Here is a 230,686-nt window from a genome sequence, read left to right as displayed (position 1 = left end):
CCACATCGGGGGCTTCAGCCGGTTCAGCGGATCGACCGCGGCCGGGTCATGGCCGGCCAGCAGGGGCGCAAGCAGCGCCGTCAGGCACACGATCAGCACCAGCACGGCGCCGACCGTTCCGGTTTTGCTGCGGAGCAGCCGCTTCAAAATAACCCGGAAGCCGGCCCGTTTGCGCTCCGGGTCCAACCCCGCAACCTCCGGGCCTTCCTGTAAAGGACCAGGTTGTAACGGCCCGCCCTGGCCCTGACCTTGAGCCGGTCCTCCCGGCACCGCCGCCAGCAAAGAACTTTCATTTATCGCCGCCACAGTTCCTCGCCTCCCCTAGTTGTATTTGATTCGCGGATCAAGCAGCCGGTACGCCGCGTCCGTCAAAATGTTGGTGACCACCACAATACAAGCGATCACAAATACCGCGGCCTGCACGATCGCCATATCATGCGTGTTGACGGCCACGACCAGCAGCTGGCCCAGGCCCGGCCACGCAAACACGGTTTCAGTGATCAGCGTGCCGCCGATCAGGCTCGTAAACTGCAGGCCCATAATGGTAACCACCGGGATCAGCCCGTTGCGCAAGGCGTGCTTGCCGATGACGAGCAATTCGACGATCCCTTTGCCGCGGGCGGTGCGGATATAGTCCTGATTGAGGATATCCAGCATGCTGGAGCGGATCAGCCGGGTCATTTGCGCCGCCAGCCCTACGCCAAGCGTAAACGCCGGCAGCACCAGATGAGCGAATCCGCCCCGGCCGGACACCGGGAGCACGCCCAGCATGACGGAAAACAGCAATATCAGCATGATGCCCATCCAGAAGTTCGGCATCGCCTTGCCGATCACCGACAGGCCCGAAATCACCAGATCCAGAAACGTATTGCGCTTAACGGCCGAAGCTACGCCCAGCGGCACGGCCATCAGCACCGCGAACAGCATGGCCGCGGCCGCCAGCTCAAAGCTGGCCGGCAGCCGTTCCAGCACGAGCGGCAGCGCCGGCTCGCCATAGCGGAACGAGCTGCCGAAATCTCCCTTGAGCGCGCTCCCCAGAAATTTCACGTATTGCGTATATAAAGGCTGATCCAGCCCCAGCGCCTGCGCCAGCACCGCGCGGTCCTCCGCGGTGGCCGTTTCCGGGAGCATAAGCGCGACGGGGTCGCCGGTCACCCTGACCAGAATAAAAACGATCAGGGAGACGATCAGCAGGACGGGAATCACCTGCAGCAGTGATTTGACGATATATTTTCCCAAGCGGTATTCACCTCCATCACCATCGCGAACGGACCGGGCAGGGACAGGCTGCCCGCAGACCTTCCGCAAACGAGATTACTCGGCCGCCGGCGCGATTTCCTCGGCGTAGAACAGTTCGTCGCTGCGCGGCTGGAAGTTTACGCGGGCATCCGTACCGTATACACCTTCCATTTGATACAAATACACCGCCGGACGTTCTTCGGCAAAAATTTGCTGCACCTGCCGGTACTCTTTCTCCCGAGCCGCCGGATCCATGTTGACCAGCGCCGCTTGCAGCAGCTTCTCCACCTCCGGATTGTTGTAATCCGTCTCGCCTTTCGCTTCCTCAAGCAGGTAGCGGGTGTAGTTGTTGGAGGCGTCGAACAGCGAGTTGCCGATCCCGATCATAAAAATTTCCTTAAACGATTTGGAGCTGTAACGCTCGCTGAACGCGCTCGGCTCCAGCACATCCAGGTTGATTTTGAAACCGGTCTGATCCAGCATGGCGGCCACCACTTCGGCCTGTTCCTTATATTGCGACGATACGGAAAGCGTCAGCTCCGGGCCGCCGTCCGGGTAGCCGGCTTCTTTCAGCAGCTGCTTGGCTTTTTCCTGATCGTACAGCGTCTGTTTGTACAGCGAAGGGTCGGCGCCGAAGTTCCCCGGCGTTACGGAAGTCCGGGTCACAATGCCCGCGCCCCCGGCGATGCTGTCCACGATGCCCTGCTTGTCGATCGCCAGATCGATCGCTTCCCTCACCTTCGGATCGGCGGTCGCGGTGCCTGCGGTATGGCGCAAAATCAACTGCAGCACGCGCTGGGTCGGCGTTTTGACGATTTTTTTGCCGTCCGCGCTCTCGATACGCGAGATGTCCGTCGACGGAACCCCCGAGATGATGTCCACGCCGCCGGCCAGCAGCTCGGATACGCGGGTCGAAGCTTCCGGAATGACGCGGAACACGACGCTGTCCCATTTCGGCTGGCCGCCGAAGTAGCTGTCGTTTTTGATCAGTTCCACGCGGTCATCCTTCAGCCATTTGCTGAATTTGTACGGCCCTGTGCCTACCGGCTGCTTCAAAAAAGCCTCCATTCCGTTCTCCTGAATATATTTGGCCGGCAAAATTCCCGCGCCCATCTTCGACAGCCGGTTCAGCAGCAGCGGGTCCGGTCCGTCGGTCACGATGTCCGCCGTATGCTCGTCCACGACCTTCACTTCCGCGATATTTTTAAAGTAAGAGTGCTGCTTCAAGGTGCTGTCCTTGGCCACCCGCTCAATCGTAAACTTCACGTCTTCGGCGGTGAACGGGTCGCCGTTATGGAACGTCACGCCTTCGCGCAGCTTAAACCGCCAGGTCGTGTCGTCCACCTGCTCCCACGAGGTGGCGAGCCCGGGAACTTTGTCCGCTCCGCCGTCATTTTTCAGCAGGTAGTCAAAGACGTTGACCAGCACCGCTTCGCTGGCCGTATTGTTGTTGTTGTGCGGGTCGAAGCTCTCAATGTCGGTGGCGTTCGCAATCGTCAGCGTTTTGCCGCCGGTCTCCGCCGCCGCGCCGCCTTCCTTCGCCGCATCGGGCGCCGCCGCGCTTCCCCCGCCATTGCCCCCGCCGCAAGCCGTGAGCACCACCATCGCGATCAGCAGCGTTAACAAGGCGTTTGTCCATTTCCATTTATATTTTCTCATCTGCTCCACTCCTCTTAGAGGTTGTTCAAAAAGTCATCTTTTGAAGATATAAGGAAGAATAGGCGTCTTAAGCACAGCTTCTTTATATCGCAAGAAAAACTACCGCTAAACGCGGTCTGGCTTCCTTGAATGTACATCGATAAAGTTTTTCTTATCACGAAGCAGGTCATGAAGTAGACTCGACATCGAATCTTGAATTCAGCCGGGCCTTCCGTTGCTCACGTACCCAAAACGTACGCTCCGCTCCTTACGTCCCTAGCTTCATCCAACTTTCTCGGTGCTGAAAACCTGACTTTTTGAACTCACATTTTTACAATTCTCCATTCAAAAAATTCAGCGCAATCGCCGACAACATGCTTACGCCGTAAGGCAAAGCCGTTTCGTCCAGGTCGAACATCGGATGGTGCAGCGGGTACCTCGTCCGCTCCTCGCCGTTTCCCGACCCCAGCCGGAAAAACACCCCCGGAATATGCTCGCAATAAAAAGCGAAATCCTCCCCGCCCGTGGACGGTTTAATGTAGTTCCACACCTTGGAGCCGTAAACTTGCTCACTGGTTGCGGTCATCAGATCGACCATGTCCGGATCGTTGATGACAAGCGGATAACCCGGACCGAACTTCAATTCGTATCCGGCGCCAAACGAAGCGCATACGCCGTTGACCACCTGCTCGACCAGGCCCGGCATCCGTTCCCGCAGCTCCCGGGACAACGTGCGGATCGTGCCCGTCATCTCCACCTCGGGCGCGATAGCCGTTCCCATGTAACCTCCGGAAATTTTGCCGATGGTTACAACCACCGGCTCCAGGGGGTCGACCATGCGGCTGGAGATGTTTTGCAGCGCGCTGATTACTTGCGCGGACACCGCGATGGCGTCGATCCCTTCATGCGGCCGGGCCGCATGGCCGCCTTTCCCCAGCACCTTGACGGTAAAAGCATCGGCCGATGCAAAAGCGACCCCTTTGCTTACGCCAAGCGTCCCCGTGTCCAAGTCGGGGAACATATGCAGCCCCGCGATGGCATCGACCTTGGGATTGTCCAGCACCCCGTCTTCGATCATCGCCCGCGCGCCCGCCAAACCTTCTTCCGCCGGCTGGAAAATAAATTTGATGTTCCCCGCTTTCGGCTTTCCTAGCCCGGTCAAGAGCTGGGCCGCGCCCATCAAAATCGCCGTGTGCGCGTCATGGCCGCATAAATGCGCTTTTCCCGCCACCTGCGAGCTGTAATCCGCCGTCTTCTGATCCTGGATCGGGAGCGCGTCCATGTCCGCCCGCAGGCCGATCGTCGGTCCCGGCTTTTCGCCCCGCAGCAGCCCTACGACGCCGGTCCCGCCCACATTTCGGGTCACTTCCAGGCCCAGCTTCTCCAGGTGTTCGGCAACGATCGCCGACGTGCGGAACTCCTCATACCCCGTTTCCGGGTGGCGGTGAAAATCCCTGCGCCAGGCGGTCAGCTGCTCTTGAAGCGGTTTTGTCCGTTGCAAAAGCTCTTTAATTTCCATTAACTCCACGCTCTCCTTCCTAGTCCCCGGCCACCACGCGGGCGTAAATGGCCTCTGCGGCAAAGCTGATATGTCGTTTCATCACGGCGCGCGATTGGTGTTTGTCGCGGGCCTCGAGCGCTGCGAGAATCTCCTTGTGCTCCCCGCAGTTAGCCGAACGCACATTTTCGTCGTAAGGCATCAGATCGAGCGCGGGATTAATCCTAGTCCGAATCTTTCGGACCGCCGCCTCGCAGTAGGGGTTGCCCGAAGCCTTGGCGATGGTCAGATGAAATTTGACGTCCAGCGCCCGGAACCATTCCCGCGTACAGTCCGGCTCCAAGCTCTGTTCCAGATAGCTATGAAGGAGCTGCAGGTCGCCTGCGGTGATCCGCTCAGCGGCAAGAAAAGCGCTCTCCGGCTCCACTATCGACCGGTATTCGAACACCTTTTGCATCTGATTCCAATCCCGCTTGATCTCCTCCCGGGTTCGCTTATGAGCGTGGGCCGTCACCGGCAGGATAAACGTTCCCCCCTTGGCCCCGACCCGCTTCTCAATGAGGCCCTTGGCCTCCAACGCGGCAAGCGCCTCGCGCACCGTAATGCGGCTGGCATTAAAAATCTCCGCAAGCTCCCTTTCGGACGGAAGCTGATCCTCGCTCATAAATTCCTTCAGGATGATCGCTTCCTCCAGCTGCTCCTTGATGAATTCGCTGACCTTTTTGGTCGATACCTTCTCAAAGGGCAGGGGAAATTGAATCGACATATTTAACACTCCGATCTATTAATGGTCTAGATCTTATACCATTACTATAATACCAAGTAAACTGATATGCAATCTAAAAATTTATTTTCAACATTTTGGGTGAATTAGATTCGAATCCCTTGTTTTATAATTTCTACACTATCTCAGGAATCCCTTGGTATCGGAGTAAATGTGCGGGGACGGCCGTTTTCCGGTGAATTTGGCTTGACCTGAAATGCTTTTCATACTTTATAGTAGAGGTAATAGTGAATGTTCGTTTTTTAATATGAGATTAAAGAGGAGGCAACATGAGCTACAAAATCGTATTTTTTGACATTGACGGAACATTGGTAAACGAACAGAAAGAAATTCCGGAATCCGCCCTGCAGGCTGTGCTTGAGCTAAAACGCAAGGGGATTGAAACGGTCATCGCCACGGGAAGAGCTCCTTATTTCATTACGAAAATTGCCGAACAGCTTGGCATAGATTCGTTTGTCTGCCTGAACGGCGCCTACGTCGTATACAAGGGACGCCCGGTCGTAGAGTATACGATTCCCAAAGAGCACCTTGAACCGCTGGTCGAGCGGGCGGGAAAACATAATCACTACCTGGTTTATCAAGGCAAAGAAGCTTACTTCTCCAACGCCAAACAGCATCCTGCTTTGCTGCAGTCGGTCTCTTCCTTAAAGGTGGAGCTCCCGGGTTACGATCCGGATTTCTGGCGGCATTCCGACGTATACCAGGCTTTTTTGCACTGCACGGCAGAGGAGGAGCATCTATATACGGCCGATATCCCTCATTTGCGGTTTGTCCGCTGGCATAGGCACGCCATGGATGTCATGCCTGTGGGGGGCTCCAAAGCGCGGGGCATTCAGGACTTGCTCCAGCACTTGGAGGTAAGCCCCGAAGAAGTCGTAGCCTTCGGCGACGGGCTTAACGACAGGGAAATGCTGACTCTCGCCGGGCTGGGCATAGCCATGGGGAACGGTCACGAGCAGCTCAAAGCCTGCGCGGATCACACCACCACCGACGTGGACAATGACGGGATCGCCAACGGCTTAAAATATGCGGGATTGCTGTAGATTTATGCGCTTGAACCGATGGCCCAAGCGGGCGGTACGCCGCTAAACATCAAAGGCGAAGGTCCGCTAGACTAACTGAGAAACTCCTGTAAAAACATAAGGACCTAAAATGTCGTTATTCCGGCGCTATCCATTCACTTGAGAGAAATAGATGCCATTTATGTCGCTATTTTCTCGGATCACAAGGAAATGCCCGCGTTCTGGACTCTTCATAGAAAAATAGGGACAAAAAGTGCCGCTAATGGGGGATGAGCCTGGCTGGTTCCGGATAATAAGAGCATAAAATTCCGCTATTTGGGAGGCTGGCTGCCTTGGTTGTCCAAGTAGACGGCTGTCAAACAACGATTTTTAGATTGAGCGCAATAAAAACGCCCAACGGTGCCCCTGAGCTTTTTCAGTGGCACGCCGTCGGGCGTTTTTCCCTATCTTATCTGCCGCCGCAACCGCAAGAACTCCGGATCGCCGGAAACAAGCAGCGTCATAGCGGAAGAGCATCCGATATTCCCCCGGTCAGATTCTCCGGGGCCGCAAATGGAGGTAAAGCGGCGGTCCGTCGGCAAAATCGCGATGGGTCACCTTGACAAGCTCGCCTTCCCGCTCAATGAGCGGGGACATCTCGCTGTCGTTGGGCGTCTCGGCCCCAGCAGCTAAGGACATGACCAGCGCCGCCTGCTTCATCCGGTCCAGGGCGATCGTCTTGCGGGGCCCGGAATACAAGACGAGATCGAGGGTCATCGTTCCGTTCGCGCCCGCGCGGTTCAATTCCCAGGCAAAGGTCTGCCGCGGATCGGGTTCTCCGGCAAACAGCGCCTGGTGCGGATCAGACTCTCCGGCAAACAGCGCCTGGTACGGATCGGACTCTTCGGCAAACAGCGCCTGGTGCGGATCGGACTCCTCGACAAACAGCGTCAGCCAGGATTTGAAGCTGAACTGCAGCCCGCCGATTTGAATGACGGCGCCGTTCTTCACCTCACGAATATCGGCCCCGGCGAGCTCTCCGCCGAGCTCCAGGCGCAGCCGCAGATCCTCGGCTTGCATAGAGCCGTCGATTCTATCGAGATTGATATGCGTATCACCGCCATTACTAGCAAAATCAACGCCGAACCATACGCGCTCCCGCCGCTGGCGGCTGTGGAACAACGCGGAGCAGAAGTCATAACCGTCATGCAGGAAACGCAGCCTTAAATAGACGGGGGAACCTCCGTTATCGGCGTATGCCAGCAGCACGCTTCTTTGGTTCCAGAAGTCGCTCTCATCAAAAGTTCCCAGGCTGTACTGCGGCGTAATATAGGTGGTAGCCCATCTTTCGCTGGTTTCCCCCCGGTCCCCCCGGTACCACTGGGTAATAAGCCGCGTGTCCGGCAGCGTAAAACCATCAAGATATTCGGGCGGGCAGGCCATTCCGCTGCCAAACCATTCTTCCTCGTAAGGAAGCCGTTCCCAGGAATAAAACATAACCCGGCCCTGCGTAGCCAGCTGCAAAAACGCCTTGCTCCGCTCGTCAAGCAGCGTTTCGTAGCGGCGGGCGTGCGGGCCCGACCATTGCCGCGTGGCGACATGGTAATGCTCGGCTACGGTTTTCCAGGTCATCTGGAGCAGCTTGTCGCACATCTCCCGGGCTTTTCCGTTCAAAGTCAGCCCGCGCAGCTTCGACAGTTCAAGAATGGCGATATACGTATAAACCGGGCTATTGTATTCCTCAAACACCTCCCGTCTGCGGGTATGCTCATAAAGCCGCGTCAACCGGTCCAGGCCGTAATTTTCGAACTCTTGATGGGCGTACCGTTCGCCGTAAATCAAGGTCACAAAGGTGCCGAGGATGGCGATATTGGTATAATCGGGACCTACGTTCCGCTTCCGGATCGCCTCGCAGGCATATTGGACCGAGCGGATCACGGCTGCGCGCAGCTCCTCCGGGAAGCGGTGGCCGTGACGGCAAAGGGCGGTAATCAGCCTGCTGCCGCAGAAATCCGCCCAATTCCAGTCCGGCGGAGCCATCCGCTCAAGCGGCTCTTCGCAAAACCACGGCCAAATGCCAAACGTGTTGCGGCCGGGATCCGTGTCCTGCAGCGAGATGACCCGGGCGATCACCTGCAACGCCCGCGTTTCGTATTCGGCTAGCTCCGTATCGAGCAGGCCAAGCGCGTAATTCAGCGAGTCCCGGGTGGCGTGGACCCACTCTACCCCGGTTAGCGTCGTATGATACCCCGGGCTGCTGAACGGAGACCGCAGAAGCTGAAGCTCCGGGTTGTAGCGGGAGTCCAGCGCTTTCATGTTGCGGATTAACATTTTACGTTCATCCATCATCTTTCATCTTCTCCTGACATAAGCTCATATTTCCTCCGCCCGCTAATATAAGTTGAACTATGGATTGGATGCGATAGGGCAGCCGTGTGAAATGTTCTTACGATCGCTGTTGTTCCCAGATTTCTTTGATTGTATTAATTCAAGCATGGTAGAAATCCGCTCACAAAGGCGACCAAGCATATGCTTCCGGAGCAGCTTTTTTTCAGAAAGCTTTCAGTTTCTGCAGAATCATTTCCCCTAGGTTCAATATTCTAAAATGTGTATTTTTTAGAATATTGAACCCTCTTGCCTAATTCGCCCCTTTCTTTAGTTCAATCCTATAAAGAATAGGGCGCGGAGCCTTCTGCACATCAGCTTCAAGAATCCAGCAAACTAACCTGGGTCAGCAGTTGCAGCGCCAGCCCTTGTCCATACAAGGTCGGGTAGAGGGGCACTTCATTATAAGCGGCGATCGAGGCCAACACCGGCGTGCCGCCGGAGACGCCGCGAACCTCGCCTTCGGCTGTGATCAATGGCAGCATCCCCTCCACGGTCAGCCGCGCGCTGTCAAGGTAGGTCTGATCCAATAGCCCCGACTTAACCGCCTTGACGAACCCGCAAGCGATCCCCGCACTGGCCGAGCTTTCCTTATAAAAATCGTTTTGGTCCAGCACCGTATGCCATAGTCCGTCTTCGGCCTGGACCGCGCGCAGCCCCGCCGCCAAAGCCCGGTAGCGGCGAAGCAGCTCCTCCGGGATCTCGGCAAGACCGCGGACGGCCGCTGCGATTTCAGGGACCGCTAATGTCAGCCAAGCGTTAGCCCGCGCCCATTTGGCGGCGGACAGATGATTTTGCCGGGCGCAGTCCCAACCGTGAAACATCAGGCCGGAATCGGCATCCTGCAGCAGGCGCAGATGGAGCAGCGTCTGCTGCAGCGCTTCTGCGGCCAAACTGCGATCGGCCGCAACCTGAGCCAGCCGGGCCAGGAACAGCACCGCCATATACACCGTATCGGCCCAGACCTGCTCGGGAAAATCAGCGTCTTCGGTCACGGTATGCTCGAAGGCCCCCTCCCGGGTGCGGGGCGCCTCCTCGATCATCCAGCGGGCGATTTCCCGCGCTTCGGCAAGGTATTCCCCCCGCCCGTTCAAGCGGTACAGTAAGGGAAATACGGCGTACGGCGCCATTGAATTAATCACTTTCGCCTGGCCGGCCTGGCTGTGATTCCGTTCCACCCACTGTACGACATAATCGACAGCCCGCCGTTCCTCGGCATGGATTCCATAATCCAACAAAGAGATCAGGCCGACGCCGGGCACCCAGTCCCAATGCTCGGCATCCATTCCCCAATGATCCCGCTTGCCGGCCGTCATATAAGTAAACAAACTTTGACTGGTTTCCTGCAATTTCACTTTCGCCATCATTTTTTTTCGCTCCCTCCCGCGGCCCCTCTTGTAGAGTGAACTTGTACTTATATAGTCAGTTCCACCGGCGACTTTCCCGCGAACGGGATTTCTCCGAACATCGCTTTGATCGTGTACTCGATCGTCTCTTCATGCAGGGAATAAGCGTTGACGAGCGTATCGAGAAAAGGGATATCCTTGAGCAAATACGGGGTGGAAAACGAGATGCCGATCGGGCGGATCGTTTCGGCATGCTGCATCGCCCATATGGCTTTTGCGGCGTCGCCAACCGGCCGGGCCGTATTCATCATGCCGTGCAGCGGCATAAAATAGGGCATAAACGCCGCGTCCCAGCTTTTCCCCGCCTCCTCCCAGGTCCGGAGCGTACTCAGCGGCTCAAATTGGTCCAAAACATCAACCTCCAGCCCCCGCGCCCGCAGCAGCTCTACGAATCGTCCCATTTTGTCGAATTGCCGCCCCTCGGTCACCTTGTTCAACATAATCACCAGCACTTTGGAGACAGAAGCGGCTTCAAGCGGCAGCACCCCCGCCCGGTTTCGGACCAGCGTGACACAGCGCCGGGCGATTTCCGCCCCAACCCGCCTAGCTTCCGCCGTCCGCTTCGGCGCAAGCCGGTCGTCAAAGAGCTCCATGGCCTGGCTATCCCGGCCTTGTTCATCCAGATGGTGGACGCCGAGCCGCGCCTTCATTTCCAGAATCCGGCGCACGCTTTGATCCAGCCGTTCCATCGTGATGGCGCCGTCGCCGATGGCCTGCTCCATCTCCTCAAAATAGCGGGTCCCCGGCCAGAGCAGGACGTCCGTTCCGGCGGCAAAGCAATCGATGATCCGCTTACTGTAATCCCCCCAGGACAAAAAGCCGCCCATATCCAGCGCATCGGAGATAACAACCCCGTCAAAGCCGAGCCGCTCCCGCAGCAGCCCGTTCGTAACGGCGGCCGAGACGGTCGCCGGGACCGGCGCTTCGGTTCGGCCGGCGCTTTCGGCCCAGGGCAAAGCGATATGTCCGGTCATGACTGACAACACCCCGGCTGCGATCACTCGGCTCGTCACTTCACCATAGGTCGTAAGCCATTCCGCTTCGGATAAATCATTTACCGTCGTGATGATATGCTGGTCCCTGAAATCCACTCCGTCACCCGGAAAATGCTTGGCACAAGCGGCCAGCCCGTGATCCTGCATCCCGCGGATGATCGCCGAAGCCAGCTTGGCCGCCCGCTCGGGATTGTCTCCTAGGCAGCGGGTCGTAATCACCGGATTCAGCCAGTTCAGCAGCAGATCCATGCCCGGGGCCAGCGCCCAGGTAAAGCCGGCGGCACGGCCTTCCAGCGCCGTGTATTTGCCGTACTCGTAAGCGAGCGCCTCATCGTCCGCCGCGGCCAGCGCCAGCAGCGGCGGAAACGCTGTCAAGCTGCGTACGGCGGAGCCGGCGCCGAATTCCAGGTCGCCGGAAAACAGCAGCGGATAGCGGCTAAGCTTCTGATACGTTTCAATCCATTTGCGGTAATCCCCCGCTTTTCCCGTTGCCTTGAGAATGATTTCGCCGCCGATAAAAAAGCTGCCCACCGGGTAGCGCTCCAAATAAGCCGCGATCTTGTCTTCATCCGCCTCTTTGAACGGCAGCCGGCCGGCGTGGTCCTGCATCGTTTGCCCGATCTTTTCCCTAAGCGTCATGCCGTTCATGGTACGCTCCACCCAGCGCTGTTCCTCTTCGCTCAATTCCTTCAACATCGCCTTAGTCTCCTCCGTGTCGTTGGTAATCTCAAAGTCAGGCCCCTGATTCCGCGAGGCCGTTTCGGCTTCGTTGATCAAGGGGCCTCGTTAAAGCCGGTGAACGGCGGCTGTGTTGTCTCTGTGTTGTCTCTGTGTTGTCTCTGTGTTGTCTCTGTGTTGTCTCTGTGTTGTCTCTGTGTTGTCGCCTTCGTTGTCCTGCGTTGTCGCTGCGTCGTCACCTTCGTTGTCGCCTCGTTGTCGCCCTCGTTGCCGCCGGCCTCGCTCCCGCCGGACTCCCGCGGTTTAGGAGCCGATGTGCAGGCTAACCGTTCCGGTATTGTTATCCCGGTTCATTTCCGGGTAACGCTTAATGTCGTTGACCAGGAAGCTGATCTGATAATCGCCGGCGGCCGGAACGATCCATTGCGGCGTTCCTTGCGCGCTGCCATTAGCCGTTAGAAGCACCTCTTCCCCAGGATCGATCACGTTCGCATACGTGTCCGACCAGGATACGGTACCGCCGTTGACCGAGAAGGCCCCGCCCGTAATCATTCCCGCGCCGGTGGTGGCGTTAAGCGGTGTCGGCCGCGCGCCGACATTTTTGACCTTGGCCCAGAAAATCAGAGAATCTCCGACCTGCGGCGTCTCGTGATCGGCAGGCTCGCCGCTGTCCGTCACGATATTCCAGCCCACTTCCGTCACGATCATATCGGCCTGCGGCACAGGCAGAGAGGCTTCCGCGCCCTCATATTCGAAGCCGTGCACCATCACCTTGCCTTCCTTAACGGCGATGTCGATCCGGTGCAGTCCGTTCTCCAGCCCGTCAAGCCGGAACACCTCCTTGTCTTCGCCCTCCAGTCCGGCCTCGGGGATGTTCACGGTGCCCTTCAGCTCACCGTCCACATAAACTTCCGCACGGCCCATATCGGCGCGGATATCCGATCTCCAGCGGATGCCCGTTCCATTGAAATACAAGGAGGCAGTGGAACCGGGCGTACTGGAAACATGGGACACCCCGTTGTCGGCGGCCGCAAACCCGGAGTACAAAATCGCCTCATCGTCATGCTCCACCGGATGCCACCTGCTCTCTTCCTCATAAGCGCCTTCCTCCAGACGGAAGTAATCGATGTTGCTGCCCCCGCCCGCGTTGGCGATTTCAATGTTGTTGTATCCGGCCTGAAGGCGAATCGTAAACTTTTTCTCCGCGTAAGTTCCCATCCATCCGCCCGTAGCCGGCAGCGTAATCGTCGCCGCTTTGGTCCCGTTGACGAGCACATTCTTTTTCGCTTCCTCCTGCGAAGCATACGCCACGGTTAACGTGTAATCGCCGCCGCTTGCGGACGAATACCCGAGGATCGTCAAGCTGCCGCGGTGGGTTTGCTCCACCGCCTTCCCGCCGGAAGCCCCGGCCCGGTTCACCGCCACGAGCGGAGCGGCAAATTGCGTAGCTTCGGCTTCGAACTTCGTCGGGTCCCCTTCGGCGGGCGGGGTTACCGGAAGCACAGGCGTTACGGCGCTCACCGGTGCGGTTAGCGGCGACGTCTCTCCGAATTCGTTAACCGCTTCCAACTGGTAACTGTATTCCGTATTCGGCGTGACCGCCCGGTCATGAAAGAAGTTCAGTTTGCCGGGAACCGTCATAACCGGCTCGGGCTGCCCGTTCCGGTATACGCGCACCTCGGTCGCTTCCGCCGCCCCGGCGGGCATCTCCCAGGTCAGGGCAATTTCGTTATACCCCACCGCGTTTGCCGCTGCGTTCTGCGGCGCCTCCGGCGGAGCGCCTTCATATTTGTCCAAAATATACTGCACGGTTTCCCCCGCTCCGAGCGTCACTTCCAGCTCCAGCGCCGGACCTGCGGACAGGTTCACCCAGGAATGCGCTTCGTCATAGGTTTCCCCCGGCCCAAAACGCTCCCCGGCGTATTGCCCCTGCTCCGGCATCGTGACCGACACCCGCATCGTCACCGGCGTTTTCTCAAAATTGACGAAACTCAGCAGCAGTTTATCCGCGCTCGCCCCCACCGTCGAGGTTCCCAGCGCTGAGGTGTCCACTCCGCGGAAATAAGCCTTTTTCCCGGCAAGCTCATCCTTGTTCAGGATTTCATAGGTTAACGGGCTTCCATGCGTCGCATAAGCCGCGGCCAGACGGCGGAAGGTCTTGAGCCGGGTCTCCCCCGGTTCGCCAGCGTTGGCGGAAACGGCCCGGGTGTCCTCATACCGGTGCGTGTTCCAGTCCACCTGACTGTCAAACAGTCCGAAATCGGCGTTATCGTAAAAAAAGGCGGCATGTTGCATAATGTGATCCGCATATCCGATATCGCCGCGCAATTCCCGGTCAAACGCCGCGGCGAAACGGTAAGCGTAGGTCCCGTATTTCGTGTTGTCCGCGTGGTTGTCGTTGGCTCCAGCTTCGCTCATCGCCATTTCTTTGCCGAAGCCTTCATCCGCATCCGGATAGACGCGCAAGTTTTCATACAAGGCTCCGCCCGGCACGGGCTGCACCCCGGTTCCTCCGTAGCTGTGCCCGTTCGTAATATCCGCAATTTCCTCAATCGGCCGGCGCTGCTCGGCGTCTCTTTCCCAGCCGTCGGGAATGCCTTTGTACGGCCAATACGCCCAGCCCGGCGCCACAATTTTCAAATAGGGCTGATCGTTCGTCCGCCGTTCCTCGTCCAGCAGCCGGGCGGTGGCCAATATCGTTTGCTGCGGCCAGTTGAACACCCCGGGCTCGTTGTTCACTTCCATATATTCGTAAAGGTCCCCGTATTCGGCGACAAAGTTTCGATAATAGTCCCGCAGCTCGGCAGGGATCACGCCTTGAGCCAGACTGGGGTTGGTTCGCCAATTCCCGCCCAGAAAACCCAGCATTGGCTGCAGATTCAGCTCGCGAAGCGCCAGCAAATAGTTGCGCCCCTGCGGCTTCCATTCGGATACGGTGTCGGACCAGTAGGCCACCCGCATCCAGTTGCCGCTATAGGCCACGCCCATCCACTTCGTCAGCGGAGCCAAATGGCGGAGGGAATTTTCATCGTATTTGAAGCTTCGGTTCATGAGCGTCGTGCCGAGGTGCACGTATCTGCCGTGAAGCGGCTCGGCGGCGGGAGCCGTAAGCGCCTCCAGCTTGAAATAATCCCATACGAACCATAAATATTTGTCCCCGTCGTAGCCGGGCGCCGCCGCATCGGCGTACAGTCCGCGATCCAGCTTCAACTGAAGTTCGTTTTCACCGGGCCGCAGCTGCTCCTTGGGAATATACAGCTTGTAGGTCTGTTTCCAGGTGTTCTCCAGGGCAACTTGCCCGTTGTTCAAGCCCGTAATCTGGATCAGCCCGCTCATCATGCCGTTCGTAAATACGGCAAGCTGAGGAATCGCGTTACTCGCGTCCAGCACTTTAAAACTGAATTGCACGCCGTGTTCAGGAACTTCCGGGAGATCGAAGGAGATATTCAGCGTTCCGTTTACGTCGCCTTTCATCCCTTTGGATATGCCGCTCCAGGTGCCGGAATCCGCCGGAATGGAAACGTTCTCAATTCCGTCCGCGTAATCCGCGGCAAACTCGGCGCTGCTGTTATCCGGGTTCCCGACCTGCCAGAGCGGGGATAACGGCGCTTCGCCGCCGCCCGATGATAGCTTTTCAGTCGCTCCGGAAGCTCCGCCGGCAAGGCTGCTTTCGGTTTCCGCCTCCGCTGCCCGTACATTAGGACTGACGGGAAGGAGCATACTCACGGCGAGCGTTAATATGACCGCAAAACGAATGCATGATAAAATTTTTCGCATCTGTCAGGTTCACTCCTTTAAAGGGGTAGCTAAAGCCGACTTTTTGGACACTTACTTAAAATAGACCGCAATGGCGTTATTCCCGAAAAGCGTCCAACTGGAATTGCAGCTCCTTGATCACTTCGTCGATCCCCGCCGTTTTCAGCTTCTGGTTCATTTCCCTCAGCACCGGCTCGGGATCTTTTTGCCCGGTAAACAGCGTATTTTTATATTGTTTGACGATATTCGTCAAAGCGCCGATTTGCGATTGCACCTTGGAGGAATCGAAAACAAAGCCAAGCACCGGCGAAATGGTGGCATTCTCGTTCCACGTTTTGTACAGCTCCACCCGGGCCGGGTCTTCGTTTTTGTTAATGTAGCTAAGCAGCACGTTGCCGATCATCCATTGGGAGACGGAATTGTAACCGCTGTCGGGAATCAGTTCGACGGTCCCGTCGCTCAGCTTGTTATAGTGCTTGCCTTCGAGCCCGAACGTCAGCATATTATAGAGCACGGGGTCGGTATGGATCAGATTGATGAACATCATCGACCGCTCCGGATTTTTCGAGGTTCGCGAAATTGCCAGCATGGAGCCTTGGAGGCTTTTAGTCCCTACCTTGACAGGCAGCAGCGTTTTGATCTGCATCGGTCTGCCGGTCAGATTGGTCCAGTCGTTGGCCGAGGTCGGGTTCATATTGCCGTAGGTGAACCAGGCTTTCCCGTTTTTTACCGCATCCTTCAGCTCGGTTTTGTCCGTTGCCCCGTTTTTGTTGATGTACCCGGCTTTATACCATTTACGGATCAATTTCAGGCGCTCCAGCATCTCCGGCGTGTCGTATTCGTTAAATACCTTCATCGTGCCGTAATCCAGCATCGTCGGAATGTCATTGCTGCCGTCGATGTCCTCCGCGTTCGGATACACCGGGAACCAGAAGCTCGTGTCCGTATGGTTCATAAAAAACGGCGTCATAGCCGGCTCTTTTTCCTTGATCGTTTGCAGCAAAGGCTCGATATCCTCCAGCTTTTGCAGGCTGCCAATATCGAAGTTGTATTTGTCCACGATCGCCTTGTCAAAGGCAAACCCGACCGATTGCCCCAATTCTTTCTCCGTCGGAATCGCGTAGAGATGCCCGTTCACGGTCGCCGCCTGCAAATAGGCGGGATTGATTTGCTCCTTCGTCTCCTTGGCGTACTTGTCAAGCAGATCCTCGAGCGGATAATACGCCCCTTTGGAAGCGTTGGTCAAAAAATCCCAGGTAAACGTCATGTCGAACACTTCGCCCGACTGAATCATCAGATTCACTTTATCCGCCGGCTTATCCCAGCTTAACTGATTGATTTTAAGCGTGGCGTTGATCTTATCCTTTAAATAGGCGTTGATTTCCTGTTCCACGGACGCTACGTCCTTATCCGGCCCGCCCGGCAAATAGAGCGTCAGCTCAACGGGCGCAAGCCCGTTCGGGTCGGCCGCTTGCTGTGCTCCCGCGTTTCCGTCGGCATTTCCTGCAGGGCCGCCCGGACCGCCCCCGCGGCTGCCGCCGCCGCATCCGCTTAACGCCGTTCCGGCAAGCAGGGTCAACGCCAGCAGCAGGCCCATCCATTTGAAGCTTTTCATGCTAGTTCTCCTCCCTTTTGGTCAATAAAGCGTGTATGATATGCTAACCGGATAACCGGGATTAGCCTTTAATGGAGCCGATGGTTAAGCCTTTGATGAAGTAGCGCTGGAAAAACGGATAAGCGAGCACGATCGGCCCGATCCCGATCAGCGCCATCGCCATCCGGATCGTTTCCCCCGGCAGTTTGGCCAGCTCGGTGGCCGATCCCTGGATCAGCGCGCTGTTCCGGCTTAAATAATCGGCTTGCGAAATCATTTTGTACATCAGATATTGCAAAGAATACAGCTTGGTATCGGTAATAAAGATCATGCTGTTGAACCAGTCGTTCCAGTAGTGCAGCGTATTGAACAGACCGATCGTGGCGAACACCGGCAAAGACAGGGGAAACACGATTCTGAAAAAGGTCCGCAGCTCCCCGGCGCCGTCTATTTTGGCGGCCTCGATCAGCGCGGGCGGCACGGTCATTTGAAAATAGGTTTTCATAATAAGCACGTTAAACGGCGACAGCAACATCGGAAAAATCAAGGCCCAGATCGAGTTTTTCAAATCCAGCACCTGCGTGTACATGATATACCACGGCACCAAGCCGCCGCTGAACAGCATCGTGAAGAACACGAGGAAAGCAAAAACATTTCTGTATCTAAAATCGCCCCGGGAGAGCGGATACGCATACAGCGAAGTGAGCAGTACACTTAACAAAGTCCCGACAATGGTGACAAAAAAGGAAATCCCGTAGGCGCTGACAACCGTGCCGTAATCTTTAAAAATGTACCGGTACGCCTCCAGGCTCAGCTTATCCGGAATAAATTGATAGCCGTTCAGCACGATCGAGTCATAGTCGGTAATCGAAATCATAAAGACGAGCACGATCGGCAGCACGCAAAGCACGGTAATGACGATAAAAATCAGATGGAGAATCAGATTGGTCGTTTTTGAGATTTCGTTGTTCATATGAGGCTCCTCCTAGAAAACCGCCTGGTCTTTGTCGATTTTGCGCACTACCCAATTTGCGAGCAGCACGAGGAAAAATCCGACGACGGCCTGGTACAACCCCGCTGCCGATGACATCCCCAGGTTCCCCATATTGATCAGGGCATTGTAGACATAAGTGTCAATGACCAAGGTGGTCGGGTACAGCGCGCCCGAATTCAGGGTCGTCTGATAAAACAAGCCGAAATCCGAGCGGAAAATATTGCCGATGGCCAAAATCGTGGTGATGATCATCACCGGGCGGATCAGCGGAATCGTAATGTGGATGATCTGTTTCCACTTGCTGGCCCCGTCGATCAGCGCGGCCTCGTAGTATTCGGCATCCAGGCCGATAATCGCGGAGAGATAGATGACGCAGCCGTATCCCACGCTTTTCCAGATATTGATGAGCGGCAAAATAAACGGCCAGTACTTCGGCTCGGAGTACCAGTTCATCTCGTCCACGCCAAACAGGGCAAGCACCCCTTTGTTAATGAAACCGTATTCGACGTTGAGAAAGGCAAACACGAGATAACTGACGACAACCATGGACAAGAAATACGGGAAAAACATTACGCTTTGATAGAACTTGGCCGCCAGCTTGTTCTTCAATTCGTTTAACGCGACGGCCACGGCCACGGCGATGACGAGATTAAGGATGATAAACGCGAAATTGTACAGCACCGTGTTGCGCGTAATAATCCAGGCATCCGTAGTGGCAAACAGAAATTTGAAGTTGTCGAACCCGACCCAAGGGCTCCCCAGAATGCCGTCGATGTAGTTGATATTTTTGAACCCGATGATAATGCCGAACATCGGCAAATAATTGTTGACGAGGAGAAACAGCACTCCCGGCAGCAGCATAAGCAGCAGCACTTTATTTTTCCTCAACTCTTTGAACCTTGCGGGCAACCGTGTTTTTGGGTGCACGGGCTCCACCTCCTGATGTGACTTCGATGGTTATCTCACACCCAAGTTTACCGGCGGGAGCCGCAAAGCAAAATAAACGCAGCTATAATAAAAGTTCAAAATTCTATAGTTTTTGGGGGCGCGCAATAAGAAAAACGCCCGACGGCGTCCTTTAATGGCTTTGACTTCTACTTTGGATGGACTTCTACTTTGGACGTTACTCTAAGGGACACCAACGACCTTATCCGCTTATTTCCCGGGTATTTCCCAGCCTAACGGACACACACGACCCTATTTCGCTCTAAACCAGTTCATCCAGGACGATTTGAGGTAAATAACGTCATCTGTGTCCGTTACATTTTGCAAACTCCCGTTTTTTCGAAAATAACGGTCTGATGTCCCTTAGCTCCCTGATTCCTCTTCTCCTCCCTCGGAATTTTATTCTGATATGTTAAGAAAAACCTCGCCGGTTGCGAGGTCCCTTGCCCGAGCAAACCCATACGCTCAGTGCATGGGGAGGGATGGGTACGGGGTTTCACCCCATGACCCATTCCCTGCAGGCAAGTGCAATAGCGTAAAAAGCGTGGAAAAATCTAACGGTTGTGAGCGACGCTATTTGGGCAAAAACGAGCGGATATAAAATGTAACGGTTGCCAGCGAGCCTATTTCCCACTTTTTCGGCGGTAATGGGGTGATTTCGCCTAAATAAGCGCGATGGCAACCGTTAAAAAAGAATTCACCGCTTTTTCGCACCAATAAGCGCAATAACAACCGTTAGCGTAGAAAAAGTTCTCCATCCTGGAAAACCACTCTAATCAATAACCTTCCGCAAGAGGATGCAGAGGATCAAAGTCGGGATAGATGTAATCTTCCGGATTAAAAAAGCGCCCTGTCGCCGCGATCTCCAGCATCTGGTTCAGGCGCTCCGTTTCCCGCCGCAGCGCTTCTTCCATCGGCAGCGGCTCCTGGTCCGCGATCAGCTGCAAATAAAGCTCCATTCGCGGACGGTCCCCGGAATTGCGCGGCCCCGGAGCGACGGTATTCGGGTCGTATTGATCCATGATTTGCGGCCACAGCGGATAAAACGCCTCCTGAGCGGTAGGATAAAAGTCTTTAAATTGGGCGTATTGCGGCTGCTGATTTGTCCGATTCACAATATCGTCCACGAGCGGGATGGCCAGCGCCTGCTGAAACAAAACGCTCTGAAAATCGGCCGATTGCAGGAAGCGCCATACTTTTACGGCCTGCTCCTTCGCGCTTGCACCGGAGTTAACGACCAGCGGAGATTGCGGCTGCATCATCAATGCGCCGGCTCCGCTCAGCTCTTCGCCGGCAGCCGGCGGCATGGCGATCCCCCAATCTCCCCGGGGCGCATATTCGCGGATTTTCACGTAATCCCGGCTGGTGGCGTACATCATCCCGATATTTCCCTCGGCAAACTGCTTCAAAGCGTTTTCACGTTTCAGCAGGGACTCGCCAGGATACAGGCTTCCCGCCCGTTTGATCTCTCTCATCGCTTTAAGCCAAGGCAAATACACGCTTAGATCATACTTGCCCGTCCGGTAATCGTAATAAAATACGCCGCTGTACGTGTTTGACATTTCCAAATCGAACTGGAAGCTGTGCTGAAGATCTCCGGCCGGCAAGGCAAAACCGTACTTCCGCACTCCGCCCCCGGTAGCGGTGATTTGCTCGGCGGCCGTCTTCAGCTCGGCCAAAGTAGCCGGCGGCCGGTCGGGATCGAGTCCCGCATTCTTGAACAAATCTTTTCGGTAGATCAGCCTGAGCGTCTCCACACTGGTAGGAAGAAAATAAATTCCTCCCTTGAACAAGGAGCTCTGCGCATAGTCAAGACTCCACTGCGGATACCGCCGGATTTCGCTCTGGCTGAGATACGGTTTTAAATTTTCCAAATCATTTTTATTCACGTAAGAAGCAAGCCAGATGCGGTCGGCGACAAACACATCCGGACCTTTGCCCGACGTCAAGAGCATGTTCAGCGTATCGTTGTAAGCTTCCGCCGGTATGTCCATGATGACGATTTCCGTCCCGTCCGGATTCGTCTCGTTATACCGCCTGATCGCGTTCCGGACTTCAAGGTTGTCCGCCCAATCGTTCAGAGCGATTTTCACCTGGATCTTCGCCGGAGCTATTTCCCCCTCTTCTCCCCGCTCGATCAACGACGAACGGTCCAAAACAAAAAATCCAAACAGCGCCATGCCGACAAACAGACCTATGGCCAAACTCCATCCCCGTTTCATAGCTATCCCCTCACGTTGACATATCCGAACCGATGCTTTTACAATTAAGCCGTTCCGATCTGCCTACATATTCCGACAATCGGCCGCATTTGGCAAGAGTCAATTTAATTTAAATATGTGTTCAAAAAGTCAGGTTTCAGCACCTTTTTGAACTACCTTTTCAAATCGATCCTCAAGAGGGGGATTCTGCGATGAAACAGTGGTTCGATACGCTGTCCAAATTTTTATTCCTGTACAATTTCAGCATCCGCAGCAGGCTGATCCTGTACTTTCTTTTCCTGGTCCTGCTGCCCACCACGATCATCTCCATCACGATCTACAACAAGTCCACCGAGATTATTGCCCGGAATGCGAATACGTCGATCCAAAACAATCTGAACCTGGTTGAGGATCATCTTATGCAAAAAATTAATAACGCTGACGATGCGATGATCTCTCTCTACCTCAATTCGGAGTTCGCCGATTTGATCTCTTCCGACCGGGCGACGGACGGCAGCGGAATCATCAACGAGCTGAATGAACTGAACAAAATTTTGGAGAATTTCCCGAGCAGCGGGGCTACCGGCGTCCGGTTCGTTCCGATGCTCTACATGGTGAACCGGCCCGAATATACGCAATATAACTTTTCCCGCCGCGTGTTCAACATCGATCTGATTTCCCTGAAACCGTGGTATCTGAACATTCCGGCCAGATCGGACATGAGCGTGATCGGCTTAAGCTCGCTGGATTCCCAGTACACGCTGAAATTTGCCAAGCGCTTGTTCGGCATCCGTCATATCCAGCTTCCTTATGTGGGCCTATTGACGCTCGACATCCCGCTCAGCGACTTCAGTTCCACCGTCGAAAATTACAAGCCAACTCCGGGCAGCAAAATTTATGTCGTTGATCAGAACGACCGGATTGCCCTCAGCCCCGACCCGGAACTGATCGGGAAAAGCCTGAGCACCCTGGAATATTCGCAAAAGATGTCAACCTCCAAAGCGGACGGTCAATTCCGTTCGTTTCAATACAAGTTGGACGGCGAGAACATGCTTGTCACCTACAAAGACATCACGCCCTACGGGTGGAAGGCGATTGCGTTGTCTCCGATCTCCGAGCTGAGCGGCGATCTGTTCTCTTTTCGGCGGGTCATGTACGTGGTCATCACCGTTTGTATGCTGTTGTCGCTGATGATGGCTTTGCTGCTGTCCGAAAACATCTCGGCCCCGATCCGCAAGTTCGTGCATTCGATGTCCCACGCCGAGAGCGGGAATTTCAACATCAAAATCGTTTACAAACGCAAGGACGAATTCGCCTACCTGTTCCAGCGCTACAACATGATGATGCAGCAGATCAAAGCGCTGATCGATAAATTATACGTGACCGAGCTGCGCAAAAAAGAAGCCGAACTGAAATCGCTGCAGGCTCAGATCAACCCCCATTTTCTGTATAACACGCTGGATTCGATGAACTGGCTGGCGATTCGCCATAATGTTCCCGAGCTCAGCAGCATGGTCACTTCTTTGGCCGATTTTTTCAGATACAGCCTAAGTAAAGGCAACAACGTCATTCCGCTGCGGGACGAACTGCGGCAGGTGGAAAGCTACCTGGAAATTCAGCGTTTCCGCTTCCAGGATAAGCTGGAATACCGGATGGAGGTTGCGGACGAAGAACTGCTGGACAGTTGCCTGATCGTCAAGCTGACGCTGCAGCCGCTGGTGGAAAACGCCATCGTCCACGGCATTCAGAAAAAACAAGGGCCGGGCATGATCCGGATCAGGGTGCGGCGGGAATCTGACAACCTGCTGACCATTTCCGTTTTCGACAACGGCGCCGGCGCCGATCCCCGGAAATTGAACGCTCTGCTGGACGCCCGGCAGCAAAGCGGCGATTCGTACGGGATCCGCAATGTCCATGCGAGAATCAAGCAATTTTTCGGCGAGGCCTACGGGATCAAATATTACCGGGGCGATGAGGACGATCAGGGATTGCTGGTTGTAGTAAGCTGTCCCGTGGTGACAACATGGAACGAGGTGAACGAAGATGATCACGATGATTATCGCGGATGACGAGCCGTTTATCCGGGACAGTCTGAAAACGGCTATCCGCTGGGAAGAGGAGTTCGGCATTCAGATCATTGGCGAGGCGAAGGACGGACAGGAGGCTTACGAGCTCTGTCTAAAGCTCAAGCCCGACATACTGTTTATCGACATTATGATGCCGTTCTGGGACGGGCTGCAGGTAGCCGCGAAGCTGAAGGAGTCGGAATGCCCGGCCAAAATCATCATTATCAGCGGCGTGCAGGATTTCTCTTATGCGCAAAACGCATTAAAGATCAATGCGGAAGGCTACATTTTAAAGCCCGTGAAATTGCCCGAGCTGAAGGAAATTTTCCGCAAGACGGTGGATGGCATCCATAATGACCGGAGCGTGCAGTTCAATCTGGATCGCCTCAAAAAACAACTGCAGGAGAATACGCCTTTGATCCGGGATAAATTTCTGCAAAATTTACTTGCCGGCCTGTATCCCGAAGCGGAGGAAATTTGGGAGAAGATCGCATTTTTCGGGATGCCTTTATCTCCGGACCAGAAATTTACGGTGGGCGTGCTACAGCTTGACGACTATCAAAAAGCGCTGGAAAAGTACTCCGAGGAATACAAGCAGCTGCTTTATTTTTCCATGCAAAATATCATCGACGAGATCATGGCGGAGCAACAGGCCGGCCTCAGCTTCGTCGCCCGGGAAAATGAATTCATTTTGCTGTTTTGCAGCGGCGGCGGAGCGGAAGTACAGGAGATTACGCAGCTGTGCGAGGCTTGTATCCTTAATATCGGCCGGTATTTGCAGCTTTCCGTGTCGATCGGCATCGGGAATACCTGCACGCAAATCCAAAGGGTGGAGGAATCCTACAAAGAAGCGTTAACCGCCCTTATCTACAAGTTTTATACCGGTCAGCGCTCCATCATTCATATCCGGGACATTCGGCCCGACAATGAAACGCTGCAAAGCTCTTATTTGTACAAGTTTCATGCCGACCTGATGAACGCGCTAAAAGTGGGCAATACAAGCAAAACGGCCGCCCTGCTGGAGGACCTGTTCCGGCGTCTCAGCGAACCGAAACCGCAGTTGGATTATGTGCAAAGCTTGTGTGCGGAAATGATCTTCACTTCCGCGCGCACGCTGTATGAGCTGGATGGCGGAAGCGAGCACGTCCTTAGCGATCGGATGACGGTCATTAAGGAAATCTACGGCAAAACCGATATCGGCCAGCTTAAAGACTATATGCTGCAGCTTTTTACCGATCTAACCCGTTATCTGGAAAATAAAAACACGACGAAAAACAGCAAAACGATCAACAAAATCAAGGAGATTATTCACGAGGGCTACGCCCGGGAGCTGTCCGTCGCGAAAATCGCCGAGCAGGTATATCTGACCCCCAATTACATCAGCCTGATTTTCAAGCAGGGCACGAATGAGACGATCAGTGATTACATTACGAAAGTACGGATCGAGCAGGCCAAGAAGCTGCTGCACAACTCCGACCTGAGGGTCATGGAGATCGCCGAGCTAGTCGGCTACGAGAATCCCCATTATTTCAGCACCGTGTTCAAAAAAAACGTCGGCTGCCACCCGCTCAAATATCGCGAGGACATCGGGAAAGGCTAGATAAAGCGCCGCCGTTTGTCCTCGGCATACTTTTTGTGCGGCATTTTGGGACGCCTGAACGCCTATGGGAAAGGCGCAGCCAAAAATGCCGCACATTTTAACGTGCGGCACCTTGCCGGTTCAGCCTACGCCAAGGCCTCCCGCCGGATCCGTTCCAGCAAAGCCCGGCAGCCCTGCTGCACCATCTCGTAAACCTCTTCGAAATTGCCCGTATAATACGGATCGGGCACTTCCTTGATTTTCGAGTCGGGAACAAGGTCGAGCAGCTTCCATATTTGGGCATCCGTCCGGCGCGCCAGCGATTTCAAATCCCGCTCGTTTTGGTTGTCCATGGCGATGATATAGTCGAAATCCGAGAAATCCGCAGGCGCGACCTGTCTGGCCCGCAGCCCTTCGTACGATATTCCGTACTGGTCCAAAATCCGGCGTGTGCCGTGATGCGGCGGATTGCCGGTATGCCAGTTGCCCGTCCCCGCGGAATCGATGCGAAACCGGCCGCTTAAATCCGCTTCGGCCACCAGATGCCGGAACACGGCTTCGGCCATCGGCGAACGGCAGATGTTTCCGAGGCACACAAACAAAACGCCGATCGGTTGTTGCTTGTCCTTCATTACGCTTTCCCCCCTGGTCAGATATTACTATAGGATTTCCGCCAGAACAACCTGCTGGTGGTTTTTCGGTTGGGGGCCACTCTAAGCGGCAGCAAAAGGCCCCACCCAGGAGTATCCTCCCGGGCAGGGCCTCTATAAAGACGACGTTGGGCTGCCCCCGGTTGGGCAAACCCGCCGTCCCCGGGACAAACGTTACTCTTTCCGCACGACCGGAATCCAGATTTCGCTTTTGTATGTCGGCGAGGTGACGTCTGGGCTTTCGTTCCAGAGAATTTCCGGCCCTTCGGCCAGCTCGTAATTTGCGGACGGGAACCACTCGGCGTATATCCGTCCCCAAACGTTTTGCAGTGTCTCGGGGAACGGCCCCACCGCTGTGAACACCGCCCATGTCGAAGCGGCGACTTCAAGCGATGCCAGATGAGCGGGACAGTCCTGGGTGGTGGCGACGCCGATATAGTGATCGAGTTCCCCTTGCTCCTTCATCCGCCCCTCCGAAAAATTCGCCGAAGCGCTGATCATCCCGGCCGGCTCCACATTGGACAGCCCTTTCAGGAGCCGAATGGTCTCCTCGTCCAAGCTCTGCCACATTTCCGCGATCTGCGGATTGACGCCGTGAAATTGGATCGGCACCCGTCTGGATAACCCGACGATCCGAAAGGCCTCTTTTTCCACAATACGATAGTTCATTTCGCTTCCTCCTTGAACGGTAAGTTGGAAGGTCATACGAGGATAAGCTTTTAACGGTTGGCCCGAATTTCTCGCTTCGGACGGCATGATGCCGTGCATGACCTGAAACGCCCGGGCGAAAGCGTCCGCCGAGCCGTATCCGTATTTTACCGCTACGTCGATAATCCGGACATCTTGATGCTGCAGCTCGAACGCGGCCAGCGTCAGCCGCCTGCGGCGAATGTATTCGGACAACGTCACGCCGGCCAGAAAAGAAAACATCCGCTTGAAGTGATATTCCGAACAAACGGCGTGCCTGGCCGCTTCCTTATAATCGATTTCATCCGCCAGATGCTGCTCGATATAGTTTAAAGCGGCGTTTAAGTTTTTAAGCGAATCCATCGTCTGTACCTCCTTCACATTCACAGGATAACAGGATCAAGCTGGCCCGATCCGACTTTTCGTGCCCGAAAATAACGGGGGTGTTCATCTTGTGCTGAAGCCGGTTGGAGCAGCGGGCGTTTGGAGCAGCAGCGGGTTTTACCGCGTGCAGGCCCGGTAAGCGGTCGGGGAAATCCCCGTATGCCCCTTAAATTGGCGGGAGAAATGAGAGAGCTGCATGCCGAGCCGTTCGGCGATTTCGGCGATGCTCTCGTCGGTATACGTCAGCAGCCGCTTGGCTTCTTCCATTCGCTTGCGCTGCACGTAGTGCATCGGGGTGACGCCTATAATTTTTTTAAAATAAGGGATAAAATAATTCGGATGCAGGTGGACGATATCGGCCAGCGCTTCGATCTCTATCGGCTCGTGCAGGTGCTCCTGAATATACTTCAGCACGCCTGCCAGCTTGTTCCGCTCCGTAAACTGCATATAATCCTTCAAAAAGTCCCGGTATCCCCCTTCTTCCAGGCAGCAGGCCAGCAAATTGAGCAGTCCGGCCTGGAGCCTTAAGCCTGCAAACGGCCCGCCCGCCTGGAACAGACCGATCATCGTCTCAAACGTCGTACGGACAAATTCCGGGTCGCAGACATCGCTGATGTACAGCTTGCTCCCCGCGTGAAACAGCGGCCACTCCCCCACCTGCGCGTCGAAATGGCAAAAATACCGGGTATACGGATTGTCCGGCGCGGTGAAGGTCGTTTGGCTCGATCCCGCCGGCATGATCATCAGTTGGTTCGGCCGCGGATAATACGTGGTTCCGTTGATGACCACCGCACCCTCGCCTTGGGCGATAAAATACAGCCGGTTGAAGCTCGGGGCTTGCTCCGCCCGGTTCCAGCCGGGGAACCCGCTTTTAAGCTGGACATGCGTTACCGTTACGGTCAGGCTTTCGGGCAGCCGCCCGGCCAGTTGCTCGGCTTCTTTCATAGGAATTATCGTCTCCCTCGTTTCCTTTGATCGTTGGTCCGGCAATTGCGGATTAATTTTGCAAGCACTTTCATTGGTCGTTTGATGTTTTTATTGTAGCATCGCGTTTTTACCAAATACACCTTAATTTTGTGCAAAATACCCTTAATCTTTGCCATTCTCATCGTTTGGAATTCAAGCTAAGCTAAGGGGGCATGAGATACATACTCGGCGGTTTAAAAACGGTAGCGGAGAGGGGAGCTTAAGGAGATTCGCCGTTACCGAACGGAACATCCCTCCACGCAAAAATTCGAGAAAGGCAGGGAGCATCATGGACAAAGTACGGTTTGGCATCATCGGCATCGGAAATATGGGGACGTCGCACGCGCTCTCTTTGATAGGCGACATTAAGGGTGCGGAGCTGACGGCCGTATGCGATTGGAACCCGGAAAGGCTGAATTGGGCAAAGGAGCGATTGCCGAGTGCGGTGAGTGTGTTTGATCAGGCGGAAGCCTTTTTCGCTGCGCGGGTTATGGACGCGGTGTTGATCGCAACGCCGCATTACGATCACCCGACGCTGGCGGCGCAGGCTTTTGAGAGCGGTTACCATGTGCTCGTGGAAAAGCCGGCCGGCGTGTACACCAAAGCGGTCCGCGAAATGAACGAAGCCGCCGCGAAATCGGGCAAGCGGTTCGGGATCATGTACAATCAGCGGACGAACCCGCTGTATGCGAAATTGCGCGATCTGGTACTGTCCGGGGAGCTCGGAACGATCCGCAGGACGAACTGGATCATTACGAACTGGTACCGGTCGCAAAGCTACTATGATTCCGGCGGCTGGCGGGCGACCTGGGCCGGGGAAGGCGGCGGCGTGCTGCTGAACCAGGACCCGCACCAGCTTGACCTGTGGCAGTGGACGACCGGCATGATGCCGAAGCGGGTGCGGGCTTTTTGCCATTTCGGGAAGCACCGCAGCATCGAGGTCGAGGATGACGTCACCGCCTATGTGGAATACGAAAACGGCGCAACCGGCCTGTTCGTCACGACCACCGGCGAAACGCCGGGGACGAACCGGTTCGAGCTGGCGGGGGACAATGGGAAGATCGTCGTCGAGGACGGCAAGCTGACGTTTTGGCGCCTGCGCGTGCCGGAGCCGAAGTTCAACGCCGAATATACCGGCGGATTCGGGCAGCCGGAATGCTGGAAATGCGAAATCCCGGTGGAAGGCGGCATAGGTCCCCAGCACAAAGGCATCCTGCAAAATTTCACCAACGCGGTGCTGCACGGTGAACCGCTTTTGGCTCCGGGGGAAGAAGGCATCCTCGGCCTGACGATTTCCAACGCCATGCACCTGTCCGCCTGGACGGAGGATTGGGTGCAGCTGCCGCTCGATGAAGATTTATTCTACGAAAAGCTGCAGGAGAAAATCAAAACCTCAGTGTACCGCAAGGACAGCGGGGGCGCAGGCGGCGGCAGAGTGCTGGACGTGTCGGGTACACATTGACGGAGGACCAACTGAGGCTGGACGTGTTGGGGAGGTATTGAGCGTGGGCCGACTGAGGCTGGGCGTGTCGAATACGCATTGACGGAGGAACAACTGAGGCTGGGCGTGCCGGGGAACCATTGACGGCGGACCGACTGAGGCTGGACCGGGCTCGGCGAGGCTGATGGGGTTAGTGGAGGCTGATGGGTTGATGGTTGATGGGTTGATGGGTTGACAGAGGTTGGTGGGTGCTGGTGAGCTGGGCGGTCGGGTGATTGAGCGGGTAGGTGGACGAGTGGGTGGCTGGATGGATAGGCGGTTGGAAGTTAGGTGGTTGGAAGCTAGGCGGATGCTAGGCGATTGGACGGCTAAGCGGCTGAACGTAAGAATAGCGGTAAAAAATGTCGTTATTTATTTAGTTTTTTACCTATCCAGGAAAATAAGGGAAAATTATGTTTATATTTAAGGGACGGAGTGGAAAAATGTGAGTTCAGCCGGGGTTACTCTAAAAATAGAGACAAAATTTTCCGCTATTTGCGTTCAAAGCCCTCTGGCAAAAAAATAACGCCATAAAATTCCGCTATTTTCCCCTTCCCCTGCTACTGTAGTCAATGCACCTCATTTTCATATCAGCCCCCCTATCTAAGAAAGCCGCCGTGCTAGTCCGACCGACCTGTTTTATGTATGCCGACAAGCTTATACCTAAGGATTACACCAAAGGAGGAGCGATGTAAGATGAAATTATCCGTGTTTACGGTGGCCACGCCGGATTTGACGCCGGAGGAACTGGTTCTGACGGCGCGGGAAGCCGGGCTGGATGGCGTCGAGTGGCGCTTCAAGGGGGTGCCCGCCGAAGCCAAAGATGAAGCGCCGTCGTTTTGGCGCAACAACCTGTGCTCGATTGACCCAGGGCTTTCGGATACAGAAATGCTGCGGTTCAAGGAGATTACGGAGGCGCAGGGCCTGGAGGTCGTTAGCGTAACGCCGTACTTAAATTCCTTGAACCTGGATGAGACGGACCGGGCCTTCCGGGCCGCCCGTCTGCTCGGGGCGAAGATGATCCGCGTCGGAGCGGCCGGCTACGACGGGTCTACAGCCTATCCTGTACTGTACGAGGCCACCGTCCGCTATTTAAAGGAAGCCGAGCGGATGGCGAAGCAGTACGGGGTCAAAGGCGTTGTGGAAACGCATCACAATACGATCGCGCCAAGCGCCGGGCTCGCCCACCGGCTGGTCAGTCACTGTGATCCGGAATATATCGGCGTGCTGTTTGATCCCGGCAACATGGTGCATGAAGGGTATGAACGGTTCAAAATGGGGCTGGAGCTGCTCGGTCCTTATTTAGCGCATGTACACGTGAAAAACGCCGTTTGGACTCAGGACGGCGCACGCGCGGACGGGACGGACAGGACGGTCGGGACGGACGGCTGGCGTTCCGAGTGGGCCCCGCTGGCAAGCGGGATCGTCGATTTCCGCACACTTCTCTACGACCTGAAATCCGCAGGTTATGACGGCTGCCTCGGCATCGAGGATTTCAGCGGCCAGTACGATTCCAAGACGCTGCTCAAAGCGTTTGCCGAATTTATGCGCGAAAGGATGTAAAACCGATGAACGAACCCTTCGAAAAGAATCGAACAAACCCGAGAAATCAGCATTCCCAAGATCGGCAAGAGGGTAGCCGCCCCTCCCATTCACTCCAGCCCGAGTCTTTTCAGACGAGCGACGGTATGAACTATGCTCCGAAAGGGCGGCCAAACCCTGTCGTGGAGCCGGGCGAGTTCGCGTTCGCGGCCGTCGCCCTCGATCATGGCCACATTTACGGCATGTCCGGCGGGCTGATCGAAGCCGGGGCCACCCTGAAATGGGTCTATGATCCCGACCCGGCCAAGATGAAGGCGTTTACTGCACAGTTTCCCCAGGCCGCTACCGCCGACAGCCTTGAGCAGGTGCTCGCCGATCCCGAGGTAAAGCTGGTCGCGGCCGCGGCCATCCCGTCGGAACGCGGGCCGCTTGGCCTGCGAGTGATGGATGCGGGCAAAGACTATTTTACCGACAAAACACCGTTTACTAGCCTGGACCAGCTGGAAGCCGCCAGACAAAAGGTGCGCGAGACGGGCAAAAAATACGCCGTCTATTACAGCGAACGCCTTCACGTCGAATCCGCCGTGTACGCCGGCCATTTGGTCCGGGAGGGAGCGATCGGCCGGGTGATTCAGATAACGGGCTTCGGTCCCCATCGCCTGAACGCCGCCTCGCGTCCGGAGTGGTTTTTCCGGAAAGAAAAATACGGCGGCATTCTCTGCGACATCGGCAGCCATCAAATCGAGCAGTTTCTGTACTACACCGGCTGCCAGGATGCGCAGGTGCTGCACAGCAAAGTCGCCAATTACCATCACCCGGAATATCCCGAACTGGAGGATTACGGGGACGCCACCCTGGTCGGGGATAACGGGGCCTCACAATATTTTCGCGTCGACTGGTTCACGCCGGACGGGCTTGGTACTTGGGGCGACGGGCGGACGTTTATTTTGGGCACCGAAGGATACATTGAGCTGCGAAAATACATCGATATCGCCCGGGACACCGGCGGCGATCACGTTTATCTCGTCAACCGGAGCGGGGAGCATTATTTTAACGTTCGCGGGCAGGTTGGTTACCCGTATTTTGGGGAGCTGATCCTCGACTGCATCCACCGGACGGAAAACGCCATGACCCAGGAGCATGCCTTCAAAGCCGCGGAATTGTGCCTGAAAGCGCAGCAGCAAGCGGTGCGAATTTGTTAAGGAACGGAAGGGATTAGCGATGCGAGAACTAACAGGGGCGGCTATCGTCGGCTGCGGGACGGTTTTTCCGGTGCATGCCGGGGCCGTCAGCCGGATGGAAGCCGCCAGCTTGAAGCTGGTCGTCGACACAGACGTGCGCAAAGCGAAACAAGCCGCGGCCGAATACGGCTGCGAAGCGGCAGCGGATTACCGCGCCATTCTGGAACGTGAGGATATACAGGTCGTTCACTTATGTACGCCCCACCATTTGCATGCGGAAATGGCGGAAGCTCTGCTTCAAGCAGGCAAACATGTGCTGTGCGAAAAGCCGATGGGCCATAACTTGCAGGCGGCAGAGCGGTTGCTTAAGACAGTGCGGGAAACGCCCGCCCAACTCGGCATCGTGTTTCAAAACCGGTATAATGCAGCATCCCAGAAAATCCGGGAGATCATCGATTCCGCCGCTTTAGGCAAGCTGCTTGGCATGAAGGGGATCGTCACCTGGCACCGGGGCCGCGATTATTATACCGGCAGCCCATGGCGGGGACGCTGGGAGACCGAAGGCGGCGGCGTACTGATCAATCAGGCCATCCACACGCTCGATTTGCTGCAGTGGTTTGGCGGCGACATCGCCTCCGTACAGGGGAGTGTCACGACAGACGTCCTCGCTGATACGATTGAAGTGGAAGACACCGCGCATGCCGGCATCGCCTTTAAAAACGGGGCTTGGGCTATTTTTTACGCTACCAATGCTTACGCCGCCAATTCCCCCGTCGAGCTCGAACTCGTCTTTGAAGCGGGAACGCTCCACCAACGGGATGACCGCCTTTATTTAAAGCAAAACGGCGCGGAAACCCGACTGGATGAGCCTGCTTCAGGCCCAAACAACAATGCCGTTCCGGGAAAATCGTATTGGGGTAGCAGCCATGAGCTGCTTATTGCCGATTTCTACGATCATATCCGGGATGGACGCAAGTTTTGGATTGATGAGGCGGAAGGGATCAAATCGCTGCGGATCATTTCGGAGTTGTACCATTCCTCGCAAATGCGGGAGCCGAGATAAACAAAACGGACAAGGAGACAAAACACTAACAAGCGGATAAACGATATGACGCATCATCATGAGTAGCACGATAGCGGCTTGGACTGTCCGCCTAGTAATCTTCTTTTAAAAAAAGCTTCCCTAAGTCGCATAACGACTTTCGGGAAGCTTCTACTTCTAGACTTTCCTAGCAATTTACCTAGTCGATAAATTTCAAATATTTCAGCAACCTTTTAACAAATGAAGCGGCCTCTGCCCGAGAGGCATTTTGTTTTGGAGCGATCGTATCTTGGTTTGTGCCTTGGATCAGCCCTTGATTCAAGGCTTGATTCATAGCGTTTTTCGCCCATGGCGATACCGTTTCTTCATCCTTGAAAACTGGTGTCCGGGCTTCCGAATCCGTCTTTATCTCGCTTCCTTCGACATACTCAACCGCTTTTTGCGCTATAACAGCCATTTCTTCCCGGGTTATTGGGGTGTTAGGATTGAATTTATTACCATAACCCTGCACCAATCCTGCTCTTAGTGCCGCTCCGATGCTTCCCGCAAACCAATCATTAGCGGACACGTCCAAAAATAGGTCTGACCCTGGTTCTTCTTCCTTCAATCCCAACCCACGAACTACCAAAACGACAAATTCACCTCGGGTTATCGCACGATTAGGCTCGAATTTATCAGAAGCTGCTCCATGCAAAAGTAATTTATTCGCCATAAGTTCCACATCATTACGAGCCCAATGGCTATTCATATCAGCAAAGCTCTTATCGTTTGACAATACGGTATATATGCTGTTATGGTCGGTTTTTATCGAAACCTCCGTAGCCCCATTCTTATCTTGAAACAACGAAGGAACAAAGGATACCCGATTTGTTTCGGGATTGATCCAAACCGCTGTCGAACGGTCTGCGGGAACCGGTTGATTCAAAAGGATTTTTCGTTCTACGTATTCCTTAGAGAAATCCGATACCTCCACATCTCCAATCCGAATCGAAAAGTCGATAGGGCCGGGTTCTGCTTGAACAGCCCCCTCATCCAGCACTATACCTTGAATCAATGAACCCGTCTTTTCGTCCAATTTCATGATCTGAACGGACAATGAATCATCTTCATACGTGTTAGACCATTGCTGGATCAGCTCTGCAGGCAACAAGTATTGGGCATTTGAAGATCCGAATCCAATGCGCAGGTTTTCTAATGGGCCCACATTGCGAAAAGCCTCCAAAGGCAGATTGATGAGAATATTCGATCCGTATTTGGCAGCATCTATCATCAACACTCGCGGTTCATCATGAGCCGCTCCACTGTTTTGCAGTTCACTGGATAAGGTCTCAGCATGAATATTAATTGTTGTCAGTTCGCTGGCATCGGTTGCTCCTACCGTGACTTGGGCATAGGCCATTATCCCGCTCTGCGGCGAAACTGGGGAAACCGAATCCTGGTTAGTCCGGCTGGTGACGGCTGATTTTCTGGACTTTTGTGAAGTAACGTTTGGCGTGCTCGATATCGTTTTAAATGCCCATTCGCTTGAGCCAAGAACTCCCGCAAACTGATTTCCACTCCGGTCCACCAGCGTCCCCGGCGTAACTTCTACGTAGTATGAAGTCCCGCTTTCCAATCTTTGTTTAAGATTCAATTGGGCCGTGGTCTCGTTCAAATAGCCATAGCCATCCGTAACCGTACCGCCCGACACACGGACATGCCCCGCTACACTGCCGTCCGCTGCCTCATGGATGATTACGTCCCCGGTTCCCCACTGTACCGGCTCGGTAAATGTCATGTTCAGCCAAGGGATTAGGCTTGCTCCGCTTCCTTGTGGGCTCTTGCCCACCAGCTGCGGCGCCGTTTGGTCCATCGTCCGGAAGCTCCACGCCCAGGGGCCGCGAATGCCGCCAAACCCTTGGCCTGCCCCGTCCAGGAACATCCCGGAGGTGACTTCCACGTAATACCTCGTGTCGTCCGCCAGCGGAGAGTTCAAGCTAATGATCGCCATATTCCCGCTTAACCGTACGTTTCCTCCGCTCAGCCGCTCTACCATCTGGTTGTCCGACTGCCGGTACACCACGATCTCTCCGGTTCCAAGATGAATCGTTTCGCTGAAGCGAATCGTGAGCTCCGGCTGCAATTCCGAGCCGCCGCTTTGCGGCCACAGGTCCGTATAGTACGGCGCCTCGTCCCGCGTCGTGAACGTCCACTCGCCTGCGCCTAGGACTCCCGCAAACGGGTTCCCGCTACGGTCCACCAGCGTTCCCGGCGTGACTTCCACGTAGTATGACGTCCCGCTTTCCAGGCCCCAGTTGTATAGGTATAACTCGGCTTCATTTCCGTTTAAGTACCCATAGCCATTGGTTAACGTGCCGCCTGATACATGGGCTTGTCCCGCTACGCTACCGTCCACCGCTTCATGGATGATTACGTCCCCAGTTCCCCAATGTACCGGTTCGCTAAACGTCATGTTCAGCCAAGGGCTTAGGCTTGCTCCGCTGCCTTGTGGACTCTTGTCCACCAAATGCGGCGCCGTTTGGTCCATCGTCCGGAAGCTCCACGCCCAGGGGCCGCGGATGCCGGCAAACCCTTGGCCTGCCCCATCCAGGAACATCCCGGAGGTGACTTCCACGTAATACCTCGTGTCGTCTACCAGCGGAGAGTTCAGGCTAATAATCGCCATATTCCCGCTCAGACGCACGTTCCCTCCGCTCAGACGGTCTACCATCTGGTTATCCGACTGCCGGTACACCGCGATTTCTCCGGTTCCGAGATGAATCGTTTCGCTGAAGCGAATCGTGAGCTGCGGCTGCAGTTCCGAGCCGCCGCTTTGCGGCCACAAGTCCGTATAGTACGGCGCCTCGTCTCGCGTCGTAAACGTCCACTCGCCTGCGCCTAGGACTCCCGCAAACGGGTTCCCGCTACGGTCCACCAGCGTTCCCGGTGTGACTTCCACGTAGTATGACGTCCCGCTTTCCATACCCCAGTTGTATAGGTACAACTGGGCTTCATTTCCGTTCAAATTCCCATAGCCATCGATTACCGTGCCGTCCGACACGCGGGCTTGTCCCGCTACGCCGCCATCCGCTGCCTCATGGATGATTACGTCCCCGGTTCCCCACTGTACCGGTTCGCTAAACGTCATGTTCAGCCAGGGGCTTAAGCTCGCTCCGCTTCCTTGCGGGCTTTTGTCCACTAGCTGTGGCGCGGTTTGGTCCATCGTCCGGAAGTTCCACGTCCAGGGGCCGCGAATGCCGCCAAATCCTTGGCCTGCTCCATCCAGAAACATCCCCGAGGTGACTTCCACGTAATATCTCGTGTCGTCCGCCAGCGGAGAGTTCAGGCTAATGATCGCCATATTCCCGCTCAACCGCACGTTCCCTCCGCTCAGCCGGTCCACCATCCGGTTGTCCGACTGCCGGTACACCGCGATTTCTCCGGTTCCAAGATGAATCGTTTCGCTGAAGCGAATCGTGAGCTCTGGCTGTAATTCCGAGCCCCCGCTTTGCGGCCACAGGTCTGTATAGTACGGCGCCTCGTCTCGCGTCGTGAACGTCCACTCGCTCGAACCAAGGACTCCCGCAAACGGGTTCCCGCTCCGGTCCACCAGCGTTCCCGGCGTGACTTCCACGTAGTATGACGTCCCGCTTTCCATACCCCAGTTGTATAGGTACAACTGGGCTTCATTTCCGTTCAAATTCCCATAGCCATCGATTACCGTGCCGCCCGACACGCGGGCTTGTCCCGCTACGCCGCCATCCGCTGTCTCATGGATGATTACGTCCCCGGTTCCCCACTGTACCGGTTCGCTAAACGTCATGTTCAGCCAGGGGCTTAAGCTCGCTCCGCTTCCTTGCGGGCTTTTGTCCACTAGCTGTGGCGCGGTTTGGTCCATCGTCCGGAAGTTCCACGTCCAGGGGCCGCGAATGCCGCCAAATCCTTGGCCTGCTCCATCCAGAAACATCCCCGAGGTGACTTCCACGTAATATCTCGTGTCGTCCGCCAGCGGAGAGTTCAGGCTAATGATCGCCATATTCCCGCTCAACCGCACGTTCCCTCCGCTCAGCCGGTCCACCATCTGGTTGTCCGACTGCCGGTACACCGCGATTTCTCCGGTTCCAAGATGAATCGTTTCGCTGAAGCGAATCGTGAGCTCTGGCTGTAATTCCGAGCCCCCGCTTTGCGGCCACAGGTCTGTATAGTACGGCGCCTCGTCTCGCGTCGTAAACGTCCACTCGCCTGCGCCTAGGACTCCCGCAAACGGGTTCCCGCTACGGTCCACCAGCGTTCCCGGCGTGACTTCCACGTAGTATGACATCCCGCTTTCCAGGCCCCAGTTGTACAAGTATAACTCGGCTTCATTTCCGTTTAAGTACCCATAGCCATCGGTTAACGTGCCGCCCGATACATGGGCTTGTCCCGCTACGCTACCGTCCACCGCTTCATGGATGATTACGTCCCCGGTTCCCCACTCCACCGGCTCGCTAAACGTCATGTTCAGCCACGGGCTTAAGCTCGCTCCGCTACCTTGCGGACTCTTGTCTACTAGCTGCGGCGCGGTTTGGTCCATCGTCCGGAAGTTCCACGTCCAGGGGCCGCGAATGCCGCCAAATCCTTGGCCTGCTCCATCCAGAAACATCCCCGAGGTGACTTCCACGTAATATCTCGTGTCGTCCGCCAGCGGAGAGTTCAGGCTAATGATCGCCATATTCCCGCTCAACCGCACGTTCCCTCCGCTCAGCCGGTCCACCATCCGGTTGTCCGACTGCCGGTACACCGCGATCTCTCCGGTTCCGAGACTTGGTTCCTGATCAAATAGTAAACTAAGCAATGGAGTCAACGAAACTCCACTACCATAAGGAAGCATCTGCAATAATTCCAACGGATCATCGGCCATAATATAAAAGGTTTGCGGTCCAACGTCATACGTGGAATCCGTAACGGTTACGGCATTGTCCGGGTCGGCGTAATGGATTTGGTCTTGTTCTGTCAACCCGTTAGCATTAGCATAAAAAGGATTCGTCAGGTTTATGACTTGTGAGGTTAACAAAGTAACTTTTAATATATGATCAACTTTTTCCAGTTTTCTTTTTTTTCTGGCCATTGTCATGTCTCCTAACCCATGTTAGTAATATGAAAGCGATCTATGATATCTTTGGACTTTACATAATCCTGCTGGCAGCTCCACACAAAATCTCCGAAGTGCAAAACAACCTTATGGGCTTTGCTTAATGTTTGGCGGTCATTTTTAATAGAGTCCATTTTGCTGTATAAAAACTCGTAACCCATCCGGTTTCTGGGTAATATGTATAATTTGAAATACGGATTGCTGATCATATCGGCAAATAAATTGTCAAAATGGGCTAAAGCTGTACCTGCCTTCTCTTCTGAACCGGATTTGACCAAATAGGCCAGTTCCATCAGCTTTTGCTGCAGTTGCTCAAAAATCCTCCGGAACATCTCCCCATCCTGCTGTAGTTTATGTATGTTCCTCTTAAAAAAGGAGATATCGTAACCGGAAGAGTCTTTGTCAAACATCCATCCTGTGTCGACATTTTTTTCATGAAGTCTCAGCCTGATCACTTCATCCAGAAACGCGAAATTCGTCCCTTCAATCCGTGCGCCCTCCCGGGTCGTGTTGATAAACTCAACCCCCGAACTAGCACGGATGTAGAACTCCATCTCCTTTTTCATTTTGATAAAAGAAGGATTGCTTACCACCTTATCCCCATTCACGCCTTCAATCTGAATCATCCCTTCCCCATAGGGAACACCCGTTGAATTCGTTACCCCGGAAGCATAGTATTTCTGGCTGCGGTAAGCCAGATTTTGTCCTACCAGGATAATCGTACTTGCTCTCATCCGAACCATGCATTGTAAGGCAATCACTGCAACAGATGGAGCATCGTTGATAATTGAAGGCGCTTCGCCCGATTCGCTGCGAAGCAATCGGGTCGATACCTCATCCTGAGATATAATGACATGCATTCGAGGGCCTGGATAAGAGTCCAGGGTATTTCTGCCAACTGTGCTTCCAAAAATAAGCGGAATCGTATCGATCTGTTCATCAATTATTTTTCTGATAACGTTCACGTTATAGGGATTCGGATCGTAGCTAAAAGTGCCGTGTGGGTATATTCCGTGCTCTATTAAGGCATTGATTGCCGATCCTACTGAAAAAATATAGGCGAGCCCCTTCTCTTTTATCGTTCGCAGATGCTCTATTTCATCATTAAGCGAAGGTCCGGCCGACACAATAACAACAGGTTTGCCTTCAATGTATGGTTCTCCTTTTTGCAGAAAATTAGGAGTATTTAATACAAACGGTAGGTTATGTATGCTATTTAATGCCCATTCTTTTTCATAGATTTGATTAACTTTCATTCTCTGTTGCTTATAGTTCACTAATTGGCAAAGGGTGTCGTTAAATTGCTTGAGCTCATCCGGGAATATCCTCGCATAACCAGGCCAAATGGCCACCATGATTCTGGAGACCCGGTCTATAAGTTCTGCTAGCATAGGCACCGTTTTTGCTAAAGGATCTCCTAACATGATTTGATCGGCAGAAGACAAAATTTCACACACATTAGAAGTACTTTGCTCTAGGAATGCCGACATAATTCCCGCGTTGGGCTCGAAAATGGAAAAGGGAATTTCGGGATGCATACATTGAAAAGCCTTAATATGATATCCAAGGCCGATGCCGAAAAAAATGACATGCGCTTCCTTCATCACATGTTCAAATTGGGTAACCCAAGCCGCGATTTGAGCTCCAGAATCAGCTTGTTCATAAATAAAATTTTCAGCACCATTTTGAACTACCATTAGATTGTTGCCCCCGCTTCCAGCAGGAACAAGCTTAATATCATCCCTGGAAGTTAACTGCGCCAAGTGCGGAAAACGCTGTTGGATGATGAAATCGCACCGACTTTGCATTGATTGTCATTCCCCTTTGGTTCTATGTTTTTGATTCAATTCTCCCCATGAAATTAATCCCATTCTGGTAAATTCGACCTACTTCAAAAAAATCCCTTCTTTTTCGACATTGTCTTTGAGCGACAACAGACAGGGGCAGGTGTCCTCGCTGATGCGATCGAGGTCGAAGACACCACGCATGTCGGCATCGCCTTTAAAACGGGATGTGGCTAACTTTTACACTACTAATGCCTATGAGCTGCTTATTGCCGATTTCTACGATCATATCCGGGATGGACGCAAGTTTTGGATTGATGAGGCGGAAGGGATCAAATCGCTGCGGATCATTTCGGAGTTGTACCGTTCGTCGCGAACGCTCGGAACCAATAAAAAACGCCGTCCTGGAATGAGGTGAGAAGCGCTGCATATGACCATCCAATTACAGCAGTCTTCTCATCTTCATCAGGATCGGCGTGAGTAGGGACCCGCGTTTCTTTTCGCGCGGAGCCTCGTTCCGCATCGACTTGGCCCGCTCTTTGGCCTGCTCTTTGGCTAGCCGCCGCATCTGCTCAGCTATCCTGCACCTCTCCATCTCCATCTGAAGATCACGGATATGTTGTTTGGCAATATCCAGGTTGTTGATGTTCATTGATTTCATCTCCATTCTTTATGATTCCGGGCGGCCTGCAGCAATGCTCCGGTTTGGCATTCCGCTTTGTCGCCCTTTCTCATCATAAAGCTCCCAATGCGGCAAAGCCAGGTACAAAACGGTTTTAATTCTTTTTTCCATAGACGCCAAAAACCGGCCTCTCGTTTATTCGGAGAGGTCGGCTTTTGGCGTCTTGCTTGCGTCGGGTTAGGAGATTCCTTTCACCAGTTGGCCAAGGGCTTCTTGAATAGGCGTTAGCGGGCGGCCGAGCACTTTTTCGAAATCGTTGCTTTCAACTTCCAAAGTGCCTTCGCGAATGCCTTGTTGAATCCCTACCAGCATCGGGATTACGAAGTCGGGCACGCCGGCGGTTTTCATGATGTCCGCGTAAGCGGCGTCGTCCACTTGCTGCACTTGCACATCCTTACCCAACACAGCGCCTAGCGCGGAAGCCAGTTCTTCCTGGGTCAACAGCTTGCCGGAGAGCTCGTAGATCGTATTTTCGTGACCGTCTCCCGTCAATACCGCCGCCGCCGCTTCCGCGTATTCTTGTTGAAGCGCCCAGCCTACCTTGCCGTTTCCTGCCGAAGTCACCCAAGGGGCCCCGGACAAAACGGCCTGAATGGTCGAAGTTTCATTTTCCAGGTACCAGTTGTTGCGCAGAAAAGAATAAGGAATTCCCGTTTTCATAATTGCTTCTTCGGTTGCCTTATGCGTTGGAGCCAGCATGTTTTTGCTTGCTTGGGCATTGGCGATGCTCGTGTAAGCAATAAATTTGACCCCGGCGCGCTCGGCGGCCGTTACGGCAGTTTGGTGCTGCCGGATTCTTGTTTCGTTGTCGCCATCCGCAGAAATGAGCAGTAAACGTTCAACGCCTTTAAAAGCCGTTTCCAACGTTTCCGGACGGTCAAAATCGCCCTGCCGCACCTCTACGCCACGCGCCTTAAGCCCTTCCGCTTTCTCCGGGTTGCGCACGCTGACAGCCAGATCGCTAGCCGGTACGGACTTAAGCAGCGTCTCAACCACTTTCGTTCCCAGTTTTCCCGTTGCGCCAGTCACTAAAATTTTCATCGGCTTTGCCTCCATTAAATTGGTGTAGTTCATTCCGTTATAACACATTCGGTTACAACAAATGTATAAATAAAAGCTCTTATGTGAGCTTTTATTGAAACTTTTCGATAATCTGGCCCAGCGTCGTTTGCGCCAGCCTATGTTCCATCGCCAATTGGGCGTCTTTCAATTCCGCTTGCAGAACGTTTTCGATATTCCGTCCCACGAGACAAGCAATATTGGAATTTTCATGGATGCGGAACAACTGGTTCTCCTCCGCCACATTCACGGCCCGATAAACATCCAGGAGCGTGATCCGGTCCGGTTCCTTGAGCAAAGCGGCTCCTCCCACCCCTGGCCGCACCTCCACCAATCCCGCTTTTTTCAGCATTCCCATAATTCTCCGGATGATCACGGGATTCGTGTTCACGCTGCCGGCGATAAAATCCCCGGTGCAATCCGGCGTGACCGCAATCAGGGAAAGGGTGTGCACGGCAATCGAAAAGCGCGTACTGATCTGCTTCATAGGGTATCACCACCGTTGTAACCAGTATAGTTACAAATGTTTTCTTTGTCAACACGTAAATATCCTTACCTTCAATAAGCAAAATTACATTGACACACATAGTAATATGCAGTACATTGTATTCATCATCACGGTTTTAATTCCACCCTGCCATCGAGGTGAAGCGATTGAATGAAAGCGGCATTAGCCGGGACCTGATCCGCGGCCATATCGACACGATTATTCTTCGGGTGCTGCTCGAAGGGGATAATTACGGTTACGAGATTATGAAATCCATTACCGTCATCAGCAAGGGGCAATACGATTTGAAAGAGCCCTCGTTATACACCAGCCTCAAGCGTCTGGAGGGCCAAGGGTTGATCGAATCTTATTGGGGAGAAGAAAGCCAGGGCGGACGGCGCAAATATTACCGTATCACGCCCGAGGGAGCCGAAACTTACCGGGCGAATCTGTCCGCCTGGAAAATGGCCCGCGGACTCATTGATCTTTTGATTGAAAGACAGGAGGAATCATCTTGAATATGTTGCAAAAACACGTGAACCGCTTGTTCGCCCCTTACCCGGACACGCCGGAAATTCGCGAAATGAAGGATGAGATCGCCGGGAATTTGGAGGCCAAGGTTGCCGATTTGATGAAGGAAGGGATGGATTACAACGAGGCGGTGAGGCTGGCCGTTGCCGACATCCCCAGCGTTGACGGACTGATTGAGGAGGACCGGGAGATTTTCGTAAACCGGTATCGTCTGGAACTGGGCCAACTGGCGCTGCTTTTTTCGCTGATTCTCTGGATTGTCACCATCCCGTTGCGGCTGATCGAGCGATCCGCGCTTAGTTATTTGACGTTTGCATTAGTTTTGGGTACGGGAATCGTCTATCTCACCTTAAACACGTTATGGAAAAAAGAATCCCTGGACCGTACCGCCCGGCGCAGCCTGCGAATGGCCCGGCGGCATGCCGGTTTGGCCTGGATCATCTGGGGGCTGTTCATTTTTGTCTCCGTGCTGGCGGTTACTGCGCTTCAGTTTGGCAACAATCTCTGGTTCGGCAGACCGGTCACGCTCAGCGGCCCCTATCAATTTGCCGTCGTTGGGTTGAGCTATGCCAAACCTTTTCTGACGCTTCCGATCCCGCTGCTGTTCCAAGCTTCCGTTCGGCTAATCCGCAAACATGATATCACTTGCGGGCCACATCGCTAGAGGAATAGGAAAATTACCGTCAACTAGACCAAGGGAGGTTTCACATGACATGAAATTCCGGAATATTTCAATCTTCGTTCTGCTCTTGGCCGGGCTGCTTTTGTTCGGATTGGTGGAGGGGGTTTGGGTCCCGCATTCAGAGCGGCGAGAGCAAGAGCTTAACCAGGCCCAGCTTAATCCCCTAACGCACGATATCACTCGCAGTGAAAAATTCGCAACCAAATATATGGGGGACGCTTCCAAGGTAGGCGGACTGTTCCGTTCACTGCCAGCGAAGCCGATTAGTTCCTTTGCGCTTGATCCGGATACTTTTACGGTGCAGCTCAACATCGAAAATACCGAGCCAGAGCAAGAACAAGAGGACGGCCAGGTACTACTCTACAGCGCCACTGCGGCCTTCGCTTTGATCGATAATCTGCAAGCGGTTATTTTCAACTACGGCTCCGCAGCGTATAAAGTGACCCGTGATGATATGCAAAAGTGGTACGGCGTCGATACATTAGCTTCCTTAACCGAAAACACCGATGTTTGGGAAAAAGAAGTGCAAAGCAAGCTCGCGGACCGGGAATATGTAACACAAGCCCTTCACAGCCTTTTCCGCAAAACGGAAGCTTTGTCAGTCTAAACGCTGCCTTTAGATTGGCGCTTTCAACTGTTAAAGTATTACCGCCGCGCTCACTTATAAGGGTAGAACGGGAGCAAAAATAACAACCGCTTTTTTGGATTTTTTTGCCCCATCCCCTTTGGCGAAAAAAAGCCGGCAATAGTGCCGGCTTTTAGCGGAGCGTACGCTTCAGGAACTTTTCATCATCCGGGACATCTCCTTGATCATTTTCCGCTTCCATTTGTTCACTCCTTGTTGCGTCATATTCAGCTCGCGGGCAACTTCCCCTTCTGTCTTGTCCTGCAGATATATTTTGTAGATGATCTCTTTTCCCGTGTCGGAGGGAAGTGCGTTAATCAACTGTTTCACAACGATTTTGTCATCAGAAGACGAGGTGAAGCAAGTTTCCGACGGTTCGAATCCGTTGAACGAACATTCCCGCTTCCTTACCAATTTGGCTCTGTACTGAATCCTCCAAGCGATCCGATAAACTTCTTTCCGATATTGCTCGTACACGGTTGGCTGTTCTTTCATAACTACTTCCCCCTTTCATCCATCTTCTACCTATAGGGAAATCCAAAGGGGCGATTCACAACCAAAAATGCTTAGGTAATTAGTATCATTTCATTTTTTTCTAATTACTGGTTTTTGTTAACCTTATCTCTGCCGGTTTCTCCACGAAGAAGGTATCTTTTTATCCAACTTTGTATATCATGTGTATATACATTCAAGAAAGAGCGAGGTATACTATGAAGTATCAAGAAGGAGAGGATTTGATTCTAATGGCAACAGCCACTCTCAGTAAATGGGGAAATAGTACTGGGATACGCATTCCGAATCAAATTATGAAACATCTTAATTTGGAAGAAGGTATTGAGGTGGAAATCATGATAACGCCGGAAAATGACATTCTTCTCCGCCCGCTAAATAAACCACAGGAAACCAATGAAGATTTGCGTGCTCACCTTAAGGAACTTCTTTCAAAGATTAAGCCTAATTCCCCTCGCCATGATGAAATTGATTTTGGTGTAGAAGGAGACGAGTTGATTTGATGACCATTCCTTCACGGGGGGATCTGATCTGGCTTGACTTTGATCCGCAAGCTGGAAGAGAACAAGCTGGACGCCGTCCTGCTATCGTATTGTCTGAATTTGATTTTAACGAATTAACTGGTTTTGCTTGGGTTTGCCCGATAACCAACCAAACTAAAAACTATGCATTTGAAGTTGCTCTTCCTGAAGGCCTTCAAATTAATGGAGTGGTACTCACGGACCAGTTAAAGAGCCTGGATGTGAACAAAAGAAAAATCAAAGTTGTCGGACACCTGCCCATCGATTCAGATCCGATGAAGCAAATTTTACGCAATACGAGATCAATTTTGGCTTAAATACTACTCCATCACCAACCCGCCCGTTACGGGCGTATACGTTCCCGTTACGAACCGGGAATCCGGGCTGGCAAGAAACGCGATGACGCCGGCCACATCATCAGGTTCCGCAACCCGGCCAAGCGGGGTGAAGCGGCTGATCATTTCTTTTTCCTTGTCCGACATGAACGCCGTGGCATCGGTCTGCACCAAGCCGGGAGCGACTACGTTGGCGGTGATCCCATAAGAACCGAACTCCTGCGCAATATAGACGGCAAACGTATCCACTCCGCCTTTGGCTGTGCCGTGGGCGATCATGTTCGGCGAAGGGTCTTTGCCCAGGGTGCTGGATACGTAGATGATTCGCCCAAAACGCTGCTCGACCATCGTCGGAATTACCGCTTGCGATGTGACGAAAGCCGCTTTCAGTTCATCATTGAGCTTTTGCGAAAATTCCTCCCAACACATTTCGGCAAAAGGTTTAAAAGAAAAGCTCATGTTGGCGTTACACACCAATATATCGACCCGGCCAAACGCCGCCTTGGCTTGAGAAACGAGCTGCTGAACCTGGCCTCCCTCGCGTACATCGGCCTGAACGGCGATCGCTTCCCCGCCTGTTGCCCGAATCTCGGACACCACCGCTTCCGCCGCTTCAGTGTTCGATAGATAGTTGACGACGACCTTCGCTCCGCGTTCCGCCAACATTAAAGCAGTTGCCCGGCCTATCCCCCGGGACCCGCCCGTTACGATCGCTGCTTGACCTGCCAATTTCATAGGAAAATCCTCCTTTGAACGTTTATTTATTGAGATGCCTGCCTTTTCGCGGCACTTCCTATTCAACTTCCCTTACGCTCGTATGGCTGCCGCCATACAGACCCGCGATCTTCAGCGCTGCCTCTTGAAGCTTTCCCGCCATATAGGCAGGTTCCAGAACAAGCAAATCCGTCCCGAATTGCAGCAAAAAATTCGTCAGCCACTTGCCCTCCGGCAGCGAAGTGCGAACCAGAATGGTTCCATCGGCCTGCCGTTCAATTTCATGTTCCTCAAAACGATCTGCCCCATGCACCTTGGCATCCCCGGAAATTCGCAGCACCAGGTCGACCTTCGGGCAGTTCGCGTCCCTCTTCCATTCCCAGCGCGGGTTCTGGTCTTCCGTCAAATCGCGGGGGATAAAGGTTTCCTTCAGTACCTGGAGATCCCTAATCCGGGATAGTCTGAACGTCCGAAAGGCCCTACGGGACAAGCAATACCCGTGTAAATACCATACGTATCCTTTCAGCGCAAGGCCCGTTGGCTCTATGCAGCGTTCCGTGTCCTCGCCCTTCGCATTCAGGTAATGAAACCGGATCCGTTTCAACCCTTTGACGGCCTGCAGCAGAGACTCATATTTTTTGCGCTCCGAGTCGCTGTTTTTCCATGGGGCAAAATCAATCTGGAGCTGATGGCCCCCGGAGAACCGTTCCTGCTCGGCTTGGCTCACCAGGGTTCCGACCTTTTCCAGAAGACGGTCGATATTGGAGGCTTCCAGCGCCTGTGTTGATTGAAGACCGCGAAGCGCGGTCACCAAAGCAGTCAACTCATCAAACGTCAGCATCTGCCGATCCAGACGGTAACCTTCCATAATTTCATAACCGCCGTCCGTCCCGGTATAGGAGACTAGGGGGATTCCCGCCATGCTTAGCGACTCCAAATCACGGTAAATCGTCCGTAGCGACACCTCCAGCTTGTCGGCAAGTTCCTGCGCCTGCACCCTTTTGCGATTCAATAAAATCATGGTAATCGCCATGAGACGTTCCAGCTTCATTATGCCCCCCCTTCCTAAAACCGTTGCTTCTTATCATCATAAACGATACCGGCTGCCCAACAAAAGTCGGTTAATGGGAGGGCACGTAACCGTCTTGTTGAGCTTGAGCCCCGTCCGCCTGCTGCGGCAGTTCCAGTTTTTCCTTTGTCATGAACAGCGCCGAAACAAGTGCCAGCACAGCCGGAATCAGGCTCCAGGCAAAGGTTCCCGCGATCGACGAAGCCAAGCCCTCTGTGATCGCACCAAGGGTCGTCGGATCCAGCGATTGGCGCTGCTCTGGATTGAGCAATACGTAAGGATCGCCGAAATCGATTCCCTCTCCGGCGGCTCCCGCTCCGCTTCCCCCCAAAGCTTCCGTCAGCTTGGCGGTCAGCGCATGGCTCTGCAAGATCCCGAAAATCGTAATGCCCAGCGTCATTCCGAGCGAACGGTTAAAATTCAGCGTCGAAGTAGCCGCCCCACGCTGCGCCGCCGTGAACGGGTGAATGGCTGCACTGCTAAGTACCGAAAAGGTCGAGCCGATGCCAAGACCTACAAGGGTCATATAGAGCGTGATCAACATCCGCGGGGAATGCGCATGTAGTGTCGTTAACAGCGCAAGTCCTGCGATCAGAAGCAGCAACGTTGATGCCAGTACGGAACGGTACGGAAATCTGGAAATCAAATACCCGCCTGCCGTTGCCGTTACGACCGAGCCGACCATCATCGGCAGCAGCACAAGCCCCGAATTGGCGGCCGTCCCGCCGAGCACGCCTTGGATATAAATCGGAATGAACACGGATGCCGTCATAAACGCCGAACCTCCCAGCATGCCGACGAGATTGCTCGTCGTAAACAGCCTGTTTCGGAACATCCGGTAGGAGATGATCGGTTCGGCCGCTCTTTTTTCCACAAAAACAAGCAGTACCGCCAATAAGAGAAATCCGGCGAACAACCCCAAGATTTGTGGGGAGTTCCACGCATATTGCTTGCCGCCGAGCTCCAGCGCAAACATGAGACATACAACGGCGCCGACCAGCAGGATTGCGCCCAAAATATCGATTTTCTGCTTGGCGTGCTTCGCCGATTCTCTGTAATAGAACGCGATCAATACAAATGCAATCAAGCCGAGCGGCAGGTTAATATAAAAAATCCACGCCCAATGAAGATGCTCCGTAATATACCCGCCCAGCAGCGGGGCCGCAATGCTCGCAAAGCCAAACAGAGCCCCGAACATCCCGTCATTTTGCCCCGATCCGCTGGCGGAACAACGTCAAACATGATCGTGAAAGCGATCGAAACCATAGCGCCAGCTCCGATTCCCTGCAGCGCCCGGTACAAGCTAAGCTCCACGATAGATCCGGCGGTCCCGCATAATGCCGAGGCGATCATAAAAACAAGGATTCCAAACACGAAAAAACGTTTGCGTCCATACATATCCGACAGCTTGCCGAAAATCGGCATCCCCGCCATTTCCGCCACCATATACGCCGAGGTCGCCCAAACAAACTTGTCGAGCCCTCCGATCTCGCCGACGATCGTCCCCATCGCGGTGGCGACGATCGTATTGTCCATGGAAGCCATCAAAATGGCTAATAGGAGCCCGGTAATGACGACTCCGATTTTGTTGCTTGCTGCTTTAGTCACGAAAATCCCATCCTTTCCTGCCATCAAAGTTGTTTTCTGGAACCAGTGTAAAACACCGTTGTTGACAACTATGTGTCAGGAAGGGAGAATGTTTTTTTTAACATAGGAATAAAAATCTTCGATCCGGTGGATTCGGTGATAGAAGGATTGGATAGAAGTTTGAAGAACAAGTAAAAAGGTTGTTTCTCTTTTTGGAAAAGGAGTGGTTATCATGAATTTCAAACTATTGGAAGCCATCGAGATTTTGGTGCGTACGCCGGCCGCTTTGGAGGTTTTTTTATCGGGCTTAAGCGAGGATTGGCTGAAGTGCAGTGAAGGCAAAGGCACTTGGAATGTCACGGAAGTGGTCGATCACCTGATCGAGGGGGAAAAAAGCAATTGGCTGCCGCGGCTAAAGTCGATACTCCAGGACGGTGACAGCAACCCGTTCCCTCCTTTCGACCGGAACGCACATTTGAAAGATAAAGCGGAAACATCCATCGAACATCGGCTACGGGAATTCAAGGAGCTCCGAGCGCAAAACATCGTTAAAATCAAAGAGCTCGTCGACCCCGCTTCGCATCTTGAACGAACAGGTTTACATCCGGCGTTTGGTGAAGTCAAGTTAAGGGAACTGCTGTCCACGTGGGTAGTGCACGATTTGACACACCTCGCCCAAATCGCCAGGGTCATGGCCAACAGATACAGGGCCGACGTCGGGCCTTGGGTGGAGTATTTGGGGATATTGAAGAAATAGCACTAACCCACCCGGTAACTTAGGTTATTAGGGCGGGTTTGTTTATTCACGGTCATGGACATGTTCGAATTAGCTCATTTCATAGCTTTGCTTGATTTGCGTTTTCGCTGCCTCCATTTGGTCGTCCCGAGTGATAACGATTTCTAAATCCCCGGTGCCGTAATGCCGAGGCAGATCTTCTTTTATTTTTCATAGGAGGCAGTCATGTGGAGTAGGTCTCAGTACGTGATGTCCAGCTGGGGAAGGTTTTATTCATTAACGATTAAGTATAGCTCGCCAAGTAAACCCTTAACTTTCAAAAGTAACTTTTGGGATTGTTCTCGATTGATTTTGTTTAAACATGACATATTGACTTCCCTGGTTATATAAGTAATCGTATAAATAAACAGCACTTCATCGAGTCTTACCCCGATATTCTGCCTCATTAACTCAGTCAAATCATCTAGATCAAAATAATTTGACCCCATCGTCCCTCTTTGCTTCAAGCTAATCGCCCGCAACAAAGACATAATCGCCATCTCACCAAATATTATTGCAGGCACATACATATGGTCTTCCAACAGCAGTTCTGCAAGGTTCATATAGTTTCGCGATAATTCACATCCGGACTGAATCTGGTCGATTTTATTTTGGTTATCCATCATAATGGAATCACTCCATTCGGAGTACGTTTGAAACATTCCAGTATTTGTATTCTAGCATTTCGCATAGTTTGTTGGCAATAGCCTACAGAAAATCCCTTTAAAAAAATCGTACGCTATTAAATAACTACCAAAATAAGGGGTTTTAACTGTGGAAAATCATAATAAACCAAAAGAACTCCTCGCTTTTGGAAGAGTCCTTCGAGAACTTCGAAAAGAAAATCAAATGACGCAAGATCAATTGAGCTTGTATTCCCGTGTTGATCGATCATACATAAGCGAGTTAGAAAATGCGGAGAAAGCCCCGTCCCTGTTGACTATTATTTCGTTGACTAGAGCACTTCACATTAGCCCTGCTGCTTTCTTTAAAAGATTTGAGGATGAAATGAAGCTATAAATTGATTCTGATTCATCATAATTCAAAATCGCTCGCTTACTACTAAGCACAATAGCCCATTTACCATTATTTGGTGATTATCTGAAATGATTCTACCAAAAGTTCAAAGCGCTTCCTTCGTCTGTTCATTTGTATCTTTGAGTTTACAGCATTCAAATAAAACCCTCATTTTTTGCAGCCAGAAAACCTTGTTGTATCAGTCTTTTCAGGTTATGCTAATTATTCATCTTGCAATGAACCGCGAGTCCTGTAAATAGAGTCTCCTTAAAATTCACTCTTAGCCCTTACGGTATAAAGGATGCGGGCGATTCGGCAAATTTTTCGTCCAATGCATATTAGAAGTAAACGCACCTTAGTTATAACTCTTTTATACTGCCTTTAGTTTTCAATAATCCCTAGTTTACCCCATGCTTTCAATGAACATCTTCTTAAAGCATTCGGCACAATTCCCGGGCTTTCCTCCAAATATCCACAAGCATATATTTTGTTCATTTTACCCCCCCCCCACCCAAAAATAAAAGACCGGCATCCTCCGGTCCTTACAATAAACTGCCTATGAGATTTCTTCCAGGTCGTATTTTTTTATTTTATTGTAAAGGGTGGCCAGGGAGACGCCGAGCATTTGGGCGGCTTGTTTGCGGCCTTCCAAAGTATTGTCCGTCCGCTTCAGCACTTGGGCAATCCCCGCGCGTTCCGCTTGTTCGACCGCTTCTTTTAAGCTTCCGCCGCCTTGGCTGGCCGGCCGCCGCTCCGCGTGCTCCTGGCGGATGTAATCCGGCAGGTCGCGTGGTGTGATCGTGTTCCCCTCGGCCATGCAGACGGCGTAGTCGATCACGTTTTTGAGCTGGCGAACGTTGCCGGGCCAATGATACCGGGCGAAAATATCCATCACCTCTGGCTCGACGACGTACGCTTCGGCATCCTGGCCGTTGGCCCGCGTCTCGTGCTTCAGCATGGAATCCACGATCGCTTCGATATCGCGGTGCCTGGCGCGAAGCGGCGGCAGCTGCAGCATGAAGGCGTTAAGCCGGTAAAAAAGATCCTCCCGGAACCGCCCCTTCTCCACCATCTGGGCCAAATCCTTATTGGCTGCGGCGATCACCCGCACGTCCACCTCCAGCTCGCTAACGCCGCCTACCCGGCGGAGGGCCGATTCCTGCAGCACCCGCAGCAGCTTGGCTTGGATATCGTAAGGCAGCTCCGAAATTTCATCCAAAAAAAGCGTGCCTTGATGCGCCAGCTCAAACAGGCCAAGCTTCCCCCCGCGTTTGGCGTTCGTAAAAGCGCCCTCCTCATAGCCGAACAGCTCGCTTTCCAGCAGCGCTTCGGGGATAGCGGCGCAGTTGACGGCCACGAACGGCTTGTCGCTGCGGCCGCTCTCATTGTGAATCGCCTGAGCCAGCAGCTCCTTGCCGGTCCCGCTCTCCCCGTAAATCACGACCGAAATCGCGGACCGGGCCACCTTTTTCGCCTTGGCAATCACCGCTTTCAGGTCACCTTCCGCACCGATGATATGCTCGAAGCTGTATTTGGCTTTACTCAAGCTGTTCATGCCTTGCTGCAGCCGTTTGAGTTCCTTGCTGTTCTTTTCTAGTTTCTTCACCAGCTCATGGACCTCGACGGCGCCTTTGCAGATCGATACCGCTCCTTCCACCCGGCCGCCCAAAACGATCGGGGCCATATCGACGACGTACTCGACATTCCGCTCCTTCCGCCGCAATCCGACCACGACCTTATTCTGTTTCATCACCTCCACCAGCTGCGCGTTAGGGCGAACCGACAGCAGCGGCTTGCCGACAATCTCCGCTTCGGTCACCCCGGTGATCCGGGTATATTCGGGGTTGATGAACAGTACGACGCCTTCCTTGTCAATGACGAGCAGCCCATCCTGAATCGAGCGGAGCAAGGCGAAAAAGTAATCGGCCAACGAACCGGACGGCAGCTGCAGCAGTTCTCTTTTATTCCACATAACGCCTCCTTGAATACGGTTTCATCCTATTTTAAAAAAAGAAAGAAGCGCGATCAATGCGCAAACCGCGCTTCTTTTGCCGTCACACGCACGGCACGGCATGCTTCTTTACCGGCCACCTGCATAGCACATAATTTTAATCCAACTCGATCTCCAGCTCCAAAAACGCCGAGGAAAGGCTTTTGCCATGCATATCGATCGCCAGCGAACGGGTCACTCCGCCGCCCAACGCCTTGGACATGACGAAGTTCAAAGCATACAAACGGGGCAGCTCATAACGTACCACGTCCCCCTGGACAATATCGCCGAAAAACTCCCGCACCTTCTCCGCGGTGACCTGCGCCTTTACGGCTTCATAATCGGCTTCTTTATACACGATCAGCGAAATGTTGGAGATATCGCCTTTGTCGCCTGTCCGGGAATGGGCAATTTCACGCAGCTTCATCCTCTACACCTCCTCGTAAAATACGGCAATCTCAATATCATCGGCCGGCACCAACACGGACGCAATCGAGACGATCTCTTTGACGCCCGCCCGGGCTCCCCCGCCTCCGGCCGGCCCGTTGGTGTACAGCGCCTCCACTTCATTGCCGATCAAGGCCGCATGCTTGCGTTCGAGCGTTCTTCCCGCCACCCGCAGGCGGACTTCGCTTAGTCCGTTAAAATCAGCATTAATCATACGGGAAATTTTATTTCCGTACAATGAATTTACTCCGATGTAATCCACGCGCAGCTCCTGGATCGGCACCTGCAGCATCTCCAGCCGTTTGGCCACAATTTCTCCGGCCAGTTTGGCCCGTTCGTAAGCCCCGCTGCCGCCGTAGCTCATCTCGCCTTCACCGATATAACAATCTTGATACCCCACGCTCGTTTTATAAAAGCCCGTCTTGGCTTTTCCTTTGGCTCCCGTCACTCTAACCTGGTTCAAACCGATTTCTTCAACGGTCAGCTCCGTAAAATCGGCGACCACATCAGGGGTCAGATAATTGGCCGGGTCGTGAATTTCATACAGCAGTTGTTCTTTAATCGTATCCTTATTAACCACGCCTCCGGTATCCGGGAGCTTCTCGATCACAATATTTCCGGCGCTGTCGACCTCGGCGATCGGAAAACCGATGTTCCATGGCTCCGGCACGTCTTTGTACCCCGGATCGGCGTAGTAGCCCCCGCTAACCTGCGCTCCGCACTCCAGCAAATGCCCGGCCACCGTCCCGGCGGCCAGCAGGTCGTAATCCTCCATGCTCCAGCCGAATTCATAAACGAGCGGGGCGATCGCCAGCGCCGGGTCGGCCACACGGCCGGTGACGACGATATCCGCTCCGTTACCCAGCGCTTCTACGATTCCTGCAGCCCCGATATAGGCGTTGGCCGAGACGATCGAGGAGCGTAGGGAACCAAGCTTCTCGCCAGTTTCGATGGTTGGGTAGTCGATATATCGGTCGATTTTGTCCGCGATGTCGTCTCCGGTCACAGCGGCGATCTTAAGGCCGGTAATGCCGAGGTTCTCGGCGATCTCTTTGATTTTTTGCGCCGCGGACAGCGGGTTGGCCGCTCCCATGTTTGTAATGACTTTCACATTATGCCGTTTGCAAAGGGGCAGCACTTTGACCATCCGGTGCTCCAGCAAATGGTTGTAGCCCTTCGTCGGGTCCTTCAATTTCTGCTGCTGCGCGATCGCGATGGTGCGCTCCGCCAAACATTCGAACATGATATAGTCAAGGTTGCCTTTTTCCATCAGCTCCAAGGCCGGTTCCAGACGGTCTCCGGCGTACCCCGCTCCCGCGCCGATACGGATTGCTTTCATTGCTTATCAGTCCTCCACTTTTTTTGTCTTTATATCGATATGGTTCCTGTGATGAGCGCTATCGCGGTAAACACAAGCGACGTGCCCCAAGCCCACTTGAAGGTAAACTTCTGATGCTCCGCCAGGTCCACCTCGGAGAGGGCGACGAGCAGAAACGTCGACGCCGTCAGCGGGCTAAGCGGAAAGCCGACGGTCATCTGTCCGAAGATGGCGGCCCGTCCGATTTCGATCGGGTCCATCCCGAAGTTGGCCACCGCTTGGGCTAAAATCGGCAGCATCCCGTAATAGAACGCGTCCGGCGTAAACACCAAACTCAGCGGCATGCTGATGACGGCCAGAATCAGCGGCAGGAACCGCGCCATCGAATCGGGCACGATCGAGACGAGCGAATCGGCCATCGCGGCGATCATCCCCGTGCCGTTCAGGATGCCGGAAAAAATCCCGGCCGCAAAAATCATGCTGGTCACGAGCACAATGCTTTTGGCATGGGCGTTCAAACGCGCCGACTGGTCTTTCAGGTTGGGATAATTGACCAGCAGGGCGACCGCAAACCCAATCATAAACAAAATCGTATGCGGAAAAATATGCGTCATCAGACCGACGATCAACAGCACCGTAAACACCGCGTTAAACCAGAACAGCTTGGGGCGGCGCATCGCCTTTTGTTCCTCGGTCAATTCATCCTCCATGTTGTAGTTGAAATCAATGACGCCCAGCCGCTTGCGCTCCCTTAAGCCCAGGAAAAAAGCGACCGCCAGCACGTAGATAATCCCGCCGGCCATGGACGGAAGAATCGCGGTGAACATCTGGCTGGCATCGGTTTGCAGCGCGGACATGGCCCGCGCCTGCGTCCCCGACCAGGGAACGAGATGCATCGCCCCCGCCCCCAAAGCGACCACGCAAGGCAAGATCAGCTTGTTGATCCCGATGCGCTTGTAGATCGGCAGGAAGGCGGTGATCGTAATCATGAAGGTCGCGGTCCCGTCGCCGTCCAGATGCACGAGCATCGTCACCGCCGCCGTGCCGACAATAATTTTCAGCGGATCGCCTTTGACGGCGGACACCACTTTTTTAATTATAGGGTCAAACAAACCGGCATCGGACATCAACCCGAAGTAGAGTACGGCGAACATGAGCATAATGCCCGTCGGGGCCACCTGGATCACGCCGTTTAAAGTAGCCTCCCCCAGTTGATCCCAAAATCCGCCGATCACCGCGAACAGAACCGGTACGATCACCAGCGCGACAATGACCGAAACCTTTTTGGTCATGATTAAATACAGAAAAAGCGCAATCGTCAAAACACCTAGCAAAGCCAGCATATTCTAACCTCCGGATACAGACTGTACTGCAAAATAAGCCCCAAGCGCTATACCAGCTCCACGATCGTGGACACGCCCATCCCGCCGCCGATACACAGCGTAGCCAGGCCGTGTCTGGCGCTGCGCCGCTTCATTTCGTACAGCAGCGTCACGAGCACCCGCGCGCCGCTGGCTCCGATCGGATGACCCAGCGCCACGGCACCGCCATTGACGTTCAAGCGGTCCTCCGGAAAGCCCAGCTCGCGGGCCACCGCCAGCGCCTGCGCCGCAAACGCCTCATTGGCTTCGATCAGATCGATGTCGGCCACAGTCAAGCCCGCTTTGGCCAGCGCCTTGCGGGTGGCCGGGATCGGCCCGGTGCCCATGATCGCCGGATCGACGCCGGCGCTGGCGTTGGCGCGGACAACGGCCAGCGGCTTAATGCCCAGCGCTTCGGCCTTGCTCCGGCTCATCAGCACCAGCGCGGCCGCGCCGTCGTTGATCCCCGACGCGTTGCCCGCCGTTACGCTGCCCGCCTCGGTAAAGGCCGGTTTCAGCTTTGCCAGTTTCTCTACTGTAACCCCTTCCCGCGGGCTCTCATCTGTGGCAAAAATCACAGGCTCGCCCCGGCGCTGCGGCACGGATACGGGCACGATCTCCTCGGCGAACACTCCTTTGCGGACGGCCTCGACCGCTTTTTGCTGGCTGCGGGCGGCGTACTCATCCTGCTCCGCGCGGCTTATGCCGTACTTCGCGACGATGTTTTCCGCCGTGATCCCCATGTGATAGCCGCCCATCGAGCAGGTCAAGCCGTCGCTCACCATGCTGTCCACCACCGCCCGGTCGCCCATGCGGTACCCTTGGCGCGCTCCGGGCAGCACGTAAGGAGCGGTGCTCATCGATTCCATGCCGCCGGCCACGACGATCTCCGCCTCCCCGCTATAGATGGCCTGGGAAGCAAGGTGAACCGCTTTCAACCCGGACCCGCACAACAAGTTCAACGAAGTCGCCGGCACCTCCTGCGGCAATCCCGCCAGCAAAGCGGCGCGGCGCGCCGGGTTCTGCTTTTCGCCAGCCTGAAGCACGTTCCCCATGAACACTTCATCCACCATGTCCGCGGAAATCTGCGCCCGGCTTACCGCTTCCCTGATTACGGCGGCCCCAAGCTCCGCGGCGTGAACCTCCCCCAGCGCCCCCATAAAAGCCCCAATCGCCGTACGTACGGCGCTGACAATAACTACCTCGTTCAAATCGCTTCCTACCTTTCTTTTAAAGAGATTGTTCTTCCCGGTGCCGGAAAACCGGACTTTATGAGCTCGCACTTAAAGTTGCGGCAGATTAACGGCAAAAGACGCCGTTGTTTTTGCTTTTACCGTGTCCAGATCTACGCCGTCCGCCAATTCGATCAGCTCCAGCCCCCGCTCCGCAAAGCGGAATACCGCCAGCTCGGTGACGATCATGGACACCACGCCGACGGCCGTCAGCGGCAGCGTGCAGCGCTTGACGATTTTCGCCGCGCCGTCCTTGGCGCAATGCTCCATGGCGATGATGACTTTTTTGGCGCCGGTGACCAAATCCATCGCCCCGCCCATGCCCGGCACCATTTTTCCGGGAACCATCCAGTTGGCCAGATTGCCCTGCTCATCCACCTCAAGTCCGCCGAGCACGGACACGTCCACATGACCGCCGCGAATCAGCGCAAACGACACGGAGCTGTCGAAATAGCTGCCCCCGGGACGAAGGCCGGTCGGCTGGCCGCCCGCGTTCACCAGATCCTTGTCCGTCTGTTCGTTCACATCCGTCAGGCCGATAAATCCGTTTTCGGATTGAATCTGAATATCGATCCGCGAGTCCAGAAAAGCGGGGATCAACGTGGGCAGCCCGATGCCGAGGTTCACCACATCCCCGTCGCGGATTTCCTGCGCCACCCGTTTGGCGATTTTCTGTTTGGCCGTCAGCGCCCCCGTTTCGCTTCTCTTCATTCCCGTTCACCTCCGCTTTGCACGATTTTGTCCACCAATATCCCCGGAGTGACAATGCTGTCCGGGTCCAGCTCGCCGATCTCCACAATCTGCTCGGCTTCCGCGATCACCAGATCCGCGGCCAGGGCCATGATCGGGTTGAAATTGCGCGCCGACTTGCGGAACACCAAGTTGCCCGCCCGGTCCGCCTTGTAAGCTTTCAGCAAGGCCACGTCGGCGCGCAGCGGGGTTTCCAGCAAATATTCCCGGCCGTCCACAGCCACCTTCGGCTTGCCCTCTTCCACCAGGGTGCCGAGCCCCGTGCGGGTCAACACGCCGCCCAAGCCGGCGCCGCCCGCGCGGATCCGTTCGGCGAACGTGCCCTGCGGGGTCAATTCCACTTCCAGTTCGCCGGCGATCATTTGCCGGCCCGTCTCCGGATTGGTGCCGATATGGGAGGCGACCAGCTTCTTCACCCGGCGCTGGACGACCAGCGGCCCGCAGCCTTTGTCGGCCGTTCCCGTATCGCTGGAGATCAGGGTCAATTGATTCAGCCCGCTGTCCAGGATCGCCCGCACCAAACCCTCTGGCGCGCCAACGCCCATAAATCCCCCCATCATGACCGTCATTCCGCTCCTCAGGAACGAAAGCGCCTCGTCGAGCCGAATTACTTTGTCTTTCAATTTTCCTTTCACCTCGTTGCAGCAAAAATGTGGTTCAATTAAACTAACAAGCAAAAACCGTGCCAAACTCCGATGACAGTGGCGGAAAAGCCCGGCACTCCAGCAAAAAATAAAAATCCGGAGGCAATGTCTCCGGACCGGACGGCCGCCAATATTTCTAAACATTTAGAACAGAACCCCCTCCATGGAAGATGGTTCCGCGATCCGCAAGCGTTCCAGCTTTTGATAACGAAATCCCAAATATTTAGAAGAAAAGAAAGCAAACGATGCGTTATCGCTCATTTTTGAACCCAATGTGAACTTTGGCCAAAAAAATATTTTTCCCCCGCCTAAAAAGTAAAGGCTAACTTCTTTTTACGAGAAGGCGGTGTATCATATTAAAAAATCGCGCTGCCCGGCGTGGCGTGAATCACCATCGTTATTTGGAAAGGAGTTCATCCGCGTGCGTACCCAAATCCAAAACAAGCAACGCCAAACCGCGCAATTGAACGTCAATCCGCAAATGCTCCAGACGTTTCGGCTGCTTGCGATGGCGAACGGCGAATTGGAACGCCTAATCAGCGAAAAGGCGCAGACCAATCCGTTTATCGAAATCCTGCCGCCGCGGCCAAATAGTCGTATGTCCGCCGGCCTATCCAGGCAAACCGCCGCGGGCTTGTCCACTGAACTGCTGGGCTATAAGTTGAAAGCGAAAACAACGAGTGAAGAGGCGATTTGGGAGGAGTTAAAATTCAGCGTGGATGATCCTAAGGTGAAAAAAGCTTTGCAATTCCTGATCGGGAATTTGGACGAAGCGGGGTATTTGCCGCCGGACATCGACCGCCATGCCGAACAGGCCGGCATTTCCCGCGCCGCGTTCGCCAGGGCGCTTTGGCTGCTGCAGCAGGAAGGCGCGCCCGGGATCGGCGCCCGTTCATTGCAAGAGTGCCTGGAACTGCAGTTGATTCGCGAAGGCCGAAAAAACTCCCTGGCCTATATAATGGTGCACAGCTACATGGAAGAAACGGCGCGGGGCGACCTGCCGGCCATCGCCAGGGAAACCGGAGCTCCGCTTGCAGAAGTGGCGGAAAGCCTGGCCCGCATCCGTAAGCTGCAGCCCCGGCCAGGATTGGTTTACGAGGACGCAGAGCCCGCCCCGGCAGTGAAGGATATCGCCGCCAGCGTAACGATGGCCGACGGACGCCTGAAAATCGCCTTGAATTCGGTCAAGATTAGCCTGTATGAAGACACCGGCTATCTCGAAAGCATAAAAGAGGCATGTTCCGGGGAGTTAAGGCAGCAAATCGACGAGGCACGGACGCTGGCCCATCAGTTGGATTACCGCCGTTCGGTGTTGTTAAAAGTAGTAACCGCGATTGTGCGGAAGCAGCGGGCTTTTTTCCAAGGCGGCATCCATGAACTCAAACCGCTTAAGCTGGAACAAATCGCCCGCAGCACGGGGATGCATCCGTCCACCGTCAGCCGCGCGATCAAAGACAAATGGCTGGATACGCCCTGGGGCGTGTACAGCTTCAAATATTTTTTGGCCGGGGGAATTGAAGCGAAGTCCGGGGATATGCTCGCCGTCAGCGCGGTCAAGCAAATGATCCGCGAGTTGATCGCGGGCGAAGATAAAAGGAAACCTCTTACGGATCAGCTCATCGCCGGTCTGCTCCAGGAAAGAGGAATCTCCATCTCCAGAAGAACCGTCGCCAAATACCGGACGCAAGCGAAAATCGCCCCGGCCTCGCAGCGTAAATTGAACCTCCATCTATAAAGGTAAAATAAACCCGGAAATAACAACGTGCTCCCTCGGAATTTTATACTTTCTGATATGTTGAAAAAGCCTGCAAAAGCGCAGGCTTTTCCGTCTCCTAGCGTCCTCAGTCCTTCCGCTCCTTGATCATCTCCAGAAACTCGAGAATGATATCGGAAACGGCGTCTTCTTTAGACATATGGATAAACTTGCTTGTATGCAAAATGTCGCCTTTAAACAACTCAATCAGCTTTAACGTCGATTCGGGATCGTTCTCCCTCGCTTTGCGCAGCAAATTCAGGAACTCTTCATCATCCGGGACAGCTCTTTGATCATCTTTCGTTTCCATTTGTTCACCCCTTGCTGAGTCATATTCAACTCGCGGGCGACTTCCTCCTCAGTTTTGTCCTGTAGAAAGAGTTTGTGGATGATCGTTTTGCCCGTATCGGAAGGAAGCGCATTAATCAACTGTCTCACAACGATTTTGTTATCAGAAGATGAGGTGAAGCAGGTTACGGCCGGCTCGACTCCATTGAACGAACATTCCCGTTTTCTCACAGTCTTGGCTTTGTACTGAACCCTCCAAGCGATCCGATAAACTTCTTTGCGATATTGCTCGTACACGGTGTGTTGTTCTTTCATAACGACTTCCCCCTTTCATTTTCATCTTCTATATATAGGGAAATTTTGACGGGCCATACACAACCATAATTATATAGCTAATTATTATTATAACATTTTTTCTAATTATTGGTTGTACTTTGCCCAAATAAATTTCACTATATAAGTGAAAGGCCCAAAAAATCAAAGGAGGTATTAGCATGCAGGTTGCGGATATCGTGTCGTTGGTTGCCAATGTCGGGTTTCCTGTCACGTTGTGCTTCATTCTGATCAAGTATGTGCTGCAGACCGTCGGCGATAAATTGGGCAAGATCGAAACCTCGCTTGAGGAGCTTTCCGAGCAGGTGCAGCAGTTGGAAAGCATGGTGGACGAAGAAAAAACGGGAAACGCGTTCTCGACGAAAAAAATAATCTAACAAACTTTCAGACATCCCGACTGGAAAGGTTGTACCGCCGGGGCGGCTAAAAGCTGCCCCTTATTATACATATTCCCGGATGCTTCATTTTAGAACATTCACCCCACCTCCATCCGGTTTCATTCCCTTCGGCGGCACCGCAATCCGTGCAAAAAAATCCCGCCAAGGCTTCTCTGGCCCGACGGGATAAAGTTTTTACGCTTGCTTTTCAAACGGATAACGCAGCCCCCACGGTTCACGGATCTTATCGAGCAGGCGCATGATGGCCAGCGACTCGTCCAGCGGGATTTCCGCGCTTTCGGTCAGCCCGGCGCTCAGGGCCTGTCCGACTGCCTCCGCTTCAAACACATAACCCTTCGTTGCGCGGTCGTCGACGAACGTTTCCGCTTCTTCTCCGTCCGCGTACAAGGTGGCGGTTTTGGCGTTCAAGAAGCCGGGGACGTATATTTTCCCTTGGGTGCCGTGAATGTACGCATCGTTGCCGATCGCCAGCCGGACGCCTCCGTTCAGGGAGGCGATTTTGCCGCCCTCATAAGTGAGCAGCGCGGAAAAATACTCATCCACTCCGGTTTCCCCAAGGTGAGCCGTGCTTTGGATTTGCTGCGGATTGGCGCCCAGCACCATCGCGGCAAAGGAAACCGGATAAATGCCGGCATCCAGCAGCGCGCCTCCACCAAGCTCCGGGTTGAACAGGCGGCCGGCCGGGTTCCAATCGGCGCGGAAGCCGAAATCGGCTTTCACCAGGCGCACCTCCCCGATCCGCCCGGCGGCCAGCCATTCCCGGACCCGGCGAATCGCGGGCAGAAACCGCGTCCACATCGCTTCCATCAGAAACAGCTTGCGCTCCCGCGCGTAGGCGACGAGCTCCTCCAGCTCGGCGCTGTTCACCGTAAACGGCTTTTCGCACAAAACCGCTTTTCCGGCCCGCAGCGCCAGCATGACATTGTCCTTGTGCAAAGGATGCGGAGTCGCCACATAAACCGCGTCCACGTTGGCATCCGCCAGAAGCTCCTCATAGCTGCCGTAAGCCTGCGGGATACGGTATTTATCCGCAAACGACTTGGCTTTTTCCAGCGAACGCGAGCCTACGGCATAGGCTTCCCCATTTCCGGCATGGGCCAGGTCCTCCGCGAATTGCTCGGCAATCCAGCCGGACGCCATAATGCCCCATTTGATTTTCGCCGTTTCTCCCACTTGCGAATCCCCTCCTGAGCCAAACGAATAATTTTCATCATGATACTCTTTTCGAGGAAAGCAAGGAAATCACCTGCATATACCGGAAAGGAAAATTCAAAAAACCAGATTCCAAATATTGATATTGTTACTGAATAAGGATATTATTGGATTTAGATGCGGCCGGAGGTGCACATCTGGAAGCGCATCCAACGGTGGAAGCAGCATACGTTTTTGAACCACCGAAAAATTTCGTTGGAGAAAGGAAGGTATGTGAGTTGAAAAAAGCCCTAGCCCTTATTTTGTCCAGTGTAATTTTGGTAGCGCTATCAGGAGTAACACCAGCGAAAGCCGCGACCCCGATTGTGGTCAACTCAACGATTGTGGTGAAAGCGGGGGAAACATTTGACGGGAAAGGCCAGACATATGTGGCGAATCCCGACACCTTGGGGGACGGCAGCCAGGCCGAAAACCAGAAACCGATTTTCAAACTGGAAAACAACGCAACCCTGAAAAACGTCTATATCGGCGCACCGGGCGCCGACGGCGTGCACGTCTACGGCAACGGCACCATCTCAAACGTGACCTGGCTTGACGTAGGCGAAGACGCCCTGACGCTCAAAAAGTCCGGCACGGTCAATATTACCGGCGGCGGAGCGTATAAAGCATACGACAAAGTGTTCCAGGCCAACGCGGCCGGCACGATCAACATTAAGAATTTCAAGGCCAACGACATCGGCAAATTAGCCCGGCAAAACGGCGGCACTTCGTATAAAGTCGTGTTCACGCTGGATAATTCGGACATTTCCGATGTGAAGGACTCCATTTTCAGAACGGACAGCAAAACGAGTACGGCCAAAATCACAAACACGCGGTATCATAATGTGCCCACGCTGTTCAAAGGGTTTGCTTCCGGCAACACCAGCCAGTCCGGCAATACGAAGTATTAGAGGCGGCTGTCCCGGAGCGTTTTTGTAAATACTCCAAAACACCCCGGGAATAACGACAAAAAAGGGCCTTATTTTCCCGAAAAAAGGGGGCCTGCAGAAATAGAGGAATTTATTGTCCCTATTTGAGTAAGGTGAGGGCAACCAGGTGCTTTTTCCCAGCCTAGTCCCAAAATAACGGCATAAATTTCCTCTATTTTGCGCAGGAGCCAGCAAATCTCGAAAATAACGGCACAAATTGTCTCTATTGTCTCTATTGCCAACAGAGGATCGGCAGCGATAATTTCGCTGGCGACGACCAGCTAACCTACCTCGGCGCCCCCGCGAAATCCGCCGCCGATGCCTCCGGGTTTGCGCACAAAGAGACCGCCGGAGGAATTCCTCCGGCGGTCTTTTTCGATCAAGAAATTACACTCCGGCGGCTCTGATCCAGGCATCCGCGATCAGCCCGTGTCCCGCTGCCGAAGGATGGACGCCGTCCGGCGCCCAGTAAGCCGGCTCCGCTTTGGCGGAAGCCGCCGCAAACAAGCCGTCGAGCGGAACGAGGATCGCTTCGAATTCGCGGGCGAGCTCGCGCACGATGGCGATTTTCGGATCAAGGTCAGCGCGCCACTGTTTGCGATCCTCCGGAATCGGCAGCACAAACGGCTCCAGCAAAATCAGCTTCGCATCCAGCCGCTCCTTGGTGCGTTCCAAAATGTTGCGGTAAGACGCCTCAAATTGTTCTGCGGTTGTTACGTCGTTCGAATCGAACCCCCGCCAGGTGTCGTTAATGCCGATCAGAATCGATACCCAAGTTGGTTTGAGGTCAAGGCAATCCCGGTCCCAGCGGTTTTTCAGATCGATGGCCCGGTTCCCGCTGATGCCGCGGTTTACAAAAACAAGGTTTTTCTCCGGGAACAAATGTCCCAGCCGCGAAGCCACCATCAGCGGATAACCGAAGCCCAGCGAGGAACTGTCCTCGTAATTCCGCCCGCAGTCGGTAATGCTGTCGCCTTGAAACAATACGACGTCGTTCTCCTTAAAAATCATGCGTGACTGTTACTCCTTTCGTTTCCCCAGGGTTAGTCCGGCTTTCGGAGCGGATCTTATGTAAGCGTTGTCGATTCTGGGCTGGCAAACCGCCCGCTGTCGTACGCATTTATTATAAGCCAATTGCCGGCTTGCCGGAATACGGCGATTTTCGGACAATTACAGGGCGGTTGCCTGGCAACCGCCGGTGCGATCGCCCTATTCTCCCGCGGCTGCGGCGGCGATCGCAAACGTCACCACCGCTCCGCCGTCCTCCGCGTTGCCGGCTTTGATCCAGCCCCCGTGGCTTTCAACCAGCCGCTTGGCGATGTAAAGTCCCAGGCCGGAGTGGCCTTCCGCCTGTCCGCGCGCTTTGTCGGCCCGGTAAAAACGCTCAAACACCTTTTTCTCCTCCCCAGGGTTAAAACCGGGACCGGTATCCCGAATCCGATAAAGAACCTGCCGCTCTTCGGTTTTGAGGCCGACTTCGATGCGCCCGCCTTCCGATGCGTAAGAAATGCTGTTGGATATGATATTGCCGAGGATCCGCTCCAGCTTCTCCGTATCGATCCGGTATACTCCTTCGGCCCCTTCCGGGTGAAAGAGAAGGCGAATCCCCTTGTCTCTGGCGGCCGGTTCGAATTGCCCCACCAGCTTTTCGGTCCAGGGAATAAGTTCGACCGGCGAGACGTCAAGCCGCCCTTCGAGCCGTTCCACCTCGGCGCTGTATTGCAGCTGGCGCACGAGCCCGGCGCTTTTTTGCGCATTGTCGTGGATCACCGAAAGATAACGGCGCTGCTTATCATCCGCGGCCCCGGATTCCAGCAAAGCCTCGGCATAACCCGAAATGAGCGATATCGGCGTTTTCAGATCATGGGCCAGCGCTTCGACCATTTCGGCTTTTTCCCGCTCCAGCCGCCACTGCGCGGACAACGACGAGCGGAGCTCCTCCTGCATCTGCGCGAACGCGGCGCACAGTTGGCCGAGTTCATTGCCGGAGCGGTATTCAATCGTGAAGTCCAAATCCTTGTCGGCAATTTTGCGGGACGCCTGCATCAGCATGCGGATCGGCTCGTTCATCCGCCCGGCGATTCGTCTAGCGAACAGCAGCGTAAACAGCAGGATGTAAAAAAACGGCGACAGCAAAATAGCGATGTAAACGGCCGCCAGCCAGCCGCGGCCTTCGGCGTACGTCGGGCTCAGCGTGTAGGAGAGCAGGATGGCCCCTGAAATCCGCCCGTCCCCGCCGATCACCGGCACCGTCTGGACATACCGGCCGCGGAGCCCGGTCACCGTGTTCAGCCTGTCGTACAATTGCCGTTTTCCTGCGAAAATTTGGTCGTGGAATGTTCCATAGATATAGTCTCCTTCGCCGTCGACCACCTGATAAAGGAAGCCGGCCGCGGGCACTTTGGCTTCCAGCGCTTCCCTCCGGGACGGATCGAGCAAAGCCGTATTTTCCTCCCGGATGTATTCCTTAATGCCCGGAATTTGTTTTTCGTAAAAATTGGCCGGATAAACGCTGCTGTTCTCCATCCGGGTGAACAGCAGGACCCCAAACGCATAGGTAATAACGGTAGCCGCCAAACTGAGCGCAAGGATCAGCGCAAAGCCGAGGGTAAACTGCGATTTCAGCGACCAATGGGCGATTTTTTTCATCTGCTTACCCCTTATTCCATTTGTAGCCAATGCCCCATACGGTCTGGATATAGTCCCCGGACGGATCGGCCGCGGCCAGCTTGGCCCTGATTTTTTTGATATGTTCAACGACGGTGGACGAGTCGCCCTCCGCATCCAAACCCCAAATCCGTTCATACATCTGCTCCCGGGAAAAAACCTGGCCCGCGTGCAGCGCAAGCAGCTCGACGATTTCGTACTCCCTCCGGGTCAGCGCCACCGGCGTGCCGCAAACCGTTACGGCCATGCCTTTCAGGTCGAGCTCCAGGTTCCGCCAGCGCAGAAGCGCTTGTGCCGCAGTTCCCGCACCGGAAGTGCCGGTGATATTCGCAGTGCCGGTGGTATCGGTGGTGCTGGTGGTATCGGCGGTACGGATGGGGCCAGCGGCATTTGCGTTTTGTCTGGCGCGTTCCTCCCGGCGCAGATTGGCCTCGATGCGGGCGAGAAATTCCCGCAGGCCAAAAGGCTTGACGATGTAATCGTCGCCGCCGAGCGAAAAGCCCTTGACCCGGTCGTTTTCCGACTGCCGGGCGCTGACGAACAGGATCGGACAGCGGACGGTGTCGCGGATTGCCCGGCACACCTCAAAGCCGTCCCGCCCCGGCATCATGATATCCAAAATGACCAGATCGGGCTGCGAGCCCGCCAGCTCGATGCCGCGGTCCCCGTCGTACGCGGCCAGCACGTTGTGCCCCCTGGCCGTGAGCTCATCCGCCAGCAGCTCCACCATGTCCCGCTCATCGTCAACGATCAAAATCGTACTCATCGCAACCTCCGCCATTTCTATTCGTAAGTTTTGCGTCCTTCCCAGCGGACAAACCATATTGTACCGCAGATTGCGAGAACGATAAACGCGGCGAGCGCCAGCAGGAGGGCGGCGTTGGCCTGCCGGAGGTACAGCTCAAGGGCCAGGGCGCCTTGCCCCTGCTGAAATTCCGGCTGTCGCTGCATGAGCGGCAGCAGCGACAGCCGGACCGGCCAGGCCCAGGGGACGAATGTCCAAATGCGGTCCCCGATGGCCGTGGCGCCGACGATCGCGGCGAGCAGAAAGCCCGCCCCGCCGGCCGCGGCGGAAGCGCCCATCCCGTAAGCGAACGCCAGCCATAGATGCAGCGCGCAAAGCGCCAGCGAGCCGAGCGTCCCATACGCCGCTCCCGCGAGAAAAAATCCGGCATCGGCGTTGGCTATGCCAAGCAGCGTCCCCATGCCGGTGACGAGCAGCAGCGTGGCCGCGAAGATGCCGCAGCCGACGGGCAGCGCCACCATCAGCAGCTTGCCCGCGTAGCTCAGCGCCCGCGGCTGCCGCCGCCCGAGCAGCCCGCCGAAACGGCCGGCCTGCTCCTCCTGCATGGCGAGCATCCCGGACAGCAGGCCGATGGCGAGCGGCAGCGCGGAGGCGATCAATTGGAAGAACGCGTCATATATCGAGTTCGCCAAACCCGGCGTCACCGGCCGGCCCGAATAATACCACAGTAAAATTCCCGCGGCCAGCGGCGGCGCCGCGAACACGAGCCAGCGGTAGCCGGTGCGTTTGGTGAGCAGCCAGTCGGCGCGGAGTATGCGCAGAAGAGCCATCGTTAACGTACCTCCCGGCGGGAGTACCACAGCGCGGTCAGGAGCAAGGTGATGGCCAGAAACGCGATCGCGGCCGCGAACCCGGCCGGAATGACGGCGCGGCTAAGCAGCGGATCGCCGGCCGGAAGCGGGACGCCGTTCGGATGGACCCCAATGAGCGGGGCCATCAGGCGGGCCGGCCAGCTCCACGGGACGAGCAGCCAATACGGCCGCGACGCCGCAAGGACGCCGGCGAACATTCCGGCCAAACCGAGCAGGAGCGAGACGGCCGTGCCCTTCCATGCCGCCACGAGCAAATGCAGGGGGATCAAGGCCGCCGACAGCAGCCAGACCACCGCGCTGGCCATGGCAATGTCCGTGAAGGGCACAGGCCCCTCGGCGATCAGCAGGCCCGCGGTCACTACCGACGCGACCAAAACGGCGGAGGACGCCAGCGTGTGGCCGGCCAGAACAGCCGCTTTGGCCAGCCACAAACGCCGGGGCGAAACCGGCAGCGCCCGCAAGGAGCGTTCGGCGCCCGATTTTTTCTCGCGCGCTTCCGTCAGACCGCACAATAGCGCGTTCCCGACCGGCACAAACAGTACCGGCCACCAGTTAAACACCATGAACAGGAGCGCGTCCCAGCCGCCGATCGTCTGATCCGGCATCAGTATTTTGACGACGATTGCGAACAGCACGAAGAACAAAGGAGCGCCGCAGGCCAGCTTCCTGGCAAAGGTGCGTTTTGATTTCAAGATTTCCGCCCGAAGCAAGTTAAGCATGGCCCATCCCCTCCTTCACCCGGTTTTCCCGGACCACTTCCATAAACAGCGCCTCCAGGTCGCTGCCGCGCCGGTTCGCCCCCTCATAGCACAGACGCCCCCCGCTGATAATGCCGATATCGTCGGCGGTATGCTCCACCTCGGTCAGGATGTGGCTCGACAGGATCACCGTAATGCCCCGCCCTGGAAAAGAGCGGATCAGTTCGCGCAGCTCCTGGATGCCAAGCGGATCAAGCCCGTTCGTCGGCTCGTCCAAAATCAGCAGTTTCGGGTTTTGCACAAGCGCGATCGCGATCCCCAGCCTTTGCTTCATGCCCAGCGAAAATTGGGACGCCTTTTTGCGGCCGGTACCGGTGAGGCCGACAGTCTCAAGCACCTCCCGGATCCGTGTTTCGGGCAGGTTCAGAAGCCGGGTATGCACCAGCAGGTTTTCGCGCGCCGTCAAATTGCCATACAGCGCCGGCGATTCGATCAGCGCCCCGATCTCCGCCAGGCAATCGCGGCTCCACAGCTTGCCGTTCACCCATATTTCGCCGGAGGTAGGCCGCAGCAGTCCCGCGATCATTTTCAGCGTTGTCGTTTTCCCGGCGCCGTTGGGTCCCAGCAGGCCGTACACCGTGCCCGGGCGGATATGAAGCGACACGCCGGAAACGGCGGCATGTCTGCCAAAGCGTTTTTCCAGATTCACCGTTCGTAAAACTTCATTCATCTGCCATCATCCTCTGTCATTATTATGGGGGATTTCCCCCTCTGCCAGAGAGCTTATCAAGCAATTATAAAGAATCGCTAAAGATGAGTTTCGGGTGTCCGAAAAAATCCAGCTCCATTTGTTCAAAAAATTGTTTGAATTTTGACACAAAATGTTCAATAATAGAGTTAGACACAAAACGTTCACAATTTCATCCTGCCGGTGAACGAATTCAAAGTGCGAATTCAAAAAGCCCGGCTTCACTTCGTGATCAAAAGGGACTTTTTGAATCACCTCTTAAAAGGAGCTGATCCTCATGTGGCAAAACGGAAGCGATTCTAAAGGCAACGCATTTTTGTGGATTGTTGCGCTGGGTACGTTTTATGCCGTGTTTTATACGATGTTCACTCTTTTCTCGATTCATGGATAATAAAGCTTCATTTTTGTAACCGTTAACAGACAAACCTATACAACGACGTCCCTCCTATACGACGCGGTTTCCTTGTACCCATAAAAAAACAAACCGCTGTCCCGTCCGATCAGGCGAACCGGGTCAAGCGGTTTGTTTTTCGCTTTGCGCTCCATGCAAAAAGAGCGGGTGCCCGTTGCATCCCGCCCTTGTTTGCTCTGCCGTTATAACATTATACCGCGCTGTCCAAAACCTCTTGCGGCACTTTGATTTCGGAAACTTCGTTGTGCTTGGAAATCGTGCTGTCCATCTTCATTTCGAGCGAAACGCTTTGGCCGTCCTGGCTCATTTCCATCGTCATTTCGACATTGGTTTTTGTCGGCAAATAAGTTTCCTTGTTTATGCCGTAAGTAATTTTGATGCCTTTAATGTTCATTTGATCCAGCATCGCCGCCATTTGCTCATTTTCCCCGCCGGACTGGCTCATGAGCGTTTTCGCCAGCTCTTTAACGCTGTCGCCGGACACGTCGGCCGCCAGGATATATTCGCCGCCTTCTTCGGACACTTTCGTCTCGCCGGCAATCGCCTTAAACTGCTCCAGTTGTTTTTCCAGATTAGCCGATTGCCCCATGCTGGCCAAGATTTGATCGCGCTGATCATCCGGCAGCTTCGTCCAGGTGCCCGTAGCATTCGTGAAGATGCCTTCTTCGGTGACGTATTGCTCGAATTTCTGTTCCCCGCTGTCCGGGATGGACATTTGCGTTTCATTGTACATGGCCAGAGGTTCCTTGGTCGTGTCGATCTTCATCTTCATGTCGACCTTTTGCTCCTGCTTCTGTTCCCCTGCGGTTACGACAATATTTTGGTTTACGCTGGCATCCATCGAGAAGCTTTTCAACCCTTTGCTGGCTTCCGTTGTTTTTTGGATCAGCTCGTCCACCGTCGGTACGGCTCCAGTGTTACCCGAAGTCTCCGCAGTAGCCGGCGTTTGCGCTCCCCCTTCGGCATTGCCGCCTTTTGCCGCCTTTTCTCCCCCGCATGCTGTCAAACTTACTGCCAAAATGGCTGTCAATAGTACTGTGACCCACTTCTTCAAAAGCTTGTCCTCCTAAATTATGTATTCCTATCCATGTTAACTAACATGCGGTGAAAGCAATAGGGAAAAAAGTCCAGTTTATCCGAAGTTCAAGGTCCTGATTATATAGTTATTTAGAACTATATGCTACTGCGTGAGGGACGAAATCCCATAAAAGTTTATAATAGAGATAACCCTATTTAGAAGCATAAGGAGTTTTCACCTTTGAAAAATATTCTGGTTACCGGTTACCGGGCGCACGAGCTCGGCATTTACAGCAACAAGCACAAAGGCATCCCCTATATCCGTCAAGCCATCGCCTCCCGGCTCATTCCGCTGGCGGAGGAAGGCCTTGAATGGGTGATTACGCCCGGGCAGTACGGCGTTGACCTGTGGGCCTGCGAAGCCGTGTTCGGCTTGAAGCGGAGATACCCGCAGCTGAAATGCTCCATCATTACGGCGTACAGCCGCCAGGAAGAAAAATGGAGCGAAGAGAAACAACAATACTACCGGCAAATTTTGCAGCAGGTGGACTTTTTCGCCGAGGCGAGCAAAGAGCCGTATACCGGGCCTTGGCAGTTCAAGGCCAGGGACGAGCTGTTATTCCGCAAAACGGACGGCATCCTGCTCGTTTATGACGAAGACGCGGGCGAAGCCAGCCCGAAATTTTTCAAAGAACGCGCTTTGAAAAAGCAGGCCCAAGACGGATACGCCTACTTCAGCATCGGCGCCGAGGAAATCCAGGCGATCGCCGCCGAAGAGCAATCCGCGTATATCGATGAAATCCCGGATGGCAGCCTTGATGATGGCCTTGACGGCGGCTTCGACGGCAGAGTCGACGGGGACCTCGATAGGGACCTCGATGGTAGATTCGACAGCTGATTCGATAACTGATTCGACAGCTGATTCGATAGCTAATTCGATAGCTAATTCGGCGGGATCCTCGATGACAGCTCCGGCGGGATCCTCCATGACAGCTCCAGTGCGATCTGCGATGAAGAAGCTCGATGGCTGATTCGATGGCAGTTTCGCGTGAACCTTCGATGGCAGACCGGAATACTAGTAAGGCCGGTTTCCAACGAAATTCAAGCCGGTAAATGCAGGCTAGTTTGGTACGAGATCATACGGTTCGTTCTAGTGCAAGTTAGTTGGTACGAGATCATGCGGTTCGTTCTAGTGCAAGCTAGTTGGTACGAGATCATGCGGTTCGTTCTAGTGCAAGTTAGTTGGTACGAGATCATGCGGTTCGTTCTAGTGCAAGTTAGTTGGTACGAGATCATGCGGTTCGTTCTAGTGCAAGTTAGTTGGTACGAGATCATGCGGTTCGTTCTAGTGCAAGTTAGTTGGTACGAGATCATGCGGTTCGTTCTAGTGCAAGTTAGTTGGTACCGAGTGCATACCAGTCGTAGGCCATTCTATACGCGTACATACTATGCAAGTCTCCCACCAAATGCAAAAGTGCAGGCGATTTTTGTCGAAGCTGCTCAATATGGGCGGTTCAAATGCAAAAGTGCAGCTCGTACTCGCCTGTATAACCATAATTTGTAAATTCGATAGAAATCAACTGCACTTTTACATTTCATCTCCCCGGAAACGTGAAATTCAGAAAAATGAACTGCACTTTTGCAGTTGGTTCTGCAAAGTAAAAGGGAAGACGCACGTTATCTGCCAAGTGCTAAACAAAGTTTAGCCGCTCGCATGATGCAGGCGGCTAAAGCTAGCAGGAAGTGCGGTCAGCCAAAACCAGCCGCGTTAGGCGAAATCGGCCAGGACAGAGCCGCGCAAGGCGCTGACCAGATACCCAGAGCCGTGCAAGGCGCCGACCAGTTATCCAGAGCCACGCAATGTGCAGGCCAGATAACCCAGAGCCGCGCAGGGCGCTGATCAGATACCCAGAGCCACGCAATGTGCAGGCCAGATAACCCAGAGCCGCGCAGGGCGCTGACCAGATACCCAGAGCCACGCAATGTGCAGGCCAGATAACCCAGAGCCGCGCAGGGCGCTGACCAGATACCCAGAGCCACGCAATGTGCAGGCCAGATAACTCAGAGCCACGCAAGGCTCAGAGGCCGGCCAAGCCCGAGCCATCAGGGCCCAAGCGCTCTCTTGCGGCCAAGCCGCAATTTCCCGCTCACATCCCCACCGAAGCGGAGATGGCCGCAAATACGGCCGCGATGATCCACAGGACGGCGAACAGCTTGATGATCACTTTGATCCATTGGCCGAAGTTGATGCGGGCGATCGCCAGGCCGGCCAGCAGTACTCCGCCCGTCGGGGAGATCAGATTGGTTAGGCCGTTCCCGAACTGGTAGGCCGTAACGATCGCTTCGCGGTTGATGCCGACCAGGTCGCCCAGCGGGGCCAGCACCGGCATCGTCAACGCCGCTTCGCCGGAGGAGGAAGGCACCAGGAACGTGATGACGTTATGCACCAGCAGCATGATTGTCGTAAATGCGTAACTCGGCAACCCTTTCAGCAGATTGGCCAGAGAGTTCAGAATCGTGTCGATGATCATGCCGTTTTCGGCAATGACGAGAATTCCGCGGGCCAAGCCGATGATGACGGCGGCATAGATGAATTCGGCGCAGCCTTTGACGAAATTTTCCGCCATTTCGCGCTGATTCATCTTCGACACGATCCCGGCAAACAGGCCGAGCGCAAAAAACACCGCCCCGATTTCGGTCATATACCAGCCTTTGGCCAAAATCCCCCACACGATCAACCCCAAAGTGGCGACAAATCCGCCGACAATCAGCTTGTCCCGCACGGAGAAAACCACCTCTTCGCCGCTATCCTCCTTAAGAAAAAGCGGACGGGTCAGCAAATCGCTTTTGAAGACGACCGATTTCTCGGGGTGCTTTTTGACCCGGTGGGCATACCACATCGTAAACGCGATCGAGACGCCCGTAAACACGATCCATTCGATAAACCGCAACCACAGCTGCGGATTTCCGTGGATTCCGGCCACACCCTGCGCGATCAGGACCGAAAACGGATTGGTCGTAGAGCCGACGTAACCGATCTGCGTGCCCAAAAACAGGATCAGAATCGCGGTCATCGAATCAAATCCAAGCGCAAACATCAACGAGATAAAGATCGCGTACAAAGGAATCGTTTCCTCGCTCATCCCGAACGTGGAGCCGCCGAGGCTAAAGATCACCATGGCGATCGGAATGACGAGTATCCCCTTGTTTTTGAGCCGTCGGGCCAGCGCCAGCAGCGCCCGATCCACCGCGCCGCTCTGCAAAATGATGCCGAAAGCCCCGCCGACGATCAGCACAAACGCCACGACATCCGCGGCATTGATCAGACCTTCCATCGGTGCGCTCAAAATCTGCGGGATCCCCTGGCGCAAATTCCCGTCTTCGCCGCTTTTCGGCACGGTATGGTACGTTCCCGGCACGATCGCCGATTTGGTCATGCCGTCGACGGTAACCTCCTGGCGGTCGAACTGTCCGCTCGGCACGATCCAGGTTAGCGCGGCCATCAGAACGATAATGGCAAAAATCAACACATAACTATGAGGCAGGGACCATTTCCGTTTTTTACTTTCCGCTTCCATTGAAATCCCCTCTATTCCCGGATTTGTATAAACTAAGCCGTTTTCATATCGTTATAAGACGTCTTCTTCAAAATGACATTATTCCCTAAATTCCCTAGTTTGGCCAACCTCGTCATGCGTAATCAAACCGCCGGAAATCGTCAGCAGCGCCTTGGCGCTCCTTAAGTCCGCCGCTGGAGTTCGCAGCAGATTGCGGTCGAAAACGGCGATGTCCGCATATTTGCCCGGGGCGAGCGTGCCCGTCTGCTCTTCCATGTAACAATGCTTCGCGCCGTTTACGGTCCATGCCCTCAGCACCTCCGCCGCCGGCATGCCCCGCTCGGGATACCATCCGCCTTCCGGCGACCCGTCCGGGAATAACCGGGCGGTGGCGGCGTACAGCGAATCCGGTACGCTCGTGATAAACAACGGTAAATCCGTCCCGATCGTCACCGTTACGCCGGCATCGAGCATCGCTTTATAATCGTAGAAGCGGCACTCCTTATCTTTCCCCGCTACTTCAGCCATATAAGCTTGTTCGCGGGAGGGGTTCAAAAGTAAAATCTGAGCGTACACTTCCGCAAAAATCCCCAAATCCGCCATCCTCGTCAAATCGTCCGGATGCGGATATTCCAGATCGCTGATAGAGTGCCGGATGTCCCGGTCTCCGTTCAGCTTGCGGCACTTCTCCAGCATTGACACCGCCCGGCGGATCGCCGCGTCGCCCTCGGCGGTCAAAATGCATTTCAGCCCGTGGCGGTCCGCCTCCAAGACGGCGGCTTCAATCGCCTCGTAATCGACCGGCCGCAGGTTCGTCACTCCCGGCAGATCGGCATATGGCTCCAGCATATCTCCGGTATGATCGGCCACCACGCCGTCCACCATGATCTTAAAGCCTTGGAACCGGAGCTTGTCGCCGCGATAGCGCGCTTTGTAATCCAGCCCGGCCGTAACGTTAAGCGGCCCCAGCACAGGCTCCAGCGCGAAGTGAACGCGCAGCGGCAGCCGGCCGTTCTCCTCAAGCTCCGCCAATACGGGCAGCAACCCGGCGTAATCGTCAAAGCCGATGTCTTTGACCGAAGTGACTCCACGCCCCGCCAGCATGCGGCAAAATTCCAGAAACTCGGCCTCCACCAATTCCCGGTCCCGCAGCATGTCGCGCAGGAGCAAAGCCCGGGCCTCCGCGCTGCACCGGTCCGGCGTAAATCCGTATTTTCCGATCGCAACCGCGTTCATCCAACAATAGCTTTTGTTACGATTGATCGCAATCACCGCCCGGTCCGGAAACGCCTTGTCCAACGGCCCCTGCTCCGGCAGGCCGCCCCAGTCGGCGGCATCCCACCCGAAAGCGTATACATTTCCGCGAGCAGGCAAGGTTTCGGCATACCGGCTCAGCATATCGAGCGCCTCCCCGCTCGACGCCGCCGCCGATAAATCCAAACCTCGATGCATCGACATATATCCGGTAAAAAACACATGATTATCGTGAATCCCGGGCATGACCAGTCCGTCTCCAAGCTCGTAAACCTTCGTCTCCGGCCCAATCCACTGCAAAGCCTCGGACTTTGGCCCAACCGCGCTGATTCTCTCGCCGCATACGGCTACAAACCCGGGAGCGGCCTCGTCTTCCGCACCACTAAACACGGCGTTTGACAGCAGCACGATATCCGCACAAGCATCATTTGTCTCTTTCATCTTCCCCCTCCTCTAGTCTTTCCCGATATATTTCTCAAGCGCTTCCATAATCCGTAGATCGGTTTCGTCAGGGCGCTCATAATAGCGGAAATCGGTAATTTCCTGTCCCAATAACCCCTGATACCCATAATCGTTCAGCGTTTGGATCATCGACTCCAGCGGAAAGGTACCGTCGCCCCAAGCCAGGTGGCCGTAAGGCGTCCCATCGATGAAATGGAGGTGCACGATCGACTCGCCTAGCGCATCAAACCACTGCTCCAGCGTCTCTCCGGCAATGCCCATCGCCGTGGTGTCCACCATCAACCGGAAGGCCGGAGAAGCGATCTCATCCAGCATTCTTTTGGCGTCCGCGAGCGTGGTCACAATCTGCGATTCTTCCGGGCGCAGCGCCTCCATGGCGATCACCACACCTTCCTGTTCCGCTATACGGGCCAGATAGGATAGCATGTCCGCGGATCTCGACCAGGCCTCCGCTTTCGTTTCGTTCAAGTAACCGTAACCCGAATTGACCGTCATCAACTTGCAGCCGAGCTCGGCTGTCGCCTTAACCGCATTGGTGAAATAGCTTTTGCTTTTGGCGAATTGCACCGGGTCCGGAGCGGCGATATTATACGGATAAATAATCGATTCCGGCGTAAACGCGCCGATCGTCAAGCCGCGGGCCGACGCCTTGCGCCGGACGCTTGTGCAGTCGGTGTAGCTTAGCGCATCCATATAAAAATGCGGCGCCCCTCCCCACAATTCAACCGTACGCATGCCGACCTTTTCCACCGAGTCCAAAAAATAATCCAAGGAGTAAAACAAATAGTGAATATTCATTCCCGCAACTTGCCGGCGTTGTATGCTGGGCATAATAACAACTCCTTATAAGAGACTTTGAATCATCCGGTTTAAGAAAGCCGCCCTTTTTCCAATACGTATTATAACGTTATATCTAAAAATATACAGCCCCGCATTATGCCAAAGCTATAAAGTTAGGCTATAAAGTTAGAGGCTATAAAGATAGAAGCTATAAAGCTACGTTCCAAGCGGAACTCGCGGCAAAAGGGCGGAAGCGGTTAAAGCGTAAACCGGTAGCGGTCTCCAATGATATATTGCTTGCCGACATGAACGGGCAACCCCTGATCATCGCAAATCACCGTCTTCATATAAAACAGGGGTTTGCCGATCTCGGTTTCGAGCAACCGGGCCTGCTCCTCGTCCGCCAGCACGATTTCCAGCGTCGTCTCCCCCGGCTGGTTCGGATCGATCCCGTATTTGTCGCGCAGCAGGTCATACAGCGAGCCTTCCAGCGGTTCATCCAGCAAAAAGGAATACCGGCGCTCCGGGTAATAATTGTTCTCCAGCATCAGGGGGTGGTCTCCGGCGAATCTTTTCCGTTGAATATAGATCGCCTTTTCCCCTTTCGCCAGTTTAAGCGCGTGCTGGAGCTCGGGATCGGGAGCCACGATTTCCCTTTGGGTCACCTCGCTGCGCGAAGTATATCCGTTCACCTGGCAGGCCGCCGTGAAGCCGATCAGATGCTCGATTTTCCGGCCGATTTTGGCGTGGCTGACAAAGGTCCCTTTGCCCTGCCGTTTGGTCAGATAACCCTCCTGGACCAGCTCCTCGACCGCTTTGCGGACGGTGATGCGGCTGACGTTATAGCGCTCGCTGAGCTCCGTCTCCGTGGGAATTTTCTCTCCCTGCTGAAACGTACCGTTGAAAATATTCGATTGGATCGCTTTTTTCAATTGGATATATAATGGTTCAGGATGATCTGCGTTTAACATGGTTACCTCGCTTGTTATATAACGTTATATTCTCTCTCTCAAAGCGTATCAAACGTTTTCAATTTGCACAAGCGAGCACCGTTAATTTTCTGCGCTAATTTCATTCGTACGGAACGCCGAAGCCAAACGATCCTTCCACCAGGCAGCTGGCCGCCGCAAACCGCGAGCCTTCCTCCATGGCTTTGGGGATATTCCGGTCCTGAAGATAGCTCAGCAGAAACGCGGCAATATAGGAATCCCCCGCTCCCATCGTATCCACCGCCTCGACGATGTCCGGCGCATGGAAATGGAAGTTGCTCCCGTCATAGACCATCGATCTGTCGCTGCCGCGGGTGGCCGCAATCAGCTGGTTTCCGCCTTGCCATTTGGAACGGACATATTCCATAGTCGCTTCCTCCGACATATGACTGCAGGAGAAAAAGGCAAAATCCGCGTACGGAATGAACCGCTCCACCTGCTCGTTCTCAAAATCGTCGGAGAAGTCGAACGAGATCGGAACGCCAAGCAGTTTAAGCTCGGGCAGCAAATGCCCGGTATGGCTGTAGAGTCCGGTATGCATGACCGCGAAGGAGCGGATATACTCCTTGTCCTCCTCGTCGAGCTTAAGCGGATTCAGCCGCGTTACCCCGCCTTCGTTACTCCCCAGGAACACCCTGTCGCCGTTTTCCAGCGTCACCCGGGCGCAGCCGTTTTCCCCGCTGCAGTGGCGGCACCGTGAAATATCGATGCCAAGCTCCCGCACCGTGTTCTCGACATGCCGCGCCTCGCGGTCGTCTCCGAACACGCCCACAAAAGCGGCTTCCGCGCCGAGCTTCTTGGCGAATACGCTGAAGTTCAGCGCATTGCCGCCCGGGTACATCGTTTTTAGATGGACGTATTTGTCCACCACATTATCGCCTATTCCTAAAACTTTCATGTTGTCACCTGCTTTCGATCGGTTTCTCCCAAAAATCCGTTTGCCTGTTCCCCTTGAAAGATTCTAAATCAGTATTAAATCAGTAGGCCACTTTCCCCATGTAACGGCGGGTTTCCAACGGATGATTGCGTACGTCCGCCAACGCCTCGCGGTACACGCAAAGGATGCTGTAGAACAGAATCGGGTTAAAAAACTCCACCACTTCATCGGCGATCGTGCCGATCCCGAGTTCCTTGGCGTCCACGACCTCCACTTTTTCCGCGTACTGCTTAAGGAAAGTCAAGGCGCGTTCATCCAGGGCGCGGGTGCGTCCTTCATTCATCATTAGGATAAACGGCGTTTCTTTATCCGTCACTTCAAACGGGCCGTGGAAATATTCGCCCGAATGGATCGGCGCCGCGTTCAGCCACTGCATTTCCATCAGGGAGCAGATGGCGAAGCCGTAAGCATGCCCGTAGGAAGCGCCGCTGGACAAAATGTAGAACAGATCCTCCGCGCGGTATTTGTCCGCAAACGTTTTGGCCCGGGGAGCCACCTGCCTTTTCCCGGCGACGATGATGCCGTTGATCTTCTGCATCCCGCTTTGGAAAGCATCGTAATGCGCGTACCCTTCCACTGTGTTCAAAATCTCCACCACGAGTTCGAGAATAATTGCCATCGGGTTGTTTTTGACGTCGCTGTCTTCCCCCCACTCATACAGGAAGGTGTGGTCGGAATGCTTCAGCAGCGCGGCTTCCTTGTTGTGCGTCAGGCCGATCGTATGAGCGCCGTGTTCCTTGGCCGTCTTGGCCGCCGCCACCGATTCCGGCGTGTTGCCGCCGTGCGAGCAGACGATGACGACGGAGTCTTTGTTCAGGCGCTTCGGCAGCGCGTGGACGAACTCATTGGCTGTGTACAGGCCGGTTACGACTTTTTGGGCTTCGCTTTCCAAAAAATATTTCGCCGGATACATATCGACGAGAGAGCCGCCGCAAGCGACGAGGTAAACTTCCGTAATGCCGTTTTCCGTCTTTTCGCTGATCGTGCTGATGACTTTCGATACGTTCATATTGTTCTCTCCTTTTTATATAACGTTATATAACGTATTGTCTACAAATCCAATATAACCGCTTTCATAAATCGCGTCAAGGCCAAAATGGAGTAAATCCCGATTCCCTCAATTTTTCGCCACATTTTGCATACGATATCTTGTCATCTCCGGAGTCGCTTTCCCATCAAAGGAGGTATCCCATGAACGAACAGAAACTGCCCGCCGTTGCTTATTTTTGCATGGAGTACGGGCTTCATTCCGATTTTAAAATGTATGCCGGCGGCCTGGGCATTTTGGCCGGTGACTATATCAAAGGCGCCAAAGATTACGGCGCGCCGATCGTCGCGGTCGGCATCAAGTGGAAACAGGGCTACACCGATCAGCGGATCGGCCCTGACGGCAAGCCTTACGATACGTTTGAAAACAGAGACTATGATTTTCTCGAAGATACCGGGGTGACGGTCACCGTCAAAGTCCGCTCGGCGGACGTTCGCTGCAAGGTATGGAAAACGGAAAAGTTCGGCAACGCGCCGCTTTATTTGCTGGACACGGATCTGCCGGAGAGCGGCAATGCGTGGATTACGGAGCGGTTATACGGGGGAGGCTTCGGCGAGGAGCGGATCGCCCAGGAGATCGTGCTCGGCATCGGCGGCGTCAAAGCGCTGCGCGCGCTGCAAATCCCGGTGGACGTTTATCATTTTAACGAAGGTCACGCCGTCCTGGCGGCCACCGAATTAATCCGCGAAAAGATGCAGTCCGGGCTTACTTTTGAAGCCGCCTGGCGGCAGGCCCGCGAGGAAGTGGTGTTCACCACCCATACGCCGGTTAAGGAAGGCAACGAAGCTCATCCGCTGGACTTGCTTGAGGCGATGTCCGCATTTAACGGATTAAGCCGCGAGCAGATGGAGCGCATCGGCGGCAATCCGTTTAACATGACCGTCGCCGGTTTGCGCCTGTCCCGCGTTTCCAATGGCGTGGCCGCGCTGCACGCGGAAACGGCCAACCGCATGTGGCGGGATGTCGCCGGGCGCTCCGAGATCATCGGCATCACCAACGCGGTTCACCTTCCTACCTGGGCCGATCCGCGCATCGCCCGCGCCTACGAGGAAGACGGCGATTTATGGGCGGTTCATATGGAGCTGAAGCGTGAATTGCTCGAGTTCATCCGGGAGCGCAGCGGGGCCGCCTTGGACCCTGACCGGCTGCTGATCGGCTTATCCCGCCGGGCCGCGCTTTACAAACGCAGCGAGCTGATTTTCTCCAAACCGGAAGTGATCGCCCCTTACCTCGAATCCGGCCAAATCCAAATCGCCTTTTCCGGCAAAGCTCACCCGAACGACGAGGCCGGCAAGCAAATCGTCGCGGGTCTCGTCGCCATGGCGCAGAAGTACCCGGGCAGCGTCGTTTTCCTGGAAAATTACGATATGACAATCGGCGCCATGCTTACCCGCGGCTGTGACGTCTGGCTCAACAACCCGCGCCGGCCGCTGGAAGCGAGCGGTACGTCAGGGATGAAGGCCGCGGCCAACGGCGTGCTGAACTGCTCGATCCTCGACGGTTGGTGGCCCGAAGGCTGCCTCGACGGCGAAAACGGCTGGCAGTTCGGGGACGGCTACGAGGCGGACGATACCGCGGAAGCGGACCGCCATGACGGCGAAGCGCTGTACGATGCGCTGCTGAACCGCGTGCTGCCGGCGTATTACGGCGACCGGACCCAGTGGGTGCGGATGATGCGGCGCAGCATCGAAACGATCCGGCAATCCTTTGCGACCGGCCGGATGCTGGAGGAGTATTATCGCAAGATGTACATCCGCAATTAACTGCCGCCGCCTTGCCGCCGCAAAGATAAGCAGGCCGAACGGGCAAATTGGGCGGCTTGGCGGAACCAGCTGCGTGCTTGGGACGACTTCGGCGGAACCAGACGTGGTCTTGGGGTGGCTTCGGCGGAAGCAGACGTACACTTGGGGCAGCTTCGGCGGAAGCAGACGCGCTCTTGGGGCGGCTTCGGCGGAACCAGACGTACACTTGGGGTGGCTTGGCGGAAGCAGACGTGCTCTTGGAGCGGCTTCGGCGGAAGCAGACGCGCTCTTGGGGCAGCTTCGGCGGAACCAGACGTACACTTGGGGCAGCTTCGGCGGAACCAGACGTACACTTGGGGTGGCTTGGCGGAAGCAGACGTGCTCTTGGGGCGGCTTCGGCGGAAGCAGACGCGCTCTTGGGGCGGCTTCGACGGAAGCAGAGGTGCTCTTGGGGCGGCTTTGGGCGGAACCGGGCGCTCGCTATTGGCCGCCACTATGGAACGGACCGCGCTCTTTCCGGAGCGGGCGGTCTTTTTTTCTTGGGGCTTTCGGCCGATATTACATAATGAGACATTATCAGACATAGGGAAGAAGGAGTACATATTTTATGAAAAAGAAACTGCTGCTGTTGTTACTCACCATGATCTGCCTCGTGCCCGCCGCGATCCCGGCCGCATCCGCGCCAGCTCCCAAAAACGTCGTCCTGATCGACGCCAAATCCGGCCGCGCTTTTGTACCGGTCCGCATTTTAAGCGGGTTTGAAGGGACAAGCGTTCAGTGGAATGCCGCCGAGCAAAAAATCGATATCGCCAAAGGCGATGTACAGTTTACGATGTTTGTCGGGAAAAAGAACGCTTCGGTCAATCAACAGTCTCGTTCGTTAACGGATGCGCCCTTTACCGAAGCCGGGGTCACTTACGTCCCGCTGCAGCCTGTAAGCGAGTTGTTGAATTTGCCGATGGACCGGGACAAAAACTTGTCATCAATCAGCCTGGGGCAAGGCGAGGAACGGCTGACCCTGCCGCTGGCCAGCCGGGGGGCGACGGACAGCGGCGGCAAGCCGATCGTCAGCGAACGCAAGTCGTTTAAGGTCGGCGGCAAAACGTTTAGCGTGCAAATGGTTACGATTTCGCTGATGGACCCGAAGGTCCAACTGGACGTCGTGCTGGCGGACGATAAAGTCGGCAAGGTCGAAGACTTAAGCAGCATCGCCAAACGCCATAAGGCTGCCGTCGCCGTGAACGGCACTTTTTTTGACGCCTACACGTCAGGCGCCTATAAAGCACCGTACGGCTATATCGTCAGCGGCGGCGAAGTGAAAAAGACAGCTTCCGGCGACAAGCGGACGATTTTCACCTATGACCAAAACCTGCTGGCGCAGCTCATTCCGGGCAAAGAGTTCAGCGAGCGGTATGACGAAGGCCGGATGGAAGGCGCCTTGCAGGCCGGACCACGCCTGGTCGCAGACGGCAAAGTAGCGCTTGACGTCAAGGCGGAGGGCTTCAAGGACCCGAAAATCCTGACCGGCGGCGGCGCCCGCAGCGCCCTTGGCCTGACCCGCGACCACAAGCTGATCCTGCTGACGACCGGTGGCGCAACGATTCCGCAGCTCGCAGAAATCATGAAGCAGGCCGGCGCCTATCAAGCGATGAACCTCGACGGCGGCGCTTCGAGCGGGCTGTACTACAACGGCAAGTACTTGACGACGCCGGGCCGCAAAATCAGCAACGCGCTGATCGTGACGTGCCGATAGGGGCGCAGACGTGCTAGCTAATGCGGAAGCTTTGTTCCACATAGCCATGGGCGGATGGATCTCGCTCACCAGCAGGTAGAGGCATCCCCAAAGGCATCCCTTTCTAGCGGGCAAATGCATCCCTTATTAGATGGTAGATGCCTCCTTACTAGACGTTAGATGCACCCTACTAGAAGGGTAGATGCCCTTTCCGGGGGCAAATGCAAAAGTGCATGCGAATTTCGTCGAAAGGCCCCGAAACAGGCAGTTCAAATGCATAAGTGCAGTTCATTTCCGCCGTAAAATCAAAATTCGCCCCAATTAGCTCGCGGCAACTGCACTTTTGCAGGCGATCCGCCTCGATGGGCGGAAATTTCGCTAAATCAAATGCACTTTTGCATTTCGTGCAAACCTGTCTCCAATAAAAACGGCACTTTAGCGCACAGGGGAATTCCCGGCGGCCGAAAGTGCCATTTTTCATATGATTTCCGATTGGTGCAGCGGTTCGGGGCAACGTCTAAGTGAAGCTGCTTACTGCTTAGTCCAGCGTTGAAGTAACAACTTGGCGCAACAACATGATATACTGACTTAATGCAACAACTTCTTGCAATAATCTGGTGTAATGACTTGATCTAATCAACTTGGTGCAATAATCTGATGTAATAACTTGATCTAATCAACTTGGTGCAATAACTTGATACAACGGTTTAATTTAGCTTAGTTTGCGCCTTTGCGGCGGTTTGATATGTCCAGCCAGACGGCGAAGACGAGGATCGAGCCTTTGACGACGTACTGCCAAAACGACTCCAGCCCCATCAGCGACATGCCGTTGTCGAGCGAGGTCATGACCAGGGCGCCGATCAGCGCGCCCAGCACCGTGCCCGCGCCGCCCATGAGCGAGGTGCCGCCGATGACGCAGGCGGCGATCGCGTCCATTTCCGCCATGTTCCCGGCGGTGATCGTGGCCGAGGCGAGCCGGGAGGTCAGCACGATCGCGGCAATCGACGACAGCAGGCCGCTGAGCAGGAAGATCAGCATCGTTTTGCGGCGGATGTTGATCCCGGAGAGGCGGGCCGCTTCCAGGTTGCCGCCGATGGCGTAGATGTGGCGGCCGAAGGTCGTTTTTTTCGAGAGGAAATAAAAAACGGCGGCCAGCACGATCACGAAAATGATCGGGAACGGGATGCCCTTATAAGCGTTCATAACCAGCACGAACACAACCACCAGCAGCGAAAGCGCGGCCACCTTGATGACGTCGGCGGCGAGCGATGCGACTTCAAAGCCGTATTTTTGCCGGGAGCGGCGTCTGTTCAGCGTGCTCCAGACAAGCAGGCCGACCGCCAACACGCCGAGCACGATGCCGAAGCCCGGGGCAAAATACGCGTTGCCAAGCAAGGCCAGCACCGGGTCCGACACCGGGATCGTCATCGAGCCGGTGATGCCCATCAGTGCGCCGCGGAACACCATCATGCCGCCCAGCGTGACGATGAACGCCGGGACCATTTTGTAGGCGACAAGCCAGCCCTGCACCAGGCCGAGCACAGCCCCGGCCGCCAGTGTGGCGAGGATGACGACGATCGCCGGCAAGCCCAGCCAATTGCTGAAAATCGCCGCGATCCCGCCGGTCAGCCCGACGATCGACCCGACCGAAAGGTCGATATGCCCGGCCACGATCACGAGCACCATGCCGATCGCGAGAATGGACGTGACGGACATTTGCGTAAACAGGTTGGACAAGTTCCGCGCCGTCAAAAACGTCGGGTCCAGCAGGCCAAACAGCACCCAGATCAGGATCAAGGCGCCGACCATCGTGTAGGCCCGTACATCCATTTTTCCGAATAGGCCGCTCCATAACGCCGATTTGGCGTCAGCGCTTTCCGTTTGCGGCTGAACATTTTTTTGCAGCTCCATGCTATTTCCCTCCCGTTGCGGCTTGCATGATATTTTCCTGGGTCGCTTCGCGCCAATGGAATTCCCGGACAAACCGGCCTTCGCTCATAACCAGAATCCGATCGCTCATCCCGAGCACCTCCGGCAGCTCCGAGGAAATCATGATGATCGCCACACCTTGGCTGACCAGCCGATTCATTAAATGATAAATCTCGTATTTCGCCCCGACGTCGATCCCCCGGGTCGGTTCGTCCATGATGAGGATTTTCGGATCGGACATCAGCCATTTGCCGATGACGACCTTCTGCTGATTGCCGCCGGACAGCGTGCCGACGGGCGTCTCCAGCGAGGCCGTCTTGGTCTTCAGATCCTGCACGTACTTCTGTCCCCATTTCATTTCCTCGTTGTCGTTAATGACGCCGAACCTGGACACTTTGCGCATCGTCGCCATCGTCGTGTTTGTTTTCACATCCATCCCCAGCACCAGGCCCTGGCGTTTGCGGTCCTCGCTGACCAGGGCGATGCCCGCTTTGATCGCGTCCGCCACAGAGCGGATCCGCACCGGCTTCCCTTCGATCCGCACCTCTCCGGACGAGCGGCCCCCGTACGCGCCAAACAGGCTGCTGACGAGCTCGGTGCGGCCGGCGCCCATTAGCCCGGCGATGCCGAGGATTTCACCTTTGCGCAGCGTAAAATGGACGTCCTTGATCACCTTTTGATGGCGTTTTTCCGGATGCCACACGTTGTAGTCCCTCACCTCCAGCACGGTCTCCTGCGGGGTGCGCTCCACCCGGGGATACCGCTCGGTCAGTTCCCGGCCCACCATAAGCGACACGACCTGGTCGTCGTTCGTCTCCTTGCGGTCCAGCGTCGCCACCGTACGCCCGTCGCGCAGCACCGTAATCGAGTCGGCCAAAGCGAACACTTCCGGCATTTTGTGCGAAATGTAGACGCAGGATACGCCTTCCCGGCGCAGCTGATGCAAAATCCCCATCAAAATCGCCACTTCGCTTTCGGTTAAAGCCGCCGTTGGCTCATCCAAAATCAAAATCCGCGTATGCTTGGACAGGGCTTTGGCGATTTCCACCAGCTGCTGCTGACCGATGCCGAGGCTGGCGATTTTCGTTTCCGGGGAAATGCGCAGCCCGACCCGGTCCAGCCAGATGGACGCGTTGTGATACAGCTCATCCCACTGAATGACGCCGCGTTTAGTCGGTTCCGTCCCCAAAAAAATATTTTCTCCCACCGTCATTTCCTTCACGAGCGCCAGCTCCTGGTGAATGATGGCGATGCCGGCCTTTTCCGCGTCGGTGATGTTATGGAACTGTCTTTTCTCGCCGTCGATAATGATGTCGCCGCTGTAGGTGCCCGCGGGATACAGCCCGCTAAGCACCTTCATCAGCGTCGACTTGCCGGCCCCGTTTTCGCCGCACAAGGCGTGGATTTCACCCTTTCGCACCTGCAAATTGACGCGGTCGAGGGCTTTGACGCCCGGAAACTCTTTGCTAATGTTCACCATTTCCAACACGCGCATAGGCGTTTGCACTCCTTTTTTAGCCAATACCAAAGGCGGGTTCACACCGTTTTTTACTGCTGCGGCCATTGATCCTTCGGCACGTTTTTGTACACGTCCTCCAGCTTGTGGAACCCGTCCTCAATGACCGTGTTCAGGCTGCTTTTGTCGACCGGGATCGGGTCCAGCAGCACCGACGGAACGTCGATTTTTCCGTTGTTCACCGTTTTGTCCGTGCCGATGTTCTCGCCCTTGGCGGCCGATACGGCCATTTCCGCGGCTTTGGTGGCGATCGATTTGATCGGCTTGTAGACCGTCATCAGCTGTGTGCCCTCGGCGATCCGCTGCACGGCGGCCAAGTCGGCGTCCTGCCCGGAAACCGGAACTTTGCCGGCCATGCCCTGCGCGGTCAACGCCTGGATCGCCCCGCCGGCGGTGGCGTCGTTGGCGGCGACCACACCCTGAACGTCATTTTTGTTTGCGGTCAGCGCGTTCTCCATGTTTTTCAGCGCTTCCTCCGGCTTCCAGTCCTTAGAGAACTGGTCGTAGACGATTTTGATGTCGCCTTTTTCCTCCAACGGCTTAAGCACGTTCATCGCGCCCTCCTTGAACATGTGGGCGTTGTTGTCGGTGTCCGCCCCGCCGATATACACGATGTTCCCTTTCTGCGCCGCAGCGGTGACGGCCTGGGCTTGCAGCTCACCGACACGGACGTTGTCGAATGAGATGTAGTAGTCGACTTCAGCATTGTTGATCATCCGGTCGTAAGCGATCACCTTGATGCCTTCCTTATGGGCCTTATCCACGATCGGCGCGGTCGCTTCCGCGTTGTGGGCGATGACGACGAGTACGTCGACCCCTTGGGAAATGAGCTGCTCCGCCTGGCTAAGCTGCGTGGCGTCGTCGCCGTTGGCGGCCAGCACCTTCACTTCGCCGCCAAGCTCCTGGACTTTCTCCGTAAAAATATCCCGGTCCTTTTGCCAGCGCTCTTCTTTCAGCGTGTCCATCGACATGCCGATCACGATTTTCCCGTCGTCACCAGCGCCTCCATTCGCCGCACCGCCCGAGTTATTCGGCGCATTGCCGGAACCGCTGCCTGCGCCTGCGCCGCCGTCCGAAACGATGCCGCACCCCGCTAGGGAAGATGCCAGCAACACGGTTGCCAAGCCAAACCGGAAACGTTGACTGAATTTTTTCATATTTACTTCGCCCCTTCTCGTTATTTGGATTATGATTGCGCTTACACACAAATCTTAGCACCGGTTGATCCGCCGCGGGTCCGGTAATGACAGCACTGTTTTGCCTGCGATCAGCATTTGGTTGCTGCCGGATGAAATGAAATTCATCGCCTGCGCTTTCACAGCACATTTTTGTCGACCGGACAGCAAAAAAGTCCTTGCCGGAGGACAAGAACTAGAGGATGGTCCTTTCTGTTTCGGAAATAGTTGCATTTTATACACGTAACCGCTGGGTAATGGTCGCCGGTTTCATTTTAATTGCAAAACTTACAACAAAACAATTGCTGCCCGCATCAACCTCTGATTTTCGCCTCAATAACTGCAGCTTTTGCAACTATTTCTGGTAAGCAGCTTATATTCCGCCTATTTAAGTGTACTTTTTACAATTATCTTCTCAAATTGATGGGAACCTGGGCTATTGCAGTATGCCGCATTCCATTCGGGCATGCCCGCGCCACAGTGGTGCGCCGCTGCGGTGGTCACCAGCGGTGCTCCACGGCGTGTGCCTCGGCGGTGCGCTACAGTGGTGGCCACCGCGGTGCTCCACGGCGTGCTCCACCGCGTCACGCCACGGCGCTACGCCACAAGCGGTGCGCCACAGTGGTGGCCACGGCGATGCTTCCGCGGCGTTACGCCACGGAGCCACGCCACAGCGCTACGCCACAAGCGGCGCGCCGTGGCGACCATGCCCCGCCTCCTGTTTATTCCCTTTGCTGGCGGTATTCCGTCGGCGTCATGCCGGCCGCCTTTTTGAACACCCGGCTGAAATAGTTCGGATCCTTGTAGCCTACCTCGTAACAAATTTCCTTGAGGCTCAGGCGCCCCTCCGCGATCAGCCGCTTGGCCTCCTCGATGCGCAGCCGGGTGACGTAGTCGCTGAAGTTTTCGCCCGTCTGCAGCTTGAATAATTTGCTGAAATAATAAGGGCTAAGATTGATGTGCTCGGCCGTCTGTTCCATGGAGAGTTCCTCCTTGTACCTTTGGCCGATGTACAAAAGCGCGCGCTGCAGCACATGGGAGCGGCCGCGCTCCTTAGCTTCCCGCAGCCCGTCGATCCAGGCGGCCAGCCGCCGCTGGGCCGCTTCGCGCAACGAGTCCGGATCGTCAAAGCCGCTCAAGAAGGAAATCAGCTCGCCGCCGTCCCCCGTCTGCGCGCTTCGGCCCAAATACAGCAATAGGCCGATCACGTCGCCGCGCAGGCGCGGGAAATGCCGGGGCTCGCTTTGCGCAAGCCGCTCGAACAGCCGGCCGAACCGCTGCGCCGCCTCCTGCCGGTCGTGTCTTAGCAGCGCGTCGAGCAGCCGCTTTTCCTCGTCCGGCGGGAGCGCGGGCCGGCCCGAGCTTTCGGCGATGTCGTCGTAATGGCGGACGCTGGCGACGTCCTGCTCCTGATCGTCCGCGCAGACGCGGACCGCCTCCCGGTAGGAACGGCCAAGCCCATCCCAGCCCTCGCGGACCGGACCGATCCCGACCGCCAGCGGCAGCCCGAACCGCTCCTCGACCTGGCTGCGCAGCCGCTCGCCCCATTCCAGCGCGGCCACCCGCTGCGAATATCCCGGCCGCCCGGGCGGAAACGGGATAAACAGCGCCAACTGATGCCCGACCACCGGGCTGACCAGACAGGACAAGCCGGGTTTCGTCCATTGCTTGACGGCCTCGTAGAGCTCTTTTTTGACCAGTTGGAAATTGCCCCACTCTTTCGGAGAATGCCGCGAAAAAGACAACACCATCGCGTACCCCTTATGCCAGTCCAGATGAAGCAGCTCCGCCAGCTGCGCCAGTTCCGGCTCCTGCGCGCATTCCAGCATCAGCATCAGCGACAGCTCGTTTTCGGCGAGCGGCAATAGCTGCGCCAGCTTCTCCTGCATCGCCAGCCGCTCATCGCGGGCGCGCCTGGCTTCCTTGGCCTCGGCGATCAGGCTTTTCAGCACGTCCAGCACTTCCTCCCGCCGGGCCGGCTTCAGCAAATACTCGCGCACCCCGAGCGCCAGCCCCTCCTTGGCATAGGCGAAATAATCGTGCGCCGTGATGATCACGACCGGCGTTCCCGGCTGCCGCGCCAAAATTTCGCGCACGGCCTCCAGTCCCGGAATCCCCGGCATTTTAATATCCATAAAAATAAAATCAGGCCGTGCCTCCTCCGCCAGCTGAATGGCCCGCCGCCCGTTCTCCGCATGGAGAAAGCGGAACGTATCCGGCAGCATATGGCCGATCATCAGCTCCAGGCCTTCCCGTTCCAGCGCTTCGTCATCGGCAATCAGCAAGGTATACATGATCGAAAATCCTCCATTCTTATTTTTATATAAAGTTAAAGTGCAGCCGTGTGAAGTATTCCTCTACGACGCCACGGCCGCCGTACGGTACGGCAGCGTGAATTTGACGGTCGTACCGGCCCCTTCCTTGCTGTCGATGTCGATCTGCTGGCGGCCGTCGAAAAACAGATGCAGTCTTTTGAACACGTTATGCGTGCCCAGCCCGGTCGACTGCCCTTTCCCGCCAAAACGCGGCGCTTCCTCGCGCACCGACCGCAGCAGCCGCTGCACCGTTTCGCGGCTCATGCCGGCGCCGTTGTCGCGGATTTCGATCTCCACCTTCCCCTCCTCGCTAAGGCGGATCGCCAGCTGCAAAAGCGCCCCCTCCTCCATCTGCTCGATGCCGTGCACAAAGGCGTTCTCCAAAATCGGCTGCAGGGTGAGGCAGGGAACGATGCCGTCCAGCGCCCGTTCGTCCACGTCCAGCTCGAATTTGATGCGGTCGCGGAACCGCGCCTTCTGAATGTTCATATATTCGCCGACATGCTCCACCTCTTCGCGCAGCGGGACCGCCTGGTCCAGCTTTTGCAAATTGTACCGGAGCAGCCTGGACACAGAGACGGCCAGATCGCTCGTTTTCGGCGCCCCTTCGATGTAGGCCAGCTTGGAGATGGAATTCAGCGTGTTGAACAAAAAATGCGGATTGATTTGGCTCTGCAGCGTCTTCAGCTCCAGCTCCTTGACCAGCCGGTCTTTTTCCAGATTGTTGATGTTTTCGGCCATCAGGCGCTGAATGTTGTCGATCATCCCGTTAAACGCCCGGCATAAAATGCTGATCTCGTCGTTGCGTTCGCTTTCGGGAGCTTTCGTGTCCATCCGCCCTTTGGAAATCTGCTTGGCCGTGGCGACGAGCCGGCGAATCGGCCCGGTGATGCTGCTCGACAGCCAAAGCGCCAGCAAAATGCTGAACGCCGCTGCCGTCACCACGAGCATAATGCCGAGCCTGTTCAGCTTGTCCGTAGCGTACATCATGTCCTCATAAATCGGCTTGTACTGCTCCAGCTCAAGATCGACGAGTTCCTGGGCTTCCTCGCGAATGAAGCGCTGCGTTTGCTCCGCTTCAATGTATTTTCCCGCCATTGTGCCTGAATCTTCGCCGCCGATCTGGTCGATCATGTCCTCGGCCTGCTCCAAGAACGTATCGACGATATTGCGGTAATTGACAAGCGGCAAAGCGCTCCCGCCGATCGTTTCCAGCCCGTCCAAGTCGGCCCTTAAGGTTCTGACCGCGTTCAGGTGGCGTTCGACCTCGGGCAGACTTTCCGTATCCACCTGCATGATGAACCGGTTCATCGCCCGCATGATCTCGCCGACCTCGTAGGAAACTTCCTTATACAGCAAAATGCGCTTCATCATCAGGTGGTAGCTCTCCTGCACGTTTTTGCCGCTTTCGAACAGAAAAAAAGACACCGAACTCATCAGCAGCACCAGCAGCGGAATGAACAGAAACAGCTTGCGGCGGATGCTCATAAGCTTTCCCCCTCCCGCACGTTGCGCCGGTCCAGCACTTTAACCTCCGTGTAGTATTCCGGCTGAAGCGGCTTGCCCTGAAAATGCTCGTACAGCAGCCGGACCGCCGTCTCCCCCATCAGGTAAGGCTGCTGCGCGACCGTCGCGGCGATCTCGCCCTTGCGGATCGCCGCCAGCGTTTCCTTCTGATTATCGAACCCGATAATCATCAGACGCTCGCGCTGCAGGCTTTTTGCCGCCTGCAGCACGCCGAGGGCATCGGTCGCGCTGGTGCCGACCATGACCTCGATCTCGGGATGCTGCCGCAGCATTTCCGCGGCTTGCTGGATCGCCTCCATATGCGAGATGTTGGAGCTGCGCACGGCAACGATGTCGAGTCCGGGATGCTCGGCCACGACCCGCTTCAGCCCGTCCAGCCGCTGCAGCTGGCTGGCGGCCTGATCGCTGCCGATGATCACGCCGAGCTTGCCCGAGCCGCCGGTCGTTTGCACCACCAGGCGGCCCAGCCGCTCCCCCGCGGCCAGATTGTCGGTCCCGACATAGGCCAGCCGCCGGCTGTCCGGCGCGTCGGTGTCGATCGTCACGACCGGGATGCCGCGCTGCACCGCCTTGTCGATGACCGGCGTGAACTTCTCCTCGTTCAGCCCCTGCACGATAATCGCGTCGGCGCGGGCGGCGATCGCTTTTTCCAGCAGGTTCAACTGCTCCTCCATGTTATTGCGCACCGCACCGGTAAATTCGATGTCCATGCCGTATTTTTCCGCCGCCTGGGCCGCGCCTTTTTCGACCATCTCCCAGTATGGGTGATACCGTTCCTGCTCAATCAGTACGATATGGTAACGGCGCTCGCCGCTTGCGGGATTGCCCTGCAGCTCCTGAACGATGCTGCCGATTTTCCCGGAATAACGGGCAAAGCCGATAAACAAATAAACCAAAATGACGATGCACACGGTAATGCCGGCCAGCCATGTTTTGTCCTTGATCATCTGCGTTCACCTCACCGATTATCCTAACTCATGATTGAAAGCGGTTGCAATCAAAAAAATGAACTTGTCTTGTTAGTGAGTACGAGTACGTAAACATGCAAGTGTGCAAATAGGCTCCCTTGTGACTGGTTCCCTCGCCTCTAATTGGATAAATCCAATAGATTGACGAAAGTCGGCCGCAACTGGGGGCTCTCATTGGAAATATCCAATAGATTTCTCGCAAACAGCCCATTTTGCCTTCTGCCGAACCCAATCTATTGGAAAAATCCAATCTAACCAAACCATATTCCACTCATTTTCCATTCTATTGGATATTTCCAATAGAACCATCCATCGCACCACCCAAACCTGCCGCCAAACTAATATTAGCTTGCAACTTGCCATCCCCCAGCCTTATTGACTGACCACCCGCCAAACTTACCGCTCACCATACAGCACACTTCTTAATTAGTCTCCAGCGAGCGCCAAAAAGGCCCGGAGCGTATGCCCGGGCCTACCAAAACAGCCACAAATCTCAGGTTGACCGGCTAATCCTGATCGGCCGCGTACCGCAGCCCAAACTGGCGCCGCGCTTCCTCCATCAATTCGGCGACGGCCAGGGAGCGGGCGTGCGTATTGATCTCGCTTTCCCGCCGGCCGCTTTGGAGCAGCTCAATGAACTCCAGCGCCTCGTAGTACATCGATTCCTGGGGCTGGGAGCGCGACAGTTCTTCGGTCGTCCCGTCGCGGTACAATATTTTTACATCGTAAGGCTGGTTGATCTTGTCGATCACCATCGTCCCGTTTTCCCCCTGGATTTCCGTCGGCACATACGAGTCCGTGATTTTGGAGTACATGATCACGCCGTCCATATCCGGGTACCGCGCAATAAGGCTGCCTTCGCCGTCCACCCCGGACGGCAGCATCACCGCGGACGCCTGAACGGATTCCGGCTTGCCGAACAGCGTCACCATCGGATAAATGCAGTAGACGCCAAGGTCCATTAAAGAGCCGTTGGAGAACGCGGGATTAAAAGCGTTCAGCACTTTTCCTTCCTTAAAAGCGTCATACCGCGAAGAATACTGACAGTAGCTGGAAAAATATCTCCGCACCCGGCCGATTTTGTACAGATTGTCCTGAACCGCCCGAAAGTTCGGCATCAGCGTCGACTTCAGCGCCTCCATAAGCAGGACACCGTTGCGGCGCGCCGCCTCGATCATCCGCCGGACTTCGGCGGCGTTGGAAGCCATCGGCTTTTCGCACAGCACATGTTTTCCGTGATCCATCAGCAAAATCGCCTGCTCGGCATGCAAAGAATTCGGACTGGCGATGTAAACGGCGTCTACGTCAGCGCTTTCAGCCAGCACCTTGACCTCGGTAAACACCTTGGGGTCGCCGAATTTGGCGGCAAACTCCTTGCCTTTCTCCTCCGTGCGGGAGTAAACCGCCGTCAAAACAAACTGCTCCGTTTCCAAAGCCGCCTGGATAAAGCGCTCCGTGATCCAGTTCGTGCCAATGGTGCCGAATCGTATCAACGTTATGTCATCCCCTTTTTTGAATGAATGGTCTAACCGTATTCTCTCATTCCCTGTCAACCTTGTCCACTTCCAGGCGAAAAAGAAATTCGCCGGCAATCAGCGTTTTTACGGATACCGTTAGCGCCATCACCGGTCCGTGAACAGCTATAAGGGCGGTCCGGGGCGGTCCGGCAAACGGCACCCCACACCCTCAACGAAGTGCATCGAGCACCCTGCAAACCGCGCCAGGCCGTTCCGCCGGACAAAAGCCGAAACTTTAAGCGTTTACATGAGGTTCAACGCGGTGAAGTCTACTTGCGCACCGAAAGAAAACTAATCTACAATAGGGGTAACAGGCGTTTATATTACGGACCGAGCGACCTTCCAAGGTTTCGAGGCTGGAAAGAGGTGAAATCTGTGAGCGAGGACAGCAGCGGAATTTTCAACAACGAATTTAAGTACATGGTGAGCGGCGATTCCATTTCCAAGGGCGTCATTTATGATGAAACGAAAAACAAATACGTCGTTTTGGAGGACAATTATGTATCTCTCCTGCAGAAAAAATTGAGAGGAGCGATCCATAACACGGCCAGGTTCGGCAACACGCTGGTTAAGGGGTTAACCAACCTGAAAAAGGACGTTTTGAAGGATCGGCCGAATTTTGTCCTGATCGAATATGGCGGCAACGACTGTGACTTCAACTGGAACGAGATTGCTGAACAGCCCGACGCAGAGCACAGCCCGAAAACCGACTTTTCGATGTTTGAGAAAATGCTGACCGAAGCGATCCAATTCGTCAGAAGCCAGCAAATTACCCCGATCCTGATGAGCTTGCCCCCGCTTAATGCTGACAAGTACTTCAAATGGGTCAGCAGAAACGATCCGGAAGCGGAGCAAAACATCATGAAATGGCTCGGAAGCGTCACGAAAATTTACTGGTGGCAGGAAAGATACAATTCGACCATCCTCAAAGTGTCGGAACTGACCAAAACAAAGTATATCGATGTCCGGGGGGCGTTTTTGGAACACCCCGATTTTACGAAGTTCCTTTGTTCCGACGGCATTCACCCCAACCAGGACGGACACCGGATCATCTTTGACAAAGTGCTTGAATTCATGCGCACGAACTATCGTTTCTTGCTTCGGGAGGGCGGCAACTTGGCGCTGGATTGAACCGGATGGCGCGGATGGAGGTGCCAGGTGCCGGAACCTGAAGATGGCGCAGATAGAATTTGCCCATGCGGAGCTTCGCGGGCCCAATGGAAAGGCATCGAAATTAGAGGCAATTTTTGTCCTTATTTCGAGAGTTCCCCTCTCCTGTATTGAATAGCGGCATTATTTGCCGTTATTGAAGGGCTAAGCTGGGAAAAAACAACTGTTTGCCTCCATTTTTCTAAAATAGCGGCAAAAAAGTCCTCTATTTCTACTGTAATACCTATTTGCGCGAAAATAAGATCCTTTTTTGCCGCTATTCCCATCCCATGATCCCCACAAAAAGGCAGACCGCGTGGTTCCCCGGCACTCTGAAGTTTTACAAAGAGACCTGACCCCAGGTCTCTTTGTTCATTGCATAGGCGGCAGCCTTATACATGGCGGCTTATTGCGGGCGCCGGCTTTGCTGCAGCTCGCGCCACACCTTTTTGTTGCTGTAACGCTTGTCTGTGCTGATGTCCGGGCCAAACCACTGCGGCGGCTGAAACTCCCGCGCCTCCGTCTCCGAAGCGAACTCCACTTCCAACACCATCAGGTCGATCTGATCGTAGCGGTCGATTTCCAGCACGATCCCGTTCCACTCGGCGGTCACCCGCCGTTTCGTCAGCGGTATCGCCCGGTGGATTCCGGTGATTTGCTCGTAAAGCCCCTCCGAAATGGAAACCTCCACTTCCTCCCGGGACAAACCGAAGCCTTTTTTAAACGTATGCGTAAACGTAACGTTCCCGGAGGCCGCATCGCGGATCTTCCGCACCCGCAGCTCCTGATCCTCATGCAAAGCCAAATACGTCTGATCGATCTCCTGCTCCGAGCGAATAATCAGTTCACCTGTCCGAATCAGCTCTTCCGGATACTCCGGCAGCAGAAATTTACGTTCTATTTCCAACGGCATAGCGGTGTTCCTCCTAGTTGTCGGCGGGCCCACGGGCCCTTTTTTCAGAATGCATGTTACCATTATACGAATACATACCTGGCGGGACAATCACTTTAAAACGCTGCCGCGGCCACCGGCCAAGAAGCTCAGGAGAAATGCCCGCCGGATTGCGGTATAATAAACTTATTAGTGGAAAAAGGAGGAAAAACGAATGGCAGCAAGCGTCAAATTAGGCAAAACCGATTTATATGTGAACCCGATCGGTCTGGGGACCAACGCGGTAGGCGGGCACAACATTTATCCGAATCTGGACGAGGAAACCGGGAAGCAGGTCGTACGGACCGCTCTGGAGCAGGGGATCAACTTCCTGGACACAGCGTATTTCTACGGGCCGGAGCGGTCGGAAATCCTGATCGGCGAAATCGTCAAAGAGCTTGGCGCCCGCGACCGGGCCGTCATCGCCACCAAAGGCGCGCACCGGATGGCGGGCGGCAAAATCGTGTTCGACAATTCGCCGGCCTTCTTGCGCCAGGAGGTCGAAAACAGCTTGAAACGGCTGCAGACCGACTACATCGACCTGTACTACATCCACTTCCCCGATGAAGCGACTCCCAAGGACGAGGCGGTCGGGGAGCTGAAGAAGCTGAAGGATGAAGGTAAAATCCGGGCGATCGGCGTATCCAATTTCTCGATTGAACAGCTCAAGGAAGGCAATAAGGACGGATACATCGATGTGCTGCAATCGGAATACAACCTGCTCAAGCGCGATGTAGAGAAGGAACTGCTGCCGTACTGCCGGGAGCAGGGCATCTCCTTTGTCCCGTATTTTCCGCTAGCGGCCGGCCTGCTCGGCGGGAAATACGACAAGGATACCAAGTTCGCCGATTACCGGGCCAATCACCCGATGTTCCAAGGTGAAGCTTTTGCCCGTACGCTGGAAAAAGTGGACCAGGTCCGCCGCATTGCCGACGCCAAAAACGCCGAGGTGGCCCATGTCGTGCTGGCCTGGTACTTAACCCGGGATACGATCGACGCCTTGATTCCCGGAGCCAAAAGGCCGGATCAGGTCATTCGCAATTTGAAAACGCTGGACGTGAGCCTAACGCCCGAGGAAATCGCCGGCATCGACCGTATTTTTTTCTGAAGCAACGGCGGAAAAAGAGGGATGAAGCCCGGTGATCCCGGGTTTCATCCCTCTTTGGTTTGCCCGATTCACCAAGGCTCCCGCTGCCTAGCGGTTTCTATCCTCCTCCAGCGCACGGACCGCCCGGAATTTGGCCCAATTGAACCCCGGCCAGCCCTGGCCTTCGGGTATCGTTGTCATGACGTCCCAGCGTTCATGCAGCTGGCGGTTCAGTTCCGGATCGGCCTTGCGGCTGTAGCTTACAAGCCATGGCAGCGCATCGGCGGACAGAGTCGTCAGGTAATGGGCATCGATTTTGCCGGTCGCTTCGTAGCGTTCAACGTTCTTTTTGGCGATAAAGAGGTCCATATTGGCATAGTTTACCGCAACGTATGCGGCCAGGCCGAGCCCGATAAAGCATTTGGCCAGCGGAACCCGCGCGAAGCGGATGCGCAGCCCGGCGCAAACGAGCAGCAGCGCCAAAAAGATCATAAAGGCGAAGACCAGAAAGCGGATATAGGTATAGCCGTAGGCTTCCTGGTACAGGGCCAGCCGCGTAAACGCCGACAGCAGCATGATGCCGGAGCATCCGACAAGGATATACAGCAAAGCCTGATTCAGCGTCCGCAGCGCCTTCCCCGCCTCGCCGCCCAACGTCAAGGTGCCGATCAGTATCGCAAAATTGATCGACGTAACCAGAACAAGCTCAACAAATCCGCTTCTCGCGTAATCGGCGTAAGTGCTGCCGTCCGGCAAAACGCCCCGCCACGCCCCGAACAAATATGTAAATTGGAGCGAAACGAACAGCAGATAAACGATGTTGATCGAGATCAGCACGGTAGCGGCAATCAGCGGATCGATTCTGACGGGCCTACTGCCCGGGTACGGGGAAGCGGCGGCGGTTGCGCCAGGCAGCGTTGCGCTTCTGCCCGCACCGCTCGTACCGTTGCGGTCCGCATCATTCTGAACCGTGCTGCTTACGCCCGCACCGTTCACACTCGCACGGCCCTCACCCGCTCCGCTCTGGACCGTATCGCTCTGGATCATATCGCTTTGGACCGCACCGCTCTGGACCGTATCGCTCCGGACCGCACCGGTCTGCCCCATCCCGTCCGCCATCGGGATTCCCCCAAACCAGTCTACGGGGTTTTCCCGCATCGGGTCGACGAATCCCCACAGATAGCCGAACAGCAGCAGGCCGAGCAGCAGGATCCAGATCAGCCGGAACATCACATCCCCGAACGAAAGGCTGTCGTTCAGCCAGTCCGGGATCGCCGAGAGCAGGCGGTCAAAGCTGCTGTCCGCCGAGGTCAACAGCCCGATTACGATGATCAGAAGCGGCAGCGCGATCAGCAGCCCGAGCAGCACCTTGCCGGCCGCTTGTTTGCGGCGGTCGCCCATTTTTTTCGTCGCTGCCGATTGCACGGCACGGAATGCTGTAGCCCAGTGCCGGAAGTTTTGCGGAAGCAGATGGTCGAGCACGTCAAAAATAATCCTTAAATCGCCCCACGACCGTTTTTTCAGATTAAACATATAAGTTGTCTGGGCAAAAATGAGGCCGGGCAAGGCAAGCAAATTCAAGGCAAAAAACACCGAATTGGCAAACAGCGCATACGTCAGCGACAGCAGCACGACCGCCGCCAAGGACAGCCAGCCGAACCAGGTCATCGGGCGCTGAAACCGGTCCCTGGCGCATAAGAACAAATACAGGTAAAACAAGCCGGCAAAAATCGGAACGGATACGCCGTAGCCGCCCCCGTAAAACAAATATTGATGCACCGCCGCCAGCGCAAAGCCGCCGAGCAGCGCCGCCAGCACTTTGCCGTGCGGCATGGGCCTGTTTTCGTTCATCCCTTGGATCCCTCCGTAACTTCAAGGTTCGTCGAACCTTTGATTTCTACCGCCCATTTTAATGAATAAAATAAGAAGATAAAGAGAAAGTTTTTCACAAGAAATTTCGTATTTTTAAAAAGGGCCAGCCGGACGGCGTCATCATTCAATCCTTATTTCCTTCGTTCTTCCCGCGTACCATGCGTAAAACGACCTTGCCCAAGCGGCCGGAACGCCGGGAAGCTTGTGCTGCAGAACGGGGCGGGCCCGGTTCGCGATATGGACGGACGCCAGCCCCCACCGGCGCTGCAGCGGGCCGCGGGTCACTTTCACTTCAATGATTTTCTCCCGCTTGCTGATAAACAGCCGGGAAGTCAGCCCTCCGGTCCGAAACTGCAGGAAACGGCCATGGATGGCATACGCCGTATTGAAATGATTCAGGATATTCCGCGCCACGGTCCAAATCAACAGCCCCGCCGCGGCCATCCACCACCAAGCCGCGCCGAAAACCGGCACGTCCGGTATGAAAGGAAGCCAAGGGAGGGATAAAGCAATAAGAGAAACCCAAGTCCATCCTGACTTAGCCAAACTGATTCCCAGGGATGCCCGGGGTAGCGGGCTCATTTCGGCGGAAATCTCATAGGAAGGCAGCATTTCCGACACAAGGCGGAAGGCATCCCGGACCGGCAAAAAAGGATAAAGCGAGTTGACCTCCCGTTCGTCTTTCCCCTCGCCGCCCGCGGTGATCAGCCGTACCTCCGCCAAACCAAGCAGCCGCTTCATCAGGGATTGGACGACCTCCACCCCCTGCACTCTTTCTTTGGCAATGGAGAACGCCGTACGTTCGATCATCCCCTTGTCGATATAGATGCGCTCCGCGTCCGAAGAAAGCTCAAAGCCCCCATATCTCACAAAAGTTACGGCGATCCCCAGGACGACGGATACCGCCGCCAGCAGCGAAAGTGTCGCCGCCGCCGACCACCAGGTACTCATCAGCTCGGCCAGAACGCCTTGAGCTTGTTGCTCAAGATCGAAAAAGTCATCGGCTTTGGAATACAGCGAAAAAAGAAGCGGAATCAGAATAAGGAAACTTAAGGAGGTAAACGAAGCTTTGATCAGGTCTTTCCGGGCCGGACTGAAATGCAGGGTCCGCTTGGAATCACCGGCGTCTTTGGGCTTTACTTCCGAGGCTGCCCCATCGCCGTCCGCCGCAGTCAAAGCATCCTCCCTTTTTGCCGGTCCCGCCACCCGCTCCTCCAGCCGGTCCGCTTCCGCATAGGAGATGACGCGAAACTCGACGGCCGCATCTTCGCCCTCCATCCCGGTTTCAAAACGGATGGCGGTCACCTTGAAAATCCGGTGAAACAGCGTCGTATGACGGTTTATATTTTGAATTTTGGAGAAGGGAATCACTCTTTTCGACTTGACGAAAACGCCTTGGTATAAACGAAACGAAGTGTCATCAAGCTGATACCGGCGCGTGAGCCAACTCCACAGGATGGACAAGAGGCTGATTCCGGCCAGGACCAGCAGGGCCAGCCTGCCGTATTTCACCCATGCCGCGTCCGAGCCCGCTTTAAGAACAAATAAAAAGAAAAAGAAATAAATCGCATTTTTCCCCAAGTTCCAGATGCCCAGCAGCATAACAAACGGATGATAACGTTTGGCCCGGCTCATTCGTCGGCCTCTTTCAGCTTGGCATAACGGGCGATCTGATTTCTTAGTGCCTTGGCCGCGTCCTGGTCCAGGACGGGAATCGTATGCGAAGCCCCCATCGTCGTGACCGTTACCGAGCAGACCCCGTACCTTTTTTGCAATGGACCCTGCCGGGTGGCCACCGCCTGAATTTTGGTCATCAGAATCAACTCCCCGGTTTCCGTAAGGATTCCATATTTCAATTGCAAAAACTGCTCCGAAATGGCGTAACGCCATCTGGCATACTTCATGGAAGGCTGGATAAACACGGACCAGATCATCAGCGGCACCTCAAGGACGGCGAGTCCGGCCAGAATCCATCCCACCCAGGAAACCCATGAAAAACGGTGACCCAGATAAAGCAGCACCCCGATCACCAGAAATGTGACGGCGCTTTCGACCGCCTCATGAATCCTCCAAATTTTCACCGCATTTTTGGATAATCGCTGCCGAGGTTCCATGACTTCGTTAGACAAAAAAGAACCACTCCTTTCTATCAAGTCTAAGTTTAGCAAAGGTTACACATGAAACTCAATATGATTTTATTGTTTTTCGATAAATTTTTATTGATTCGCAGTGCGACTTGTGCTAAATTCAGTTCCGGACACAAAGAGGTTACGAGAAGAGGAGTATGAAATCATGAAATCCAAAATGTTCTTCAAAGTGGGATCCGTTGCTAGCTTGATCGTATTTTTTGTAGCTCTGCTGATCGGTGTGCTGGAGGCGATAGAGCATGTTTCCCGTCTCTGGTTCGCAGGCAGCGGATGGACCGGGGTTTTGGGCGATTTTGAGCCGGTATTCAGCTATATCGATATCCATTTTCTTGCCAATCCGGAGCTTTACGACAGCAGGGCGTTTATCGCTTTATCCTTCGTTAACTCGATCAGCGCGCTTCTTTTAATCGCGTTGTCCGCGTTTTATATGCATAAGTTGCTGCGGAACATTCACCGGGACAGCCTGTTTATGTATGAGAATGTTGCCGTCTTTTACAAACTGGGGATCGTTATTATTGTACTGGGTACGTTATTCAACTACACGGAATCCGTTATGCTGACGCAGGCCATCGGCGAGCTGCAGATCGTGGGCGCCTCCATTCAATTGACCGACATCTCGTACGTGGACAGCCTAATCAGCGGATTCGTTATGATGATCATTGCCTCCGCCCTCAAAATCGCCGTAAACGCGGTGGAAGAAAACAAAAATACGATCTGATCGAGAAAGCAGGTGACGGGCGTGATCAGAATCAAGCTTGATGTCGTAATGGCCCAGCGGAAAATGTCGTTAACCCGGCTCTCCCAACTGGTTGGAATTACCCAGGCCAACCTGTCCATCCTCAAAAACGAAAACGGTAAAGCGATCCGCTTCTCCACGCTGGATGCGCTTTGCCGGGCGCTCGAATGCCAACCCGGGGATTTGCTGGAGTACGTGGAGGATGAAGACGGGAACGCGGGGCGGGGTGTCGAAACGGAATGATCCAAAGCAGACTTTTTGAACTACCTCTCTGAAGAATACTTCTAAAAAGGGGGCGGCTCTTATGAAACTGTACCAAAATTTGCCCAAATGCGGAAAAAAACGCTCGCAAGTGAAACATACCTCACCCTGGTTACGTCAGGAAGGCAAATACTTAAAATTAAAACGATAAGGAGGGACTTGATGCACACTGTACGGGGACGGCGGTTATGGTCTGGCGGCCATGTCCGGGGCCATGTCTGGGGCCATATTCGGGATTATGTTCGGGATCATATTCGGGATTATGTTCGGGATCATGTCCGGGGCCTTATTTGCGGCCTGATTCATGGCCTGATTCGAGGCCCCATTCTGGCGGCGGCCCTGCTGCTGGTTTCCGGCTGCGCGGGGAGCGAAGCTAGGAGCGGGAACGGCCTGGATAGCGAGCCGCCTCTGCCGGTGGTCCGTACAGCAGCCGATACCGCCATTACGGTAATTCAGGGGTCGTACTGTTGGAGCGGCACCGGCAAGTCCGGGAAGACGGGCCAGGGAGTCTGCGTGGATTACGCCAGCCCGAGCGAAATGGCCCAGGGCAAACCGGCCGCGGCGGCAAGCCCCGGGGAGAAGATAACGTTCCGGTTCGACAACGTCAAGCCGCCGACGGAAACCACGGTAACTTTATTTAAAGACGGCCGTTCCGAACAGGTTGCGGCGGCGGACGGTTCCTTCGAAGTGCCGCATGAGCCGGGAACGTACGTTTACGATCTGTTTGCGATATGGCTCAAGGATCCGGAAAAGCGCATTTCCGAAGGCACGTCTAGCTATGTTTTTTCCGTCCGGGTCGAATAACGAATAACTTAACGCGATGGAATGCGAGGCTTATGCGGGGCTTATGCGGGGCTTATGCGGGGCTTATGCGGGGTTTATGCGGGGCTTGAAGCCGCTATTCGGAAACTTGAATTTGCCCAAAGCCTTTGCGTAGAAGGAACTATATGCCACTCCCCCACTGTCGCGATATAAGTAACGGTGGAATCCTACGAAATGCAAAAGTGCATGCGGTTTTTATCGAAATTCCTCGAAACAGGGGGTTCAGATGCAAAAGTGCAGTTCATTTCTGAATAAAAGATACTTTTTTATCGGATAGCTCTAAATGAGATGAACTTTTGCATTTCAACTGCTCCAAGACGGCAATTTATAGAATGGAATGCACTTTTGCATTTGATCCATTTGATCCATTTGATCCATTTGATCCCGCCAGGCCGTCCTTCAATATGTTTCGACTGGCTGAAAAAAGTGTGCTTGATGATCCGCCGATTTCATGCTGCGAAGATTGAGTAATTACTCTTTTACGGGAGGCAACCTATGAACAACACGAGCAAATTCGCTTTCAAATGGATAAAGCTGACGCTGCTTATGGTCATCGCCTTCACCCTGCTGGTTGGCGGCACCGCCTCCGCCTTCCAAGACGCCAAAGGAGGCCGTGAGCAAAAAGCGATCGAAACCTTGAAGAAACGAGGCATCCTTAAAAGCGACCAATCGGGATATTTCAAGCCGAACCAAAAACTAAACAACGCTTCGGCCATCTCGCTGATCGTCGGCGCGTTCGAGCTAAACCTCGATAACCTGCGTTTCGTGAAAAAACCCGAGGCCAGCGACTACTACAGCAAAGTAAAAAACGACGCCTGGTACGCCGGAGCTTTCGTGATCGCGCTTTACCGCGGCCTCGATATTCCGAAGGACATCGACCCTTCGGCAAAAGTGACGAAGGAGCAGTTCAGCCACTGGCTGTTCCAGGCGATCTCCACCCAAGGCGAATACGCGTGGCCGATGATTTATACCGAAATCAAGGACGGCAAATCGATCGATGCGGATTTGATGGGCAGCATCCAGAAGCTGCTGAACGCAGGGATCGTGACGCTGGACAAAAACAAGAAGTTCAACCCCGCCGGACCGATCACGTTCAGTGAAGCCGCCGGCATGCTGGAGCGGGCGCTCGGGTTCGTCGAAGACAGCAAGCCAACCGGCACGGTGACCGGAAACTTGTATGATTTCAACTTGTCAAAAGACAAAGTGAACGGCGGCATCTACAAAGTGACGGTTTCGGCCATGGCTCCCCATCCGGGATACGGCATTGAAATCGCGAGCATCGTTTTTGACGGGGACAAAGCCGTGATCAACTACCGGATCACTGGGCCGGAGAAAGGCAAATTGTATCCGCAGGTCATTACCGAGGTTAAAGCGGTCACGTATATTCCGGACAATTACAAGCCGGTGCTGGGCGAAGGAACGAAGTGAATCCGACGGTCCGTCCCAACGGAAACGGTGAGTGAGTGAGTGAGATAGGCCCAAATACAAAGACGATTCCAGATCCGCCGGCAAGCGGAAATGAAATCGTCTTTTTGCATGCAAAGTTATTGTGTTTTCACTTTATTCAGGTTCTACTCCCCATACCAGCGAATCATCCAGGTACAGCGTTACCTTATCCCAGTCGGTATAAGCGGTTTTGGTCGGATCGAAGGAGTAGTCGTCCGCTTCGTTGAAATTGGACCAGTCGGATTTGGCCATCCGCAATTGAATTTCACCGGTTTCCCCGCCGGCCGAAATCGAGCCCGCCGCAGCGGTAAAGCTGAGTTCGACATAAGCGTCGGTAAAGGTTCTTTGAATGTTCTCGGCTCCGATCGGCGCCCAATCCACCCAAGAGCTCATGCTTTGCGTGCCGTCTTTCGAGAAGTAATAGCGGAGCTTCAGGCCGCTCAAGTCAACTGCGGTTGTACCGTTGTTCTTAATATTAAAATGCGGTTTGATCTGGTTGTCGGTCGGATTGGTGTCGGCCGCTTTATACTGCACGACCAGATTGACATCAGGCGCGTTTGAGCCTTCTTCCGGCGTCGCGGCCGCCTCGGCAGAATTGCCGCTTTCTCCGGCGCTGTTCACCGCGCTGACCACATAATAGTAGGCCGTGCCGTTGGCAAGTCCGCGATCGGTAAAGGCCGTGCCCGTGATCCCGCTGGCTACGGTCGTATACGGTCCCCCGCTAACTGTCGCTCTCTTCACATTATAGCTTTCCGCCCCGGCGGAAGCCGACCAGTTCAAGCTGATCTGTCCGTTGCCCGCCGTAGCCGTCAATTTGCCCGGGGCGGCGGGCAACGCTTCGCCTAACGGCTGCATAATCCGGTCCAGCATGGCTTGCTTCGGCTCGTTCCAGGTAACCCAATCGTCGAGCAGCAGTCCGCCCGTGTCTCCGGAGTTCGGGTTTACGCACCAATAAGTCCAATAAAGCTCGTTCTCGCCGATATAATCGACCAGGCGGTTCTGCCAGATGCCTTCAACGCTGCTCATGTCCACGCTCCGGCCGCCGAATTCGCCCACGATGACCGGGGCGATGTTTTGCTTGCTGATATATCCCCAGTAGGCGTCCCAAATCGCCGGCATGTTATCGGGGAAGGAAGGGTCCGAGAACCAGGGCTGGGAAGCGACGCCAGGGCCGTAATCATGGGCGGAATAAACCAATTGGTTCGGAACGTCCAACTCAACCGGGTGATTGGCGACTCCTTTAAGATTGCCGCCCCACCAGTAGCCGTCGCTGTAGCCCTGCACATTTTTCTCGATCCCTTCGACGATGATCAGCCAATGCGGGTTTACGGACAAAATGGCGTTGCCCGCCCGCTCCGCCGCCAGCTGCCAATCGGTGGCCGGATCTCCCGTTCCCCAACTGGCCGGACCGTGGGGCTCGTTGTGCAAATCGGCGCCAATCACCGTGTCGTTGCCGTTATACCGCTTAGCCAGCATCTTCCAGTCGTCGATCCAGCGTTGTTCGGAGTAGTCCGCGGTATACCAAAGCTCGGATTGTCCGCCGGACCCGGGACGATGGCGGTCGAGGAAAATCTTCATGCCGCGGTCTCCTGCTTTTTCGATTAGTTTATCCATGATCTGAATGGGAGTCAGCCCTTTTAAATCCGGGTTTTTGTCGTAGTCGATGCTGTTGGGGGCGGATCCGGGGTCAAACATCTGGTTGCTGTACGGCAGACGGATCAGATTGTAGCCGCGCTCTTGGATCTGATCCAGGACGTCATCCATGGACCGTGTCCACAAGCCGTGAGGCGAATAATTCGGCGTCTCGAATCCGAACCAGTTGATCCCGTTGAACACCGCCGGATTTCCGGCCGAATCGACGATCCGGTTCCCTGACGTATGGTAATAATTAGCAGCCGCTTCCGCATGGCCCGGGGCCAAGCCGGCCATCCCGATTCCCATAGCGCCTAGTACGAGCGAACCGGCCAGAATACTTTTAACGATCGTTTTGAACATACGCTCACCCTCTTTCCTAAAATGCGGTAAACAAAAAATCAATCCGTTCCATCCATCAAGGCTCGATTCCCCAAACCAGCGAACCGTTCTGATACAAAGCGACATGGTCCCAATCGGTGTAAGCGGTTTTGGCCGGGTCAAAGGAATAGTCGTTCGCTTCGTTATAAGCCGACCAATCATTTTTGTTGATGCGGGTCTGAATTTCGCCGCTGTCGCTGCCGGGAGCCAGACTGCCCGCACCGGCATTGAAGGAGATTTCCACATACGAATCGGCATTCTCCTTAGCTTCCGCCATCTTCACCGTTTTGCCGCTAAGATTGCCGCCCCCGATCTGCGCCCAATCGCAATGGAACGTTTGCTCTTTGTCCCCATCGACCGTGTACCAATAGCGAATCGTCAGTTCCGACAGCGGAACAGCGTCCGTACCGTTGTTTACAATGCGGAATAACGGCTTCATCTGATTGTCGCCGGCGTTGGTGTCCCCGGCTTTGTACTGGAGCACCAATGTTCCCGGTTGGCCTCCTTGCCCGGCTTGGGGAACCGCGCTGATCTGTGCGGAGTCGGCGCTTTCCCCGGCGCCGTTGACGGCGCTGATTACATAATAGTAGGCCGTGCCGTTTGTCAGGCCCGCGTCCGTAAAGCTTGTCGCCGTGATTCCGCTTTTCACCGTCGTGTAAGGGCCGCCATCCACGGTCGCTCTTTTCACGTTATAGCTTATCGCTCCGGCGGCCGCGTTCCAGTTCAGCGCCACCTGAGCATTCCCCGCTTTCGCGGCCAGGCCGGCCGGAACACCCGGCGGCTGTTGCGGCTCTTGCGGCGTTCCGCCGCTAGGCTCCTCGCCGACCACCTTCACTCCGTTCAGATAAAGGGGGATTCGGGTTGTCTCCCCTTTTGTGGCGGAAATCCCTTGACGGCTCCAGTCGTTCGTTGGGTCCCAATGACTCTTATATTGGGAATCCTGCTTCGCGATCAGGCCGAATTGGAAGTCCCGGCTGCCGTAAACCTCGTTGCCCGACCAATCCAGCTCATAGTAGTAAATCCCCGCCGCCGCGTCCACCGCATAAGGTCCGTTGACCTTGACGGCGCCGCCGTAGCTTGCTTTTTGCTCATCATAATACGTTTCCAGCGTGACGTCGTTGATGCTTTGGCCCGCCGCCAGCAGCTCGCTGATGTTGAAATAATAACGGGCGCTCATCGTTCCCTCCGTATGAGGCGGATGGACGGATTCATTGTGAATGGTGACCGTAACCTGGGTCCGCTGGTCGTTTTCCTGCTCGATTTTTCCCTCCACCCGGTATTCCGTTACGCCTTGTTCGGCGGGCGGACTGTCGGCCGTAACCGTTTCGCCGTTTCCGTATTTCAGATACAAGCCTGCAAGCGCGCCGACCAAACCGGCATTGTAGTCAATCGCCACCTCGTTATAGACGTAATCGGTCGTAACATCATTGTGGAAATCCTTCGCGTCCGGTCCGCCGACAAGCGCTCCCCAGAGCAGATGGCGGTGTTCCGCCGGGACTTCCATGTTGTTGGTCATGGAGCCGTGCGCGGCCCGATGGTGAGGATGCTTGGCCGATTCGTCCGGGGACGGGAAGCCGACGATGTACGAATAACCCATGGGGTTGTCCCCCATGATGTAATCCATTTGGCTCTTGGCCCAGGCCGCAAAATCTGGACGGTCTTTATACTTGTCATACACCAGCGCGCAAAGCTGGGCGGCCGCGTTGTACCGCGCCGAACCCCATGTGGTGAGAACGCCGAACCCGGCGGGCGACGTAGTCAAATACGTATTGTCATTCGCTTCCTGATGAGGAACCTTGCCGCCCGACCAATATTCAAGATTCCAGCGGGCGTAATAATCATATTGGGCATTGTCCGGGAACAGGGCCGCAAGCCGTACAAAAACGCCGCCCCATACCGTGTCCCAGCTGTGCGTCCAGATATTTTGCCAGCTATCCGCTTGAGAAGGGACGATTCTTTTGAGGTATCCGGTGTATTTTCCCGACGCGTCAACCGATACGATATCCTGTATATACGTGTTGTCTCCGGTCGCGGTATACAACCAGACGGCAGCCCATGACAATTCATCTTCGTCATAACTGGAATTATAAAAGCCGTCGCTGTTGCCGAGTCCTCTGTGCTGCTGGGCAAAGCGGTAAAGCGCGGCGGCCGTATCCAGGCACTCGTCCGCATAGGCAGGATCGGTATCCTTCGTATTGAGATACATCAGAGCAAGGGCGGCCGCAGCTCCGGCAGCCTGGTCGCTGGCGGGTTGATCCGCGGTCGCGAACGTGGCCGGACGCGGATATTTGTCGGGATCCTGCAGTTCGGGAGGGCCCCAATAGGTGTGATCGACCGTTCCTTGACCCACCATGTAGTTGAAGGCGACGACCTCACCCTTGTCGTTACGGAAAGTAGAGCGCAGAAAATAGTCGCTGAACCATTTCAGCTCTTCCAGCATATGCGCTTCCTGGCCGCTCTGCCGGAAAGCGTCCCTAAACTCGTAAAAGCTCCATCCCAGCGTCGATGCGGCATAGGATTGCGGCAGGCCGAATTTGACATGGTCGCCGGCGTCGTGAAACCCTCCGCTCAGATCGACGGACCCGTTGCCGTCGGGGTCCAAGATCGGCAGGTTCTGCGCGATAAAATCCTCCCGCAAATTCGTCATGTTCTTCGCGGTACCGTTCACGCCGAGCGGTACGTGCATGTCGGACAGTTCCGAGTCCCCCCGCCATTCCAAACGGCCGCCGGTAATCCCGGGACCGGATTTCTCCGCGTCGTAAAACCAGAGGGATTTTTGCAGGGCATCCGCATAATTGTAAGCTTCAGCGTCTGCAGCCATTGCGGCCGGAGAGGCCAGAAACGGAAATCCGCCGCAGGCAACCAGGCCGGACAGCACGGTTTTTCCGAGCCAATTTTTCCAGGCCGGCCAACGTGCTTTTTTGGTTTTGTTCATCATTCACAACCACCTTTCCCAAATTATTTCGTGGGTTTGTCGAATATTAATTTGGCTCTCACCCCCTTTTCCGCAAGGATAAATATTTTAATATATAAAGGAAGAAATTTGTAATAAAAAGTAAAAACTTGGCACCTTCATGTTATTTTTCCGTTCTTTTTTTGTATAGTTTAAATTCTTCCGCCGTTAGGTTGAAATTCTTCTGAACGATGAAGAACAAAGCGGAGAAGAACAGACAAGCCTTCCCCGCTTTGTTCGCCGTCAAGGCACATGCCGCTTCGTTATTACGGTTCTACGCCCCAAACGAGGGTATCGTTTTGGTAAAGGGTGATGTGATCCCAATCGGCGTAAGCCGTTTTGGCGGGATCATACGAATAATCGTTGCTTTCGTCAAAGTTGGACCAGTCGGTCTTGGATATCCGCAGCTGGATGTCGCCGGACTGCCCTCCTGGGGCAAGCGTCCCGGCCGCGGCGGTAAAGCTAAGCTCGATATAAGTGTCCGCGTCCGTCCCGGATACGGTGCCGAACGTCTTTTCAATGTTCGACGCGCCCGGTTGGGCCCAATCGATCCAAGCGTTCAAGTCTTGGCTGCCGTCCTTCGTAAAGTAATAGCGTATCTTCAACGTGCTCAAATCAACTGCCGTCGTACCGTTGTTTTTGATATTAAACTGGGGTTTGATTTGATTGTCGGCAGCGTTCGTGTCCCCGGCACGGTATTGCACCACCAGATCCCCGGTGCCGGTTCCTCCGCCGCTCGGGGTGGCGGCAACCTGGGCCGAATTCGCGCTTTCCCCGGCGCTGTTCACCGCGCTGACGACATAATAGTACGTCGTGCCGTTTGCAAGGCCGGTGTTCGAGTAGCTTGTGGCGGTAACGCCCGTCGCCACGGTCGTGTACGGCCCGCCGCTGGTCGTGGCGCGCTTCACGTTATAACTTGTGGCGCCGCTTGACGCCGTCCAGCTAAGCTCAACCTTTGCATTGCCTGCTGTCGCGGTCAGGCCGGCTGGCGCTGCCGGAACGGATATCGTCGCCAGCGGCGTCGCGGCAGCCTGGGCCGAATTCGCGCTTTCTCCGGCGCTTTTCACCGCACTGACGACATAATAATACGTCGTGCCGTTTGTCAGGCCGGTGTTCGTGTAACTTGTGGCGGCAACGCCCGCCGCCACGGTCGTGTACGGCCCGCCGCTGGTCGTGGCGCGCTTCACGTTATAGCTTGTGGCGCCGCTTGACGCTGTCCAACTGAGCGCAACCTGCGCATTTCCCGCAGTCGCGGTCAGGCCGGTTGGCGCCGCCGGAACGTCAGGCGTCTCGCCGCCGCTGGTCGGAATAGCCGGATATGCATTCTGAACCAGTTGAACGAATTGGTCATGGAACCAGTGTCCGGAAATCGGAGCACCCGGCAGCGCGCCGGTCAGCGTGCCGTTGGCACTGGTATAAGTCGGGTCGCACATTCTGTCGAACCCTTTGCCTTCATTGTTGGGAATTTCGGTGCTGGAGCCGTCCGATTCACCCGGAGGCTTCACCCATACGAAAGCGTCCAGATGAGAGGCCGGATAACCCGCCGGAGCGGCTTGCGGAGGCTGACCCATCCCGGCGCCGCTGGCATTGCACCAATTCCCGCGATGGAGACGCTTGTCGATGCGTCCGGAATTGGCATACGCATCCACCGTTGTTCCGCTGGCTCCGGTCGGACGATCCGGACCGCCCCACCCGTTGCGTGATGTATCGATCAGGAAGCCGATGCTGGACGGCCAGCCCTTGGCTACGAATCCGGAATACAGAGCCGCGGTGAAATCCACTTCGTCAAAATAGGGATTCCACTCATAATACTTGGCGGATTTCAACTGCATCCCGTTAATCGTCAAATTCGGGTCGGTCAGATACGGTTCCTCCAAGGGAGTCGTGTTGGCCGTATTGGTGATGAAGCCGTCCACGCTGGCAAGTCCGGCAGGAGTCCCGGCGACGACCGACGTAAAGAGGTCGATGGCCGGCTGCCGATTGTTGTCCCAGCCTAACCAGCCGGAGTGGCCGATGTCCATGTAGTTGTAGACGTTAGGAATAGCATGCAGCTTTTCGAGGGCATACCGCGTTGCGTCGCGGTAAATGTTGGTCGAATTGGCCTGCGCGCATTTCGGGTCGCTTAGGTTCGTCACCAGGTTCGGCAGCGAATCGGGTTCGATAATCGCGACAATCCGAATGTCGGCGTATTTCGGATCGGAGAATACTTCGACGATGGGATCAATATAGCTCGTTTTATAAGTCTGCAGACCTTCCGCAGTCAAGGGCAGCTCCCCGTTGGAAGCCAAAGCGTGACAATCCCGGCCCGGCAGGTTGTAGATTACGAAGGTGGCTACAATCGGCGTATCCCCCTGCTTCTGGGCAAGCACCTCGTCCATGGTTTCCTCCAGGCTTTTCCGGCCGCCGTTGGCCTCACCTCCGGCAATGGCCGCAATGCGGTCCAGCCAAACAGCCGTCGGGTACGACTTGACGGTTTGCATCTTCGCCTTCAGCGTAGTATCGCTAACTTTGGCAATGGAGGTATCTACGAACTCCGCATAATCGGAATTCACATACATCGTCGCGCCCAAAAATGGATTGTCGACATGAGCTTCGGCGGCATAGCTCCTTTGTATTCCAAAAGGCTGCAGCAGCGTCAGCGCCAAAGCAGCAACCGCAGTCATCGCCACCGTTCGTTTGAAAAGTTTGGATAACATGGAATCACTCCTCATCATGGATTGTTTACTTCAGTTCTTCATACCAGCACAGCATTCCGGTACGCCGTCACCTTGTCCCAATCGGTATAAGAGGTCACCATCCTTTGAAACACCTCATCCGCCTTCCCGAAACGTAAATTTAGCCCTCACCTCCTTTTTTGCATGGCATTATTCCAATCCGAACCGACGTTTTATCGGGCCGAAGGAATACCTGGTAAAAGCTCATAACATCCTGCTGCGATCTAACGCTTGTCCTGTCAGCTGCTGGGCTTGTCCGCTTTAAGTTGAATTCACTGGAAAAGTATGCGCTTTCAAAAGTGAAATGAAATGGAGGGTTAATGAACAAAAGAAGAATAAGTAGCAGAATAGTAAAATCTTGGCACTTTCATCTTAATTTTTCTGTTCTGCTTTTGTATAGTTTAAATTCTTCCGTAATTGAGTTGAAAATCTTCTGACCGGCCCTGACGGGCGCCACGAACTATTGACGGGTAGGGGGATCAGGCGCTTGACAGGGAGGGCCAGTAACCGATCGTGGCAAGAAATATCGGCAGATCAATATCCGCTGTCCGGACGCTTTGCACGATTATCCCATTTGATCCGGAAGCAGAGAGGAGGAGAAGTTCAGGAGAAAAAATAGGTTTGGGAGAAGCAGACATGTTCGAGATCGCTAGACAGGTTTGTGGGAAGGAGGTTTAGGAGAAGTAAAAGCAGTCCCGACGGGAGGAATGGGGCAAGGCACCGGGAAAAATGAAAGGACCGTGATTAGCCCCCCTCTCCCCCCTGAACAAGAGGGATAATCGTGCAAAGCAGCATGCAGGGATACCAAGACATGAAAGCTATAATTTATTTTGTCAAGCACTGATCACGAATCGTTAGTACTCATTTTAGTATTATAGTTTGATTAAACACTGGTCAACAGGATCGTGGTGTCGTACAAAAATAGTTATGCGGTCATCTTTATTTCGACTTTTCGAGCTAGTTTTAATGCCCCTTGATCGATATATTTCATATAATAATGCGACAAAATAAATAAGGGCACCATAGAAACCATAAACGTAATTGCATAGGCAAGATTATAACTAAAATAATGAATCACTTTACTAAACAGGAACGCGGAGAACGTATTTAGGAAAGTGAAATGAATGAGGTAAAGGGAAAACGAAATCTGTCCCAAGTAAGCAAACGGTTTCCATCCAAACACATGCTGCAGCACTTTTAAACGAAGCAGAGCAAACAAAATCATAGCAGAACCTACGGTTCGGGCAAGAAGCCGCGGATCGATGTTAAATTGAATCCATGCATTGATATTTTTTGTCCACACTTCTATCGGTTCGTACATCGTCCCCATTAATGAAGTATAAGGCGCCGAACCTAAGTAAATCCCCATGAAAAGCACAAGTACTGCCGTTATTTTACTTTGGACCCATTTGTGCTTAAGCAAATCGGCCAGCAGCATTCCCCACAAAAAAGCGACAAAATAGGTTTGAATCAAAGCAATGGATAAGACCGCATACACCATCCATCTTTTTTTCACTCGTCCGAATAATGCAAGAAAACCGAAAATTAAAAAAGAACCTAATAGCTCATAGCCCATTGTCCAAAGGACTGGATTGTAAGGATGTGCATCAAACCGGAAAAATGGATCAAAAATAGCAGCCTTGATAACGGTATATATATTTGTATCTAAAGCGTAGTAGTCCTTTTTCATATCCGTCCATGTTGTTCCCCATATTTCTTGGCAAATGCCGCGAGTCCCCTGATGCCTTCCAAATAGAACAGCTTTTTCTCGGATGTCTCTTCATTCATTTTTTATTTTTCCCCTACTTTCACGAATAGAACTACTATAACATGTGTCGCTCGAACAAGCGCGGGTGGCAACCGTTAGCGTACTGTTTCGCTTCATCAGAACCGATGTAAGAGACGGTTTTCGCATCGCAGGATAACTCTTGATCTTCCCTCATTTTGCGATAGGCGTACCACAGTACCGGATTGAACCAGTGCATGATCAGCAAAACCGTCATTGCCCAGTTGACGGCGATATCCTTCCGTTTGTGATGAACCAGTTCATGGAGGAATATATACTTGATCTCATTTGCGGAGAATTGGTCTGCGATGGTCGCGGGCAGCAAAATTTTGGGCGACCTTAGTGCGTGCAGCGCCGGGCCGCTTCCTTGGTCCGTCATCCGCAGTGAAATTTTACGGCGGACACCAAGCTTGTGTTGGCAGGACTGCAGCAGCTCCTCCAGTTCCGGATTTACCATTCCATTGGAGCCAATGACAATACTCTTGGCAAACCTGCGGTTGATGCGGAACAAATAAACGGACAGAGCGATGACGCCGGCAAGCCATAATCCGAACAAACCTGCGTAAATTCCATCTTTGGGGGTTAATCCAGCGGGCTGCCGGGACGAATCCGCCGGCTCGGCCGGGGCCGCCGCAGTCTTCGTCTTGGCCGCTTCGCCGCCAACCTCGGCCACACCGTTCGGCAAGGTCTCTTCCGCCGCCGGTTCAGCCGCGTCCGGGCCGGGCTGCCGCTGCTCCGCTACCTGCGTAATTAATGCGTCGATCCTGCCGCTTGGCTCGGAGAGGGAAAACAGGTTATACATGCTGATGGAGCTTTCGGGTGCCCACGGAAGCAAGGCCCGAAGGAGGACAATCAACCAAAGCGCGTACTGCCATTTGATCGGGAGCCACTCCTTGAGCGCCCATTTGAGCAGCAGCACCAATCCGACCAAAATGGAGACCATAACCGAGATTTGAAACAGCCAGCCCAAAAAGCCGGGCAACCACCTCAGCAGGGGCATTACCGCGTTCCATACCATGGTCATTGCCGGTCCGTCTTTTCATCGAGAATTTGTTTGAGTTCCTTGATTTCTTCCTCAGTAAGCCGTTCTTCCTTTAGAAACTGCACGAACATCGGCTTCAGCGCTCCTCCGTACAGCCTTTTCAGAAACGACTTGCTCTCCGCCCTGATACATTCCTCTTCGGTCACCAATGGTGAGTACAGGTACGTCTTCCCCTCCTTGTGGAAGCCGAGCGCTTTCTTCTTCAGCAAGCGGTTGATCAAGGTTTTGACAGTGGCCGGCTTCCAGTCTTTATCGTCGCTGAGCGCTTCTATTACGTCGTTCGCTGAAGCCGGCGAGCTTTGCCAAAACACCTTCATCACTTCCCATTCGGCTTCGGAAATCCGCGGAATTTGCGACATCATAAACTCCTCCTATTTAAGTTTACATATGTAATCGATCGATCGAATCAAAGTTTACAATTGTAAACGGAATGTGTCAAGAAGTGTATTTTCCAACGGTGCATCGTTCAACTTATAGCGAAAGGCCCAACAAAAAAGAAACAGCGGCAGGGAAAGACCCAAGAATAAGGTCTCGTCTGCCGCTGTATCTCTATAGTGATGCGCGCTTCTGACCACAAACTATTCTAACGGTTGCCACAAGCGCTATTTGTGCCAGGAACGCTGATTCGAAATTGTAACGGTTGCCATGGAGCTTATTTCGCCCAAAACCGGCTGCTATTACCTGAATTCAGGTAAATAACGTCGATTACAACCGTTAGAGTTTGGAAAAGGTCTTTTTTCGGAAAATAGCGGCGGCTGCAACCGTTAGATTTCCGTCGAGAATACCACGGGCTACCGGGGGATACCAGGAGATACTAGGAGATACTAGGTACTGCCAGGTACTGCCAGTAGAGACAAGGATCTACCAGAGCTACTCATCGAGCTACCCGCCGGATTACCCGCTAGATTACCCACCAGATTATTCGCCGGATCACTCGCTAGATTACTCGCCGGCTACCCGGCAGGTTACCCGGCCGATCTACCGAACCGCTTAACGATAACAAACGAGAATATCCAGCGGATAACGCCCGGCGTTCCGCCCGTACAGCGCCAGCCCACCTTCGCCCGCCCGAAGCTCCAGGCGGAAGCTGCGGCTGCGGTCCAGCTTGGCGGCGATTCGCCCCGGCACCTTCACCTTGCACAAATAACCGTATGATCCCGCTTCATCCAAACGGTTCGCCACCGGCTGGTAGTGCCAGGACAATACGCCGCGGCTGTCCGCCGGATCGTCGGGCAAGTGAATGGTTCCGGCCGGCTCCCCGTCGATGCACACAGTGACCTCTGACTCATGCCGCTCTTCGTCCGTCATGTAGTACGTATTCGGATTGTGCTCCACATCGGCGGCGGCGCCATGCATAAAATGGATGCCCGTCTCGCGGGCTTTGGCGCCTTCGATGTTGCGGGCCAGCACTCTTTTGGCGCTTGCTTCAAACACGATTTCGATATCGCCGATCAACTCAATCCGCTCGCGCTCGGGAAGCCGTACCTCATAAGTGAACGCCCCGGCCCCCGCGCCGCTCACTTTGGCCCCCTGAATCGCATCCCAATGATGCGTAAACGATTGGCCGGCAAAACCGCCTACCGGCAGGCTGATGTGGCCGCAGCCAGCCTCATTAGTTCCGTCCGCCTCGCCGCCGCGTACGTCAAACGTGATGAAATTCCGGGTAATCGTGTCCCCCGCTTCATCCAATAAACGAACCGCCAGCACGGCCACGGCATCCCGGTTCGGCATCGTCAGGTTCAGCGGCGCAATCGGGGCTACGCCGTAGCCGCTCCATTCGATGGAAGCTTCACCGCGGTCGGCCGCTTGGCGCACGCCAAGCTGATCGTACCACAGCTCCCAGTCCAGCTTCAGTGCCCGGCCGTGGTAACGGTCGGAGTAACTGGAGCGCAGCAGGGAGACGGCAACCCGCTCGCCGTCATGTACCGTTTGGCACGGAGGCGCGTCGATGACGATAAAGTCGGGCGAATGCAGATCGGCAATTGTCATGCCGGGCACAAAATCGCCGTAGCCGAAGTCTTTGTCCGTGCCGTCGAGCCGGTAGTAGCCGTTGAATTCATTCGTCACGTCGCGGAATTCCGTAAATACGAACCCGCACATTTTGTCATGGCGGCGGAATTCGTTGAGCATATACCGGTAATGCCACGCCAGGTCGCTGTCGCCCGCGCCGTGCTCGATGCCCCAAACGTTGCCGCATTCGCTGTTCATCAGCGGCGCATCCGTCTGTACGTTCCCGCCGATAAAGTTGAGCTCGGACCCGGGATAGGTTTTCTCGACCACATCGCTCACGTGTTGCCGGACCTGTTCATACCCATTGATATAAAAATGCCAGGTATTGAGATCCGTTTCGACGTGGTCCCAGTTGCAGGCCGAATTGTCCTCCACCAGCCGCGTCGGGTCAGCTTCCTTGGCCCAACGGTACATCCGCCGCACCCATTCCTGGGTCTCCGGCAAATAATTCATATTGCCCGATTCATCCCCGGTCAAACTGCCGGCCGCTTTCCCCGATTTCAACCCCCACGTCTCATTGAACATCACCCAGGAAAAAATCGCGGGATGATTGTAATCCCGGGCGAGCACTTCACGGACTTCGCTTTCGTAGGCAGTTCGCGCCCGCTCATCCGGCGCGCCCCAGAAGCAGGGCATATCCTCCATCACGAGAATCCCCAGCTTGTCGGCCCAATACAGCTTGCGCGGCTCCTCAGGTTTGATATGAATCCGCACGAAATTCAGCCCGAGCCTTTTCATAAGGTAAATTTCGTTTCTCATTTCCTCGTCGCTCGGATACGTAAAATAGCCGGTTTTGTGATAAGACTGGTCGAGCGTGCCGTTCAAATAAACCGGTTTTCCGTTCAGCGTGATCCAGCGGTAATCGCGGTCCCCAAACCGGGCGGTGGCGATTTCGCGGATTCCGAAATAAGTGCTGACGCGGTCGCGGCCAAACGAACCGGACAAAACGATCTCCCCTTCATACAAAAAAGGGGTTTCCGGGCTCCACAAACGAGGATTTGCCACCGTAAAAGAAGTGCGGACCGTATTTTCGCCGGCCGTAAGCCGTACTGACTCGTTGTGGTTCACCGCACCTTCGACAAAGCGGAAGGACAATTCCGCTTCGGTATCCCCGCCGGAGATAATGAAAGACTCCACTTCGATCCGACCGTCCATGAACGTCCGGAACCTGGCTTCCCGGACAAAGCTTTCCGGGCGCGCCTCCAGCCAAACGGGCTGCCAAATGCCGCGGATTTCCCCGTACCCTTGTTTGCCGCGAGCCTGGTAATCTTCATCCCGGTCCTCCACGCGCACGACGATCGTGTTTTCTTTATCCTTTTTCCACGTGTCCGTCACTTCGAATTCGAATGCGCCATACCCGCCCCGATGCGATCCGGCATGAACGCCATTGACCCAAACATCGCAGCGGTAATCCACCGCCCCAAACCGCAAAAAAATCCGCGCCGGCCCAAACTCCGGCTGCCAAGCCACAGTCCGCCGGTACCAGCCGATCCCGGGCTCATTGACGCCGATGCCGGACAAAGGGCTCGACCAGGAAAAAGGAACCTGGATTTGCTCGCGAAAAGCCGGCGCTCCCTCGTTTTGCCAAGATTGGCCGATCCCCTCGTCGCTTGGATCAAAACGAAACGCCCACGCGCCATTCAGATTAAACCAGTCTTTCCGCTCCCAATCGGGCCGGGGAAATTCCGGACGGGGAATTGCCACTGCATCCGCGGTCATCGCTTGATTAAACATCGTCATTAGCCACACCTCTCTCCTAAAATCGCTATTAGTCCAACTTATATGGATGATTCCATTTGCCCACATCATAGCACGCGTATTACTTAATTGCAATGTACATTATAAATTTACAATATACATCTTTTATAGTACACTGGACACAGGTTTCATCCTTATGCAGAAAGGATTTTTTGTTGATGAGCGATCCCCACCGCCAAGAAACGATCCATTACCCCGCTTCGCGGATTCTCGATGTGGCCAAAGCGCTGTCCGGCGACGTGCGTCTGCGGATATTGGAGGCGCTCGGCAAACAGCCGATGAGCATCAATCAGTTGGCCGAAGCGCTGGGCGTCGCCCAGCCGACGATTTCCATCAACGTGCAGACGCTGGAGCAAGCCGGCCTGATCGTATCGGCGCAAGGCGCGAACCGGGAAAAAATCTGCTCGGTCACCTGCCGCTCCATTCTGCTGGAGCTGCCGACCCAGCCGGGCGAAGGCCTGCATCACATCGAGGAAATTCATATGCCGATCGGCATGTATTCGCTCAGTTCGGTGCAGCCCCCTTGCGGCATGGTCGGGCGCGACGGCAGTCTGATCGGCTCCCAGGACGATCCGCGGGTATTTTATATGCCGGAACGGACGGATGCGGCGCTGCTGTGGTTCGCCGAGTCGGGATACGTGGAGTATTATTTCGCCAACCCGCTGCCGCCGGGCGTGGAGCTTGAAGAATTAAGCGTGCGGGCCGAAGTCTGCTCGGAGGCCCCGGGGTTCCGGGATGCCTGGCCGTCGGACATCAGCGTAAGCATCAACGGCCACCCGGCCGGTACCTGGACGAGCCCCGCCGATTTCGGCGACCGCAAGGGCAAACTGACGCCCGAAAAATGGAAAGGCGGCACCGAATACGGCCAGCTTATCGAATGGCGCGTTACCCGGAGCGGCAGCTTTGTAGGCAGCGCCCCTGGCTCCGCTACCACGCTTGGCGCGCTTGATCTTGCCTTCAACAAGCCGATCCGCGTCCGTTTCGAAGTCCGGGAGGATGCCGTGAACAAGCGGGGCCTTAATTTGTTCGGCATTGGCTTCGGCGATTATCCGCAGGATATCGTGTTATCGTTTAAACGCAGCAGCAATTAATCATACGTCAATTAAAAAGCAAGCAGCCGCACCCCTTCATTTTTCAGGGCGGGCTGCTTGCTTTTTGTTCGCGGCCGGGGAATATGCACGTAACAAAATGTAACATACTTTAAATAGATGCATACTTTTTTCAATATGAATGACTATTTCAAGTGCGGAAAATCATCTTTTTCGGATAAATCAAACTAATAATCCCTTTACTAAACTGGATTTTTCAATTATCATGTGAGTGAAATGGCACTTTTTCTAACATAAAAAACAGTTATCCGTAAATGCGGGGAACTCTTTGCCCGATCAGGCACACGACTTCATAATTGATTGTATCCATCAGTCCGGCCACTTCGTCGATGGCGATAAACGTCTCCCCATCACCGCCGAACAGGGTTACGACATCGCCGATTTGCGCGCCGCCCACCGCAGTGATGTCGAGCATCGTCTGGTCCATGCACACGCGCCCGATGATCGGGACTCGCTTCCCGCGCACCAGCGCCGATCCCCGGTTGGAAAGCGCGCGCGACAATCCGTCCGCGTATCCGACCGGCACGGTGGCGACCACGCGGTTCGCAGGAGCTTGATAAGTGCGGCCGTAACTGACGGTCCGGCCGGGCTCGATCGGCTGGATGGCGGTTATTTTCGTTTTAAGCTGCATCGCCTGACGCAGCGGGTAATGCGAGGTGCGCAGCCGAGGTGCGGGATACAAGCCGTAAAGAGCGATGCCGACCCGGATCATGTCGAGATGCATATGCGGAAAACGCATGGCGGCGGCGCTGTTGCAGCAATGCTTGAGCGGAACCGGCACGCCGGCGGCGTCCAGCGCGTCGATGCAGCGGCGGAACCGCTCAAATTGCCGCTCGGTAAACCGGGCATCCGGTCCGTCCGCATCGGCGAAATGGGTAAACAGTCCCTCGAGCGTGATCCAGGGGCAAGACTGCGCTTGGCGGGCCAAATCAACGGCCGCCTCGATCGAGGTTAGCCCGATGCGGGTCATCCCCGTCTCCAGCTTGAGATGAATACAGGCCCGCCGCTGCTGCCGCTGGGCGCTGTCCATAATTTCGTCCAGCACTTCCTTCGTATACACGGTCATCGTAATATCATGCCGGATCGCGGTTTCGACGGCATGCGGCGGCGTGTACCCCAGCACGAGAACCGGCTCACGGATGCCCGCCGCTCTTAATTGCAACGCCTCATCCACCAGCGCCACGCCCAAATACTCAGCGCCTGCCGCGATTGCGGCTTGCGCGGTTTGCACGGCCCCATGGCCGTAACCGTTCGCCTTGACCACGGCCATGACCCGGCAGCTTTCAGCCGCCTGCCGGCGGAACAGCTTCGTGTTATGGGCGACGGCCGCCAGGGAAACTTCCGCCCAAGTATCGCGATAACCGACGGTATTTGTGTTTTCTTTTACCGATATCATGGAATGGCCTCTTTCCGTTTTGGGATTTGAAATCATATAATATTCCGCAATTAGAAATTTGAAATTCGAAATTTGAAATACGCAATAATCCGCTAATCTGGGAAACACGAAGGTGATGCCAATGCGCCGAGAACCAACTTTATTTGACTTTTACGCCGACAATCTGGAGATGCTGGCCGAAACGATCGGCGAGACGCTCGGCCGTCCCGTGACGATCGAGGACGCGAATCACCGGCTCGTCGCGTATAGCTCGCATGCCCCGGATACGGACCCCGCCAGGCTGGCGACCATCGTCGGGCGGCGCGTGCCCGATCAGGTCATCAGCAGCCTTTGGCATGGCGGCGTCATCCGCCGTTTGCTGGAAAGCGAAAAACCGGTGCGCATCGCCGCCATTCCCGACGTCGGGCTCAGCGAGCGGGTAGCGGTCGCCATCCGCTCCAACGCCGCGGTGATCGGCTTCATCTGGGTGCTTCAGGCGGGCAAGCCTTTCACCGATGAAGAGATGTCCTTGCTGGAGGCCGCTGCGTCCGCCGCACGGAATAAGCTGGTGCAATGGCCCCTGCAGCGGCACAAGGAAGAAGCGGCGCATAAAGATTTTTTCTGGCAGCTGCTGACCGGACATATCCGGACCGAGGCCCATATTCGCGAGAAAGCCCAAAGCATCGGCATCGTCCTGCCGGCTCTTTTTCACATTGCCGTCCTGGAATTTACTTCTGCCATCCAAGAACGGCAACAGCAGCAGGCTCTTGAAAACTTCGCTTCGTCCGCGGCCCATTGCCGCATCGTACTTTGCGTAAGCGATAAAAACCAACTGATCCTGCTGTCCGCCCCCACCGTGCACAAAACCAAAGCCGCGATCGGCCGCCAGCTCGAGCTCGCCGACGGAAATTTGCGAGCCCGGTTCGGAGCGCGTTATGCCGGACTGGCCAGCGGAAATCTTTACGAAGAATACGGAAGACTGGAGACGAGCTACCGGGAAGCGCTGCTGCTGCTTCAAGTGAAACGGCGTTTGCCGGAGGAAACGTCCCGCCTCCATTATTATTCCGATCTGGGTTTTTACCGCTACTTGCCGCTGATCTGGGAAGAGGCCGGCAAGCACAGCTTCGAAAACGAAAGCCTGGTCAGGCTGCGCGCTTATGACCGGGAGCATCACGGCGAGCTGGTTCATTCGCTCGAGGTATTTCTAGCCCATGACAGCAATGTCAAAGCCGCCGCGGACGCGCTGCACGTTCACGCCAATACGTTAAACTACAGACTGAAACGAATCGGCGAGATCGGAGGCATCGACTTGACCGATATGGAACAAAAAGTGACGCTCTACCTGGACTTCAAAACGGAGAAATTCGGCGGCGGCCGCGATTTGTGAAATTGCACAAACCCGGTCCCTTTTTTTGTTGGATCTCCATAAACACAAAGAATTTCACCTGTCCTATACTGGTGTCAGATTAGTTTACAGCTATGCCGTTAAGGGAACAACTTATGACAAACCGGCATGTTTGTGTTAACTAAAGTGACGAACTGACGAGGAGGAAGACAAGATGATCATCGGGGTCCCCAAAGAAATCAAAAACAACGAAAACCGGGTGGCGCTGACGCCTTCGGGCGCGTATTCGCTCGTTAGCGCAGGTCATCAAGTGTTTATTGAAAAAAACGCCGGCGCCGGCAGCGGCTTTACGGACGCCGAATACACCGCCGCGGGAGCCCGGCTGGTCGGGCAAGCCGCCGATGCCTGGTCGGCGGAGCTGGTCATTAAAGTGAAGGAGCCGCAACCTTCGGAATACACTTATTTCCGGAAGGATCTGATCCTGTTCACTTATTTGCATTTGGCGCCTGAGCCCGAGCTGACGGCGGCGCTTCGTGACAAAGGGGTAACCGCCATCGCCTACGAAACGGTTGAGGTGAACAAAACGCTGCCGCTGCTGACGCCGATGAGCGAAGTTGCCGGGCGGATGGCCGTGCAGATCGGAGCGCAGTTTCTGGAGAAGCCTTATGGCGGCAAAGGAATCTTGCTCGGCGGAGTTCCCGGCGTGAAGCGCGGCAAAGTAACGATCATCGGCGGTGGCGTCGTCGGGACGAACGCGGCCAAAATCGCCGTCGGACTTGGCGCTGAGGTGACGATCATCGATGTGAACCCCGAACGGCTCCGCCAGTTGGACGATATTTTCGGCGCCCGCCTGCAAACGTTGATGTCCAACCCGCAGCATATCGCCGAAGCTGTGGAAGAATCGGACCTGGTGATCGGCGCGGTGCTGATTCCGGGCGCGAAGGCGCCAAAGCTGGTGCGGGAAAATATGGTCAAGGCGATGCGCCCGGGATCGGTAATCGTCGACGTGGCCATCGACCAGGGCGGCATCTTCGAGACGGTTGACCGGATCACGACGCACTCCGATCCGACCTACGTCAAGCATGGCGTCGTTCACTACGCCGTCGCCAACATGCCCGGCGCCGTGCCGCGGACGTCGACGTACGCTCTGACCAACGCCACCCTGCCCTACGCGCTGGAGCTCGCCTCCAAGGGGCTCCACGCCGCGCTTAACGACCGCCCCGCGCTGCGCCGCGGCGTGAACGTGGCGGGTGGCGCGATCACCTACGACTCCGTGGCGAGGGACCTGCACTATGACTACGTGCCTGTGGAGCAAGCGCTGGAGTTAAGCGGAAGCCTCGCGCGGTAACGTGTGGGACTTCCGCCGTTGGGCGTTGGAGCCTCGCGCGGTGACGTGCGGGGCTTCCGCCGCTGGGTGTTGGGGCCTCGCGCGGTGACGTGCGGGACTTCCGCCGTTGGGCGTTGGGGCCTCGCGCGGTGACGTGCAGGGCTTCGGCCGTTGGGTGCTGGAGCCTCGCGCGGTGACGTGCGGGGCTTCCGCCGTTGGGCGTTGGAGCCTCGTGCGGTGACGTGCGGGACTTCCGCCGTTGGGCGTTGGAGCCTCGTGCGGTGACGTGCGGGACTTCCGCCGTTGGGTGCTGGAGCCCTCACGTGGCGACGTGCGGGACTTCAGCCGTTGAGTGGGAGCCCCGCCGCGAGGTCATTCTAGCTCTATCAAGCACAGATTTCTAGGTTGAGCCCAAAAATAACGGCAAAAAATGTCGCTATTCCGACGATATTAGTTCATTTGAGGGAAATAGAGGCAATTTGTGTCGCTATTTTCCCCCATCGCAAGGAAATGTCCCCGTTCTGGACCATTCACAGGAAAATAAGTACATAAAATGCCGCTAATGGAACGAACATGCCAGAGCACCGGATATTAAGTACATAAAGTACCGCTATTTTGTTGGCTGACAGCCGGTCGTATCGGTAGCCAACTATCAAGCACCTATTTCTAAACTAATTTCTAAACCGGGCCCGTAAATTTACTGCTACCCTCCTCTTTTTGCCTTTCCTTCGAAAACAAGCAGACTAATTGCACAAATTTGCACTTAATCAGACACCGTGGCAGCATTTCCGGATAAGTAGCTGTATGTTGTTTTTCAACTAGTTCTTCAACCATAGCGACCTGGAGCGAGAAGCGGGCGCACTTGATGGGGTGATCGCTTTACCACACTCTCGATGGAGTAATCTACTTTGCCATTCGCCCGACGGGTAATCACTCTGCTGCACGCTTGTTGGGAGAATCGCACTACCACGCTCTCGATGGAGTAATCTACTTTGCCACTCGCTCGACGGATAATCACTCTGCTGCACACTTGTTGGGGGAATCGCACTGCCACACTCTCGATGGAGTAATCTACTTTGCCACTCGCTCGACGGGTAATCACTCTGCCGGACACTTGTTGGGGGAATCGCACTACCACACTCTCGATAGAGTAATCTACTTTGCTACACGTTTGAGGGAGTAAGCCCTCTACCACAGCCTGATGAAGTGGTCTACTTTGCTGCCCGCTCTGCCACACGCCTGACGGAGTGGTTGCCTTGCCGCCCCGCAGCGATCAGATTACGCCGGCGCCAATGCCTAGGCGGCGCATCAGGGGCTCCATCCGCTCCAGCGCCATGTTCAGGCTTTGCGTTCCCGCCGCGTAGGAGAAGCGGATATGCCCTTCACCGCCCGCGCCAAACACATGGCCGGGGACGGCGGCGACGCCCGCTTCCCGGAGCAGCAGCTCGGCGAACTCAGCGGAGCCGAGTCCCGTGTGCGCGATGGAAGGAAACGCGTAGAAGGCGCCCCGCGGCTCATGGCAAGGGAGGCCGAGCTCCCGCAGCCCTTGGACGAAGCTGCGCCGGCGCCGGTCGAACGTTTCCTTGATCCGCTCCTTCGCCTCGAGGCCATGGCGCAGCGAGGCGAGCGCGGCCACCTGGCCGAGCGTCGGCGCACACATCGCCGTATATTGGTGGATTTTGAGCATGCCGGCCATCAGGTCACGGTTGCCGCAAGCAACGTAACCGACCCGCCAGCCCGTCATGGCAAACGCTTTGGAAAAACCGCTGACCACCACCGTGCGTTCCTTCATCCCGGGCAGCGAAGCGATGCTGAAGTGCTTCCGGCCGTAAGTCAGTTCGGCGTAGACTTCGTCCGAGATGACGATCAGGTCGTGTTTGATCGCCAGCTCCGCCACCGGACGCCAATCCTCTTCCGTCATGATGGCACCTGTCGGATTTCCCGGGAAATTGACGATCAATACTTTGGAACGAGGCGTGATCCGCTTGGCTAAAGCGGCCGCAGTCAGTTTAAACCCCTGCGCGGTCATGGTTTCCACCTCGACCACGTTTCCGCCGCAAAATTGTGCGATTGACGGATAAGCTACATAGCCCGGGGCCGGAATGAGAATTTCATCCCCGGGGACCGTGCAGGCCCGAAGCGCCAGATCAACGGCTTCGCTGCTTCCCACGGTTATCATTAATTCGCTTTCCGGTTCGTATCCCAAGCCAAAGCTCTCCTTCAAATAACCGGCAAGCGCTTCTCTCAACTCCGCCATACCGCTGTTCGCCGTATACCCCGTCCGCCCTTCGTTCAACGCCCGAACGCAAGCTTCACGCACCGGCTCCGGCACGGTGAAATCAGGTTCTCCTACGCCAAGCCGAATCGTATCGGCCCTTTCCCCGCTCAAATCAAAATATTTCCGGATGCCGGACGGCGGCACCTGCCGTACCTGCGGGGCGATCCAATCCCGGGACATCATGACAGCACCTCCAACCGAATTTTTCCGTCCTCGGGGAACGGCTTTGGCCAACTTGCTTCTTTCAACGCTGGTATCGCCTGTTTTACCGCTTCTTCCGACGCTGGTATCGCTTGCTTTACCGCTTCTTCCGACGCTGGTATCGCTTGCCTTACCACTTCTTTCAACGCTGGTGCCGCCTGCTTTACCGCTTCTTCCAACGCTGGTATCGCTTGCCTTACCGCTTCTTTCAACGCTGGTATCGCTTGCTTTACCGCTTCTTTCGACTCTGGTATCGCCTGCTTTACCGCTTCTTTCGAAGCTGGTGCCGCCTGTATGGGTGTTTCCGCCAACAACGACGCCGCCCCGCCCCTTCGCTCCAGCAGCGACAGCCCGATGATGCGGTCCAGCAGTTCCGCATAGGATATCCCGGCTGCCAACGCGCTTTTGGGCAACAGGCTGGTTGCCGTCATCCCCGGCAAAGTGTTCACTTCCAGCACATACGGCACGCCGTCCTTCAGGATCATGTCGATTCGCGCATAAACGCCGCACTTCAGCATCCGATAACAGGCGAGCGCCACATCGCGCACGTGCGCCTCCGTCTCGGGAGGCAAAGCGATGGGAAGTTCCTCCGCCCCGCCCACACTGTATTTGGCGCGATAATCGAACCATGCCGCTCCATTCGCCCGGATTCCCAAAATCGGCAGCAGCTCTCCCCCTAAAACGGAGCAGGTGATCTCCTGGCCGTGAACCATGGATTCCACCACCACCGACCGATCCCAGCGAAAAGCCTCCTCAAGCGCGGCGCGCAGCTCTCCTTCGCCATCAACCCGCCGCACCCCGATGCTGGAGCCGCCGCCGTTGGGTTTTACGAATAAGGGATAGGCCAGAGCCAAATCCGGACTCCCGTTCCCGCGGCTGCCGCCGGACGCAGCCGGCGTTTCGCTCCATGACGAGCGCTCGAGGCAGACCCAATCCGGCGTAGCAATCCCTTCGGCCCGCAGCAGCCGCTTCGACAAATCCTTATCCATACACAGGCTGCTGGCCAAAACGCCGCTGCCGGAGTAAGGAATGCCCAGCGTCTCCAACACGCCCTGTACCGTCCCATCCTCGCCAAAAGCGCCATGCAGTGCGAGAAGCGCGAAATCGATCCCCCTCACTTTATCGATCAACTCTTCCCGGCGGGAAATCTCGATCGGCAGCACCTCATATTTACTGCGGTCCAAATGAACCGCCATTTCTTTGCCGGTCACCCGTGAAACTTCACGTTCCGAGGAGACGCCGCCCATAATAACGCCTACCTTCATCCCTCATCGCTCCTTTAGCCACCGTAGATTTCACGCCATCCGGCGCCACTTCTCAACTCTATAAGTTGAACTATTGACTGTATGCGGCAGGGCAGCCGTGCGAAATCTTCTTACGATGCACCTTCTGTGCACCTTCTACGTACCTGCCGCGCACCTGCCGTGTACCCCCCGCGCACTTACCCGTATACCCGCCGCGCACCTGCCGTATACCCGCCGCGCACCTGCCGTGTACCCGCCGCGCACCTGCCGTGTACCCGCCGCGCACTTGCCCGTGTACCCGCCACGCACTTGCCCGTGTACCCGCCGCGCACTTACCCGTGTACCCGCCGCGCACTTGCCCGTGTACCCGCCGCGCACCTGCCGTGCACCCACCGCACACCTGCCGCGTACCTGCCGCGCACCTGCCGTATACCCGCTGCACACCTGCCGCTGGCTACATCATTCCCGCCGCGTTTTCCCCGATGATCCGGATGCCCTTCCCGATATCTTCATCGCTCACCCGCGAGAAGCCGATCCGCATCGTATTCCTGCCCCCGCCGTCGGTATAAAACATATCCCCGGGCGTAAAAATCACGCCTTGACGGGAACACGCCTCAAGCAGCTCCCACACGTCAAACCCTTCCGCGAATTCGACGAACAGGTGCAGCCCGCCGCTGCCGGAGAGCCGGGAATACGGGATAAACCGCTCGCAGCACGCCTTTGTCCATTCGTATTTCCGTTTATATTCCGCCCGCGCTTTTTTCAAATATTTATCCAGATGGCCGTTTTGCAAATACTGATAAAGCACCGACTGGTCCAGGGTCGAGGTATGGATGCTGCGCGCCCGCTTCACGCTTTCCAGCACATCGACCAGCTCCCGGTCCGCCAGCACCCAGCCGACGCGCATCCCCGGGAACAGCACCTTGGAGAAGCTGCCCAGGTACACCACGCTGTTCCCTTGACCCGCCATGGCGATCAGCGGCGCCACATGCGAGCCGGAATAACGCAGCTCCTCGTTGAAGCCGTCTTCGATCACCGGCACCCGATATCGCGCGAACAGCTCCAGCATGGCCAGCCTTTTCTCCGCCGAAGTGACGATCCCGGTCGGATTATGGTAAGAAGGGACCAAATAAGCGCAATCGTAGGGCCGCTGCGCCAAAGCTTTTTCCAAGCCCTTCAGGTCCATCCCGTCCTGCTCCATCGGAATGCCCGTAATCCCGAAGCCGTGCATCCGCAAATTTTTGATCGCCGTATGGTGCGTCGGATTTTCGCAAATAACCGCCCCGCCCGGCTGCCCGCCGAGGGAGGACAACACGATGTCGAGCCCCTCGGTAAAACCGCTGGTGATCAGCATATCCTTCCCCGTCAAATCGACACCCTTACGCTCCATATACTGCAGCAAAACGTCGATCAACGGCTTATAACCGTTGGCATAACCGTAATTAAGCAGCACGTTGCCTTCAATCGCCATCCGGTCCAAAAAAGCGCGCTTCACATGATCCAAATCAAACAGCTTCTCATCAGGGGCAATGCTGGTGAACGAAATCGTTCCTTTCTCCGCCCGGATGCCGCGTTTTCGGCGTTTCATATGATCGAGCTCCACCGCCAGCCGCGCCTGGCCGTTCATTCGTTCCAACCAGTCCACCTTCCACGGCGGCACGGTATCCGCGGCCGAAGCCAAAGCGGCGGCATCCGGGGCCACGAAACTGCCCTGGCCCGACACGGCGTAGATGTAGCCTTCTTCCTCCAGGGCCTCATAGGCGGAGATGACGCTGTTGCGGCTGACCGCAAGCAGCCCCGCCAGCTCCCGCGTCGACGGCAGGCGCTGATCCGGCTGCAGCGCTCCTTTGGCAATCAGCCCTTTGATATAATCCTTCACCTGAACGTAGACCGGACGGTCCGCGGTCAGCTTCAACTCGTTAAACATCGGTTCATCGCCCCCAACCTCATGATGACATCCTTATCCGAAAAATAAAAGAACCACCGTCCCGCGATTTTGTTCGGGAGGTGGTTCCTTTCCTATCCAATTGGCCGTACTTACACCATCACTTTGCAAATATCGTTCGTGAATTCGACCGGATCGGCAATCGGCAAGCCTTCGATCAGCAGCGCCTGGTTGTACAGCAGGTTCGTGTACAGGCCGAGCTTCTCTTTGTCGCTTTCGTACGCCTTTTTCAGCGACTTGAACACATCGTGGCCGACGTTGATTTCCAGCACCTTGTCGGCTTTGACATTTTGTCCGTTTGCACCCGGCATGGCGCTGAGCACCTTTTCCATTTCAATGGACAATTCGCCTTCCGTGGACAGGCAGACCGGATGCGATTTCAGCCGTTTCGAAGCTTTGACTTCCTTCACTTTGCCCGCGAGCAGCTCTTTCATCGCGGCAAACAGCTCTTTGTTGTCGTCCGCTTCCGCTTTCTCCTCGGCGGCGTCGGCTTCGATCCCCAGATCGCCGCTCGATACCGATTTGAACTCTTTGTCCTTGTAGCTCATGATCATTTTGATCGCAAATTCGTCGATATCGTCGGTAAAATACAGGATTTCGTAGCCTTTGTCCAGCACCAGCTCGGTTTGCGGCAGCTTCTCCAGCCGTTCCACCGATTCGCCGGCCGCGTAATAAATGTACTTCTGATCCTCCGGCATCCGCGACACGTATTCGTCCAGCGTAACCAGCTTCTTCTCCTTGGAGGAAGTGAACAGCAGCAGGTCCTGCAGCACCTCCTTGTTCATGCCGTAATCGTTGTACACGCCAAATTTCAACTGACGGCCAAACGACTCGTAGAACTTCTCGTATTTCTCGCGTTCGTCCTTGAGCAGGCTTTGCAGTTGGCTTTTGATCTTGCTTTGGATGTTTTTCGCAATCATTTTCAGCTGCCGGTCATGCTGCAGCAGTTCCCGCGAAATGTTCAGCGACAGGTCCTCCGAATCGACCATCCCTTTGACGAAGCTGAAATAGTCCGGCAGCAGGTCGGCGCATTTGTTCATGATCAGCACGCCGTTGGAATACAGCTCCAGGCCTTTTTCGTACTCCTTGGTGTAGTAGTCGAACGGCGTTTTTTCCGGAATGTACAAAATCGCGTTATACACGACCGCCCCGTCCGCTTTGATATGGATATGCGATACCGGCTTGTCGAACCCGTAACGTTTCTCCATATAAAAGTTTTCGTAATCTTCATCCGTCAGTTCGGATTTGTTCTTGCGCCAGATCGGCACCATGCTGTTGACGGTTTGCTCTTCCGTGTACTCCTCGAATTCGCCTTCGCTGCCTTCCTTCGGCCGGCTGCCCGTAATGTCCATCTTGATCGGATAGCGGATAAAGTCCGAATATTTCTTGATAATCGATTTCAGGCGGTATTCTTCGAGGTATTCGTCGTATTGCTCGTCCTCGGTGTTCGCTTTGATTTTCAAAATAATTTCCGTACCGACCGTATCCTTCTCGCAGGGCTCAACAATATAACCGTCCGCCCCCTGGGACTCCCACTTATAAGCCTCATCACTGCCCAGCGCCCGGCTGATTACGGTGACCACATCCGCCACCATAAACGCCGAATAGAAGCCGACCCCGAACTGGCCGATAATGTTGTGCCCGTCCTTGATTTCGTTTTCGTTCTTGAACGCGTACGAGCCGCTTTTGGCGATGACGCCGAGGTTGTTTTCCAACTCGTCTTTGGTCATGCCGATCCCCGTATCGGTGATCGTCAGCGTGCGGGAAGCCTTGTCCGGCTTCACTTTAATGAAATAGTCGTCCTTGTTGAACACCAGCTTGTCATCCGTCAACGCCCGGTAATAAATTTTATCGATGGCGTCGCTGGCGTTGGAAATCAGCTCCCGCAGAAAAATTTCCTTCTGCGTGTAAATGGAGTTGATCATCATCTCCAGCAAGCGTTTGGACTCTGCCTGGAATTGTTTTTTGGCCATGAAAAACAGGTCTCCTTTCGTTGAAACAGCCTGATCTCAAAATATTAGCACTCCAACCACCAGAGTGCTAATTCCTATTTTTTATATTATCGATCCTCATTTTCCGTGTCAATATCGGATGCCGCCGCGATCGGCGTGTACCCCGTTTGCTCGACCAAGGCTTGGCCTTGCGGGGATAAAATCCACGCGATCAGCCGGCTTACGTTCGGATTGTCGCTGCCTGCCGTCACCGCGTAAAACTCCGCGGCCAGCGGGTATTCCCCGCTTTGGATCGTCGTTTTGTCCGGCTTCACTCCATCGATCTCCAGCAGCCGGATTTGCCCGTTGTGCGCCATTTCCGTCGCAAAGAACAAAAAAGAGTACCCGAGGGCGTTCGGGTAGTTGCGGTAATCGGCCGTTTGCGCGATAATCCCGCCCATCCCCGACACCACGTCTTTTTGCGGGGGCGCCATCAGCTCTTTTCCTTCCATCAGCTTCTGCAGCATCGTTTGGCTGCCGCTGCCCTCCGGACGCTGGAAAGCGCGGATTTTGCCGCTTCGGCCGCCGACCTCGCTCCAGTCGGTAATCTCCCCGGCGTAAATGGCCTGAATCTGCCGTGTGGACAGTCCCTGCACCGGGTTGTCCGCATGGACGAAAAACACGAAAGCCTCGCGCCCAATCGGCGTCAGCTTCAGCTCAAGCCCTTGTCTTTTCGCCTGCGCCAGCTGGAGGCTGGAAGGAGCGGCGGCAAAAATGACGTCGGCCTGCCCATCCAGCAAATTTTTGTAGGCTCCCGGCGTCGTATTCGCCATCACTTCGCTGTCGTAAAGGGCGTATTCCTTGCGGGGGTACACCGCCTGCGCAAAAGCCGAATAAAGCGGGTAAAGCGCGGTGGCCCCGTCCATCCTCGGCAGATCTTCAAGCAGCGTCAGCGACGAAGGCTCCGTCAACACTGCGACTTCCCCGTTATTTTGAAAAGGCCGGTACTGCTCCAGGTCCACGTCTTGATCGCTGACAACGGCAAAGCTGTTGTGGTAAGCCTGGTTGATTTCGTACGCCGCCACGGCTGCTCCGCATGCCGCCAAACAGCCCAGCAGCACGTAATTGACCGTACGCGCGCGCCCGGGCAGAAACGTGCGGGCAATCACAAACAAAACAAGTATACCGGCCACCGCCAGCGCGAGCGGCGCGTAAAATTTCTGCCCCCCCATAAATGCGGTTATGAACGCCGTCACCGCGCCCGCAAACAAAATGACGAACGCCGCCGCCAAACAGCCTAGAACTTTCAGCAAAATCCTCCCGCCTTGTTTCATTATGTTTTCCTCCTCATTGTGCAGCTTCCAAATCCCGCATCGCATAAAGCGGCAGGCTAATCGTAAATTCCGTGCCTTCGCCCGGCTCGCTGCTTACCGATACCGTTCCGCCCAACGACAAGATCGCTTGGTACGAAAACGTCAGCCCGAGCCCGGTGCCGCCCGATTTGGTCGAGAAATAAACGGAGCCCAGGCGCCGGGTCTGCTCTTCCGTCATCCCGATGCCGTTATCCTTGATGGACAGCACCACCTTCTCCGCAGCCGTCTGCAGCTTGAGGATGACTTTGCCCTGCCGCAGGGGCGCTTCGGCGCAGGCCTCCACCGCGTTTTTGATGAAATTGACGAGCACCTGCTTCATTTTATCGGGATTGGCCATGATCCATAAAGGCTCCTTATCCGCGGGATACTCGATTTCCATCTCCACATTGTGCATATTGGCGAACGGATTCATGACATCCCTTGTAATTTCCAGCAGCTCCTGCAGGTTGGTAGGCATCTCTCTATCGGCAATCGGCTTCGAGATCGCAAGATACTCCGACAATATGTATTCCGTACGTCCGATTTCGCTCATGCAAATGTCGATATAACGGGCTGTCTTTTCCCGGTCCGCCGCGCCTTCCTTGATCAAGGTCAAGAAGCCTTTGACCGCCGTTAACGGATTGCGCACCTCGTGAACCAGCGAGGCCGCGACTTGGCTGATCGCCCGTACCCGCTCCTGCTGCGCGTAGTTGATATACAACTCCTTGTCGGCGACCGCTTTTTTGAAAAACGTAATCAGCAGCCAGCAGCCGATCGAATTTTGCGCAGGGATGACGAAGAGATGAAAAAACAAATGGTTCAAAACCGACTGCGGGTTGTACAAATACACCATACCGATGGGAATCGCCGAAAAAAACAAACCTGCCGCTATAATGACGGGCAGCTTGCGGCTGGTCCGCTGGTAAATCCGGTACAGGACGAGCGAAACCGGGAAGGTAACCAGCGTGATGAGCAGCGCAATGAACGTACCTTCACCCCCGAGATATAAGCGGTACAATATAAATTCCGCCAACAGGATCAAACCGATCTGCAGCCCGCCGAAAATCAAGCCGAAAAATATGATGATATATCGAATGTCGTAAGTATATCCGGGAACGGTGCTGATCCCAAAGGTCATCGATAAGAAAAGGCAAATCATGCTCGTGGCGATGATGAATTTCGGCGTATAATTTTGCGTGCGGTCGCGATAAAACAGGTTAAACATGACTAAAGGCATATGGGCAAAAAAGAGCTGGAGGATTATTTCCTTAACATACAACATCATGCGCATTCACCCTTCGTCAAAAGACATGGTCGGCCCACCCGGATTCACCCTAAATTATTCCATATCCCTCCGGTAAATCCTCTTTCTTTCGAAGGGTTCTCTCAAGTTTCTTGGTTCGAAAGAAGGCATGGCCGGTTGTCCCGATGCATAGGTTGTATAAGCAGGACTAGCCTGCGACTCCATTACCTGCAAAAGGATGATTCCCGTGAACCGCAATCGCCAAGCTTACCGGGCTTTTCTTCTACGCCGCCTGTGGAAAAAAACAATCCACATCCTTGCGGGCTCCCTGATCCAGGGCTGCGCCATGGGCGTTTTTTTGTTTCCGCACTCCATTCCCTCCGGCAGCGGCGCAGGCCTTGCGATGCTGCTGAATTACTGGTTTCATCTGCCGCTTAGCATCGGATTTTGGCTGGTCAACATCTCGTTCCTTCTGTTTGCGGTGCATTATCTGGGGCGGGTCAGCGCGTTCGGGACGATTATGGTCATCACGATAACCTCGGTTTCCGTCAATTTTTTTGAAGTGTATGTCAAAACGCCGTTCGGCAGCTTATGGATCAATTTGCTGGTCGGCTCCGTCATTTTGGGCACCGGCATTTCCATCCTGTTCAGGGAGCGAGTGACGAACGGAGGAATCGGTTTTGTTGCGCTGGCCATCGCGAAATCGCGGAGAATCAATCCCGGGACCTCTTTGTTTATCATAAACGTTCTCATTTTTTCGCTGACTGCGATCGTGATCGATTGGAAGATTATTATCCAAGCCCTTATATGCCAGTGGATATCGACACGCGTCATCAAGTGGCTGCACCGTCCCTCTTTGTTGGGAAGAGCGTTTTTCCATTTGGCCTGGCGCAAAAAATAATCCGCAGTACATGTAAAATTATGATATGATTTTACATACAATTTTTAGGGTATTTTCCAGTTTGGATTGTATGGTAATTTAATAATTAGAAAGCGTTTTCAAAACACCAGGTACGGCGGAAGCGCGTTCATCGTATTTTAAACTTAAAGGAGGTTCCGACATTACTATGCGAAAAAAGAAATTAAAATCCGGTTTGGCGCTCACGATGGCCGCCGCCCTGTTGATCACCTTGTTTTCCACGGTGGTGTCCGCGGCCGATGATGTGCCGGAAAGCATGGCGCAGAGCTCAGCCAAAAAGAGCATGCAGGCCTATGTCGAAGCCATGCAGCCGGGATGGAACCTGGGCAATACCCTGGATTCCACGGGTTCCGACGAAACGTCCTGGGGCAACCCCCGCATCACCCGCGAGCTGATTCAACAGATCGCCGCGCAAGGCTACAAAAGCATCCGGATTCCGGTTACCTGGGATAGCCATATCGGAAAAGCGCCGGACTATACGATTGAACCGGCCTATCTGGATCGGGTGGAGGAAGTGGTGAATTGGGCGCTTGAAGCCAAGCTGTACGTCATGATCAACGTCCATCACGATTCCTGGATGTGGATTAGCCACATGGAGAAAAACCACGATGAAGTGCTGGCCCGCTACGAAGCGGTGTGGACGCAGGTCGCGGAGCGCTTCAAAAATCATTCCTCCAAGCTGATGTTCGAAGGCATCAATGAGCCCCGTTTTACCGACGGCGGAACGACCGACCGGGCCAAGCAATACGAGATGCTGAAGGAGCTGCTTGTATCTTTTCACCGGATCGTCAGGGATTCCGGCGGCTTGAACGCTACGCGCCCGCTGGTGCTGCCGACGAGGGAATCTTCTCCGGCGCAGGACGATTTGGATGAGCTGTACAAAACGATTCAAACGTTAAACGATCCGAACCTGATCGCGACCGTTCATTATTACGGCTTCTGGCCGTTCAGCGTGAATGTCGCCGGGTACTACAAGTTCGAAAAGGATGCGCAGCAGGATATCGTCACGACGTTCGACAACGTCCACAACACCCTGGTCGCTAAAGGCATTCCCGTCATTCTTGGGGAGTACGGGCTGCTGGGCTTCGACAAGGGCACCCATGTGATCGAGCAAGGCGAAAAATTGAAGTTTTTCGAAGCTTTGACCCATGATGTCCAGCAGAAAAAGATCACCCATATGCTGTGGGACAACGGCCAGCATTTCAACCGGCTCACGTATAAATGGTCCGATGACGAGCTGTTCCAAATGATGAAAGCAAGCTGGAAAAAACGTCCCGCCACGGCGGAAACCGATCTGGTGTACTTAAGAAAAGGCGGGAAAATTCAGGACGCCAAAATCCCGCTCAATCTGAACGGAAACCAGCTCACCGTTTTGTTTGCGGACGGACAAAGGTTAAAAAAGGGGATGGATTACGAGATAAGCGGCCGGGAACTGACGCTGAAATCCGGCCTGCTCGACCGCCTGACGGACGGCGGCGCTCCGGGGCTGAACGCGGTTTTGTCCGCCCGCTTCAGCTACGGCCCGGATTGGCGGCTGAAAGTGTATGTGTACGATACGCCGGTGCTGAGCGGCGCGTCGGGAACGACCGGAGCGTTTGCGGTCCCGGCCGCGTTTAACGGCAATCTTCTGGCGACGATGGAGGCGGTTTACGCCGACGGCAGCAATGCCGGTCCGCAAAACTGGACCTCTTTCAAGGAATTCGGCTATACGTTTGTGCCCGACTATGAAACAGGCGTCATCAAGCTGCAGCCGGAATTTTGGCGTGAAGTGAACGACGGCGAGGTGACGCTGAAGTTCCATTTCTGGAGCGGCGAAATCGTGGCGTACAAAGTCGTCAAGAGCGGCACGAACGTGACGGGGACGAGTGCGAAGTAACAGCGAGTGTGATACGACAGGTAAGTTCCACGCAATAGTGGCGCACAAAATCCGCGATATGCAGATGAAATGCAAAAGTGCAGGCGATTTTCACCCAAATGGCCCCGAAATGGCCGATCAAATGCAAAAGTGCAGTTCATACTCGCGAAATTAACCATAATTTGTAAAAACGACCTGATGTCCGGGATTTCCGCCTGGACAGCGGGTTCGACATTCTCCATTCCAGCGGCGTATTGCACTATATCCCGCCGGAGGAACGGGAGGACATTTTCGCCAACTATAAACTGTTCACGAATCCAAACGGTCTGCACGTATTTAACGTGTTCGTCCATAAGCCATTCATCGCGCCGCCCCCGGAAAAAGAACCCCACTCCTACCTTTGGCGTTCGGGCGAACTGCTGGGCCTTTACCACGACTGGCTGATCCGGGACAGCGCGGAGATAGTGTTCGACTGTAACTCTTCGGGCATCCCTCATCAACACGCCATGACGAAAATGATCGCGGAGAAACTCTCCGGTTGACTTGTAAGGCGAGGAGCCCCCTGCCTTATCTCACGTAACCCCCCGCCTTGCCCCATACAAGAAGCCCCCGCCTTATAATAAGGCAGGGGCTTTCGCATTTTCATTTACCCTGAGTCAGCTCATACGTCAGTTCAACCAAAGGCTTGCCCCAGTCGTTGCTGGGATGCTCCGCGACTTTGACGAAGCCCGCCCGCGTGTACATCCGGATCGCTTGCTGCTGGTCCTCCGTCGTTTCCAGGAAGACTTTCGGGTAGCCTTTTTCCCGGCAATAGTTCATCGCTTCGTCCAGCAGCCTGCGCCCAAGTCCGATCCCGCGGTACTGCGGATGCACGACAAACCAGCGGAGCTGGGCTTGGTCCGGCGAATGCTCGACGATGGCGATCGCGCCCACCATATTGCCGTTCGCTTCCGCAAACCAAAACCGGTCCTTGCCCGGGCTGTAGTTTTCAAAAAACTCGTGAAACGTTTTGCACACGTACCCTTCAAACCGGTGGTTGTAGCCGCGCTCCTGGTAAATCCAACCGTGCAGATGGACCAGGTAGCCGGCGTCCCCGGGCCGCAGCTCGCTGCGGATGACGATTTCCTCCCCCGTCAGCGCCGGTTTCTCCGACAGCGCCGCTTCAATCGATTGCATCCCCCGGGCGAGCTGCAGCTGCTCCTGCTCCGGCAGACGGCTGATCATTTGATAGATTTGGCCGTCGGACAACCCGTTGAGCCGGGCCAACGTCTCCTTCCCCTGCTCGGTCAGGAACAGATAATACAGCCGCCCGTCCTCCTTGGACTGCTCCCTGTAGGCGAGGCCCATTTTTTCGAAGCGTTTGATGATCCGGCTTAAATAACCGGGGTCAATACTCAGCAGCTCGATCAGCATTTTGGCCGTACAGTTTGGGGTGTTGCCGATTTCGTAAAGCACCCGGGCCTCCGACAACGAAAAATCGCTATTCAGCATATGCTGATCCAACAGCCCGAGGATATTCGTATAAAACCGGTTAAACCTGCGGACGGCCTGAATGATAGGGTGATGGACGGAATTCATGGGTTACCTCCTAAAAAAGCCAAAGAATAGTAATCCCATCATAAAGCATTTAATTTGACTTAGTCAACTAATTTGCGTTTAGCATCAGCAACTACATGGCGCCGGCCGGCAAACGATAATAAGGGATCATCAGCGAAGGCACGAATCCCAGCTTCTGGGCCAGCCTGTATGAGCCTTCATTTTCCCGGCGGCAGGACCAGACCGGCTTCAGGCCTTGCCGCAGGCAGTAATCGATCAGCGCCGAGCATACGGCGGCCGCAAAACCTCTTCCGCGGTATTTTTCAGCAGTCTCTATGCCGATTTCCAGCTCTTTTTCGGTGATGAACGCAGAGAACGCCGTAGCGGCGATTTCCCCCTCGCAAATTAGGCTGAATCCAACCCCCATTCGCTCAAACTCAACTTCATCCTTCCAGAAAAAACGCGGCACAACCGCCCCCGGAGCGGCAAGGAACATCTCCTTCGTCGTTCTGACGATCTCGCAGCCCGCCAAATTTGCCGGCTTCGCGGCAATCCGGTATTTGTCCCGCTCAAAACGAAAGTTAACCCGTGTATACTCGACTGCCTTAGGGGATGCAGCTGCGATTTCTTCCTGCAGCTCCGTACTCCTCACCACCAACTCCGAGCCGAGCATTTGACGAATCCGCCCGTTCCAGTCGGCCGGGTAGGCCTGCAGCCATTCGTGGCCGCTGCGCGCTCGGGCTTTGTCCAGTAAATATTGCTGCAGCCACTGGTTAAAGCCGGGCTTGTCCGCAGCGCCAAACAACAAGGACATCCCGTAAGGGTGGACGACATAAAACACGCTTGGGTTTGCCTCGTCGTCGGCGTAAACTTGCCCCGGCGTATTCCCGTGAATCACGGACTCCGCAAATAATGTGTTAAAACCCACTTCCCGCAAAGGCTTCTCGGCTTTCTTGTAATCCCGGACGTCAAGCAGAATCATCGGTTTCCCTCCTGAAATGAACCCGCATTTTGATGCGTAAACATGCGGACATCGCTTTTTATGTGTCATTGTAACGTTGCGGCAGCCTGGCGGACAAGGGATGTTTTCACAAAAAAAAGCCCCGCTTGGGCCAAGCGGGACCTTCAGGTCAAAATGTTAAGCATGCTCCTGTGCAGTCATGACCGCTAAGTATGTTTAAGGCGTTCACTTCTTCTCCACCTGCAGCAAAGTGATGCGTTTCGTCGCGTAAGTGTCTTTGAGCCGCTCCTCGGGAATGACGTTCAGCTTAATCAATCCCGCCACCTTTTGCGCATCCGCTTTGGAAATCAAACGCCATACCTCAGGGTCGGGGAGCGCTTCGTACAGCTTTTGGTCGTCATATTCCTTCCGTTCCTGAATAACCGTCTTCACCCGGTAGTTCCCGATTTCCAGCTCGTCAGCTCCCTGCTCGAGACAATGCTTCAAAATTTCGCTGCGCAGTTCGGCCATTTCCAGCTCCGCCTCTTTTTGCTGCTGCTTTAATTGATAATACCGCTTCACTTTTTTATCCAACCTGCTCACGCTCCTTCTAAGGCATGTATATGAACGGACAAGGTGGAATAAAACTTTACTTCCTATACTGAGTGAAAATGCGGTAGATCACGACAGCCGCTTCAGCGCGGGTGGCCCCTTGCTGCGCGTCAAACTTGCCGGCCGATTTGCCCTTCATCACGCCAAGCTTGGCGGCGAGGCCAACCGACTCCTTCGCCCAGCCCGGAATTTGCGCCTGATCGGTGAAGCCGGAAGGTGCCGCAGCCGTTCCTGCCGTCCCCAGGTCCAGGTGAGCCAGCGCCTTGGACAAAATAACGGCCATTTCGGCGCGGGTAATCTGCCGGTTTGGCCCAAAGGCGCCGTTTTCATAGCCGGTAATAAGCCCTTTGGCGGCGGCGATGCCCAACGTATCCGCAAACCAGCTGTCCGCCGGGACGTCGCTGAAATTGGCTTTTCCGGCCGCGCCCTCATCCGCTTCCAGCTCCAGCGCCCGAACCAGCAGCGAGACGAATTCGGCGCGGGTGACTTTGGAACCCGGAGCAAACGCGTTGGCGCTCCTCCCGGTTACGATGTTTTGGGCCGCCAAAACCTCAATTTCGTTCACCGCCCATGGATAACCCGCCTCGGTTACGTCGGCAAACGAAATTTCTCTGGCCATAAACATGTAACGGCCAAAGCCGTTCAAATGAGCCACCACTCTATCATTAACAAGCCGCCCTGCATGCTGTTCAAGTACGCCTTGGCCGCCGAGCTTAAACAGGCCGAGCTTTTCTCCGTTCACGCCTCCCGCGTTCAGGACGCTTAGAGGAATCGAAGCCTCGGCAGGCTTGCGGAAAACCACGTTCTCGATCGGCTTCCCGTCTTTATCCAAAAGGGCTAAGTCGTAATAAACCCCAAACGGTTTCAGCTCCGCGCCAAGCTTCAGCCCCTCGATCAACGTGGTCGCGTCGGATTCGGAAGCGGGCGCCACCTGCACAAAAGCCGCCTCCGGCGATGGGATGGCCCCGGCCGGAATCGTAAGCGTAAAGCCGTTCGGCAAAGTGATAACCGTTGGCTCATTCGCTTTGATCGCTTCTTTTACCGCTTGGCTGGGAGGCGATTGCTTTTGCTGTTCTTGCTGGTTTTGCATTATTATTCTGCCGCTGTTCTTTCCGTCGCTGTTCTTTCCGTCACCGTTCTTTCCGCCGCCGCCACCCGTGCCCGAGGATGCTTCGGTAACAGTAACGCCTACGGTCGCCGTCAAACCTTCATAAGTAACCTTGATCTTGGTTTTGCCGGGTTTATGCGCGGTCACCGTCCCTTTCGACACGGTTATAATTTGCGGCTCCTCCGGCCCATAGTAAACCGCATAAGTCACGTCTGTGACCGTTCCGGCGGTGTCCTTGTAAGCGACGGTCAACCGGCCGTTTTTCCCTTCTTCAAGGGATAAGCTTTGCGGCGTTACATGCAGTTCGGCCCGCTCTTCAACCGTCACTTGAGTGTCGGAGACCAATCCCGCCGGAATTTCGTTCCCGTTCTGATCGTACAATGCCAGGTTAGCTACCTGGAAAGTATATTGCCCGGCAGGAGCCCCCTGAAACGTAAAAGTAGCCAAAGAGCCATCGCCGGCATACCCTTGTGCGTCATGCAAGCTCTCCATAAATTCAAACCGGGTCTGGCCATCATCCAGTTCATAAACCGCCTTAGACACCGTCAGCGGGCGATCCGGGTTTTGCGCCGCCTGGCGCGCGCTAAGCTCAGGGCTTGGCGCAACGCTGACCTGTTCCAACTCACTGCTGTACAACAAATCGAATTTGGCGGCGTATACGGCCTCCGTAACCGAAAACAGCACATCCAGCTTAAACGGGTCATTCCGCTGTACCCGGGAAGGCTCGACAAAAGGAGTGACGTAACCCGAAAGCGTATAATTAACCACGTGGGCCGGAGTTACCAAACCGTTACCCGCCAAGTCGTATACGTAAATTTCATACGTATTGTCCCCTGGTGCAATCGGGACCTCAATGGTGAAATGGCCCGTGTCGTCAATGGTCCCATCCATCTGTTCCCGCTCGCCGTCCCCGTTGCCGTCAAACAAGGCGGCCACGCCAATCACATCGCTTACCGCCGCCCCGGCCTCGGAAACCAGCAAATCGATCAGCAGATCTTCCGTGACCTGACCGGAGATCGTCCCTCGAAGGCTGGCCGCGTCTACCTTAATGGCTGGGTCGCTTAACTGCGATACCGGAGCCTTTCTGTCCACGATAAACACCTCGAACTGATTCTCTAAAGGCACGGCATCCGCCAGGCTGGTGCCGACCCAAGGCTCCAACAGGTAACCGCCATCCGGGAGATCCACGCCGTCCCAGCCGCGAAGAGCGTAGCTGTCCGGAGAAACGTCGTCTTCAACTTCAATCAACGAACCGAGCCAACTGCCGTCCAAGGCGAAAACATCCAGGGAAAAATACTCGGTATATTCATTGACCGTAAACGTGATGTCCGCCGTATCGAACCTGCCGTCCCCATTCGGCGAGAACGGATTCGGAGTTAATGCGAGATCCGTGACGGCATCCGCCTGCGGGGCTTCACCGACATAAACCGAAACCGGTATATGGATAACGTGTCCGCTCGAAGATTCCGTCAGGATCAGCTCGCCTTCATAACGCTGGCTAGCGGCTTCCTCCGGCGCTTCCACCGCTACGGTGAACGAGGTTTCCCCGCCCGCCGCAACCTCGGCCCGGGTTTCGGACAAGGTCAAAGTTACGGGAGAACCGCCGCCATACCAAACGGATTCAATAGAATAGTCCGACGCTTCCCCGGCGATATCTTTAACGATGACCTCACGCTGCACCGCTGACCCGTATCCGACATAACCGAACGAGAGGCTGCCCGTATAATACGGCGTAGGCTCGTTGCCGTCAACGGAATCGGTCGTGTCCCCGGCCAGCGCCACCGCCTTCGCTTCGGCAACTTGATCCAGGCTGACACGCCCGGCCCCCTGATCCATATGCGAGTAGCGGCTGCCGCTGCGGTCGGACAACTTAAGCGCATTATTCATCAGCAGCGCTTTGATTTCATAAGGCCCAAGCTCGGGATAATGCTGCTTAAGCAGCGCCGCGGCTCCCGCGATATGCGGGGCGGCCATGCTCGTGCCGTTTTGCGCTTCATACCAGCCTTCATAATCCGGCACGCTGGAACGGATGGCGACCCCCGGCGCGGAAATATCCGGCTTGATGTCATAAGAAGGTTTGGACGGCCCCCGCGAGCTGAAAGCGGCCATAATGTCCTGTTCGACCGTTGAGCCAAATTTAGCCGCAAGCTCCTGCCGATCCAGCGCAGCTATGATTCGCTCTCCGTCCGCCCCGGACAACGCGTATACCGGGATCGTCACGTCGGCGTCACCCAGAGTGCCGCTTTCCAGCGCTTCCGGCAGGTTGTTGTAGATAATCGCGGCAAGGGCTCCGGAGGCTTGCGCGTTCAACGCTTTTTCCGCAAAGGGAATCTCCCCGCGTTTAATAAAAGCGACTTTTCCGCTCCAATCCCTGCCCTCGAAATCGCCTGGTCTGCCTAACCCGGCATCGCCGAGCGGATAGGACTCGGTCAGGTTTTCCAGGCCTGCCGATTTATCGAACGTGTCCATATAAAACGGATCGCCTTCCAGCCCGGCAATTTCCATAACCGGCGTATCCAGCGGAGGTTTGGAAGCGCCAACCGTAATCGCCAGTTCCGCGCTGCCCGGGTCCCCTACCGTGGCCTCTTCGGGACCGGAGTTGCCGCTGGATACGACCGCGATGACACCAGCCTTCATCGCATTGTTGACGGCTACGGAATCCGCCGACCGCTCGTTGTTGGAATCCGAGCCGAGCGACAAGTTGATGACGTCCATCCCATCCGCCACCGCCCGTTCGATCCCGGCGATCACGTTCTCCGTCGTACCGCTGCCATACGGCCCCAGCACCTTGTACGCATGGATTTCCGCTTCCGGTGCGACGCCTTCGATCCCCGCTTGGCTATCCGCGCCCGTGCCGCGCCCGGCCACGATCCCGGACACGTGGGTTCCGTGCGAGGTCCAAAACGGTTTGCCGTCCTCGTTTACCTCCGGAAGCGCCGGATCATTTTCCCGCGCTTTCTCGTAATCTTCCTTGGTCGTTTCGTACGGCTCGTTATCCTCATTCACGAAATCGTATCCCCAATCGCCGTCGGGAACGGCGGCCGCCAGATCGGGATGATCCTTGGCCACGCCGGTGTCGATGACCCCAACCTTGATCCCCCGGCCTTTGATCCCTTGCTCCCAAAAAACTTCGCTGCCGATAAACGGAACGCTGCCCAAAGGAGCGGACGGGGCCTCTTCTTCGGCGGTGGCGTACACCTCGTTGTTCGGGTACACCGCTTTGACCCCGGGAAGCTTAAGCAAATTTTCCACTTGATTGGCGGCGATCGTTAAAGAAAAACCGTTGAAAATTCCTGAATAAGAGCGCTTGAATTTTGCGTTCAATTTGCTGATCGCCTGCTTTTTGAACGTTTGCTGCTCCAAATTCACCGTTTGCTTATGCGTGGACAACGACTTGCTGCTGCGCAGCTTGCTTCCGGCCGCTTCGAACACTTTGACCGGAGCTTCCCGCAATTCTACGATGACGGAAATCCGCTCCGTGCCATCCGATAGAGGCACAAAGCTTTGCGGTTCCACCGCGGCGGAATCCGGGGCGGCGTCCTGCCGCTCCAACTGCAATCCAGCGCCGAGCAGCGGGGTTTTTGCCGACTTCGCGCCGGCCGGCCCTTTCTTGCTCTGCAGCCGAAGCTCCTTCGCCTTGACCGCATCGAGCACTTCGGGGGCGGCGGGATTCAGCTTGGAAACGGCGCCCTTCCCTTCTTCCGCCCCCTGCCGGGCGTCTCCTTCAGCCCCCGCCAGCGGCAGCAGCAGCGAAAACGCCAGCAGGAAGCTTAATAGCCCTCCGGCAACTCTCTTGCTCAAACTCTCACTCTCCCTCTCTATATGTAGTTTTCTAGAAGATGAAACAAGTTGACATATAATATTTATTTTGGAAATTATAATAAATTCCCATTTTATTTCAGGGAAAAAAAGTCATTTGCAATAACAGCCCCGCGAAAAACATAAGGGCAAAAAATGTCGCTATTCCGGCGATACCTATCCGTTTGCGAGAAATAGAGGCCATATATGTCGCTATTTTCTCGAATCACAAGGAAATGCCCGCATTTTGAACCCTTCAATGGAAAATAAGAACAAAAAAATCCGCTAATGGGGATAAACATGTTTGGCTTCGGAAAATAAGAACATTAAGTTCCGCTATTTTGAAGGCCGATGGTCTTCGTCGTTCCAATCACCGGATGTCAAGCGCCGATTTCTAAGTTGAGCCCACAAAGAAAGCCCGGAACCCGCTGCTATAGCCTGATCTCCAGGCTTTCCGCATGGCTTATATTCATCGTCACCTACGATTCTACTATCGTCTTGCAAGCTAGGAAGTCAACAAAATTTTAAATTCTTTTATCTTAAAAAAAATCATCAACTGCCGATATTTTCTTATACGCATTTATAAAGGGGAGGACGAGGACATACATGGATATTATTGCTGCACTGGTACAAGCTGCACCTTATTTCAAGCAAATTCATTCCCAGGATATTATGATCGGCATTACGGACCGGGAGATTTTTCACTATTACGCTCCCAGCCGGACGCTGGATTTCGGTTTGGTTAAAGGAAGCCCAGTTCCTCCCGAAGATCCCACTTTGAAGAATGCCTTGGCCGGGCAAAGAACGATCAACCGGCTTCCCGCGGAAATTTACGGCAACCCGGTCATTTCGGCGGGCGTGCCCGTTTACGGTCCGGATCAAGAAGTCGTCGGGGCCTTTGCCATCGCATACACGCTGGAAAACGAACAAAAGCTGGAGGCGTTGATGGAGGAAGTGAACGGGATCACCGGCCACTTGGTCGATATGGTTCAGAACGTGGCGGCCCATTCGGAGGAACTGTCCGCGACGACCGAGCAAATTCTCGAGAACACCCGCAAGACGGTAGAAGATTCGGAACAGGTAGGCAAGGTGGCCGGTTTTATCCGCGAAATCTCCGACCAAACGAATCTGCTGGGCCTGAACGCCGCCATCGAGGCCGCTCGCGTGGGAGAGCTCGGAGCCGGCTTCGGCGTGGTGGCAAACGAAGTCCGCAAGCTGTCCGTTCATTCCAAAGAAGCGACGCAGAACATCGAGAAATCGCTGGTCACCGTACAGCGCTCCATCGAACAGATGGAAAGGGAAATTCAAGCGATCGCCGCCTCCTCCAATGTTCAGGCGGAGCTCGTCAATGAATTCAGCGAAGTGATCGACCGCCTGAACCAGGCCAGCAAGGAAATGGCCGTGTTTATCCAGTCGTTCACGAGGTAGTTTTGCCGGGAAGCGAAAACGGGGCCGCCCGGACGTAAGAAATCAGCGCTTGACGGCCAGTTGCCGGGATGAGGAACCGTCTGCCGTCAAAATAGCGGCACTTTATGTACTTATTATCCGGAGCCGAGCCTGTCCGTTCCCAATTAACGGCATTTTTTGCACTTATTTTCCGATGTATGGCCCGGAACGCCGGCATTTCCTGGCGACGGGGCAAAATAGCGGCATAAATGGCCTCTATTTCTCTCAAACGGACGGATATCGCTGGAATAAAGACATTTTTTGCCCTTATGTTTCCGGCCTTGACCAGCCACTAAAATAGAACTAAAAAAACACAAAAAAACGCACTGTCGCGGCCCTGGACAATGCGTTTTTTGTGTGTCCGATCAGATCAGGAAACGAACAAATCGTCCGCCTTCGCCGTTTCCGCTGCACTCCCGGCACTCCCGGACGCCCCCCGGCGGTTCCCTCTGATAAAATATTCATACCGCCCCAACCGTTTAAGCGCCTCTTTGTCCGGCTGCCAAACCCAAGCCTCGATCTCCGACTGGCACCGATGGTCCCGGAACGCGGCCAGCTTGGCCGGCAGGTGGTTTTGCACGTCGACTTTTACGATATCGCCGCGGGTGTAGCCAAAAACCTCCGGCCGCTCCATGGCGTCGCCGAAAGAAATGAAATACAGCGCCCCCCGCTCGCCGAGCCGCCGGAAGGCCGCCGTCGTTGCCTTGCCGATGGCGCAGTGGTCGGGATGCCCGCCGAGGCGCTCGTGAAAAGTAAGCACGACGTCCGGCTCAATCTCCTCCATCAATCCGGCGATGCGGCCGATCAACAGCTCCTCGTCGATAAACTCGACCGTTTTGTCGCGAATATCCAAAAACCGCAAATCGCGGATGCCGAGGCTGGCGCACGCGTTCCGCAGCTCTTGCTCCCGGGCCGCCCCCATCGTCTCGCGGTTCAAATACGGAGGATTGCCCATGCGCCGTCCCATTTCGCCCCGCGTGGCGCTGACCAATGTGATCTCCACGCCCTCATGGGCGTATTTGGCCAAGGTCGCTCCGCAAATAAAGCTCTCGTCGTCCGGGTGGGCGAAGACGGCCAACAGTTTGCGCGTCCGCTGTTCTGTCACATTCGTTTTGTTCATTCCGGAAACGGCTCCTTTCCAAGATGCAGGGCGACGTTCATCCGCCCCCGCTCGTCATAGCCCGCCAGCAAAAGGCGCCCCTGCTCGTCCGCTTCATAATGGGTGAGCTCCTCCATGCGCAGCCAGCCGTGCCCGTCAAACCGCAGCGCGGCCCGGTAAGGACCTTCCCCGGCGATAAAAGCTTCCGTCACGCTCACTTTGAAATTGCGTGCGAACATATAGGAAGTCGCCTCGCTATGCACATACGCTTCCGCGCCCGCAAAAGCCCGGAGCTCCTTCTCCACTTTCTCCCTGTCGATTGGTTTCATCATCACTTGCATTCCTTTACCGCGTATTTTTTTCGTGCGCCTGCACAACCAACCCTGCTTTCTTTTTCACAGTACCATTATACTAGCCTTGTCCGGATTCACAATAAGTTAAATTTGCGGCCGGCCTTGAAAACCGCAGGTTCCCTGTGCCAAAATAATGGAGGGCCGGGCTTGTTTGGCACGATATCCTGGTATCGCTTACATATAATCAAAACCGGGCAGCCCGGCACCTAATCCGCTTAAGGAGGAATCACGAAAGAATGAGAACGATCAAGCTTGGAACAAGCTCGCTGGAAGTGCCGGTCGTGGCCGTCGGCTGCATGCGCATAAATTCTTTGGACAAACCCGCGGCAGAACGTTTTGTGCAAACCGCGCTGGAGGAAGGGGCCAACTTTTTCGATCACGCCGATATTTACGGCGGCGGAGCCTGCGAAGAAATTTTCGCCGAAGCCATCCATATGACGAGCGATGTCCGGGAAAAGATCATCCTGCAGTCGAAATGCGGCATTCGCCAAGGAAGCTTCGACTTTTCCAAGGAGCATATTTTGGCCTCCGTCGACGGCAGCCTGAAGCGGCTGAAAACCGATTATCTCGACGTGCTGCTGCTGCACCGCCCCGATGCGCTGGTTGAACCCGAAGAAGTCGCCGAGGCGTTCGAGCTGCTCGAAAGCTCCGGCAAGGTGCGCCATTTCGGCGTTTCCAACCAGAACCCGATGCAGATCCAGCTGCTGAAAAAACACGTCAAACAACCGCTCGTGGCCAACCAGCTGCAGCTCAGCATCACCAACGCCACGATGATTTCGAGCGGCATCAACGTCAACATGGAAAACGATGCGGCCGTGAACCGCGACGGCAGCGTGCTCGATTTCTGCCGGCTGCACGACATTACGATTCAGCCGTGGTCGCCGTTCCAATACGGATTTTTCGAAGGCGTGTTCCTGGGAAGCGATAAATTCCCCGAGCTCAATCAAAAAATCGACGAAATCGCCGGCAAATACGGCGTAACCAACACGACCATCGCGATCGCCTGGCTGCTTCGCCATCCGGCGCGGATGCAGCCGGTGACCGGCACGATGAACACCCGGCGGCTCAAAGACTGCTGCAAAGCGGCCGACATTCACCTGACCCGCGAGGAATGGTACGAAATTTACCGCGCGGCGGGCAACGTGCTGCCGTAAAACTTGCCGCCATAGGTAAGGGCTGATCCGGCAATATATTGAAAGCAAATCGGCAAAACGGATGCCCCCGTAGAGGGAAGCATCCGTTTTTGTTTTTTCCGCCAAAGCAAGGTCAGAGCTTCTCGCTCCGCTTTTGCAATTGAGCGATCGCCGGCACGGTAAACCGGGCCAAATTGCCGGAAAGCCGGTCCAGCGAAAACCAGCGCACTTCCCCGATGGCGCCGCCCTCCTCCATATTGCGCGGCTCTCCGCCCGTCACGGCCGCTTCATACAACGCCGAAACCCAATGATTCCCCTTCACCCTATTCCCCCCACCTTTCAATAAACACACATGAAACACACTTGTCCATAATTATAAGTCTTAGGGAACGGATGCTCCAATTAAAATTTGAATCGTTCCACCGATTTGCCGAGTTGATCCGCGATGGACTCCAGCTCTTTGGCGGAGGCCGATACCTGCTCCATATTGGCGAGCTGCTGCTGCGTGGAGGCGGAAATTTCCTCTGTGGACGCCGTGGCCTCCTGGGCAATCGACGCCATGCTTTCGATCGTCTCGATCACTTCGTTTTTATCTTCGTTAACCTGGGCAATGCCGCTGATTAATACTTCGATTTCCTCGGTAACCAGCTGTACCGTGCGATCTATCATGTTGAAAGCTTCCCCGGTTTCCAAGGACGCGGCGTTCGTCCGGTTGATAACTTCGGCTCCCTGCCGCATGTAGCTTTTGGCGTCGGCCACGGCCGCGCCGACTTCCCGGACCATGTCCTCGATCCCTTGAACCGACCCTCTCGTCTGCTCCGACAAAACCCGGATCTGCTCGGCGACGACGGCAAAGCCGCGCCCTTGTTCGCCCGCTCTGGCGCTTTCAATCATGGCGTTCAAGGCGAGCAAATTCGTTTGCCCGGCCACCGCTTTGATCACCGCCGCAACCTCCGTAATCGCTTCCGATTTGACGCTGAGCGCGTTCACCTGTTCTTCGATTTTCAAGGTGGCCTCCGCATTTTCGCGGATGGCCCGCTGGAGCTGCTCCATGCTGTTCATGCTGGCCTGGTTGGCTTCCCGCGTCTGTTCAATGCTCGCTTTCATCCGGTCCGCACGTTCGGTCAGCGCCATGATTTCCGCCGCCAGCCGGTTAAGCCGGTCCAGCCCGGCCTGTGAATTCGCCGCCAAGCCGCCGGAACCGGCCGCCAGCTCATCCGCGGCTTTGGAGATTTCCCCGCTCGCATGGGAGGTTTCATCGATCATGGCGGCAAGTTCCCGGGAACTTGCGAACACCTGGTCCGCGTTCTTCTGAATCGTTTCGACCATTCCGCCCAGCGTTTGCCGCATATGAGCCAGATCGCCGGCCATCGCCCCGATCTCATCTTTGCCGCGGTGGGTTAATTCGGCGGTGAAGTCCCCTTCGGCAAAGCTTTTGATCCGCTCCGACATCATGGCGATCGGCCGGATCATTTTCCGCGCCAGGACCAGCCCGATGCCCGCCGCCAAAACGAAAATGAGCAGCGAAAGCACAAGCGTTTCAAGCTGCGCCTCGCGGATTTGGCCGTACATGCTTTTCAGCGATATCCCCACGTTTAATGCCCCCGAAAGCTCCGGGCTGTACGTAAAATCCGTGGAAATATTGTACACTTTCTCTCCGCCGGCCGTTTCCAAAATGCGGCCCTGCGTTTCCTGCCGCTCAACGACCGCCGACAGATCGCTGCCGGTGTTGGCCGCCGAAGCCGAAGAGACAGCATCCGCTTCAGCGCCTTCCCCCTCCGTGCGCAGGCTGCTGTCCGAAACGATCACCTGCCCCTTAGCATCAGCAAGCGAAATGTAGACGATATTGCCGCCGCTGTCCTGTTGGATCGTCTGGAACACCCGCTGCAATTCCTGCAAATTCAGCAGCTCATCCTTGACGATTTCCCGCTTGATGTTGGCCACAAGAGTCGTCCCGTCGCTTTTCATTTGGCCGGTCATCGATCTTTGAATCTCCGTGTGCGAGACCAGCGCAAAGGACACGGCGCAAACCGCTATCAACGATAGCAGGACGGCAAGTATTTTTCCGGTTAACGATCTAAAAAATCCGATCCGTCCGGAGGAATGCAACGGCTTGTTTAAGTTGCCTGGGTAGTTTGGGTTGTCCGGGTAGATTGGGTTGTCTGGGTTGTTTGGCCTAGCTGTTTCGCTTGGCTTGACTGGCCCGATCATAAAGTTCGCCACCTTTTTACGATGATTTACACAACAAAGTTAGGCTCAAAACCGAGATCAGTGCTTGACGAATATTGTGACTTTGGCTCCATGGATTCCAGGATGCCGGACTGAGATGGCTGTCTATATACAGCGTTCGTGTCCTGGTGTCCCTGCATGTTGCCTTGCACGATTATCCCTTTCGTTCAGGGGCAAGGGGGGGCTTGTATAAGGGATAAAGAAAAAATGAGAAAAGGAAAAAATGAGGCGGTTCAGGTGATCTTCTTCTCCCGAATATACCTCCTTCTCTTGAATTTATCTTCTTCTCTGCTTCCTGACCAAATGGGATAATCGTGCAAAGCGTCCGGACAGCGGATGTTGATCTGCCGACCACCCCACCAGCCTTCCCTGTCCTCAAGCCTTCAACGCCCTTCCGGCACTTCTTGCCACGATTGGTTGCCGGCTTAACTGTCAAGCATTGATTATAAGGTTGAGTCCAAAGTTATAAGCGAGACTACTAAATTTTAACAATTACTTCTAAAATTTCAGTGACTATTTTCATAATATCTATGACTTAGGACACGGGTTAGCAAAATGTTGGAGATTAGAACAGCAGCATTTGAGGATGGCAAGTCCGGGAACTGACCGGGAACTGACGCGGAAATTTATAGACAATGGAATGCATTTTTGCAGTTGATTCGGTCCAGGCCATAGTTTCGAACGCGAGCCGTCACAATTCATTCATCATTCGCCCTTTCCTGGAGCGGGAAAACGCGGCTGCCCGCATATTTGTCCGCAATCGGAAGACAATAACCAGTGAGTACCAATGAAAGGAGCGAGAGGATGGCCCAAATCAATCAAGTGGAGCTGCAAAACCTGCGGCATCTGATCGGCGCCCACGAGACGGAAAACCAAAAGATGCTGACCTACGCGCAGCAATGCACCGATCCGCAGGTGAAAGCTTATTTTGAGAAATCGGCCCAGGCCGCGTTAAACACCAAACAGCAGCTGATGTCATTTTTGAAATAGGGAGGAGGCAGGTCAACATGATGCAGGACAAAGAAATGGTCAACGATGCGCTTTCCATGGTCAAAAGCAGTTTGACGACCTATACCAACGTAATCTCGGAATGCGCCAATCCCCAGCTGAGAGCCACGATTCAGCAGATCAGAAACAACTGTGAAGCATCGCAATACGAGCTGTTTCAGCTCGCCCAATCCAAAGGCTTTTACCAACCGGCCATGATGGCCGACAACCAGGAAATTCAACAGGTGAAGTCGCAGTTGGGCAGTTGATATCAGGGAATTTACGAACGCAAAAAAGATGGCCTCGGTAACCGCCGAAGTCATCTTTTTCTTTACGTCCTTCATCAAATTACGAATCGAGACTCAACTTATGATGTCTTATGATTAATAATGCAAAATAAGCGAAAAAAACAGACGGCCGCCAACCGCAAATCAGGTCAGCACAAAACGCGTGTGGCTGTGGCCTTCTTTCGTTTTCTTGACCTCGAGAATGGCCGGGATCGCCTGCTTCAGTTCCTGCACATGCGAGATGACGCCGATGATGCGCCCGGATTGCTGCAGGTCGATCAGCGTTTCGATCGCCTTGTTGAGCGATTCTTCGTCCAACGAGCCAAAGCCTTCGTCGATGAACATCGTTTCCAGCGAAATTCCGCCTTCGTAGGCCTGAATCACGTCGGCCAAGCCGAGCGCGAGGCACAGCGAGGCGTTGAATTTTTCCCCGCCGGACAACGTCTTGACATCGCGAAGCTGGCCCGTGTAATTGTCGTACACGTCGAGTCCGAGGCCGCTCTGTTTCCCGCGTTTCTCCATCCGATCGCTGCGGACGAGATAAAATTGGCCGCCGGACATCCGGGCCAACCGCTCGTTGGCATGGTGGATGATTTTGACCAAAAATTCAATTTGCAAATAACGCTCGAACGAGATTTTTTTGCTGTTCTCCCCGCGCACGACGTCATACAGTCCTTTGACCAGCCCATGCTCCCGTTCGGCTTCCTGCCACGTTTGCTCCGCGCGCACAATGTCCTGCTTGCTTTCCTCCGCTTTTTTGCACTGGGTTTCGGCCAGCAGACACTCCTTCCGCAACGTCTCCACTTGCCGCTCCAGCTCTTGCAGCCGCAGTTCCATGGAGGCCAGGTCCTGCCGCTTCTTGTCGGCCAATTGCGCCTTCATTTCCTCAAGCTGGGCCCGGTTGGCGGCCACGGCGGCGTTATAGGCTTCGATTTGCTCTTTCAGCGCCTGGCGTTCGGCATCCGCCATTTTTACGGCTTTATACTCTTCCTCCGCGGCGAAGCCGGCCTGAGTTAAAGCTTGGGCATAACTTTGCCGGGCCTTCTCCCGCTGAGCCCGGGCGTCCGCAAGCTGGCTCTCCGCGTGGCTCAGGTTTTCCCCGGCTTTGATGCTCTGCCCGTTCGCTTCCTGGTAGCGCTGCTGCGCTTCATGCCAGGCCGCCTCCAGTAAAGTCTTCCGCTGCTCCGCCTGCCGAATCCGCTCTTCCAGCTGATTCAAGCTGCGCGCATCCTCGGGCAAGGCCGCCAGCGCCTGATCGAACAGCGCCTTCTCCCGCGCATAACTTGTCTTCTGCTCCTGGCTGGCATGGTCGGCCCGCTCTTTTCGCAACCGCAGCTCCTCCAACCGCTGATCCAGAGCTTCCAGCTCCTTGCGCAGCTCCAACAGCCCGGCGTGCTGTTCCTTGAGCGCTTTTTCCTCGGCGGCCAACGCTTTCCCTTCCTTCACCAGTTCGTCATAAACAGGGCGGATGTCAGCGGGATCAAATCCATGCTCCCGCACCTCCTGCAGCCGCTCGTCCATTTGCCGCCGCGTTGCGGCGAGTTCCGCCTGCGCTTGCAGGTAGGCTTTTTCGGCATCCGCTTTGTCGCGGCGCAGCCGGTCGAGCGCTGCTTTGTCCGGCGCATCTCCCGAAGCTGCCGCCTTCTGGGGATGATGAACGCTGCCGCACACCGGGCAGGCTTCGCCGTCCTGCAGAAGAGCGGCGAGTAAACCCGCCTGCCCTTCCATCCAACGCTCCTCCAGCGCCGTATACAGCTCGTTGGCATGTTCGTAAGCCGCCTTCGCCGCCTGCTCGGTTTCCCGCTCTTTTTTCGCTTTTTCGGACAGCTTCAAATACTCTTGCACGATCTGGGCCTGCTGCCTAAGAATAGCCAATCTCGCGGATTTATCCGGCAAAAAGGCCACCCGCTCTTCGATTTCTTTGACCCGGCCCCCCTTGGCGGACCGCTCCGTCCTTAGCAGCTCTAACTCGCGCTGAACTTGCTCCGCCTGCTTGGACAGCTTCTCGGCTTCCGCGGCGAGCACGGCGACAAGCTGCCGCTTGGCGTCAAGCTCTTTGACCGTCGGCAGAAAGCCCTGCAGCCGGTCAAGGTCGCGCAAAGCCTGCTCCCTATCTTCCTTCCTGCCTTCTTCCTCGGCATACCGGGCCGCCGCCGTCTCCAGCAGCCGCTTGGCCGTCTCGTTTTGGGCCTGGGCCGCTTCCAGCAGCTTTTCTTTTCGCGCCAAATCGTCCGCCGCTTCCGCATCATGCCGTTCATACACCTGCAAATGCACGGCCTGCTCCGCCCGCTTAAGGCGCGCCGCTTTTTCCCGGTATTCCGGCTCCTCCTCGGCCAGCTGCTTCCCGGCTAAGGCTTTCTGCTCGAGAAGATCAAACTGCTCGTTGATGCTTTTGGCCTGATGATATAACGCCGTTTGCCGCTGATGCTCGGCCGCTTCCCGCTCGAGCTGTTGCTTTTTCTCGTTGGTCTGTCCGGCGTAATAGGCGATCTCTTGATCCAGCGCCTCGAGCACCTGATGGGTATTGTAATATTCCTGCCGAAAAACGGTATGGAGCGCGGAGCCTTCGCGCCCGCCCAAAGCGCTTTTGACCTGCTCTATGTACAAATCCCGCGTCTTTTGCAGACTGTGGCAAATTTGCTGCATTTCCTTGCGCTTTTCGTTGAGGTGGTCGGCGACGAGCTTGTACAGTCCGGTCTTGAAAATCCGCCGCAAAATCTCCTCTTTATTCTCCGTCTCCGACGTCAGCAGCTTGCGGAATTCGCCCTGCGGCAGCATAACGATCTGGATGAACTGCTCTTTGGTCAAGCCGATGAGCTCGCGGATTTTTTGGTCGATTTGCGAAACAATCTGACGGTCGGTCAGAGGGATCTCTTCTCCATGCGCCAATTCATACAGCTCGTACCGGTCGCCCGTCGCCACCTTGTTGCCCGCTTTAACGTGGGCAAGCTGCCGGAACACCCGGTATACGTGCCCTTTTAGCTCGAATTCGTAGTCCACCGAGGTGTATACCTGATCGTCCGCGAAGTGGCTGCGCAGCATCTTGCTGTCATTCCGGTCTTCGCCGCTGGCGCTGCCGTACAAGGCAAAACAGATCGCGTCGAAAATCGAGGTTTTGCCTGCCCCGGTATTCCCGGAAACCACAAACAGGCGATGTTCCTCCAGCTCGGAGAAATCGATGACTTCCGTATCTTTATACGGCCCGAACGCCGTCATCGTCAGCTTCAATGGCTTCATCCCGTTCCCCTTCCTTCAAGACGATTTCCTGCAGCGTCTCGGCAAACAGCCGTTCCGTTTCCGCGGACGGCTCGTCGCCCGTAACTTCCTGATAAAAAGCCCTGAACAAAGAATACCCGTCCATCTGCGCGCGGCCCTGGGTTTCCTGCAGATCTCCCGTCAGGCTGCGGATCGCCTGTTTCCGCTCCACATGCATGGCGTTCGGATACACCGAGCGCACCCGTTCCATCGGGGACAGCACCAGCGCCTCGTCCAGCAGACGCACAAACACGTAATCTTCGTTGACGGGATGGCGCTCGATATCGGCGATCAGCCCTTCCACCGTGCGCATATCGCGCCTTGGGACAAGCGGCCGCTGCTCCACCCGCGCCAGCCCCGCGCCGTCCACCTCGACGACCAAATATCCTTTCCGGTGATGCTCCTCGGAAATCGAATATTTTAGCGGCGAACCGGCATAACGGACCGTTTCATTAGCGACATGATGCGCCTGATGCAAATGCCCCAGCGCCGTATAATGAAATCCGGCAAAATGCCGGGCGCTCACATGCTCGGCCCCGCCAATCGCCAGCGGCCGCTCCGAATCGCTGGTGTTCGCTTCCGGCTCCCCGTGCGGCGTCACGAAGGCATGTCCGACCAATACATGTCTCGCGCCCGGATCCATCGTCCGTTTGATCGCGTCCGTAATGACCCGCATCGCGTCATCATGGGTGCGGACTTCCTGCTCGCCGAACGTCTGCCGCACTTTGCCGGGTTCGGTATAAGGGACGAGATGGAAATGAACCTCCCCATGCTCGTCGCGAAGCACCACCGGTTCAAACTGGGAGGACAGCACCCCCGCAATATGTAATCCCGACGCCCTCATGATGCGATGGCCGAAGTCCAGCCGCGTCGGGCTGTCGTGATTCCCGGCCACCGCCAGCACCGGCACCTTGAGCCGCAGCACGATGCTCTCCAGCACATCGTCCAGCAATTGCACGGCCTCCGTCGGCGGAACCGCCCGGTCGTACAAGTCGCCCGCAATGATTACCGCATCCGGCCGCTCCGCTTCAATGTCTTTTACAAACTGCTGCAATACGTGCCGCTGATCCTCCGTCATATATACGCCCTGCACCAGTTTCCCCAGATGCCAGTCCGCCGTGTGAAAAATTTTCATCAGCTTCCGACCATCCTTTCTGTTCTATGACCAAAACACGATCCTAGTATATTTATACCTCGTCGGTTTCTATTTTCGTCTAAGCAACTCTATTATATCAGAAGATTCAGCTCAAAAAGCTCCAAATGCCCCGTGGTTCCAGCTCCCCGGCCGCCCCAAATACCAGTGGTTCCCACGCCACGGCCGCCCCAAATGCAAATGTGCAGTTGAAATAAGCTAAAATCGGTAAATTTGCCCAATGAAATGCAAAAGTGCAGTTGAAAATGAGGTTTGGAGACAAGTTTGATCAAAATGGCAAAAATCGCCTGCACTTTTGCATTTGAACCCGTATAAATGGCCTGATTGGGGCCGAATGAACTGCACTTTTGCACTTCGTTCGCTTGCGGGGTAACGTGAGGAGATGGATACTTCAGACTAGTTATATAATTACGGCTAAGCACGGACTTTCTAAGGATTTCCCATGGACTTCACTCGGACTTACGTCGGTGCAATCTCGGCGTATCTAACGATCGTTATCTACACTACAACCCAAGCCCATCCTTAGCCGAATACACATCGATCATCATCAGCGTCCCCAGTTGAAAGCCGTTCACAAAAGAAGCTGCAGCCAATAACGATTCCGATTCGAGACGAAAATCCAGCATAACCTCAAGCTGCTTAAACTCATTAGGCGAAAGCTTCTCTTTCCACATTTGTATGGCCTCGGATAGTTTTCGATTTACGGCTCGGTACTCGGGATCTGCAGGGACAATCGTTGCCTCCGGGTGGATTTCACCGCAGTATAAGGCTTCCAGCATGCTTTTCATTTTCATCTTCCTTTCGTAGTGGGTCGCGGCGCCTTGAAAGAAAGACATACACATGTTAAATTTAGGGTGCAGTCTGTCGATCAGGCAACTGCGTGGCGGAAGTGGCGAATTCTTTTGTGGGAGTGAGCCACTTCCCTTTCTTATGCATGGTCGTCCAGTTTCTCGATGCCCCGTCTCATAGCCTCGTTTCTAGTCACCTTATGCTTTGCTGCATAGCGTTCGAGGATATCATTATGCCTCTTATCAAGCCGCACCGTAAGACCGATTTCTTTCGGATTTTCCGAAAAAGGACGCCCTATTTTCTTAGCTATGGATTTCACCTCCCAAAATTTATTACTCTTAAGAGTAAAATTCCTGTTACCAATATACTACTCTTAAGGGTATAGTTCAATACACTTTTTTCCGAACTATGCTATAATAATTGCGTTTACTCTTGAAGGTAATGGAGGAACTATGAAAATTCGTATTCGCTTACGGGAAATTCTCGCCGAACGGAATATTTCGCAAAGACAATTCGCCCTGTCGATGAATATGCGGATTGCGACCATCAACCATCTTTGTTCCGATTCCGTGGACAGAGTCTATATCCGCACGCTGGAGCAGATTTGCAATGCTTTGGAAATTACGGTCGATCAACTGATCGTGTCCGTGGATGAGAATGATCGATAGAGACCGCCCGATTGCGCCGCGGCAAAGGTCCGTAAAATGACAAAGTCCTCAAACCGATCCAACGGGTTTGAGGACTTTTTATATGGCAGCTAAGCAACGTCGGTATTCCTTACGGTGTTACAATCCGGGTTGTCAAAACGTCCAACGCATTGCGAACTTCTTTGGCAAATACCAAGGGTTTCTCTTTCTTTTCAAAATGAATATACCAAAGGTTGGGTTTATCAAAAAGCCAGTGGTTATGCAAGGCCGTTACCTTTATATTATGCTTTCTAAGACGGGTGATAAACGGATTGATTTCAGCGGTCAGGATCACGGTTTCTCCGAGACAAAGAGCGCGTCCGTCTTTACCGATGCTCTCGAAAGAGAATGCTTGGGGGATCGCCAGAAACGATCTGCTTCGCTTGCCCAGAATAATAGGTTTAATATTATTACGGACTCTCGATGCGGTGCAGACGCCGTTAATAACTTGAGGTGTTGCACCAAGGATTGCCGCAAACTTACGGCAAAGCGGACTTGGACTTACTGCCATTAAACTCAACTCCCTCATATAAAGTGGTCATTCCCCTCACAATATATGAGACCTAAGCGTCTATTTCTTGGATAAATAGACAAGGAAGATAGCACATTTCCGGCCGGAGCGAGCTCTGGCCGGATGAATTATGATATTTTTCCGTCGGCCGGTTTAAAAACCTATTTCTTAAATCTTAGCCCGGCCACCTGAACGTGACCGCTGAATGTGAGGGCAGCGAGTAGACGAATGAACGCGATTTCCAGACCACCTTGACGGTGTGCGGCGTCTCGCCGGTATTGGCGGCGATCAATACGATCGTGCCGTCCGCGTTGCGGAACGCCACGTTCTCGATGTCCGCTTCGGCCGGCGAGGAATCGATCCGGACCGCTCCGGGACCTACGAATTTGCTGGCATGGCCCAGCGCGTAATATTCCGCATTCCGGGTGACCGCCCCATTCTCCGGGTCGATGGTCACGACGCCGCGGCAATCCGCGCAGCCTCCGTTTACCGGGCCGCCTTCCGGATCTAGGGCCAAGTTCCAGAGCAGAACTGTCTCCGCCCAGTTGCGGGTGGCGCCGATGAGCAGCTTGGACATCAGCCAGCTCAGGTTATTCCCGAAATCCTTGCTCCAGCTCCCGCCGCTGCATTCCGTAAAATAGACCGCCTTGTCCGGGAACGCGTCATGGATTTGGGTCATGACATCCGGCTCGCCGCTGTAACAGTGATAAGCCGTCCCCTCCGTGTACTTGTTCGCCTCCCCGTCGCCCAGCACGGTTCGCGCATACGATTCACCGAGATCCCAGTTGTGATCGAAGGCGATAATTTTGGTGCCCAGCCCGCTCTGCTCAAGGGCCGGGCCGAGGTAGCCGCCGATAAACTTCGCCTGCTCCTCCGCCCCCATGCTCATGCTCGGATAATCCGGAGTGGTGAATTCGGGTTCATTTTGCACCGTAATTGCATTGATCGGAACGCCCGCCGCTTCGTATGCCTGAATATATTTGACGAAATAGTCGGCATAGGCGCGATAAACCCGCTCGTCGGTATAATTCAAATACCAGCCGTTATATACGTTTTCCCCGTATTTCATCCAGGGCGGAGCGGTCCAGGGGGTGCCGAGAACCTTGATTTGCTGATTTTTATGGATGATTTCCCGCAGTAGGCCGATGACCCGGGCGTCCCGCCGAACAGAGAAGTTGTTCAATTCAAAATCCGATTCTCCCGGAGGAACATCGTCATAGGTGTAACTGCTCGGCTTGCCTGATTCATCCACCGAAAAATCGGAAGCGCCGATCGTATGGCGAACGTAGCTGAGCCGAATTCCGTCTTCCGTAAACAAATCGTCCAAAAGCCCCTCCCGCTGCGAAGCGGACAGCTTCCCGCCGATCAAATAAGCGCTTGAACCGGTAACGGCCGCGCCAAAACCTTCAATCGTCTGATACTGCCGGCCGGCATCCACTTCGATAACTGTGTCGGCGGGCTTGTCTGTCCCGCTGAAGACCGATACCGGCTGGGGTGTCAACAGATTTTTCCGGTCGGGAGTGGTAAGCCAGGATTCCGCGGTCAGTTCCCCGGCCGGAAAGCCAGTGCGGGACAACTGCAGGCACAGCAGGACGGCAAGGCACGCGATAAAAACCAAAACAACCCGGTAGCGGATAAGCGTCTCCCCCTTTCTCTTGACTTATAGACAGAAAGAGCCGAAGCGAAGTACTGCGGCTCCTTCTGCTATGCGGTTTATTCCGTCCTTAAGCGGATGACGGGCGTACAACAAGATGTTATTTCCCCGACGGGCTTCCAACCATCACGCTGGTATTCAAGCGAATGTCCTCGGAAGAGCTGCCGATATAAATCGGAACTTTGCCTTGCGGCATCACCCATTCGCCCGACTGCTCGTCCCAATAAGACAGCGCTTTGGGATCCAACTCAATCTCCACCCGCTTCTGTTTGCCCGGCTGAAGCTCGACCTTGGCCCATCCGGCCAGTTGTTTCGGCGCCATTTCAACTGCGGCCGGCAACTTGCCGGTGTAGACTTGCACCACTTCCGCCCCAGCTACCTTGCCGGTATTGCGTAAGTTCAACGACACCTTGATTTTACGGTCGTCTTTATTGCCGCTTACCTTCACTTTCGCGTTGCGGTACTCAAAATTCGTATACGACAAGCCATGTCCGAAGGCAAACGCCGGCTTGATTCCGTTATATTCGTACCCGCGATAACCAACCATCACGCCTTCACTGTAATCGGCCTTACTGTCGATGCCCGGGAACTGCTGCTCGGTCGACACCGGCGTGTGTTCATCGTCCACCGGGAAAGTCACCGGCAGCTTGCCGGAAGGATTGACTTTGCCGAACAAAATATTGGCGATGGCATGGCCTTGCTCCTGTCCGGCATACCACGCTTGCAGGATGCCTTTAACGTCCTGCCGCCAGGTGTCCATTTCGACCGCTCGGCCGCTCATCGAAATGACGATGGTGTTCGGATTGGCGGCGGCCACCTCGGCAATCAACTGATCCTGGTTGTTCGGCAGCTCCAAATCGGAACGGTCGATATACCCTTCGCTCTCATAAGTGCGAACCACAACGATGGCGACATCGGAACGCTTGGCGAGATCAACCGCCTTCTGCATCGTCAAGTCGACGGCTCCGGCGGGCGGCTCCCATCCGAACCGGATCAGTCCGCCGAAATCGGAATCCAGGTTGTCCGGCCAATCCGTACGGTATTCGATGCGGACATCGTGTTTTTCTCCGGCGGCAAGGTTCACCTTGGCTTTGCTTGTTTCCACCTTTTCGCCTTTGTTGTCGATCAGCAGCTCGCCGTCAAAATACAGCTTGCCGGAGCCGATGCTCGTAATGGACAATGTGTACTCGCCGGTTTTCGGCGCGGCGATGGTGCCCGTCCAACGGGCCGACATCATACCGTTATATTCGTTGGGCAGCTTCGTCAGTTTCTGGGATTGTCCATTAAGCCCATCATAGTTATAAAAGCCGAGATTCATATTGACTTGGCGGTCCGTGCGGGTAAGCGACGGCTCGCCCTCCATTTTGTTGTTGGTCCAGTATTCCCCGTACAGCCCCGATTTTGCGGATGACCCGTAAGCGGACGACTTGCCGCTATCCGGGAACAGCATGGAAGCAGGCACCGCGGACGGTCCGTTAACGATATCGCCCGTGGAAATCGGGTCGGTTCCCGGCGCATACTCCACTTGAACCCCTTTTCCGGCCTGCTCCCGGATCGCTTCAAGCGGGCTTACGGTATACGTCGGCTGGACCAAGGAACTGCCGCCGACCGTCGCGTAGCTGTCCGCGTCCGGGCCGATGACGGCGATGGAGTCCAGCTTGTCCGCATTCAGCGGAAGCACGTTGTCTTTGTTTTGGAGCAGCACCATACCTTCCTCGGCCATTTCCAGCGCTGCCTGACCATGTTCCTTGGCAGGGATCTGCACATTCACGGCCGGCTTATCGAACAATCCTTTATCAAACATCTGTACTAAGATTCTTCGGGCCATTCCGTCGATTACATCTTCTCCGACCCGGCCGTTCTTAACGGCAGCCAGCAGCTTGTCTCCCCATTCGCCATAAGGTTTGCCCGGCGTTTCTAGGTCGAGACCGGCCAGCGCCGACTCCGCCGTGCTTAGATTGGCACCGTAGTCGCTCATTATAAACCCTTTAAAGCCAAGGCGTTCTTTGAGAATTTTCGTCAACGCCGTCTCATTTTCGCAGGCGAAGACACCGTTGATCCGATTAAAGGAGCACATGGCGGAACCAAGGTCGGCTTCTTGAACCGCAGCTGCAAACGGACGCGAGTAAATTTCCATGATCGCCCGTTCGCTTGCCCGTGTATCGACCGCAAACCGGTCCGTCTCCTGATTGTTCAGCAAATAATTGCTTAGCGGTGGCAATCACCGGATACTTCTGGACATTTTTCACATATTCGACTCCAAGCTTCGATTGCAACAGCGGATCTTCACCCAGCGATTCAAAATTGCGGGAGCCCCAAGGCAGCCGTGCGATATCGAAACCCGGTCCAAGCAAGACGTTATGAGTCGTATTATACGCCTCATTGCCGACCAGATCTCCGTAGCGCGCTGCCGTTTCCGTATTCCAGGTGGCTGACAGCGCGATCGGCGTCGGAAAAGCCGTTGATTTTTTACCCTGAATTTCGGAGTTCGCTACACGGACGCCGGTTGGACCGTCGGCCATGGTCAACGCGGGGATTCCCAAGCGTTCAATCGGGGCATTGTAAAAGCCGTAGTTGTTGTTAACGTCCCCCGTTACAAAATCGATCTTCTCCTCAAGCTTCATTTCCCGAAGCAGCAGCTCGGTCCTTTCCTCAGGGGATTTGGACGTGTCGAACCAAGGCTGTTCGGCATTTGTCCCGGCCGCTTTGACCGTGCCGAACGGCGAAATGATTGCGGCCGAAGCGATCACTGCAGCGAGCATCATACGAAACAGCATTTGTGATGTTTTTTCACTGGTTGTTCTCCTCCTAATGCATAATCGGATGCTGCAAATTTTTTCGTCGGTTGCCCTAGCTCCTCTCCGTCTCTTAACGGTATGTACGCAGGCGGAGCAACCGATGGAGCTGACATGCTTTGGGCAAATTACGTGTTCAAACGCTTAATACAAATTGCTCACACGTGAAAAATAAGATTTAGTAACGCTTCTCATCCCGGGCGTGTTTGGGAGCGTCCTATCTGCCGACCGACGAATGCCATCATTTTCTGGTGCGTACTCTCGGCTTGAACCGCCGCCCTTGCATGCTTAAATAAAACGTTAAGCTAAAAATTCGCTGAATGCACTACCTAAAAAATGGAATGCCTATTCACATATCTGGAAAATAATATAAGTAACCGTTTTATTGTAGGACTTTATAACTTAAAATTTTGTAACTTTTATGACCTTGATAAGACTGAAGTTTCAAAAAAATAGTGCTTATTTTTCCGGAATAAGTTACAAAAAGTTAACTATTGAAAATTAGAACAAAGTAACTAAAGTACAAAGAAAAAGCGAAAGCGCACGAGTTGCATGCACTTCCGCTTTTTGGATTTTCTCCGGCTGATTTCGCCCTGCGATATAACGCTGAACCGATCGGTTTAAGCCGAACCCACCTGCTTGCTCAACACATCAACCGCCAAGATGGCGTTGGCTACTTGCTCGGCCGTGATTTCGTTCGACAGATTCACCATCGTTTCATTTGGCTGCGTGGCGGCTTGGCCCACTTTAAGCAGTTCCTCAAAAGTCACATGTTCCAGGTGCAGTTCCTTCAAGGTTGTCGGAAGCCCCAGTTCCTGGTAAAAGTCAATATACTTGATGATCTCCGCCTCAGGATGCAGTTCCAGCATCAATTGAACCAACGTGCCGTAGGCTACTTTTTCGCCGTGGGTTAAGTGATGGATATCGCCGGACAACACCGTAAATCCGTTGTGGATCGCGTGGGCCGCCGCCAAACCGCCGCTTTCGAAACCGAGGCCGGACAGCAGGGTGTTCGCTTCGACAACCGCCTCCACATGCCGGGTGACCAGCCCTTTTTGCACAGCTTGATAAGCGGGAATTCCGTACTTGAACAGCGTTTCTTCACAGGCTTGGGCAATCGCTTGCGCGGCAATGCTCGTTTTACCGCCGGACATGGCGGTACCGTTGCTTTTTACCGTGGCGCGCACTTCAATCCAAGTTGCCATCGCGTCGGCGATCCCCGAAGCGAACAGGCGGGCGGGCGCTTTTGCCACAACGGCGGTATCGACCAGAACCAAGTCGGGATTTTTATGGTAAAACCGGTAGGACTCGAATACGCCTGCATCGCTATAGATTACGGACAAAGCGCTTGTGGGCGCATCGGTCGACGCCGTGGTCGGAACGATCACCACTTTGGATTTCAGTTCGTCGGAAACGGCCTTGGCCGTGTCCAGCGTTTTGCCCCCGCCGACGCCGATGACGAAATCGACGGATTGCGACCGCCCCTCCTGGGCGATGCGGTTTACTTCATTGGAAGAAGCTTCGCCGTTAAAAGAAACGAAATGAAATTCCTTTCCCTCCGCGGACAAGCTTTGCTTGATCACGTCCCCGGTAATGCCCCAAACCACCTCATCGGCGATGATCAGCGGTTTACGGCCCAGCTCTTTAATGTGTTTGCCCAGTTCCTTGAGCGCTCCTGCGCCCTGAATGTATTTGCCCGGCGAGATAAAAACGATGTTTGCCATTGCGATCGCTCCTTACGTGGTTTTTGTTCATATTCGGTTTTAACATGTGCCAATCATTCTATATTATGCCAAATTTATCATGCCCAATTTATTATACCAAATTTTTATTTAAAGTTCGTGTTCAAAAAGTCAGGTTTTAAACGTGATATTTCTCGATCGGCTGGTTCAGCACCCATTCCAGCATCTCAATCTGGGCTTGTACAACAGGGTCATTGGTTCTTTTAGCCGACAGTTGTTTTAATTCATAGAGTTTGCGCTTAATTTGGTCTTCCGTTCTCATGATATTCCCCCTATTTGCAGTGGTCCTAATGCGGTTATTTCACCGTACCGATATATCTGCGCAAGCTGTCCTCCACGCAGCCGGCGATCAACTCCACAAAAGGTTCCAGGTCACCGTCAACGCCGGCCGTTTCCAGAGCGTCATAATACCTTATCCGATCCGCGTTTTCGGCTTTAACGACAGCCGGCGGATAACCGGATTTCATTAAGATCAAATTCATCAGCAGCCGTGCCGTCCGTCCGTTTCCTTCCTTAAAAGGATGTATGTACACAAAACGAAAATGGAACTCCGCGGCCAACTGCCTTCAATCGCATTCGAGTTGTACGTCCATTCTATCGATATGCCTCGTCCAAATTTTTGACCGCCGCCGCCGGCAATGGCCGAACTGCGTCCAGCTCTTTTTTTAATTGTTCGATGGTGTCAAAGCGCATATCACCCCTCCTTAACTATATTTACCATTATAGCATCCCCTTTCTGGAATCTACCTTCCCCCGTGCGGTATAATAAACTTATTGAATTATTTTCAGACTTCTTAGCCAAAAAAGGACGGTAAACATGACCGATATTTCTTTACCCTTGGAACAAATGAGAGCCTTACAGAAAAAGCTGACCCGTTTTTTAATGATGTATAAGTTCGCCTTGCACGAGATGGAGACGAAAATCGAGATTCTGCAGGAAGAATTTCAAATGCTGCACGACTACAATCCGATCGAGCATACGAAATCGCGCCTCAAATCCCCGGAGAGCATTATGAGAAAAATTTACCGCAAAGGCGGTCCGCTCTCCCTGGACGGCATCAAAAGCAGCATCCACGATATCGCCGGCATCCGGATCACCTGCTCCTTCATTTCGGACATATACCGGATCAGCCAAATGCTGCAAAACCAGAAGGATTTAAACGTGCTGTCGATCAAGGATTACATCAAGTACCCGAAACCCAACGGCTACAAAAGTTTGCACATGCTGGTCGAGGTTCCCGTGTTCATGTCGGACGGGGAAGAGCCGGTGTGCGTGGAAATTCAGATCCGTACGATCGCCATGGATTTCTGGGCCAGCCTGGAGCACAAAATTTTTTACAAATACAATGAGTCCGTCCCGGAGCGGCTGCTTCAGGATTTAAAAAAAGCCGCCGACACCGCGTACGAGCTGGATATAAAAATGGAGCAGCTGCAGCGGGAGATGGAGGAGATCAAGCTGGCCAATCAGGCCGCCGCGGCAGGCGAATTTCAGCTGTTGATTGACGACCGCAAGATCAACATTCCCGAGAATTTGCTCAGACTGCTGTCGGGAGATCCGGAATAATCGCTGCCGCACAGGCCGGCTGGTTGATTCAAATAAACAGCTATAAAAAATAAGTGCAAAAAGTGTCGTTATTTCGGCGATATCCGTTCATTGAGAGAAATAGAGGCAATTTATGTCGTTATTTTCCCCCGTCATATGGAAATGGGGGCTTTTGGACTATTTCATAGAAAAATAAGGACAAAAAATGCCGCTAACTGGGATAAATATGCTCGGCTGCGGATAATAAGCACATCAATTACCGCTATTTCACAAGGCCGACGGGTGTCGCTTTTCGGCAACAGGCGGTCAAGCACCGATTTCTAGGTTAAGCCGAAAATGGAGCTTATTTACCATTGTTTCCTTACCGCTCATCCAAAAATAAAGGAGCCGCCCCCTAGCAGGTCTGCCATAGATGGCTTCCGGGGTACGGCTCCTTTTATCTTTACCGTTTGGAGAAAATCATCCGGTCCATATTGCCCACGTAGGGCAGCCCGGACGTCGTCGAGCCTTTCAGCACAACGAAGATCGTTTGCGTACCGGCTAACGGCCGATCAAGCGTAGCGCCTTGAATTTTGTACGTCCCCCAACCGCTGCCGGTATTCGGCAGTTGGACCTGGCCGACCAACTCGCCGTCCTTATCCCCCAGGCGAATTTCGGCCACGACGTCCGCTGGGGCTTTTTGGGATGGGGCGTCATATTCGATCTCAATGTAATTTTTCCCTTGGGTGCCGAAATCGACGTCATTATACACCAGCCACGCGCCGGTAAAAGTGTTGTTCACGACGGTGTTGTTCCCGTTGTTCTTCTCCGTCCTCAGCCCGCCTTTGCCGAAGGTGCTGACCTCCGTCGTCCAGCCGCTGTAGCTTTCGAACTCCACGGTCACATTCGGCTCTCCCGGTTCCGGCTCGGGCTCGGGCTCGGATTCCGCCGTCTTCAGCGAAAAGCTGGCGTTATCGAAGTTCCCGATATAGGTATATTTCGAATCGGTCGTACCGGTCAGCACGAGATAAACGTCTTGAACGCCGGTGACGGTCCGGTTCAACTCGGCGGTTGCCGTTTTATAGGTTCCCCAGGAGCCGGCCGTCGGCGGTACGGCTGCCTTGCCGGCCAAAGTTCCGTTCACGGAGCCGAGACGAACTTCAACGGCGGCGTCGGCCGGGACGCTGTTGCTGTTGCCGGAGTATTCGATCGCGAACTGATTGACGCCCGCGCTGCCGAAATCCATTCCTTTGTAAGCAAGCCACGCCCCATTGAACGTGTTCGCTACTTGCTTCCCGCTTTTTCCGTTTTCTGTTTTCAGCGGCGTGCCTTTGGCCGGGTTAAGCTCCGTCGACCATGCGTCAAAGGTTTCCAATTCCAGCTTGGCATAATCGCTTCTGACTTTGTCGAACGTAAAGCTGTCGAAATTGCCGATATACGGAAGATCACCCGTTGTCGTGCCTTTCAGCACGATATACACATCCTGGACACCGGTGATGGTGGTGTTCAGGTTCGCCGAGGCGGTCCGGTACGTCCCCCAGCTGCTGCCGGTATTCGTCAGCGCTACGGTACCAATCAGGGTGCCGTCTACCGAGCCCAGGTGGATCTCCGCTCTGGCGTCGGCCGGCGCTCTCCCGGTTGGGGCGTCATAAACCACTTGAATCCGGTTCATCCCCGCCGATCCGAAATCAGCGCGTCGATAGGCCAGCCATGCGCCATCAAAGGTGTTTTTGACCACGGTTCCGCCGTTGTTCGGTTCCGTATCTAACGGCTTGCCATTAGGGTGCATATCCGTTGACAAGCCGGTATAAGCTTCAAATTGGATCGCCAGTTTCCCGTTTACCGCCTCGAATTTTGGCGTTTCCGCCGGCGGTTCCGGCTCCACCGCTGGTTCCGGCACATCCGGCGTTTTCACCGGTACCGGCAATGGCTCCGGCAACGGTTCTTCTTCACCCGGTTGCCCCGGCTCTTCGCCGCCCGGCGTACCCGGGTCCGGCTGCGGTTCGGCCTGCGAGACGATCGGCTCGGCCAGCCAGAGCGAATCATAAATGTTGCCGTCGTATTTGTCGACCAGGTAAATATTCACTTGATATTTGCTGGCGTTGACGTTGAAGCTTTGCGTCAGATCAAAGTTTCCGGCTGCCACCGGCACCGCGCTGGATACAAAAGCCTGTTGGCCGCCGTTCATCAATTGGATGACGGCAACGGCCGAATCCGCATAAGCGCCTTTCAGCGTGCCTGACACGTCAACGACCATATTGCCGGTCCGTTTGACATCGGCGTTCAGGTCAAACACGTCCCATTTTATGTCGGAGGTGTATGCAGCATCCGAAAGCAGCGGCTCCCCAGCGGTTACGCCCAGGCTTTCGTTCGCCTTGATTCTCACCTGCACAACGCCCGCGCCGTAAGCGACCGGGCCCACGATTTGCGGATTGGCGGTGGCGATCGTCCAGGTGCGGCCTCCGTCCGTGCTGAATTGATAGTCGGACGGCTGCTCGAAGCCCGGCACGTTAGTCCAGCCGAACGTGTTGGCCGTATCGTCCACGACCGGTCCGGTCGGCGCGGCCGGCTTCGCCATTTCCTTCACCGCGACAAGACCGAAGTCAAAGGCGATATCCGAGCTGGTCGCATTCACCTGATGCACCTCTACGGTCAGCACGTTGGTGCCTTTCACCAGAAGCGAAGGATCAATTTGGAAAACATTCCGGTCCCGCTCGTCATTAACGGTCGCATTGGCGTACGTGTTATAGCTTACCGGGCCGGTTGGCATATTGGTACGAATGACTTCGTGCCCGTTCAGGTACACAACGGCCCCGTCATCACGGACCAGCGTAGCGTCCAGTTCGAGGATGCCTGCGGTGTCCGCAACCTCAAACGTTTTGCGGAAATATGTCGCCGGGTACTTGTTGTTGCCGTCCGGCCCATAGCTGACGACTGTTTTCGCGTAGCCTTTGTTGTCGTATCCAAGCGGCGCCGGACCCGACTTCCACGCGCTGTCGTCATAGGCCGCGCCTGTCCAGCCGTCGCCGGCGTATTGACCCTTGTCGTAGTATTTCCAGGCCGAACCTTCGGCGATCAGCGCTTGACGGGACAAGGAGTTGTCGAAATCGGTGCCGTAGTCGGTCATCGGCGGTGCCGCTTTGGCCTTGGCGCCCCAGGCGGTGTTCGGCTCCGAACCCATGTCGAATTCCAGCGTGCCGCCGGCCATAATATCCTCGTACTTGATCCAGGCTTGATCAAATTCCCCGCCGTTCAGCGTGGCGGATTGAATAAAGCGGTTTTTGCCGGACACATTGTTCGCTTTGATCGTAAACGTTTTGCCGCCGTCCAGATGCAGCTTCACTTCCGAGAAAATCGGCGATCCGATCAGGAAAGCCGCGTCGCCCGGATTGGCGGGGAACAGCCCCATCGCGCTGTAGACGAACCAGGAAGCCATTGCACCCGCGTCATCGTCCATCGACGGCAGGTAGCCTTCCGGGTCGGCCCGGTACAGGCGCGATTTCAGCGGATAGGAATACGCCCCGTGGTTATGGTATTTATGCGTCACCACTTCCGTCGTATACTCGCGGGCAAAATATTGGGTCAAATACGGATAACCCAGGTAGTTGAACAAATACGGCGCGTCCAAATCCTGCTCGTTGACGGCCATATATTCGTCTCTAATGAAGAAGTCCGTCAACTGCTCGGCCATTTTCGTTTTGCCGCCGATTAGTTCAGCCAAACCTTTGATGTCCTGCGAAGCGGACCAGCGGTACTGCCACAGGTTGCCCTGGTAGGCGTATCTGTCCACCGCCGTCACATCCCCACTGCTAACGGTTATCCCGTTCGGGGTAAAGAACCCGATCTTGTCGCCGTTTTCGTCGACCTGATCCGGATTCCACAGGTCCTTGTAAGACAGAGCTACCTGCTTGTATTTCTCGTACGTCGCTTTGTCCCCGAGCAGCTCGGCCAGTTTCATCGGAAAATAACCGCTTTTTGCTTTTTCCAACTGACCCGACACTTTATCCTGATCGCCGAAGTTGCTCACGTCGACGCCCATGCCCTTCAGCGCCGTGTACGCGTCAAAATCGCGGAATCCCTTGGCATATGCGTCCAGAAGGACCGCGCCGTTAAACTCGTTCCGCACTGTCGGGCTCGGCCAGTATCCGTCCCCAAATTGCGTATAGGTGCCGCGTGTCTCGTACAGATCCGCCAAAGATTTCACCATGTTGTTGTATTCCGTTGGCGTCAGCACGGAGAACAGGGCGTATTTGCGAAAATCGTCCCAAGTCGCCCAGCCGTTGTAGTATTCAAAATCGTCGCCCAGCTCGGAAGCCTGCCGGATCGTGTTTTCGTCCCGTCCTGCTTTGAAGGTGCCGGCGGAGCTGGTTACGTTTTTCGGATGAAGGAACGTATGGTACATTTGCGTGTAAAAAATCCGTTTGTTCTCTTCGTCGGCATCGGTGATCTCCACTTTGCCGAGCAAATCGCTCCAAGCGCCGCGAATCTTGGCGTGCTGAGCGTCGAAGTCCCAGCCCTCGATGTCGTGATCGCGCTCGTATTTCGCCTGTTCCACGCTGATCGGCGACAGGCCCACTTTCGCCTGAATCACTTTGCCGGCGGCGTTTGCGAAGTTCACCCACACGCCGCTGTTTGACCCGCTGCGCACCGCGTCCGTTCCCGTCGCATCGCCCTGCCAGGACGTGTAGGAGTCGAAATCATGATCGAACTGGATGGAATAATACATAATGTAATATCCATATCCGCAGACGTTTTTCGATTTGACCATGCCGGAAATTTCATTGTTGTTTTCCACTTTAAGATTGGCGTCGATCATGCCGGCATACGAGTTGGACAGATCGACCAGTACGGAGCCGGTCGTTGCCGATGCCGGGAACGTGTAGCGGTGAAAGCCCACATTGTCCGAAGCGGTCAACTCAACGCCGACACCGGAGTTCAGGTTTACCGCATAATATCCGGCGGAAGCCTGTTCGCTGGCTTTATCGTATTTTTGCTTGTACTCGTTGACGTTTTTCGTGAAAGAGCCGGTTTCCGGCATCATCAAAATATTGCCGCCCGCCCCGCTGCAGCCTGCGCCGCTGAATCTCAGGTGCGAGAAACCCTTCAAGTTCTTATCCTGGTAGTAGTACCCGCTGAACGCTCCGCCATCGCTATCGGGCCCTAGGGAAACGAGGCCAAACGGCATCGTCGGTCCCGGGTTCGTCTGGCCGTTGTCGCCGAGCGTATTAATGAACGGGTCCACGTAGTCGACCGGATCGAGGTTGGCCGGCGGATAAGCCGGCGTTTGGCCGGCATCAACCCCGTACAGCTCAAGCTCATACAAGCGCACGGTATTGGAGTCATGTGCTCCTTTGCTCACGTAGAACCGGACATACCGGGCGGAAAAAGGCTCCGGCAAATAGCGGTCGACAATCGTCTGCGCGTTGTTTTGCACAACGTCGACGTCCGTCCAGGTTTTGCCGTCATCGCTTTTTTGCAAGCGGAAATTTTTCGTGTTCCAGAACGGGCTGTTGCTTTCGTTGATGCCCGCGTTGATAACGACCCATTCGTTGATGTTGTACACTTGGCCCAAATCAAGCTTCATCCATTTGATTTTGGCGTTCGTATTGTCGCACCATTTCGTGTCGGTTTTACCGTCAACGGCAAATTTGGCGGCTTCGCTGCTGTTGCATTGCCCCGAGGCCGTCACGGTCGCGTTCAAAGCGACGTTCCGCGTCGGTTCTCCCTGGACCGCAGGCCCCGCGGCCGCGGCGGAAACGGGAACGGCGCCCGGAATCATCGACTGGACCAAGCCGCTCAGCAGCAGCACCGTCATGAGCGCTGCAAAAATCCTCTTCTTCATCGCGTTTGGTTCTCCTCCTTTTTATACGTCTTACAGAGAACTGTCCGAAATTATGAGTCGTTTGAGCATAACGGCAACCTCGGCGCGGGTCACGGCCCGGTCCGGGCTGAATTTCTTCCCGTCGCCTTGAATCAGACCTGTGCTCCATGCGCTGCTGGCGGCGGTTTTCGCCCAGCCGGAAATGCTGCCGGCATCGGCAAAAGCGGGCTGACCCCCGTTCGTTGCCGCCAGGTTGAAATAATCCGCAGCGCGGACCAGCGCAACGACCGCTTCCTCGCGGGTGATTTGGTCGTTCGGCCGGAATTTGCCGTTGTATCCGGTAATGATGCCAAGCGCCGCGGCGTCGGCCACATTCCGGGTGTAATATTGGCCGGCCGGCACGTCCGTAAATGTCCCCACGGCGCCCTGGTCTGCCAGCGGTTTGCCCGATTGCTCCAGCGTCCGCATGATCAAGGCGACGAATTCGGAGCGGGTGATGCTGCGTCCCGGCGCGTAATGGTTTTCGTCGACGCCCTTCACGATCCCCTTGGCGGCCAGCGATTTGACGGAGCTTTCCGCCCAGTGACCGACCAAATCCACAAATGTTTTGCTGTATTCCAGAATCGTGTAATAGGAGAAATGCCCGACGGTAAAGTTAAACGTTCCGTTCTTCACCGTACCCGGCGTATATTCAAGCGTTTTGCCGTCCGCATAATAAACACCGGCAAGATCCGCGGAAATCTGTTTCGCCTGCTCGTCCGTCAGCTTCATCGTCACCTCAGCGGGTTTGTCCAACTGATGGATTTCCGTCACGTTGCCGCCGGAGATCAGCTGAATCACGACGGAGAGCACAACGCCTGTGGATTTATAGTCAGGACTTACGCGCAGCGACTGTTCGACCACCGCCTTGGCTTCATCGCTCCAGGCGGCGTTCAGCACGACGCGGACTCGCGTGAGCTCATCGGCGGAAACCGCCAGGGAGCCTGCCGGGAAACGGACGGTGCGGTTGCCGGACGTTACGATCAGATCGATCTCGCGATCCTCCAGTCCGGTTAACGATTTAGCAGGGAATTCCAATGCCGATCCGCTTTCTGCGGCGGATGCGGGCAGTTCGATCGTCACCGCGCCTTTCGCTTGCTCTGCGGCTTTCGCGATTACGTCGCTGCCGGCGATATATCGGCCGTCCTTGGCCAATTCCGGCTGAACGTTTGCGCCGCTCACCTGTCCCGCGGCCGCCGGAATGTCCTTGGAATCGGAATTATTCGCCGGTGGAGCCGTTTCTACGGGATTCGAATTCGAGCCTCCGCCCGGGTTACTTGGTCTGGAAGGCTCCTCACCCGAATTATTTCCGCCTTTGCCCGGAATCGTAAACGTGCCGGACTGCGTCAAACCGCCGTTGCCGGCAATGACCGTATAAACGCCGGAGGGCGCCAGGTCTTCCGTCTCCGGAATCGCCACCGTTTGCGAATAAGCGCCGTTTTGGGCAGAGATAACATCGATGTATAAAACCGTTTGATTCGGACTCACCATTTTGACCACGACGTCGTCCGTTTCGTCCGCCACCGTTCCGGAAAGCGTAATTTCGCCGCCGCGCAGCACCTCCTTCACGCTTAACTCCAGCGTGAAGGAAGCCGCGGCGTAGACCGAAACCGGCGTAAGCACGAACAATAACGCCAGGATGGCCGCCACATATTTTTTCACCGTATTGTCCTCTCTTTCTGCCCGTTACTGAAACACAACCGGTCTCGCCAGTTGGAGCGGTACTTCAAGGTTGCTGTTAAACTCGTCGAACACAAACACTTTGACACTGTACTTATCTCCGCTGACATTAAAGTACTGGGAAACGTTCAGCTTGTCGTCCGGCAGCGGAATGGCGTTGATCAGCAGCGGCTCGTTTCCGTTCAGCAGCTCAAACACCACGTAGGCGGGTCCGCTGTAATCGGCCAACCGCTCGACCTCAACGTCCACCTTGAGCTGGCCTTCTCTCTTGAGGACGCCCGACAGGGCATACGTATCCCGAACCCCGTTCGCGGTAAACGGTTTATCCGAAGCCAGCGGCAAACCGGCTTCGGTTCCTGCCGCTTCGTCCCCTTTTACGCGCACCAGCACCGTGCCTGCAGGGTACTCGTGATCCCCTACCGGCTGCGGTTTGGCCGTTACCGGCTGCCAGGTCTTGCCGCCATCGACGCTATATTCGTAAGAGGACAGCTCGTCATAACCCGGAACCGCGGTCCAGCCAAACGTGTTGCGCGCGTCGTCGACCACCGGAGCGGTCGGCGCGGACGGCACATCGCCCTGTAAAACGGCCGTCCGAATGTCCGAATTGTCCCGCTTATCCACCGCTCTAACCGCAAACTCGTATGTTAAAGCAGGATCCGTATTACCGACCGTGTATTGATAGTCCGTTTGGCCTTCGACTGCCGGTACGTAGACGCTCCAATTCGGGCCCAGTCTGCCGTTCACTTCGTAAATCCGGAAGCCGCGAACGGCGTCATCGGCGTTTTTGTCGGCCGGTTTAGTCCAGGAAAGCTCTGTTTTCTTGCCGTCAACTATCTTGGCGGACAGCCCTTCAACCGGATTTGGTTTTTCGCTGTTTTGGACGATCTTATATTTATCGAACGGAGTATCTTCACCCGAAATATAGGTGCTGATGGTCAGGCTGTCCTCCGTGATATGAACGCCCGAATAGATCGGTTTATTCGGTTGCTGATAAACCGCGGCGTAATACTTGTCCGCGTTTGGATTGATTTGGTAATATTTCCGTCCCGGCGAGTTGTTGATCATATAAAGCGTTCCGTCCGGATTGAGCAGCCGGCCGCTGGCGTCCTTCTTCACATTCGCCACGGGCTGGTTGTTGTACATTTGATAGGATCTCATGAAAGTATGGTCATGCCCTTGTAAAACCAGGTCGATCCCAAGCTCGTCCAGCACCGGATAAAGCTTCTTCCGCAACTCAGCAATATCGGTATCGGTGGCGTGGTTGCCCACGGAATAAATCGCTTTGTGGAAGGCTACGATTTTCCATTTTTTGTCCGTTTGCGCCACTTCTTTTCGCAGCCACTCGATTTGCTTATTGAACGAATTTGTCTGCGCTGCGTCCCAAGGAATATCACCGGTATTCAATACCATGATATGAGCTGGCCCGTAATCAAAGGAATAAACCGTACCTCTCGGTTTGGGATCGGTGTGCGAGTCGTCCGGCAAATTAAAATGATAGAAAAAGTTGTTGTTGTTCGGCCCCTCATGGTTGCCGATCGTTGCCATCAACGGCAGGTTCATCAGCAGATCTTGCGGCTGGCCGAAATAGTCGCTCCACTGGCCTTCGTTCGCTCCGGCATCCACCAGATCGCCGGGCATGACCAGAAATCTCGCGTCCGGATAGTCATCCAAGGCATTTTTCAGCGAATTGGCCCAGACGCGGTAATCCTCGGTATTCGCGCCCTGCGAATCCGTCATATACAGGAAATCGTATTCGTTCTCGGTATTCCCCTCGGTCGTAAAGCGGCCGGTTTGGCTCCAGTTGCCGTCACTGCCCACCCGGTATTTGTAGGCCGTTCCGGGAGCAAGGCCCGTTGCAATCGCCTTATGGCTGATAAAAGAGCCGGTGGTGCTGCCAAGATTTAAGTTCTTAAGGATCTGCGTATCTTTAGGGTCGCCGACAAAACGCATCACCGCCGCCGAATTAAAATCCTGATCGGCAGGCACGACTTCTACGATACTGTCCAGAATATTGGCGGGCGCGTTATCCGGGATCTCATTAGAGGTGTACCAGGCAAATGAACGGGTCGTTTTCGCGTCACCGTAAAGGGACATCGCTATATCCTTTGGCGAATAGTCTACGGCTTCGGACTGGTTGACCGGGCTGAAGGTAAAGCCGCCCACGCTTCCGCCGCCGGCAAACTTCAACCCGCCTTGCCCGTCGTAAACGACATTTACGGTTTCTTTGGGCTTGACGGTACCTTCCAGCTTAAGCTTAAGCACGGACGGATCGGCGCCTTGCTCCACGCTTTCGGCTTTAAGTTCTTTGCCGCCGGCTTTCACCGTTAGATGGTCCTTCAAAGCGGACGGCAAATCGCTCAGATCCGCCATCAGGTTAAGCGAAACGGTCAGGCCGTCCGCTCCCAAGTTGCCCGAGATCGGTCCGGTATAGTTTTCCGGCAAATAAAAAGCGCTCACCGGCACGATATCCTTGACCATGTTCGGCGTCGACCAGCGCAAATACAGATTGGAGCCGCCGTAATCCTCGAAATATTCCACTTTGAAGTTGTATTTGACGCCGGCCTCCAGAGTCACCGGCTGGCTGGTCTGCTCCTTGTCCCAGTCGTTCACCCAATGGTCGATGACGACTTTATCGTCGATCCACAGCTTGAACCCGTTGTCGCCGATCATGTAAAACGTATAATCGCCCGTTTCCGGCGCCATGATTTGCCCGGTCCAACGTACGTTGGCATCGTCCTCTTGGCCTGTCCAGGCTTTCAGGATCGGATCCAGGTTCGTGAAGTTGATTTGCGAGTCGACGATGGTCGCTTTGTGTTCGACAAAATTAAATGGCATATCGCCGTTATTGGTGTAATATTCGGCAAGCAGCCCCTGATTTTTTCCGAGTACGGGCGGGGTCGAGTCGGAACTGTTCAGCTCTAGTGAAAAATACAGGTCGGAGCTGTCGGCGCGCTGCTGATGGACTTCCGCGGCAATCACGTTCGTGCCGTCAATAAGCAGGGACGGATCAATATCAAAATGTTCCTCGTCCCGCTCGTCGCCCACCGCTTCGGGAGCAAGCGTATTGTACGTGATGGCGCCTTGCGGCATATTCGTGCGGTATACTTCCTGGCCGTTCAAATAGATAACCGCGCCATCGTCACGGATCAAAGCGGCGGAAAGCTGTTTGATCGCGTCCGCGTCCGCTACCTGGAATTCCTTGCGGAAATAGGTCGTAATGTACTTATTGCTTGCACTGGAGCCGTATTCGATCACGGTCGTCGGCTGCGGTTTGCTGCTGCTGGCATATCCAAGCGAAGCCGGAGCCGTCTTCCATTCGCTGTCGTCAAAGTCGACGGCGCGCCAGGCCGTTCCCTGATCGGTACCGTTGTCGAGATAGGTCCAATCGCTGTTTTTGGCAATCAGCTGTCCGGCCGCGAGGGCTTTCACTGGAGCCTCCGTGACGGTGACCAGTGCGGACGCTTTATAACCGCCATCCTCCGTGGTCGCGGTGACCCCGGTCGTCCCCGGCGATTTGGCCGTAACGAGGCCGTCGGCATTCACCTCGGCGATGGCCGGGTCATCCGACGACCACGTATAGGCGGCATTGGTCGCATCGCTTGGCGCAACCGTCGCCGTCAGCCGGTCCGTGCCGCCCACCGCCAGTTCCAGGTTATGCTTGTCCAGCGTAATGCCGGTCACCGGTACGGCAGCCGGATTTTCCCCAAACGAGCCGTAAGCCTCAATTTCATAGATGTTCGCCTGATAGTTCCCGCTTTCGTTGGCATCCCCCGGATCGGTGATGTTCAGCTTAAAATAACGGGCCGTCACCGGCGTATCCAATTCATGCTCCGTCGTGCCGTACGTGTTGTCCGTCACCGTCACCGCGGTCGTCCAATGCACGTCATCGGAACTGGTTTCGATCGTAAAATCGCGGGTATTGAAGCCGTCCGGTTCGCCCGCCGCGCCCGCATGGGCCACCACGAACCTGTGCACCGTCGCTTCGGCACCCGCGTCGATTTTGAGCCAATAAGGGTTCTGCGCATCAGGGGACTGCGTATCTCCCTCATAAGACCATTTACTGCCTGTAAAATTTCCGTCAATCGCTTTAGACGGGGCATAACCTCCCGATATCTCTCCGTTTGCCGAGGCCGTTACGCCCGCGCCGGCAAACACATTGATGTCCCCGGACTCCGCCAGCGCCGGCCGAACCGGGACATACCCCGTAGAGAACAACGAGGTTAAAAGCATAACCACCGCAAGCACCCGGCTTGTCAGCGCAACCCTACTTTTCACTCCCAAACTCCCTCCCAGTCAAAGTATTGATGATCGAAGGAAATGATACGCTTTAGCCTGGTTTCATTCAATTCATGCAGCGTTAAGGGGATATTAAATTTTCGTTAAAGGGTTTAATTAAAATGGCCCGATCCAAAAAACACCTCCCTTTCGCGGCAAGCTAATAATCCCGCGGCTGCTTTTTTTTGTAAGGAAAAGGCTGAAAATGAGAAAGGTTTAGGCCAAGGCGGAAAAACATGCAATCTGCAAATAACCCTGAAAATCCGTTTTAGTAAGCGCTTGCTAAAGGTGTCGCTATCACCGCCCGTGTGAGCTTTATGGAATGTCCTTTCCTGTGTGAAATCTATGTAAAAAATGCCGCTCAATTCCCTAAATTATGGGTAAGTTTTTTTTTGCGATAAATCCTTTACCGGAAAACGCGAAAAAACCGCTGAAGGGTCAGCGGCGTTCAAACCCGATAGCGGTATTTTTTGTCCTTATTTCGGCTCCATTGCCCTTTTTCGAATTAATAGCCACCCGCGAAATCCCTCTCTTCATCTTTTTTAATCAAACCGGTCAAAAAACGTAATATCCCGTTCATATCCTAAATAATGTAACGAAATAAAAGCAATGGGATGATTCCGTGAAGAAAACGCAGTCATACGTGGCAACATGCTGGAATATGCGGGTTTTACCTTCTGACGGTTATGGTATAATCACCATGATTTGCAAAATGGAAGAACATTTTTGCAGCTTGAATGAGAGAACAAACAGAAACAGGTGATCAAATGTTCGAACTGAAATGGCTGTGGCAAAATCTGCGCGGGGACAGGGCAAGGTACATACTGGCTCTCATCCTTTCCGTCGCAGGCTCCTCGCTGACGATCGTGAATCCGTACATAGGCCAGCGTATCGTCGATACGTTTATCGCCGGGCCCGACGCCATGCAAAACTTGACGCAGGAACGGCAATTGCTGATTATGCTCTGCCTGGGAATGGTCGGCTTTTCCTTGCTGCGCACGGGTCTGGCTTACTTAACGATGATGCAGTACGAGCGGGCCTCGCAAAACATGCTGTACCGCGTCCGCATTTATCTGTACAACAAAATCCAGGAACAGGACATGCATTACTACGATCACAACCGCACCGGCGATCTCATGACCAAGATGACAGGCGATCTGGACATGGTTCGGCACTCGATGGCGTGGATTATCAAAACGATCATCGAATCGCTGACGATTTTCGTTGCTGCGGTTGTTTATTTTTTCACCATTGACGCCGTGCTGACCTGGTGGCTGCTGATCTTGTCGCCGCCGATTTTCATCGTGGCCTACATGTTTGCGAAACGCGTTCGCCCTATGTATGTAGACCTGCGCGAACGGCTGTCCCAGCTGAACACGACGACTCAGGAAAATATTTCGGGCAACCGCGTCGTCAAAGCCTTCGCCCGCGAGAACTACGAAATCGAGAAATTCACCGAGAAAAACGTAAACTTCTCCAAGGCCAACAAAGCGGCCGCGCTCGTATGGCTGGATTATTTTCCTTATCTGGAGACGTTCGCGCAAGCGTTCAACGTGATCCTGATGATCGCCGGTGGGCTGTTCGTGATGAACGGAAGAATCACCTTTGGGGAATATTCGGCGTTTGCCGCGCTGGTGTGGGCCGTCTCCAACCCGATGCGCAACATCGGCATCATCATCAACGACATTCAGCGCTTTTTCGCCAGCCTGACCAAAATCGTGGAGATCTATTACGCCAAACCGCAGATCGTCAACGGGCACAACGCGGAGAAGCCCCGGCGTTACGAAGGCCGGATCGAGTTCGAGCATGTCAGCTTTAAATACGACAACGCGCTGGTGCTGGACGATGTGAGCTTTACGGTCGAGCCGGGTGAAACCGTTGCCATCATGGGCTCGACCGGATCGGGCAAAACGACGCTCGTCAACCTGATCCCGCGCTTTTACGATGCGACCGAAGGGCGCGTGCTCGTCGACGGCGCGGATGTGCGCCAGCTTGAGCTCGACGAGCTTCGCGGGAACATCGGCGTGGCGACCCAGGACGTGCTGCTCTTCTCCGATACGATCGACGGCAACATCGCCTTCGGCGATCCCGACCTGCCGGAGGAGGAGACGATGGAATACGCCCGGCTCGCCGCGGCGCACGACTTTATCGTCAAGATGCCCGAGGGATACGACACCATCGTCGGGGAGCGCGGCGTCGGCTTGTCCGGCGGCCAGAAGCAGCGGATCGCACTGGCCCGGGCCATGGCGGTGCGGCGGCCGATTCTGATCCTGGACGACACGACCTCCGCGGTCGACCTTGAAACCGAAGAGCATATCCAGAAAAGCCTGCGCGAACTGGAATATCCGTGTACGAAAATCATCATCGCACAGCGGGTGTCAACGACCGCGGAAGCCGACCGCATCCTCATCCTGGACGGCGGCCGCGTGATCGAGGAAGGAACCCACGCCGAGCTGCTGGCGAAGCGTGGCTACTATTACGATGTGTTTATGCTGCAAAACGAAGGCGTTGGAAGGGCGGTGACGGCAAATGGCAAGGAATAAATTCGACATCGACGAAAACCTGGAATCGCCATTTGACATCAAGCACTTTCGGCGTGCAATGGTCTATATCAAGCGGCAGAAAAAGCCGATGCTCGTCGCCTTTGCGCTCAGCGCTTTGTCCGCGGCGATCGGGCTGTCGGCCCCGCTGATCATGCAGCACGTCGTCGACGTGACGATTCCCGAGAAGGCCGTCCTTCCCCTGCTGGGCTGGTCGGCGCTGATGCTGGCGACGATCGTCGTCAGCGTGATCCTGGCGACGGTGCGCTCGCGCATGATGACGAGCGTCGGCCAGGACATCATCTTCGACATCCGGACGGACCTGTTCAAGCATTTGCAGGAGCTTCCGTTCAAATATTACGACGACCGGCCGCAGGGCAAAATCCTGATCCGGGTCGTCAACTACGTCAACGCGGTATCCGACGTATTGTCCAACGGCATCATCAACTTTATTTTGGAACTGCTCAACCTGATCTTCATCGCCGCGTTCATGTTTGCCGTCGACGTCCGGCTTTCGCTGATCACGCTTGCGGGGCTGCCCGTGTTCCTCGGCATCATGCTGATGATCAAAAACAAGCAGCGCCGGTCGTGGCAGGCGGTATCGAACAAAAGCTCCAACATGAACGCTTACCTGCAGGAGAGCATCAGCGGCATTCGCGTAACCCAGATTTTCTCCCGCGAGCAGCGCAATGAGGGGATTTTCACGCGGCTGGCCGGCAATTACCGGCGCGAATGGATGCGGGCGATCCACTACAACGCGCTGATCCCGTTTTCGGTCGACAACCTGGCGACGATCGTGACGATGCTGATTTATCTGATCGGCCTGCTCGCGCTGAATCCGGCGGAGGTCACCTTCGGCGTGATCCTGGCGATGAGCAACTATGCGGCCCGCTTCTGGCAGCCGATTTTGAACCTGTCCAACCTGTACAACAGTTTTATCAACGCCGTCGCTTATCTGGAACGGATCTTCGAAACGCTGGATGAGCCGGTCACCGTCAGCGACGTGCCGAATGCGAAGGAACTGCCGCAGGTGAAAGGCAATGTGACCTTTGACAACGTCACCTTCGCCTATGACCCGGGCCTCAACATCCTGGAGAACCTCTCCTTCGAGGTAAAAGCCGGGGAAAGCATCGCGCTTGTAGGCCCGACCGGGGCGGGCAAGACGACCGTCGTCAACCTGATTTCACGGTTCTATAACGTAACGGGCGGCAGGATCCTCATCGACGGCGAAGACATTTCGCAGGTGACGCTGAAGTCGCTGCGCAGCCAAATGGGGATTATGCTGCAGGACAGCTTTATTTTCTCCGGCACGATTTTGGATAATATCCGCTACGGCCGGCTTGACGCCACCGAGGAGGAAATTATCGCCGCCGCCAAGACGGTATGCGCCGACGAGTTCATCCGCGAGTTTGAGCACGGGTACCTGACGGAGGTTAACGAGCGCGGCTCGAAGCTGTCCCAGGGGCAGCGCCAGCTCATCTCGTTTGCCCGGACGCTGCTCGCCGATCCGCGCATCCTGATCCTGGACGAAGCGACCTCGTCCATCGACGCCAAAACCGAACGCCTGCTGCAAAAAGGCTTGAACGAGCTCCTCAAAGGGCGCACCTCGTTCATCATCGCGCACCGGCTGTCCACCGTGAAGAACTGCGACCGGATCATGTACGTCTCGGACAAGGGCATCGCCGAATGCGGTTCGCACGACGAGTTGATCGCCCGCCGCGGCCTCTACTACCGCCTTTACACGGCGCAGAAGATGGAAGCTATGTAAGAATAACGCTGGCAGCGTAGTCGTATGAATCTGACTTCAACGTTGGACGCAAAGGGAGGGAGGAGTATGGGAGTTCACCCCATACTCCTCCCTCCTTAGTATTTCCCGGCTTAACCCGACCGAAATGACGCTAATTCACGCCAAAAGAGTTCAACCGGCCAGTTAGGGTAAATAACGAAATGGAAAGCTAACTTGACATTTCGCGTTTGAGTGTGTTAGTTTTGATGTAAAGTTAACTTTCCATTTCAAGCATTTGAGGTGAATCTGTGAAAAACAGGCTTGAGGAAATACGCAAACGGGACGGGATTAGTCAGGAAGATCTGGCTGCTGCGCTCAAGGTCTCACGGCAAACGATCGGCTCGCTGGAGAACGGGCGGTACAATCCGTCCATCATCCTGGCCTTCAAGATTGCCCGCTACTTCGGTATGAGTATTGAAGACATTTTCATCTATGAGGAGGAGACATCATGAAGATAAAAGCATCGGTTTATATAGCTGCGTTAATCGCGGGCATTTGCTGCATCGCGGCCAGCTTCGGTTTCAAAAGCGAAGAGGTAAAAGCCGTATCCGGAATGCTGGTCGGCGTCGGGGCGGGATTGATCGGGATGAGTGTGGCGCAGCTCTATATGAAACGGTTTGAATCCAGGAGTCCCGAGCTCGTAAAGCAGACGGAAATCGAAATAAGTGATGAGCGGAACACGATGATCCGCTATCGGGCCAAAGCGAAAGCCGGCGACATCACCCATTGGCTCATTATGGGCATTGCTTACATGACGATCCTCATTTCAGCCCCTTTATGGGTCACGCTGGCGGTGGTAGCCGTTTTCCTGCTCCATACCGCAATCGGCCTTTATTATATGAACAAATACCAAAAGGAAATGTAAGCCGCGAGACTATCTCTCCAGCGGTAAACATGTCATTCGGGAGGAAATGAGCGGATGCTCCCGCTTGGAAACTATGTCCCTCGGATCAAAGATTTTCATTGACGTACCCCTTTCCGGGAGGCTACAATTTTCGACATGAACATGGTTGTCCGAGGAGATGGAGAAAATAAAAAATATCATCGTCAACATTTTAAAGAACGCCGCCGTTCTTTTATTATATGCGTGTTTTCTTTTCATCGAAATCAAGTTTTACGGGCATATTTCGCTGCCGATCCAATTGCTCGCCATCGCGCTCCTGATCGTGTTTACCTATTTCGTAGCCTCGCCTCTATGGATGAAATCGTTCCCAAGGAAAAGAAATTTCGCGATTCGCCTGATGCTTGGCATTATTCTCGTGTTAAGCTACGCTTGGGATTTTCTCAGAACTCAACACTCGGCCCACGTGTTCAGCGTTGAGATTTTTATCGTGCCCATCATTCTGGTGTTATTGTTTTTCTCGCTCAAAGAGTCGATCATCGTCTTGTTGTCCTGCGTCGCGATCAGCGCGATCAACGTTCTTTCCCGCCTGAGCGCAATCCACATCGATGCGGTTTTTTCGGGGGTGTTGGAGGTGGGGATCTGCACGCTGCTCATCTTCATCATGAATCGGGCGCTGAAAGTAAGGTCCAGGCTCATCAACAAGCAGAACATTTTCGTGGAAAACTCCCGCGCCTTAATGATCGGAATCGACCGCACCGGAAAAGTCGACTTGTGCAATCCGGCGATGTGCCGGCTTTTGAGAATGAAACAAGACGAGGTGTTGGAGCACTTTTTTTGGGAAGTCGGCGCAAAAGTATCCGGCGAAGCGGTGGATCAAATCTTCCAGCTATTGGCCGGGCGCAAAAAAACGGAGCAGTTAGAACTCCAATTTCCGGACGGCCAGGGGACTTCCACGTTTTTGGCGGATACCTATCCCGTCGAAGATGACGGACTGGTGAGCGGCATTATCGTCGTATTAAATGATATTACCGACCGAAAAATCGCTGAGAAGAAATTGTACGAGCTATCGGTGACCGATGATCTGACCAAGCTGGCGAACCGCAGGCATTTTGAGCGGCGTCTTGACGAAGAAATCATTCGCTCCAATCGTTATGGCCGCCCGCTTTCGTTAATGCTGATCGATCTGGATCATTTTAAGGACATCAATGATACATACGGTCACCCCTTTGGGGACCTGGTGCTGTCGACGATAGCCAAGCAACTGGAAAGCCATGTGCGGGATACCGATGTTGTGGCCCGCTGGGGCGGAGAAGAATTCGCCGTATTAATGCCTGAGACCGAGCTTCAGGAAGCGGAAAAAATCGGCATCAGGCTGCTCAAAACCGTTCGCGAGACCTCCATTCCGGTTCCGGAAGAGCGCGGTGAACCTATTACGATGACCTTCTCGGCAGGGGTCGCGACCCAATCATCGGACATTGTGAAAGAGCAAATTATCGAATCCGTCGATACGGCCTTGTACAAGTCCAAAAATAACGGCAGGAACCAGGTTACGGTCAGTCTTTAGAAGGATTTTGGAAGCATTTGTCGAATAGGTCTATAGACCTGGAATTGTGAATTGGAGGGAATCTACGGAAGTGCAACGTCCATCGAAACCAACCGCAAGCCCGGCGCAAAGATCATCCGCGCCTCAAGCCGGACGAACGGCCGGCGGGCAGGCCAGAGCGGCCGGCAATACGCCAAGCCGCGCGTCCGCCGCTGCGTCCGCAGGAGCGGGATATCCGGCCAGCAGCGCAAACCAAAAGACCGTTGTCTGCCGGAAATGCAAATCTCCGCAGATCGTCGCCAACAAGCGGGGGTACAGCTTCGCCTACCTGTTTACCTGTCTTATCACTATGATTCTTTTCGGCGTTTTCCTCTTTGTGCTTAGCGGCGTGATGTTCATTTCCGCCAATATACACACAGCTAAGGCTTTTGGCTTTTTGGGGCCCCTCGGACTCGTTTTTATATTCTTTTCATTGCCTGTCAGCATATTGGTTGGCTTTGTCGGAAGAAGCACGATTGTAAACGGCTGTATGAACTGCGGACACAAATGGACACCTGCCAAGAAGAAATAAGCAAACAACGCTGCCGATTAAAATTGGCGGCGTTGTTTGCTTTCGGGACTATGAATTGTTTCACATGGTTTGTGAATTTGTTCACAAAACTTTGCAAGCAATCATGGTATAGTAAACGGGAACAACAGGCATAGAAAGTGGAGGGGTAATCATGACCAAGAAAACAACAACAGCGCTGATCCTCGTTCTCTCGCTCGTTCTCGTACTGGCGGGATGCGGCGGCGGGAACCAAAATCAGACCAAAAACCAGACCCAAGGCCAAAACCAGAGCCAAAACGCCGGGAACAAGGACACGGCCAAAGAAGCCGAAGCCGTCTCGGGCGCGTCCGAAACGAATAGCTATACGCCAATCGACCAGCTTAAGGACAAATACGATCTCATCATCGTCGGCGCGGGCGGCGCCGGGATGACGGCCGCGCTTGAAGCGAAAGCCGGCGGGATGAATCCGGTAATTTTCGAGAAAATGCCGGTGGCCGGCGGAAATACGACGAAAGCTTCGTCGGGGATGAACGCTTCCCAAACAAAATTCCAAAAAGAGCAAGGCATTGAAGACAGCAACGATTTATTTTATGAAGAGACGTTAAAGGGCGGCCATGGCACCAACGACAAAGAGATGCTCCGCTTCTTCGTGGACAATTCCGCGGCGGCGATCGATTGGCTGGATTCGATCGGAATCCGCTTGAACAATATTACGATTACGGGCGGGATGAGCGAAAAACGCACCCACCGTCCCGAAGACGGCTCCGCCGTCGGGCAATACCTTGTCAACGGCTTGCTGAAGAACGTCAAAGAACAAGGAATCCCGCTGTTCGTGAACGCCGACGTCAAGGAGATTACGGAAAAAGACGGCAAAGTAAATGGCGTTAAAGTTCTTTTCAACCAAACGGATGAAAAAACGATCGCCGCGGATGCCGTTGTCGTGACGACCGGCGGTTTCGGCGCCAATATGGACATGATCTCCAAGGTGCGGCCGGATTTGCAAGGATATGTGACCACGAACCAGACCGGCAGCACCGGCGACGGCATTCAGATGATCGAGAAACTCGGCGGCACGACGGTCGATATGGATCAAATCCAGGTTCACCCGACCGTGCAGCAGGAAAAATCGTATCTGATCGGGGAAGCCGTTCGCGGAGAAGGCGCCATCCTCGTGTCCAGCGAAGGCAAACGGTTCACCAACGAGATGGACACCCGGGACAATGTCACGGCGGCGATTAATAAACTGCCGGAAAAATCCGCTTATCTCGTATTCGATTCCGGCGTCAAATCGCGCGTGAAAGCGATCGAGCAATACGAAAAGATGGGCTTTGTGCTCCAAGCGGATTCCATCGAGGCATTGGCCGGGCAAATGAGCGTGCCGGCGGATGCGTTGCAAACGACGCTGGATACGTGGAACGGCGCGGTGAAAAACAAAAACGACGCCGAGTTCGCCAGAACGACCGGGATGGACAACGACTTGTCCGCGGGTCCATACTACGCCATCAAAATCGGCCCCGGCATCCACTACACGATGGGCGGCGTAAAAATCAACACCAACACGGAAGTGTTGAATAAAGCAGGCCAAGCCATTCCGGGCTTGTTTGCAGCCGGCGAAGTAACCGGCGGCCTGCACGGCCAAAACCGGATCGGCGGCAACTCCGTGGCGGAAATCATCATTTTCGGCCGCCAAGCCGGGATCAAATCGGCGGAATATGTGAAGGCGCAGCAATAGCTTTGCAGTAGTTCCCTCGGCAAAAGAAAACGCTTGGGCACATCAGGCCCAAGCGTTTGTTCGTTTAAGTCGGAATGATTCCAATCAAGGCAAACCTACGCCTCGAGAACTAACGTATAAACTGTACCATTCATCACGGCTCAATACGATGTTTTCGGCTTCCGCACACGCCCTAATTCGGGATGGGGCGGTTGTTCCGATGACCGGTTGGATGGCGGCGGGGTGTTTCATCAGCCACGCAAGCACGATCGCTTCCGGCGATGCTTGCTTCTCTTCCGCCAGCCGTTTAACCCGTTGAGCCGTATTTTTCACACTTTCGCTGGCATTCTCCAGGCTGGCTCCTGAATATAAGCCTTTGGCCAGCGAACCCCAGGCTTGGAGCTGAATGTTTTCCAATTGGCAGTATTCGAGCGTGCCCTCGGGAAAGATGTTGCCCTTCGCCGCGTCTTGATTCACGTGGATGCCGGTTTCAAGCCAGCCGATTTTGTGCAAGCTCAGCTCCAGTTGGTTTATCACCAGCTTTTCACTGCAATGGGCCTGCAATAAACGAATTTGCCCGGCGCTCATATTGGAAACGCCAAAATAGCGGACTTTTCCCGCTGCCTTTAACCGATGAAAGGCTTCCCCTACTTCCCGCGCGTCCATGAGCGCATCCGGACGATGCAAGAGCAGAATATCCAAGTAGTCAATCCCCAGTCTGGAAAGAATCCCATCCACACTCTCCAAAATATAGGCCTTGGAAAAATCATAACGCGCCGGAATGCCCCTGACTTCATCCGGAAAGCGAATTCCTAATTTGGATTGAATGATCATTTTTTCTCTTAACTCCGGTTTTTCCTGCAACACCTGGCCAAAGACGGTCTCGGCTTTTCCGTACGCGTAAATATCCGCATGATCAAACATATTGATTCCGCTGCCCAAAGCCGTCTCCACCGCTTCATGCGCCTGCTTTACATGTTCTGTTTGAATGGGATCCCGGCTCCAGCCTCCGCCAAGCCCCATACATCCAAAAATGAGCCGGCTTGCGTTCAACCCGTGATTATGAATCGGCAATACTGTCATCTCTAGCACATCCTCTGTTATATAAAATATTGTTTCATAGCTCCATTTTCATCCGTATAATCGATGACCGACTGATTCGTTTTAAGATCAACGAACAAGGTACACCGCGTTTCATCCTTTTGCCAGGAAAGCCGAATTTCATCCGCCGCGGAGTCAAGCACTTGAAACTCCCCGTTAAACGCCGCATATTCATTGCGAAACCGGATCAATTTCAACAATCTCTGAACCGCTGCTTTTTCCAAAGCCTGTTCGATTTCCCCAAGGGTAAAATTGTGGCGGTTGATTTCCCGCCCTTCCCCGGTTTTTTTCACATTTTCCAGGTCGTTTTCCCCGGCCAGCAGTCCGACATAATAAACCTGGGGCACGCCCGGCGTAAAGAACTGCAGCGCCCGCGCCGCCAAATAGGCATCATCATCGCCATTTAGAACGGAGTAGTACGAGCACCTGATTTGATGAACATCAAAACCATCCTCGGCTTTATGCTCGTCCGATAAAATCAAACTTAGGTTCGCTCCTCTTTCCAAACAGATATCGACTAATTTCCTCGCTTCTTGGGTATCCAGCAAATCGTCCAAATCCGGCTTGACCGGAATGCCGTCATGGCAATCCAGCATCGTAAACTGTTTAGGCGGACGAGTCCTCAAGTATTGCTTCAGCGATTCCCCCGATTTATTAATGAATGCTTCCAGGATCCGGTACGGCAAAATAAAATCGTAAATCCAGTAGCCCCGTTCCGCCAGTTTGTACTGGACGGAGTAATGCGCGTGCACTTCGGGCAGCAATTCAATGTCCAAGGAATCGGCAAGCCCTTTGATCCAATCGAGAAATTCGTAGATCTCCGGCTCCACGAAAAAGCAGCTCGTGCCCAATTTTTTAACGACATATCCGACAGCGTCAAGACGTACGATTTTCACATGATGCCTTTTAAAATGCATAAAGAAATCGGTAAACAGCTGCTTGACCTGCGGCGAGTTTATATCCAAATCGATTTGTTCGGAGGGATCGGTTTTTCCAAACGTCGTCCACACCTTTTCTTCCTGGCCGGTTTCTCCGATGGTATAGGCCGAATACGGCAGCGGTCTGCGCAAGAACATTTTTTCAATATCCGCTTGTACCGGTTTTCCGTCTCGCCAAATCTTATCCAGCGTAATAAAAAAATCAGCGTACTCCGATTTTCGGCCTTTTGCGAGAAAATCCTGAAAATACTCCGACTGCCGCGAAATATGATTGACCATCAAATCGACCAATACGTCAAAGTTTTCGCCAATCGCTTTGACATCGTCCCAGGTGCCGAAGTGCGGATCAATCTCCAGATACGTAAGCGGAGCAAAACCGCGGTCTCCCGAGGAAGGAAACGGCGGAAGAATGTGGACCCCGCCTTTAAAAATATCCGGAAAATACGCGGAAAGAACGCGGTTGAGCGTTTTTAAATCACCTCCTAACGAATCCGGATACGTGATCAGTTGCACTTGATTATGGACCGCCACTTTTTATTCCTCCCGTAATCCATACATGTCTTTTATGACTTCCAGCTTTGGCAAATCGGCAATGGCGCCGGTATATTTCAATTTATAGGCGCTGACCGCAAACCCCAGGGTTAAGGCTTGTCTGATCGTATGCCCTTGCACCACCGCCGCGTAAAATCCCGACCAAAAAGCATCTCCCGCCCCCGTCGTATCCGCCACCTCGGTGGCCAAGGTGTCGAAGCGGACGGTTTCCGAACCGTTGGAAACCAGGGCGCCGTCTTTTCCCAAGGTCAGGATGACGAGTTTGGCGCCAAGCTCCAGGAACGTTTCCATATAATATTCGGGCGTTTGTTTGCCAAACAATCTTTCCGCATCGTCTGCGGACGGCTTTACAATATCCACCCTTCCGAGGAGGGACTTCACATACCGTACTCCGTCCTCGCCGTTCTCCCATAACATCGGATGATAGTTTGGATCAAAACAGACCAATAATCGATTCATTTGAGCTGTTGTTATGATCTTTTCAATGGTGTCCCTCGCCGGTGTTCTGGATAGGGGCCAGCAGGAGAAATGTACGATTTTGGAATTTAGCAAAGCCGCTTCAAGCTCCTCGGTGTAAGACAAATGATAGTCCGCGCCCCGGTAAAACACAGGAGTCGGCGTGGCTTGGCTTTTGGTTACGACGACCATGCTCGTGGAGTAATCCGCTAATCTTTGAACACACCCCGTGTCTATGCCGGCGTTTTTTAACTCATTGATTAAATAGGAGCCTAAGCCATCTCCCCCCACCGCCGACGCAACAATAGCCTGAATCCCTAATTTCTTGGCGTTCATCGCAATATTGGAGGGCGATCCGCCAAAAAATCTCTGGTATGTGCTGCACGTAAAATCATCCGTATAATCCGCGGATATCATATCGATCAGAATTTCTCCCGCCATGAACAGATCGTTGCCGTTGCTGTTTTGAAGCTCGATTGGATGATCAAAATTCAACATGTCCGTCCCCCGAAATCCGCTTAATGAGCCCATACTCTTGTTGTCGTTTTTACTTCTTGATGCGGATTTTTAAGCGCCGCGTCCATCATCAGAGAAATATAAGTATCCTGCAGCGCTTCTTTTAATGAATAAAATTCGGTTCCAGTGGCCAAGTATGCGCCCATCCGCTCCAAGCAGGTGGACACGGCGATTTCATCATCGTTCAATCGAGCGTTCGCAAACGGATTCCTATAAACGAACTCTTCACCCAACATGATTCCGTAGTGAGACCATTCCTGGTTGTTGTATTTGCCTAAGTCGATACGGTTTAATTCCTGCGTTACCGGCACGTTGCTAGGCGTAAGATATCGCACGGTCAAGTCATCGATTTCGCCTCTTACGCCTTGCACGGTCAGTTGGCGGGTACGGATAAACGAGTGGTACTGGGCCGGATCGGAAAAATCAAAAAACGCGACCTTCCCATTTTCGAATTCCAAAGTCAAACGGTCCCTTGTACAGGAAAAAATCTTCCCGTCAAAGTCCATGCCTTCACGCCCATAGGTTTCCGTCACTCGGAAGGAAAACCTTTTCCCGTGGATTATACAATTTTCATAACCTGCGTTCAAAAATTTTCTGATGATGCTGACGCCGTGATACCCATGCAAGGACGAGAGATTCATATTGCTGACTTCTCCGAGTTTGCCGTCTTGAATCACCTTTAACCAAGCGGCATACAGCGGCTGTGCAAAGTATTGCTCGGCAATCTGAACCTTGGCGTTGTATTTGTTGGACTGTTCCCACAGCTCCTCCAACGCTTCCATCGTTTCTCCCGGAGGTGTCTCGCACAATACGGGGATTCCTCTTTTAAATAAGTCGATTAAATAATCGGTAACAAAACCTCTTTTGACGGATAACACCACATAATCGGGCTGGCTTTTGAGCAGCTCGTCCAACGATTGGACGACGTTTACTCCGAATTTTCGGGCAAACTCCTCCCCTTTTTCACGATTTCGTATGACCACCCCGGTTAATTCGAATTTCTCGGGAATGGCCTTTGCAATACGAATGTAAAATTCGGCTCTCCACCCCGAACCTATAAGCCCAAATCTTATTTTGCTCATCCTCATTCTCCCTTTGATGTTTTATCCTTTAATCCCCCCGGAGGTTAAGCCGGCAATGATTTTCTGCTGAAATATTAAAACCAACGCAATGAGCGGAACCGTTACGACAATCGACGCCGCCGCCATGTCGCCCCATGGGAGTTCATAATTGCTGGGAAACAGCGCAATCCCAACCGGCACCGTTCTCATGCTGTCGTCCGTCATAAAAGTCAAACTGTAAATATACTCATTCCAAGCATTGATAAAAACCAATAGAGCAACCGAAAAAGTAGCGGGTTTAATGAGCGGCAGCATAATCCTGAAAAAAGTTTGCAATCTGGAACAACCGTCAATGGTTGCCGCTTCCTCGAAGCCCTTCGGCAGTTGACTGAAGAAATTCGTTAATAACCAGATCGCCATGGGCAAGGCGAATGTAGTATAAGGGATAACTAGCCCGGCATACGTATTTAGCAGGTTCATATTTTTCAAAATTAAAAATAAAGGGCTGACTGTGGAAATCGTCGGAAACATGGAAATCGTCAGGATGGACAGCAGGATGACTTTTTTCCCTTTAAAGCGCAGTCTCGCCAAGGCATAGGATGCCGATGCGCCGATTAAAATGCTTACAACCGTAGTCATCGTTGCTACAATCACACTGTTGAATAAATACCTGGCAAACGGATGTTTCTGAAACACATTGAAATAATATTCTACGTTAATTTTGCTGGGCACCCATTTGGCAGGGATCGCCGATATTTCCGCAAGCGGTTTGATCGAGGTTAAAAATTGCCAGACATAGGGCAGCAAAATAAAGCCTAAAAAGATCAAAACCATGACATATAATAAGCTCGACTTTAACGTCCGTGATATTTTCAAATCCATTGAAGCTTCCCTCCTTTCCGAAAATATTAGGCCAGATTTTTACCGATTAATTTCATATAAATTAGACTAATGGCAAATACGACCAAGAAGATCAGAATCGACAGCGCTGAACCATAGCCGAAATTCAGGAATTTCATCAGGTGGGCGTAAGCATATAAAGATACGCTTTCCGAACCGTTCGCCCCGCCGGTCATTACGGAAACCAAATCGAATACCCTGAACGCGTCGATCGTTCTGAAAAGAAGAGCGACAAGCACGGTGCTCTTGACCATCGGCAAAGTAATTTTTACGAACGCCTGAAAAGCATTGGCGCCGTCGATTTTCGCCGACTCATACAAATCGCCGGGAATCATTTGCAGCCCCGCCAAGATGAGCAGCGCCATAAACGGAGCCGTCTTCCAGACATCCGCAATAACCAGCGCCATAAATGTACCGCTTTCCGTGCTTAACCAGGCTTTATAGCCGTCGATCATCCCAAGTCTGTACAGCACATCATTAAACAAACCGTACTGGTCGTTATATATAAATTTCCACATCAGGGCCGATACGGTGGTCGGAATCGCCCATGGGATCAGAATCGCCGCTCTAACCATTCCTCTGCCTTTAAACGTTTTGTTCATAATCATCGCCGCAGCAAAACCGACGATTAATTCTAAAAAAACAGTCGTAAGCGTGAATTTAAAAGTAAAAAATATGGAAGCCCCCGCTCGTTCGTCCCGAAAGATATCGGAATAATTTTTCAAACCGACAAATGGATATCCCGAGCCCGGATCCGTTAACACCATTTCATGCAGACTTAACCAAAATGTCCTTAAAATCGGATAAACCGCAATGACCGATAAAATGATTAGCGCAGGGAACATCATCAGCCAGGCATCTCTAGTTTCCTTTCTTTGCTGTAAACTCTTCATTCCCTCATTAACTCCTTCTGGCGGCATGGACTGCAGCAGAGCGGGTATTTAAGTTGAACTAAATAATTATTCAACTTTATATACCCTGCCTACAGTCCATGTCCGTCTATTTCTTTATTTGCTTAATGCTTCGAGGTCGGTTTGGATGGTGTCCAAAGCCGTTTTAATATCGATATGTTCCGACAGCGCCGCATGGATATTACGTTGAATCGAATCGGAAACTCTAGAATAATGAGGAGACATCGGTCTTGCTTTCCCATTCATAATAATGTCATAGAAATCCGCGTAAAATGGATTCGCTTTCAAAACTTCGGGATCTTGATAAACCTCTTTTAACACCGGCGGTTGGGCCGCGATCAGATTCATTTTCTTCTGTACGCTTTCGCTGGACAAATATTTGATAAAGTCGACGGCAGCCGCTTTATGCTCGTCATCGATGGAATTATTGATCACCAAATTCAGACCGCCTAAAGTGGAATGCGACTCGGTTCCTTTAGGACCAACCGGCAGAGCGGCAACACCCACTTTATCCTTTACCTTGGAACCTTCTTTGTTGGCTTGGCTCCAGAATCCGGACCAATCCCGGATAAAAAGCGCTTTGCCGTCCAAGAATACCTGCTCGCTTTCCGGCTCGGTATAAGTTGTTACACCTTGAGGAGCATAACTTTTGACCATATCAAGCATGATTTGCGTCGCTTCGATATTATTTTCCGAATTGACAACCGGTTTGCCTGATGCATCCAGGATCTCTCCACCGTTGTTGGCTACATATTCAACCCAGTTGCATACCAACGCTTCGGACAGAGCCGCTTGAAAAACCCCTGTGTATTGAACATCGTTCATGCCTTGCACTTTACTTTGCAGATCCATCCAGCCTTGATACGTAGTAGGAGGTTCTACACCCAATTGATCAAGCACGTCTTTACGGTAAAAGAGAGCGCTTGCATTTGTAAACCACGGAAAAGCGACAAGTTGACCGTTGTATGTTGCCGTTTCAATGGTACCCGGCAAATATTTATCCTGCGTCGCTTGATCAAAATACGGGGTTAGATCGGTTAACCACCCGGCCGCCGCAAACTCCGCCACATAAACGACATCCAAAGCCATAACGTCCACGCTCTTATCGCCGGAGGCCAGCTTGTTCACAAAATCATCGTGGACCACATTGGCGTCCTGCGGCAGGATTTTCGTTTTGACAACGTATTGATCCTGACTTGCGTTATATTCATCGACAAGCGTTTGCGCCGGCTGCCCGATTCCTTGGTCAAACGAAAAGGTGATGGTCACCGGGTCCTTTGCTCCGTTTGATGCCGGCTCCGTTTTGGCCGAATTCCCGCCGCATCCTGCCAACGAAAAAACAAGAGAACCCGCAATTAAAGGCAACCACAATTTTTTCCCTTTTAACAGTGTCATGAAAGTACCCCCATCTAAGTATAGATTGCAAACTTCCGACAAAAAAATAGGAAACGCTTTCTTTAATGGCTAAAAAAAATGTATTCCCCCTTTTGATTTCGTTTCAGGAAAACCTTTTCCTAATACTCAAAAAAATGGCACTCATTTTTACCGCTAATCCCCCCTTATTTCCCCAGAAGCAAGGTTTTCCGAATCAATTTCAGGAAAACCTTTTCCTGATGTGGGTATATTATACCTCGAATTTTTGGTAAAAATCAATAGAAATTTTGTGCCTTTCAAAGAGATATTTTGCGCACACTAATTCTTCTTATGATTTTGTGCGGAATAAATTGAGTTTTCGGTATGGCCTGCTGCTTCTGATGGATCAGCTTGAACAGAGTTTTGACTGCTTTCAGCCCTTCATCGAAGTAAGAGATTCGAACCGTTGTCAATTCGGGGCTGAAATATTTACCGAACTCCAAATCATCGAACCCCATAATGGAAATATCGGCAGGTACCGAAACCTTCGCATTTTTCAAAAACCGGATAGCCCCAATCGCCATAACATCGTTGCATACCATGACGGCGGTTGGCAGAATGCTGTTTTCCTCATATATTTTTTTCATACAATCATACCCGGATTCGAAGGAAAAGTTCCCATGCTCGATATAAGAATCCGGAACTTCAATGTTGTGTTCCTTCAGCGCCAGCTCATACCCTGTTAAACGTTTTTGCCCGGATGAATAATCGTTTTCCGGACCGCCTATAAATGCTATTTTTGTATGCCCGTTTTCAATAAGAAAAGAGACCGCATCATACGTAGCCTTGATATTGTCATGAGTGACCGTGTGAATCACTTCATCTCCTTCCGAAGCCTCCTGGGTAACCAGGACGATGGGGTACTCTTTCCTTTTCATTTCTTCCACCAAGGTGGAATTCACGTCGACTCCCGCAAACAAAACCCCATCAACCTTTTTATTGGCCAATATCCCTAATAATTCGATTTCCTTCTCCTGTTGTCCCCCCGATTCGCAGACCATTAAAGTATAACCCTTCTGTTGGCAGAAGCTGTTAATCCCCCTGGTCAAGGCACCGAATACCGGATTTGAAATGTCCGGAACGATGATCCCGATAATGTTGGTTTGATTCATGATTAAACCTCTTGCCAAGGAATTCGGCTTAAAGTTTCTTTTTTGAATTACATCATTTACTCTTTTTTTCAGCTCCGGACTAACCGCTTTGGAATTATTGATCACTCTGGAAACGGTTGCGACCGAAACCTGGGCCTCTTTGGCAATATCTTGAATCGTAACAGACATGACACCACTCCTTGAAACCAACTATTAATCATTTTGACAACATTTTAGCATTAAATCAACTCGGAACCTTGGTACAACCGGTACATCGGCAGCTCCTCGCTCATCGTTACGGCCAGGGCGTAAGCCTCTTCCACGCTCTTTCCATTCTGGATCATTTCATAGAAAAATCTCAGCACGAACATTAGCGCATCATTGCCGTCCGGATAATCGTCCGGGCCGATGTAGATGCGGCAGCCGCGGCCGAGAAACGCCCGGGCCAGTTTCTTGTCGCCGAGCGTGCACCCGTTGCCGATGACGATCTTCCCGTCCAGCTTGGCATAGCGCAAAACCTCGACCGGACCGAAGTCACCCTGCGGCTCCCCTTCCTCGTAAACGTCCTCGCCCAATTCCGGCATGATGAATTTCCCTTCATCGCCGTGAAAACTGAGGACGATCATATCCGTCCCGGCGTACAGGTCCTCCCCCGACAGGACGGCAATCAAATCGTTGGGCCGGCCGATCCAATACGTAAACACCCGCGCGCCAAAAAGCTCCAGCGCGGCGCGCACCGCCTGTGTTTCCATATCGCAATCCGGTCCGCACACTAATGCGATGTTCATTACAGGTTTCGACATCTCCATCCTTGCTCCTTCCGTTAACGATTATGATTTCGTCTTTATCCGCTTCAGCTTTCTTTTTCTTTCCCTTAAATAATGGGCCAGTCCTTTAAAGAAATGCCCGTTAACGATCAGCAGAATCCCGTCCAGCATCGGCATATTAACCACGCCGCCGGTCATTCTGGCGATTCCTCTAAACGGCATATGATAAACCGACATCATGATCAGATTCGCCGTGCTGCGTTTGCCTATTTTTCTCAGGAACCAGTAAGCAAACACAATGGCATGATAGGCCAGCCTGGCGAAGGCGCCCTGCGCATACTGGCACTGCTCAATCGTATCGTTGTACCCCAGCGGTTTCGACCGGTCCCAGGTGGAAACCGGCACCTTTCTCCCGATCAGGTTTTCGAATTCCGCGGTGCCGACATCGGTGATCCGGCCCGAATAATAGGACGGAAGCTTCGCTTTGTCATAAGGCGCCGGCGCTGCCGTTCCCGCCACAAATAGGGTATCCGTCAACCGGATGTCCGCGCTCGATGCGCCAACCATGATGGTATAGTCCGCTTCTTCGATTTCCCACCCGTTTGTTTTTACGTTAAAATAGCGGAACGTCTTGTCGTCAAACGGAATATACACCGTCTTGGATTCGCCGGCATTGATAAACACTTTGACAAACCCCTTTAATTCCTTGCGGGGCCTGAAAATTTCCCCGGAGCTGCAGCCGATGTAAAGCTGGGCGACTTCCATCCCGGCAACGGCGCCGGTATTGGTCAGCTTGAACGTCACCCCCGCCTTATCGACCTGCAGGTCGGAATACTCGAACGTGGTGTAGCTCAGTCCGTATCCGAAAGGAAAAAGCACGTCGACGTCCGCCGTATCGTAATAGCGGTAACCGATATAGACGGCCTCCCTGTACTCGGCGGTCGTTTCATTGCCGGGAAAATACCGGGAGGACGGGGTGTCCTCATAGCGAAGCGGGTACGTTTCCGCCAGCTTGCCCGATGGATTGACGTCTCCCGACAGCACCCGCAGGATCGCCCTGGCTCCGGCCTGCCCGCCCAAATATCCGTGCAGCAGCCCTTTCGCCTTGCCGATCCACGGCATTTCCACCGCGGAACCGCAGGACAGAATCGCCACGATATTCGGGTTCACTTGGTGCAAAGCGTCCAGCAGTTCGATCTGATTCTCCGGAATCCCCATGCTCTGCCGGTCCAGGCCGTCCGCCTCCGTCACTTCATCCAGACCGATATACAGCAGAACCACATCCGCTTGCGCCGCGAGGGCGCAGGCCTTTTCGATTTTTTTCCGGTCCTTCTTGCCGTAGCGCTCAAAACCGGGTTCATAGCCGATGCTGACGATGCCCGACTGTTCGAAACAATCGAGGGTGTGGTCCAAAATGGTCGGATTGACGATGGAGGAACCCGCTCCCTGAAACCGGGCGTTTTCCGCAAAATCGCCGATCACCGCCACTTTTTTGCCGAATTTGAGCGGTAAAATATTCCCCTCGTTTTTCAGCAGCACGATCGACTCTTCCGCGACCTTCTGGGACATCCGGTGGTGATACTCCACATTAAACTCCAAATGCGGCCGCCGAAAAGCCTCTCCGCTGGTAAAAATCAGCTCAAGCAGCCGGTTCACGTTTTCGTCCAATACTTCTTCCGGGATCTTTCCGCTGCGAATGGCCTGGACAATCTCCCGATCGGTTTCGCCCGCGGTCGTCGGCATTTCCAGTTCATTTCCGGCCAAAAGTCCGGCCACACGGTCGTTGCTCCCGCCCCAATCCGTGATCACAACCCCTTTGTACCCCCACTCGCCGCGCAAAATATCCTGCATAATATGTAAGTTCTCGTTCGTGTAGGTACCGTTCAATTTATTGTAAGAAGACATGATCGCCTTCGTTTTGCCTTCCTTCACCGCAATTTCAAAGGCGGTCAAATAGATTTCCCGCAGCGTTCTTTCATCGACGATGGCATCGATCGACATCCGCCGCTTCTCCTGATTGTTGACGGCAAAATGCTTGACGCAAGCGGAAATGCCCTGCGACTGAATGCCCCGAATGTAAGCCGCCGCCATTTTACCGGCCAAATAAGGATCTTCGCTGAAATATTCAAAATTCCGGCCGCACAGGGGATTCCGCTTCATGTTGACGCCGGGCCCGAGCAGAACGCTGACTTTTTGCGCGATCGCTTCTTCCCCGAGATACTCTCCTACGGTTTCTCCCAGCTCCACGTTCCAGCTGTTGGCCACCGTCGCTGCCGTGGGATAACAAGTGGCCGGCACGCCTTCATTAAGGCCCAGCTTATCCGCCGCTACCGCCTGTTTGCGGATACCGTGTGGTCCATCGGCAAGAAATATACTTTGAATGCCAAGGCGCTCGATGTCCTGGGTCTGCCAAAAATCCTTCCCCGACATTAAAGACGCTTTCTCTTCCAATGTCATTTGTGCAATGATCTCTTTATATTTCATCTTTGGTTCCTCTTCTGTATGATAGGCGGTATATTCAAAGATATTCTACTATAGATTCTCCCTACTTTCTAATATAGGAAAAGAAGCAGGACACCCTACAGGCCCCTGCTCCCCACGTTAGTTAAATCCGACCAATCGTTGCGAAATCTTGTACGCCCCCACGGAAATGCGGCGGCCGGCCCGTCCGGGCAAATTGATCATTCTTCCCATCAGGCCGTATTTCAGATCCTGGTACAGCTTCATATCTTTATTTTTAATATAGTCCCATAATTCATCTTTCTTCTCAAGATGTTCGTCCGTTCCCGAACGGATCAATAGAATCACCGATACGACAGTGACGATTTCCAGATGCCTGAACATATAGCGGCGCAGGTTCGGATTTTCGATCTTATCCAGTTGCACCTGGTCAATCATCAGTTTATTGACTTTAATCTGCTGATCGATTCTCCGGATCATAATGCTCTCCTGAACCGACTGGCCTTCCCTGCCGATAAAATACCGGTAAAAATCGACGTTGACATAATACAGCGTTTTGACATGCGCCAGCGGGGTGTACACAAATAAATTGTCGACATAAAAGGTGTGTTTCGGAAGCTCCAGCCGGCAATCCCGGAGAAGCTGCGTCCTGTACATGACGGAATGCATTAACATGTATTGGCCTTTGCGAAAACACTGGATATCATCCCACGTAAAAATCCGGCCTTCCGGAAGCACATCGTCGTATTTCATGATTTTTCTGTACTTCTTGCCTTCTTTTTCATAGACGAAATTGCTGACCAGCATGTCCACATGTTTATCTTCCCCGGTTAGAGCGCTGAGGGTCTCCAAGATTTTCAGATACGCTCGGACATCCACCCAGTCATCGCTGTCGACGACTTTAAAATATAAGCCCGCCGCATGACGAATCCCAGCGTTGACCGCTTCCCCGTGGCCGCCGTTTTCCTGGTGGATCGCTTTGACGATCCCGGGATAACGGCTTGCATACTCGTCGGCAATTTGCCCGGTCCGGTCCGCGGAACCGTCGTTGACGATCAGCAGTTCCACCCGCTCTCCCCCAGGCAACAACGATTCGATGCAGTACCTCATGTAGTCTTGCGAATTGTAGCAAGGGATAACTACGGATAATAATTTCATGACTCAACTCACACTACCTTTAATCGCACTTTAACTATTCCTGCTTCTCGGGTTCCTGTTTGAAAATGACTTTGAAAATCGGGAAGAACACCCAGAACGAAATAGCGCTGTTGATAATCATCGTAATCACGTCGGCCGTCGTCTCGCCGGCGGCGCCCCATCCCCACGTATTGATGAACAGGTTGTAGATCGGCGCTTTGTAGAAGCCTTGAGCCGCTGCGGCGCCGAGCGTGATCACGATATAAGCGACGACGTACCAGAACGCGGCCTGCCAAATGTTGCTGTTCGATTTGAACGTAATGCTTCTTTGCGCAAAAAAATTGAGAATCTGGGCGATCGCAATCGTAATTTGCACGGCGAGAAAATAGGCCAGGCCGCCTCCGCCGCCCGCGGCCAGCGGACCCGCCGCATAATCGAATACATAGTAAAGGCTGCCGTCAAAGTTATGCCCAAACTGCAAAATTTGAAAATTGCTGTTTACTAGAGACGTGCGGGCGAACAGACTCTTAAATAAGGGCATTAAAAACAACTGCAGGACGGTAATGCCATTGCTCAATATAAAGAATATCAGAAACTGCGCAATATGGGGATGTTTTTCTTTGTATCGGGCCCAAAGGCCCAGCGGCCCGGCCGCTGTTTTTCTACCGCTCATATTTCTTCTCCTTTTGTGGCTTGGGCTGGTATGACGACCTTCGTCTTGGCGGCCTTCAGCATCTTGCTTCTCTCTTTCAAAAAATACTTAAGCCCCTTGAAGAAATGACCGTTAACCATCATCAGAAGGCCGTCCAGCATCGGCATGTTCACGAGCCCGCCGGTCATTCTGGCAATGCCGCGAAACGGCATATGATAGACCGACATCATGATCAGGTTGGCCGTGCTTCTTTTGCCCGTTTTCCACAAAAACCAATGGGCAAAAGACATCAGGCGAAAGGCCAATCTGGCAACAAAGCCTTTGGCGTACTGGCATTGGGCAATCGTATCGTTGTAACCGAGCGGCTGCGTGCGGTCCCAGGCGGCAGCCGGGACTTTCCGCCCAAGCAGGCGTTCGAATTCCTCCTGGCCAACTTGGTTCGCTTGGCCCGAATAATAGGAAGGAAGCTTCGCCTGCTCGTAAGGAAGCGGCGCTCCCGTTCCTTCTACGTGAAGGCTTGCGGTCAGCCGGATATCCGCACTGGAAGCCCCGATCATAATCTCGTATTCCCCGCCTTCAATTTCCCAACCGTTTGTTTTTACGTTAAAATAACGGAACGTCTTGTCGTCAAACGGGATCGTGACCGTTTCCGTCTCGCCCGGATTGACCAATACCTTGGCAAATCCCTTCAGTTCTTTATTGGGCCGGAAAACATCCCCTGATTTGCAGCCGACATAGAGCTGGGCGATTTCCTTCCCCGGCATGCTTCCCGTGTTCGTGATTTTAAAAGTGACCCCATCCCGGTCCACCTGCACATCGGAATAGGCAAAAGCCGTATAGCTAAGGCCATATCCAAACGGGAAAAGCACCTCCACCTTCGCCGTATCATAGTAACGATAGCCGATATAAGGGCCTTCCCGGTATTCTACGCTGACTTCCTTGCCTGGAAAATGATAATAGGACGGCGTATCCTCATAACGGAGCGGATACGTTTCCGCCAATTTTCCGGAAGGATTGATCTTCCCGGTCAGTACTCCAAGGATCGCTTTGGCTCCCGCCTGACCGCTCAAATAGCCGTGCACCAGGCCTTTTACCTTGCCGATCCACGGCATTTCCACCGCGGAGCCGCAGGATAGCACCGCCACGATGTTCGGGTTCACCTGGTACAAGGCGTTCAATAGTTCGACCTGGTTCTCGGGAAGCTTCATGTTTTGCCGGTCCAGGCCTTCGGCTTCGGTCACCTCGTCCAGGCCGATATATAACAGCACGACATCCGCTTGCTTGGCAAGGTCGCACGCTTTGGCGATTTTCCCCCGGTTTCTTTTTCCGTACCGCTCAAATCCGGGTTCATACCCGACGCTCGTCAAGCCCGCTTCCGCCAAACCGTCCAAAGTGTGGTCAAGCACGGTCGGGTTGACGATCGAAGAGCCGGCGCCCTGATAACGCGCTTCCTTGGCGAACTCGCCGATGACCGCTACTTTCACGCCATGATGAATCGGCAATATACTGCCTTCATTTTTCAGCAGCACGATGGATTCTTCGGCGGCTTCCTGGGCCGCGCGGTGATGCCGATCCACGTCAAACTGTGGTTTATCCGCTGTCTTGAACGCTTCCTCCGTGGAAAAAATCAGTTCAAGCAGCCGGTTCACGCATTCGTCCAATACTTCTTCCTTGATCTCCCCGGTTTGTACGGCCCGGATAATTTCCGCATTGGTTTCCCCGGCCGTCGTCGGCATTTCCAGCTCGTTTCCGGCGATCAGGCCGGCCACGCGGTCATTGCTGCCGCCCCAATCCGTGACGACAACCCCTTCAAAATTCCATTCCTTGCGCAGGATTTCGCGCAGCAAATGAATGTTCTCATTCGTATACTCGCCGTTCAGCATGTTATAGGAAGACATTACCGTCTTGGTCCCGCCTTCCTTCACGGCGATTTCAAACGCGGTCAAATAAATTTCCCGCAGCGTCCGCTCATCGACGATCGTATCGATCGACATCCGTCTTTCTTCCTGATTGTTGGCGGCAAAATGCTTCACGCAGGCGGAAATGCCCTGCGACTGAATGCCCCGGATATAAGCCGCCGCCAGTTTCCCGGCCAGATACGGATCTTCGCTGAAATATTCGAAGTTTCTTCCGCACAGCGGATTTCGCTTCATATTTACGCCCGGCCCCAGCAGTACATGCACTCTTTGGCTGACCGCCTCTTTGCCGAGATATTCGCCGAGCTTCTCTCCAAGTTCGGTATTCCAGCTGTTGGCCACGGTCGCGGCTGTCGGATAACAGGTGGCCGGAAGGCTCGGGTTCAAGCCCAGATGGTCCGCCGCTTCCGCTTGTTTGCGAATGCCGTGCGGTCCGTCCGCCAGAAAAATGCTCGGGATTCCAAGGCGCGGGATATCCTGCGTCTGCCAGAAATCTTTCCCCGACATTAAAGAAGCTTTCTCCTCCAATGTCATCTGCTCTATCAAGTGTTTGTGTTTCATCTCCGAATACCCCATTTTAGCCTTTGGGCGGTAGCCGACTTAATCAGCTACCGCCTAAGGCCTATCTATATATTTTGGTTTTGCGTTTCAACCGCTTCGATTTTGCGGGCCTTCCGGTGCGCCGCTTTATAGAACCCGAGGGTCAGCAGGGCCAGAAGGATGATGTTTCCGAGACCGAGCAGCAGCAGCCAGTACGGATACGGCGCGGCGTTGATTTCCAGAGCTTTGCTGTTCGCCACGGTATAAAGGATGTTGTGGCTCGCTTTGCGCATCGCCTGTTTGCCGGTATTCGTGTCCGTGCTCAGTTTCGTCGGCTTATCGCCGAGCGTCGTCAACATCAGGTCGCCCCCCGAGCGGATCGCCCGGTCCACGTCCATATGCGGGAACATATCCCAGTCGGTGATGACCATGCCCTTAAAGCCCCATTCATCGCGCAGCACGGTGGTCAACAGGCCGTAATGTTCGCCCGCCCATGTCGTGCCGATCCGGTTAAAGGAGGACATGACCGCGGTGGTTTTCCCTTGCTTGACGGAAATTTCAAACGGCTTCAAGTAGATTTCGCGAACCGCCTGCTCATTGGTCCATACGGCCACGCCGTCGCGGTTCGTTTCCTGATCGTTCAGGGCATAGTGTTTGATGTAAGCATACACGCCTTTGGAAGCGGCTCCCTGCACCACGTAAGACCCCATCTTGCCCGAAAGGAATGCATCTTCCGAATAATATTCGAAGTTTCTGCCCGAGAACGGCGTACGGTGAATGTTCATGGCCGGCGCGTACATCCCGGTCACGCTGTAAACTAGCGCTTCGTTAGCGAGAGCTTCGCCCATTTTTTGAGCAAGCTCCACATTCCACGTCGACGCCAACACCACTTCGCTCATAAACTGCACGCCGTTAATGCCGGTGAGCAGCGCATTGATGCCGGCCGGGCCGTCCAGATCGGTTGTAGCCGGCTTGTTGATCGACTCGACGGGCTGGGTTGCGTAACCGCCAAACCCGATCAATTTCGCCATATCCTCAACGGACAGCTGCTCCAGCAGCTCGTTCCATTTCGGATCGTTATAGTCCAGCCCGGCCATATCTTCCAGTTCCAGACCGTGTTTGGCAAAAACGATATCCTGATCGTCCGGATTGTCGGTCACCTGCTTGTTTTCCAAAGCCTGGACCAGTTCCTGCGAAGCTTCCTTTTCCGGAGTCCGCTGGGCCGGCAAGGTGCCTTCCCAATCGGCTCTGGACACATAGGTCAAGCCGCCGAGCGCATCATCAAACACATTCGTTGCCGTGACTTGATCCGAAGGACGTTTGTTGTCTCCGCCATATACGATCGTGTTTTTCACTTCATACGTTCTGGAGTCGATTGCCTCATGGGCGTTTTTCATCAGCTTGATCCCGTAAGTTCCCGCTTCCAGCACATACGCTTTTTCATTTTTGTAGTCGTAAGACGCCATGTCTTCCACCGGAATCTCCAACGTCACCGTCTCGGAAGCGCCCGGCTCGAGGATTTCCGTTTTATCGAACGCGCCCAGCACGACATGGGATTTTTCAATGCCGCCCTCATAATAAGGCGGAGTGTAGTACAGCTGCACGACGTCCTTACCGGCCGTATCGCCGGTATTCGTCACTTTAACCTCGACGGTAATCTTATCGTTCGTGGTTTGATAGTCCGTAATCTCTTGCGTGAAGCTCGTATAGCTTAAGCCGTAACCAAACGGGTACTGAACCGCTTTGCGGTACGCCGCCTCGTCCACTTGGCCTGTCGCGTTGTCGACGTACCGGGTTTCATAATAGCGGTAGCCGACGTAAATGCCTTCGGCGTAATTGACGAAAGCATGGTATTTTTCGCTCTCTTTGCCGAATTTGTCTACGGATTTATGTTTGGTATTCAAGTACCTGAAGTCGCCCGCATTGTAAAAAGCCGGGGATGTCGTTACATCGTAAGCGTAGGTGTCGACCAGACGGCCCGACGGATTCACCTTGCCGGCCAAAATGCTGCCGACGCTGTTGTTGCCGGTCGAGCCGGGACCGCCGATCAGAAGCGCGGCGTCGATTCCCTTGTTTTCGAGGAACCCGAGTTCCATCGCGTTGCTGGAGTTGATCACCACGATCACCTTCGCGAAATCGCGCGAAGTGACCATGTCGATCATCTTTTCTTCGGCTTCCGACAGCTCGAGGTAATGGCGGTCTTTGGAACCGCCGTATTCCGCCGTTTCGAACGGCAGGTCGCCGCCTTCGCCGCCCGATCTGGAGAGCACGATGACCGCCACATCGGAAAATTGCTCCGCATTCTTCAGCAGTTCCTCGCTGAAATCGCCGGTAGCCGGTTCGCTGAGCGTATAGTCGCCGCCGTCCAGGTTAAACGTGTCCGTTTTCTTTTTTGCGGGGGCGTGGGCTTTATAGAACTCGGTGAGTTCGCTGTTCACCTTAAACCCGGCCTTCTCCAGGCCCTGTTGAATCGTGACGTTCGCGCTTTCGTCGCCCGAACCGGAGCCGCTGCCGCCGTAAATCATTTTTACGGAAGCCTGGCCAAAAATATTTACATTCTTCTCATTGGCGTTGTTCATATCCAGAGGCAGGGCATGCTCTTTATTTTCGAGCAGCACGATCCCCTCGTCTTCGATTTGCTCCGTAACCGCTTTGGAATCCGCAGAAGCTTTCGCCAGCGCCTCCTCATCGATTTTCGCTTTGGTCAGGTATTGGTTAACGACAACCTGATACTTGTATACGGCCACGTCGAGGCCAATCACGATGACCAGCCCTAAACTAAGCAGCGCCATCAGCGTTCTTCTTAATCCTTTTCGCTCCGTGGGGTTCCGTCTCGCCCACATGAAACCGCTAACCAATACAACAACGGAAACAATAACGGCCGCAACGAGCAGAATTTGGATCGTTTTTGCAACCGATGCCATTGAAACGGTTACAACCGTACCGATGGCCAGCGCCAAAAATAATGCCGCCCATGCCTTAAAAGTTTTCTTGCCTTTGCCTGACTTGCCCACTTCTTCGCCTCCTATGTAAATAAACCAAGTTGCCACAATCACAAAAATTTTGTATGTGCTTTCATGATTGCAAGTTGATGGGTACCCTTAGCTAAGGGTACTTCATCGCAGCCAAAATAACTATCAACCAATCGTTAGGGGGAGGCAACTTTTAGTTGACTTAGTTTTTTCTAAAAATTTTGCGTTTCCTTCACATCAACTTTGCGAGTTTTTCGATGTGTCGTTTTATAGAATCCAAGGGTCAGCAAGCCCAGAACAACGACGTTTCCGAGTCCGAGGAGCAGCAGCCAGTACGGATACGGCGCCGCATTGATTGCCAATGCATTGCTGTTCGCAACCGTATAAAGAATATCATGGCTCGCCCTTCTCATCGCCTGTTTACCGGTATTCGTCAACGTGCTCGCTTCCGTCGGTTTGTCGCCGAGCGTGGTCATCATCAAACTATTGCCTGCCCGAATCGCAATATCGGGAACCATAAACGAAAATCTGTCATAGTCGGTAACTACCAAACCTTTGAACCCCCACTCTTCACGCAGAACCGTCGTCAGCAACCCGTAGTGCTCCCCGGCCCATGTCGTTCCGATCCGGTTGTATGCGGACATCACGGCCGTGGCCCCGCCTTCCTTCACGGATATTTCAAACGGTTTTAGATAGATTTCCCGAATGGCTTGTTCGTTTGACCAAGTTGCGACATTATAACGATTCGTGTCCTGATCGTTCATGGCAAAATGCTTAATATGAGGATACACTCCTTTAGAAAGGGCGCCTTTAACGATGGAAGCCCCCATCTTGCCCGACAAATATCCATCCTCCGAGTAATACTCAAAGCTTCTGCCGGAGAATGGCGTACGGTGAATATTCATACCCGGGGCGTACCACCCGCTGATCCGATAGATGGTAGCTTCTTTGGCCAAAGTTTCTCCCATCTTTGCAGCAAGCTCCAGGTTCCAAGTGGAGGCCAGCACAACCGCATTCATGTACTGTGTGCCTTTTACCCCTGTAAGCAGATTATTGATTCCCGCCGGGCCGTCAACATCCGTTGTAGCCGGTTTTTTTACGGATTCCACCTGCTGGGTTCCAAACCCGCCAAAGCCGATTAATTTCGCCATCTCTTCAATAGAGAGCTGCTCCAGCAAATCGTTCCATTTCGGATCGTCATATTCCAGTCCGGCTACATCTTCGAGCGTCAACCCGTGATCCGCAAACACGATGTCCGGGTCGTCCGGATTGTCGATCACCTGCTTGTAATCCAAAGCCTGAATCAGGGCTTGCGAAGCCTCTTTATCTGTGGCCCGTTCCTTAGGCAAGGTGCCTTCCCAATCCGCTCTGGACACATAGGTCAAATCGCCGTGCGCATCATCAAATACATTCGTTGCGGTCATTTGATCCGATGAACGTTTATGGCCTTCGCCGTAGACAACCGCTTCCTGAACTTCGTACGTTCTGGAATCGATCGCTTCATGAGCGTTCTTCATTAGCTTAATCTCATAAGTTCCGGCCTCAAGCACATACGCTTTGGCATTTTTGTAATCGTAAGAAGCCATGTCTTCCACCGGGATTTCCAGTTTAATCGTCTCGGAAGCTCCCGGTTCGAGGATTTCGGTTTTATCAAAAGCGCCCAGCACCACATGGGATTTTTCAATGCCGCCTTCATAATAAGGCGGAGTGTAGTATAGCTGCACGACATCCTTGCCGGCCGCATTGCCGGTATTCGTCACTTTTACCTCGACGCTAATCGTGTCGCCCGTCGTTTGATAGTCCGTAATTTCCTGTTTAAAGCTCGTGTAGCTTAAACCGTAACCGAACGGATATTGAACGGCCTTCCGATACGCCGCCTCATCCACCTTACCTGTCGCATTGTCAACATAACGGGTTTCATAATAGCGATAACCTACATAAATCCCTTCGGTATAATTGACGAAAGTGTGGAAAGTGTCGTATTCGCCAGTCATTTTTTCGATCGCTTTATGCGCCGTATTGGAGTACTTAAAGTCTCCCGTATTGTAATAGGCCGGGGAAGAGGTTGCATCATAAGCATAGGTGTCTGCCAAACGTCCGGACGGATTGACATTGCCGGCCAATACATTGCCGATACTGTTATTTCCCGTAGAACCCGGAAACCCGATCAACAAGGCGGCATCGATATCTTCATTATCCAAAAACCCTAATTCCATGGCATTCGCGGCGTTAATCACCACGATGACCTTCTCGAAACCTCTGGACGTGACCATGTTGATCAATTGTTCTTCGGCTTCCGACAATTCCAGGAAATGACGGTCCTTTGACCCGCCATATTTTGAGGTTTCAAACGGAAGATCGTCGGCTTCTCCGCCCTGTCTCGCCAAAACGATCAGGGCCACATCGGAAAATTGCTCCGCTTTGGCCAGCATTTCCTCGCTTATATCACTGATTTTCGGCTCGCTTAACGTATAATCGCCGCCAGTGAGCCTCAGGTTATTCTGCTTCTTTTTTGCAGGTGCATGGATTTTGTAAAATTCCGTCAACTCGTTGTTCACCACGAATCCCGCATTCTCCAAACCTTGCTGGAGAGTGATATTTGCGCTTTCATCACCCGCGCCGGAACCGCTTCCACCATAGAACATTCTGACGGACGCCTGGCCGAAAATATTGATATTCTTTTCTCGGGCATTGTTCACGTCCAGGGGAAGCGCATTCTGTTTGTTCTCCAAGAGCACGATCCCCTCATTTTCAATTTGTTCCGTGACAACTTTGGCTTCGGCGGTTACTTTGGGCAGCTCCGTTTCATCGATTTTCACTTTGGTTAAATACTGGTTGATAACGACATGATATTTGTACACCGCAGCGTTGAGGCCAATCACGGCGACAAGCCCTAAACTAAGCAGCGCCATGAGGGTCCTTCTTAGTCCTTTTCTTTCTGTTTTGTTCTTTCTGGCCCATCTCAAAGCGCTAATTAAAATGATCACTGGAACAATGACGACCCCAACCAGGAAGGTGATGATCGTCTTTGACACCGCCAAAAAGGAAATGCTTACAATTGTCCCGATGATCCATACCAGAAATAACGCAGACCATGCCGCAATCGTTTTTTTGCCGCTGCCTGACTTGCTCACTTCTTCGCCCCCTCTATGTAGACAAACCATTGTTAAACAATCTTAAAATTTTTTGTATGCGCCTTCATCATTGCTGATTCCGGGTACCCATAACTAAAATTACTTCATCGGCCGGCAAATAACTATCAACCATTTGTTACGGGGCGGCAACTTTTAGTTTATAACGAAAAAAGCCGTTTCGACGGGTCGTTATTTCCGTCAAAACGACTTGCATTTATCCGCTACATAGCTTTGAAACAAGGCGATTGCTTTCGATTGGATCCCTCTTTTGCGGAATACGAGATAAATATCCTGGGGGATCTTTTCCGTCAGCCGGATCCGTTTCAGGTTGTCATTGTTAAGGGAGTCCTCCACAAAATCGATCGAAACGGCCACGGCTCCATTTCGCTCGCACAGCCGATGCGCCGATATAATATTGCCGAACTCATGGATCACATTGGGGGTAAAGCCCTGTTCCAGGCATTTCTCGACAAAACCGTTTTCCTTGCCGCTGCCCGCAGCTTTAACGACCAGAGCTTCGTTCGCCAGCTCTTTGACGGAAATTTCATCTTTACCGGCCAGGGGGTGGCTTTTCGCAACGACAACGACGACTTCGCCGCGGACCAGCATCTCGAATTCGCAATCGTCCATCTCTTCGATTCCGATCACCAGCCCGACATCCGCTTCCTCCTGAAAAATCTTCGTTAAGGGATATTCGTCGGGGAATTCTTTAAGCTTGATTTGAATTTCGGGATAATGCGCCGAAAACCGATACAAAAAATCCACCGGCAAAACCGATGAGATCGAGTAGGTGATCACCACGTTTAAAGTCCCTTTTCTTCCGTTCATGATCCGAATCTCTTTTTTGATGTCTTCGATCAGGTAATGGATATGTTTGGCCCGGGCATGCAGCAGCTCGCCGGCTTTGGTCGCTTCCATCCCCCGCGGGCCCCGGTAAAACAATTCGGTCTCCAGCTCCATCTCCAACTGCCTGATGGTTTTGCTGATGCCTTGCGGAGTTATGTACAAGTCCTTGGCTGCGGCCGTAACGCTTTTTTTCTCGTAAACTTTGATAAAATATTCCAGTGCTTCGGTATTCATTCCGGCTAAAACCCCCTACATCCCCGTCCCGGACACTCATTAGCCAATAGTATAGCATAATTTTGCCGGAGCGCTGTAGTTGCCGGCGCGGGATTATGCTAAGATGTGATGGGAGTAAAACATTACAAGGAGTTTCCACATGTATGATTACTTAATCGTCGGCGCGGGTTTGTTCGGAGCCGTCTTTGCTTATGAGGCCACAGAAAGAGGCAAGAAGTGCCTGGTTATCGATAAAAGAAACCACATCGGCGGAAACGTGTATACGGAAGAGGTCGAAGGCATTCAAGTGCACAAATACGGCGCTCATATTTTTCACACCAACAGTAAAGCAATATGGGACTACGTGAACCGGTTTGCCGAATTCAACCGCTATACCAATTCGCCTATCGCCAACTACAAGGGGGAAATCTACAATCTCCCGTTTAATATGAATACGTTCAACAAATTATGGGGTGTCGCCACCCCGGATGAGGCCAAACAGAAAATCGACGAACAAAGGAAAGCCGCCGGCATTACGGAACCGGGCAACCTGGAGGAGCAAGCCATCTCTCTGGTCGGAACCGACATCTACGAAAAACTGATCAAAGGCTACACGGAAAAACAGTGGGGAAGATCCGCCAAAGAGCTGCCTTCCTTCATCATCAAACGCCTGCCCGTCCGTTTTACTTATGACAACAATTACTTTAACGACACGTATCAAGGCATCCCGATCGGCGGTTACCAGGCTATAATCCAAAAGATGCTGGAGGACGCAGACGTCAAGTTAAATGCCGATTTCTTTCATGACCGGGGAGCGTACGAAAAACTGGCCAAAAAGATCGTTTATACCGGCATGATCGACCAATATTTCGAATACGCCTACGGCGTTCTGGAGTACCGGAGTTTGCGGTTCGAGACGGCCGTATTGGGCGACACCGCCAATTATCAAGGCAATGCCGTGGTCAATTATACGGATAGAGAAACACCGTATACGCGAATCATCGAGCATAAGCATTTTGAGTTCGGAACGCAGGACAAAACGGTCATTACCCGCGAATATCCCACAGAGTGGAAGCCGGGAGACGAGCCTTATTACCCGATCAACGACGATAAAAACAATGAAATCTACAGGAAATACAAGGCTTTGGCCGACGCGGAGGCAAACGTGATCTTTGGCGGCCGGCTCGCCACCTACAAATATTACGACATGCACCAAATCATCGGCGCCGCCTTGGCTGCGGTTGATAAGGAGTTTGGAGACTAAACGACCTACTCTGTTTCTTGGATGGTCGTTTAGTACCTTGTTTTGCCGTTGGCAATGCATGAAAATGTGAGAAATGAGTATTATCGTTAGAGGTGCTGATCTCAACTTGACCTATTTTATGCGGGAGGTTTGACATGAGCGAAACAACGATCGTTAGCTTACTCATCGTATTCGGGTTGATCACGGGTTCGTTAACTTTAATTGCCGCCCTAAAGACACTCCGTGCCAACCAGAAAACCCAGCGGGAGCGTCAGGATATCTTGGACAACGGAATCCGGGCAAAAGCACTCATCCATTCCGTCCAGCAGACTTCATCCAGTATAAATGATCGTCCGGGCATCCAGCTCGATTTGACGGTTACGCAGGAGGACGGCCAGACCTTCCGGGCCACGGTGAAAACCTTTATACCCGTCGTTCACATTCCCCGTTACCAAGAGGGGGCCGTCATTGATGTAAAATACAAAATGGTTGGAAATGAACGTTTGGTCGAAGTGGAGGAGGCCTATATTCCATCCGCATAAGTGTCGAATCAATATAAGATCCCCCTTTTGAGACTCAAAACTTCCCCGCTTCATCCATGCTTAAAAATCGCTGGCGCTGCTCCGGCGTCGGCAACATGCATTCGCTGCGTTTGCCGAACCAGCGGTATCGATTGCGGGCAAATAGGCGGTAAGCCCAATCCCTGAGCGGTTTGGGGACAGCGAGGAACAGGGCCGCTCCTCTCCAGATCCCGTCCAGCTTTCGAGCGATTCGAAGTACCGCGGTGGACTCGGTGAACACCCGGTCATTTTCAATCAAAATGATCGAGTCAAGACTGGGTGCTTCCGCCCGCCCGGTGAGCAGCGACTTCGCCGCATCCGACTGCAGCGAAGCAAACCGGAAGTAACCAGCCCGATCTCTCCGAATGATGAACTGCACCGATCCGTTGCAAAAATTACATACGCCGTCAAAAAGAACGACGGCATGGTTATCCGGCTCTCTCACAGCGGGAGCCCCCTTTCAACCCGTTACATTGTCTATTGTAATATAAGATGGTTAACTTTCAGCAAGGTATTCATTTAAATTTGAATTACGGCTGAGGTGGCTGTCTATAGCGTTCGTGTCTTGGTGTCTTGGTGCTTAGTGTCTTGGTGCTTAGTGCCTTGGTGTATCTGCATGCTGCCTTGCACGATTATCCCTTTCGTTCAGAGGGGCAGAGAGGGGCTAGTGAACGGGATAAAGAAAAAAGTGAGCAGAAAAAGAAAGGGTGAAAAAATAAGGCGGTTTAGGTGAGATTTTCGGCTTGAATAGAGAACGCACGTTTGGTATAATGAAATAAATAGAACTTATGTTCGTATATTCTTAATTCGGGAGGTAAGCGATATGGAAGGCAATACGGGAACGGAACTTCAGCCATTCAGCAGCCGTTATAACAGCGAGCAAGACTGCATGGAGGCGCTAATCACGATGAAGTGGCCAAACGGCTTCGTCTGCCCCCGCTGCGCTTACACCCGGTGCAGCCGTCTGACTTCCCGGCATATCCCTTTGTTCGAGTGCGGAAAGTGCAAGCATCAAACATCGCCTTTGGTCGGCACGATTTTTGAAGGAACGCATCTCCCCCTGGTGAAGTGGTTTCAGGCGCTGGAGTTGTTCCTGCTTGAGGGCGGCATCTCGGCCCTGCGGCTGAGCAAGGTGATCCGGGTCGGCTGAGCAAGGTGATCCGGGTCACCTACAAAACCGCCTGGTCGCTGCTGCACAACATACGCCATGCCGTGGGGGAGTTCGATGCCAGGGAACTGCTTTCTGGAGACGTGAAGGTGAACAGCGATCAGTATGGGCGTAATCCGTCCCGGTGTCAGCTTTCGCATCCGTACGCCTCGGCGGTCGTAGCCGGCTGCACGGTCACGGAGTCGGGCGAGCCGGAGCAGGTCAAAATCCGCCTGGTGCCGCATAAGCGGGGAGGCGAAAAAAGGGCAGACCGTTACGATCTAACCGAGTTTATTGGCGGGCATGTGGATGTCCATACATCGGTGGTGCAGTCGTTCCCTCAGGCCTTTCGGCTGTATACGCCCTTGCGGAAAGTGGTGAGAGAGGCGTGGGAATCGCTGAAAAGTACGTATGGAGCCTTGGGACTAAAGCATCTGCAGGCGTACCTGAACGAATACACCGGACGCCGCCGTCTGCGCCTGCAAGAAGGACTTCCCGGAGCGAAACAATGCGGCAGAAGTTACTGCGCATGTGTGTGGCGATTCCGGCAATCCCTTACCGCCAGCTGATCGCGCGCCAACCGAACCAGCCCCTTGCGGCTGCAGCCTAGCCTAATAGAAATGCTTGAACGGTACAGACGTTGCTGCAAACGGATTTCAGGCTGCAGCAAGATCACGGTCTTTTCATTTTTCCTTGTGTCTTGCCTCATTCCTCCCGTCTCAGGCTTGCTTCCCTTCTCATAAACCTGTCTATGATCTTAAACAAGTTAATGATCTCGAACAGGTCTGCTTCTCCCATATCCACTTCTTCCAAATATATCCACACCCCCTGAATGTATCTTCTTCTCTGCTTCCTGATCAAACGGGATAATCGTGCAAAGCACCGGCAGGTAGATGTTAATCCCGTCGACCAACCCACCGGCCTTCCCTGACATCGGCCTTCCCTGTCCACAAGCTTCCAACGCCCTTCCGGCATTTCTTGCCAACTCCCTTTGAAAAAGCCTGACACATTTTTTGTGCCAGGCTCATTAATCAAAGGCCACTGCCTCCGTTATTTATCGAACGCGCATCGTGATACAGCGAATTGATTTTCTCCACGGAATTCTTACCCGTTAAGTATTCGGACCAGGTCATAAAGTATACATACCGGGGTTGCCGTTCCTTTAAGACCTTAGGGTCGGGCAGCTCTCCGTTTTCGCCAATGGCGATAGGTCTTCCGCCGCTGAGTTCCACCAGTTTTTCGTAATAGGCATCCTTGTAGTCGTTATTGTAGATGTCCATGGCCAGCACATCCACATAATCGTGGCCGGGATAATACGGAGCCGAGTCAAAGGCCCATTCGCTTTCCGCGTTTGGACTCCATACCCAGATCAAGTTATCCAAATGATGAACATTGGTGAACCTGTCGTACATATTGACCCATAATTGCTTGAAAAGCTCCGGACGTCCGCCCCACCAGAAAAATTCTGCGTTCATTTCATGGTAAGGCCGCCATAACACGGGAACTCCCGCATCCTTAAGCTGGGTCAGGTAACCGGCTACTTCGTCCACCTGGGCTGCCCACTGATTATACAGGTCCGTACCGGGGGTAACGATCTGCTCCATCTCCTCCTCCGTTACCTTTGCTTTTACGCTTTCCCATCCGGCAGTTTTGGGATCAAAAGGACGAATTTGGTGATAAGTCAAGGTGATCATGGCGCCGCTTTGGGCTTTGGCGATGGCGGTATTAATCATCTTTTGTCTTAAGCCCGCAAAGTCGCCGCCCGTATAATAGGCAAAATCGGAACCCCATAAGGCAGGATAAACGCCGGTTATTTCGGCTGCTTTATTGTACCAGTTGGAGGGGTCCTCATAGTAATTGTGCTGTCCTGTAAAAATACCGTTCCCCGTGGTGTCATACAATCGCTCCAGCAGAGATAGCGCCTCGGCGGAGGCATCCGGGTTAGAGGCTCTCACAGAGCTTGTGGCTGCCCGCAAAACCGCTCCCTCCGAAACCAGGTCTCCTTCGCTGACCGCTTTTATTTCAATGTCATAAGCCGTTTCCGGAGATAAGCCTTCCAGTTTATAGGAATAAGACGTCTGCCCCTGGACAACGGGAACCGTTACCGTCCGCCATTCCTCATTTCCCCCCTCTTCCTTATAGGATACCGTATAAGCCTTGACTCCATAAGGTCCTTCCGACGCCTCCCACTCCAGGTCCGCCGATACCCAGTCCGTTCCGTTTACTTTGGCATTGGCCGGGACGCTGGGTTCGAGGTTTGCAGGAAGCTCAGGCAGGGCCCCTACAAAAACATCATCCATAAACATGTCTACGCCCGTCGTATTCCACATGGCCAGCCTCATTAGCTTGTCGCCGCTTCCGGAATGAATTCGCTCTTCGGTCTTGGTCCATTCCGTGCTGACCGGGGCAGTTATCGGCACCTTGGTTTCCGTTGGCCCGAATAAGCTGAAATCTAGCCCGAAGCTTGTGACCGGCTCGCCGGCAAACCGGGTCCAAAAGCTGACCAAATAGGTGGTATCAGGCGTTACGTTCATTTTCTTGGTGCCGCCGCCGGTCAGATTTTTGATCTTCAGGACGTATTGACCGCTGTGCGGATGGTCCGTGGTAACCTCAAGGTTTTTCCATACCTCCCAAGGGGATACGGAACCGGTCTCAAGCCCCGGATTTTCCACCAGGTTGGGACCCGGTGTGGCTTCCAGCCCAATAACGGCATCCGAGATGTTGCCCGCCTCGTCCACGGCAGTCAGCTTGAGGGCATAAACCTGATAGGCTTCCAGATTTTCGAGGCTATAGGTGTACTCGGTTTGTCCCTCCACATGGGGAACGGTCACGGTTTGCCAGCCGGAATCCTCCGTTTTCTTGTAGGAAAGCTGGTATGCCTCCACGCCGGAATCATCCGTAGAACCTGCCCAGGTCAGCTTAAGGCCGTTTTGAATATGCTCCGTCTCCAATGCTCCGGGTGCGGTTGGCGGTTCCTCGTCCGCATATTCCCGAATCACCGCATCGTCAATAAAATAATCGACCGCCGTGTTATTCCAAAAAGATACCCGGGCATACTGCACGCCTGCAGCGGGGGTAAATAAAATTTGTTGATACTCCCAGTCCGTCGATCCGGAGAATTTCAGGCTTTCTTTTCCCTGCTGGGAACCGAAATACTCCATCGAAATCGTATGGCTGGTCACGCCGGTGCCGGCAAATTTAACCCATACGCCGATCCGGTATGTTTTTCCGGCCTTAACGGCCACGGATTGGGAAGCTCCGCCCGTATTTCGTTTCACCTGAAGCGACTGGTTTCCGCTATGTTTTTCCGCCGTCGTAACCACCGGGTTGCCCCACTTCTCCCAAGCGGTATCCCCGGCTTCAAATCCGGGATTCGTCAGCAGATTCTCCCCTGCCGCCAAGACCTTGCCCGGCGCTGCAGCGATGGCGATTACCGTTGTCGCCAGAATGACCGCCAAAAACACAGCCGCCATCCGTAAAAAAGTTGCTTTGGACCTTGCGCGTAACTTACTCGCCATGGTTGTTTTCCTCCTCTTATGGAAAAAGATAACTTTCTTAAGGCAAGTAGGTATTTCGCCAAAATGCGTCATTTTCCTTCATATTCCAATCAATCGCAGTTATATTAGGCGTATAGTCCCACGACGCTGTATCTCCTGAACGAGTGATTCCTCATCTAATTGGAGATATCCAATAGAATTGAGAATTGTGCGGCAAATGCGGCAGCTTGATTGGATATTTCCAATAGATTAGCTCGGCAGGGCGCGAAACGGACGAATTGGGCGAAATCTATTGGATTTTTCCAATAAGAGCTCAATGTGGCGGTCGATTCCGGCAATCTATTGGATTTTTCCAATGGAAGGTGAAGAGACGATCGGGTTTTGGATATTCGCTTATGCTTTGGCTTTTAGCCTTACGGTGAAGGTTGACCCCTGGCCCGGTTCGCTCCGGATCGTGATGGAGCCGCCGGCCAGCTCAATGACGCGCAGCGAAAGCGCGAGCCCAAGCCCGTTGCCCCCGCCGGAATGGGAGGTATCTCCTTGATAAAATTTATCGAAAATATGCTTCATCGTCTCCTCGTCCATGCCGCAGCCGGTGTCGGTTATGGATACCGTCACGTGATCCTTATCCGAGACTTGCGTTAAGGTAATGGTTCCCCTGGGTTCCGTAAATTTCAGCGCATTGGAAAGCAGGTTATGCCATACAATCTCCAACATGCTTGCATCGGCATGGACGATCGCGCGATCCTCGATATCAGCCACAAACTCAATCCCTTTCCGCTCCCATTCATTCTCAAAGGTAAGCGCACAGTCGCTGAGCTGGCGGCACAGGTCAAAAGGCTCGGTAGCCGGCGTGATCTCCTGATTTTCCAGCTTGTTGAGCTTTAAAATATTGGTCACCAGCGCCGTCAGTTTTTTGGAGGCGGCGATGAGATCGATCGGTTTAACCATATAATCGTCAATGCCGACCCGAAATCCCCGCTGCTTGGAGGAAATATCGTCACGGGCCGTCATAAACAAAATCGGGATGTTCTTGTTGAGATCCCGCACGGTTTCGGCAAATTCATAACCATCAATTTCCGGCATCATGATGTCGGAAATGATCAGGTCGTACAGATTGTTATACATCAAATCATAGGCCTCCCGCGGGTTCAAACACCCTTTCGCGGCGTATCCATGATCACTTAAATAACTGCAAACAATTTGATTGAGCTTTATATCATCCTCCACAACAAGTATATTAATCATAAAAAAACCTCATTTCTCCGCAAGCGGGATCATCATAACAGGCAAATGTTAAAGAAATGTTTGCGGACTTAATATCAGATTATCTTGGATGAACAAATGTTGCATCTCCAACCCTGACAACCATGTTGTCAGAATTATTAGTATAGGATCGTTCTCAGATGACCTGCACAAGTTTATCGGCAGAGGAGGCGATGGCCGTGAGATTGGACCGTTTGCTCGGAATCACGCTGGAGTTGATGGCTAAAAAAAGGGTGACCGCCGCGCAGTTGGCCGGCAAATTCGAAGTGTCGGTGCGCACCGTCTACCGTGACGTCGAATTGATCAACCAGGCCGGCATCCCGGTCGCCTCGTTCACCGGTGCGGATGGCGGATTCGAGCTGATGAACGGATTTTTCCTGACGCGGCAGCACTTCTCGCTCGAAGACTTGTCGGTGATCTATTCGCTTTTGAAGGCGATGGAAGGAGCGATGGGCGGGGCGGCGGCATCGGCGAAGCGGAAGCTGGCCAGCCTGCATCCGGCGCTGGCGAATGAAGGAAGCCATGAAGCCGTCATTCTTAGCATGAACGCGCCGGAATCCGAGCGGGACAACGTCCGGCGGCTGTTCCAGGCCATCCGGCAGTCGCGCGTGGTCGAACTGGCTTACACTAGCGCAGCCGGCACGCCAACCGAGCGCAGCGTAGAACCGCTGAATCTGCTGTGGGAAAACGGCGTCTGGTATCTGGAAGGGTATTGCCGCTTGCGCCAGGCGAAAAGGTATTTCCGCCTATCGCGGATCGTCCGCCTCGAGGTGTCGGAAGCGGCGTTCGTCCCCCGGTCTATTCCGAACGAGCCGGAGCAGGAAGAAACGCCGGGGATCCGGGTCCATCTTCGCTTCGCTCCCTCGGCGCGCACCCGCGTGCTCGAGCAATTTCCGGGCGAATGTACGTACCTTGGGGATTATATCGACGTGCATACAACCTTTTATACGAAGGAGTATGCGCTTTCGGTCATCACCAGCTACGGAACGAAGGTCGACATCGTGTCGCCGGGCGAACTGCGGGACGACATTGTCGCCCATCTCGAAGCCATCCGTCGGCATTACATGAACAAACAAGGAGGAGATGAAACATGACGATTTTGGTGACAGGCGCAACGGGAACGGTCGGACAACATGTAACGGATTTACTGGTGAAGCGGGGAATGTCCGTGCGGGCATTAACGCGGAATCCCGGGCAAGCGAAGGCGAAGCTGCCGGAAGGCGTGCAGATCGCCGCGGGCGACCTGATGAAGCCCGAAACGCTGCGGGAGGCGATGCAAGGCGTGGAGGCGTTATTTCTGATCACCTCCAGCGACGAGCCCGAAGCTGACCTTGATACCGACCCGCAAGTGGTGGCGCTGGCGGAGGCCGCCGGCGTGAAACGGGTCGTCGTGTTGGTCGGCTTCGCAGAAGGACCGGTCGAGGCAGCGCTGCAGGCCAGCAGCATGCAGTGGACGCTGGTGAAGCCGGCTGAATTTATGGCCAACGTGCTGGCGGATTGGCGGGATATGATTCGCACGGAAGGCGTTGTGCGGGAATTTTACGGCGGGGCGCTGAGCGCGCGGGTGCACGAAGGAGACATCGCCGCGGTCGCCGTCCGGGCACTGCTGGAAGACGGCCATCACGGCCGGACGTATGCGCTGACCGGTCCCGAAGCGCTGACGCGCAAGGAAGCGGTGCGCACGATCGCGGCCGCCATCGGGAAGGACATCCCATTCGTCGAGCTGTCGGAGGAAGAGGCGCGGCAGCAATGGCGGGACCAGGGCTATGACGAGGAGAGCGTCGAGTTTTTCGTGCAGATGGCGAAAAACACGCCCGAAGCCGGCTACACCGTGCTGCCGACGATCCTGCAGGTGCTTGGGCGGCCGGCCCGCACGTTCGCCGAGTGGGCGAAGGAACATAAGCAGGAGTTTCTGTAGAACGGAGGAAGCGTGTAAAATGAACTTCGCCATCGAAGCGCACAATTTGCGCAAATCGTTCCGGACGCATGAGGCGGTGCGGGGAGTGGATCTGGCCATTCGGCAAGGGGAGTTGTTCGCGCTGCTCGGCCCAAACGGGACCGGCAAGACGACGACGATCCGCTTGCTGACGACGCTGCTGCGTCCGGACGGCGGATCGGCGCACGTCTGCGGCTGCGACGTCGTGCTGGACGCCGCTGAAGTGCGCAGGCGCATCAGCGTCACGGGGCAATACGCCGCACTGGACGAAGCGTTGACGGGCGTCCAAAATTTAATGCTGTTCGCCGGGCTGTACGGCTATTCGATCAAGGAGGCCCGCGCGCTCGCCGCGGAGCTGCTCGAATCGTTTGGGCTTGCGGAGGCCGGCGGGCGGCCGGTCGCAACGTACTCCGGCGGCATGCGCAGGCGGTTGGACCTGGCCGCCGGCATCCTCTCGCAGCCCGAGGTGCTGTTCCTCGACGAGCCGACAACCGGATTGGACCCGCAGAGCCGGCACGAACTGTGGGACATGGTCCGCCGTCTGGTGAAACAAGGGACAACCGTGCTGCTGACGACGCAGTACCTGGAAGAAGCCGATCGGTTGGCTGACCGGATCGGATTTATCGCCGAGGGGCGGATCATCGCCGTCGGCACGCCGGAACAGCTCAAAGCTTCCAGCGGCGGCAAGACGCTGACGGTCCGGCTCGCGGCGGGAACCGATCCCGCCGGCGTCTGCGGCCTGCTCGCAAGCGAGCATGGGGTGGCCGGCCAAGCGAACGAGGATGGGTCGATCGTGAAAGTAGCTGTACAGGAAACCGGGCTGGCGCACGCCGTTATCGGCACGCTGCTTGGCCACGGGGCGGCGATCGACGATTTTACCCTGGGCGACCCGAGCCTCGACGACGTGTTCTTCGCGCTCACCGCGACTCGCGGAAAGGAGGCATCGTCAGCATGAATATCACCCAGGCAACCGGAGCGAGGAAGCCGCGCCGCAGTCCGGGCGGTCTCGCCGCGACAGTGCTGTTCATGCGAAGAACGCTGAATCACATGCGAAACAACGGCTTCGGCTTCGCCATGGAGGCGGTCTTGTCGCCGATCGTCATGCTGCTCATCTTCGCCTTTTTGTTCGGCGGGGCGATCGCCGGTTCCGTCACGGAGTACATCCAGTACCTGCTGCCGGGCATTCTCGTGCTGACGGTGGTACCGATGACGGTATACAGCGGTACGACGTTATGCACGGATATCGCCAAAGGCGTCTACCATCGTTTCCGCACGATGCCGTTTTGGCAGCCCGCCGCCATTTGGGGTTCGGTTGCGGCCGATAGCTTGCGTTATTTGGCCGCGATGCTCGTCGTTCTGGCGGTGGGTTTTACGCTCGGATTCCGGCCGGACGGCGGTGTCGCCGGTACCATTGCGGCCGCATTGTACGTGCTTTTCTTCGCTTTCGGCGCGAGTTGGGTGTTTGCGCTGATCGGCAATGTGGCCAAGCAGCCGGAAACGGTATCGGGCACAAGCATGATGATCGTGTATCCGCTTCTTTTTGCCAGCAATGTGCTCGTCGACACGTCGACCATGCCCGGATGGCTGCGGACGGCGGTTGATTTCAATCCGATCAGCATCGCCATCCAGCTGACAAGGGAGCTGCTGCATGGCACGGCCGGCGCGTCCGCCCTGACGTCCGGCATCGGCGCCGGTCTGCTCCTGATCGCCGTCTTCGCGCCGCTAACAGTGTACGTTTACTTAAGAAAGCAGCTGCGGTAAAAAGGGAGGCATTTCGCCTCCCTCAGGCCAATTAAAAACCAACCGCATTCCCCCCGGATATCGCCCGGCGCCGTTCCAGCTCCGCATCCATTTCCGCACGCTTGCCGTCAAGCTTATAGAACCAAACGGTAATTCCAATGAAAATGCAGATGATTAGCGGAATCCATATAAACGTTAATTCAATATATTTTAAAGCGGTTGCCGTTTGCGCGGCGTTCGGAACATAACCGCCCATATTCAGAATAACCCCGATTAAAGCGCTGGCCAGCCCCATGCTTCCTTTGACGAAAAAGCCTTGGAAAGCCGCAATCATACCGGAAATGCTTCGGTTCTTTTTATATTCCGAATAATCGATGACATCCGGCTGAATCGCGAACGTGACGCCGAAGATGCCGTAAATACCGAGCCCGGTGATCGCCAGTCCCGCGATCAGCAGCAAGGCGGACGACTTTCCAAAATAAAGGATTAAATCCCCCGCAATATAAATGGCGATGCTTAGAAGCATGACATTTTTCTTGGATATCCGCTTTTGCAGCCAAGGTAAAATAAGCAGCATCGGCAGCCCGGACAATATGCCGAACAGGCCGACAAAGGTGAGCCAGTCCGTCCGCTCGAGATTGTACGTAAAATAATAGATGACGGTCGTATTTCGGATGACAAACAGCGCAAAATAGAGGAAATTCACGATAAAGAACAAAATGCTCTGATCCGTCAATCCTTTCAGGTCTTCTTTAAAAGAAGACTTCCCGGGCGCCACGGTCGGAGGGACAACCTCTTTTGTGTTCATAAAGGTGAAAATAAATATGAACATGGCCGCAATGCCGTAAAGGCTCGTCGTGAGTAAATAGCCTTTTTGCGCGTCTCCTTGGCCAAAGGAATTTACTAACGGTGTTGTAATGGACATCACTAAAGCCGTCCCAATCAGCGCGCAGATCATTCTGGTGGACACCAGCCAGTTTCGCTCGTGATTATCTGCGGTTAATCTGGGCACGATCGTGTTTAACGGTATATTGACAACCGTATAGGCAATGTTTAACAAGGTAAACGAGAAATAGGCCCAAATCAGTTTTCCGGTCATATCAACATCGGGAACCACAAACGTCAAGATGGTAAATACCGTAAAAGGAACGGCGCCGATCAGAAAATAGGGTCTTCCTTGCCCCCATCTCGTTTTCGTGCGATCCACCAACAAGCCCATGCCCGTATCCGCAAAAGCATCGATGATTTTGGTTACCAGCATTAAAGTGCCCGCGGCAGCGGCCGTGATTCCGAAGACATCCGTATAAAAAATCATCAAATAAGAGGCCATGGTGCTGAATACCAGGTTGCACCCTAAATCGCCAACCCCATAACCGATTCTAGTTTTCCATTTATTCATTGGCTCACCTGTCCTTTTTCAGCAATTTAGGATTCCGACTTGGCTTCAAGAAAGTTGTGTCAGCGTTTTCATATCATGCTTTAAATGTTGATAAACCGATTTGTAGACCTCGTAATAACCGTTATATTTTTCGCGGTTTTGTGGATTAGGCATCACTTTCTCGTCCAAAACCGGCCATTTCTTCACATCTTCGTAAGTAAGCAGGCCTGTTCCGATTCCGGCCAGCATGACATCGCCCATATTCGCTTCAACATCATGCACCGGACAGACCACCGGATAACCGGTCACATCGGCAAAGATTTGCCGCCACAGTTTGGACTTCGTTACACCGCCGGCAATCAGGATATACTCGCCGAGGTTTTCTCCGGTGGCTTCCATCGCATCTCTTAAAGAAAAAGCAACCGCTTCCAGGAACGCCCGGTAAATATGCGCTTTGGTATGCGCCAACGAAAGTCCGACGATCGTTCCTTTGGCGTCCGAATCCCAAATCGGGCTTCTCTCCCCCATAAAATAAGGAAGCACGATCAGCCCTTCGCTGCCGGCCGGGATTTGGGCCGCCTGCTCATTTAACACATCGTATGCGTTTTTCCCGCCGGCTTTTTCCGCTTCAAGTTCAAATTGGCACAACGTTTGCCGGAACCATTTCACGATCGCTCCCGCTGTCGCCCCGCCGGCGAAATAGTAGGATAGTTTTTTGGCATTGTATAAATAAGGCCAAACGATGAGGTCTTTTCGCTTTAGCGGTTGATCGGAAATAAACGCCGCACACATCGAAGTTCCAATAGCCGCCGCATAAACCCCGGGTTCCAATACACCAAGACCGATATTGGCGGCGCCGCAGTCAATCCCGCTGGCGATCACCGGAATTCCTTCGGAAAGACCCAATTCAGCCGCGGCTTCCTTGGTTAATCCGCCGACGATATCCGTGGATTCCACGAGATTTTCCGGCATCATGGACAACGGAATGCCCATGGCGATCATCATTTCTTGCGACCAGGTTCGGGCATTCATATCAAAAATGCCGCCGATATTGCCCGCGGAAGAATAGTCAATGGCAATGTTCCCGGTCAGTTTATAGATGACATAATCATTAGGCGGGAGAAAAAGCTTGGTTTTCCGCCAATTTTCCGGTTCATGGCGTTTCATCCATAATATTTTCGTATAGCCGTAATAAGGGTCGGCTCCATTATGGGTAATTTCCAGCAGCTTTTCTTCGCCAATATGCTCCAACACCCATTTTGTTTCCTCTTCCGCTCTGCGGTCCATCCAAATCATGCACGGCCGGACCGGTTCCATGTTGTTGTCGAGGGGAACTCCAGAGCCTCCGTACAGACCGCTGATCGCGATACCGCGAATTTTTTCCGCCGGAATTCCCGATTTCCGCACTGTATTTTTAATCGACGCCTTCGCCGCCTCCAGCCACACATCGGGCCACTGCTCCGCCCATAAGGGCTTTGGGGTCAATACGTCGTATTCCTGTAAATCCTGGGCGACCACATTTCCGCTTGTATCCGCCAATATCGTTTTCGTGCCCGACGTTCCAATATCCGTTCCCAGTAAATAGTGCATGCGTTAGTCTCCTTTCGCAATGGCCGGATTTTTACAATCCGTTAAATACAAGTAAAAGCACCGTCGATGACAAAATCGGCTCCCGTCGTAAAGCTGCTGGTGTCTCCCGCAAGATAAACGCAAATGGACTGCAACTCTTCCGGTTTCCCCATGCGCTTCAGCGGCGCTACGCTATTCCATTGTTCAATCAACGGCTTCAGGCTCGGAGAGTTCAATGTAAGCTCTGTTCCGATATATCCGGGGCTGATGCAATTCACGCGCACATTTCTTGCCGCCCATTCCACAGCCAGCGATTTGGTGAGCTGGATCACCCCCGCTTTGGAGGCGTTGTAGGAGCATTGCGGTTGCGGCACATTCACAATATGTCCCGACATCGAAGCCGTATTAATGATCGAACCGCCGCCTTGTTTTAACATGACCTTTCCAGCTGCCTGCGCGGTCAGAAATACCCCGGTCAGGTTGATGTCGATCACCTTTCTCCACTGGTCGTACGTCATTTCCTCGGCCGGGACATTCAGGCAAATTCCGGCGTTGCAGAAGGCCACATCCAAGCGTCCGAAAACGTTCAGCACTTCTTCGATCATGGCGTCCACTTCTTCAGGTTTGGTTACATCCGCTTGAATTGCAAACGCTTTAATTTTATGGCCTTTTTCAAGCTCCGCAGCTGTCTTTCTGGCCTCTGCGATATCCAGGTCCACAATCGCCACATCCGCTCCCGCTTCGGCAAAGGCGGTGGCCACGCTTTTACCGATTCCTCTTGCCCCGCCGGTAACAAAAATTTTCTTCCAGTCCAATCTCATTTTTTCAATGATGCCCATTTAGATGTCCTCCTGTTAAATAAAATTATTTTGTAAAATCATTTTATAAAACATGTTTATATAATATAACCGTTTTTTGTGGCCGTCAATATGCGTAAATCGGCTGAACCTTAAGACAAGCTGTAAGCATCCTGCAAAAACCATGCAAATATCCCGCCAAAGTTGTTGCCGTATAAGCTGCTATGATATAGTTAAACTAGGATTACATAAATCTTTTTTGCAAAAGTATTTTATAAAAATATGAGGTAAGATTTCATGGACCATAACACCGCAGTTAAAGATATAAAAAAGAACAATTACTCGGCGATTTACCATCTCATTTATCAACATGGAAAACTTTCAAAACAGGAAATCGCCAACCAGCTGCATTTGAGCTTGCCGACCGTTACGCAAAATCTGGTGCGTTTGGAAGAGGAAAAACTGATCGAGAAAAGCGGGTTGTTTGAATCTTCCGTCGGCCGGCGCGCAGCCGCTTATGCCATATGCCCCCAAGCCCGGATTAGTATCGGCGTGGAAATTCAGAAAGAGTCCGTGCGGATCTTGGCGGTTGATTTGCTTGGCACCGTCTTTCGGCAAATGGAATTGCCGCTTGGCTATGCCAACGGGGACCGTTATTACAAAGAGCTAAGCGATGCCGTGCAATCCTTCATCTCGTCTCTGGATGTGCCGGAAGATCGGGTGCTCGGCATCGGGTTTGGCGTGCAAGCCTTAACCTCCGCCGATGGACAAAAAATCACTTACGGAAAGATTTTGGATTGCACCGGGTTGGAGATTGATGTGTTTGCACGGCATCTCAAGTATCCTTGCATGTTTGTGCATGATGCCAAGGGAGCCGCGGCTGCAGAACTGTGGGTTAGAAATGACATTGGTGACGCGGTCTACCTGTCGGTTGGAAGGCATCTAGGGGGCGCCATTATCATCAATGGCCAAATTGAGATGGGCAAAGAAGGACATAGCGGAACGGTGGAACATATGACGATTGAGCCAAACGGCGCTCCTTGTTACTGCGGCAAGAAGGGCTGTATGGAAACCCGCTGCTCGGTAAGCGCGCTGTTGGAAGAAGGGGAAACCTTGGATTCTTTCTTCCGCCAAGTACGTTCCGGGGTTTCTCCTTACGCGGAGCGATGGGATGCGTTTTTGGATTACCTGGCTTTTTCGATCAACAATATCCACCTGGTCATCAACCGGGAGTTTATTTTGGGCGGCCATATTTCTCCTTACTTAAAGCAGCAGGATATCGACATTTTGCATGAGAAAGTTGATGAAAGAACGGCGTTTCCCAGCCATGAACCCTTTATTCATATCAGCCGTTCCCCGGAAAACGGTGTGCCTATAGGCGCCGCGCTCCCCTATATTCAATCTTTTTTGAATTCGATTTGATACGTTCGCTGAATATACAACCAAGGGCATCGGGATTTTTCAATCCCAATGCCCTTGGAGTTTATTTATTCGGTGAGACTATCGTTAGATTTTCCCTTCGCTGCGCAGCCACTCCACCGTGTCAGCGATGGTTTAGCTGCATCTGTTCCGGCGTCAAAATGTTCTCGACCCGCGGGGCGCCGCTGGCTTCGCTGGTCAGGTCGAACATCCGCCGCATCGATACCATCTCATTGCTCAAAATATCCCCCGCTTGCGGGAAATATTATTCCCCAAAAATCCGGCCGCCCCCGTCAGCAAATAAATCGTATCTCTCATCCGGTTATCTCCTCTCCTATCCCGAAGTCAATGTTGTTTTTATCTGCCTCCTACCTTACTGAGAATTTGTTTATGAATTACTTCAGAAATGTTTGAGAAATGCTAATAAACGAAAAATGTGAAAAGACAAAATTTCTTAGGAGGTCCCCTTATGAACGACAGTGAAAAAGCAGAAAACCAGCTCGAACAGGCAAAGGCCAAAGACTCGACCGATGGAGGACGAACGAAGGCGTTTATGACGAAGGACGCGTGGAATCAAGACGGCAATCCCGCCGCGGCTGTTGACGAGTTTGGTCCGGAGATGGAACAGGAAGACCCGCCGACACATAACGGGAGGCCGATGTAGTTAAGCCGTCGGGGAGGTTGAATTGTGTACTAAATTTCGGCGCCGGCAGATAAAGGAGCAGTTGCCATAAAGCAAACTGCTCCTTTTTTTGCTAAATGTCTATGAGTAAAGGTGGCATTCGTAGGCTTAATCCGTTTATCGGTTGTCTAACAGGATATCCGCGGTGAGTTGGATGTGCGCTCTAAAGATCTCGACGGCACGATCGCTGTCGCGGCTAAGAACGGCATCGGTTAATGCCTTATGCTCGGCGCGGCCATCGCGGGTGGGCTGCTGTTGGCTCGACCAATGCCGATAAAATTCGCTCAAATCCCAAAGGCGTTTGCAGATATCCAGGAGAATCGGGTTTGGACATGCGGCGATAAGTTCGTAATGAAATTGACGGTGGATGTCAGACCACTCCTCGCGAACGGCAAGCTTTTGATTCACTTCCTTGTACTCGGGCGTTTGCGATAATTTGTGGTGAACGGCGATTACATTGGATTCCCATGTGAGATCGCCATGGGCGATGGACAGGCGTAATGCTGCGGATTCGTTGATCGAACGCGCCTCTATGATGCTATTCAGTTCTTCTTCCGACACTGTCTTCACGGAAAATCCGTGATTCGGGTTTTGCAAGATGAGGCCTTGGGTCGCCAACCGGGTCAGTGCTTCTCGCACGACGGCAACCGAGACATCGAAACCTTGGGCTAACTCCGAAACGGTTAATGAAGATCCCGGTTCATATTGTCCGGACAGAATATCGGACTGCAGTTTCTTTCTGACATTTTCGCTTAAAGTGGACGAACCGTTTCTTTTGGCCATGAAGCCAGCACCATCCTTTATACAAATCGGGAATATACGTTTAAATAGTTTACACCAAATCTATAAAAAAACAAACACTAAATTCGATAGTTACAATATTAAACGATTTATATTTACAAAATCGATTCTTATGAATATAATCGAATTATTCTTTGATAAGGAGGTCATTTACAGTGAGCAACAACCCATTTGCCAAATTGCCGGAAGTCGCAAGCTTCAAGGTAACAAGTAACGATATTGTTGAGGGCCTTCCTCTACCGCCTCAGCAATACTCGGAGATGTCAGGAGTAGAGGGCGGCAAAGATCTTTCGCCCCATTTGAAATGGTCGGGTGCGCCCGAAGGAACGAAAAGTTTCGCCGTAACCGCGTATGACCCGGACGCCCCGACCGGATCGGGCCTCTGGCACTGGGCCGTCATCAACATCCCGGCCAGCGTCACCGAACTGCCGACCGGCGCAGGCGACGAGCATGGCAGCGGCTTGCCGCAAGGCGCCTTGCAACTGCCGAACGATTTGCGGCTCGAACGGTTTATCGGTGCAGCGCCTCCTGCGGGACACGGCCCTCATCGGTATTATTTTGTCGTTCATGCGCTGGATGTCGAGAAAATCGGCGTCGACCCTAGCGCCACGCCGGCTCTCTTAGGATTCACCATGCTGGGCCATACGCTGGGGAGAGCCGTTCTCGTGGCAACAGGGGAAATCAAGTAACCCAAGTCGTTTGGGGGAGGAATAGGATAGGAGACGATGGTAACGTCCAATGCTCCAAGCGAAGCAGCGTCAAGTACGGAGGAAACGGTGAAGCTGAACGATCCGCTTCATCAAAGTGTGTGCTCCATGTGCCACCAGCCAATTAAAATTTTGAAGCATACGATCATTTGCGGCTGCGGGAGCAAAATCAAAAACAAAATCAAATTCAAATAACTCGAGAAAAAGCTTATCCTTGTATGTCAAGGATCACTTTGAAAAAAAAGAGTTAGGCCACATTTAAGAGATGGTCCCTGTATTGTACAGGGACCATCTTTTTTAACCCATTGGTGCTACTTCTTACGCGACGCTTTTCATTTTAACGATTTGCTTTAATGGTCCTCATAATCAGTCCGCATCCGTGTTTGACGTATTCGATGTTGTCTCTGGTATGTATTGAGGATAATAAAGGTAAGATAGCAATTAAGGGTGGCAGAAATAATCATGATGATCCGGTGATTGGTTTGAGACTGTCATTCAAGCTAAGAAAAGCGGCAAGTGGGATGTATGAAAAAGATAATTAAAAATATCAGCTTACAGATATAATTAAGCGACATCTTGATACACCCGGTACTCAATGCTACAATGAAAATATAAAGGAGCCGTGCTGTAACACGGACTCCCGAGCAATAGCCGCTTTTAAGGGCGGAAGGCTTTAGCAAAAGGAATTATAAAAATAGACCGCTTACCTTTGCCGAGGGCGGTCTATTTCTTTTTTCATGTAGGTAAGAAGCACCAAAATGAACATACCAAACATGAACATTAAGGTAAGTGCATCTTTAACCTCCACAGGCACCAAGTAAATTCGGAACTCCTGTGGTGTTTGCCCCATCTGATGATAAACGCTTAATGACTACCAAAACAAGCGGCGAACCTTATCGTTTCGCAGCCACAGTCCTCCCCAGGCAAGAATCGCCATATAAACCGCAAACAGCGTATGCGAAAACAAGGGAGCGTCCACGCGAATTTGCGTGGCGACCACGCCGCCGTAAAAAGCGGTCAGCAGTACCGCGCCCAGGACGGCCGTCCTCGGAATGGCGTACAGCACGGTAGAGAGAAGCGCGAGGATGCCAATGGTCACGATATGATGCTCGGCAAACCCGAGCGTCAGCGTGCCCTCCACAACGACGGCCGGCTTAAAAAGCTTGGATATGCCGTCGAACAACATAAACAAAATGACAATACCGCTCATAATTCGCCCCGTCCAGAGACGGCCTTTGGATATTTTTTCGGTCATCGTTCGTCCACCTCGATCATGAATTTACACGTATCATAGCATGAACGACGATCCTTCGTTTCTTATGGATTGCCATCTTTTTGAGCCGCTACTCTTCTGCATTCTCCAGCTTATTCCGAACGCTGCGCTAACTTCGCAAACGCTTCGCTGATGTTTTTCATTCGATCTTCCACTTTTTTCGCCGCCGCATCCAAAGTATAGCCATCATCCAAGAGCTCCTTGATTAAAAGAACTTTTTTCACGTTCAAATAATCGTATTTTCGCGTGGTCCCCTCGGTTTCTTTCGATGAATGGATGATCCCTTTTTCTTCCCAGTACCTTATTTGTCTGGTGGGAACGCCTGAAATTTCGGATACTTCACCTATCCCCACAACCAATTTGCCCAATAAATCGAAATCCAAAAGGATATTTTTAAGCT

At 54.0% G+C, this 230,686-nt stretch carries 178 protein-coding genes and 3 pseudogenes (2 of these 181 cut by a window edge); 59 read left to right on the top strand and 122 right to left on the bottom strand.

Annotation, left to right across the window (positions count from 1 at the left end; translation table 11 throughout):
- From NYE69_RS09965 to NYE69_RS09945, 5 genes are all read right to left on the bottom strand, one after another.
- Nucleotides 1-186 carry the 5' portion of an ABC transporter permease gene (locus NYE69_RS09965; protein ID WP_340930345.1) on the bottom strand. 696 nt of this gene lie to the left of the window's left edge, so 186 of the gene's 882 nt are visible here — the first part of the coding sequence; its start codon is at nt 184-186; its stop codon lies off the left edge, out of view.
- Nucleotides 187-321: 135 nt separating this feature from the next.
- Nucleotides 322-1,239 (bottom strand): ABC transporter permease, encoded by a 918-nt coding sequence (locus tag NYE69_RS09960; protein ID WP_340926030.1) that lies wholly within the window; start codon nt 1,237-1,239, stop codon nt 322-324.
- A gap of 75 nt (nt 1,240-1,314) precedes the next feature.
- On the bottom strand, nt 1,315-2,898 hold the full coding sequence (locus NYE69_RS09955; RefSeq protein ID WP_340926029.1) for an ABC transporter substrate-binding protein: 1,584 nt from the start codon (nt 2,896-2,898) through the stop codon (nt 1,315-1,317).
- A gap of 310 nt (nt 2,899-3,208) precedes the next feature.
- A complete protein-coding gene (locus tag NYE69_RS09950) occupies nt 3,209-4,396 on the bottom strand; it encodes a M20 metallopeptidase family protein (RefSeq protein WP_328270990.1) in 1,188 nt (395 codons plus the stop codon).
- Nucleotides 4,397-4,415: 19 nt separating this feature from the next.
- On the bottom strand, nt 4,416-5,141 hold the full coding sequence (locus NYE69_RS09945; RefSeq protein WP_328270989.1) for a FadR/GntR family transcriptional regulator: 726 nt from the start codon (nt 5,139-5,141) through the stop codon (nt 4,416-4,418).
- A gap of 287 nt (nt 5,142-5,428) precedes the next feature.
- On the opposite strand from NYE69_RS09945, the gene NYE69_RS09940 reads away from it, so the two are divergent.
- Complete coding sequence (locus NYE69_RS09940; RefSeq protein WP_328270988.1) at nt 5,429-6,202, top strand: Cof-type HAD-IIB family hydrolase; 774 nt, start codon at nt 5,429-5,431, stop codon at nt 6,200-6,202.
- Between the two features lie 510 nt (nt 6,203-6,712).
- On the opposite strand, the gene NYE69_RS09935 is transcribed toward NYE69_RS09940, so the two are convergent.
- The 8 genes from NYE69_RS09935 to NYE69_RS09900 form a co-directional block, all read right to left on the bottom strand.
- On the bottom strand, nt 6,713-8,509 hold the full coding sequence (locus NYE69_RS09935) for a hypothetical protein (RefSeq protein ID WP_328270987.1): 1,797 nt from the start codon (nt 8,507-8,509) through the stop codon (nt 6,713-6,715).
- 356 nt (nt 8,510-8,865) lie between these two features.
- Entirely contained in the window at nt 8,866-9,912 is a 1,047-nt protein-coding gene (locus tag NYE69_RS09930) for a glycoside hydrolase family 88/105 protein (RefSeq protein ID WP_340926027.1), read from the bottom strand.
- A 47-nt stretch (nt 9,913-9,959) separates the two neighbouring features.
- Nucleotides 9,960-11,642 carry a glycoside hydrolase family 3 protein gene (locus tag NYE69_RS09925; RefSeq protein ID WP_340926026.1) on the bottom strand — a complete coding sequence of 561 codons (1,683 nt, stop codon included), beginning with the start codon at nt 11,640-11,642 and terminating at the stop codon, nt 9,960-9,962.
- 285 nt (nt 11,643-11,927) lie between these two features.
- Nucleotides 11,928-15,401, bottom strand: coding sequence for a polysaccharide lyase family protein (locus tag NYE69_RS09920; protein ID WP_340926025.1), 3,474 nt, complete (start codon nt 15,399-15,401; stop codon nt 11,928-11,930).
- Between the two features lie 76 nt (nt 15,402-15,477).
- The gene (locus NYE69_RS09915) at nt 15,478-16,995 is read right to left on the bottom strand and encodes an ABC transporter substrate-binding protein (RefSeq protein WP_340926024.1); all 1,518 of its coding nucleotides are present in this window, start codon (nt 16,993-16,995) and stop codon (nt 15,478-15,480) included.
- Nucleotides 16,996-17,056: 61 nt separating this feature from the next.
- Complete coding sequence (locus NYE69_RS09910; protein ID WP_328272899.1) at nt 17,057-17,947, bottom strand: carbohydrate ABC transporter permease; 891 nt, start codon at nt 17,945-17,947, stop codon at nt 17,057-17,059.
- Nucleotides 17,948-17,959: 12 nt separating this feature from the next.
- Entirely contained in the window at nt 17,960-18,829 is an 870-nt protein-coding gene (locus tag NYE69_RS09905; protein ID WP_328272910.1) for an ABC transporter permease, read from the bottom strand.
- An 860-nt stretch (nt 18,830-19,689) separates the two neighbouring features.
- A complete protein-coding gene (locus tag NYE69_RS09900; RefSeq protein WP_340926023.1) occupies nt 19,690-21,135 on the bottom strand; it encodes an ABC transporter substrate-binding protein in 1,446 nt (481 codons plus the stop codon).
- 191 nt (nt 21,136-21,326) lie between these two features.
- Here NYE69_RS09900 and NYE69_RS09895 point away from each other — a divergent pair, with 191 nt between their 5' ends.
- Entirely contained in the window at nt 21,327-23,183 is a 1,857-nt protein-coding gene (locus NYE69_RS09895; RefSeq protein ID WP_328272901.1) for a sensor histidine kinase, read from the top strand.
- A complete protein-coding gene (locus NYE69_RS09890) occupies nt 23,158-24,780 on the top strand; it encodes a response regulator (RefSeq protein ID WP_328272902.1) in 1,623 nt (540 codons plus the stop codon). Before NYE69_RS09895 ends, NYE69_RS09890 begins: the two co-directional genes overlap by 26 nt.
- A gap of 125 nt (nt 24,781-24,905) precedes the next feature.
- Here NYE69_RS09890 and NYE69_RS09885 read toward each other — a convergent pair whose 3' ends face one another.
- The 3 genes from NYE69_RS09885 to NYE69_RS09875 form a co-directional block, all read right to left on the bottom strand.
- Nucleotides 24,906-25,391 carry a low molecular weight protein-tyrosine-phosphatase gene (locus tag NYE69_RS09885; protein ID WP_328272904.1) on the bottom strand — a complete coding sequence of 162 codons (486 nt, stop codon included), beginning with the start codon at nt 25,389-25,391 and terminating at the stop codon, nt 24,906-24,908.
- Nucleotides 25,392-25,583: 192 nt separating this feature from the next.
- Nucleotides 25,584-26,459, bottom strand: coding sequence for an AraC family transcriptional regulator (locus NYE69_RS09880; RefSeq protein WP_340926021.1), 876 nt, complete (start codon nt 26,457-26,459; stop codon nt 25,584-25,586).
- Between the two features lie 138 nt (nt 26,460-26,597).
- Nucleotides 26,598-27,425 carry an AraC family transcriptional regulator gene (locus NYE69_RS09875; RefSeq protein WP_328272906.1) on the bottom strand — a complete coding sequence of 276 codons (828 nt, stop codon included), beginning with the start codon at nt 27,423-27,425 and terminating at the stop codon, nt 26,598-26,600.
- 310 nt (nt 27,426-27,735) lie between these two features.
- Between NYE69_RS09875 and NYE69_RS09870 the strand changes: the two genes are divergently transcribed.
- From NYE69_RS09870 to NYE69_RS09855, 4 genes are all read left to right on the top strand, one after another.
- A complete protein-coding gene (locus NYE69_RS09870; RefSeq protein ID WP_340926020.1) occupies nt 27,736-28,908 on the top strand; it encodes a Gfo/Idh/MocA family protein in 1,173 nt (390 codons plus the stop codon).
- Nucleotides 28,909-29,622: 714 nt separating this feature from the next.
- Entirely contained in the window at nt 29,623-30,489 is an 867-nt protein-coding gene (locus NYE69_RS09865; protein ID WP_340926019.1) for a sugar phosphate isomerase/epimerase family protein, read from the top strand.
- A 125-nt stretch (nt 30,490-30,614) separates the two neighbouring features.
- Entirely contained in the window at nt 30,615-31,670 is a 1,056-nt protein-coding gene (locus NYE69_RS09860) for a Gfo/Idh/MocA family protein (protein WP_340926018.1), read from the top strand.
- Between the two features lie 19 nt (nt 31,671-31,689).
- Nucleotides 31,690-32,712: a Gfo/Idh/MocA family protein gene (locus NYE69_RS09855; protein WP_340926017.1), complete on the top strand. Its 1,023-nt coding sequence runs from the start codon at nt 31,690-31,692 to the stop codon at nt 32,710-32,712.
- A gap of 178 nt (nt 32,713-32,890) precedes the next feature.
- On the opposite strand, the gene NYE69_RS09850 is transcribed toward NYE69_RS09855, so the two are convergent.
- Complete coding sequence (locus NYE69_RS09850; protein WP_340926016.1) at nt 32,891-37,777, bottom strand: Ig-like domain-containing protein; 4,887 nt, start codon at nt 37,775-37,777, stop codon at nt 32,891-32,893.
- Between the two features lie 11 nt (nt 37,778-37,788).
- Nucleotides 37,789-39,609 carry a motility associated factor glycosyltransferase family protein gene (locus NYE69_RS09845; protein ID WP_340926015.1) on the bottom strand — a complete coding sequence of 607 codons (1,821 nt, stop codon included), beginning with the start codon at nt 39,607-39,609 and terminating at the stop codon, nt 37,789-37,791.
- Between the two features lie 151 nt (nt 39,610-39,760).
- Between NYE69_RS09845 and NYE69_RS09840 the strand changes: the two genes are divergently transcribed.
- On the top strand, nt 39,761-40,003 hold the full coding sequence (locus NYE69_RS09840; protein ID WP_340926014.1) for a hypothetical protein: 243 nt from the start codon (nt 39,761-39,763) through the stop codon (nt 40,001-40,003).
- Between the two features lie 24 nt (nt 40,004-40,027).
- Here NYE69_RS09840 and NYE69_RS09835 read toward each other — a convergent pair whose 3' ends face one another.
- The 3 genes from NYE69_RS09835 to NYE69_RS09825 form a co-directional block, all read right to left on the bottom strand.
- Nucleotides 40,028-40,237 (bottom strand): hypothetical protein, encoded by a 210-nt coding sequence (locus NYE69_RS09835; protein ID WP_340926013.1) that lies wholly within the window; start codon nt 40,235-40,237, stop codon nt 40,028-40,030.
- Between the two features lie 207 nt (nt 40,238-40,444).
- The gene (locus NYE69_RS09830; protein ID WP_340926011.1) at nt 40,445-41,308 is read right to left on the bottom strand and encodes an SDR family oxidoreductase; all 864 of its coding nucleotides are present in this window, start codon (nt 41,306-41,308) and stop codon (nt 40,445-40,447) included.
- Nucleotides 41,309-41,399: 91 nt separating this feature from the next.
- Entirely contained in the window at nt 41,400-41,813 is a 414-nt protein-coding gene (locus NYE69_RS09825) for an Rrf2 family transcriptional regulator (RefSeq protein ID WP_124331832.1), read from the bottom strand.
- A 167-nt stretch (nt 41,814-41,980) separates the two neighbouring features.
- Between NYE69_RS09825 and NYE69_RS09820 the strand changes: the two genes are divergently transcribed.
- The 3 genes from NYE69_RS09820 to NYE69_RS09810 are packed head-to-tail and all read left to right on the top strand — an operon-like array spanning nt 41,981 to nt 43,633.
- Nucleotides 41,981-42,331: a PadR family transcriptional regulator gene (locus tag NYE69_RS09820; protein WP_340926009.1), complete on the top strand. Its 351-nt coding sequence runs from the start codon at nt 41,981-41,983 to the stop codon at nt 42,329-42,331.
- A gap of 2 nt (nt 42,332-42,333) precedes the next feature.
- Complete coding sequence (locus NYE69_RS09815) at nt 42,334-43,008, top strand: permease prefix domain 1-containing protein (RefSeq protein WP_340930343.1); 675 nt, start codon at nt 42,334-42,336, stop codon at nt 43,006-43,008.
- A 49-nt stretch (nt 43,009-43,057) separates the two neighbouring features.
- A complete protein-coding gene (locus NYE69_RS09810; protein ID WP_340926008.1) occupies nt 43,058-43,633 on the top strand; it encodes a DUF4825 domain-containing protein in 576 nt (191 codons plus the stop codon).
- A 168-nt stretch (nt 43,634-43,801) separates the two neighbouring features.
- On the opposite strand, the gene NYE69_RS09805 is transcribed toward NYE69_RS09810, so the two are convergent.
- A complete protein-coding gene (locus tag NYE69_RS09805) occupies nt 43,802-44,146 on the bottom strand; it encodes a hypothetical protein (RefSeq protein WP_036625538.1) in 345 nt (114 codons plus the stop codon).
- A 215-nt stretch (nt 44,147-44,361) separates the two neighbouring features.
- Here NYE69_RS09805 and NYE69_RS09800 point away from each other — a divergent pair, with 215 nt between their 5' ends.
- A complete protein-coding gene (locus tag NYE69_RS09800; protein ID WP_340926005.1) occupies nt 44,362-44,664 on the top strand; it encodes an AbrB/MazE/SpoVT family DNA-binding domain-containing protein in 303 nt (100 codons plus the stop codon).
- Nucleotides 44,664-44,999, top strand: coding sequence for a type II toxin-antitoxin system PemK/MazF family toxin (locus NYE69_RS09795; protein ID WP_340930341.1), 336 nt, complete (start codon nt 44,664-44,666; stop codon nt 44,997-44,999). Before NYE69_RS09800 ends, NYE69_RS09795 begins: the two co-directional genes overlap by 1 nt.
- Before the next feature lie 3 nt (nt 45,000-45,002).
- Here the strand turns inward: NYE69_RS09795 and NYE69_RS09790 are convergent, their stop codons facing one another.
- The 3 genes and pseudogenes from NYE69_RS09790 to NYE69_RS09780 all read right to left on the bottom strand — a co-directional run bounded on the left by NYE69_RS09790 (nt 45,003) and on the right by NYE69_RS09780 (nt 48,432).
- Nucleotides 45,003-45,752 (bottom strand): SDR family NAD(P)-dependent oxidoreductase, encoded by a 750-nt coding sequence (locus NYE69_RS09790; RefSeq protein ID WP_340926003.1) that lies wholly within the window; start codon nt 45,750-45,752, stop codon nt 45,003-45,005.
- A gap of 58 nt (nt 45,753-45,810) precedes the next feature.
- Nucleotides 45,811-46,782 carry a helix-turn-helix transcriptional regulator gene (locus NYE69_RS09785; RefSeq protein ID WP_340926001.1) on the bottom strand — a complete coding sequence of 324 codons (972 nt, stop codon included), beginning with the start codon at nt 46,780-46,782 and terminating at the stop codon, nt 45,811-45,813.
- Between the two features lie 70 nt (nt 46,783-46,852).
- Nucleotides 46,853-48,432, bottom strand: a pseudogene (locus NYE69_RS09780) (MDR family MFS transporter).
- Between the two features lie 187 nt (nt 48,433-48,619).
- Between NYE69_RS09780 and NYE69_RS09775 the strand changes: the two are divergent.
- The gene (locus NYE69_RS09775) at nt 48,620-49,144 is read left to right on the top strand and encodes a DinB family protein (protein WP_340925998.1); all 525 of its coding nucleotides are present in this window, start codon (nt 48,620-48,622) and stop codon (nt 49,142-49,144) included.
- Nucleotides 49,145-49,392: 248 nt separating this feature from the next.
- Here NYE69_RS09775 and NYE69_RS09770 read toward each other — a convergent pair whose 3' ends face one another.
- A complete protein-coding gene (locus NYE69_RS09770; protein ID WP_340925996.1) occupies nt 49,393-49,788 on the bottom strand; it encodes a hypothetical protein in 396 nt (131 codons plus the stop codon).
- A gap of 148 nt (nt 49,789-49,936) precedes the next feature.
- Between NYE69_RS09770 and NYE69_RS09765 the strand changes: the two genes are divergently transcribed.
- Entirely contained in the window at nt 49,937-50,182 is a 246-nt protein-coding gene (locus tag NYE69_RS09765; RefSeq protein WP_340925995.1) for a helix-turn-helix domain-containing protein, read from the top strand.
- A gap of 553 nt (nt 50,183-50,735) precedes the next feature.
- Here NYE69_RS09765 and NYE69_RS09760 read toward each other — a convergent pair.
- From NYE69_RS09760 to atoD, 7 genes are all read right to left on the bottom strand, one after another.
- Complete coding sequence (locus NYE69_RS09760; protein ID WP_340925994.1) at nt 50,736-52,151, bottom strand: sigma-54 interaction domain-containing protein; 1,416 nt, start codon at nt 52,149-52,151, stop codon at nt 50,736-50,738.
- A 136-nt stretch (nt 52,152-52,287) separates the two neighbouring features.
- A complete protein-coding gene (locus NYE69_RS09755; RefSeq protein ID WP_340925992.1) occupies nt 52,288-52,596 on the bottom strand; it encodes an AtuA-related protein in 309 nt (102 codons plus the stop codon).
- Nucleotides 52,597-52,599: 3 nt separating this feature from the next.
- Nucleotides 52,600-53,955, bottom strand: coding sequence for an acyclic terpene utilization AtuA family protein (locus tag NYE69_RS09750; RefSeq protein WP_340925989.1), 1,356 nt, complete (start codon nt 53,953-53,955; stop codon nt 52,600-52,602).
- A 29-nt stretch (nt 53,956-53,984) separates the two neighbouring features.
- A complete protein-coding gene (locus NYE69_RS09745; protein WP_036625549.1) occupies nt 53,985-55,277 on the bottom strand; it encodes a CitMHS family transporter in 1,293 nt (430 codons plus the stop codon).
- A gap of 47 nt (nt 55,278-55,324) precedes the next feature.
- Nucleotides 55,325-56,506: an acetyl-CoA C-acetyltransferase gene (locus NYE69_RS09740; protein WP_340925988.1), complete on the bottom strand. Its 1,182-nt coding sequence runs from the start codon at nt 56,504-56,506 to the stop codon at nt 55,325-55,327.
- Nucleotides 56,507-56,578: 72 nt separating this feature from the next.
- Nucleotides 56,579-57,238, bottom strand: coding sequence for a 3-oxoacid CoA-transferase subunit B (locus NYE69_RS09735; protein ID WP_340925987.1), 660 nt, complete (start codon nt 57,236-57,238; stop codon nt 56,579-56,581).
- Nucleotides 57,235-57,900, bottom strand: a complete 666-nt coding sequence (gene atoD / locus NYE69_RS09730) for an acetate CoA-transferase subunit alpha (protein WP_340925986.1) — start codon at nt 57,898-57,900, stop codon at nt 57,235-57,237. The genes NYE69_RS09735 and atoD overlap by 4 nt, the downstream gene beginning before the upstream one ends.
- A gap of 442 nt (nt 57,901-58,342) precedes the next feature.
- Between atoD and rpoN the strand changes: the two genes are divergently transcribed.
- On the top strand, nt 58,343-59,656 hold the full coding sequence (gene rpoN / locus NYE69_RS09725) for an RNA polymerase factor sigma-54 (RefSeq protein WP_340925985.1): 1,314 nt from the start codon (nt 58,343-58,345) through the stop codon (nt 59,654-59,656).
- A gap of 106 nt (nt 59,657-59,762) precedes the next feature.
- On the opposite strand, the gene NYE69_RS09720 is transcribed toward rpoN, so the two are convergent.
- Nucleotides 59,763-59,984: a hypothetical protein gene (locus NYE69_RS09720; protein WP_036625556.1), complete on the bottom strand. Its 222-nt coding sequence runs from the start codon at nt 59,982-59,984 to the stop codon at nt 59,763-59,765.
- Nucleotides 59,933-60,277, bottom strand: a complete 345-nt coding sequence (locus NYE69_RS09715; protein WP_340925984.1) for a sigma-70 family RNA polymerase sigma factor — start codon at nt 60,275-60,277, stop codon at nt 59,933-59,935. Before NYE69_RS09715 ends, NYE69_RS09720 begins: the two co-directional genes overlap by 52 nt.
- A 179-nt stretch (nt 60,278-60,456) precedes the next feature.
- On the opposite strand from NYE69_RS09715, the gene NYE69_RS09710 reads away from it, so the two are divergent.
- Complete coding sequence (locus NYE69_RS09710; RefSeq protein WP_036625559.1) at nt 60,457-60,672, top strand: hypothetical protein; 216 nt, start codon at nt 60,457-60,459, stop codon at nt 60,670-60,672.
- A gap of 195 nt (nt 60,673-60,867) precedes the next feature.
- On the opposite strand, the gene NYE69_RS09705 is transcribed toward NYE69_RS09710, so the two are convergent.
- Nucleotides 60,868-61,866, bottom strand: a complete 999-nt coding sequence (locus tag NYE69_RS09705; protein ID WP_340925983.1) for a Gfo/Idh/MocA family protein — start codon at nt 61,864-61,866, stop codon at nt 60,868-60,870.
- A gap of 278 nt (nt 61,867-62,144) precedes the next feature.
- On the opposite strand from NYE69_RS09705, the gene NYE69_RS09700 reads away from it, so the two are divergent.
- Nucleotides 62,145-62,795: a pectate lyase gene (locus NYE69_RS09700; RefSeq protein WP_445744826.1), complete on the top strand. Its 651-nt coding sequence runs from the start codon at nt 62,145-62,147 to the stop codon at nt 62,793-62,795.
- Between the two features lie 405 nt (nt 62,796-63,200).
- On the opposite strand, the gene NYE69_RS09695 is transcribed toward NYE69_RS09700, so the two are convergent.
- From NYE69_RS09695 to NYE69_RS09665, 7 genes are all read right to left on the bottom strand, one after another.
- A complete protein-coding gene (locus tag NYE69_RS09695; RefSeq protein ID WP_326044779.1) occupies nt 63,201-63,824 on the bottom strand; it encodes an SGNH/GDSL hydrolase family protein in 624 nt (207 codons plus the stop codon).
- Nucleotides 63,825-64,022: 198 nt separating this feature from the next.
- Nucleotides 64,023-65,462: a sensor histidine kinase gene (locus NYE69_RS09690; RefSeq protein ID WP_340925981.1), complete on the bottom strand. Its 1,440-nt coding sequence runs from the start codon at nt 65,460-65,462 to the stop codon at nt 64,023-64,025.
- A gap of 4 nt (nt 65,463-65,466) precedes the next feature.
- On the bottom strand, nt 65,467-66,246 hold the full coding sequence (locus NYE69_RS09685) for a response regulator transcription factor (protein WP_326044781.1): 780 nt from the start codon (nt 66,244-66,246) through the stop codon (nt 65,467-65,469).
- Between the two features lie 17 nt (nt 66,247-66,263).
- A complete protein-coding gene (locus NYE69_RS09680; RefSeq protein ID WP_340925979.1) occupies nt 66,264-67,055 on the bottom strand; it encodes a lantibiotic immunity ABC transporter MutG family permease subunit in 792 nt (263 codons plus the stop codon).
- Between the two features lie 2 nt (nt 67,056-67,057).
- A complete protein-coding gene (locus NYE69_RS09675; RefSeq protein ID WP_340925978.1) occupies nt 67,058-67,816 on the bottom strand; it encodes a lantibiotic immunity ABC transporter MutE/EpiE family permease subunit in 759 nt (252 codons plus the stop codon).
- Nucleotides 67,809-68,525, bottom strand: a complete 717-nt coding sequence (locus tag NYE69_RS09670; RefSeq protein WP_328270507.1) for a lantibiotic protection ABC transporter ATP-binding protein — start codon at nt 68,523-68,525, stop codon at nt 67,809-67,811. Before NYE69_RS09670 ends, NYE69_RS09675 begins: the two co-directional genes overlap by 8 nt.
- A 620-nt stretch (nt 68,526-69,145) precedes the next feature.
- Nucleotides 69,146-70,009, bottom strand: coding sequence for a DUF6612 family protein (locus NYE69_RS09665; protein ID WP_328270508.1), 864 nt, complete (start codon nt 70,007-70,009; stop codon nt 69,146-69,148).
- Between the two features lie 204 nt (nt 70,010-70,213).
- On the opposite strand from NYE69_RS09665, the gene NYE69_RS09660 reads away from it, so the two are divergent.
- Nucleotides 70,214-70,870 carry a DUF1273 domain-containing protein gene (locus NYE69_RS09660; RefSeq protein ID WP_328270509.1) on the top strand — a complete coding sequence of 219 codons (657 nt, stop codon included), beginning with the start codon at nt 70,214-70,216 and terminating at the stop codon, nt 70,868-70,870.
- Nucleotides 70,871-72,119: 1,249 nt separating this feature from the next.
- On the opposite strand, the gene NYE69_RS09655 is transcribed toward NYE69_RS09660, so the two are convergent.
- From NYE69_RS09655 to NYE69_RS09630, 6 genes are all read right to left on the bottom strand, one after another.
- Nucleotides 72,120-73,550, bottom strand: a complete 1,431-nt coding sequence (locus tag NYE69_RS09655) for a YfcC family protein (RefSeq protein WP_340925977.1) — start codon at nt 73,548-73,550, stop codon at nt 72,120-72,122.
- 78 nt (nt 73,551-73,628) lie between these two features.
- Nucleotides 73,629-75,224, bottom strand: coding sequence for an amidohydrolase (locus NYE69_RS09650; RefSeq protein WP_340925976.1), 1,596 nt, complete (start codon nt 75,222-75,224; stop codon nt 73,629-73,631).
- A gap of 12 nt (nt 75,225-75,236) precedes the next feature.
- Nucleotides 75,237-76,076, bottom strand: coding sequence for a sugar phosphate isomerase/epimerase family protein (locus NYE69_RS09645; protein WP_340925974.1), 840 nt, complete (start codon nt 76,074-76,076; stop codon nt 75,237-75,239).
- A 206-nt stretch (nt 76,077-76,282) separates the two neighbouring features.
- Nucleotides 76,283-76,996 (bottom strand): GntR family transcriptional regulator, encoded by a 714-nt coding sequence (locus NYE69_RS09640; protein ID WP_340925973.1) that lies wholly within the window; start codon nt 76,994-76,996, stop codon nt 76,283-76,285.
- Nucleotides 76,997-77,096: 100 nt separating this feature from the next.
- Nucleotides 77,097-77,912, bottom strand: a complete 816-nt coding sequence (locus tag NYE69_RS09635; RefSeq protein ID WP_340925971.1) for a fructoselysine 6-kinase — start codon at nt 77,910-77,912, stop codon at nt 77,097-77,099.
- Between the two features lie 79 nt (nt 77,913-77,991).
- Complete coding sequence (locus tag NYE69_RS09630; protein ID WP_340925970.1) at nt 77,992-78,960, bottom strand: SIS domain-containing protein; 969 nt, start codon at nt 78,958-78,960, stop codon at nt 77,992-77,994.
- Between the two features lie 182 nt (nt 78,961-79,142).
- Between NYE69_RS09630 and glgP the strand changes: the two genes are divergently transcribed.
- From glgP to NYE69_RS09615, 3 genes are all read left to right on the top strand, one after another.
- Nucleotides 79,143-80,762 carry an alpha-glucan family phosphorylase gene (glgP, locus tag NYE69_RS09625; RefSeq protein WP_340925969.1) on the top strand — a complete coding sequence of 540 codons (1,620 nt, stop codon included), beginning with the start codon at nt 79,143-79,145 and terminating at the stop codon, nt 80,760-80,762.
- Between the two features lie 103 nt (nt 80,763-80,865).
- Nucleotides 80,866-81,327 (top strand): hypothetical protein, encoded by a 462-nt coding sequence (locus NYE69_RS09620; RefSeq protein WP_340925968.1) that lies wholly within the window; start codon nt 80,866-80,868, stop codon nt 81,325-81,327.
- 21 nt (nt 81,328-81,348) lie between these two features.
- The gene (locus tag NYE69_RS09615) at nt 81,349-82,494 is read left to right on the top strand and encodes a phosphodiester glycosidase family protein (protein ID WP_340925967.1); all 1,146 of its coding nucleotides are present in this window, start codon (nt 81,349-81,351) and stop codon (nt 82,492-82,494) included.
- Between the two features lie 696 nt (nt 82,495-83,190).
- Here the strand turns inward: NYE69_RS09615 and NYE69_RS09610 are convergent.
- The 7 genes from NYE69_RS09610 to NYE69_RS09580 form a co-directional block, all read right to left on the bottom strand.
- Nucleotides 83,191-84,384, bottom strand: a complete 1,194-nt coding sequence (locus tag NYE69_RS09610) for a sugar ABC transporter permease (protein ID WP_278739443.1) — start codon at nt 84,382-84,384, stop codon at nt 83,191-83,193.
- A gap of 1 nt (nt 84,385) precedes the next feature.
- Entirely contained in the window at nt 84,386-85,897 is a 1,512-nt protein-coding gene (locus NYE69_RS09605; protein ID WP_340925966.1) for a xylose ABC transporter ATP-binding protein, read from the bottom strand.
- A 53-nt stretch (nt 85,898-85,950) separates the two neighbouring features.
- Nucleotides 85,951-87,075 carry a D-xylose ABC transporter substrate-binding protein gene (gene xylF / locus NYE69_RS09600; protein WP_340925965.1) on the bottom strand — a complete coding sequence of 375 codons (1,125 nt, stop codon included), beginning with the start codon at nt 87,073-87,075 and terminating at the stop codon, nt 85,951-85,953.
- A gap of 740 nt (nt 87,076-87,815) precedes the next feature.
- Nucleotides 87,816-89,387 carry a helix-turn-helix domain-containing protein gene (locus NYE69_RS09595; RefSeq protein WP_340925963.1) on the bottom strand — a complete coding sequence of 524 codons (1,572 nt, stop codon included), beginning with the start codon at nt 89,385-89,387 and terminating at the stop codon, nt 87,816-87,818.
- Between the two features lie 63 nt (nt 89,388-89,450).
- Nucleotides 89,451-90,896: a sensor histidine kinase gene (locus NYE69_RS09590; protein WP_340925962.1), complete on the bottom strand. Its 1,446-nt coding sequence runs from the start codon at nt 90,894-90,896 to the stop codon at nt 89,451-89,453.
- The gene (locus NYE69_RS09585; RefSeq protein WP_326045301.1) at nt 90,893-91,882 is read right to left on the bottom strand and encodes a sugar-binding protein; all 990 of its coding nucleotides are present in this window, start codon (nt 91,880-91,882) and stop codon (nt 90,893-90,895) included. The genes NYE69_RS09590 and NYE69_RS09585 overlap by 4 nt, the downstream gene beginning before the upstream one ends.
- 527 nt (nt 91,883-92,409) lie before the next feature.
- Nucleotides 92,410-93,393, bottom strand: coding sequence for a Gfo/Idh/MocA family protein (locus NYE69_RS09580; protein WP_340930339.1), 984 nt, complete (start codon nt 93,391-93,393; stop codon nt 92,410-92,412).
- A 402-nt stretch (nt 93,394-93,795) separates the two neighbouring features.
- On the opposite strand from NYE69_RS09580, the gene NYE69_RS09575 reads away from it, so the two are divergent.
- Nucleotides 93,796-94,551 carry an SGNH/GDSL hydrolase family protein gene (locus NYE69_RS09575; protein ID WP_328273026.1) on the top strand — a complete coding sequence of 252 codons (756 nt, stop codon included), beginning with the start codon at nt 93,796-93,798 and terminating at the stop codon, nt 94,549-94,551.
- Nucleotides 94,552-94,673: 122 nt separating this feature from the next.
- On the opposite strand, the gene NYE69_RS09570 is transcribed toward NYE69_RS09575, so the two are convergent.
- Nucleotides 94,674-94,856, bottom strand: a complete 183-nt coding sequence (locus tag NYE69_RS09570) for a hypothetical protein (RefSeq protein ID WP_328273025.1) — start codon at nt 94,854-94,856, stop codon at nt 94,674-94,676.
- A gap of 119 nt (nt 94,857-94,975) precedes the next feature.
- Nucleotides 94,976-95,482, bottom strand: a complete 507-nt coding sequence (locus NYE69_RS09565) for a CYTH domain-containing protein (protein WP_036625587.1) — start codon at nt 95,480-95,482, stop codon at nt 94,976-94,978.
- 193 nt (nt 95,483-95,675) lie between these two features.
- On the opposite strand from NYE69_RS09565, the gene NYE69_RS09560 reads away from it, so the two are divergent.
- The gene (locus tag NYE69_RS09560; RefSeq protein ID WP_340925959.1) at nt 95,676-96,608 is read left to right on the top strand and encodes an aldo/keto reductase; all 933 of its coding nucleotides are present in this window, start codon (nt 95,676-95,678) and stop codon (nt 96,606-96,608) included.
- A gap of 87 nt (nt 96,609-96,695) precedes the next feature.
- Here NYE69_RS09560 and NYE69_RS09555 read toward each other — a convergent pair whose 3' ends face one another.
- The 3 genes from NYE69_RS09555 to NYE69_RS09545 form a co-directional block, all read right to left on the bottom strand.
- Nucleotides 96,696-98,438 carry a DUF4153 domain-containing protein gene (locus tag NYE69_RS09555; protein WP_316560883.1) on the bottom strand — a complete coding sequence of 581 codons (1,743 nt, stop codon included), beginning with the start codon at nt 98,436-98,438 and terminating at the stop codon, nt 96,696-96,698.
- A 141-nt stretch (nt 98,439-98,579) separates the two neighbouring features.
- Nucleotides 98,580-100,094: a PH domain-containing protein gene (locus tag NYE69_RS09550; RefSeq protein WP_328273021.1), complete on the bottom strand. Its 1,515-nt coding sequence runs from the start codon at nt 100,092-100,094 to the stop codon at nt 98,580-98,582.
- Nucleotides 100,091-100,588, bottom strand: a complete 498-nt coding sequence (locus NYE69_RS09545) for a PH domain-containing protein (protein WP_340925958.1) — start codon at nt 100,586-100,588, stop codon at nt 100,091-100,093. The genes NYE69_RS09550 and NYE69_RS09545 overlap by 4 nt, the downstream gene beginning before the upstream one ends.
- A gap of 163 nt (nt 100,589-100,751) precedes the next feature.
- Between NYE69_RS09545 and NYE69_RS09540 the strand changes: the two genes are divergently transcribed.
- The 4 genes from NYE69_RS09540 (at nt 100,752) to NYE69_RS09525 (ending at nt 103,853) form a co-directional block, all read left to right on the top strand.
- Nucleotides 100,752-101,324 (top strand): DUF2975 domain-containing protein, encoded by a 573-nt coding sequence (locus NYE69_RS09540; protein ID WP_328273019.1) that lies wholly within the window; start codon nt 100,752-100,754, stop codon nt 101,322-101,324.
- 21 nt (nt 101,325-101,345) lie between these two features.
- The gene (locus tag NYE69_RS09535) at nt 101,346-101,585 is read left to right on the top strand and encodes a helix-turn-helix domain-containing protein (protein ID WP_328273018.1); all 240 of its coding nucleotides are present in this window, start codon (nt 101,346-101,348) and stop codon (nt 101,583-101,585) included.
- A gap of 180 nt (nt 101,586-101,765) precedes the next feature.
- The gene (locus tag NYE69_RS09530) at nt 101,766-102,407 is read left to right on the top strand and encodes a hypothetical protein (RefSeq protein WP_328273017.1); all 642 of its coding nucleotides are present in this window, start codon (nt 101,766-101,768) and stop codon (nt 102,405-102,407) included.
- Between the two features lie 513 nt (nt 102,408-102,920).
- Entirely contained in the window at nt 102,921-103,853 is a 933-nt protein-coding gene (locus NYE69_RS09525; RefSeq protein ID WP_328273015.1) for an S-layer homology domain-containing protein, read from the top strand.
- A gap of 132 nt (nt 103,854-103,985) precedes the next feature.
- On the opposite strand, the gene NYE69_RS09520 is transcribed toward NYE69_RS09525, so the two are convergent.
- From NYE69_RS09520 to NYE69_RS09490, 7 genes are all read right to left on the bottom strand, one after another.
- Nucleotides 103,986-105,866 carry a cellulase family glycosylhydrolase gene (locus NYE69_RS09520; protein ID WP_328273014.1) on the bottom strand — a complete coding sequence of 627 codons (1,881 nt, stop codon included), beginning with the start codon at nt 105,864-105,866 and terminating at the stop codon, nt 103,986-103,988.
- Nucleotides 105,867-105,921: 55 nt separating this feature from the next.
- Nucleotides 105,922-108,819 (bottom strand): glycoside hydrolase family 9 protein, encoded by a 2,898-nt coding sequence (locus NYE69_RS09515; protein WP_445744764.1) that lies wholly within the window; start codon nt 108,817-108,819, stop codon nt 105,922-105,924.
- A gap of 284 nt (nt 108,820-109,103) precedes the next feature.
- Nucleotides 109,104-111,548 carry a glycoside hydrolase family 6 protein gene (locus NYE69_RS09510; RefSeq protein WP_445744825.1) on the bottom strand — a complete coding sequence of 815 codons (2,445 nt, stop codon included), beginning with the start codon at nt 111,546-111,548 and terminating at the stop codon, nt 109,104-109,106.
- Between the two features lie 928 nt (nt 111,549-112,476).
- Entirely contained in the window at nt 112,477-113,241 is a 765-nt protein-coding gene (locus tag NYE69_RS09505; RefSeq protein WP_340925956.1) for an acyltransferase family protein, read from the bottom strand.
- A 133-nt stretch (nt 113,242-113,374) separates the two neighbouring features.
- Nucleotides 113,375-114,361, bottom strand: a complete 987-nt coding sequence (locus NYE69_RS09500) for a M56 family metallopeptidase (RefSeq protein ID WP_340925955.1) — start codon at nt 114,359-114,361, stop codon at nt 113,375-113,377.
- A complete protein-coding gene (locus NYE69_RS09495; RefSeq protein ID WP_063836327.1) occupies nt 114,358-114,741 on the bottom strand; it encodes a BlaI/MecI/CopY family transcriptional regulator in 384 nt (127 codons plus the stop codon). Before NYE69_RS09495 ends, NYE69_RS09500 begins: the two co-directional genes overlap by 4 nt.
- Before the next feature lie 628 nt (nt 114,742-115,369).
- Nucleotides 115,370-118,129: a glycoside hydrolase family 2 protein gene (locus tag NYE69_RS09490; RefSeq protein WP_340925954.1), complete on the bottom strand. Its 2,760-nt coding sequence runs from the start codon at nt 118,127-118,129 to the stop codon at nt 115,370-115,372.
- A gap of 176 nt (nt 118,130-118,305) precedes the next feature.
- On the opposite strand from NYE69_RS09490, the gene NYE69_RS09485 reads away from it, so the two are divergent.
- Nucleotides 118,306-119,238 carry an ArsR/SmtB family transcription factor gene (locus NYE69_RS09485; protein ID WP_340925953.1) on the top strand — a complete coding sequence of 311 codons (933 nt, stop codon included), beginning with the start codon at nt 118,306-118,308 and terminating at the stop codon, nt 119,236-119,238.
- A gap of 262 nt (nt 119,239-119,500) precedes the next feature.
- Here NYE69_RS09485 and alr read toward each other — a convergent pair whose 3' ends face one another.
- Nucleotides 119,501-120,652 (bottom strand): alanine racemase, encoded by a 1,152-nt coding sequence (gene alr / locus NYE69_RS09480; protein ID WP_340925952.1) that lies wholly within the window; start codon nt 120,650-120,652, stop codon nt 119,501-119,503.
- Between the two features lie 121 nt (nt 120,653-120,773).
- Here alr and NYE69_RS09475 point away from each other — a divergent pair, with 121 nt between their 5' ends.
- Together NYE69_RS09475 and ald are read left to right on the top strand one after the other, a co-directional pair.
- The gene (locus NYE69_RS09475; protein WP_340925951.1) at nt 120,774-122,018 is read left to right on the top strand and encodes a PucR family transcriptional regulator; all 1,245 of its coding nucleotides are present in this window, start codon (nt 120,774-120,776) and stop codon (nt 122,016-122,018) included.
- Between the two features lie 172 nt (nt 122,019-122,190).
- Nucleotides 122,191-123,324, top strand: a complete 1,134-nt coding sequence (ald, locus tag NYE69_RS09470) for an alanine dehydrogenase (protein WP_340925950.1) — start codon at nt 122,191-122,193, stop codon at nt 123,322-123,324.
- Nucleotides 123,325-124,576: 1,252 nt separating this feature from the next.
- Here the strand turns inward: ald and NYE69_RS09465 are convergent.
- The 6 genes and pseudogenes from NYE69_RS09465 to NYE69_RS09440 form a co-directional block, all read right to left on the bottom strand.
- Nucleotides 124,577-125,761 carry a pyridoxal phosphate-dependent aminotransferase gene (locus NYE69_RS09465; protein ID WP_445744824.1) on the bottom strand — a complete coding sequence of 395 codons (1,185 nt, stop codon included), beginning with the start codon at nt 125,759-125,761 and terminating at the stop codon, nt 124,577-124,579.
- 353 nt (nt 125,762-126,114) lie between these two features.
- A pseudogene (locus tag NYE69_RS09460) lies at nt 126,115-127,047 on the bottom strand (D-alanine--D-alanine ligase); the annotation flags it as partial.
- A 433-nt stretch (nt 127,048-127,480) separates the two neighbouring features.
- Entirely contained in the window at nt 127,481-128,953 is a 1,473-nt protein-coding gene (locus NYE69_RS09455; protein WP_340925948.1) for an aminotransferase-like domain-containing protein, read from the bottom strand.
- Between the two features lie 110 nt (nt 128,954-129,063).
- Nucleotides 129,064-130,944 (bottom strand): molecular chaperone HtpG, encoded by a 1,881-nt coding sequence (htpG, locus tag NYE69_RS09450; RefSeq protein ID WP_213510107.1) that lies wholly within the window; start codon nt 130,942-130,944, stop codon nt 129,064-129,066.
- A gap of 86 nt (nt 130,945-131,030) precedes the next feature.
- Nucleotides 131,031-132,236: a PstS family phosphate ABC transporter substrate-binding protein gene (locus NYE69_RS09445; protein WP_340925946.1), complete on the bottom strand. Its 1,206-nt coding sequence runs from the start codon at nt 132,234-132,236 to the stop codon at nt 131,031-131,033.
- Nucleotides 132,237-132,249: 13 nt separating this feature from the next.
- Entirely contained in the window at nt 132,250-133,536 is a 1,287-nt protein-coding gene (locus NYE69_RS09440) for a sensor histidine kinase (RefSeq protein WP_278738389.1), read from the bottom strand.
- A gap of 208 nt (nt 133,537-133,744) precedes the next feature.
- On the opposite strand from NYE69_RS09440, the gene NYE69_RS09435 reads away from it, so the two are divergent.
- The 3 genes and pseudogenes from NYE69_RS09435 to NYE69_RS09425 form a co-directional block, all read left to right on the top strand.
- Nucleotides 133,745-134,398, top strand: a complete 654-nt coding sequence (locus NYE69_RS09435) for a YitT family protein (protein ID WP_326047157.1) — start codon at nt 133,745-133,747, stop codon at nt 134,396-134,398.
- A gap of 166 nt (nt 134,399-134,564) precedes the next feature.
- On the top strand, nt 134,565-136,292 hold the full coding sequence (locus NYE69_RS09430) for a cellulase family glycosylhydrolase (protein ID WP_340925945.1): 1,728 nt from the start codon (nt 134,565-134,567) through the stop codon (nt 136,290-136,292).
- Between the two features lie 182 nt (nt 136,293-136,474).
- Nucleotides 136,475-136,813 (top strand): annotated as a pseudogene (locus NYE69_RS09425) (XRE family transcriptional regulator); the annotation flags it as partial.
- Nucleotides 136,814-136,913: 100 nt separating this feature from the next.
- On the opposite strand, the gene NYE69_RS09420 reads toward NYE69_RS09425, so the two are convergent.
- The 4 genes from NYE69_RS09420 to NYE69_RS09405 form a co-directional block, all read right to left on the bottom strand.
- Nucleotides 136,914-137,849 (bottom strand): bifunctional helix-turn-helix transcriptional regulator/GNAT family N-acetyltransferase, encoded by a 936-nt coding sequence (locus NYE69_RS09420; protein WP_340925943.1) that lies wholly within the window; start codon nt 137,847-137,849, stop codon nt 136,914-136,916.
- Between the two features lie 91 nt (nt 137,850-137,940).
- Complete coding sequence (locus tag NYE69_RS09415) at nt 137,941-138,789, bottom strand: GNAT family N-acetyltransferase (protein WP_340925942.1); 849 nt, start codon at nt 138,787-138,789, stop codon at nt 137,941-137,943.
- A gap of 204 nt (nt 138,790-138,993) precedes the next feature.
- On the bottom strand, nt 138,994-139,341 hold the full coding sequence (locus tag NYE69_RS09410; protein ID WP_340925941.1) for a hypothetical protein: 348 nt from the start codon (nt 139,339-139,341) through the stop codon (nt 138,994-138,996).
- 55 nt (nt 139,342-139,396) lie between these two features.
- Nucleotides 139,397-144,268 carry a S8 family serine peptidase gene (locus NYE69_RS09405; protein WP_340925940.1) on the bottom strand — a complete coding sequence of 1,624 codons (4,872 nt, stop codon included), beginning with the start codon at nt 144,266-144,268 and terminating at the stop codon, nt 139,397-139,399.
- A gap of 603 nt (nt 144,269-144,871) precedes the next feature.
- On the opposite strand from NYE69_RS09405, the gene NYE69_RS09400 reads away from it, so the two are divergent.
- Complete coding sequence (locus tag NYE69_RS09400) at nt 144,872-145,693, top strand: methyl-accepting chemotaxis protein (RefSeq protein WP_316560755.1); 822 nt, start codon at nt 144,872-144,874, stop codon at nt 145,691-145,693.
- A 388-nt stretch (nt 145,694-146,081) separates the two neighbouring features.
- Here NYE69_RS09400 and NYE69_RS09395 read toward each other — a convergent pair whose 3' ends face one another.
- Nucleotides 146,082-146,831 carry a PIG-L family deacetylase gene (locus tag NYE69_RS09395; RefSeq protein WP_316560756.1) on the bottom strand — a complete coding sequence of 250 codons (750 nt, stop codon included), beginning with the start codon at nt 146,829-146,831 and terminating at the stop codon, nt 146,082-146,084.
- The gene (locus NYE69_RS09390) at nt 146,828-147,142 is read right to left on the bottom strand and encodes a DUF1806 family protein (RefSeq protein WP_316560757.1); all 315 of its coding nucleotides are present in this window, start codon (nt 147,140-147,142) and stop codon (nt 146,828-146,830) included. The genes NYE69_RS09395 and NYE69_RS09390 overlap by 4 nt, the downstream gene beginning before the upstream one ends.
- 257 nt (nt 147,143-147,399) lie before the next feature.
- Here NYE69_RS09390 and NYE69_RS09385 point away from each other — a divergent pair, with 257 nt between their 5' ends.
- Entirely contained in the window at nt 147,400-148,317 is a 918-nt protein-coding gene (locus NYE69_RS09385; protein ID WP_340925939.1) for an aldo/keto reductase, read from the top strand.
- Nucleotides 148,318-148,429: 112 nt separating this feature from the next.
- Here NYE69_RS09385 and NYE69_RS09380 read toward each other — a convergent pair whose 3' ends face one another.
- Entirely contained in the window at nt 148,430-148,618 is a 189-nt protein-coding gene (locus NYE69_RS09380) for a hypothetical protein (protein WP_340925938.1), read from the bottom strand.
- Nucleotides 148,619-148,698: 80 nt separating this feature from the next.
- Entirely contained in the window at nt 148,699-150,276 is a 1,578-nt protein-coding gene (locus tag NYE69_RS09375) for a methyl-accepting chemotaxis protein (RefSeq protein ID WP_340925937.1), read from the bottom strand.
- A gap of 1,053 nt (nt 150,277-151,329) precedes the next feature.
- Here NYE69_RS09375 and NYE69_RS09370 point away from each other — a divergent pair.
- Both NYE69_RS09370 and NYE69_RS09365 read left to right on the top strand, forming a co-directional pair.
- Nucleotides 151,330-151,515: a hypothetical protein gene (locus NYE69_RS09370; protein WP_036625631.1), complete on the top strand. Its 186-nt coding sequence runs from the start codon at nt 151,330-151,332 to the stop codon at nt 151,513-151,515.
- A gap of 17 nt (nt 151,516-151,532) precedes the next feature.
- The gene (locus NYE69_RS09365; protein WP_036625634.1) at nt 151,533-151,781 is read left to right on the top strand and encodes a spore coat protein; all 249 of its coding nucleotides are present in this window, start codon (nt 151,533-151,535) and stop codon (nt 151,779-151,781) included.
- Between the two features lie 162 nt (nt 151,782-151,943).
- On the opposite strand, the gene NYE69_RS09360 is transcribed toward NYE69_RS09365, so the two are convergent.
- The 3 genes from NYE69_RS09360 to NYE69_RS09350 all read right to left on the bottom strand — a co-directional run bounded on the left by NYE69_RS09360 (nt 151,944) and on the right by NYE69_RS09350 (nt 156,995).
- Complete coding sequence (locus tag NYE69_RS09360; RefSeq protein WP_340925936.1) at nt 151,944-155,036, bottom strand: AAA family ATPase; 3,093 nt, start codon at nt 155,034-155,036, stop codon at nt 151,944-151,946.
- Nucleotides 154,993-156,189, bottom strand: a complete 1,197-nt coding sequence (locus NYE69_RS09355) for an exonuclease SbcCD subunit D (RefSeq protein ID WP_340925935.1) — start codon at nt 156,187-156,189, stop codon at nt 154,993-154,995. The genes NYE69_RS09360 and NYE69_RS09355 overlap by 44 nt, the downstream gene beginning before the upstream one ends.
- A gap of 521 nt (nt 156,190-156,710) precedes the next feature.
- The gene (locus NYE69_RS09350; RefSeq protein ID WP_340925934.1) at nt 156,711-156,995 is read right to left on the bottom strand and encodes a DUF6809 family protein; all 285 of its coding nucleotides are present in this window, start codon (nt 156,993-156,995) and stop codon (nt 156,711-156,713) included.
- Nucleotides 156,996-157,448: 453 nt separating this feature from the next.
- Here NYE69_RS09350 and NYE69_RS09345 point away from each other — a divergent pair, with 453 nt between their 5' ends.
- On the top strand, nt 157,449-157,664 hold the full coding sequence (locus NYE69_RS09345) for a helix-turn-helix domain-containing protein (RefSeq protein ID WP_036625643.1): 216 nt from the start codon (nt 157,449-157,451) through the stop codon (nt 157,662-157,664).
- Between the two features lie 109 nt (nt 157,665-157,773).
- Here the strand turns inward: NYE69_RS09345 and NYE69_RS09340 are convergent, their stop codons facing one another.
- From NYE69_RS09340 to NYE69_RS09310, 7 genes are all read right to left on the bottom strand, one after another.
- Nucleotides 157,774-158,193, bottom strand: a complete 420-nt coding sequence (locus NYE69_RS09340; RefSeq protein WP_340925933.1) for a DUF1259 domain-containing protein — start codon at nt 158,191-158,193, stop codon at nt 157,774-157,776.
- 175 nt (nt 158,194-158,368) lie between these two features.
- On the bottom strand, nt 158,369-159,811 hold the full coding sequence (locus NYE69_RS09335) for a glycoside hydrolase family 30 protein (protein ID WP_445744763.1): 1,443 nt from the start codon (nt 159,809-159,811) through the stop codon (nt 158,369-158,371).
- A gap of 136 nt (nt 159,812-159,947) precedes the next feature.
- On the bottom strand, nt 159,948-161,984 hold the full coding sequence (locus NYE69_RS09330) for a beta-glucosidase (RefSeq protein ID WP_340930331.1): 2,037 nt from the start codon (nt 161,982-161,984) through the stop codon (nt 159,948-159,950).
- Nucleotides 161,911-162,624 carry a glycoside hydrolase family 3 N-terminal domain-containing protein gene (locus NYE69_RS09325; RefSeq protein ID WP_340925932.1) on the bottom strand — a complete coding sequence of 238 codons (714 nt, stop codon included), beginning with the start codon at nt 162,622-162,624 and terminating at the stop codon, nt 161,911-161,913. Before NYE69_RS09325 ends, NYE69_RS09330 begins: the two co-directional genes overlap by 74 nt.
- 638 nt (nt 162,625-163,262) lie before the next feature.
- Complete coding sequence (locus NYE69_RS09320) at nt 163,263-164,366, bottom strand: glycerol dehydrogenase (RefSeq protein WP_340925931.1); 1,104 nt, start codon at nt 164,364-164,366, stop codon at nt 163,263-163,265.
- A 136-nt stretch (nt 164,367-164,502) separates the two neighbouring features.
- Nucleotides 164,503-164,646 (bottom strand): hypothetical protein, encoded by a 144-nt coding sequence (locus tag NYE69_RS09315; RefSeq protein WP_340925930.1) that lies wholly within the window; start codon nt 164,644-164,646, stop codon nt 164,503-164,505.
- 34 nt (nt 164,647-164,680) lie between these two features.
- Nucleotides 164,681-164,917 carry a Fic family protein gene (locus tag NYE69_RS09310; RefSeq protein ID WP_340925929.1) on the bottom strand — a complete coding sequence of 79 codons (237 nt, stop codon included), beginning with the start codon at nt 164,915-164,917 and terminating at the stop codon, nt 164,681-164,683.
- A gap of 284 nt (nt 164,918-165,201) precedes the next feature.
- Here NYE69_RS09310 and NYE69_RS09305 point away from each other — a divergent pair, with 284 nt between their 5' ends.
- Nucleotides 165,202-165,948: a GTP pyrophosphokinase gene (locus tag NYE69_RS09305; RefSeq protein WP_340925928.1), complete on the top strand. Its 747-nt coding sequence runs from the start codon at nt 165,202-165,204 to the stop codon at nt 165,946-165,948.
- A gap of 421 nt (nt 165,949-166,369) precedes the next feature.
- On the opposite strand, the gene NYE69_RS09300 is transcribed toward NYE69_RS09305, so the two are convergent.
- The 3 genes from NYE69_RS09300 to NYE69_RS09290 are packed head-to-tail and all read right to left on the bottom strand — an operon-like array spanning nt 166,370 to nt 177,721.
- Nucleotides 166,370-171,748 (bottom strand): GH92 family glycosyl hydrolase, encoded by a 5,379-nt coding sequence (locus NYE69_RS09300; protein ID WP_340925927.1) that lies wholly within the window; start codon nt 171,746-171,748, stop codon nt 166,370-166,372.
- A 30-nt stretch (nt 171,749-171,778) separates the two neighbouring features.
- Entirely contained in the window at nt 171,779-173,428 is a 1,650-nt protein-coding gene (locus NYE69_RS09295; RefSeq protein ID WP_340925926.1) for an S-layer homology domain-containing protein, read from the bottom strand.
- A 24-nt stretch (nt 173,429-173,452) separates the two neighbouring features.
- On the bottom strand, nt 173,453-177,721 hold the full coding sequence (locus NYE69_RS09290; protein WP_328272241.1) for a PA14 domain-containing protein: 4,269 nt from the start codon (nt 177,719-177,721) through the stop codon (nt 173,453-173,455).
- 767 nt (nt 177,722-178,488) lie between these two features.
- On the opposite strand from NYE69_RS09290, the gene NYE69_RS09285 reads away from it, so the two are divergent.
- The 7 genes from NYE69_RS09285 (at nt 178,489) to NYE69_RS09255 (ending at nt 186,716) form a co-directional block, all read left to right on the top strand.
- The gene (locus NYE69_RS09285; protein WP_340925925.1) at nt 178,489-180,264 is read left to right on the top strand and encodes an ABC transporter ATP-binding protein; all 1,776 of its coding nucleotides are present in this window, start codon (nt 178,489-178,491) and stop codon (nt 180,262-180,264) included.
- Nucleotides 180,251-182,029 carry an ABC transporter ATP-binding protein gene (locus NYE69_RS09280; protein WP_155620019.1) on the top strand — a complete coding sequence of 593 codons (1,779 nt, stop codon included), beginning with the start codon at nt 180,251-180,253 and terminating at the stop codon, nt 182,027-182,029. Before NYE69_RS09285 ends, NYE69_RS09280 begins: the two co-directional genes overlap by 14 nt.
- Nucleotides 182,030-182,295: 266 nt before the next feature.
- Complete coding sequence (locus NYE69_RS09275; RefSeq protein WP_036625661.1) at nt 182,296-182,499, top strand: helix-turn-helix transcriptional regulator; 204 nt, start codon at nt 182,296-182,298, stop codon at nt 182,497-182,499.
- Nucleotides 182,496-182,912 carry a hypothetical protein gene (locus NYE69_RS09270; RefSeq protein ID WP_340925924.1) on the top strand — a complete coding sequence of 139 codons (417 nt, stop codon included), beginning with the start codon at nt 182,496-182,498 and terminating at the stop codon, nt 182,910-182,912. The genes NYE69_RS09275 and NYE69_RS09270 overlap by 4 nt, the downstream gene beginning before the upstream one ends.
- Before the next feature lie 157 nt (nt 182,913-183,069).
- Entirely contained in the window at nt 183,070-184,455 is a 1,386-nt protein-coding gene (locus tag NYE69_RS09265) for a sensor domain-containing diguanylate cyclase (protein ID WP_340925923.1), read from the top strand.
- 70 nt (nt 184,456-184,525) lie between these two features.
- Nucleotides 184,526-185,005, top strand: a complete 480-nt coding sequence (locus tag NYE69_RS09260; RefSeq protein WP_036625666.1) for a hypothetical protein — start codon at nt 184,526-184,528, stop codon at nt 185,003-185,005.
- Nucleotides 185,006-185,156: 151 nt separating this feature from the next.
- Nucleotides 185,157-186,716 carry a flavocytochrome c gene (locus tag NYE69_RS09255; RefSeq protein WP_328271804.1) on the top strand — a complete coding sequence of 520 codons (1,560 nt, stop codon included), beginning with the start codon at nt 185,157-185,159 and terminating at the stop codon, nt 186,714-186,716.
- 84 nt (nt 186,717-186,800) lie between these two features.
- Here NYE69_RS09255 and NYE69_RS09250 read toward each other — a convergent pair whose 3' ends face one another.
- The 16 genes from NYE69_RS09250 to NYE69_RS09175 all read right to left on the bottom strand — a co-directional run bounded on the left by NYE69_RS09250 (nt 186,801) and on the right by NYE69_RS09175 (nt 210,292).
- On the bottom strand, nt 186,801-187,778 hold the full coding sequence (locus tag NYE69_RS09250) for an aldo/keto reductase (protein ID WP_316561247.1): 978 nt from the start codon (nt 187,776-187,778) through the stop codon (nt 186,801-186,803).
- Nucleotides 187,779-187,795: 17 nt separating this feature from the next.
- A complete protein-coding gene (gene gtfA, locus NYE69_RS09245; protein ID WP_340925922.1) occupies nt 187,796-189,265 on the bottom strand; it encodes a sucrose phosphorylase in 1,470 nt (489 codons plus the stop codon).
- 3 nt (nt 189,266-189,268) lie between these two features.
- Entirely contained in the window at nt 189,269-190,240 is a 972-nt protein-coding gene (locus NYE69_RS09240) for a carbohydrate kinase family protein (protein WP_316561245.1), read from the bottom strand.
- 20 nt (nt 190,241-190,260) lie between these two features.
- Nucleotides 190,261-191,340: a Gfo/Idh/MocA family protein gene (locus NYE69_RS09235; protein ID WP_326044116.1), complete on the bottom strand. Its 1,080-nt coding sequence runs from the start codon at nt 191,338-191,340 to the stop codon at nt 190,261-190,263.
- A gap of 21 nt (nt 191,341-191,361) precedes the next feature.
- Nucleotides 191,362-192,201, bottom strand: coding sequence for a carbohydrate ABC transporter permease (locus NYE69_RS09230; protein WP_328271802.1), 840 nt, complete (start codon nt 192,199-192,201; stop codon nt 191,362-191,364).
- A 26-nt stretch (nt 192,202-192,227) separates the two neighbouring features.
- Nucleotides 192,228-193,112: a carbohydrate ABC transporter permease gene (locus NYE69_RS09225; RefSeq protein ID WP_124331872.1), complete on the bottom strand. Its 885-nt coding sequence runs from the start codon at nt 193,110-193,112 to the stop codon at nt 192,228-192,230.
- 114 nt (nt 193,113-193,226) lie between these two features.
- Entirely contained in the window at nt 193,227-194,525 is a 1,299-nt protein-coding gene (locus NYE69_RS09220; protein WP_340925921.1) for an ABC transporter substrate-binding protein, read from the bottom strand.
- A 275-nt stretch (nt 194,526-194,800) separates the two neighbouring features.
- On the bottom strand, nt 194,801-195,823 hold the full coding sequence (locus NYE69_RS09215) for a LacI family DNA-binding transcriptional regulator (protein WP_328271801.1): 1,023 nt from the start codon (nt 195,821-195,823) through the stop codon (nt 194,801-194,803).
- Between the two features lie 50 nt (nt 195,824-195,873).
- Nucleotides 195,874-196,437: a delta-aminolevulinic acid dehydratase gene (locus NYE69_RS09210; protein WP_328271800.1), complete on the bottom strand. Its 564-nt coding sequence runs from the start codon at nt 196,435-196,437 to the stop codon at nt 195,874-195,876.
- Nucleotides 196,438-196,464: 27 nt separating this feature from the next.
- A complete protein-coding gene (locus NYE69_RS09205; protein WP_328271799.1) occupies nt 196,465-198,885 on the bottom strand; it encodes a beta-glucosidase family protein in 2,421 nt (806 codons plus the stop codon).
- A 117-nt stretch (nt 198,886-199,002) separates the two neighbouring features.
- A complete protein-coding gene (locus NYE69_RS09200; protein WP_340925920.1) occupies nt 199,003-200,019 on the bottom strand; it encodes a glycosyltransferase family 2 protein in 1,017 nt (338 codons plus the stop codon).
- A gap of 34 nt (nt 200,020-200,053) precedes the next feature.
- Nucleotides 200,054-200,671 carry a hypothetical protein gene (locus NYE69_RS09195; RefSeq protein ID WP_326044111.1) on the bottom strand — a complete coding sequence of 206 codons (618 nt, stop codon included), beginning with the start codon at nt 200,669-200,671 and terminating at the stop codon, nt 200,054-200,056.
- Nucleotides 200,668-203,127, bottom strand: a complete 2,460-nt coding sequence (locus NYE69_RS09190) for a beta-glucosidase family protein (protein ID WP_340925919.1) — start codon at nt 203,125-203,127, stop codon at nt 200,668-200,670. Before NYE69_RS09190 ends, NYE69_RS09195 begins: the two co-directional genes overlap by 4 nt.
- Before the next feature lie 65 nt (nt 203,128-203,192).
- Nucleotides 203,193-206,120, bottom strand: coding sequence for a glycoside hydrolase family 3 C-terminal domain-containing protein (locus NYE69_RS09185; protein WP_340925918.1), 2,928 nt, complete (start codon nt 206,118-206,120; stop codon nt 203,193-203,195).
- A gap of 170 nt (nt 206,121-206,290) precedes the next feature.
- Nucleotides 206,291-209,212 carry a beta-glucosidase gene (locus tag NYE69_RS09180; RefSeq protein ID WP_340925917.1) on the bottom strand — a complete coding sequence of 974 codons (2,922 nt, stop codon included), beginning with the start codon at nt 209,210-209,212 and terminating at the stop codon, nt 206,291-206,293.
- 198 nt (nt 209,213-209,410) lie between these two features.
- Complete coding sequence (locus NYE69_RS09175; protein WP_326044108.1) at nt 209,411-210,292, bottom strand: LysR family transcriptional regulator; 882 nt, start codon at nt 210,290-210,292, stop codon at nt 209,411-209,413.
- Nucleotides 210,293-210,431: 139 nt separating this feature from the next.
- Here NYE69_RS09175 and glf point away from each other — a divergent pair, with 139 nt between their 5' ends.
- Nucleotides 210,432-211,535 (top strand): UDP-galactopyranose mutase, encoded by a 1,104-nt coding sequence (gene glf / locus NYE69_RS09170; RefSeq protein WP_340925916.1) that lies wholly within the window; start codon nt 210,432-210,434, stop codon nt 211,533-211,535.
- A 134-nt stretch (nt 211,536-211,669) separates the two neighbouring features.
- Nucleotides 211,670-212,056, top strand: coding sequence for a hypothetical protein (locus tag NYE69_RS09165; protein WP_340925915.1), 387 nt, complete (start codon nt 211,670-211,672; stop codon nt 212,054-212,056).
- A gap of 34 nt (nt 212,057-212,090) precedes the next feature.
- On the opposite strand, the gene NYE69_RS09160 is transcribed toward NYE69_RS09165, so the two are convergent.
- A complete protein-coding gene (locus NYE69_RS09160) occupies nt 212,091-212,519 on the bottom strand; it encodes a thiol-disulfide oxidoreductase DCC family protein (RefSeq protein WP_340925914.1) in 429 nt (142 codons plus the stop codon).
- Nucleotides 212,520-212,897: 378 nt separating this feature from the next.
- On the opposite strand from NYE69_RS09160, the gene NYE69_RS09155 reads away from it, so the two are divergent.
- Nucleotides 212,898-213,224 (top strand): IS1595 family transposase, encoded by a 327-nt coding sequence (locus NYE69_RS09155; protein ID WP_340925913.1) that lies wholly within the window; start codon nt 212,898-212,900, stop codon nt 213,222-213,224.
- Between the two features lie 5 nt (nt 213,225-213,229).
- Nucleotides 213,230-213,790, top strand: a complete 561-nt coding sequence (locus tag NYE69_RS09150; RefSeq protein WP_340925912.1) for a hypothetical protein — start codon at nt 213,230-213,232, stop codon at nt 213,788-213,790.
- A 462-nt stretch (nt 213,791-214,252) separates the two neighbouring features.
- Here NYE69_RS09150 and NYE69_RS09145 read toward each other — a convergent pair whose 3' ends face one another.
- Entirely contained in the window at nt 214,253-216,739 is a 2,487-nt protein-coding gene (locus NYE69_RS09145) for a glycosyl hydrolase (protein ID WP_340925911.1), read from the bottom strand.
- Between the two features lie 372 nt (nt 216,740-217,111).
- On the bottom strand, nt 217,112-217,966 hold the full coding sequence (locus tag NYE69_RS09140) for an ATP-binding response regulator (RefSeq protein ID WP_328271979.1): 855 nt from the start codon (nt 217,964-217,966) through the stop codon (nt 217,112-217,114).
- A 197-nt stretch (nt 217,967-218,163) separates the two neighbouring features.
- Here NYE69_RS09140 and NYE69_RS09135 point away from each other — a divergent pair, with 197 nt between their 5' ends.
- From NYE69_RS09135 to NYE69_RS09120, 4 genes are read left to right on the top strand one after another with little or no spacing between them, the layout of a single operon-like run.
- Entirely contained in the window at nt 218,164-219,078 is a 915-nt protein-coding gene (locus tag NYE69_RS09135) for a helix-turn-helix transcriptional regulator (protein WP_340925910.1), read from the top strand.
- Nucleotides 219,075-219,902 (top strand): NAD(P)H-binding protein, encoded by an 828-nt coding sequence (locus tag NYE69_RS09130; protein ID WP_340925909.1) that lies wholly within the window; start codon nt 219,075-219,077, stop codon nt 219,900-219,902. The genes NYE69_RS09135 and NYE69_RS09130 overlap by 4 nt, the downstream gene beginning before the upstream one ends.
- Before the next feature lie 19 nt (nt 219,903-219,921).
- On the top strand, nt 219,922-220,875 hold the full coding sequence (locus NYE69_RS09125) for an ATP-binding cassette domain-containing protein (RefSeq protein ID WP_340925908.1): 954 nt from the start codon (nt 219,922-219,924) through the stop codon (nt 220,873-220,875).
- Nucleotides 220,872-221,681, top strand: coding sequence for an ABC transporter permease (locus NYE69_RS09120; protein ID WP_340925907.1), 810 nt, complete (start codon nt 220,872-220,874; stop codon nt 221,679-221,681). Before NYE69_RS09125 ends, NYE69_RS09120 begins: the two co-directional genes overlap by 4 nt.
- Nucleotides 221,682-221,712: 31 nt before the next feature.
- Here NYE69_RS09120 and NYE69_RS09115 read toward each other — a convergent pair whose 3' ends face one another.
- Genes NYE69_RS09115 through NYE69_RS09105 form a run of 3 tightly spaced genes read right to left on the bottom strand, consistent with a single transcriptional unit; the run spans nt 221,713 to nt 225,446 of the window.
- On the bottom strand, nt 221,713-223,059 hold the full coding sequence (locus tag NYE69_RS09115; RefSeq protein WP_340925906.1) for an MFS transporter: 1,347 nt from the start codon (nt 223,057-223,059) through the stop codon (nt 221,713-221,715).
- Nucleotides 223,060-223,104: 45 nt separating this feature from the next.
- Entirely contained in the window at nt 223,105-224,628 is a 1,524-nt protein-coding gene (locus tag NYE69_RS09110) for an FGGY-family carbohydrate kinase (protein ID WP_340925904.1), read from the bottom strand.
- A gap of 41 nt (nt 224,629-224,669) precedes the next feature.
- On the bottom strand, nt 224,670-225,446 hold the full coding sequence (locus NYE69_RS09105; RefSeq protein ID WP_340925903.1) for an SDR family oxidoreductase: 777 nt from the start codon (nt 225,444-225,446) through the stop codon (nt 224,670-224,672).
- Nucleotides 225,447-225,701: 255 nt separating this feature from the next.
- Here NYE69_RS09105 and NYE69_RS09100 point away from each other — a divergent pair, with 255 nt between their 5' ends.
- Nucleotides 225,702-226,826 (top strand): ROK family transcriptional regulator, encoded by a 1,125-nt coding sequence (locus tag NYE69_RS09100; RefSeq protein WP_240752428.1) that lies wholly within the window; start codon nt 225,702-225,704, stop codon nt 226,824-226,826.
- A 466-nt stretch (nt 226,827-227,292) separates the two neighbouring features.
- Nucleotides 227,293-227,487: a hypothetical protein gene (locus tag NYE69_RS09095; RefSeq protein ID WP_128631808.1), complete on the top strand. Its 195-nt coding sequence runs from the start codon at nt 227,293-227,295 to the stop codon at nt 227,485-227,487.
- A 135-nt stretch (nt 227,488-227,622) separates the two neighbouring features.
- Here NYE69_RS09095 and NYE69_RS09090 read toward each other — a convergent pair whose 3' ends face one another.
- Complete coding sequence (locus NYE69_RS09090) at nt 227,623-228,288, bottom strand: GntR family transcriptional regulator (protein WP_128631807.1); 666 nt, start codon at nt 228,286-228,288, stop codon at nt 227,623-227,625.
- A gap of 173 nt (nt 228,289-228,461) precedes the next feature.
- Between NYE69_RS09090 and NYE69_RS09085 the strand changes: the two genes are divergently transcribed.
- Both NYE69_RS09085 and NYE69_RS09080 read left to right on the top strand, forming a co-directional pair.
- Nucleotides 228,462-228,995 carry a YbhB/YbcL family Raf kinase inhibitor-like protein gene (locus tag NYE69_RS09085; protein ID WP_340925901.1) on the top strand — a complete coding sequence of 178 codons (534 nt, stop codon included), beginning with the start codon at nt 228,462-228,464 and terminating at the stop codon, nt 228,993-228,995.
- A 36-nt stretch (nt 228,996-229,031) separates the two neighbouring features.
- On the top strand, nt 229,032-229,208 hold the full coding sequence (locus NYE69_RS09080; RefSeq protein ID WP_340925899.1) for a hypothetical protein: 177 nt from the start codon (nt 229,032-229,034) through the stop codon (nt 229,206-229,208).
- 508 nt (nt 229,209-229,716) lie between these two features.
- Here the strand turns inward: NYE69_RS09080 and NYE69_RS09075 are convergent.
- From NYE69_RS09075 to NYE69_RS09065, 3 genes are all read right to left on the bottom strand, one after another.
- Nucleotides 229,717-229,821: a putative holin-like toxin gene (locus NYE69_RS09075; RefSeq protein WP_445744823.1), complete on the bottom strand. Its 105-nt coding sequence runs from the start codon at nt 229,819-229,821 to the stop codon at nt 229,717-229,719.
- 63 nt (nt 229,822-229,884) lie between these two features.
- On the bottom strand, nt 229,885-230,268 hold the full coding sequence (locus tag NYE69_RS09070) for a DoxX family protein (RefSeq protein ID WP_036625715.1): 384 nt from the start codon (nt 230,266-230,268) through the stop codon (nt 229,885-229,887).
- Nucleotides 230,269-230,378: 110 nt separating this feature from the next.
- Nucleotides 230,379-230,686 carry the 3' portion of a MerR family transcriptional regulator gene (locus NYE69_RS09065; RefSeq protein WP_036625716.1) on the bottom strand. Its footprint extends 16 nt past the window's final position, so the window shows 308 of its 324 coding nt (coding positions 17-324); its start codon lies off the right edge, out of view; it ends in the stop codon at nt 230,379-230,381.

It is taken from the genome of Paenibacillus sp. FSL R5-0527 (assembly GCF_038008055.1).
Classification (GTDB): domain Bacteria; phylum Bacillota; class Bacilli; order Paenibacillales; family Paenibacillaceae; genus Fontibacillus; species Fontibacillus macerans.
The sequence above is the reverse complement of the archived record's forward strand: the minus strand, read 5'-3'. Positions and strand labels throughout refer to the sequence as shown.

Bases quoted from the DNA above. Each gene is read 5' to 3' on its own strand.
- NYE69_RS09955 (WP_340926029.1), bottom strand. From the start codon at position 2,898: ATGAGAAAATATAAATGGAAATGGACAAACGCCTTGTTAACGCTGCTG.
- NYE69_RS09950 (WP_328270990.1), bottom strand. From the start codon at position 4,396: ATGGAAATTAAAGAGCTTTTGCAACGGACAAAACCGCTTCAAGAGCAG.
- NYE69_RS09945 (WP_328270989.1), bottom strand. From the start codon at position 5,141: ATGTCGATTCAATTTCCCCTGCCCTTTGAGAAGGTATCGACCAAAAAG.
- NYE69_RS09940 (WP_328270988.1), top strand. From the start codon at position 5,429: ATGAGCTACAAAATCGTATTTTTTGACATTGACGGAACATTGGTAAAC.
- NYE69_RS09935 (WP_328270987.1), bottom strand. From the start codon at position 8,509: ATGATGGATGAACGTAAAATGTTAATCCGCAACATGAAAGCGCTGGAC.
- NYE69_RS09930 (WP_340926027.1), bottom strand. From the start codon at position 9,912: ATGATGGCGAAAGTGAAATTGCAGGAAACCAGTCAAAGTTTGTTTACT.
- NYE69_RS09925 (WP_340926026.1), bottom strand. From the start codon at position 11,642: ATGTTGAAGGAATTGAGCGAAGAGGAACAGCGCTGGGTGGAGCGTACC.
- NYE69_RS09920 (WP_340926025.1), bottom strand. From the start codon at position 15,401: ATGCGAAAAATTTTATCATGCATTCGTTTTGCGGTCATATTAACGCTC.
- NYE69_RS09915 (WP_340926024.1), bottom strand. From the start codon at position 16,995: ATGAAAAGCTTCAAATGGATGGGCCTGCTGCTGGCGTTGACCCTGCTT.
- NYE69_RS09910 (WP_328272899.1), bottom strand. From the start codon at position 17,947: ATGAACAACGAAATCTCAAAAACGACCAATCTGATTCTCCATCTGATT.
- NYE69_RS09905 (WP_328272910.1), bottom strand. From the start codon at position 18,829: ATGCTGCTGCCGGGAGTGCTGTTTCTCCTCGTCAACAATTATTTGCCG.
- NYE69_RS09900 (WP_340926023.1), bottom strand. From the start codon at position 21,135: ATGAAACGGGGATGGAGTTTGGCCATAGGTCTGTTTGTCGGCATGGCG.
- NYE69_RS09895 (WP_328272901.1), top strand. From the start codon at position 21,327: ATGAAACAGTGGTTCGATACGCTGTCCAAATTTTTATTCCTGTACAAT.
- NYE69_RS09890 (WP_328272902.1), top strand. From the start codon at position 23,158: ATGATCACGATGATTATCGCGGATGACGAGCCGTTTATCCGGGACAGT.
- NYE69_RS09885 (WP_328272904.1), bottom strand. From the start codon at position 25,391: ATGAAGGACAAGCAACAACCGATCGGCGTTTTGTTTGTGTGCCTCGGA.
- NYE69_RS09880 (WP_340926021.1), bottom strand. From the start codon at position 26,459: ATGGATTCGCTTAAAAACTTAAACGCCGCTTTAAACTATATCGAGCAG.
- NYE69_RS09875 (WP_328272906.1), bottom strand. From the start codon at position 27,425: ATGAAAGAAGCCGAGCAACTGGCCGGGCGGCTGCCCGAAAGCCTGACC.
- NYE69_RS09870 (WP_340926020.1), top strand. From the start codon at position 27,736: ATGGACAAAGTACGGTTTGGCATCATCGGCATCGGAAATATGGGGACG.
- NYE69_RS09865 (WP_340926019.1), top strand. From the start codon at position 29,623: ATGAAATTATCCGTGTTTACGGTGGCCACGCCGGATTTGACGCCGGAG.
- NYE69_RS09860 (WP_340926018.1), top strand. From the start codon at position 30,615: ATGAACTATGCTCCGAAAGGGCGGCCAAACCCTGTCGTGGAGCCGGGC.
- NYE69_RS09855 (WP_340926017.1), top strand. From the start codon at position 31,690: ATGCGAGAACTAACAGGGGCGGCTATCGTCGGCTGCGGGACGGTTTTT.
- NYE69_RS09850 (WP_340926016.1), bottom strand. From the start codon at position 37,777: ATGGCCAGAAAAAAAAGAAAACTGGAAAAAGTTGATCATATATTAAAA.
- NYE69_RS09845 (WP_340926015.1), bottom strand. From the start codon at position 39,609: ATGCAAAGTCGGTGCGATTTCATCATCCAACAGCGTTTTCCGCACTTG.
- NYE69_RS09840 (WP_340926014.1), top strand. From the start codon at position 39,761: ATGCGATCGAGGTCGAAGACACCACGCATGTCGGCATCGCCTTTAAAA.
- NYE69_RS09835 (WP_340926013.1), bottom strand. From the start codon at position 40,237: ATGAACATCAACAACCTGGATATTGCCAAACAACATATCCGTGATCTT.
- NYE69_RS09830 (WP_340926011.1), bottom strand. From the start codon at position 41,308: ATGAAAATTTTAGTGACTGGCGCAACGGGAAAACTGGGAACGAAAGTG.
- NYE69_RS09825 (WP_124331832.1), bottom strand. From the start codon at position 41,813: ATGAAGCAGATCAGTACGCGCTTTTCGATTGCCGTGCACACCCTTTCC.
- NYE69_RS09815 (WP_340930343.1), top strand. From the start codon at position 42,334: ATGTTGCAAAAACACGTGAACCGCTTGTTCGCCCCTTACCCGGACACG.
- NYE69_RS09810 (WP_340926008.1), top strand. From the start codon at position 43,058: ATGAAATTCCGGAATATTTCAATCTTCGTTCTGCTCTTGGCCGGGCTG.
- NYE69_RS09805 (WP_036625538.1), bottom strand. From the start codon at position 44,146: ATGAAAGAACAGCCAACCGTGTACGAGCAATATCGGAAAGAAGTTTAT.
- NYE69_RS09800 (WP_340926005.1), top strand. From the start codon at position 44,362: ATGAAGTATCAAGAAGGAGAGGATTTGATTCTAATGGCAACAGCCACT.
- NYE69_RS09795 (WP_340930341.1), top strand. From the start codon at position 44,664: ATGACCATTCCTTCACGGGGGGATCTGATCTGGCTTGACTTTGATCCG.
- NYE69_RS09790 (WP_340926003.1), bottom strand. From the start codon at position 45,752: ATGAAATTGGCAGGTCAAGCAGCGATCGTAACGGGCGGGTCCCGGGGG.
- NYE69_RS09785 (WP_340926001.1), bottom strand. From the start codon at position 46,782: ATGAAGCTGGAACGTCTCATGGCGATTACCATGATTTTATTGAATCGC.
- NYE69_RS09775 (WP_340925998.1), top strand. From the start codon at position 48,620: ATGAATTTCAAACTATTGGAAGCCATCGAGATTTTGGTGCGTACGCCG.
- NYE69_RS09770 (WP_340925996.1), bottom strand. From the start codon at position 49,788: ATGATGGATAACCAAAATAAAATCGACCAGATTCAGTCCGGATGTGAA.
- NYE69_RS09760 (WP_340925994.1), bottom strand. From the start codon at position 52,151: ATGTGGAATAAAAGAGAACTGCTGCAGCTGCCGTCCGGTTCGTTGGCC.
- NYE69_RS09755 (WP_340925992.1), bottom strand. From the start codon at position 52,596: ATGAAGCTGCGTGAAATTGCCCATTCCCGGACAGGCGACAAAGGCGAT.
- NYE69_RS09750 (WP_340925989.1), bottom strand. From the start codon at position 53,955: ATGAAAGCAATCCGTATCGGCGCGGGAGCGGGGTACGCCGGAGACCGT.
- NYE69_RS09745 (WP_036625549.1), bottom strand. From the start codon at position 55,277: ATGCTGGCTTTGCTAGGTGTTTTGACGATTGCGCTTTTTCTGTATTTA.
- NYE69_RS09735 (WP_340925987.1), bottom strand. From the start codon at position 57,238: ATGAAGAGAAGCGAAACGGGGGCGCTGACGGCCAAACAGAAAATCGCC.
- NYE69_RS09720 (WP_036625556.1), bottom strand. From the start codon at position 59,984: ATGGAAACGAAAGATGATCAAAGAGCTGTCCCGGATGATGAAGAGTTC.
- NYE69_RS09715 (WP_340925984.1), bottom strand. From the start codon at position 60,277: ATGAAAGAACAACACACCGTGTACGAGCAATATCGCAAAGAAGTTTAT.
- NYE69_RS09710 (WP_036625559.1), top strand. From the start codon at position 60,457: ATGCAGGTTGCGGATATCGTGTCGTTGGTTGCCAATGTCGGGTTTCCT.
- NYE69_RS09695 (WP_326044779.1), bottom strand. From the start codon at position 63,824: ATGATTTTTAAGGAGAACGACGTCGTATTGTTTCAAGGCGACAGCATT.
- NYE69_RS09690 (WP_340925981.1), bottom strand. From the start codon at position 65,462: ATGAAAAAAATCGCCCATTGGTCGCTGAAATCGCAGTTTACCCTCGGC.
- NYE69_RS09685 (WP_326044781.1), bottom strand. From the start codon at position 66,246: ATGAGTACGATTTTGATCGTTGACGATGAGCGGGACATGGTGGAGCTG.
- NYE69_RS09680 (WP_340925979.1), bottom strand. From the start codon at position 67,055: ATGGCTCTTCTGCGCATACTCCGCGCCGACTGGCTGCTCACCAAACGC.
- NYE69_RS09675 (WP_340925978.1), bottom strand. From the start codon at position 67,816: ATGCTTAACTTGCTTCGGGCGGAAATCTTGAAATCAAAACGCACCTTT.
- NYE69_RS09670 (WP_328270507.1), bottom strand. From the start codon at position 68,525: ATGAATGAAGTTTTACGAACGGTGAATCTGGAAAAACGCTTTGGCAGA.
- NYE69_RS09655 (WP_340925977.1), bottom strand. From the start codon at position 73,550: ATGGAAGCGGAAAGTAAAAAACGGAAATGGTCCCTGCCTCATAGTTAT.
- NYE69_RS09650 (WP_340925976.1), bottom strand. From the start codon at position 75,224: ATGAAAGAGACAAATGATGCTTGTGCGGATATCGTGCTGCTGTCAAAC.
- NYE69_RS09645 (WP_340925974.1), bottom strand. From the start codon at position 76,076: ATGCCCAGCATACAACGCCGGCAAGTTGCGGGAATGAATATTCACTAT.
- NYE69_RS09640 (WP_340925973.1), bottom strand. From the start codon at position 76,996: ATGTTAAACGCAGATCATCCTGAACCATTATATATCCAATTGAAAAAA.
- NYE69_RS09635 (WP_340925971.1), bottom strand. From the start codon at position 77,912: ATGAAAGTTTTAGGAATAGGCGATAATGTGGTGGACAAATACGTCCAT.
- NYE69_RS09630 (WP_340925970.1), bottom strand. From the start codon at position 78,960: ATGAACGTATCGAAAGTCATCAGCACGATCAGCGAAAAGACGGAAAAC.
- glgP (WP_340925969.1), top strand. From the start codon at position 79,143: ATGAACGAACAGAAACTGCCCGCCGTTGCTTATTTTTGCATGGAGTAC.
- NYE69_RS09615 (WP_340925967.1), top strand. From the start codon at position 81,349: ATGAAAAAGAAACTGCTGCTGTTGTTACTCACCATGATCTGCCTCGTG.
- NYE69_RS09610 (WP_278739443.1), bottom strand. From the start codon at position 84,384: ATGGAGCTGCAAAAAAATGTTCAGCCGCAAACGGAAAGCGCTGACGCC.
- NYE69_RS09605 (WP_340925966.1), bottom strand. From the start codon at position 85,897: ATGCGCGTGTTGGAAATGGTGAACATTAGCAAAGAGTTTCCGGGCGTC.
- xylF (WP_340925965.1), bottom strand. From the start codon at position 87,075: ATGAAAAAATTCAGTCAACGTTTCCGGTTTGGCTTGGCAACCGTGTTG.
- NYE69_RS09595 (WP_340925963.1), bottom strand. From the start codon at position 89,387: ATGTATACCTTGCTGATTGCCGATGACGAAGCGCTGGAACGGGAAGGC.
- NYE69_RS09590 (WP_340925962.1), bottom strand. From the start codon at position 90,896: ATGAGCATCCGCCGCAAGCTGTTTCTGTTCATTCCGCTGCTGGTGCTG.
- NYE69_RS09585 (WP_326045301.1), bottom strand. From the start codon at position 91,882: ATGATCAAGGACAAAACATGGCTGGCCGGCATTACCGTGTGCATCGTC.
- NYE69_RS09570 (WP_328273025.1), bottom strand. From the start codon at position 94,856: ATGGGAATAGCGGCAAAAAAGGATCTTATTTTCGCGCAAATAGGTATT.
- NYE69_RS09565 (WP_036625587.1), bottom strand. From the start codon at position 95,482: ATGCCGTTGGAAATAGAACGTAAATTTCTGCTGCCGGAGTATCCGGAA.
- NYE69_RS09560 (WP_340925959.1), top strand. From the start codon at position 95,676: ATGGCAGCAAGCGTCAAATTAGGCAAAACCGATTTATATGTGAACCCG.
- NYE69_RS09555 (WP_316560883.1), bottom strand. From the start codon at position 98,438: ATGAACGAAAACAGGCCCATGCCGCACGGCAAAGTGCTGGCGGCGCTG.
- NYE69_RS09550 (WP_328273021.1), bottom strand. From the start codon at position 100,094: ATGAGCCGGGCCAAACGTTATCATCCGTTTGTTATGCTGCTGGGCATC.
- NYE69_RS09540 (WP_328273019.1), top strand. From the start codon at position 100,752: ATGAAATCCAAAATGTTCTTCAAAGTGGGATCCGTTGCTAGCTTGATC.
- NYE69_RS09530 (WP_328273017.1), top strand. From the start codon at position 101,766: ATGCACACTGTACGGGGACGGCGGTTATGGTCTGGCGGCCATGTCCGG.
- NYE69_RS09525 (WP_328273015.1), top strand. From the start codon at position 102,921: ATGAACAACACGAGCAAATTCGCTTTCAAATGGATAAAGCTGACGCTG.
- NYE69_RS09520 (WP_328273014.1), bottom strand. From the start codon at position 105,866: ATGTTCAAAACGATCGTTAAAAGTATTCTGGCCGGTTCGCTCGTACTA.
- NYE69_RS09515 (WP_445744764.1), bottom strand. From the start codon at position 108,819: ATGAACAAAACCAAAAAAGCACGTTGGCCGGCCTGGAAAAATTGGCTC.
- NYE69_RS09510 (WP_445744825.1), bottom strand. From the start codon at position 111,548: ATGAGGAGTGATTCCATGTTATCCAAACTTTTCAAACGAACGGTGGCG.
- NYE69_RS09505 (WP_340925956.1), bottom strand. From the start codon at position 113,241: ATGAAAAAGGACTACTACGCTTTAGATACAAATATATATACCGTTATC.
- NYE69_RS09500 (WP_340925955.1), bottom strand. From the start codon at position 114,361: ATGACCATGGTATGGAACGCGGTAATGCCCCTGCTGAGGTGGTTGCCC.
- NYE69_RS09495 (WP_063836327.1), bottom strand. From the start codon at position 114,741: ATGATGTCGCAAATTCCGCGGATTTCCGAAGCCGAATGGGAAGTGATG.
- NYE69_RS09490 (WP_340925954.1), bottom strand. From the start codon at position 118,129: ATGACGATGTTTAATCAAGCGATGACCGCGGATGCAGTGGCAATTCCC.
- NYE69_RS09485 (WP_340925953.1), top strand. From the start codon at position 118,306: ATGAGCGATCCCCACCGCCAAGAAACGATCCATTACCCCGCTTCGCGG.
- alr (WP_340925952.1), bottom strand. From the start codon at position 120,652: ATGATATCGGTAAAAGAAAACACAAATACCGTCGGTTATCGCGATACT.
- NYE69_RS09475 (WP_340925951.1), top strand. From the start codon at position 120,774: ATGCGCCGAGAACCAACTTTATTTGACTTTTACGCCGACAATCTGGAG.
- ald (WP_340925950.1), top strand. From the start codon at position 122,191: ATGATCATCGGGGTCCCCAAAGAAATCAAAAACAACGAAAACCGGGTG.
- NYE69_RS09465 (WP_445744824.1), bottom strand. From the start codon at position 125,761: ATGTCCCGGGATTGGATCGCCCCGCAGGTACGGCAGGTGCCGCCGTCC.
- NYE69_RS09455 (WP_340925948.1), bottom strand. From the start codon at position 128,953: ATGTTTAACGAGTTGAAGCTGACCGCGGACCGTCCGGTCTACGTTCAG.
- htpG (WP_213510107.1), bottom strand. From the start codon at position 130,944: ATGGCCAAAAAACAATTCCAGGCAGAGTCCAAACGCTTGCTGGAGATG.
- NYE69_RS09445 (WP_340925946.1), bottom strand. From the start codon at position 132,236: ATGAAACAAGGCGGGAGGATTTTGCTGAAAGTTCTAGGCTGTTTGGCG.
- NYE69_RS09440 (WP_278738389.1), bottom strand. From the start codon at position 133,536: ATGTTGTATGTTAAGGAAATAATCCTCCAGCTCTTTTTTGCCCATATG.
- NYE69_RS09430 (WP_340925945.1), top strand. From the start codon at position 134,565: ATGCGAAAAAAGAAATTAAAATCCGGTTTGGCGCTCACGATGGCCGCC.
- NYE69_RS09420 (WP_340925943.1), bottom strand. From the start codon at position 137,849: ATGAATTCCGTCCATCACCCTATCATTCAGGCCGTCCGCAGGTTTAAC.
- NYE69_RS09415 (WP_340925942.1), bottom strand. From the start codon at position 138,789: ATGATTCTGCTTGACGTCCGGGATTACAAGAAAGCCGAGAAGCCTTTG.
- NYE69_RS09400 (WP_316560755.1), top strand. From the start codon at position 144,872: ATGGATATTATTGCTGCACTGGTACAAGCTGCACCTTATTTCAAGCAA.
- NYE69_RS09395 (WP_316560756.1), bottom strand. From the start codon at position 146,831: ATGAACAAAACGAATGTGACAGAACAGCGGACGCGCAAACTGTTGGCC.
- NYE69_RS09390 (WP_316560757.1), bottom strand. From the start codon at position 147,142: ATGATGAAACCAATCGACAGGGAGAAAGTGGAGAAGGAGCTCCGGGCT.
- NYE69_RS09385 (WP_340925939.1), top strand. From the start codon at position 147,400: ATGAGAACGATCAAGCTTGGAACAAGCTCGCTGGAAGTGCCGGTCGTG.
- NYE69_RS09375 (WP_340925937.1), bottom strand. From the start codon at position 150,276: ATGACCGGCCAAATGAAAAGCGACGGGACGACTCTTGTGGCCAACATC.
- NYE69_RS09370 (WP_036625631.1), top strand. From the start codon at position 151,330: ATGGCCCAAATCAATCAAGTGGAGCTGCAAAACCTGCGGCATCTGATC.
- NYE69_RS09365 (WP_036625634.1), top strand. From the start codon at position 151,533: ATGATGCAGGACAAAGAAATGGTCAACGATGCGCTTTCCATGGTCAAA.
- NYE69_RS09360 (WP_340925936.1), bottom strand. From the start codon at position 155,036: ATGAAGCCATTGAAGCTGACGATGACGGCGTTCGGGCCGTATAAAGAT.
- NYE69_RS09355 (WP_340925935.1), bottom strand. From the start codon at position 156,189: ATGAAAATTTTTCACACGGCGGACTGGCATCTGGGGAAACTGGTGCAG.
- NYE69_RS09350 (WP_340925934.1), bottom strand. From the start codon at position 156,995: ATGAAAAGCATGCTGGAAGCCTTATACTGCGGTGAAATCCACCCGGAG.
- NYE69_RS09345 (WP_036625643.1), top strand. From the start codon at position 157,449: ATGAAAATTCGTATTCGCTTACGGGAAATTCTCGCCGAACGGAATATT.
- NYE69_RS09340 (WP_340925933.1), bottom strand. From the start codon at position 158,193: ATGGCAGTAAGTCCAAGTCCGCTTTGCCGTAAGTTTGCGGCAATCCTT.
- NYE69_RS09330 (WP_340930331.1), bottom strand. From the start codon at position 161,984: ATGGAAATTTACTCGCGTCCGTTTGCAGCTGCGGTTCAAGAAGCCGAC.
- NYE69_RS09325 (WP_340925932.1), bottom strand. From the start codon at position 162,624: ATGCTGTTTCGTATGATGCTCGCTGCAGTGATCGCTTCGGCCGCAATC.
- NYE69_RS09320 (WP_340925931.1), bottom strand. From the start codon at position 164,366: ATGGCAAACATCGTTTTTATCTCGCCGGGCAAATACATTCAGGGCGCA.
- NYE69_RS09315 (WP_340925930.1), bottom strand. From the start codon at position 164,646: ATGAGAACGGAAGACCAAATTAAGCGCAAACTCTATGAATTAAAACAA.
- NYE69_RS09305 (WP_340925928.1), top strand. From the start codon at position 165,202: ATGACCGATATTTCTTTACCCTTGGAACAAATGAGAGCCTTACAGAAA.
- NYE69_RS09300 (WP_340925927.1), bottom strand. From the start codon at position 171,748: ATGAAGAAGAGGATTTTTGCAGCGCTCATGACGGTGCTGCTGCTGAGC.
- NYE69_RS09285 (WP_340925925.1), top strand. From the start codon at position 178,489: ATGTTCGAACTGAAATGGCTGTGGCAAAATCTGCGCGGGGACAGGGCA.
- NYE69_RS09280 (WP_155620019.1), top strand. From the start codon at position 180,251: ATGGCAAGGAATAAATTCGACATCGACGAAAACCTGGAATCGCCATTT.
- NYE69_RS09270 (WP_340925924.1), top strand. From the start codon at position 182,496: ATGAAGATAAAAGCATCGGTTTATATAGCTGCGTTAATCGCGGGCATT.
- NYE69_RS09265 (WP_340925923.1), top strand. From the start codon at position 183,070: ATGGAGAAAATAAAAAATATCATCGTCAACATTTTAAAGAACGCCGCC.
- NYE69_RS09255 (WP_328271804.1), top strand. From the start codon at position 185,157: ATGACCAAGAAAACAACAACAGCGCTGATCCTCGTTCTCTCGCTCGTT.
- NYE69_RS09250 (WP_316561247.1), bottom strand. From the start codon at position 187,778: ATGACAGTATTGCCGATTCATAATCACGGGTTGAACGCAAGCCGGCTC.
- NYE69_RS09240 (WP_316561245.1), bottom strand. From the start codon at position 190,240: ATGTTGAATTTTGATCATCCAATCGAGCTTCAAAACAGCAACGGCAAC.
- NYE69_RS09235 (WP_326044116.1), bottom strand. From the start codon at position 191,340: ATGAGCAAAATAAGATTTGGGCTTATAGGTTCGGGGTGGAGAGCCGAA.
- NYE69_RS09230 (WP_328271802.1), bottom strand. From the start codon at position 192,201: ATGGATTTGAAAATATCACGGACGTTAAAGTCGAGCTTATTATATGTC.
- NYE69_RS09225 (WP_124331872.1), bottom strand. From the start codon at position 193,112: ATGAAGAGTTTACAGCAAAGAAAGGAAACTAGAGATGCCTGGCTGATG.
- NYE69_RS09220 (WP_340925921.1), bottom strand. From the start codon at position 194,525: ATGACACTGTTAAAAGGGAAAAAATTGTGGTTGCCTTTAATTGCGGGT.
- NYE69_RS09215 (WP_328271801.1), bottom strand. From the start codon at position 195,823: ATGTCTGTTACGATTCAAGATATTGCCAAAGAGGCCCAGGTTTCGGTC.
- NYE69_RS09210 (WP_328271800.1), bottom strand. From the start codon at position 196,437: ATGTCGAAACCTGTAATGAACATCGCATTAGTGTGCGGACCGGATTGC.
- NYE69_RS09205 (WP_328271799.1), bottom strand. From the start codon at position 198,885: ATGAAATATAAAGAGATCATTGCACAAATGACATTGGAAGAGAAAGCG.
- NYE69_RS09200 (WP_340925920.1), bottom strand. From the start codon at position 200,019: ATGAAATTATTATCCGTAGTTATCCCTTGCTACAATTCGCAAGACTAC.
- NYE69_RS09195 (WP_326044111.1), bottom strand. From the start codon at position 200,671: ATGAGCGGTAGAAAAACAGCGGCCGGGCCGCTGGGCCTTTGGGCCCGA.
- NYE69_RS09190 (WP_340925919.1), bottom strand. From the start codon at position 203,127: ATGAAACACAAACACTTGATAGAGCAGATGACATTGGAGGAGAAAGCT.
- NYE69_RS09175 (WP_326044108.1), bottom strand. From the start codon at position 210,292: ATGAATACCGAAGCACTGGAATATTTTATCAAAGTTTACGAGAAAAAA.
- glf (WP_340925916.1), top strand. From the start codon at position 210,432: ATGTATGATTACTTAATCGTCGGCGCGGGTTTGTTCGGAGCCGTCTTT.
- NYE69_RS09165 (WP_340925915.1), top strand. From the start codon at position 211,670: ATGAGCGAAACAACGATCGTTAGCTTACTCATCGTATTCGGGTTGATC.
- NYE69_RS09155 (WP_340925913.1), top strand. From the start codon at position 212,898: ATGGAAGGCAATACGGGAACGGAACTTCAGCCATTCAGCAGCCGTTAT.
- NYE69_RS09145 (WP_340925911.1), bottom strand. From the start codon at position 216,739: ATGGCGAGTAAGTTACGCGCAAGGTCCAAAGCAACTTTTTTACGGATG.
- NYE69_RS09140 (WP_328271979.1), bottom strand. From the start codon at position 217,966: ATGATTAATATACTTGTTGTGGAGGATGATATAAAGCTCAATCAAATT.
- NYE69_RS09130 (WP_340925909.1), top strand. From the start codon at position 219,075: ATGACGATTTTGGTGACAGGCGCAACGGGAACGGTCGGACAACATGTA.
- NYE69_RS09125 (WP_340925908.1), top strand. From the start codon at position 219,922: ATGAACTTCGCCATCGAAGCGCACAATTTGCGCAAATCGTTCCGGACG.
- NYE69_RS09120 (WP_340925907.1), top strand. From the start codon at position 220,872: ATGAATATCACCCAGGCAACCGGAGCGAGGAAGCCGCGCCGCAGTCCG.
- NYE69_RS09115 (WP_340925906.1), bottom strand. From the start codon at position 223,059: ATGAATAAATGGAAAACTAGAATCGGTTATGGGGTTGGCGATTTAGGG.
- NYE69_RS09110 (WP_340925904.1), bottom strand. From the start codon at position 224,628: ATGCACTATTTACTGGGAACGGATATTGGAACGTCGGGCACGAAAACG.
- NYE69_RS09105 (WP_340925903.1), bottom strand. From the start codon at position 225,446: ATGGGCATCATTGAAAAAATGAGATTGGACTGGAAGAAAATTTTTGTT.
- NYE69_RS09100 (WP_240752428.1), top strand. From the start codon at position 225,702: ATGGACCATAACACCGCAGTTAAAGATATAAAAAAGAACAATTACTCG.
- NYE69_RS09095 (WP_128631808.1), top strand. From the start codon at position 227,293: ATGAACGACAGTGAAAAAGCAGAAAACCAGCTCGAACAGGCAAAGGCC.
- NYE69_RS09090 (WP_128631807.1), bottom strand. From the start codon at position 228,288: ATGGCCAAAAGAAACGGTTCGTCCACTTTAAGCGAAAATGTCAGAAAG.
- NYE69_RS09080 (WP_340925899.1), top strand. From the start codon at position 229,032: ATGGTAACGTCCAATGCTCCAAGCGAAGCAGCGTCAAGTACGGAGGAA.
- NYE69_RS09070 (WP_036625715.1), bottom strand. From the start codon at position 230,268: ATGACCGAAAAAATATCCAAAGGCCGTCTCTGGACGGGGCGAATTATG.